Source organism: Sideroxydans sp. (assembly GCF_054604835.1).
Genome location: NZ_JBTSFG010000001.1, coordinates 457,039 through 684,619 on the forward strand (window position 1 = coordinate 457,039; position 227,581 = coordinate 684,619).

General features: G+C 58.7%; 213 protein-coding genes, 6 tRNA genes and 1 riboswitch (2 of these 220 running past the window's edge). Of the genes, 140 read left to right on the forward strand and 79 right to left on the reverse strand.

Annotation, left to right across the window (positions count from 1 at the left end; all coding sequences use genetic code 11):
* The 20 genes from leuD to ACYCZ5_RS02295 all read left to right on the forward strand — a co-directional run.
* Positions 1-117, forward strand: partial view of a 3-isopropylmalate dehydratase small subunit gene (leuD, locus tag ACYCZ5_RS02200; protein WP_461543130.1) — the 3' end only. It extends 522 nt beyond the left edge of the window; 117 of the gene's 639 nt are visible here — the last part of the coding sequence; its start codon lies off the left edge, out of view; the stop codon is at positions 115-117.
* A 22-nt stretch (positions 118-139) separates the two neighbouring features.
* Positions 140-1,195, forward strand: a complete 1,056-nt coding sequence (leuB, locus tag ACYCZ5_RS02205) for a 3-isopropylmalate dehydrogenase (protein ID WP_461543131.1) — start codon at positions 140-142, stop codon at positions 1,193-1,195.
* Between the two features lie 18 nt (positions 1,196-1,213).
* Complete coding sequence (gene asd, locus ACYCZ5_RS02210) at positions 1,214-2,317, forward strand: aspartate-semialdehyde dehydrogenase (RefSeq protein ID WP_461543354.1); 1,104 nt, start codon at positions 1,214-1,216, stop codon at positions 2,315-2,317.
* A 204-nt stretch (positions 2,318-2,521) separates the two neighbouring features.
* The gene (locus ACYCZ5_RS02215) at positions 2,522-5,332 is read left to right on the forward strand and encodes a FimV/HubP family polar landmark protein (RefSeq protein WP_461543132.1); all 2,811 of its coding nucleotides are present in this window, start codon (positions 2,522-2,524) and stop codon (positions 5,330-5,332) included.
* Positions 5,333-5,399: 67 nt separating this feature from the next.
* Positions 5,400-6,011 carry an energy-coupling factor transporter transmembrane component T family protein gene (locus tag ACYCZ5_RS02220; protein WP_461543133.1) on the forward strand — a complete coding sequence of 204 codons (612 nt, stop codon included), beginning with the start codon at positions 5,400-5,402 and terminating at the stop codon, positions 6,009-6,011.
* A complete protein-coding gene (truA, locus tag ACYCZ5_RS02225) occupies positions 6,008-6,790 on the forward strand; it encodes a tRNA pseudouridine(38-40) synthase TruA (protein WP_461543134.1) in 783 nt (260 codons plus the stop codon). The genes ACYCZ5_RS02220 and truA overlap by 4 nt, the downstream gene beginning before the upstream one ends.
* 7 nt (positions 6,791-6,797) lie before the next feature.
* Positions 6,798-7,427 (forward strand): phosphoribosylanthranilate isomerase, encoded by a 630-nt coding sequence (locus ACYCZ5_RS02230; RefSeq protein WP_461543135.1) that lies wholly within the window; start codon positions 6,798-6,800, stop codon positions 7,425-7,427.
* Positions 7,428-7,464: 37 nt separating this feature from the next.
* Complete coding sequence (gene trpB / locus ACYCZ5_RS02235) at positions 7,465-8,607, forward strand: tryptophan synthase subunit beta (protein ID WP_461543355.1); 1,143 nt, start codon at positions 7,465-7,467, stop codon at positions 8,605-8,607.
* Positions 8,604-9,401, forward strand: coding sequence for a tryptophan synthase subunit alpha (trpA, locus tag ACYCZ5_RS02240; protein WP_461543136.1), 798 nt, complete (start codon positions 8,604-8,606; stop codon positions 9,399-9,401). Before trpB ends, trpA begins: the two co-directional genes overlap by 4 nt.
* Before the next feature lie 12 nt (positions 9,402-9,413).
* Complete coding sequence (gene accD, locus ACYCZ5_RS02245) at positions 9,414-10,298, forward strand: acetyl-CoA carboxylase, carboxyltransferase subunit beta (RefSeq protein WP_461543137.1); 885 nt, start codon at positions 9,414-9,416, stop codon at positions 10,296-10,298.
* Between the two features lie 54 nt (positions 10,299-10,352).
* Entirely contained in the window at positions 10,353-11,618 is a 1,266-nt protein-coding gene (folC, locus tag ACYCZ5_RS02250) for a bifunctional tetrahydrofolate synthase/dihydrofolate synthase (RefSeq protein ID WP_461543138.1), read from the forward strand.
* A gap of 17 nt (positions 11,619-11,635) precedes the next feature.
* Positions 11,636-12,244, forward strand: a complete 609-nt coding sequence (locus ACYCZ5_RS02255; RefSeq protein WP_461543139.1) for an SPOR domain-containing protein — start codon at positions 11,636-11,638, stop codon at positions 12,242-12,244.
* A 4-nt stretch (positions 12,245-12,248) separates the two neighbouring features.
* Positions 12,249-12,728 carry a CvpA family protein gene (locus ACYCZ5_RS02260; RefSeq protein ID WP_461543140.1) on the forward strand — a complete coding sequence of 160 codons (480 nt, stop codon included), beginning with the start codon at positions 12,249-12,251 and terminating at the stop codon, positions 12,726-12,728.
* Positions 12,729-12,763: 35 nt separating this feature from the next.
* The gene (gene purF, locus ACYCZ5_RS02265) at positions 12,764-14,290 is read left to right on the forward strand and encodes an amidophosphoribosyltransferase (protein WP_461543141.1); all 1,527 of its coding nucleotides are present in this window, start codon (positions 12,764-12,766) and stop codon (positions 14,288-14,290) included.
* A 160-nt stretch (positions 14,291-14,450) separates the two neighbouring features.
* The gene (locus ACYCZ5_RS02270; RefSeq protein ID WP_461543142.1) at positions 14,451-15,620 is read left to right on the forward strand and encodes an O-succinylhomoserine sulfhydrylase; all 1,170 of its coding nucleotides are present in this window, start codon (positions 14,451-14,453) and stop codon (positions 15,618-15,620) included.
* Positions 15,620-16,111 (forward strand): nicotinamide-nucleotide amidase, encoded by a 492-nt coding sequence (gene pncC, locus ACYCZ5_RS02275; protein WP_461543143.1) that lies wholly within the window; start codon positions 15,620-15,622, stop codon positions 16,109-16,111. The genes ACYCZ5_RS02270 and pncC overlap by 1 nt, the downstream gene beginning before the upstream one ends.
* 77 nt (positions 16,112-16,188) lie before the next feature.
* Positions 16,189-17,214: a recombinase RecA gene (gene recA, locus ACYCZ5_RS02280; protein ID WP_461543144.1), complete on the forward strand. Its 1,026-nt coding sequence runs from the start codon at positions 16,189-16,191 to the stop codon at positions 17,212-17,214.
* Positions 17,192-17,665: a recombination regulator RecX gene (gene recX, locus ACYCZ5_RS02285; protein ID WP_461543145.1), complete on the forward strand. Its 474-nt coding sequence runs from the start codon at positions 17,192-17,194 to the stop codon at positions 17,663-17,665. Before recA ends, recX begins: the two co-directional genes overlap by 23 nt.
* A 99-nt stretch (positions 17,666-17,764) precedes the next feature.
* Positions 17,765-20,386 (forward strand): alanine--tRNA ligase, encoded by a 2,622-nt coding sequence (gene alaS, locus ACYCZ5_RS02290; RefSeq protein WP_461543146.1) that lies wholly within the window; start codon positions 17,765-17,767, stop codon positions 20,384-20,386.
* Between the two features lie 66 nt (positions 20,387-20,452).
* Entirely contained in the window at positions 20,453-20,911 is a 459-nt protein-coding gene (locus tag ACYCZ5_RS02295; RefSeq protein ID WP_461543147.1) for a response regulator, read from the forward strand.
* A 12-nt stretch (positions 20,912-20,923) separates the two neighbouring features.
* On the opposite strand, the gene ACYCZ5_RS02300 is transcribed toward ACYCZ5_RS02295, so the two are convergent.
* The 4 genes from ACYCZ5_RS02300 to ACYCZ5_RS02315 are packed head-to-tail and all read right to left on the reverse strand — an operon-like array spanning position 20,924 to position 24,458.
* Positions 20,924-22,300 carry a phosphomannomutase/phosphoglucomutase gene (locus ACYCZ5_RS02300; protein ID WP_461543148.1) on the reverse strand — a complete coding sequence of 459 codons (1,377 nt, stop codon included), beginning with the start codon at positions 22,298-22,300 and terminating at the stop codon, positions 20,924-20,926.
* 3 nt (positions 22,301-22,303) lie between these two features.
* On the reverse strand, positions 22,304-23,308 hold the full coding sequence (gene waaF, locus ACYCZ5_RS02305) for a lipopolysaccharide heptosyltransferase II (RefSeq protein WP_461543149.1): 1,005 nt from the start codon (positions 23,306-23,308) through the stop codon (positions 22,304-22,306).
* A gap of 10 nt (positions 23,309-23,318) precedes the next feature.
* Positions 23,319-23,519 (reverse strand): zinc-finger domain-containing protein, encoded by a 201-nt coding sequence (locus tag ACYCZ5_RS02310; protein WP_461543150.1) that lies wholly within the window; start codon positions 23,517-23,519, stop codon positions 23,319-23,321.
* An 18-nt stretch (positions 23,520-23,537) separates the two neighbouring features.
* Positions 23,538-24,458, reverse strand: coding sequence for a branched-chain amino acid transaminase (locus ACYCZ5_RS02315; RefSeq protein WP_461543151.1), 921 nt, complete (start codon positions 24,456-24,458; stop codon positions 23,538-23,540).
* Between the two features lie 167 nt (positions 24,459-24,625).
* Between ACYCZ5_RS02315 and ACYCZ5_RS02320 the strand changes: the two genes are divergently transcribed.
* Positions 24,626-25,942, forward strand: coding sequence for an adenylate/guanylate cyclase domain-containing protein (locus ACYCZ5_RS02320; RefSeq protein ID WP_461543152.1), 1,317 nt, complete (start codon positions 24,626-24,628; stop codon positions 25,940-25,942).
* 3 nt (positions 25,943-25,945) lie between these two features.
* Here the strand turns inward: ACYCZ5_RS02320 and glnE are convergent, their stop codons facing one another.
* The gene (gene glnE, locus ACYCZ5_RS02325) at positions 25,946-28,633 is read right to left on the reverse strand and encodes a bifunctional [glutamate--ammonia ligase]-adenylyl-L-tyrosine phosphorylase/[glutamate--ammonia-ligase] adenylyltransferase (RefSeq protein ID WP_461543153.1); all 2,688 of its coding nucleotides are present in this window, start codon (positions 28,631-28,633) and stop codon (positions 25,946-25,948) included.
* A gap of 104 nt (positions 28,634-28,737) precedes the next feature.
* On the opposite strand from glnE, the gene ACYCZ5_RS02330 reads away from it, so the two are divergent.
* The 5 genes from ACYCZ5_RS02330 to ACYCZ5_RS02350 are packed head-to-tail and all read left to right on the forward strand — an operon-like array spanning position 28,738 to position 35,637.
* Positions 28,738-32,574 carry a YhdP family protein gene (locus ACYCZ5_RS02330; RefSeq protein ID WP_461543154.1) on the forward strand — a complete coding sequence of 1,279 codons (3,837 nt, stop codon included), beginning with the start codon at positions 28,738-28,740 and terminating at the stop codon, positions 32,572-32,574.
* 33 nt (positions 32,575-32,607) lie between these two features.
* The gene (locus ACYCZ5_RS02335; protein WP_461543155.1) at positions 32,608-33,474 is read left to right on the forward strand and encodes a carbon-nitrogen hydrolase family protein; all 867 of its coding nucleotides are present in this window, start codon (positions 32,608-32,610) and stop codon (positions 33,472-33,474) included.
* Positions 33,471-34,910 (forward strand): metalloprotease TldD, encoded by a 1,440-nt coding sequence (gene tldD, locus ACYCZ5_RS02340; protein ID WP_461543156.1) that lies wholly within the window; start codon positions 33,471-33,473, stop codon positions 34,908-34,910. The genes ACYCZ5_RS02335 and tldD overlap by 4 nt, the downstream gene beginning before the upstream one ends.
* 6 nt (positions 34,911-34,916) lie before the next feature.
* A complete protein-coding gene (gene crcB, locus ACYCZ5_RS02345) occupies positions 34,917-35,309 on the forward strand; it encodes a fluoride efflux transporter CrcB (protein WP_461543157.1) in 393 nt (130 codons plus the stop codon).
* A 1-nt stretch (position 35,310) separates the two neighbouring features.
* Positions 35,311-35,637, forward strand: coding sequence for a DUF190 domain-containing protein (locus tag ACYCZ5_RS02350; protein ID WP_461543158.1), 327 nt, complete (start codon positions 35,311-35,313; stop codon positions 35,635-35,637).
* 4 nt (positions 35,638-35,641) lie between these two features.
* Here ACYCZ5_RS02350 and ACYCZ5_RS02355 read toward each other — a convergent pair whose 3' ends face one another.
* The 4 genes from ACYCZ5_RS02355 to ACYCZ5_RS02370 form a co-directional block, all read right to left on the reverse strand.
* Positions 35,642-36,034 carry a DUF2934 domain-containing protein gene (locus ACYCZ5_RS02355; RefSeq protein ID WP_461543159.1) on the reverse strand — a complete coding sequence of 131 codons (393 nt, stop codon included), beginning with the start codon at positions 36,032-36,034 and terminating at the stop codon, positions 35,642-35,644.
* Positions 36,035-36,126: 92 nt separating this feature from the next.
* Entirely contained in the window at positions 36,127-36,882 is a 756-nt protein-coding gene (locus tag ACYCZ5_RS02360) for a fused MFS/spermidine synthase (RefSeq protein ID WP_461543160.1), read from the reverse strand.
* Complete coding sequence (locus tag ACYCZ5_RS02365) at positions 36,882-37,409, reverse strand: DUF2937 family protein (protein ID WP_461543161.1); 528 nt, start codon at positions 37,407-37,409, stop codon at positions 36,882-36,884. The genes ACYCZ5_RS02360 and ACYCZ5_RS02365 overlap by 1 nt, the downstream gene beginning before the upstream one ends.
* Positions 37,410-37,416: 7 nt before the next feature.
* On the reverse strand, positions 37,417-38,271 hold the full coding sequence (locus ACYCZ5_RS02370) for an NAD(P)H-hydrate dehydratase (RefSeq protein ID WP_461543162.1): 855 nt from the start codon (positions 38,269-38,271) through the stop codon (positions 37,417-37,419).
* A gap of 74 nt (positions 38,272-38,345) precedes the next feature.
* On the opposite strand from ACYCZ5_RS02370, the gene purL reads away from it, so the two are divergent.
* Positions 38,346-42,227 carry a phosphoribosylformylglycinamidine synthase gene (gene purL, locus ACYCZ5_RS02375; protein ID WP_461543163.1) on the forward strand — a complete coding sequence of 1,294 codons (3,882 nt, stop codon included), beginning with the start codon at positions 38,346-38,348 and terminating at the stop codon, positions 42,225-42,227.
* 74 nt (positions 42,228-42,301) lie between these two features.
* Here the strand turns inward: purL and ACYCZ5_RS02380 are convergent, their stop codons facing one another.
* From ACYCZ5_RS02380 to ACYCZ5_RS02390, 3 genes are all read right to left on the reverse strand, one after another.
* Positions 42,302-43,555, reverse strand: coding sequence for a DUF6161 domain-containing protein (locus ACYCZ5_RS02380; RefSeq protein WP_461543164.1), 1,254 nt, complete (start codon positions 43,553-43,555; stop codon positions 42,302-42,304).
* Positions 43,556-43,607: 52 nt separating this feature from the next.
* On the reverse strand, positions 43,608-44,411 hold the full coding sequence (locus tag ACYCZ5_RS02385) for a type I restriction enzyme HsdR N-terminal domain-containing protein (protein WP_461543165.1): 804 nt from the start codon (positions 44,409-44,411) through the stop codon (positions 43,608-43,610).
* A gap of 227 nt (positions 44,412-44,638) precedes the next feature.
* Entirely contained in the window at positions 44,639-45,247 is a 609-nt protein-coding gene (locus ACYCZ5_RS02390) for a PAS domain-containing protein (protein WP_461543166.1), read from the reverse strand.
* Positions 45,248-45,557: 310 nt separating this feature from the next.
* Here ACYCZ5_RS02390 and ACYCZ5_RS02395 point away from each other — a divergent pair, with 310 nt between their 5' ends.
* Positions 45,558-46,214, forward strand: coding sequence for a thiopurine S-methyltransferase (locus tag ACYCZ5_RS02395; protein ID WP_461543167.1), 657 nt, complete (start codon positions 45,558-45,560; stop codon positions 46,212-46,214).
* A 16-nt stretch (positions 46,215-46,230) separates the two neighbouring features.
* Positions 46,231-46,764 (forward strand): histidine phosphatase family protein, encoded by a 534-nt coding sequence (locus ACYCZ5_RS02400; protein ID WP_461543168.1) that lies wholly within the window; start codon positions 46,231-46,233, stop codon positions 46,762-46,764.
* 7 nt (positions 46,765-46,771) lie between these two features.
* Here the strand turns inward: ACYCZ5_RS02400 and ACYCZ5_RS02405 are convergent, their stop codons facing one another.
* Positions 46,772-47,347, reverse strand: coding sequence for a rhodanese-like domain-containing protein (locus ACYCZ5_RS02405; RefSeq protein ID WP_461543169.1), 576 nt, complete (start codon positions 47,345-47,347; stop codon positions 46,772-46,774).
* Positions 47,348-47,566: 219 nt separating this feature from the next.
* Positions 47,567-47,669: riboswitch (cyclic di-GMP riboswitch) on the forward strand.
* Between the two features lie 72 nt (positions 47,670-47,741).
* On the opposite strand from ACYCZ5_RS02405, the gene motB reads away from it, so the two are divergent.
* Positions 47,742-48,653, forward strand: coding sequence for a flagellar motor protein MotB (motB, locus tag ACYCZ5_RS02410; RefSeq protein ID WP_461543170.1), 912 nt, complete (start codon positions 47,742-47,744; stop codon positions 48,651-48,653).
* Positions 48,654-48,686: 33 nt separating this feature from the next.
* On the opposite strand, the gene ACYCZ5_RS02415 is transcribed toward motB, so the two are convergent.
* From ACYCZ5_RS02415 to ACYCZ5_RS02435, 5 genes are all read right to left on the reverse strand, one after another.
* Positions 48,687-48,845, reverse strand: coding sequence for a hypothetical protein (locus ACYCZ5_RS02415; RefSeq protein WP_461543171.1), 159 nt, complete (start codon positions 48,843-48,845; stop codon positions 48,687-48,689).
* Between the two features lie 48 nt (positions 48,846-48,893).
* Positions 48,894-49,160, reverse strand: a complete 267-nt coding sequence (locus tag ACYCZ5_RS02420; RefSeq protein ID WP_461543172.1) for a KTSC domain-containing protein — start codon at positions 49,158-49,160, stop codon at positions 48,894-48,896.
* A gap of 21 nt (positions 49,161-49,181) precedes the next feature.
* The gene (locus tag ACYCZ5_RS02425) at positions 49,182-50,072 is read right to left on the reverse strand and encodes a hypothetical protein (protein WP_461543173.1); all 891 of its coding nucleotides are present in this window, start codon (positions 50,070-50,072) and stop codon (positions 49,182-49,184) included.
* Positions 50,073-50,281: 209 nt separating this feature from the next.
* Positions 50,282-53,083 (reverse strand): PAS domain-containing protein, encoded by a 2,802-nt coding sequence (locus ACYCZ5_RS02430; RefSeq protein ID WP_461543174.1) that lies wholly within the window; start codon positions 53,081-53,083, stop codon positions 50,282-50,284.
* Positions 53,084-53,311: 228 nt separating this feature from the next.
* A complete protein-coding gene (locus ACYCZ5_RS02435) occupies positions 53,312-55,693 on the reverse strand; it encodes a sensor domain-containing diguanylate cyclase (protein WP_461543175.1) in 2,382 nt (793 codons plus the stop codon).
* Positions 55,694-55,975: 282 nt separating this feature from the next.
* Here ACYCZ5_RS02435 and djlA point away from each other — a divergent pair, with 282 nt between their 5' ends.
* A complete protein-coding gene (gene djlA, locus ACYCZ5_RS02440; RefSeq protein ID WP_461543176.1) occupies positions 55,976-56,752 on the forward strand; it encodes a co-chaperone DjlA in 777 nt (258 codons plus the stop codon).
* Positions 56,753-56,810: 58 nt separating this feature from the next.
* On the opposite strand, the gene ACYCZ5_RS02445 is transcribed toward djlA, so the two are convergent.
* From ACYCZ5_RS02445 to ACYCZ5_RS02485, 9 genes are all read right to left on the reverse strand, one after another.
* The gene (locus ACYCZ5_RS02445) at positions 56,811-57,203 is read right to left on the reverse strand and encodes a hypothetical protein (protein ID WP_461543177.1); all 393 of its coding nucleotides are present in this window, start codon (positions 57,201-57,203) and stop codon (positions 56,811-56,813) included.
* Between the two features lie 95 nt (positions 57,204-57,298).
* Positions 57,299-58,096: a tetratricopeptide repeat protein gene (locus ACYCZ5_RS02450; protein WP_461543178.1), complete on the reverse strand. Its 798-nt coding sequence runs from the start codon at positions 58,094-58,096 to the stop codon at positions 57,299-57,301.
* 154 nt (positions 58,097-58,250) lie between these two features.
* Positions 58,251-59,036 (reverse strand): peptidylprolyl isomerase, encoded by a 786-nt coding sequence (locus ACYCZ5_RS02455; RefSeq protein WP_461543179.1) that lies wholly within the window; start codon positions 59,034-59,036, stop codon positions 58,251-58,253.
* 79 nt (positions 59,037-59,115) lie between these two features.
* Entirely contained in the window at positions 59,116-59,418 is a 303-nt protein-coding gene (locus ACYCZ5_RS02460) for a YciI family protein (RefSeq protein WP_461543180.1), read from the reverse strand.
* Position 59,419: 1 nt separating this feature from the next.
* Entirely contained in the window at positions 59,420-59,962 is a 543-nt protein-coding gene (locus ACYCZ5_RS02465; RefSeq protein WP_461543181.1) for a septation protein A, read from the reverse strand.
* Complete coding sequence (gene msrB / locus ACYCZ5_RS02470; protein WP_461543182.1) at positions 59,959-60,351, reverse strand: peptide-methionine (R)-S-oxide reductase MsrB; 393 nt, start codon at positions 60,349-60,351, stop codon at positions 59,959-59,961. The genes ACYCZ5_RS02465 and msrB (ACYCZ5_RS02470) overlap by 4 nt, the downstream gene beginning before the upstream one ends.
* Entirely contained in the window at positions 60,348-60,962 is a 615-nt protein-coding gene (locus tag ACYCZ5_RS02475; RefSeq protein WP_461543183.1) for a glutathione S-transferase N-terminal domain-containing protein, read from the reverse strand. Before ACYCZ5_RS02475 ends, msrB (ACYCZ5_RS02470) begins: the two co-directional genes overlap by 4 nt.
* Positions 60,959-62,371: a PhoH family protein gene (locus tag ACYCZ5_RS02480; protein ID WP_461543184.1), complete on the reverse strand. Its 1,413-nt coding sequence runs from the start codon at positions 62,369-62,371 to the stop codon at positions 60,959-60,961. Before ACYCZ5_RS02480 ends, ACYCZ5_RS02475 begins: the two co-directional genes overlap by 4 nt.
* Before the next feature lie 8 nt (positions 62,372-62,379).
* A complete protein-coding gene (locus ACYCZ5_RS02485; protein WP_461543185.1) occupies positions 62,380-62,835 on the reverse strand; it encodes a peroxiredoxin in 456 nt (151 codons plus the stop codon).
* 114 nt (positions 62,836-62,949) lie between these two features.
* Here ACYCZ5_RS02485 and tadA point away from each other — a divergent pair, with 114 nt between their 5' ends.
* The 3 genes from tadA to ACYCZ5_RS02500 are packed head-to-tail and all read left to right on the forward strand — an operon-like array spanning position 62,950 to position 64,345.
* Positions 62,950-63,414, forward strand: a complete 465-nt coding sequence (gene tadA / locus ACYCZ5_RS02490; RefSeq protein ID WP_461543356.1) for a tRNA adenosine(34) deaminase TadA — start codon at positions 62,950-62,952, stop codon at positions 63,412-63,414.
* On the forward strand, positions 63,411-63,890 hold the full coding sequence (locus ACYCZ5_RS02495) for a L,D-transpeptidase family protein (protein WP_461543186.1): 480 nt from the start codon (positions 63,411-63,413) through the stop codon (positions 63,888-63,890). Before tadA ends, ACYCZ5_RS02495 begins: the two co-directional genes overlap by 4 nt.
* A gap of 17 nt (positions 63,891-63,907) precedes the next feature.
* Positions 63,908-64,345 carry a GNAT family N-acetyltransferase gene (locus ACYCZ5_RS02500; protein WP_461543187.1) on the forward strand — a complete coding sequence of 146 codons (438 nt, stop codon included), beginning with the start codon at positions 63,908-63,910 and terminating at the stop codon, positions 64,343-64,345.
* A gap of 5 nt (positions 64,346-64,350) precedes the next feature.
* Here ACYCZ5_RS02500 and ACYCZ5_RS02505 read toward each other — a convergent pair whose 3' ends face one another.
* Together ACYCZ5_RS02505 and ygfZ are read right to left on the reverse strand one after the other, a co-directional pair.
* Entirely contained in the window at positions 64,351-65,019 is a 669-nt protein-coding gene (locus ACYCZ5_RS02505; protein WP_461543188.1) for an energy-coupling factor ABC transporter permease, read from the reverse strand.
* Complete coding sequence (gene ygfZ, locus ACYCZ5_RS02510) at positions 65,016-66,050, reverse strand: CAF17-like 4Fe-4S cluster assembly/insertion protein YgfZ (protein ID WP_461543189.1); 1,035 nt, start codon at positions 66,048-66,050, stop codon at positions 65,016-65,018. The genes ACYCZ5_RS02505 and ygfZ overlap by 4 nt, the downstream gene beginning before the upstream one ends.
* 67 nt (positions 66,051-66,117) lie before the next feature.
* Here ygfZ and ACYCZ5_RS02515 point away from each other — a divergent pair, with 67 nt between their 5' ends.
* Positions 66,118-68,238, forward strand: a complete 2,121-nt coding sequence (locus tag ACYCZ5_RS02515; RefSeq protein ID WP_461543190.1) for an ABC transporter substrate-binding protein — start codon at positions 66,118-66,120, stop codon at positions 68,236-68,238.
* Between the two features lie 18 nt (positions 68,239-68,256).
* Here ACYCZ5_RS02515 and ACYCZ5_RS02520 read toward each other — a convergent pair whose 3' ends face one another.
* Complete coding sequence (locus tag ACYCZ5_RS02520; protein ID WP_461543191.1) at positions 68,257-68,892, reverse strand: DUF1109 domain-containing protein; 636 nt, start codon at positions 68,890-68,892, stop codon at positions 68,257-68,259.
* Positions 68,889-69,431 carry a sigma-70 family RNA polymerase sigma factor gene (locus ACYCZ5_RS02525; RefSeq protein ID WP_461543192.1) on the reverse strand — a complete coding sequence of 181 codons (543 nt, stop codon included), beginning with the start codon at positions 69,429-69,431 and terminating at the stop codon, positions 68,889-68,891. Before ACYCZ5_RS02525 ends, ACYCZ5_RS02520 begins: the two co-directional genes overlap by 4 nt.
* A 108-nt stretch (positions 69,432-69,539) precedes the next feature.
* Here ACYCZ5_RS02525 and ACYCZ5_RS02530 point away from each other — a divergent pair, with 108 nt between their 5' ends.
* The 4 genes from ACYCZ5_RS02530 (at position 69,540) to msrA (ACYCZ5_RS02545) (ending at position 72,736) form a co-directional block, all read left to right on the forward strand.
* Positions 69,540-69,851, forward strand: a complete 312-nt coding sequence (locus tag ACYCZ5_RS02530; RefSeq protein WP_461543193.1) for a hypothetical protein — start codon at positions 69,540-69,542, stop codon at positions 69,849-69,851.
* Between the two features lie 69 nt (positions 69,852-69,920).
* Positions 69,921-70,409, forward strand: coding sequence for a peptide-methionine (R)-S-oxide reductase MsrB (gene msrB / locus ACYCZ5_RS02535; protein WP_461543194.1), 489 nt, complete (start codon positions 69,921-69,923; stop codon positions 70,407-70,409).
* A 2-nt stretch (positions 70,410-70,411) separates the two neighbouring features.
* On the forward strand, positions 70,412-72,061 hold the full coding sequence (locus tag ACYCZ5_RS02540; protein ID WP_461543195.1) for a cytochrome c biogenesis protein DipZ: 1,650 nt from the start codon (positions 70,412-70,414) through the stop codon (positions 72,059-72,061).
* A gap of 24 nt (positions 72,062-72,085) precedes the next feature.
* Entirely contained in the window at positions 72,086-72,736 is a 651-nt protein-coding gene (msrA, locus tag ACYCZ5_RS02545) for a peptide-methionine (S)-S-oxide reductase MsrA (RefSeq protein WP_461543196.1), read from the forward strand.
* A 45-nt stretch (positions 72,737-72,781) separates the two neighbouring features.
* Here msrA (ACYCZ5_RS02545) and ACYCZ5_RS02550 read toward each other — a convergent pair whose 3' ends face one another.
* The gene (locus ACYCZ5_RS02550) at positions 72,782-73,459 is read right to left on the reverse strand and encodes a DsbA family oxidoreductase (protein ID WP_461543197.1); all 678 of its coding nucleotides are present in this window, start codon (positions 73,457-73,459) and stop codon (positions 72,782-72,784) included.
* A 57-nt stretch (positions 73,460-73,516) separates the two neighbouring features.
* Between ACYCZ5_RS02550 and ACYCZ5_RS02555 the strand changes: the two genes are divergently transcribed.
* The 6 genes from ACYCZ5_RS02555 (at position 73,517) to ACYCZ5_RS02580 (ending at position 78,982) form a co-directional block, all read left to right on the forward strand.
* Complete coding sequence (locus tag ACYCZ5_RS02555; RefSeq protein WP_461543198.1) at positions 73,517-74,494, forward strand: ABC transporter permease; 978 nt, start codon at positions 73,517-73,519, stop codon at positions 74,492-74,494.
* The gene (locus ACYCZ5_RS02560; RefSeq protein ID WP_461543199.1) at positions 74,491-75,843 is read left to right on the forward strand and encodes an ABC transporter permease; all 1,353 of its coding nucleotides are present in this window, start codon (positions 74,491-74,493) and stop codon (positions 75,841-75,843) included. Before ACYCZ5_RS02555 ends, ACYCZ5_RS02560 begins: the two co-directional genes overlap by 4 nt.
* Positions 75,840-77,849, forward strand: coding sequence for an ABC transporter ATP-binding protein (locus ACYCZ5_RS02565; RefSeq protein ID WP_461543200.1), 2,010 nt, complete (start codon positions 75,840-75,842; stop codon positions 77,847-77,849). The genes ACYCZ5_RS02560 and ACYCZ5_RS02565 overlap by 4 nt, the downstream gene beginning before the upstream one ends.
* A 109-nt stretch (positions 77,850-77,958) precedes the next feature.
* Positions 77,959-78,288 (forward strand): ElaB/YgaM/YqjD family protein, encoded by a 330-nt coding sequence (locus ACYCZ5_RS02570; RefSeq protein WP_461543201.1) that lies wholly within the window; start codon positions 77,959-77,961, stop codon positions 78,286-78,288.
* Positions 78,289-78,291: 3 nt separating this feature from the next.
* Positions 78,292-78,672, forward strand: a complete 381-nt coding sequence (locus tag ACYCZ5_RS02575; RefSeq protein ID WP_461543202.1) for a phage holin family protein — start codon at positions 78,292-78,294, stop codon at positions 78,670-78,672.
* On the forward strand, positions 78,662-78,982 hold the full coding sequence (locus ACYCZ5_RS02580; RefSeq protein WP_461543203.1) for a YqjK family protein: 321 nt from the start codon (positions 78,662-78,664) through the stop codon (positions 78,980-78,982). The genes ACYCZ5_RS02575 and ACYCZ5_RS02580 overlap by 11 nt, the downstream gene beginning before the upstream one ends.
* Here ACYCZ5_RS02580 and ACYCZ5_RS02585 read toward each other — a convergent pair.
* The 7 genes from ACYCZ5_RS02585 to ACYCZ5_RS02615 all read right to left on the reverse strand — a co-directional run bounded on the left by ACYCZ5_RS02585 (position 78,970) and on the right by ACYCZ5_RS02615 (position 89,706).
* Complete coding sequence (locus tag ACYCZ5_RS02585; RefSeq protein WP_461543204.1) at positions 78,970-80,361, reverse strand: transglycosylase SLT domain-containing protein; 1,392 nt, start codon at positions 80,359-80,361, stop codon at positions 78,970-78,972. The genes ACYCZ5_RS02580 and ACYCZ5_RS02585 overlap by 13 nt on opposite strands.
* Positions 80,362-80,669: 308 nt before the next feature.
* Positions 80,670-82,637, reverse strand: a complete 1,968-nt coding sequence (gene acs / locus ACYCZ5_RS02590; RefSeq protein WP_461543205.1) for an acetate--CoA ligase — start codon at positions 82,635-82,637, stop codon at positions 80,670-80,672.
* 24 nt (positions 82,638-82,661) lie between these two features.
* Positions 82,662-83,876 (reverse strand): HD-GYP domain-containing protein, encoded by a 1,215-nt coding sequence (locus ACYCZ5_RS02595; RefSeq protein ID WP_461543206.1) that lies wholly within the window; start codon positions 83,874-83,876, stop codon positions 82,662-82,664.
* A gap of 97 nt (positions 83,877-83,973) precedes the next feature.
* Positions 83,974-85,233 (reverse strand): TolC family protein, encoded by a 1,260-nt coding sequence (locus tag ACYCZ5_RS02600; RefSeq protein WP_461543207.1) that lies wholly within the window; start codon positions 85,231-85,233, stop codon positions 83,974-83,976.
* Positions 85,230-85,541 carry a DUF3240 family protein gene (locus tag ACYCZ5_RS02605; RefSeq protein ID WP_461543208.1) on the reverse strand — a complete coding sequence of 104 codons (312 nt, stop codon included), beginning with the start codon at positions 85,539-85,541 and terminating at the stop codon, positions 85,230-85,232. The genes ACYCZ5_RS02600 and ACYCZ5_RS02605 overlap by 4 nt, the downstream gene beginning before the upstream one ends.
* Entirely contained in the window at positions 85,538-88,612 is a 3,075-nt protein-coding gene (locus ACYCZ5_RS02610) for an efflux RND transporter permease subunit (protein WP_461543357.1), read from the reverse strand. Before ACYCZ5_RS02610 ends, ACYCZ5_RS02605 begins: the two co-directional genes overlap by 4 nt.
* Complete coding sequence (locus ACYCZ5_RS02615) at positions 88,612-89,706, reverse strand: efflux RND transporter periplasmic adaptor subunit (protein WP_461543209.1); 1,095 nt, start codon at positions 89,704-89,706, stop codon at positions 88,612-88,614. The genes ACYCZ5_RS02610 and ACYCZ5_RS02615 overlap by 1 nt, the downstream gene beginning before the upstream one ends.
* A gap of 252 nt (positions 89,707-89,958) precedes the next feature.
* Between ACYCZ5_RS02615 and ACYCZ5_RS02620 the strand changes: the two genes are divergently transcribed.
* A tRNA-Lys gene (locus tag ACYCZ5_RS02620) sits at positions 89,959-90,034 on the forward strand.
* Between the two features lie 112 nt (positions 90,035-90,146).
* Here the strand turns inward: ACYCZ5_RS02620 and ACYCZ5_RS02625 are convergent.
* Both ACYCZ5_RS02625 and ACYCZ5_RS02630 read right to left on the reverse strand, forming a co-directional pair.
* Entirely contained in the window at positions 90,147-90,683 is a 537-nt protein-coding gene (locus tag ACYCZ5_RS02625; protein WP_461543210.1) for a hypothetical protein, read from the reverse strand.
* Between the two features lie 117 nt (positions 90,684-90,800).
* Positions 90,801-90,876, reverse strand: a tRNA-Asn gene (locus ACYCZ5_RS02630).
* A gap of 125 nt (positions 90,877-91,001) precedes the next feature.
* On the opposite strand from ACYCZ5_RS02630, the gene ACYCZ5_RS02635 reads away from it, so the two are divergent.
* Positions 91,002-93,956: an AsmA family protein gene (locus ACYCZ5_RS02635; protein ID WP_461543211.1), complete on the forward strand. Its 2,955-nt coding sequence runs from the start codon at positions 91,002-91,004 to the stop codon at positions 93,954-93,956.
* A gap of 6 nt (positions 93,957-93,962) precedes the next feature.
* Here the strand turns inward: ACYCZ5_RS02635 and ACYCZ5_RS02640 are convergent, their stop codons facing one another.
* The 3 genes from ACYCZ5_RS02640 to ACYCZ5_RS02650 form a co-directional block, all read right to left on the reverse strand.
* Positions 93,963-94,919: an HDOD domain-containing protein gene (locus ACYCZ5_RS02640; RefSeq protein WP_461543358.1), complete on the reverse strand. Its 957-nt coding sequence runs from the start codon at positions 94,917-94,919 to the stop codon at positions 93,963-93,965.
* A 2-nt stretch (positions 94,920-94,921) separates the two neighbouring features.
* Entirely contained in the window at positions 94,922-96,115 is a 1,194-nt protein-coding gene (locus ACYCZ5_RS02645) for a pyridoxal phosphate-dependent aminotransferase (protein ID WP_461543212.1), read from the reverse strand.
* 74 nt (positions 96,116-96,189) lie between these two features.
* The gene (locus tag ACYCZ5_RS02650; protein WP_461543213.1) at positions 96,190-98,517 is read right to left on the reverse strand and encodes a DNA internalization-related competence protein ComEC/Rec2; all 2,328 of its coding nucleotides are present in this window, start codon (positions 98,515-98,517) and stop codon (positions 96,190-96,192) included.
* A 33-nt stretch (positions 98,518-98,550) separates the two neighbouring features.
* Here ACYCZ5_RS02650 and ACYCZ5_RS02655 point away from each other — a divergent pair, with 33 nt between their 5' ends.
* Positions 98,551-99,093, forward strand: a complete 543-nt coding sequence (locus ACYCZ5_RS02655; RefSeq protein ID WP_461543214.1) for a DUF2062 domain-containing protein — start codon at positions 98,551-98,553, stop codon at positions 99,091-99,093.
* Between the two features lie 76 nt (positions 99,094-99,169).
* On the opposite strand, the gene lolD is transcribed toward ACYCZ5_RS02655, so the two are convergent.
* Both lolD and ACYCZ5_RS02665 read right to left on the reverse strand, forming a co-directional pair.
* Positions 99,170-99,862 carry a lipoprotein-releasing ABC transporter ATP-binding protein LolD gene (lolD, locus tag ACYCZ5_RS02660; protein ID WP_461543215.1) on the reverse strand — a complete coding sequence of 231 codons (693 nt, stop codon included), beginning with the start codon at positions 99,860-99,862 and terminating at the stop codon, positions 99,170-99,172.
* Positions 99,855-101,096: a lipoprotein-releasing ABC transporter permease subunit gene (locus tag ACYCZ5_RS02665; RefSeq protein WP_461543216.1), complete on the reverse strand. Its 1,242-nt coding sequence runs from the start codon at positions 101,094-101,096 to the stop codon at positions 99,855-99,857. The genes lolD and ACYCZ5_RS02665 overlap by 8 nt, the downstream gene beginning before the upstream one ends.
* A 72-nt stretch (positions 101,097-101,168) precedes the next feature.
* Between ACYCZ5_RS02665 and ACYCZ5_RS02670 the strand changes: the two genes are divergently transcribed.
* The 16 genes from ACYCZ5_RS02670 to der all read left to right on the forward strand — a co-directional run bounded on the left by ACYCZ5_RS02670 (position 101,169) and on the right by der (position 118,252).
* On the forward strand, positions 101,169-102,152 hold the full coding sequence (locus ACYCZ5_RS02670) for a hypothetical protein (protein WP_461543217.1): 984 nt from the start codon (positions 101,169-101,171) through the stop codon (positions 102,150-102,152).
* Between the two features lie 30 nt (positions 102,153-102,182).
* The gene (locus ACYCZ5_RS02675) at positions 102,183-103,724 is read left to right on the forward strand and encodes a cyclic nucleotide-binding domain-containing protein (RefSeq protein ID WP_461543218.1); all 1,542 of its coding nucleotides are present in this window, start codon (positions 102,183-102,185) and stop codon (positions 103,722-103,724) included.
* A gap of 107 nt (positions 103,725-103,831) precedes the next feature.
* Positions 103,832-104,800, forward strand: coding sequence for an acetyl-CoA carboxylase carboxyltransferase subunit alpha (locus ACYCZ5_RS02680; RefSeq protein ID WP_461543219.1), 969 nt, complete (start codon positions 103,832-103,834; stop codon positions 104,798-104,800).
* A 37-nt stretch (positions 104,801-104,837) separates the two neighbouring features.
* The gene (gene tilS / locus ACYCZ5_RS02685; RefSeq protein WP_461543220.1) at positions 104,838-106,160 is read left to right on the forward strand and encodes a tRNA lysidine(34) synthetase TilS; all 1,323 of its coding nucleotides are present in this window, start codon (positions 104,838-104,840) and stop codon (positions 106,158-106,160) included.
* 72 nt (positions 106,161-106,232) lie between these two features.
* Complete coding sequence (locus tag ACYCZ5_RS02690; RefSeq protein ID WP_461543221.1) at positions 106,233-107,216, forward strand: TRAP transporter substrate-binding protein; 984 nt, start codon at positions 106,233-106,235, stop codon at positions 107,214-107,216.
* 57 nt (positions 107,217-107,273) lie between these two features.
* Entirely contained in the window at positions 107,274-107,798 is a 525-nt protein-coding gene (locus ACYCZ5_RS02695) for a TRAP transporter small permease (RefSeq protein WP_461543222.1), read from the forward strand.
* A complete protein-coding gene (locus ACYCZ5_RS02700; RefSeq protein ID WP_461543223.1) occupies positions 107,795-109,075 on the forward strand; it encodes a TRAP transporter large permease in 1,281 nt (426 codons plus the stop codon). The genes ACYCZ5_RS02695 and ACYCZ5_RS02700 overlap by 4 nt, the downstream gene beginning before the upstream one ends.
* 154 nt (positions 109,076-109,229) lie before the next feature.
* Positions 109,230-109,655 carry a nucleoside-diphosphate kinase gene (gene ndk, locus ACYCZ5_RS02705; protein WP_461543224.1) on the forward strand — a complete coding sequence of 142 codons (426 nt, stop codon included), beginning with the start codon at positions 109,230-109,232 and terminating at the stop codon, positions 109,653-109,655.
* Positions 109,656-109,665: 10 nt separating this feature from the next.
* On the forward strand, positions 109,666-110,748 hold the full coding sequence (rlmN, locus tag ACYCZ5_RS02710) for a dual-specificity RNA methyltransferase RlmN (RefSeq protein ID WP_461543225.1): 1,083 nt from the start codon (positions 109,666-109,668) through the stop codon (positions 110,746-110,748).
* Positions 110,745-111,485 (forward strand): type IV pilus biogenesis/stability protein PilW, encoded by a 741-nt coding sequence (gene pilW / locus ACYCZ5_RS02715; RefSeq protein ID WP_461543226.1) that lies wholly within the window; start codon positions 110,745-110,747, stop codon positions 111,483-111,485. The genes rlmN and pilW overlap by 4 nt, the downstream gene beginning before the upstream one ends.
* A complete protein-coding gene (locus ACYCZ5_RS02720) occupies positions 111,485-112,585 on the forward strand; it encodes a RodZ domain-containing protein (RefSeq protein WP_461543359.1) in 1,101 nt (366 codons plus the stop codon). The genes pilW and ACYCZ5_RS02720 overlap by 1 nt, the downstream gene beginning before the upstream one ends.
* Before the next feature lie 8 nt (positions 112,586-112,593).
* Positions 112,594-113,817, forward strand: coding sequence for a flavodoxin-dependent (E)-4-hydroxy-3-methylbut-2-enyl-diphosphate synthase (ispG, locus tag ACYCZ5_RS02725; protein WP_461543360.1), 1,224 nt, complete (start codon positions 112,594-112,596; stop codon positions 113,815-113,817).
* Positions 113,814-115,079, forward strand: a complete 1,266-nt coding sequence (hisS, locus tag ACYCZ5_RS02730) for a histidine--tRNA ligase (RefSeq protein WP_461543227.1) — start codon at positions 113,814-113,816, stop codon at positions 115,077-115,079. Before ispG ends, hisS begins: the two co-directional genes overlap by 4 nt.
* Before the next feature lie 10 nt (positions 115,080-115,089).
* Positions 115,090-115,728 carry a YfgM family protein gene (locus ACYCZ5_RS02735; RefSeq protein WP_461543228.1) on the forward strand — a complete coding sequence of 213 codons (639 nt, stop codon included), beginning with the start codon at positions 115,090-115,092 and terminating at the stop codon, positions 115,726-115,728.
* On the forward strand, positions 115,725-116,852 hold the full coding sequence (gene bamB, locus ACYCZ5_RS02740; protein ID WP_461543229.1) for an outer membrane protein assembly factor BamB: 1,128 nt from the start codon (positions 115,725-115,727) through the stop codon (positions 116,850-116,852). The genes ACYCZ5_RS02735 and bamB overlap by 4 nt, the downstream gene beginning before the upstream one ends.
* The gene (gene der / locus ACYCZ5_RS02745) at positions 116,852-118,252 is read left to right on the forward strand and encodes a ribosome biogenesis GTPase Der (RefSeq protein WP_461543230.1); all 1,401 of its coding nucleotides are present in this window, start codon (positions 116,852-116,854) and stop codon (positions 118,250-118,252) included. The genes bamB and der overlap by 1 nt, the downstream gene beginning before the upstream one ends.
* A 5-nt stretch (positions 118,253-118,257) precedes the next feature.
* On the opposite strand, the gene ACYCZ5_RS02750 is transcribed toward der, so the two are convergent.
* Complete coding sequence (locus tag ACYCZ5_RS02750; protein ID WP_461543231.1) at positions 118,258-118,977, reverse strand: DUF481 domain-containing protein; 720 nt, start codon at positions 118,975-118,977, stop codon at positions 118,258-118,260.
* 166 nt (positions 118,978-119,143) lie between these two features.
* On the opposite strand from ACYCZ5_RS02750, the gene hfq reads away from it, so the two are divergent.
* Genes hfq through ACYCZ5_RS02785 form a run of 7 tightly spaced genes read left to right on the forward strand, consistent with a single transcriptional unit; the run spans position 119,144 to position 125,273 of the window.
* Positions 119,144-119,374, forward strand: a complete 231-nt coding sequence (gene hfq / locus ACYCZ5_RS02755) for an RNA chaperone Hfq (RefSeq protein ID WP_461543232.1) — start codon at positions 119,144-119,146, stop codon at positions 119,372-119,374.
* A complete protein-coding gene (gene hflX / locus ACYCZ5_RS02760) occupies positions 119,374-120,516 on the forward strand; it encodes a GTPase HflX (protein ID WP_461543233.1) in 1,143 nt (380 codons plus the stop codon). The genes hfq and hflX overlap by 1 nt, the downstream gene beginning before the upstream one ends.
* A gap of 19 nt (positions 120,517-120,535) precedes the next feature.
* Positions 120,536-121,708: an FtsH protease activity modulator HflK gene (gene hflK, locus ACYCZ5_RS02765; RefSeq protein ID WP_461543234.1), complete on the forward strand. Its 1,173-nt coding sequence runs from the start codon at positions 120,536-120,538 to the stop codon at positions 121,706-121,708.
* Entirely contained in the window at positions 121,709-122,587 is an 879-nt protein-coding gene (gene hflC, locus ACYCZ5_RS02770; protein WP_461543235.1) for a protease modulator HflC, read from the forward strand.
* A 6-nt stretch (positions 122,588-122,593) separates the two neighbouring features.
* Complete coding sequence (locus ACYCZ5_RS02775; RefSeq protein ID WP_461543236.1) at positions 122,594-122,779, forward strand: DUF2065 domain-containing protein; 186 nt, start codon at positions 122,594-122,596, stop codon at positions 122,777-122,779.
* Between the two features lie 2 nt (positions 122,780-122,781).
* Positions 122,782-123,939: an ATP phosphoribosyltransferase regulatory subunit gene (locus tag ACYCZ5_RS02780; protein WP_461543237.1), complete on the forward strand. Its 1,158-nt coding sequence runs from the start codon at positions 122,782-122,784 to the stop codon at positions 123,937-123,939.
* Between the two features lie 20 nt (positions 123,940-123,959).
* Positions 123,960-125,273, forward strand: coding sequence for an adenylosuccinate synthase (locus ACYCZ5_RS02785; RefSeq protein ID WP_461543238.1), 1,314 nt, complete (start codon positions 123,960-123,962; stop codon positions 125,271-125,273).
* A 265-nt stretch (positions 125,274-125,538) separates the two neighbouring features.
* Here the strand turns inward: ACYCZ5_RS02785 and ACYCZ5_RS02790 are convergent.
* A tRNA-Leu gene (locus ACYCZ5_RS02790) sits at positions 125,539-125,623 on the reverse strand.
* 46 nt (positions 125,624-125,669) lie between these two features.
* Between ACYCZ5_RS02790 and rnr the strand changes: the two genes are divergently transcribed.
* Genes rnr through ACYCZ5_RS02805 form a run of 3 tightly spaced genes read left to right on the forward strand, consistent with a single transcriptional unit; the run spans position 125,670 to position 128,945 of the window.
* Positions 125,670-127,979, forward strand: a complete 2,310-nt coding sequence (rnr, locus tag ACYCZ5_RS02795; protein WP_461543239.1) for a ribonuclease R — start codon at positions 125,670-125,672, stop codon at positions 127,977-127,979.
* On the forward strand, positions 127,972-128,715 hold the full coding sequence (gene rlmB / locus ACYCZ5_RS02800; RefSeq protein WP_461543240.1) for a 23S rRNA (guanosine(2251)-2'-O)-methyltransferase RlmB: 744 nt from the start codon (positions 127,972-127,974) through the stop codon (positions 128,713-128,715). Before rnr ends, rlmB begins: the two co-directional genes overlap by 8 nt.
* A gap of 5 nt (positions 128,716-128,720) precedes the next feature.
* Entirely contained in the window at positions 128,721-128,945 is a 225-nt protein-coding gene (locus ACYCZ5_RS02805) for a hypothetical protein (RefSeq protein ID WP_461543241.1), read from the forward strand.
* A gap of 125 nt (positions 128,946-129,070) precedes the next feature.
* On the opposite strand, the gene ACYCZ5_RS02810 is transcribed toward ACYCZ5_RS02805, so the two are convergent.
* A complete protein-coding gene (locus ACYCZ5_RS02810) occupies positions 129,071-129,838 on the reverse strand; it encodes a ParA family protein (protein ID WP_461543242.1) in 768 nt (255 codons plus the stop codon).
* A 6-nt stretch (positions 129,839-129,844) separates the two neighbouring features.
* Complete coding sequence (locus ACYCZ5_RS02815; RefSeq protein WP_461543243.1) at positions 129,845-130,342, reverse strand: Crp/Fnr family transcriptional regulator; 498 nt, start codon at positions 130,340-130,342, stop codon at positions 129,845-129,847.
* A gap of 91 nt (positions 130,343-130,433) precedes the next feature.
* Here ACYCZ5_RS02815 and ACYCZ5_RS02820 point away from each other — a divergent pair, with 91 nt between their 5' ends.
* Complete coding sequence (locus ACYCZ5_RS02820) at positions 130,434-131,327, forward strand: DUF3025 domain-containing protein (RefSeq protein WP_461543244.1); 894 nt, start codon at positions 130,434-130,436, stop codon at positions 131,325-131,327.
* Here ACYCZ5_RS02820 and hpnE read toward each other — a convergent pair.
* The 9 genes from hpnE to dapC are packed head-to-tail and all read right to left on the reverse strand — an operon-like array spanning position 131,237 to position 139,794.
* The gene (hpnE, locus tag ACYCZ5_RS02825) at positions 131,237-132,538 is read right to left on the reverse strand and encodes a hydroxysqualene dehydroxylase HpnE (protein WP_461543361.1); all 1,302 of its coding nucleotides are present in this window, start codon (positions 132,536-132,538) and stop codon (positions 131,237-131,239) included. The genes ACYCZ5_RS02820 and hpnE overlap by 91 nt on opposite strands.
* On the reverse strand, positions 132,523-133,356 hold the full coding sequence (gene hpnD, locus ACYCZ5_RS02830) for a presqualene diphosphate synthase HpnD (RefSeq protein ID WP_461543245.1): 834 nt from the start codon (positions 133,354-133,356) through the stop codon (positions 132,523-132,525). The genes hpnE and hpnD overlap by 16 nt, the downstream gene beginning before the upstream one ends.
* A gap of 6 nt (positions 133,357-133,362) precedes the next feature.
* Complete coding sequence (hpnC, locus tag ACYCZ5_RS02835) at positions 133,363-134,172, reverse strand: squalene synthase HpnC (protein WP_461543246.1); 810 nt, start codon at positions 134,170-134,172, stop codon at positions 133,363-133,365.
* A complete protein-coding gene (gene prmB, locus ACYCZ5_RS02840) occupies positions 134,172-135,077 on the reverse strand; it encodes a 50S ribosomal protein L3 N(5)-glutamine methyltransferase (RefSeq protein WP_461543247.1) in 906 nt (301 codons plus the stop codon). The genes hpnC and prmB overlap by 1 nt, the downstream gene beginning before the upstream one ends.
* A 12-nt stretch (positions 135,078-135,089) precedes the next feature.
* Entirely contained in the window at positions 135,090-136,226 is a 1,137-nt protein-coding gene (gene dapE / locus ACYCZ5_RS02845; RefSeq protein WP_461543362.1) for a succinyl-diaminopimelate desuccinylase, read from the reverse strand.
* Positions 136,220-136,567: a Spx/MgsR family RNA polymerase-binding regulatory protein gene (locus tag ACYCZ5_RS02850; protein ID WP_461543248.1), complete on the reverse strand. Its 348-nt coding sequence runs from the start codon at positions 136,565-136,567 to the stop codon at positions 136,220-136,222. The genes dapE and ACYCZ5_RS02850 overlap by 7 nt, the downstream gene beginning before the upstream one ends.
* Entirely contained in the window at positions 136,567-137,745 is a 1,179-nt protein-coding gene (locus ACYCZ5_RS02855) for a PilT/PilU family type 4a pilus ATPase (protein WP_461543249.1), read from the reverse strand. The genes ACYCZ5_RS02850 and ACYCZ5_RS02855 overlap by 1 nt, the downstream gene beginning before the upstream one ends.
* Before the next feature lie 25 nt (positions 137,746-137,770).
* Complete coding sequence (dapD, locus tag ACYCZ5_RS02860) at positions 137,771-138,592, reverse strand: 2,3,4,5-tetrahydropyridine-2,6-dicarboxylate N-succinyltransferase (protein ID WP_461543250.1); 822 nt, start codon at positions 138,590-138,592, stop codon at positions 137,771-137,773.
* 8 nt (positions 138,593-138,600) lie between these two features.
* Positions 138,601-139,794 (reverse strand): succinyldiaminopimelate transaminase, encoded by a 1,194-nt coding sequence (dapC, locus tag ACYCZ5_RS02865; RefSeq protein ID WP_461543251.1) that lies wholly within the window; start codon positions 139,792-139,794, stop codon positions 138,601-138,603.
* Between the two features lie 324 nt (positions 139,795-140,118).
* Here dapC and ACYCZ5_RS02870 point away from each other — a divergent pair, with 324 nt between their 5' ends.
* From ACYCZ5_RS02870 to ACYCZ5_RS02885, 4 genes are all read left to right on the forward strand, one after another.
* Positions 140,119-140,667, forward strand: a complete 549-nt coding sequence (locus ACYCZ5_RS02870) for a DUF302 domain-containing protein (protein WP_461543252.1) — start codon at positions 140,119-140,121, stop codon at positions 140,665-140,667.
* 51 nt (positions 140,668-140,718) lie between these two features.
* Positions 140,719-142,290 carry a tetrathionate reductase family octaheme c-type cytochrome gene (locus ACYCZ5_RS02875; protein ID WP_461543253.1) on the forward strand — a complete coding sequence of 524 codons (1,572 nt, stop codon included), beginning with the start codon at positions 140,719-140,721 and terminating at the stop codon, positions 142,288-142,290.
* Between the two features lie 4 nt (positions 142,291-142,294).
* Positions 142,295-142,897: a cytochrome b/b6 domain-containing protein gene (locus ACYCZ5_RS02880; protein ID WP_461543254.1), complete on the forward strand. Its 603-nt coding sequence runs from the start codon at positions 142,295-142,297 to the stop codon at positions 142,895-142,897.
* A 159-nt stretch (positions 142,898-143,056) separates the two neighbouring features.
* Positions 143,057-143,938, forward strand: coding sequence for a DMT family transporter (locus ACYCZ5_RS02885; protein WP_461543255.1), 882 nt, complete (start codon positions 143,057-143,059; stop codon positions 143,936-143,938).
* A 23-nt stretch (positions 143,939-143,961) separates the two neighbouring features.
* Here ACYCZ5_RS02885 and ACYCZ5_RS02890 read toward each other — a convergent pair whose 3' ends face one another.
* The gene (locus ACYCZ5_RS02890) at positions 143,962-145,011 is read right to left on the reverse strand and encodes a class I fructose-bisphosphate aldolase (RefSeq protein WP_461543256.1); all 1,050 of its coding nucleotides are present in this window, start codon (positions 145,009-145,011) and stop codon (positions 143,962-143,964) included.
* 107 nt (positions 145,012-145,118) lie between these two features.
* Between ACYCZ5_RS02890 and purT the strand changes: the two genes are divergently transcribed.
* From purT to zapE, 3 genes are read left to right on the forward strand one after another with little or no spacing between them, the layout of a single operon-like run.
* A complete protein-coding gene (gene purT / locus ACYCZ5_RS02895; RefSeq protein WP_461543257.1) occupies positions 145,119-146,327 on the forward strand; it encodes a formate-dependent phosphoribosylglycinamide formyltransferase in 1,209 nt (402 codons plus the stop codon).
* Entirely contained in the window at positions 146,324-146,698 is a 375-nt protein-coding gene (locus ACYCZ5_RS02900; RefSeq protein ID WP_461543258.1) for a VOC family protein, read from the forward strand. Before purT ends, ACYCZ5_RS02900 begins: the two co-directional genes overlap by 4 nt.
* Positions 146,695-147,807 (forward strand): cell division protein ZapE, encoded by a 1,113-nt coding sequence (zapE, locus tag ACYCZ5_RS02905; RefSeq protein WP_461543259.1) that lies wholly within the window; start codon positions 146,695-146,697, stop codon positions 147,805-147,807. Before ACYCZ5_RS02900 ends, zapE begins: the two co-directional genes overlap by 4 nt.
* 11 nt (positions 147,808-147,818) lie before the next feature.
* On the opposite strand, the gene ACYCZ5_RS02910 is transcribed toward zapE, so the two are convergent.
* The 3 genes from ACYCZ5_RS02910 to queF are packed head-to-tail and all read right to left on the reverse strand — an operon-like array spanning position 147,819 to position 149,717.
* Positions 147,819-148,199, reverse strand: a complete 381-nt coding sequence (locus ACYCZ5_RS02910; protein WP_461543260.1) for a hypothetical protein — start codon at positions 148,197-148,199, stop codon at positions 147,819-147,821.
* A gap of 59 nt (positions 148,200-148,258) precedes the next feature.
* Positions 148,259-149,293 carry an NADP(H)-dependent aldo-keto reductase gene (locus ACYCZ5_RS02915; RefSeq protein ID WP_461543261.1) on the reverse strand — a complete coding sequence of 345 codons (1,035 nt, stop codon included), beginning with the start codon at positions 149,291-149,293 and terminating at the stop codon, positions 148,259-148,261.
* A gap of 4 nt (positions 149,294-149,297) precedes the next feature.
* Positions 149,298-149,717, reverse strand: a complete 420-nt coding sequence (gene queF, locus ACYCZ5_RS02920) for a preQ(1) synthase (RefSeq protein WP_461543262.1) — start codon at positions 149,715-149,717, stop codon at positions 149,298-149,300.
* A gap of 63 nt (positions 149,718-149,780) precedes the next feature.
* Here queF and smc point away from each other — a divergent pair, with 63 nt between their 5' ends.
* On the forward strand, positions 149,781-153,302 hold the full coding sequence (smc, locus tag ACYCZ5_RS02925) for a chromosome segregation protein SMC (protein ID WP_461543263.1): 3,522 nt from the start codon (positions 149,781-149,783) through the stop codon (positions 153,300-153,302).
* Here smc and ACYCZ5_RS02930 read toward each other — a convergent pair.
* On the reverse strand, positions 153,299-153,751 hold the full coding sequence (locus ACYCZ5_RS02930) for a DUF4124 domain-containing protein (protein ID WP_461543264.1): 453 nt from the start codon (positions 153,749-153,751) through the stop codon (positions 153,299-153,301). The genes smc and ACYCZ5_RS02930 overlap by 4 nt on opposite strands.
* Before the next feature lie 128 nt (positions 153,752-153,879).
* Here ACYCZ5_RS02930 and ACYCZ5_RS02935 point away from each other — a divergent pair, with 128 nt between their 5' ends.
* From ACYCZ5_RS02935 to ACYCZ5_RS02950, 4 genes are all read left to right on the forward strand, one after another.
* Positions 153,880-154,548, forward strand: coding sequence for a hypothetical protein (locus tag ACYCZ5_RS02935; protein WP_461543265.1), 669 nt, complete (start codon positions 153,880-153,882; stop codon positions 154,546-154,548).
* 73 nt (positions 154,549-154,621) lie between these two features.
* Complete coding sequence (guaB, locus tag ACYCZ5_RS02940; RefSeq protein WP_461543266.1) at positions 154,622-156,082, forward strand: IMP dehydrogenase; 1,461 nt, start codon at positions 154,622-154,624, stop codon at positions 156,080-156,082.
* A gap of 104 nt (positions 156,083-156,186) precedes the next feature.
* The gene (guaA, locus tag ACYCZ5_RS02945; protein ID WP_461543267.1) at positions 156,187-157,767 is read left to right on the forward strand and encodes a glutamine-hydrolyzing GMP synthase; all 1,581 of its coding nucleotides are present in this window, start codon (positions 156,187-156,189) and stop codon (positions 157,765-157,767) included.
* Between the two features lie 227 nt (positions 157,768-157,994).
* The gene (locus tag ACYCZ5_RS02950; RefSeq protein ID WP_461543268.1) at positions 157,995-160,418 is read left to right on the forward strand and encodes a hypothetical protein; all 2,424 of its coding nucleotides are present in this window, start codon (positions 157,995-157,997) and stop codon (positions 160,416-160,418) included.
* A 64-nt stretch (positions 160,419-160,482) separates the two neighbouring features.
* On the opposite strand, the gene ACYCZ5_RS02955 is transcribed toward ACYCZ5_RS02950, so the two are convergent.
* The 5 genes from ACYCZ5_RS02955 to ACYCZ5_RS02975 all read right to left on the reverse strand — a co-directional run bounded on the left by ACYCZ5_RS02955 (position 160,483) and on the right by ACYCZ5_RS02975 (position 164,601).
* Positions 160,483-160,944, reverse strand: coding sequence for an outer membrane lipoprotein (locus tag ACYCZ5_RS02955; protein WP_461543269.1), 462 nt, complete (start codon positions 160,942-160,944; stop codon positions 160,483-160,485).
* A gap of 65 nt (positions 160,945-161,009) precedes the next feature.
* The gene (locus ACYCZ5_RS02960) at positions 161,010-163,184 is read right to left on the reverse strand and encodes a heavy metal translocating P-type ATPase (RefSeq protein WP_461543270.1); all 2,175 of its coding nucleotides are present in this window, start codon (positions 163,182-163,184) and stop codon (positions 161,010-161,012) included.
* A gap of 22 nt (positions 163,185-163,206) precedes the next feature.
* Complete coding sequence (locus tag ACYCZ5_RS02965; RefSeq protein WP_461543271.1) at positions 163,207-163,776, reverse strand: Tll0287-like domain-containing protein; 570 nt, start codon at positions 163,774-163,776, stop codon at positions 163,207-163,209.
* A 61-nt stretch (positions 163,777-163,837) separates the two neighbouring features.
* On the reverse strand, positions 163,838-164,032 hold the full coding sequence (locus ACYCZ5_RS02970) for a YgaP family membrane protein (RefSeq protein ID WP_461543272.1): 195 nt from the start codon (positions 164,030-164,032) through the stop codon (positions 163,838-163,840).
* A gap of 38 nt (positions 164,033-164,070) precedes the next feature.
* A complete protein-coding gene (locus ACYCZ5_RS02975) occupies positions 164,071-164,601 on the reverse strand; it encodes a hypothetical protein (protein WP_461543273.1) in 531 nt (176 codons plus the stop codon).
* Between the two features lie 59 nt (positions 164,602-164,660).
* Between ACYCZ5_RS02975 and ACYCZ5_RS02980 the strand changes: the two genes are divergently transcribed.
* From ACYCZ5_RS02980 to ACYCZ5_RS03120, 29 genes are all read left to right on the forward strand, one after another.
* Positions 164,661-165,533, forward strand: coding sequence for an S-methyl-5'-thioadenosine phosphorylase (locus ACYCZ5_RS02980; RefSeq protein WP_461543274.1), 873 nt, complete (start codon positions 164,661-164,663; stop codon positions 165,531-165,533).
* Positions 165,530-166,168: a class II aldolase/adducin family protein gene (locus ACYCZ5_RS02985; RefSeq protein WP_461543275.1), complete on the forward strand. Its 639-nt coding sequence runs from the start codon at positions 165,530-165,532 to the stop codon at positions 166,166-166,168. Before ACYCZ5_RS02980 ends, ACYCZ5_RS02985 begins: the two co-directional genes overlap by 4 nt.
* Positions 166,169-166,177: 9 nt before the next feature.
* Positions 166,178-166,705 carry an adenine phosphoribosyltransferase gene (locus ACYCZ5_RS02990; RefSeq protein ID WP_461543276.1) on the forward strand — a complete coding sequence of 176 codons (528 nt, stop codon included), beginning with the start codon at positions 166,178-166,180 and terminating at the stop codon, positions 166,703-166,705.
* Positions 166,705-167,748 (forward strand): S-methyl-5-thioribose-1-phosphate isomerase, encoded by a 1,044-nt coding sequence (mtnA, locus tag ACYCZ5_RS02995; RefSeq protein WP_461543277.1) that lies wholly within the window; start codon positions 166,705-166,707, stop codon positions 167,746-167,748. Before ACYCZ5_RS02990 ends, mtnA begins: the two co-directional genes overlap by 1 nt.
* A gap of 183 nt (positions 167,749-167,931) precedes the next feature.
* Positions 167,932-168,357, forward strand: a complete 426-nt coding sequence (gene rimP, locus ACYCZ5_RS03000) for a ribosome maturation factor RimP (RefSeq protein WP_461543278.1) — start codon at positions 167,932-167,934, stop codon at positions 168,355-168,357.
* A 23-nt stretch (positions 168,358-168,380) separates the two neighbouring features.
* Positions 168,381-169,856 carry a transcription termination factor NusA gene (gene nusA / locus ACYCZ5_RS03005; protein ID WP_461543279.1) on the forward strand — a complete coding sequence of 492 codons (1,476 nt, stop codon included), beginning with the start codon at positions 168,381-168,383 and terminating at the stop codon, positions 169,854-169,856.
* 27 nt (positions 169,857-169,883) lie between these two features.
* The gene (gene infB, locus ACYCZ5_RS03010; protein WP_461543280.1) at positions 169,884-172,469 is read left to right on the forward strand and encodes a translation initiation factor IF-2; all 2,586 of its coding nucleotides are present in this window, start codon (positions 169,884-169,886) and stop codon (positions 172,467-172,469) included.
* Positions 172,470-172,826: a 30S ribosome-binding factor RbfA gene (gene rbfA, locus ACYCZ5_RS03015; RefSeq protein ID WP_461543281.1), complete on the forward strand. Its 357-nt coding sequence runs from the start codon at positions 172,470-172,472 to the stop codon at positions 172,824-172,826.
* Complete coding sequence (gene truB / locus ACYCZ5_RS03020; protein WP_461543282.1) at positions 172,810-173,751, forward strand: tRNA pseudouridine(55) synthase TruB; 942 nt, start codon at positions 172,810-172,812, stop codon at positions 173,749-173,751. Before rbfA ends, truB begins: the two co-directional genes overlap by 17 nt.
* Before the next feature lie 73 nt (positions 173,752-173,824).
* Positions 173,825-174,094 carry a 30S ribosomal protein S15 gene (rpsO, locus tag ACYCZ5_RS03025; protein ID WP_461543283.1) on the forward strand — a complete coding sequence of 90 codons (270 nt, stop codon included), beginning with the start codon at positions 173,825-173,827 and terminating at the stop codon, positions 174,092-174,094.
* Between the two features lie 89 nt (positions 174,095-174,183).
* Positions 174,184-176,295 carry a polyribonucleotide nucleotidyltransferase gene (gene pnp, locus ACYCZ5_RS03030; protein WP_461543284.1) on the forward strand — a complete coding sequence of 704 codons (2,112 nt, stop codon included), beginning with the start codon at positions 174,184-174,186 and terminating at the stop codon, positions 176,293-176,295.
* Positions 176,296-176,372: 77 nt separating this feature from the next.
* Positions 176,373-177,011, forward strand: a complete 639-nt coding sequence (locus ACYCZ5_RS03035; RefSeq protein ID WP_461543285.1) for a uracil-DNA glycosylase — start codon at positions 176,373-176,375, stop codon at positions 177,009-177,011.
* Between the two features lie 3 nt (positions 177,012-177,014).
* Positions 177,015-178,823: an excinuclease ABC subunit UvrC gene (gene uvrC, locus ACYCZ5_RS03040; protein ID WP_461543286.1), complete on the forward strand. Its 1,809-nt coding sequence runs from the start codon at positions 177,015-177,017 to the stop codon at positions 178,821-178,823.
* 1 nt (position 178,824) lies between these two features.
* A complete protein-coding gene (gene pgsA, locus ACYCZ5_RS03045; protein WP_461543287.1) occupies positions 178,825-179,406 on the forward strand; it encodes a CDP-diacylglycerol--glycerol-3-phosphate 3-phosphatidyltransferase in 582 nt (193 codons plus the stop codon).
* 34 nt (positions 179,407-179,440) lie between these two features.
* Positions 179,441-179,517: transfer RNA gene (locus tag ACYCZ5_RS03050), tRNA-Pro, on the forward strand.
* 41 nt (positions 179,518-179,558) lie between these two features.
* A tRNA-Arg gene (locus tag ACYCZ5_RS03055) sits at positions 179,559-179,635 on the forward strand.
* 21 nt (positions 179,636-179,656) lie between these two features.
* A tRNA-His gene (locus tag ACYCZ5_RS03060) sits at positions 179,657-179,732 on the forward strand.
* 86 nt (positions 179,733-179,818) lie between these two features.
* Positions 179,819-180,934 carry a sugar phosphate nucleotidyltransferase gene (locus ACYCZ5_RS03065; RefSeq protein ID WP_461543288.1) on the forward strand — a complete coding sequence of 372 codons (1,116 nt, stop codon included), beginning with the start codon at positions 179,819-179,821 and terminating at the stop codon, positions 180,932-180,934.
* A 5-nt stretch (positions 180,935-180,939) separates the two neighbouring features.
* On the forward strand, positions 180,940-182,277 hold the full coding sequence (gene xseA / locus ACYCZ5_RS03070) for an exodeoxyribonuclease VII large subunit (RefSeq protein WP_461543289.1): 1,338 nt from the start codon (positions 180,940-180,942) through the stop codon (positions 182,275-182,277).
* Positions 182,278-182,352: 75 nt separating this feature from the next.
* On the forward strand, positions 182,353-183,966 hold the full coding sequence (locus tag ACYCZ5_RS03075; RefSeq protein WP_461543290.1) for a glycosyltransferase family 39 protein: 1,614 nt from the start codon (positions 182,353-182,355) through the stop codon (positions 183,964-183,966).
* On the forward strand, positions 183,963-184,334 hold the full coding sequence (locus ACYCZ5_RS03080; protein WP_461543291.1) for an EamA family transporter: 372 nt from the start codon (positions 183,963-183,965) through the stop codon (positions 184,332-184,334). The genes ACYCZ5_RS03075 and ACYCZ5_RS03080 overlap by 4 nt, the downstream gene beginning before the upstream one ends.
* 2 nt (positions 184,335-184,336) lie before the next feature.
* Positions 184,337-185,461, forward strand: a complete 1,125-nt coding sequence (locus tag ACYCZ5_RS03085; protein WP_461543292.1) for a DegT/DnrJ/EryC1/StrS family aminotransferase — start codon at positions 184,337-184,339, stop codon at positions 185,459-185,461.
* Between the two features lie 35 nt (positions 185,462-185,496).
* Positions 185,497-186,507, forward strand: coding sequence for a glycosyltransferase (locus ACYCZ5_RS03090; RefSeq protein ID WP_461543293.1), 1,011 nt, complete (start codon positions 185,497-185,499; stop codon positions 186,505-186,507).
* Positions 186,504-187,421, forward strand: a complete 918-nt coding sequence (locus tag ACYCZ5_RS03095) for a formyltransferase (RefSeq protein WP_461543294.1) — start codon at positions 186,504-186,506, stop codon at positions 187,419-187,421. The genes ACYCZ5_RS03090 and ACYCZ5_RS03095 overlap by 4 nt, the downstream gene beginning before the upstream one ends.
* A gap of 10 nt (positions 187,422-187,431) precedes the next feature.
* Positions 187,432-188,472, forward strand: coding sequence for a bifunctional UDP-4-keto-pentose/UDP-xylose synthase (locus ACYCZ5_RS03100; protein WP_461543295.1), 1,041 nt, complete (start codon positions 187,432-187,434; stop codon positions 188,470-188,472).
* Positions 188,473-188,561: 89 nt separating this feature from the next.
* Positions 188,562-189,458, forward strand: coding sequence for a polysaccharide deacetylase family protein (locus ACYCZ5_RS03105; RefSeq protein ID WP_461543296.1), 897 nt, complete (start codon positions 188,562-188,564; stop codon positions 189,456-189,458).
* A 55-nt stretch (positions 189,459-189,513) separates the two neighbouring features.
* On the forward strand, positions 189,514-190,362 hold the full coding sequence (locus tag ACYCZ5_RS03110) for an HDOD domain-containing protein (protein WP_461543297.1): 849 nt from the start codon (positions 189,514-189,516) through the stop codon (positions 190,360-190,362).
* 184 nt (positions 190,363-190,546) lie between these two features.
* On the forward strand, positions 190,547-192,547 hold the full coding sequence (locus ACYCZ5_RS03115) for an HD domain-containing phosphohydrolase (RefSeq protein WP_461543298.1): 2,001 nt from the start codon (positions 190,547-190,549) through the stop codon (positions 192,545-192,547).
* Complete coding sequence (locus tag ACYCZ5_RS03120) at positions 192,531-192,986, forward strand: bacteriohemerythrin (RefSeq protein ID WP_461543299.1); 456 nt, start codon at positions 192,531-192,533, stop codon at positions 192,984-192,986. Before ACYCZ5_RS03115 ends, ACYCZ5_RS03120 begins: the two co-directional genes overlap by 17 nt.
* On the opposite strand, the gene miaA is transcribed toward ACYCZ5_RS03120, so the two are convergent.
* The 3 genes from miaA to mutL all read right to left on the reverse strand — a co-directional run bounded on the left by miaA (position 192,973) and on the right by mutL (position 196,899).
* On the reverse strand, positions 192,973-193,920 hold the full coding sequence (gene miaA, locus ACYCZ5_RS03125) for a tRNA (adenosine(37)-N6)-dimethylallyltransferase MiaA (RefSeq protein WP_461543300.1): 948 nt from the start codon (positions 193,918-193,920) through the stop codon (positions 192,973-192,975). The two genes, ACYCZ5_RS03120 and miaA, sit on opposite strands and share 14 nt — an antisense overlap.
* Before the next feature lie 22 nt (positions 193,921-193,942).
* On the reverse strand, positions 193,943-195,010 hold the full coding sequence (aroG, locus tag ACYCZ5_RS03130; protein WP_461543301.1) for a 3-deoxy-7-phosphoheptulonate synthase AroG: 1,068 nt from the start codon (positions 195,008-195,010) through the stop codon (positions 193,943-193,945).
* An 89-nt stretch (positions 195,011-195,099) separates the two neighbouring features.
* The gene (mutL, locus tag ACYCZ5_RS03135; protein WP_461543302.1) at positions 195,100-196,899 is read right to left on the reverse strand and encodes a DNA mismatch repair endonuclease MutL; all 1,800 of its coding nucleotides are present in this window, start codon (positions 196,897-196,899) and stop codon (positions 195,100-195,102) included.
* Between the two features lie 124 nt (positions 196,900-197,023).
* On the opposite strand from mutL, the gene ACYCZ5_RS03140 reads away from it, so the two are divergent.
* From ACYCZ5_RS03140 to pntB, 9 genes are all read left to right on the forward strand, one after another.
* Positions 197,024-199,306, forward strand: coding sequence for a TonB-dependent receptor (locus tag ACYCZ5_RS03140; protein ID WP_461543303.1), 2,283 nt, complete (start codon positions 197,024-197,026; stop codon positions 199,304-199,306).
* 9 nt (positions 199,307-199,315) lie between these two features.
* On the forward strand, positions 199,316-200,203 hold the full coding sequence (locus tag ACYCZ5_RS03145) for a hypothetical protein (RefSeq protein WP_461543304.1): 888 nt from the start codon (positions 199,316-199,318) through the stop codon (positions 200,201-200,203).
* On the forward strand, positions 200,196-201,245 hold the full coding sequence (locus ACYCZ5_RS03150) for a 4Fe-4S binding protein (protein ID WP_461543305.1): 1,050 nt from the start codon (positions 200,196-200,198) through the stop codon (positions 201,243-201,245). The genes ACYCZ5_RS03145 and ACYCZ5_RS03150 overlap by 8 nt, the downstream gene beginning before the upstream one ends.
* On the forward strand, positions 201,238-201,885 hold the full coding sequence (locus tag ACYCZ5_RS03155) for an urease accessory protein UreH domain-containing protein (RefSeq protein ID WP_461543306.1): 648 nt from the start codon (positions 201,238-201,240) through the stop codon (positions 201,883-201,885). Before ACYCZ5_RS03150 ends, ACYCZ5_RS03155 begins: the two co-directional genes overlap by 8 nt.
* A gap of 29 nt (positions 201,886-201,914) precedes the next feature.
* Positions 201,915-202,559: an energy transducer TonB gene (locus ACYCZ5_RS03160; RefSeq protein ID WP_461543307.1), complete on the forward strand. Its 645-nt coding sequence runs from the start codon at positions 201,915-201,917 to the stop codon at positions 202,557-202,559.
* Between the two features lie 5 nt (positions 202,560-202,564).
* Positions 202,565-203,224, forward strand: a complete 660-nt coding sequence (locus tag ACYCZ5_RS03165; RefSeq protein ID WP_461543308.1) for a MotA/TolQ/ExbB proton channel family protein — start codon at positions 202,565-202,567, stop codon at positions 203,222-203,224.
* 9 nt (positions 203,225-203,233) lie between these two features.
* Entirely contained in the window at positions 203,234-203,647 is a 414-nt protein-coding gene (locus ACYCZ5_RS03170) for an ExbD/TolR family protein (protein ID WP_461543309.1), read from the forward strand.
* Positions 203,648-203,810: 163 nt separating this feature from the next.
* Complete coding sequence (locus tag ACYCZ5_RS03175) at positions 203,811-205,388, forward strand: Re/Si-specific NAD(P)(+) transhydrogenase subunit alpha (RefSeq protein WP_461543310.1); 1,578 nt, start codon at positions 203,811-203,813, stop codon at positions 205,386-205,388.
* 14 nt (positions 205,389-205,402) lie between these two features.
* A complete protein-coding gene (gene pntB, locus ACYCZ5_RS03180; protein WP_461543363.1) occupies positions 205,403-206,818 on the forward strand; it encodes a Re/Si-specific NAD(P)(+) transhydrogenase subunit beta in 1,416 nt (471 codons plus the stop codon).
* 77 nt (positions 206,819-206,895) lie between these two features.
* Here pntB and ACYCZ5_RS03185 read toward each other — a convergent pair whose 3' ends face one another.
* The 4 genes from ACYCZ5_RS03185 to smpB form a co-directional block, all read right to left on the reverse strand.
* Positions 206,896-208,407: a B12-binding domain-containing radical SAM protein gene (locus ACYCZ5_RS03185; protein WP_461543311.1), complete on the reverse strand. Its 1,512-nt coding sequence runs from the start codon at positions 208,405-208,407 to the stop codon at positions 206,896-206,898.
* A 96-nt stretch (positions 208,408-208,503) separates the two neighbouring features.
* The gene (locus ACYCZ5_RS03190) at positions 208,504-208,965 is read right to left on the reverse strand and encodes a DUF4149 domain-containing protein (protein ID WP_461543312.1); all 462 of its coding nucleotides are present in this window, start codon (positions 208,963-208,965) and stop codon (positions 208,504-208,506) included.
* Positions 208,966-208,967: 2 nt separating this feature from the next.
* Positions 208,968-209,477 carry a peptide-methionine (S)-S-oxide reductase MsrA gene (gene msrA, locus ACYCZ5_RS03195; RefSeq protein ID WP_461543313.1) on the reverse strand — a complete coding sequence of 170 codons (510 nt, stop codon included), beginning with the start codon at positions 209,475-209,477 and terminating at the stop codon, positions 208,968-208,970.
* Between the two features lie 76 nt (positions 209,478-209,553).
* Positions 209,554-210,003, reverse strand: coding sequence for an SsrA-binding protein SmpB (gene smpB / locus ACYCZ5_RS03200; protein ID WP_461543314.1), 450 nt, complete (start codon positions 210,001-210,003; stop codon positions 209,554-209,556).
* Positions 210,004-210,068: 65 nt separating this feature from the next.
* Between smpB and ACYCZ5_RS03205 the strand changes: the two genes are divergently transcribed.
* The 9 genes from ACYCZ5_RS03205 (at position 210,069) to ACYCZ5_RS03245 (ending at position 216,409) form a co-directional block, all read left to right on the forward strand.
* On the forward strand, positions 210,069-210,506 hold the full coding sequence (locus tag ACYCZ5_RS03205) for a type II toxin-antitoxin system RatA family toxin (protein WP_461543315.1): 438 nt from the start codon (positions 210,069-210,071) through the stop codon (positions 210,504-210,506).
* Positions 210,503-210,817 carry an RnfH family protein gene (locus ACYCZ5_RS03210; RefSeq protein ID WP_461543316.1) on the forward strand — a complete coding sequence of 105 codons (315 nt, stop codon included), beginning with the start codon at positions 210,503-210,505 and terminating at the stop codon, positions 210,815-210,817. The genes ACYCZ5_RS03205 and ACYCZ5_RS03210 overlap by 4 nt, the downstream gene beginning before the upstream one ends.
* Entirely contained in the window at positions 210,810-211,682 is an 873-nt protein-coding gene (locus ACYCZ5_RS03215) for a 3',5'-nucleoside bisphosphate phosphatase (protein WP_461543317.1), read from the forward strand. The genes ACYCZ5_RS03210 and ACYCZ5_RS03215 overlap by 8 nt, the downstream gene beginning before the upstream one ends.
* Positions 211,682-212,311 (forward strand): L-threonylcarbamoyladenylate synthase, encoded by a 630-nt coding sequence (locus tag ACYCZ5_RS03220; protein ID WP_461543318.1) that lies wholly within the window; start codon positions 211,682-211,684, stop codon positions 212,309-212,311. Before ACYCZ5_RS03215 ends, ACYCZ5_RS03220 begins: the two co-directional genes overlap by 1 nt.
* Positions 212,312-212,947 carry a site-2 protease family protein gene (locus ACYCZ5_RS03225; protein ID WP_461543319.1) on the forward strand — a complete coding sequence of 212 codons (636 nt, stop codon included), beginning with the start codon at positions 212,312-212,314 and terminating at the stop codon, positions 212,945-212,947.
* Between the two features lie 16 nt (positions 212,948-212,963).
* Entirely contained in the window at positions 212,964-214,166 is a 1,203-nt protein-coding gene (locus tag ACYCZ5_RS03230; RefSeq protein WP_461543320.1) for a tryptophan--tRNA ligase, read from the forward strand.
* Positions 214,167-214,195: 29 nt separating this feature from the next.
* Positions 214,196-214,987 (forward strand): segregation and condensation protein A, encoded by a 792-nt coding sequence (locus tag ACYCZ5_RS03235; RefSeq protein ID WP_461543364.1) that lies wholly within the window; start codon positions 214,196-214,198, stop codon positions 214,985-214,987.
* A gap of 91 nt (positions 214,988-215,078) precedes the next feature.
* Positions 215,079-215,627: an SMC-Scp complex subunit ScpB gene (gene scpB / locus ACYCZ5_RS03240; RefSeq protein WP_461543365.1), complete on the forward strand. Its 549-nt coding sequence runs from the start codon at positions 215,079-215,081 to the stop codon at positions 215,625-215,627.
* Positions 215,627-216,409 carry a TrmH family RNA methyltransferase gene (locus ACYCZ5_RS03245; RefSeq protein WP_461543321.1) on the forward strand — a complete coding sequence of 261 codons (783 nt, stop codon included), beginning with the start codon at positions 215,627-215,629 and terminating at the stop codon, positions 216,407-216,409. The genes scpB and ACYCZ5_RS03245 overlap by 1 nt, the downstream gene beginning before the upstream one ends.
* Here the strand turns inward: ACYCZ5_RS03245 and ppsR are convergent.
* Positions 216,406-217,215, reverse strand: coding sequence for a posphoenolpyruvate synthetase regulatory kinase/phosphorylase PpsR (ppsR, locus tag ACYCZ5_RS03250; RefSeq protein ID WP_461543322.1), 810 nt, complete (start codon positions 217,213-217,215; stop codon positions 216,406-216,408). The two genes, ACYCZ5_RS03245 and ppsR, sit on opposite strands and share 4 nt — an antisense overlap.
* 23 nt (positions 217,216-217,238) lie before the next feature.
* Entirely contained in the window at positions 217,239-221,105 is a 3,867-nt protein-coding gene (locus ACYCZ5_RS03255; protein WP_461543323.1) for an EAL domain-containing protein, read from the reverse strand.
* 362 nt (positions 221,106-221,467) lie between these two features.
* On the opposite strand from ACYCZ5_RS03255, the gene ACYCZ5_RS03260 reads away from it, so the two are divergent.
* The 4 genes from ACYCZ5_RS03260 to ACYCZ5_RS03275 all read left to right on the forward strand — a co-directional run bounded on the left by ACYCZ5_RS03260 (position 221,468) and on the right by ACYCZ5_RS03275 (position 224,034).
* Positions 221,468-222,490 (forward strand): tyrosine-type recombinase/integrase, encoded by a 1,023-nt coding sequence (locus ACYCZ5_RS03260; RefSeq protein WP_461543324.1) that lies wholly within the window; start codon positions 221,468-221,470, stop codon positions 222,488-222,490.
* A gap of 454 nt (positions 222,491-222,944) precedes the next feature.
* Entirely contained in the window at positions 222,945-223,289 is a 345-nt protein-coding gene (locus tag ACYCZ5_RS03265) for a hypothetical protein (RefSeq protein WP_461543325.1), read from the forward strand.
* On the forward strand, positions 223,286-223,645 hold the full coding sequence (locus ACYCZ5_RS03270; protein WP_461543326.1) for a hypothetical protein: 360 nt from the start codon (positions 223,286-223,288) through the stop codon (positions 223,643-223,645). Before ACYCZ5_RS03265 ends, ACYCZ5_RS03270 begins: the two co-directional genes overlap by 4 nt.
* A complete protein-coding gene (locus ACYCZ5_RS03275) occupies positions 223,639-224,034 on the forward strand; it encodes a hypothetical protein (protein WP_461543327.1) in 396 nt (131 codons plus the stop codon). The genes ACYCZ5_RS03270 and ACYCZ5_RS03275 overlap by 7 nt, the downstream gene beginning before the upstream one ends.
* A 123-nt stretch (positions 224,035-224,157) precedes the next feature.
* Here ACYCZ5_RS03275 and ACYCZ5_RS03280 read toward each other — a convergent pair whose 3' ends face one another.
* On the reverse strand, positions 224,158-224,508 hold the full coding sequence (locus ACYCZ5_RS03280) for a hypothetical protein (RefSeq protein ID WP_461543328.1): 351 nt from the start codon (positions 224,506-224,508) through the stop codon (positions 224,158-224,160).
* A gap of 150 nt (positions 224,509-224,658) precedes the next feature.
* Between ACYCZ5_RS03280 and ACYCZ5_RS03285 the strand changes: the two genes are divergently transcribed.
* A complete protein-coding gene (locus tag ACYCZ5_RS03285; RefSeq protein WP_461543329.1) occupies positions 224,659-227,499 on the forward strand; it encodes a class I SAM-dependent DNA methyltransferase in 2,841 nt (946 codons plus the stop codon).
* A protein-coding gene (locus ACYCZ5_RS03290; protein ID WP_461543330.1) for a DEAD/DEAH box helicase crosses the window boundary here: on the forward strand, positions 227,499-227,581 show its beginning. The gene runs 2,035 nt beyond the window's last position; the window shows 83 of its 2,118 coding nt (coding positions 1-83); it begins with the start codon at positions 227,499-227,501; its stop codon lies beyond the right edge, outside the window. Before ACYCZ5_RS03285 ends, ACYCZ5_RS03290 begins: the two co-directional genes overlap by 1 nt.

The window sequence follows — 227,581 nt, forward strand, 5'->3', positions numbered from 1 at the left end:
CGCAAGCATTGCCTGCTAAACGGTCTGGACGACATCGGTCTGACCTTGCAGCACGTGGATGACATCAAGGCGTTCGAGGCGAAGCACCGCACAGCGCAACCCTGGTTGTACGCATAATATTTTTCGATTGGAAGAGAGTATGAAGATCGCAGTTTTGCCGGGTGACGGCATCGGCCCAGAGATCGTGGCGCAAGCCGTGAAGGTTTTGAATGCGCTGAATATCGGCCTGCAAATGGAAGAGGCACCTATCGGCGGAGCAGGCTATGAGGCAGCGGGCGATCCGCTGCCGGATGCGACACTGGCACTGGCCAAAGCGTCCGATGCCGTGTTGCTGGGCGCGGTGGGCGACTGGAAGTATGACAAGTTGGAGCGTCATCTGCGTCCCGAGCGCGGTCTGCTGCGCATTCGCAAGGAACTGAATCTGTTCGCGAATCTTCGTCCTGCCTTGTTGTACCCTGAGCTGGCTTCTGCTTCCACGCTGAAGCCGGAAGTGGTGTCCGGTCTGGACATCATGATCGTGCGTGAACTGACCGGAGACATCTACTTCGGACAGCCGCGCGGCATCTCCACTTTGGAGAACGGTGAGCGCGAAGGCATTAACACCATGCGCTATAACGAGACCGAGATTAAACGCATCGGTCGCGTCGCATTCGACATCGCTATGAAGCGCAACAAAAAAGTGTGTTCCGTGGACAAGGCTAACGTGCTGGAGACCACTGAGCTGTGGCGTCAGGTGATGATCGAGCTGGCCAAGGAATACCCGGAAGTCGAGCTGTCTCATATGTACGTGGACAATGCCGCGATGCAGCTCATACGCGCGCCCAAGCAGTTCGACGTGATGGTCACCGGCAATATCTTCGGCGACATTCTGTCCGATGAGGCCTCCATGCTGACCGGCTCCATCGGCATGTTGCCGTCCGCGTCACTGGATGCGAACAACAAGGGCATGTACGAGCCCAGCCACGGTTCTGCGCCCGACATCGCCGGCAAGGATGTTGCCAATCCCTTGGCGACCATCCTGTCGGCTGCGATGATGCTGCGCTATACCTTCAATGACGAAGTGAACGCGGTGCGTATCGAAGATGCGGTGAAGAAGGCGCTGGCGCAAGGTTACCGTACGGCGGATATCTACACCGAGGGTTGCAACAAGGTGGGCTGCGCTGCGATGGGCGATGCAGTGGTCGCTGCACTCTAATTTCAGAGTTAAGGAATAATCATGAAAGTCGGTTTGATCGGTTGGCGCGGCATGGTCGGTTCGGTACTCATGCAGCGTATGCGTGAGGAGAAGGACTTCGATTTGATCGATGCCGTGTTCTTCACCACTTCCAATGCGGGCGGGGAGTCGCCCGCTGAAGGTCGAGGCGTGCCCTTGAAGGATGCGATGGACATCAATGAGTTGAAGGCGATGGATGCCATCATCTCCTGTCAGGGCGGCGATTACACCACCGAGATATTCCCAAAGTTGCGTGCGGCGGGCTGGAACGGCTACTGGATCGATGCAGCCTCGACTCTGCGCATGGAAAAGGACGCGGTCATCATCCTTGATCCGGTCAACCTCGACCTCATCAAGAAGTCGCTGGCGAACGGCGGCAAGAACTTCATCGGCGGCAACTGCACCAACAGCATCTTGTTGATGGGATTGGGCGGTTTGTTCCATGCAGGGCTCGTTGAATGGGTGTCTTCGATGACCTATCAGGCTGCATCCGGTGCCGGCGCTCAGAATATGCGAGAACTGCTGAGTCAGATGGGTGTTGCGCATGCATCAGTCGCCAGTCTGCTGGCCGACCCCAAGTCGCCCATCCTTGAGATTGATCGTTTGCTGACTGAGGCGATGCGTTCAGGAGCTATGCCTGTCGAGAATTTCGGTGCACCACTCGCGGGTAGTCTGATCCCATGGATCGACAAGCAACTTGAGAATGGCCAATCCAAAGAAGAATGGAAAGGCAAAGCCGAGGTAAACAAGATATTGGGGACGGCTTCCGTCATTCCGGTCGATGGTCTGTGCGTGCGCATCGGTGCGATGCGTAGCCATAGCTTGGCGTTGACGATCAAATTGAACAAGGATGTGCCGTTGAGCGAGATCGAGGCATTGATCAAGGGGGGCAACCCTTGGGTCAAGTTCGTCCCGAATCAGCGAGAATTGTCTATGCACGAACTGACGCCGACTGCTGTAACCGGAAAACTGGATATCGCAGTGGGCCGCGTGCGCAAGATGGAATTGGGCCCTGAGTATGTCAGTGCCTTTGTTTGCGGCGATCAGTTGCTTTGGGGGGCGGCCGAGCCGTTGCGTCGTATGTTGCGAATCTTGTTGGGCTAGTGGCAAAAATCCGGTTGATAACCGCCGGTTAGTGCCTGAACCTAGAGGGTAGGTGAGCTTGCATCACTAACCCTCTGATGTTAGTCTGAATATCGTCAGGGAAAGAATGAGGGTGGCAGTGTGCTGAAAACGATTATAAAAACGTCGGGTTATCTTGCCTGCTTGCTTGTATCCGGTATCGCGAGTGCGACGGGTCTGGGCGGTATGGCAGTCAGTTCCAATCTGGGGCAACCGCTGAAGGCAGAGATCGAGCTGGTTGCAGTGGAAAAAGCTGACAGAAACAGTATCGTCGCCAAGCTTGCATCAGTAGAAGCCTTCAAGGCCGCCGGCATCGACTATCCCTATGCATTACCCAAACTGAAGTTCGCGATCGCCAATCGCGACAGTGCACAGCCCCGTGTGATCATCACTTCTGCGCAGCCTGTTAACGAGCCATTTGTCACGCTGCTGGTAGAGGTTGCCTGGCCTTCCGGCAAGCTCATGCGCGAATACACGTTCCTGCTTGATCCGGTCGGCTTTGCTGTCGAACCACAAGCCGAAACGGTCAAACCTATCGCCCCAGTCGTTTCGACACCTCCGGCGCTGAGCGAGCCGCTGCCGGTTGTAGAGGCGATGCCCGAACCTCTGATCGCACCGACTGTTCCGGAAGCGCCTGCGGAAGCCGCCCCTGCAGAAGTTAGTGCTGAAGCAACCGATGTGGAACCGACTGCGGCAGAACAGACTCCTGTCACGGAAGCCCCGCCAGCTGAAGAAGTCGCTGCGATGCCAGCGGAGCCGGTACAGGAAGAAGCTCCTGTGGTTGTGGAAGATGCCTTGAGCAAGGAAGAAGCCATTCCGGTGGCTGAGAGTGTCGACATCAAAGTGGTGCGTGGCGATTCCTTGAGCAAGATCGCGCTGAAGGTCAAGCCTGCAGACGTCAGTCTGGAGCGCATGCTGGTGGCGATGTATCGTGCCAACAGCGACGCTTTCATGGGCAAGAACATGAACCGCCTGAAAGCGGGCAAGATCATTCGCGTGCCGGATGCCGCTGAGATCGAGGCGGTTCAGCAAGGCGAAGCGGTGAAGGTCTACCGCGCGCAAGTGGAAGATTGGAACGCTTATCGTCAGCAACTGGCGGCGGTCCGTGCCGAAGCACGCGAGCAAACAGCACAACAGGGCGCTTCGGGCAAGGTGACTGCCGCAGTGACCGAGAAGGCGGCGAGCAAAGAAGCGCCAACAGAAGTGCTGAAACTCTCCAAGGGAGAGGCGCCTGGAGACGGTGTTGCCGGTGGTTCGGCCAGCAGCAAGGAAGAAGAGTCCGTTGCCAAGGCCAAGGCACTGAAAGAAGCGCAAGATCGTACGGCACTACTGGAAAAGAACGTCAAAGATCTGGAGCGACTTGCTGAACTGAAGAAGCAACAGGCTGAAGCTGCAAAAAAAGCTACGCAAGCTCCGGATGCGGGCGTGCCAACCGCTTCGATCGGTGCCAGTGCACCTGTGCCGGCTAAACCTGTCGCCAAGCCTGCTGTGCCTGCGCCCGTAGAGGTGCCGCAAGCAGAAGTTTCACTGATCGATAGTCTGCTGGAAGATCCAGTGTTGTTGGGAGGTGGTGCTGCAGGATTGATCGCATTGCTGGGCGCAGGTTTCTGGCTGTCGCGTCGAAGCGGCAAGACGGTTCCCAAGAAAGCGGCGGCCGCAGTTGCTACTGAAGCCGATGACATCGGCAGCTCGACTGGACGTATCGCAGAACCGGTGATGCCGTCACCTGACACGGGTGACTTCACACAGCAAGCTGAAGATACTGCCGAAGAGAGCCACTCCGATGAGGTCGATCCGATCGCCGAGGCAGATCTATTCCTCACCTTCGGGCGCGACGTCCAGGCTGAAGAAGTGTTGAAAGAAGCACTGAATTCCAAACCGGGCGATGTGCCGATCATCCTCAAGCTGCTGTCGATCTATTCGACTCGCAAGGATACGAACACGTTCATGACCTATGCCCGCCAGATCAAGGACGGTGGTGACGAGGCAGCATGGCAGCAAGTGGCTGCGATGGGGCGTGAGCTTGAGCCGAGCAATCCATATTATGGCGGAGAAGGCGAAGCAAACGATGCAGGCGCTCCCCAAGTTGAAGAGACGGCAGAGCCGGCAGTCGATTTCGACCTTGGTTTCGGTTCGTCTGGCTCCGAGAATCAAGAGTCGAACGCGCTTGATACCATGATGATGGATACCTTCGCTACGGAAAAGAGCGAGGCGAGTGCACAAGCCGATGATTTCCTGGGTACTGTGGTGATGCAGCCGCAGTCGTCATCCAGTGAGTCGACGACCATCCTTTCTGCCAAAGAGATGCAGGCGGCGAGCGAATCGCCGATGGATTTTGATATCACGGGTGCGCATCAGGACAGTGAATCTGAAAATAAAGCAGCGGAGTCGACAGAAGGAAGCAATACAGAAACTGCTGCATCCGACGATCTGATCTTCGACGTGACCTCTACGCATCCCGGTGTTCCCAGCCAGATGACTGAGGCAGCAGGGGCGTCTGATCAAACGGAAGCATCGGACGATCTGATGTTCGACGTGACATCTACTCATTCGGGTTTCCAGGCTCCGGTAGCCGCTGCGACGGCTGCTGAGCCAGCTGCAGGGCTGGATGATCTGATGTTCGATATAACCTCTGCCCAGCCGGAAGAAACTGCGGCTACCAAAACTGAAACGCCTGCAAGCGATGATAGTTTGGCATTCACGCTGGATATCCCGGAATACGGCCAGTCTGCGGAAGAAAAACCTTCCGCCCCGATGGATATCGGTTTGGGAGATATCAGCCTGAATCTGGATGGACTGGGTGGCAGCGATGCAGCCAGCCCGGCTGCAGAGGTCAAGGATGAGCGGTGGCAGGAAGTCGCTACCAAGCTTGATCTGGCCAAAGCCTACCAAGAGATGGGTGACGGAGCCGGTGCGAAAGAGATACTCGAAGAAGTGATGCGTGACGGCGATGACCAGCAGCGTGCCAGTGCGCAAAGCATCCTTGATCAGCTTTAAGTATTACGCATGAAAGCGACGGCAGCCATTTCGGCTGCCGTTTTTATTTGAACGAATGGATAGGCTGATGCCCCATCCCGCTATACAGATATTGATCTGGATAACACTCTCCATCACGGCACAAGCACTGTCTGAGCTTGGCTTGTTCCTGATGACGGTTGTGCTGTTCATCGCGGCGGCGAAACTCGATTCGCGCCAACTCTTTAGTTTGATCCGGCGCACACGCTGGATATTGCTCTCCCTGCTGCTGGTCTATGCATATTCGACGCCGGGCGTCGCACTGGTGACTGAACTGGGGCGATTCTCGCCGACGCTGGAAGGTCTGTCGGACGGTTTGATGCAACTGGGGCGATTGCTATCCATGTTGTCTGGATTGGCGATCCTGCTGTCGTTGTTGACTCAGGCTCAATTCATCAGCGGTATTTATGCGCTGGCCTACCCGCTGAACTGGTTCGGAGGATCGCGAGAACGGGTCGCCGTGCGGCTGGCGCTGACACTGCAATATGCCGAACCGGCCATGCGCGATACTGCGGCAGACTGGAAGCGGGCGATCGGCGATGCGCTGCAGCCACCAGGCGAGGCCGGTCCGCAGGTGATGCTGGACAGGATTGCGCTCAAGGCAGCGGACGGCTTGAGTCTGCTGTTGTGTGCAGCGCTACTTTACGGGGTCTGGAGATGAGGATCGCACTCGGTGTGGAATATGACGGAAGTCGTTACCACGGCTGGCAAAGCCAGCCGGATATGGCGAACGTGCAAGATGCTTTGCAGGATGCGTTGTCGGCTATCGCCTGCGAACGAATAAGCATCATCGCCGCCGGACGCACGGATACCGGCGTGCATGCACTGGAGCAGGTCGTGCATTTCGACACGTCTACGGTTCGCCAGCTCACCGCATGGGTGCGCGGCTGCAATGCGCTGCTGCCTGCAGGTATCGCTGTATTGTGGGCACACGAGGTGAGCGATGAATTCCACGCGAGATTTTCGGCATGGTCGCGCAGTTATCAGTACGTGCTGTTCAATCGCCCCCAAAGGCTGGCTGTGCATGCGGGCAAGGCGGGCTGGTTCCATGCGCCACTTGATGCCGCCGCGATGCAGGAAGCGGCAGCTCATCTGTTGGGCGAACATGATTTCAGTGCTTTCCGTGCTTCGCAGTGTCAGGCCAAGTCGCCAATCAAGACGCTGGCAAAACTGGACATTTACCAACAGGGCGAAACGATCATCTTTGACTTGACCGCCAATGCGTTCCTGCATCACATGGTGCGCAATATCGTCGGCTGTCTGGTGTATGTCGGCAAAGGCAAATATCCCCCAGAGTGGATGAAGCAGATCCTGGAATCGCGCGAGCGCAAGCTGGCGGCGCCGACATTCATGCCCGATGGCCTCTATCTGCGACACATCGGCTACGACCCAAAGTGGGGACTGCCGCAAGGTACAATGCCGCCCTCGGAAAACGATTGAATCCGCTATGACCCGAATCAAGATATGCGGCATCACCCGTGAACAGGACCTGCAGGCTGCGGTGGCGGCAGGCGCGGATGCGCTCGGTTTCGTGTTCTATGACAAGAGCCCGCGCAATATCCCACCGCAGCGGGCGTCAGAACTGTTGCGTGCATTGCCCCCCTTCGTGACCAGCGTTGGCCTGTTCGTCGACCCATTGGAAGGAATGGTGCGAGAGGTCCTCGCGCAAGTGCCGCTCGATGTGCTGCAGTTCCATGGCGATGAATCCCCCGAATTCTGTGCCCAGTTCGGCCGCCCTTATTTGAAGGCGATACGCGTCAGGCCGGGGGTGGATTTGGTAGAATGCGCGGCCCGTTATGCGGACGCCCAAGGCTTGCTGCTCGATGCCTATGTGGAAGGTGTGCAGGGCGGTACCGGAGAGTCTTTCGACTGGGCGCTGATCCCGCGCGAGTTGTCGTTGCCGGTGATCCTGTCCGGCGGGCTGCAACCAGCCAATGTGGCGCTGGCGGTGCGCGCGGTGCGGCCATACGCGGTCGATGTCTCCAGCGGCGTCGAGGCGTCAAAAGGAATCAAAGATGCGGCGATGATCGCTGCATTCATCAAAGAGGTTAAGAACGTTGACATACAGTTATCCTGACCAGCAAGGTCACTTCGGCCAGTTCGGCGGCGTCTACATGGCCGAAACGCTGATCCCGGCAGTCGAGGAATTGCGCCAGCAGTATCTGCGTTTCCGTGACGATCCGGAATTCAAGGCCGAGTTCGCCTATGAACTCAAGCACTACGTCGGTCGTCCCAGCCCCATCTATCACGCCAAGCGCCTTTCCGATGACTTGGGCGGCGCGCAGATCTATCTGAAGCGCGAAGACCTGAACCACACCGGCGCGCACAAGATCAACAACGCCATCGGTCAGGCCTTGCTGGCCAAACGCATGGGCAAGAAGCGCGTCATCGCCGAGACCGGTGCGGGCATGCACGGCGTGGCGACTGCCACCGTGGCAGCGCGCTTCGGCATGGAATGCATCGTCTACATGGGGGCGGAGGACATCCAGCGTCAGGCACCGAACGTGTTCCGCATGAAGTTGCTGGGCGCGACCGTGGTGCCGGTAGAGAGCGGTTCGCGCACGCTGAAAGATGCATGCAATGAAGCGATCCGCGACTGGGTCACCAACGTCGAATCCACCTTCTATATCTTCGGCACGGCTGCGGGCCCGCATCCGTACCCCATGATGGTGCGCGATTTCCAGTGCGTGATCGGCAACGAGGCCAAAGTGCAGATGCCGGAGATGATCGGCCGCCAGCCGGATGCGGTGATCGCCTGTGTCGGCGGTGGTTCCAACGCTATCGGCTTGTTCCATCCCTATATCGATGTGCCCGAGGTGCAAATCATCGGCGTGGAAGCGGGCGGTCACGGCATCGCCAGCGGGCAACATGCCGCGCCGCTCACAGCCAACAGCAAGGTCGGCGTGTTGCACGGCAACAAGGTCTATTTGATCCAGGACGAGAACGGCCAGATCATCGAGACCCATTCCATCTCCGCCGGACTGGATTATCCCGGCGTCGGCCCCGAGCATTGCTTGTTGAAGGACATTGGACGTGCGCAGTATTTTGCGATCAATGACGACGAGGCGCTGGCCGCTTTCGATGCTTTGTGCCGTTTTGAGGGCATCATCCCCGCGCTGGAATCCAGCCATGCGCTGGCGCATGCGATGAAGATCGCGCCAACGATGAGCAAAGACAAAGTGCTGCTGGTTAATCTGTCGGGTCGCGGCGACAAAGACATGAACACCGTGGCGAAGCTGAAAGGCATCACACTATGAGCCGCATCGATAGCACTTTTGGCAAGCTCAAACAGCAACAGCGCAAAGCACTCATTCCATTTATCACCGCAGGCGATCCTTCGCAGCAACTCACCGTGCCGCTGATGCACGGGCTGGTGGCGGCAGGGGCGGATGTGCTCGAACTGGGCGTGCCGTTCTCCGATCCGATGGCCGATGGCCCGACCATCCAGCGCGCTTCCGAGCGTGCACTCAAGAATGGTACGACGCTGCGCGGTGTGCTGAACATGGTGGCTGAGTTCCGCAAGCAGGATACGACCACGCCGGTGGTGTTGATGGGTTACGGTAATCCCATCGAGGCGATGGGCTGGGAAGTGTTCGCCAAGCGTTGCGCCGAAGTCGGTGTGGACGGTGCATTGACCGTGGATTTCCCGCCGGAAGAAAGTCACGAAGCATTCGAGCATCTGCAGGCACATGGCATCGCGCCTATCTTCCTGTTGGCACCGACCACCAACGAGGCGCGTATCGAACAGGTCGCAAAACTGGCACGCGGCTATGTGTACTATGTTTCGCTGAAAGGCGTGACTGGTGCGGGCAACCTCGATCTGTCCGCCATCGAACAGAAACTGCCGCAATTGCGCAAGCACATCAAGCTGCCTATCGGTGTCGGTTTCGGCATCCGTGATGCGGCGACAGCCAAGGCGGTAGCAAAGTTGTGTGATGGTGTGGTGGTGGGTAGCCGCATCGTGCAGGAGATCGAAGATTCCACCGAACAGAATGTGGTCGCCAATGTAGGGCGATTGGTGCAAGAATTGCGCGTAGCGATAGATAACTAGAAGGAGTAAGTCATGGGATGGTTCCAAAAGCTGTTGCCGCCGAAGATCAAGCGCCGCGAAGGCGAAGACGGCAAAAAGAACGTGCCGGAAGGCTTGTGGTTCAAGTGTCCTGAATGTCAGGCCGTGCTGTATCACGCAGACCTGGAGAAGAACCATAGCGTCTGCCCGAAATGCAACCACCATCACCGCATCACTGCGCGCACGCGTCTGAACTGGCTGCTGGATAGCGAAGGCCGTTTCGAGATCGGCTCCGAGGTGTTGTCGGTCGATACCCTGAAATTCAAGGATCAGAAGAAATACAGCGACCGCCTGGTCGAAGCCAAGAAGAAGACCGACGAGGACGATGCGTTGATCGTGCTGCAAGGCAGCATCCATGCCTTGCCCGTGGTGGCTGCCTCGTTCGAGTTCAACTTCATGGGCGGGTCGATGGGTTCCGTCGTCGGCGAGCGTTTCGTGCGCGGTGTGCAAGTCGCGCTGGAGCAGCAATGCCCCTTCATCTGCTTCTCCGCCAGCGGCGGTGCGCGTATGCAGGAAGGTCTGCTGTCGCTGATGCAGATGGCCAAGACCAGCGCCGCGCTCACGCAGTTGAGCGAAGCCAAGCTGCCGTTCATCTCGGTGCTGACCGATCCGACCATGGGCGGTGTCTCGGCCAGTTTCGCTTTTCTGGGTGACGTGGTCATCGCCGAACCTGGCGCGTTGATCGGTTTCGCCGGTGCGCGCGTGATCCAGCAAACCGTGCGCGAGACTCTGCCAGACGGTTTTCAGCGTGCCGAGTTCCTGCTCGAGCATGGCGCCATCGACATGATCGTCGACCGCCGCCAGATGCGCGACCAACTGGCAACGCTAATCACCCTGTTGACCAAACAGGATGCCGTGGCGAAGCTGGAAGCGGCGTAATCTTCAGTATCAACGGCCGACATCCCTGTCGGCCGTTCTTTTGCCAGTAAAGAAATGCCTAAATCCCTAGCCGACTGGCTGACCCACCTCGAATCCCTGCATCCAAAAACCATCGCGCTCGGGCTGGAGCGCGTGGCGCAAGTCAAACAACGACTCGATCTGGACCCTGACTTTCCCGTTATCGTCGTCGGCGGCACCAACGGCAAAGGCTCGGTGTGCGCGATGCTGGAGTCTATCCTGCATGCGGCGGGCTACAAGGCAGGGTGTTACACCTCGCCGCATCTGTTGCGATACAACGAGCGTGTGCGTATCGCCAAGCAACAGGCGAGCGATGCTGAGCTGTGCGCCTCGTTCGAAGCGATAGAGCAAGCACGGGGCGATACCGAACTGACCTATTTCGAATTCGGCACGCTCGCCGCGATGCAATGCTTCATCGCGCACAAAGTGGATGTCGCCATCCTAGAAGTGGGGCTGGGCGGCAGGCTGGATGCGGTGAACGTGTTCGATGCGGATGTGGCGATCGTGACCAGTGTCGACATCGATCACACCGATTATCTGGGCGATACACGTGAACAGATCGCTTTCGAGAAAGCCGGGATCTTCCGTCAAGGCAAGGCGGCGATCTGTGGCGACATGGATGTGCCGACAGTGATGCGTGCGCATGCGCAGCAGATCGGGGCAGAGCTATGGTGTATCGGCGCAGATTTCGGGCCGCGTGCGCATCAGGGGCAGTGGGATCATTTCGGCAAGGTCGGCGGCCGTAGTGCCTTGCCGTATCCGGCCTTGCGCGGCGCCTTCCAGTTACAGAATGCCAGTGCGGTACTGGCGGCACTGGATGTGCTGAAAGAGCGCATGCCGGTGAGCATGGAAGCGGTCAGACGCGGTCTGGTAGAAGTCGAGTTGGCGGGCCGCTTTCAGTTCATACCCGGCAAACCGCAATGGATACTGGATGTGGCGCACAACCCCCATGCGGCACGTTCGCTGGCAAAGAATCTGGCAGATCTGCCGCCCGCGAGGACGTTCGCCATACTTGCCATGCTCAAGGATAAGGATATGGCCGGTGTGGTGCGAGCACTGGATGCGCAGGTCGATGTGTGGCTGGTCGCCGGCATCGATGCGCCCCGCGGTGCCACTTCCGTTGAATTGCTGCAAGTGATGCTTGGATTGTCGGTGCGCGGAGAGGTGGTCGACTGTGGATCCATCGAAAATGCGCTGAATGAGGCCAGCAATCGGGCGGGTGAAAATGATAGAATCGCGGCCCTCGGTTCCTTCTACACAGTGGCGGAAGTGATGCAACTGCGCAAAGTGCGCGTTAACTGAGTTTTCCGGTATTCACCATGGCCAAACAGATCAATACGGACGAAGAATTCAAGTTAAAGAGGCAGGCACGGCATCGCCTGATCGGTGCCGTGGCACTGATGCTGGGCATCGTCATCTTCCTGCCCATGGTGTTCGACAGCGAGCCGGATGTGAACGTGGGCAACATCGAGTTGCGCATCCCGGACAAGGCTGAAGTGCCCGAATTTCGCCCCGAGGTGAAAGTCGACCAGCCAGCGGATCCTGTAGCCAGCACTGTGTCCACTACTATCCCTGCACCAGCCGAAGTGCCTGTCGCTGTCAAAACTGCTCCCGTCGCGCCCAAGGTGGAAACGCCGGTCACACCCAAGGTTGTGCAGCCGGTGCAAACCGCAAGCAAGACCGTTGCCACCAAGAAGACTGCGCCGCCGTCAGGTTGGGTGTTGCAGGTCGGTGCCTATTCGCGTGAAGACGCCGGACGCCAGATGCTCGACAATCTGAAAAAACGCGGCTTCCCGGCTTATACCGAGAAGGTCGCCGGCATGATGCGCGTGCGTGTGGGAGACTATCCTTCCCGTGAAGCGGCAGAGAAAGCAAAGTTAAAACTGGAGGCTATCGGCCTGCAACCCAACGTGATCAATCCGGAATAAGTGCATGTCGTTCTTTGATATTGCCGTACTGGTGGTCATTGTGTTGTCGGCGTTGCTGGGTTGGTGGCGCGGTTTCATGTATGAATTGTTCTCGTTGCTGGGCTGGATCGCGGCCTATATCGCGGCGAGCACCATGTCGGACCAGGCCTTGCCGTATATCCCCGAGGCGATCACGGTGGAAGCGATCCGATCTGCAGTGGCTTTTGCGCTGGTATTCGTGGTGACGCTGATCGTGGCTGCAGTATTCGCATGGTTGCTGTCCAAACTGACCAAGTTCGCCGGACTCGGCGGGCTGGACGGGAAATTCGGCGTCATGTTTGGTGTGCTGCGCGGACTGCTGGTGGTGCTCGCGCTGGTATGGATAGGCGGTCTGACCAGTCTGCCGGAAAAACGCTGGTGGAAGGATGCGTGGACCAGCAAGCCGTTGCATCAGGCCGCGCTGTACGCACGTGACTATCTGCCGACGCAGACAGCGCAACGCTGAACGAACGATTAAATTCACAGGAAACGGAAAACGATATGTGCGGGATTCTGGGAGTGGTGGCCAATACGCCGGTGAACCAGGTGCTGTATGACGGTTTGCAGGTGTTGCAGCATAGAGGGCAGGACGCGGCGGGCATCGCCACGCTGGAGGACAGGACGTTCCACCTGCATAAAGGTAACGGTCTGGTACGCGACGTGTTCCGCACGCGCAACATGCGCGCCCTCAAGGGCAACTCCGGTATCGCCCATGTGCGTTATCCGACTGCGGGCTCGTCGGTGGATCACAACGAGGCGCAGCCGTTCTACGTCAATTCCCCGTTCGGTATCGTGTTGGCCCATAACGGCAACCTGACCAACACCGACGAGTTGCGCAGCGCCATGTACAAACAGGATCTGCGCCACATCAACACCGGCTCCGATTCTGAAGTGCTGCTCAATGTATTGGCGCATGAACTGCAGGCCAATGCCACCGGTTTCAAGCTCGACCCGCAAAAGATATTCGCCGCCGTGTCTGGCGTGCACCGCCGTTGCAAAGGTGCCTATGCCGTGGTGGCGATGATCGCCGGCTACGGCCTGATCGCCTTCCGTGACCCCAACGGCATCCGCCCGCTGGTGGTGGGCAGCAACCAGCATGCTGACGGCATCGAGTATCTGATCGCCTCCGAGAGCGTGGCGCTGGACACGCTGGGTTTCAGTTTCCTGCGCGACATTGCGCCGGGCGAAGCGGTGTTCATCGACCTTGAAGCCAACTTCTACAGCCAGCAGTGCGCGGAGAAACCGCAGCTCACGCCCTGCATTTTCGAATACGTATATTTCGCCCGTCCCGACTCGGTGATGGACGGTATCTCGGTGTATGCCACCCGCCTGTTCATGGGCGAATTCCTGGCCGACAAGATCCGCCGCGAGTGGCCGGAGCATGACATCGACGTGGTGATCCCCATCCCGGATTCCAGCCGTCCCAGTGCGCTGCAACTGGCGAACCATCTGGGCATCCCGTTCCGCGAAGGCTTCGTCAAGAACCGTTATATCGGCCGCACCTTCATCATGCCGGGCCAAGCCATGCGCAAGAAATCCGTGCGCCAGAAATTGAACGCCATCAGCATCGAGTTCAAGGACAAGAACGTGTTGCTGGTGGACGACTCCATCGTGCGCGGCACCACCAGCCGCGAGATCGTGCAGATGGCGCGCGACGCCGGAGCGCGCAAAGTGTATTTCGCTTCCGCTGCGCCGCCGGTCAAGTTCCCCAACGTGTACGGCATCGACATGCCCAGCCGCACCGAACTGATCGCCACCGGCCGCAGCGACGAAGAGATCTGCCGCGAGATCAGCGCCGACCGTCTGTTCTATCAGGACATCGAAGATCTGAAAGCGGCGGTGTTCAAGGCGAATCCGGCACTGAGCGGTTTCGACTGTTCCTGTTTCGATGGCAACTACATCACCGGTGACATCACACCCGAATATCTGGATGAGATCGAGGCGGCGCGCGGTGCAGGCAAGGCGAACAAGACGCCGGACGACGACCAGCTGGAGCTGGATCTGGCGATGTCTGCTTCTTCCATGTGAGTTGACGAAGCAAGGCGGGGAGTGCTACTTTCCACCTGCGCCGATTTGAGGAACAGCTTGCGGGCGCTATACAAATTCAGCTAAAGCGGGCGAACCCGGTTTAGCGTCAAGCTTTCCGGGTTTTTTGTTGCGCGTGCGAACAGCCGCGCGGGAGGTGATGATGTCTGACAACGAATACCAACTCGAGACGCTGTCCGTACGTGCGGGCGGGGTGCAAACCCAGTTCCATGAGCATAGCGAGGCGATGTTCCTGACCTCGAGTTTCACTTTTGACAACGCCGCACAGGCAGCTCGACGCTTCATCGGCGAAGAGCCGGGCAATATCTACGCACGCTTCACCAATCCCACGACCAGTATGTTCGAAGAGAGATTGGCCGCGCTGGAAGGCGCGGAACAGTGTGTGGCGACCTCGTCCGGCATGGCTGCCATCCTGTCCTGCTGCATGGGTTTGCTGAAAGCGGGTGACCATATCGTCGCCTCGCGCAGCATGTTCGGTTCGACCATCAACCTGTTCAACAACTACTTCAAGAAGTTCGGCGTGGAGACGACCTATGTCTCGGCGACCGATGTTACGGAGTGGGAAGCGGCGGTGTGCCCGAACACGAAACTGTTCTTTCTGGAGACGCCCTCCAACCCGCTGACCGAGATCTCCGATATCGCGGCCATCGCGGCGGTGGCCAAGGGATGCGGTGCGCTGCTGGCGGTGGACAATTGCTTCTGCACGCCCATCCTGCAACGCCCGCTGGAGCTGGGCGCGGACATCGTCATCCATTCCGCCACGAAATACATCGACGGGCAGGGTCGTGTGCTAGGCGGTGCGGTGCTGGGCAGCAAAAAAATGATGGAGCCGGTGTATGGTTTCCTGCGCACGGCGGGGCCGACCATGAGTGCGTTCAACGCATGGGTGTTCCTCAAGGGGCTGGAGACGCTCAAACTACGCATGGACGCGCACAGCGCGAATGCATTGCAACTGGCGCAGTGGCTGGAACAACAGCCTAACGTGGCGCGCGTGTACTACCCCGGTCTGCCGTCGCATCCGCAGCATGCGCTGGCGATGCAGCAGCAGAAGAGCGGCGGCGGTATCGTGGCGTTCGAGGTGAAGGGCGGCAAGGAGGCTGCTTGGAAGGTGATCGACAACACTAAGCTGCTGTCCATCACTGCCAACCTGGGTGACACCAAGACCACCATCACCCATCCGGCCACCACCACCCATGCTCGCATCACACCCGAAGCGCGCGCAGCGGCCGGCATCACCGATGGCTTGATCCGCATCGCGGTCGGGCTGGAGGCTGTGGTCGACATCCAGAACGACCTCGCACGAGGACTGTGATGGATGTGCTGGCGGCAAAGGTCGGCGCTGCGCTCAAATCGCACGGCATGATGCTGGCGACGGCGGAGTCCTGTACCGGCGGCGGCATCGCGCAGGCAGTCACCAGCGTCGCAGGCAGTTCGGCGTGGTTCGAGCGCGGTTTCGTCACCTATTCCAACCTGTCCAAGCAGCAGATGCTGGGCGTGCAGGAAGCCACGCTGATCGCCTGTGGCGCGGTGTCGGAGGCCGTCGTGCGCGAGATGGCGGAGGGCGCACTGCATAACAGTACGGCGCAGGTGTCGCTGGCAGTGAGCGGCATCGCCGGTCCTGACGGCGGTACGCCCGACAAGCCGGTCGGCACGGTCTGGTTCGCCTGGGCGCTCGCCGACGGCGTCACCACGGCGGCGCGCCACCGGTTCTCGGGCGATCGGGACGAGGTGAGAGCGCAGGCGATGCGTGTGGCGTTGCAGGGCGTACTCGAGCGGCTGCCCCAAATTACCCTTCTCGCATAAAAAAAGAACGAACGTTCTGTACAAGTCCAAAACCTTGTGCAACAATCCGCTCCGAAATTTTCCCAAGGAGATCGAACATGGATGACAACAAAAGCAAGGCTCTCGCTGCGGCACTGAGCCAGATCGAAAAACAATTCGGCAAGGGCTCCATCATGCGCCTGGGCGAGGGCGAGGTGATCAAGGATATCGAAGTGGTGTCCACCGGCTCCTTGGGACTGGACATCGCGCTGGGCGTCGGCGGTCTGCCGCGCGGCCGTGTGGTCGAGATCTACGGTCCGGAATCTTCCGGCAAGACCACACTGACCCTGCAAGTCATCGCCGAGATGCAGAAACTGGGCGGTACGGCAGCTTTCATCGACGCCGAACACGCGCTCGATCCGCAGTACGCACAGAAGCTGGGTGTGCGCGTGGAAGACCTGCTCATCTCGCAACCTGACAACGGCGAACAGGCATTGGAGATCGCCGATATGCTGGTGCGTTCCAGCTCGGTCGATGTGGTCGTGATCGACTCCGTCGCCGCCCTCACGCCGCGCGCCGAGATCGAAGGCGAGATGGGCGATGCGCAGATGGGTCTGCATGCGCGCCTGATGTCGCAAGCGCTGCGCAAACTCACCGCCAACATCAAACGCTCCAATACACTGGTCATCTTCATCAACCAGATCCGTATGAAGATCGGCGTGATGTTCGGTAACCCCGAGACCACCACCGGCGGTAACGCGCTCAAGTTCTACGCCTCGGTGCGCCTCGACATCCGCCGTACCGGTGCGATCAAGAAGGGCGACGAGGTCATCGGCAACGAGACTCGCGTCAAAGTGGTGAAGAACAAGGTCGCCCCGCCGTTCAAGGAAGCACATTTCGACATCCTGTACGGGGAAGGCATCTCGCGCGAGGGCGAAGTGGTCGAACTGGGTGTGCAGCACAAGATCGTCGAGAAATCCGGCGCGTGGTATGCCTACAACGGCGAGAAGATCGGCCAAGGCAAGGACAATGCGCGCGAGTACCTGCGCAACAATCCGGACATCGCCCGCGAGATCGAGAACAAGGTGCGTTCCGCGCTGGGCGTAAACGCCATGGGCACCCGTGAAGTCGCAGAAGAAGCCTGAGTTAAGTCTGCGTGTCCGCGCCATGAAGTATCTGGCGCGGCGCGAGCATAGCCGGGGCGAACTGTGGCAAAAGCTGCAGCCGCATGTGCAGGAAGGTGAAGACCTCGATGCAGTGCTGGATGAACTGGAAAAGCGCAATTGGCTTTCCGATGCGCGCGCAGCCACGCAACTGGTGGATGCCAAACGCTGTCGATTCGGCAGCCAGCGTATCGCACACGAGTTAAGGCAGCGCGGGGTAGGCGAGGAATTGATCGCCGCAGCGATGCCCGAGCTCAAAGGCTCTGAACTGCAAACCGCGCGTGAAGTGTGGCAGCGCAAGTTCGGAAAACATCCCCTGGATTCCAAGGAAAAAGCTCGCCAGATGCGTTTCCTGCAGTCTCGTGGATTCTCCACCGAGGTGATCCTCAAAGTGCTGAGATCCGCCGGTGCAAGTCCGGGTGACGAGGACTGATAGCCATGCCCTAACTGTTTGCCAAATGGTATGATTCGCGCCGTGATGCCGCCCGTGGGGCGGCGTGTTTGTTGAACGATTGCGGCCAGCGGTGACCAGATGAAAAGCAGCGAGATTCGCCAGAAATTCCTAGACTATTTTGCCTCCAAGGGCCACACGGTGGTCGCCTCCAGTTCGCTGGTGCCGCATGAAGACCCGACGCTGTTGTTCACAAATGCGGGTATGAATCAGTTCAAGGATGTGTTCCTCGGCTTCGACAAGCGCCCCTACACACGGGCCACTTCTTCGCAGAAGTGCGTGCGCGCCGGCGGCAAGCACAACGATCTGGAGAACGTCGGCTACACCGCGCGTCACCACACCTTCTTCGAGATGCTGGGAAACTTCAGCTTCGGCGACTACTTCAAGCAGGATGCGATCAAGTACGCCTGGGAATTGCTGACCGAGGTATTCAAGCTGCCCAAAGACAAGCTATACGTCACCGTGTATGCCGAGGACGACGAGGCTTTCGACATCTGGACCAAGGAAGTCGGCGTACCCGCTGAACGCGTGATCCGCATCGGCGACAACAAGGGCGCGCGTTACGCCTCCGACAACTTCTGGATGATGGGTGACACCGGCCCCTGCGGCCCCTGCACCGAGATATTCTACGACCACGGCGAACACATCCCCGGCGGACTGCCAGGCACTCCCGAAGAAGACGGCGACCGCTACATCGAGATCTGGAACAACGTTTTCATGCAGTTCAACCGCGACGAAGCGGGCGTGATGCATCCGTTGCCCAAGCCCTCCGTCGATACCGGCATGGGGCTGGAGCGAATCTCCGCCGTGCTGCAGCATGTGCATGCCAACTACGAGATCGACCTGTTCCAGGCGCTGATCAAAGCTGCCGCGCGCGAGACCCACTGCGCCGACCTGGATTCGCCATCGCTGAAAGTGCTGGCTGATCATATCCGTGCCTGTTCCTTCCTCATCGCCGACGGTGTGATCCCGGGCAATGAAGGTCGCGGCTACGTGCTGCGCCGCATCATCCGCCGCGCCATCCGCCACGGCTACAAGTTGGGCGCGCGCGATGCGTTCTTCTACAAGATGGTGCCCGATCTGGTGGAGCAGATGGGTAGCGCTTATCCCGAACTGGTTGCGGAGCAGGTGCGCGTGAAGGGTGTGCTCAAGCTGGAAGAAGAGCGCTTCTTCGCGACCATCGAGCACGGCATGGCGATCCTCGAAGCCGAACTGGCCGAGATGGAAAAGGCCAGCGTTAAACTATTCAACGGCGAGACGGCATTCAAACTGCATGACACCTACGGCTTCCCGCTGGATCTGACTGCCGACATCTGCCGTGAGCGCGATGTCTATGTGGACGATGAGGCATTCAACGCCGCCATGGCACGCCAAAAGGAACAGGCGCGCGCCGCCGGCAAGTTCAAGATGGCGGCCAATCTGGAATACAGCGGTCCCGCCACCACCTTCCACGGTTACGACACGCTGGAGCATAAAGGCAACGTGCTCGCGCTGTACAAGGACGGCGTGGAAGTGAACGAGCTGGTTGAAGGCGAGTTGGGCGTGGTGGTGTTGGACGACACCCCGTTCTATGCAGAATCCGGCGGTCAGGTGGGCGACAGTGGCGAGTTGCGCAGCGTGCATGGCATCTTTGCGGTGGAAGATACGCAGAAGATCCAGGCGACTGTGTTCGGCCATCACGGTGTGGTGAAGACCGGCAAGCTCTCCGTGGGCAACGGTGTCAATGCGCGCGTGGATATGCCGGCGCGCGCGCGCACCGAGCGCAACCATTCGGTGACGCACCTGATGCACAAGGCATTGCGCGAAGTGCTGGGTGCACACGTGCAGCAGAAAGGCTCGCAAGTCGACCCCGACAAGACACGTTTCGACTTCGTGCAGAACCAGCCGATGACGGATGCGGAGATCCGCAAGGTGGAGGCGCTCGTCAATGCGGAGATACTGTCCAACAGTGCCACCGATGCCAGCGTGATGGGCATCGAGGATGCACAGAAGACCGGCGCGATGATGTTGTTCGGCGAGAAGTACGGCGACGAAGTGCGCGTACTGTCCATCGGCAGCTCCAAGGAATTGTGCGGCGGCACGCACGTGAAGCGTACCGGCGACATCGGCCTGTTCAAGATCGTGGCCGAGAGCGGCGTGGCGGCAGGTGTGCGCCGTGTCGAGGCGGTGACCGGCGAGGGCGCGCTGGCGCTGGTGCAGCAGCAGGAATGGCAGTTGCAACAAGTGGCCGATGCCGTGAAGGCGCAGCCGCAGGAGGCTGCCGCCCGCATCACGCAGATCCTCGATAACATGAAGTTGCTGGAGAAGGAACTCGCCGCGCTGAAATCGAAACTGGCTTCCGCGCAGGGCGACGAACTGCTGGCGCAAGCTCAGGATTTCAACGGTGTGAAGGTGTTGGCCGCCAAGCTGGACGGTGCGGACGCCGCCACCCTGCGCGAGACCATGGACAAGCTTAAAGACAAACTGAAATCTGCCGTAATAGTTCTGGCAACTGAAGCGGATGGCAAAGTTAGTCTGATCGCGGGTGTGACGGCTGATGCCACATCCAAAGTGAAGGCCGGCGAGCTGGTCAACTTCGTCGCGCAACAGGTCGGCGGCAAGGGCGGTGGCCGTCCGGATATGGCGCAGGCAGGCGGCACGCAGCCCGAGCATCTGGCCAAGGCATTGGCTTCCGTGGCGGATTGGGCAAAAGCAAAATTGTGATTCCACTGCCCGAAGTTTGGGCGGTCATTGCTGCAACACTGGGCATCATTTGAGACGGGGAAGGTGATGTTGAAGCAGTCTGGCGACACGATCCTGCTGGTGGAGAACGAGGAAGCGGCGATCCTGCTGGTGCAGCAGGCGGTAGCCAGCTGCACCGGCGAACTGTATCTGGCGGTGGTGCCGGATAGTGTCGCCGCGCTGGATTGGATGTCTGCCGAGACTGCGCATGGTCATCCCGTCCCGCGCCTGATCCTGATCGACCTCAAGTTACCCAAGCTGCTCGGACTGGCTGTACTGCGCACGCTGCGTATGGACAGTCGTCTGACACACGTGCCTATCGTGGTCTATTCGGAAAGCCACGAACCCTCGGACGTGGTGCTTTCCTACCAGATCGGTGCCAACAGTTTCGTGCGCAAGCCGGAGAATCTGGCCGAGTTCAGCCAGTTGATGCGCGATCTGATCGAGTTGGGTTGGCTGGACGAGAACGGCATGGGCAAGGCGCTGCAGCAGACCATCCATTCCTGAGTTGCACACGCTTCAGAACGGCAGCGTCAATTCCGGTGCGGCATCCAGCAACACCTTCCTGAAATCTTCCTGTATGCGCTGCAGCGCTGCCTCGTCATCTGCTTCGAACCTCAGCACGATGGCCGGTGTCGTGTTGGAAGCGCGCATCAGGCCGAAGCCGTCGGCGTATTCCAAGCGCAGGCCGTCGATAGCGATGATCTCCATTGCATCCGCGAAGCGGGCCGAGTTCTGCAGTCGACCGATCAGTGCATGGTTGTCGCCCTCTGCGGTGCGGATATGCAATTCGGGTGTGTTCAACGAGTCGGGGAGGGCATTCAACAGCGCACTCGCATCATCGCACTTGCTCAATATCTCCAGCAGTCTGGCACCGGCATATAAGCCATCGTCGAAGCTGTACCAGCGTTCCTTGAAGAACACATGGCCGGTCATCTCTGCGGCCAGCATCGCGCCGGTCTCTTTCATTCTGGCTTTTATCAGCGAATGTCCGGTCTTCCACATCGAAGGTACGCCGCCATGCTCGCGTATCCAGGGGAACAATCTTCCCGAGCACTTGACGTCGAAGATCACCTCCGCGCCGGGTTGGCGCGCGAGAAGATCCGCCGCGAACAGCATCAACTGACGATCGGGGAAGATGATGCGGCCATCTTTGGTGACGACACCGAGCCGGTCGCCATCACCGTCGAAGGCCAGTCCCAACTCGCTGTCGTCATTGCGCAGACTTGAGATCAGGTCTGTAAGGTTGTCGGGGTCGGAAGGGTCGGGGTGGTGGTTGGGGAAATGACCGTCCACTTCACAGAACAGCTCGTTCACCTTGCAACCCAGACCGCGATAGAGCTTGGCGGCGAAATCGCCTGCGATGCCGTTACCGCAATCCACCGTGATGTTCATTGGCCGGGCCAGGCGGATGTCGCCGATGATGCGCGCCATGTATTCCGGCGCGATGTCGTATCGCGCATAACTGCCGTCGCCGTGGGTCAACTCGTTGCTTTCGATGCGTGCGCGCAAGCTTTGGATAGCGTCGCCCGAAAGCGTCTCTCCGTCCAGCACGATCTTCAGGCCGTTGTACTCGGGCGGATTGTGACTGCCGGTGATCACCACTGCGCAGCCGGTCTTGAGCTGAAACGCGGCGAAGTAGCCCATGGGGGTGGTGATGCGACCGAGATCGATCACATCGACCCCGCTTTTCCGGATGCCGTGAGCCAGTGCTTGAGCGAAAGCCGGGCCGGACAAGCGGCCGTCAAAACCGATGGCGATGGTGTGCTGCTGGCGGGCTTTGGCTTCCGAGCCGATGGCGTGGCCGATGAGGGAGATGATGTCATCGGTCAGTGAGCGACCGACGATGCCGCGTATGTCGTAAGCCTTGAATATCTCGGCGGGTACTGCGGCCATGTGTTATCGGTCGGGAAGGTGTCGAGCTACTTCCTGCGGCGTCAGTTGCAGCATGCAGTTGAAATGCCCCAGCGGACATTCACGTTTGAAGCAGGGACTGCAGGGCAGGTCGAGCTTGAGCACGCGGGCTTGATCGGACAATGGCGGTGTGAATTGCGGGCTGCTGGAGCCGAAGATCGCCAGCATGGGGCGATCCAGCGCGGCAGCGATATGCATCAAACCGGAATCGTTGCTCACCACCAGTTTCGCGCAGGAAAGCAACGCGATGGCTTCGGTGAGGTCGGTCGTGCCGCACAGATTGCGACAAGGCTCGTTGCCGAGCGCCACGATCTTGTCGGCAACTTCCTTATCCTTGGGCGAGCCGATCAGCCATACCGCATAACCTTTGTTGCGCAACCGCTGTGCCAGTTCGGCGTAGTAATGTGCGGGCCAGCGCTTGGCCGGTCCATATTCTGCGCCGGGGCAGAATATGGCGACCGGTTTGTCCAGCGTCAGACCAGCCTTGGCCAGCGCAGCCTGTCGCTGTTCATCGCTGGCATGCAGCTTGGGGGCAGGGATGGGGCGAACGATGTCGGTGTCGCGTTCTTCGGCCAGTGCGGCGAAGCGTTCGACCATCAGCGGCAGTTTGCGCTTGTCCTGTTTGCGCGCATCGTTGAGCAGTCCGTAGCGCATCTCGCCGGTGAAGCCGGTGCGCAATGGGATGTCGGCGAACCAGGGTACCAGGGCCGACTTGAGCGAGTTGGGCAGCACGATGGCCTGATCGTAGCCGTTCTCGCGCAGTCGTTTGCCCAGTGCGCGGCGCGCGCCGAGTTGCAATGCGCCATGCGGGAAGGGATTGATGATGACCTCGCCGACTTCGGGTATCTGGCGCAGCAACTTCTCGGTCCATGGCGGCGCTAGCACGTCTATCTGCACGCCGGGGTGGCGCTGTGTCAGTCGCTGCAGCATGGGCTGCATCAGAACACAGTCGCCTACCCAACTGGGTGCGACGACGAGGATCTTGTTCATCTGGCAGTTCTCAGTGATGACCGCTGGGCAACTCGCCCTTGAACTTGTAGTGGGTGCCGCAGTACGGGCAGACCGCTTCGCCCAGTTTCTCAACCGGGATGGCGACGCGCGGGTGGGCACTCCACAAGCTCACCGAAGGTGTCGGGCAGAACAGCGGCAACGCTTCTGCCGTGACTTCGACATAGCGTTGCGAGATTTGATCGTTGGACATGCTTTCCCCCGGGGATTGTTATACGTGAGCCAGCCAATCGGCGTATTTGTCGTTCTTGCCCGCAACGATGTCGAAGAACGCCGCTTGCAGCTTGGTGGTCACCGGGCCGCGGCTGCCGCTACCGATGGTGCGCGTATCCAGTTCGCGGATCGGTGTCACTTCGGCGGCGGTGCCGGTGAAGAAGGCCTCCTCGGCGCAATACACCTCGTCGCGCGTGATGCGCTTCTCGATCAGTTCCAGCCCCATGTCCTTGGCCAGCGTGATGATGGAATCGCGGGTGATACCTTCCAGGCAAGAGGTCAGGTCGGGCGTGTACAGTTTGCCCTTCTTCACGATGAAGATGTTCTCGCCCGCACCTTCGGCCACGTAACCGTCCACGTCGAGCAGCAGCGCTTCGTCGTAGCCGTCATTCGCCACTTCCTGATGTGCCAGGATGGAGTTGGTATAAGTGCCGACCGATTTGGAGCGGCACATGTTCACATTCACATGATGACGGGTGAAGCTTGAGGTCTTGACGCGGATGCCCTTGGCCATACCTTCTTCGCCGAGGTAGGCGCCCCACGGCCAGGCCGCGATGGCGACATGGGTGCTGACCTTGGTTGCCGCGATGCCCATGGCTTCGGAGCCGTAGAACACGATGGGTCGGATGTAGCACGATTCCAGCTTGTTGGCGCGCACCACTTCTTTTTGCGCTTCAATCAGGGTCTCCTTGTCGAACGGCATCTTCATCTTGAAGATGTAGGCCGAGTTGAACAGACGGTCGGTATGCTCCTGCAGACGGAAGATCGCCGTGCCCTGTGTCGTCTTGTATGCGCGCACGCCCTCGAAAACGCCCATGCCGTAGTGCAGGGTGTGGGTCAGGACATGGGTGGTGGCATCGCGCCAGGGGACGAGCTTGCCGTCGTGCCAGATGAAGCCGTCGCGGTCGGACATGGACATGGTGATTTCCTTGAAAGCGTTGGGTTTGAATTCGGGGGTGAGATTCTAGCTGTTTCCATGGCGATTATGAAGCTGCGAGAACGCCTTATCCCGCATTTGGGGCATATCTCTTTAGTGGGGCATAAGGTAATATCGCGAGTATTCAGTCTGGTATGGCCGGGGGGCGCATGGTGCAGCACATCGATACGCAACAGATAGACCCAGAGATTCTCGATACGCAGGAAGACAAGCTTCGTAAGAGCCTGCTTATCTTTGCCGCGGCATTCATGACCTTCGCTGTCATGTTCTGGCTGGCTATCTACTGGATGATGGGCCTGAATTTCTCCAGCAACGTGCCTTTGGTCTATCAGATCATTTCGGTCGGTTCGCTGGTCTATTACATGAAGACGCGCAACTTTGAAGTGCTGCGTTTCGTGCAGTTGAACCTGTTCCTGTTCGCACCTTTCGTCATGCAGTGGAGCATCGGCAGCTCCATCACTTCCAGCGGCGTGGCATTGTGGGCCTTGCTGGCACCCATTGGCGCGCTGGTGGTTTCCAGCTGGAAGGAATCGGTGCCGTGGTTCGTTGCCTACATGGTGCTGACCGGTGTTTCCGGCTTCTTCGATTTCTATCTGGGTACCGGCAGCACCACAGGCATCCCGCTCAACACCATCGGATTCTTCTTCGCGCTCAACTTCGCCGCGATGTCCGCCATCCTGTATTTTCTGGTGCGCTATTTCGTGATCGAGACGGAGAAGATCAAGCATCAGCTGGATGAACAACATGCTTTGCTGGCCGAGGAGCAGAAAAAATCCGAGCGCGTGCTGTTCAACGTGCTGCCTTCCAATATCGCCGAGCGCCTGAAGAGCAACGAGGGGCTGATCGCGGATGGCTATGCGGATGTGACGGTGATGTTCGCCGATCTGGTCAACTTCACCCAGCTCACCGAGCAGATGTCACCGGAGCAGATGGTCGGCTTGCTCAATACCGTGTTCTCGGGTTTTGACGAACTGTCGGAGAAGTACGGGCTGGAAAAGATCAAGACCATCGGCGATGCTTACATGGTGGTGGGCGGGCTGACACGCGAGCGTCCGGATTACGCGGCCGATGTGGTGAACATGGGGCTGGAGATGATCGAATTCGTCAACAAGCATCCCCTGGCTGCCAAACGCAATCTTGGTGTGCACATCGGTATCGCGACCGGTCCGGTGGTGGCGGGTGTGATTGGCACCAAGCGTTTCATCTACGACCTGTGGGGCGATACTGTGAACATCGCCAGCCGCCTGACTGACGATGCCAAATCAGGCCATATCCTGACCGACCGTCTGACCTTCAACCGTCTTCGTCACGAATATCTGTTCGAGCCGCCGAACGTGCTGAATGTCAAAGGCAAAGGCGAGATGACGTCCTATCGACTGACCGGTCGGGTGGATGGCAAAAATGACACCGGCACGAACAACATCTATCAATTGCCAGCGCAGGGCGGAGCGCCCGCCGTCGCCTGACCACTAGCCAAGCAGCGTCTTCCACAAGGTCTTGACCGCAGCGGTATCCAGTTCGCCCGGTTCTATGCGGGCAGGGGTCTTGTTCAAACGCATCTGATGCTGCAGCCTGCGTAATTCCCGGTAGTGCGCTTGCAAGGCGCTACTGATGCCCTGATCGATCAGTTTCAGTTCGGCCGCCGTCTGCAGCAAGGCCAGATTGCCGATGTTCATTGTCAATTGCGGATAGCGGGATGCATAAGCCAGCACGATGAACTGCACCATGAACTCGATATCCACCATGCCGCCACTGTCGTGCTTGATGTCGAACAACTCTGTCGGATTGGGATGCCCGTCGTGCATCTTCTGTCGCATCTCTTTGACATCCAGCTTCAATTTCTCGACATCGCGCGGCATGCACAGTATCGACTGGCGTATCTGGTCGAATCTTGCGCCCACAGCTGCGTCGCCGGCACAGAAACGCGCCCTTGTCAGTGCCTGGTGTTCCCACACCCAGGCATGCTCCCGTTGGTACGACTCGAAGGCTTCGGTCGAACTGACCAGCAGGCCGCTGTCGCCGTTCGGGCGCAGGCGCAGATCCACCTCGTACAAGCGCCCGGCGGCGGTGTAACTGGAGATCAGTGTGTTGATACGCTGTCCCAGTCGCGCATAGATCTGCCCGGCATCGGGATCGTTGTCTTCGTACAGGAACACCAGGTCGAGGTCCGAGGAATATCCCAGTTCCTTGCCGCCCAGTTTGCCGTAGGCAATCACCGCGAAACTGGGTTGCTCAACGTGCTTTTTGCGCGCATCGCGCCAGCACAGGCGCAACACGTGGCGCAGGATCAGGTCGGCCAGGTCGCTCAAGTGGTCGCTCAGATTCTCCAGCGGCAATACTCCTTGCAGATCCATCGCCAGCAGGTGGAAGGTCTGCACTTGCCTGAACTGACGCAATACATCCATCTCGCGTTCGGTATCACCGTGGTGGGCTTCGAGTTGTTGCAGCAAATGGGCGTCCAGCGCAGGCCAGTCCGGGGCCTCATACAGCTCCCGCGTGTCCAGCAGTTCATCCAGCAGGATGGGGTGTTGCGCCAGATATTCGCCGGCCCATGCGCTGGCACCCAGGATGCGCATCAGTCGCGGCAACGCCTGCGGATATTCGGCAAGAAAGGCCAGATATGCCGCGCGGCGGGCGATGGCTTCGAGCAGATTGAGCGCGCGATGCAATGCGTCATCCGCATTCTTTTCGGCTGCACACAACTTGATGAATCGCGGCACCAGACTGTCCATGCGTTGCCGGCTGATCTCCGGCAATTGCCGGTAGCGGCTGCTGCTGCGCATCTGTATCAGCATGTCGGCGAGTTCGGTCGTTCCGGTATATCCGGCGGTGCCAAGTTGCGTCGCCAACACATCGCGATCACTGTTCTCATGCCAGATGCCGTCGTCGCTTTGTCCCTGCTTGCTGCCGAACACAGCCTCGAACTGCTTGCTGACGAATTCGCGTAGCGGTGCCAGCTCGGCCAGTAGTGCGGCATAGTCGGCATACCCCATGGCGCGCGCGATGATGGCTCTTTGCTCGTCGCCTTCCGGCAGCATCTGTGTCTGTTGGTCGTCCAGATATTGCAAACGGTGTTCCAGATTGCGCAGAAACACGTAACTATCATCCAGGCGCTGCGCCACATCTGCCTGTAGTTCGCCTTCTTGTGCGAGCAGCTGTAATACCTTGCGGGTCGGTTTGATGCGCAGCCGCGCGTCCCGCCCGCCGCGTATCAACTGGAACACCTGCGCGATGAATTCGATCTCGCGTATGCCGCCGGAACCGAGTTTGATATTGTCCTGCCGGTCGCGGCGCACGACTTCGGCGCGTATCTGCGCATGCAGTTTGCGCATGGAATCGAAAGCGCCGAAATCCAGATATTTGCGGAACACGAAAGGCTGCGCCAATTGTTCCAGTTCGGCGATGCGTGTGTCGCCGGAGGGGGAGATGACGCGTGCCTTGATCCAGGCATAACGTTCCCACTCGCGCCCCTGTGCCACCAGATATTCCTCCAGTGCAGCGAAACTCATCGCCAGCGGGCCGCTGTCGCCGTAGGGGCGCAGCCGCATATCGACGCGGAACACGTAGCCGTCGGCGGTGAGGTCGTTCACCAGCGCGATCACCTTGCGTCCCAGCCGGCTGAAGAACTCGTGATTGGAAAGGGTGCGGGCACCGTTCGTCTCACCTTCTTCCGGGTAGACGAAGATGAGGTCGATGTCGGATGAGACATTGAGTTCGCCGCCGCCCAGTTTGCCCATGCCGATCACCAGCATCTGTTGCGGCGCACCGCTTTCCGCGCCGACCGGTTGGCCGAATTGGGCGCTCAGGCTTTCCATCATCAGTGTTTGGGCGCGTTGCACGGCCAGTTCGGCCAGCGCGGTCATGGCGCCCATCACCTCTTCCAGGCCGCACAAGCCGCCCAGGTCGCGCAATATCAGATGCAGCATTACGCGTTTGCGCAGCATGCGCAGGGCGCGCGAAAGCTGCGCTTCGTCGCCGGCGGGAAGTTCATCCAGCCAGCGCCGGATCAGATCCGCATCGGCAGGCGAGCGATGGCCGCCGCGCAAGGTTTCCAGCCAGCCCGGCTCCGCTTCCAGTAATCTGGAAAAATAGTGGCTGCACTGGCTGGCATGGCGGACGAGTTGTTCGAAATCGTTGCTAGGTTCGGGATTGTTCATGGCTGGTTTCGGTTAAAATAAACGCCGTACATTCTGCATCGCATTATAGTCTTCATGTCCCACAGCTTCTCATCTCGTCGCGAAATCCTGCGCGTCGCCGCGCGATGCTAAAACACGTACTCCGTTTTACCGCGATCGGTACATGGAGGCTTTCACGTCTGCTTTTCCTGTTTTTCGTACTGCTGGGCGCGGGCGGCCTGCTTACGCTGCGCTATTGGGTGTTGCCGGGCATCGAACGCTACCACTCTGTCATCGAACTCGCCGCCAGCTCGGCGGTGGGGCGGCAGGTCTCCATCGCGCATATCGAAGCGGATTGGCACGGATTCCGTCCGCGTCTGCTGATGTCCGATGTACGCATCCTGGACGAACAGGGCGCAACGGCATTGCAGTTCCCGCTATTGAGGAACGCGGTAGCGTGGACCACGTTGATTTTCGGTGAGCTGCGTTTTCATAGCCTTGAACTCGAAAGTCCTCAACTGCTTGTGAGGCGCGATGTGCAGGGTAACCGTTTTGTCGCAGGCATTTCGTCCAACGGGCAGGGCGGGCTGAGTTCGGATGCCAATAGCTTGGACTGGCTGTTGCATCAATCTCTGATCGTGGTGCGCAACGGCCGCATCATCTGGCAGGATGAGATGCGCAACGCGCCGCCCATCGCTTTCGAGAATGTCGATCTCGTCATCCAGAATATTCGTGGGCGGCATCGTCTCGCCTTGCATGCCACACCGCCGTCAGCTTTGGCCACGCCTGTCGATCTGCGCGCCAATCTGCGTGGTGACAGTTTTGCCGATTCGACGAGCTGGGAAGGCGAGGTCTACACCAGGATGGATCACACCGACGTGGGCGCCTGGCGTACCTGGTTCGACTTGCCTGCAGCCATGAAACAAGGCAGCGGCGGTGTGCGTCTCTGGTTGGGCATATCCGGGGGCAAGCCGGTGAAGCTGGATGCCGACATCGACCTGCGCGCTGTCAATGCGCGCCTGTCCGAGGACTTGCCCGAGCTGATGCTGCAGCGCATGCAGGGACGTCTGGGCTGGTTGCAGTCGAATGCGGGATTCCAGATGTCGAGCGAAAAACTATCGTTGCGCATGCATGATGGTTTTACCTTGCAGCCGACCGATCTGTTGCTGAATCTGACTGCCAAGAGCGGCTACCGCTCTGCCTCCGGCGAGATAAAGGTGAACGCACTGGAGTTGGCCGACATCAATCGATTGCTGGCTTATCTGCCGGTGGCGCAGGACATCAAACGCAAACTCACCGATTTTGCACCGCAGGGCCAGATACGGGATCTGCATCTGAGCTGGCAGGGTGACCTTGAAAAGTTGCAGCGTTATCAGGTGCACGCCCGCTTCGACAAAGTCGGACTGAAGCAAGTCGGTGAGTTTCCGGCTATCTCGGGCTTGAGCGGCACGGTGGACGGTAGCGACAGTGACGGGATACTGAAGATCGACAGCCGAAAACTGCGCATGCAGGCCCCGGGTTTCCTGTCCGAGCCGCTCGCATTCGACCGCATCTACGGCCAGCTCGACTGGCAGCGCAACAGTCAGCACGGCTGGGATCTCAAGCTGAACAAAGTGCTGGTCTCCAACGCGGATGCGGAAGGGACGGTGTATGGCAGCTATCAGATCAACGACGGCCCCGGCATCGCCGACCTGACGGTCAGCCTGACACGCGTCGAAGTGAAGAACGCCGCGCGCTACATCCCGATGCATGCCTTCAACGACCAGACCTACCGCTGGCTGCAGACCGGCTTGCAGGGCGGTATCGCCGACGCGTTCCAGATGCACGTGCGCGGTGACCTGAATGACTTTCCGTTCCCGGATAGCAAACAGGGGCTGTTCCGCCTGACTGCCAAGGCGAAAGATGTCGCCATTGAATTCGATCCCGGCTGGCCGCGCATAGAAAAAGCCAGTGCGGAGCTGCTGATACAAGGACGTCTGCTGGAGGTGAGGGCAGCCAAGGCCGAAACGGTGGGCGCGGCCTTGCAGAACGTGCGCGTCGCCTTGCCCGACACCTTGTCCAAATCCTTGGTGATGGAAGTCGACGGTGAGGCAGCCGGCCCCACCGAGCATGCGCTCGACTATGTCCGCAATAGTCCGGTGCGCGGCTACCTGAACGGATACACCGACGATTTCCACGCCAAAGGTCGCGGTCTGCTGAAACTGCGGCTGGATATCCCGCTTGCCGGGGATGGCGATACGCGCGTAAAGGGCAGCTATCGCGTGGACGGCAATGAGATCGATCTGGGCGGGAGTGTCCCGTTGTTGCGTCAGGCGAAAGGCAAGTTGACCTTCACCGAGCAAAACATCGCGGCGGAAGGTTTGACCGCGCAGATACTCGGCGGTCCGGCACGGGTCTCGCTGCGCAACGAAGGCAGTGTGCTGTTTGTGCGGGCGAACGGGACATTGGATGCGGATAGCCTGTACGACACCTATGGCTACCCCTTGTTGTGGCGTCTGCATGGCAAGACCGGCTGGCAGGCCGAGATCAGTGTGAAGGACAAGCTGGCGGATGTGAGCGTCAGTTCCGATCTGCAAGGTTTGAGTTCTAACCTGCCGCAACCTTTCGACAAGACGGTGGCACAGCGCCGCCCTCTGAAGTTCGCGTTGAAAGACATCGATGCGCGCAACAGCCGACTGGATTTTCGCTACGGCGATATCTTCAGGATCGGGTTAGCCAGAACCAGAAACACGGCAGGGCACTGGGACATCAAGCGCGGCAATATCCTGCTGGGTAAGGTGGCGGATGCACCTGAAAAGGATGGCATCTGGATCACTGGACAGTTGCCGTATTTCGCCTTGCAGGGATGGAGCGGCTGGTCATCCTTGCCGGATCGCGAAGGCGTGTTGCCCAACATCGCCGGTATCGATGTGAGCATCGATACCGTGCAAGGGTACGGCAGTGCGCTTCATGCGCTGCGCATACGCGGCAGCGGACGCAACGGGCTGATCAGCACGCGTTTGAACGCGCGCGAAGTGAGCGGCGATCTGATCTGGCAACCGCAGGATGAGGGCAAGCTATACGTGCGCTTGAAGCATCTCATGCTGGGTGAGACTTCCGATGTGGAAGTGGCCAAGCTTGCGCAGGATGCACCGCCTGCAGTGGCGGAAGAGATATCCATGCCGGAGATCGACCTGGTCGTCGATCAATTGACATGGAAAGGAAGGGAATTGGGCAAGCTGGAGATGTTGATGGATGACGTCGCAGGCGATGCCGTGCTGAAAACGATGCGCCTGACCAATCCGGATGGCGTGGTGAACGTCGGCGGGCGCTGGCGGCCCGCGCTGGGCGAGACGGAACTGAGCGCGCGTATCGAGATCGCCGATGCCGGCCGCATCCTGGCGCGCTCCGGCTATCCGGAAAGCCTGAGCGGCGGTGGCGGCCTGCTGGTGAGCGAACTGCGCTGGCGCGGTTCGCCGGACGCGCTGGATATCCCCAGCCTGAATGGCACTCTGCAATTGACCACCGGCAAGGGGCGCTTCCTGCAAGTCGATCCGGGCGCGGCAAAATTGCTGGGGGTGCTCAGCCTGCAATCGCTCCCCAAGCGTATCTCGCTAGACTTCACCGATGTGTTCACGCCCGGCTTCGAGTTCAGCAGCATCAAGGGCGGGGCGGTCATCGAGAACGGGTTGCTCAAGACCGACGACTTCGTGATGGCCGGATCCGCCGCCAAGGTCACCCTGCAGGGCGAGGTCGATCTGGCGCGCGAGACGCAGGCGCTTAAAGTGCGTGTCCTGCCGGCCATCGGTGATAACGTTTCGCTGCTGTCCTTTGCTGCTGGGCCAGCCATCGGGGTGGGGGTGTTGCTTACAAACAAACTCCTGCGTGATCCGCTCGATAAGCTGGTTTCGTTTGACTACAATGTCAGCGGCAGTTGGGCTGATCCAAAGGTGGAGCGGATCGGTTCGCCCCGTACGGAACTCGCACCGGATACACAACAATGAATTCCTTCAACGTATACAGAAAGCACTGACAACATGAGCTCTCTTGATTCCACTCAAGCCCGTATCGCCGCGCAGCAGAGCGCTTTCAAGGTCGCCGCCATCCAGATGGCTTCCGGTCCCAATGTCGAAGGCAACCTGAGCGAAGCGCGGCGTCTGGTGGCAGACGCTGCCGGGCAGGGCGCAAAACTGGTGGTGCTGCCGGAGTTCTTCGCCATCATGGGCATGAACGAACAGGACAAGGTCAAAGTGTGCGAGCAGCCTGGCCAGGGTCCGATCCAGCAGTTCATGAGCGAGACCGCACGCAAGCACAAGATATGGCTGCTGGGTTCCTTGCCGCTGGTGTCGAACACACCGAACAAGGTGCGCAACAGTCTGCTGGTGTATGACGAGACCGGCGCGCCGGTGTCGCGCTACGACAAGATCCACCTGTTCAACCTGACTCTGGGCAACGAAAGCTACAACGAAGCACAGACCATCGAAGCCGGTGACAAGGTCGTCGTGGTCGACAGCCCGTTCGGCCGTATCGGTCTGGCTATCTGCTACGACCTGCGCTTCCCCGAGCTGTTCCGCGCCATGAAGGATGTGGACATCATCGTGTTGCCGTCCGCCTTTACCGCCACCACCGGCAAGGTGCACTGGGAACCACTGATCCGTGCCCGCGCCATCGAGAACCTGTCCTACGTCATCGCCGCCGCCCAGGGGGGGTACCACGTGAGCGGACGCGAGACGCACGGCCACAGCATGATCGTCGACCCGTGGGGCCGCATCATGGATGAACTGCAGCGCGGTTCCGGCGTGGTCATCGCCGACGTGAACACCTCATACCAGAAGAGTTTGCGTAGCAGTCTGCCCGCCTTGACTCATCGCACCATCAGCTGCACCTGCTGCGACAAGACATGAGCGCCAGCACCCTCAAGATCGCCGAACACACCCTGCTGGACGCCCACGGCCTGAAAGCAGCCCAGTTGCAACAAGTGTTCGGCAACATGCTGACGCACAAGGTCGACTATGCCGACCTGTATTTCCAGTACAGCCGCGCCGAGAGCTGGTCGCTGGAAGAGGGCATCGTCAAATCCGGCAGCTTTAACATCGATCAGGGTGTGGGCGTGCGCGCAGTCAGTGGCGACAAGACCGCCTTCGCCTATTCCGACGACATCACCCTCGAAGCATTGCAACAGGCCGCCGTTGCGACACGCGCCATCGCGCGCCAGGGCGGCAACCAGACCGCGCCTATCCTGCGCCGCAGCAAGGCGCACGAACTCTATCTGCCGCAAGACCCCATCGCTTCGCTGCGCGCCGACGACAAGGTGGCGTTGCTGGAAAGACTGGAACGTATCGCGCGTGCACTCGATCCGCGTGTGACGCAGGTGATGGCCAATCTGTCCGGAGAATACGAAGTGGTGCTGGTGGCGCGCAACGACGGTTTGATGAGCGCCGACATCCGTCCGCTGGTGCGCCTCTCGCTGCAAGTCATCGTCGAAGGTAACGGCAAACGCGAACAGGGTTCGGCGGGCGGCGGCGGGCGTTTCGGTTACGACTACTTCAGCGAAGAGATCCTGCAACGCTACGCCAAAGAAGCCGTGCATCAGGCCGTGGTCAACCTCGACGCGCGTCCGGCCCCTGCAGGCAACATGACCGTGGTGCTCGGCAACGGCTGGCCCGGCATCCTGCTGCATGAAGCGGTGGGTCACGGACTGGAAGGCGACTTCAACCGCAAGGGCAGTTCCGCCTTCTCCGGACGTGTCGGCAAACGTGTGGCTGCCAAAGGCGTCACAGTGGTGGACGACGGCACCATCAAGGACAGGCGCGGTTCGCTCAATATCGACGACGAAGGAAACCTCACCCAGCGCACCGTGCTGATCGAGGACGGCATCCTGCGCGGCTATCTGCAGGACAGCATGAACGCGCGCCTGATGAAGGTGCCGGTCACCGGCAACGCGCGCCGCGAATCGTTCGCCCATCTGCCCATCCCGCGCATGACCAACACCATGATGATGAACGGCGACAAGACGCCGGAAGAGATCATCGCCTCGGTCAAGCACGGCCTGTATGCCGCCAACTTCGGCGGAGGACAGGTCGATATCACCAGCGGCAAGTTCGTGTTCTCCACCACCGAGGCCTACATGATCGAGGACGGCAAAGTCACCTATCCGGTGAAAGGCGCCACCCTGATCGGCAACGGCCCGGATGCACTGACACGCATCAGCATGATCGGCAACGACATGGCACTCGACAGCGGCGTCGGCACCTGCGGCAAGGAAGGGCAGAGTGTGCCGGTGGGTGTGGGTCAACCGACTGTGCGTATCGACGGACTGACCGTGGGCGGTACGGCCTGACACAGAATGCTGACGCTCAATGCCTTCCTCGCTGTCGGATTGGGCGCTGCATGCGGTGCCTGGCTGCGCTGGGGGCTGGGCATCTGGCTCAATCCCACGATGGCTGAATTGCCGCCGGGCACACTCGCCGCCAATCTGGTCGGCGGTTACCTGATTGGTGTCGCCATCGCGTTCTTCATGCAGCATCCCGGTCTGTCACCGGAATGGCGCTTGCTCATCATCACTGGTTTCCTGGGTGGCCTGACGACCTTCTCGACATTCTCGGCCGAGACTGTCACCCTGTTGATGCGCGGGCAGTATGCTTGGGCGTCCGGCATCGTCGCGGCACACCTCGGCGGTTCGTTGCTGATGACTGTGCTGGGGATACAGACTTTCAAATGGTTCAATGCGGGAGCGTGATATGCAAAGCAATGTCTATCTCAAGTTCTACCTGACCGAGAAACAACTGCATCAAAGCAAATCGATGTCCGAGTGGTTGCTGGAAACGGCACGTGCACTGGGTGCGCCGGGTGGCTCCGTGTTCCGCGCAGTCGCGGGTTTCGGGCGACACGGTCGCTTGCACGAAGAGACTTTTTTTGAATTGGGTGCGGATCTGCCGATACAGGTGGAGTTCGTGCTCGAACCCACGCGTGCCAACCAGTTGCTGGGCGTCATTGCGGCAGAGAATATCTCCCTGCCGTATGTGCGTTATGTCGTTGAGTGCGGCAACACTTTGCCGCAAGACTGAAGGATCACTTACCGGACAGCAGTGTCTCGATCTGGACTTCGGCGGCGATCCAGTAGTCCATCGCGCCACCGGCGAAGCTGTTCTTCTCAGCCAGGAAATAAGCTGCATCCTGCACCATGCGATAACGCTGCTCCGGTGAAGGAACATATTTCGCGGCGGGTTTTTTTGCGGCGACTTTCTTGGGAGCGGCAGCTTTGGCGGCGGGTTTTGCTGCCGTCTTCACTGCGGGTTTGGCTGCAGCCACAGGCTTCTTCGCAACGGCTTTCGGGGCGGCAACTTTTTTCGCGGCTGGTTTGGCAGCAGCGACCTTCTTTGCAGCAGGCTTGGCCACAGCAGTCGTTTTCTTGGTCGCAGTCGCGGCCTTCTTGGTGGTGCTTACAGATTTTGCAGTTGCCATGATGTTCCCCTTTTAATGAAATTCGGTATGCCGGACTACGCTTGAAAGCCCGTCGCTGACGGCGATTCTACACATTTCCTGTGACGCGGAGATTAAATCGTGAGCATGCCACCTTTGCAGGTATGGGCTTGTTCGATGCGGGTGATGGTCGGCAGCAGATTCAAGCCGGTTTTGTTCTTCATCTTCTCCGCATCGTCCTTCAGATCGTCCAGCGACATTTTGATCGGTTTGCCGCGTGCCGCGAAGGCGATGACGTTGCCGCTGTCGCACGACGGGAACGCCAGCGCGCGACCATCGAAGGTCTCTGAGATACGATCGAAACTGGCTTTGTAGCCGCGCGTGCGGCCGAGCAGATTTACCGCCATGATGCCGTTCTCGTTCAGACGCGCGTAACAACTTTCATAGAACGGCGAAGTGTCGAGTTCACCCGCGCGAGCATTCTCGTCGAAGCCGTCCACCAGTATCAGATCGAACTGCTTGTCGTATTCCTCCACGAAACGCGCGCCGTCACCGATCACGATGTTCAAGCGCAGCGGGTCTTCCGGCAACTTGAAGAACTGCTTCGCTGCCGCCACCACGCCGGGTTCGATCTCCACCACCGTCAGTTGCGACAGCGGATAGTTGCGGTACAAGAACTTGGTGATGGAAGCCGCGCCCAGACCGATCAGCAGCACGCGGCGCGGAAAGCGCACGCCGTCGCGCAGCAGCAGGCTGGCCATCATCTCCTTGGTGTATTCCAGTTCCAGATTCCACGGGCGGGCGATGCGCATCGCGCCTTGTATCCAGAGTGAGCCGAAATGAAGGAAGCGGACGCCCGCTTCTTCGCTGATGTCTATGGGATAACTCATTACTGTATTTTGGATGGGGTCGGATTAAAGGTTCTACGGGTCAAACGGCGTGCCAGTGCGAGCAATGCTTCCAGCATCAACAGAAAAGAGAAAGCGAAGCCCGCGCCAAAGAACAACGCGTCCTGATTCATCGGCAAGTTGTAACTGAACTGTCCCAGTGTCTCGTCGATCATTTCGCGGTCGCCTTGGAACATCACGCGGAAGGCCTTGACCGGCATACTCGCCTGCAGCGCAGCCAAATCCGCTTCGAAGCGTAACTTGCGTTGCACCATCTGTTCGAGGGCCGAGCCTTCTTCCTGAAACGGTTTCTCGCTGCTGCCGCGATGAAGCGCGATCAGTTTGTCCATATCGCCCGCGAAATATTTGTCGGCGATAACCTGGAACGGCTGCAGATTGACGGTGACTTCGCGCAGATGTGCATCCACGCGCTTCTGGTATTGATCGACGAAGTTCGGCACCTGCAGGCCGATCAAAAGCGCGGCGCAGGCGACGATGATCATCATGTAGCGGTAGAGCGGGTCACCCATGGTTATCTCAGTGGGGTGCCATCTGGTTCAACAACCAGCGCGCCCATTCGGTCACTTCGGTCGCGCTCATGCCCAGCGTGGCGACCTGTTCGGCCAGTGCATCGCCGGCCGCGCCGTGCAGATGCACTGCCAGCAACAGGGCTTCGTCGGCAGTCAGGCCCTGCGCAATGAAGGCGGCGACCATGCCGCTCAACACATCGCCCATGCCGGCAGCGCTCATGCCGGGGTTGCCGGTCTTGTTCACGTATACCTTGCCGTCGGCGGAAGCGATCAGGCTGTCCGCGCCTTTCAGTACCGCGCTGCCGTGATAGCGCTTGGCGATGTCCAGTACCGAGGCGACGCGCGAATCTTGCACTTCCTCTGTCTTGCTATGCAGCAAGCGCGCGGCTTCGCCGGGATGCGGGGTGAGCAGGGTGGGGCGTTTGCGCTCGAACAGCATGCCTCGCAGGTCGGGACGTTCGGACAGAATGTTCAGCGCATCCGCATCCAGCACCAGCGTCACCTCCAGCTTGATCGCATCGAACAGCAATTTCTGAGCGGGCATGCTGCGGCCCAAGCCGTTGCCGATGGCGACTACGTCCAACCCCGGCAGCTTGAGGGCGTCCTGCGCGCGGTACACCATCAGCTCCGGCATGCGCATATCCACGGCCGGCATCTTGTCCGCCAGCAGGCCGACATGTACCGCGCCCGCCCCCATTTTCAGCGCGGCACGCCCCGCCAGAAAGGCCGCGCCTATCATCCCGTCCCCGCCGCCGATGATGGCGACAGTGCCAAAATTGCCCTTATGGCTGTCTTTCTGGCGCGGTTTCAGGAAGGCGGCGACCTGTTTTTGGGTGATCGGGGTAGGGCGGGGGAGCTTCATGCGGTTTTCCTCGGGTCGTAGAGAGTCGGCTGCATTATAATCGCTGCCTGTTTTCAACGCCGTTTATCCAAGCCATGTTCCTCACTTCGACAGGTAAAGCCGCTCTTTCATCCTTCCGTCTCGACAAACTGCGTGCAGCCCTTGCTGCCACCGGCAGCGGCGTCACCCTCGAAGACACCCGACATTGCTACTTCACCGAGCTTTCCGAGGAACTCGGCGCAGACGAACAGGCGCTGCTGCAACGCCTGCTGAGCCTGGATGAACATGCCGCCGCACCCAAGACCGATGCCGCTACGCAGTCCGTGCTGATCGTGCCGCGCCTGGGCACCATCTCTCCCTGGTCATCCAAAGCCACCGACATCGCGCGTCATTGCGCACTGCCGCAGGTGATGCGCATCGAGCGCGGCGTCACTTATTACCTGAAGAGCAAGAGCGGCAAGCCACTGACGGCCGCCGAACAACAGGCCGTGCTGCCGCTGCTGCATGACCGCATGACCGAGTCCGTGGTGTTCGACACCGACGGTATCGAAGCGCAGATATTCCAGCACGGCACCCCGCAGCCGCTGTCCAGCGTGGACATCCTCGCAGGCGGTGCAGCGGCACTTGAAGTCGCCAACCGTAAACTCGGTCTGGCGCTGTCGTCGGACGAGATCGACTATCTGGTGGAGAACTTCAACAAGCTGGGACGTAACCCCACCGACGTCGAACTGATGATGTTCGCGCAGGCCAATTCCGAACACTGCCGCCACAAGATATTCAACGCCGACTGGATCATCGACGACGAACAGCAAGCCATCTCGCTGTTCGGCATGATCCGCAACACACACAAGCTGCACCCGGAAGGCACGGTGATCGCCTATTCGGACAACTGCTCCGTCATCGAAGGCGCGGCGTTCGAGCGCTTCTACCCGCGTGCGGACGGCAGCTACGAATTCAGCAATGAACTCACCCATATTTTGATGAAGGTGGAGACACACAACCACCCGACCGCCATCGCTCCGTTCGCGGGAGCAGCCACCGGCAGCGGCGGCGAGATCCGCGACGAGGGCGCGACCGGTATCGGTTCCAAGCCCAAGGCGGGCCTCACCGGTTTCACCGTGTCCAACCTCAACATCCCCGGTTTCGCCCAGCCTTGGGAAGCGGACGCCATCGGCAAGCCGGGCCGCATCGCTTCACCTTTGCAGATCATGATCGACGGCCCGCTGGGCGGCGCCGCGTTCAACAACGAATTCGGTCGTCCCAACCTCACCGGCTACTTCCGCACCTTCGAAGAGAAGGTGAACGGCGAAGTGCGCGGCTATCACAAGCCCATCATGCTGGCCGGCGGCGTGGGCAACATCAGCAACGACCACACGGCGAAATCCGATCTGCCCAAGGGCGCATTGCTCATCCAACTGGGCGGCCCCGGCATGTTGATCGGCCTAGGCGGCGGTGCGGCTTCTTCGATGGACACCGGTTCCAACGCCGAGAATCTGGACTTCGATTCCGTGCAGCGCGGCAACCCCGAGATGGAACGTCGCGCGCAGGAAGTCATCGACCGTTGCTGGCAGATGGGTAAGAACAACCCCATCCTCTCCATCCACGACGTGGGCGCGGGCGGTATCTCCAACGCCTTACCGGAGCTGGTGCACGGCGGTGGCATGGGCGCGCGTTTCGAACTGCGCGAAGTGCCGAGTGAAGAACATGGCATGTCGCCGATGCAGATCTGGAGTAACGAAGCGCAAGAGCGTTACGTGCTCGCCATCCCGGCAGAACGTCTGGAAGAATTCCAGGCCATGTGCGAACGCGAGCGTTGTCCGTTCGCCGTGCTCGGCACTGCGGTGGATGAAGACCGTCTGGTGGTGCACGACAACGAATTCGACAACAACGCTGTCGATATGCCGCTCTCCGTGCTGCTGGGCAAGCCGCCCAAGATGACGCGCGACGTGAAGCGCGAGCAAGTCGCACTGACCAAGTTCGACACCAGCGGCATCGCCATCAAGGACGCCGCCGAGCGCGTGTTGCGTCTGCCTTCCGTGGCCGACAAGACCTTCCTCATCTCCATCGGCGACCGTACCGTGGGCGGCTTCACCGCACGCGACCAGATGGTCGGCCCGTGGCAAGTGCCGGTGGCCGATGTGGCCGTCACCACCTTCGGTTACAACACCTATGCGGGTGAGACCTTCGCCATGGGCGAACGCACCCCCATTGCCGTCATCGACGCACCGGCTTCCGGTCGCATGGCCATCGGCGAAGCCATCACCAACATCGCCGCCGCGCAGATCGCCAAGATCGGTGACATCAAACTCTCCGCCAACTGGATGGCCCCCGCCGGTCACCACGGTGAAGACGCCGCGCTGTACGACACTGTGAAAGCGGTCGGCATGGAGCTGTGCCCGCAACTCGGCATCAGCATCCCGGTCGGCAAGGATTCCATGTCGATGAAGACCGCATGGGAAGAGGGCGGCGAGAAGAAGACCGTCACGGCACCGCTGTCGCTGATCATCTCCGCCTTCGCCCCCACACCGGACGTGCGCAAGACACTCACCCCGCAACTGGTGGCCGACACCGACACCGTGGTGCTGCTGATTGACCTGGGATGTGGCAAGAATCGCCTCGGCGGTTCCGCACTGGCACAGGTCTACAAACAAGTGGGCGACATCGCGCCGGACGTGGACGATGCCAACACCCTCAAAGCATTCTTCAATCTGATCCAGCGCTTCAATAGCGAAGGCAAACTGCTCGCCTATCACGACCGTTCCGATGGCGGCATGTTCGCCGCACTGGCCGAGATGAGCTTCGCTTCGCATGTTGGTCTGGATGTGATGCTGGACGAACTGAAGGGCGACGACCTCGAAGTGCTGTTCAACGAAGAGCTGGGTGCCTTGGTGCAAGTGCGCCGTGCCGATCTGGCCGATATCTTTGTGCTGTGCGAAGAAGCCGGTCTGGTCAATGTGCACGAAGTAGCACGCCTCAACACCAGCGGCACGCTCAACGTCATGCGCAACAAGCAGACGGTCTACGAAGAGAATGCCATCGTGTTACGTCGCATGTGGTCCGAGACCACCTACCAGATGCAGAAGCTGCGCGATAACCCGACCTGCGCACAACAGGAATACGACCGCATCCTCGACGCGAAAGACCCCGGCCTGCATGTGAAGCTGAGCTACGACGTGAACGAATACGTCGCCCCGGCCTTCATCAATGCACGTCCCAAGATGGCCATCCTGCGTGAGCAGGGCGTGAACGGCCATGTCGAGATGGCAGCTGCCTTCGACCGCGCGGGTTTCCAAGCGGTGGACGTACATATGAGCGACATCATCGCTGGTCGTGTGAAGCTGGAAGAATTCAAAGGGGTGGTCGCCTGCGGCGGCTTCTCCTACGGCGACGTGCTGGGTGCGGGCGAGGGCTGGGCCAAGTCCATCTTGTTCAACCCGCGTGCGCGTGACGAGTTCGAAGCCTTCTTCAACCGCAACGACACTTTCGCATTGGGCGTGTGTAACGGCTGCCAGATGATGAGCAACCTGCACGAGATCATCCCCGGTGCGGACAACTGGGCGCACTTCGGCCGCAACCAGTCCGAGCAATTCGAAGCGCGCTTCGTGATGGTGGAAGTGCAGGAATCACCCTCCATCCTGTTCGACGGCATGGCCGGCAGCCGCATGCCCATCGTCGTGGCGCACGGCGAAGGCTATGCCGACTTCGGCAACACCAAGCGCCTGCATGCCGCGCAGGAAGTGGTCACCCTGCGGTACATCGACCACTACGGCAAACCGACCACGACCTATCCGCTCAACCCCAACGGTTCGCCGCAAGGCATCACCGGCCTCACCACCGCCGACGGTCGCTTCAGCATCATGATGCCGCACCCCGAGCGCGTGTTCCGTGCCGTGCAGAACTCCTGGTATCCAAAAGACTGGCAAGAGAACGGCGCATGGCTGCGCATGTTCCAGAATGCTAGGAAGTGGGTGGGGTAGGTTGGGTGTTGTAGATGGAATGAAAAAAGGCGACCGGGAGGTCGCCTTTTTATTTGAAGCTACTTGTACTGCCACTATCTTAGTTTTGTAAGGAACTCCATCATTGATGGGGGAAGGCCTTCATCTTTAACTATGCCATCTCCAGTAGGGCGGAATAGCGCTGCCAGTACCGTATCGATATTTCCTTCTTTTGAAAGGCTATCATTACGAATTAGCGATAGATATGTTTTTGCCATTGTGACTCGTTCTGCAGCATCGTTCTCAAGATGCATATTACTCAAGAATATTCTCACAAGTAGACGCAGTACCCAAAAACAAAGGACAGCAACCATGATGAAGGCGGCGACATCCCATGAGGTTAGGAGCGAAGCAGAAATCTTGGATATTGTCGATGTGGCCGGAACTGATGATGTTGCTGCATCAACAGTTCCAGAAATATTTGGTTTCAGTGCGAGACTAATGGAGTTCATCGTCGAAGAAATAAATACTCCAGTAGCAATCATTCCTAGGATGACACTAGCGCCTGAAATTTGCGAAAGTGTTAAATGTTTTTTTCGTTTTGATTCCCAATACTCTACTGGTGCAGCTAAGGCCATATGTTGGTCGTAAGTATTCTTAATGTTCTCAAGTTCTTTTTCGGATGAATCGCGCTGTTTGTCCCATTCAGCAGATCGAGTTGACTGATTATTGTTAAATTCTTCTTGCTGAGAATTTTGCTGCTGAATAAACACCTCGTGTAACTCATTAAAGCGGTTGGTTTGAGTACGTTCTTCTTCTTGATAGTGAGTCAGTGCGGTTTGCACTTCACCGGCTAATCTTTTGAGAGATGAGGCTTCAGTTTTATATCGATCTTTTATGCCTCGCTCAAACAGTCCTTCTTGAAGAAGTGCGTTAATAATAAAACGGATGGGGGCGCCGCTTATTTCAATACCCATCCAGCTTGCAACAATGATTCCAGCTTCTAATATATGCCTTGTATCTCGAACTTCTTCAACAAACTTCCTCTTTGCAGAATTCGGTAGTAGCCATGGGAATTGACGAATTAAGTTTTCAAGGGCAGTACGTGCAGCAGTAAATTGATTATCTGCATGCGCTATGTTGTTCTGGTTTCGAAAGTTAATTGATTGCTGTAGGTGGTTAATTATTGCAGATGTACTCGAATGAATTTTTTGCCACGCCTGATTTGTAGAGTTCTGCCCCTGTCCGCTTAACCAACTCCATTGCTGTTGAAGTTGGTTAATCCAATTAATAATTTCTTCATGAGTTTTCCATTCATGAAGCCCACCTTCTTCGCCAAAGTTTGCTGAAAAATATGCCGTTTTGCTCATTACAAAATCCTTGAATAGGGGTTAGTGCAGTTTCAAAATGAAAGAATCAGCATCACAATGGTTTAGCTTGCGCAACTGGTGCAGATTCTTGCGGGTTCTTTTTTACTGCTGTTGCACGCAAAGATTTTGATGCAGCCTTGGTAATTTTCTTTCTCGCTTCTTCGGCTTTCTCACCTTCAATGACATCGCGCTTGATGACGTCATTCACGAGCACACCTTTGATTTGCTCGATGTCGATCTTCACGTCTGGCGACACACGGCGAAGCTCTCGGCGGATTACTTCCAGAACTGAATCTGATTGCAGCATGGCTCCGATAAAGAATTTGGAGAGGGCTTGTTGTTGGGTGTGATATTCGCCCAAGACGGATCGTTGCCATCCTTCCTTACACCACAAGTAGAGCAGATCAAGGTCGTGCAGACTGCGTGAGTTGAGTGTTGTGAAATCAATATCAACGATCAGTTCGCTTGATATTGGCTTGGCGAAGGTCAGGTGATAGACGCGCCAGCAGATGCCGTTGGTGAGCAGTACCCAATCAACGCCTTGGTTAGCTGCGTAATCGACGGCTTGTTTGACGTGCTGGTCTTTTAAATCCAGACCGATGGCTTTCACCTCGATGAGAGTTTGAAGGACGCCGTTGATCTTGGTGGCGAGGTCGCAGTAGGTTCCGCGAATGGCATATTCGGAAGTCAGTTCGGAGTATTTGTCATACCCGAAAATGTCTTGAAGCATGTCTTTGATGATGGTGACGGTATCTGCTTCACCTACATCGCGTGATTTTGCAGAAGCAAGGATCGTCTGGTATTTCTTGATGCCACTTACCAGACGCTCAGAAACTTTCTTTGGAATAGAAGCCATTGTGTTTCCCCTTTTGCGAACAAGTTATGAGCTGACACTGTTCCCGTCAGTGCGGGAATCTCGTCTTGCGTCGGCCTCCTGTTCCGGGGATCTCGCTGCGTGCCTCGCGCCGTGCGTGCGGGGCGATGTGCGTTGAGCGAATCTGCAAGTTGGTGCGAACTTTAGGGGGCAGGGTGGACGGTGTCAATCTATGTTTGCCCCCGGAAGGTTTCCTGTCCCACTAACTGTCAGAAGTTGTAGATGCCTATGTAGTGTGTGGTTTTCTGCTGTTCGTCCTTGATGGCGGTGATGGTGAGCCAGAAGGGGTGGAGGATGCGACCGTCCTTGTTCTTGATGCGTATCTCGCCGCACCATGAACCTCTTTCATGCAGTCGCTTCCACATCTGTTCATAGAAGGGTTTGTCATGCAGGCCGGATTTGAAGATGCGCGGATTCTTTCCAACAATCTCGTCCATGGTGTAGCCTGATTTGGCAAGGAACTTCTCGTTGGCCCGGATGATATTGGCATCGGCATCGGAGATGACGGTGGGGTCTTTGATCTCGAATGCGACTGCGGCGATGCGCAGATCGTCCTCGATCTGTCTGGATTCGGCGATACGCCTGATCAGGGGTCTGAAGATCAGATAGTAGAAGAAGGGGAAGAGCAGCAGAGACAGCAAGGTGGCATCGAGTAGGGTGTTGTTCAATCTGCTCATGGTCGGGAACAGACGCACCACTTCCATCACGAACACTTCGCTGACGAATACCGCTCCGATCAGGATGAGCAGTAACCTTTTTACCGACTGGATGGTGTCTTTCTTTGGTTTTGTTTGTGGTGCAGATGAAAGATCGGACATGATGGCCTCGCTATTGTTTGATTGCCATACTGACTAGACCGGCGCCGTTCTTGATCCATGCTGGGCTGAGAGGGGCCGGTGTGGTTCGCGATCGGGTGTTATCCCCTTTGCTTGATCGACTGTGCGTGTGATGTGCGTTGTGCGCATCGTTGCCTGAACTGTAGGCGTGGCAGTTATGGCTGTCAATGCTGCAAGCGGGGTTTTGTATGTCAGCTTGGTTGCTACACTCGAAGCATGCGATATTTGGCCCTTGGATACGCCTGCTATGCGTGGGATTCGGGGCGAACGGAAAACTGAATAGGGGAAAATTATGAAGAAGGAATTTTGGCTGGAGCGGTGGGAGCGGGCGGAGATCGGTTTTCATCAGAACGATATCAATCCGTATCTGCAGCAATTTTGGCCGACGCTGAAGTCTGCACAGGATGGCGATGTGTTCGTGCCCTTGTGCGGCAAGAGTCTGGATATGTTGTGGCTGCGCGGGCAGGGGCATCGCGTGCTAGGCGTGGAGCTGAGTGCGATCGCGGTGCGCGACTTTTTCTCGGAGCAGGGCAAGTCCCCTGCGCATACGCACAGTGAGAAGTTCGAGTGCTGCGAGGCGGATGGCATCCGCATCCTGTGCGGGGATTTCTTTGATCTGCGCAAAGAAGATATGGAACGTGTGAATGCGGTGTATGACCGTGCATCATTGGTGGCCTTGCCGGCGGATATGCGTGAACGTTATGCGCAACATCTGGCGGAGATATTGCCGTCCGGCACGCAGGTATTACTGGTGACTTTCGATTATCCGCAGGAGGAGATGCCGGGCCCGCCGTTCGCGGTGTCGGTGGAACAGGTGCGGGCGCTCTATGAGCAGTATGCAAAGATCGATCTGCTGAAGCAGGTGGATATTCTGGATCGGGAGCCGCGCTTCAAGGCGCGCGGTGTGACACGCATGCAGGAGAACATCTTCCTGCTTACGCTGAAGTGATAGTTGGGGTAGGTAGATGAAGGTCGTTCTGGTGCGCCACGGCGAGAGTGAAGGTAATGTGATCCACGAGATCAATGATGATCCCAAGCGAGTCGTGAATCTCACTGCGCGCGGCAGACAGCAGGCAGATGTAGCGGCCGAGCGTTTGCGCGGGATGCCGTTCACGCATGCATATGTGTCCGAGTTCCCCCGTGCGCAGCAGACGATGGACATCCTGCTGAAACACCATGCCTTGCATCCGGTGGTGGATGCGCGATTGAACGAGCGCATCTCAGGCATGGACGGGCAGCATGTGGATAGGTTCAACGATCTGGTGCGTCCCGACTATCTGCACATCAAACCGCCCAGGGGCGAGTCGTTCACCGAGCAGATGGAGCGCGTGTGCAGTTTTCTGGATGAGGCGGCAGCTCGGCATCCGCCGGCGATGGCGCTGGTGGTGTCGCACGAGAACCCGATCATCGCGGCGCTGACGCTGTTGAGCGCGACACCGGAAACGGCCTGTCTGCAGAAGTTGGACAACTGCGGCTCGGTCGAGATCGAGTGGGGATAAGTTTGGCTCAGGCGGTGGTGAGCCCGAGCGAGCACCAGTCCTGCATGCCACCGCGATACCATTTGAGCTTGTCGGCGGGGTAGCCTAAGGAGAGCAGCGTGCGGATATAGTTCGGTGTCTGGCCGCACCAAGGGCCGTTGCAGAAGATGGCGAGGGTGCGGGCGTTACTGAAGTCGTAGCTGCCGTTGTTCTCTTTCACGTCGAACAGTTCCACTAAAGTCTTTTTCACGCCGGGCAGGTCAGTCGCCTGACCGGCCATGTTCTGCGCGTAGGGCACGTTCACCGCGCCAGGGATGGTGACTTTCTCGTACCAGTCCGGGGTGCGCGAATCGACCACCATGTATTGCGTGTCACCCGCTGCGATGCGCTTCAGATAATCCAACACTTCCAGTTCGCCGAACGTTTCGATGCCTGCTGCCAGGCGCATTGGCTGGATGCAGTAGGGCGGGCAGGCGCGCGCGGTGGGTGCATATTCTGTGCGGATGGTCGCGGCAGGGTCTTGCACGCGCTGGATGGTGATGGAAGTGCCTTGGTGTTGCACCTGTACGAAGGGCATATCTGCGGTGATGTTGTATTTGTTCATGGTGCAATCAGGCAGGGGGCTGGATGTATGGATTGTACCCAAGTCGATCTTTCCATGACTGATGTCTGTAGGTGATCCTTTGGGGGCAGGCGCTGTTTGAGGTGCTGAACGATTTGTTGTGCAGGGATTTTCTGATGGTTGAATGAGCTTTCTTGTGTGACAATCCGCTCCGCTTGGGTGGGATATCTATCCGAGCGTGTGCGCTGGTATCTGTATCAGTGAACACATAGGCAAACCTGTCGAAAGGCAGGGACGCAAAGCTTCCGGGCTAAGGGACTAGTTCCTATTCGACCAATTGTCGAGTGCCAGCGGGGCCGCAAGGTAAGTCATTCCTCATTATCTTTCGGCATTCTGCTATCCCGGATTCGGTGCGTATCACCAATACGGGGACACCATGGCAGTGGACAGGCCGACTTCAAGAAAGTCAGACAAGAAGAAGCACAAACCGATCATTGTCCGGCGCACCAAGCTGGTTAAGAAGACGCATCAGAGCGGAACATGGAAGATCGCGTATGCCGATTTTGTGACCGCGATGATGGCGTTCTTTTTGCTGTTGTGGCTGTTGGGCAGTAACGATGAGGCACGCCTGCGCGGCATAGCGAAATATTTCCAGACACCGCTGATGGTGGCCTTCGCCGGCGGGCCGGCGATGACCGACCGAAGCAATATCATCAATGTGGGAAATAACAGCATCGAGGAGGGCGCTGCCCAATTGAAGAGGGGGGCGGAGGAGCATACGAACCGCTTCGATCTGAGCGATGGTCGCCGGGATGCGAAACGCGCGGAACGAGCCAGATTGCTTGAGTTGAAGCAACATCTCGAGCAGGTGATTGATGCGAGTGTGAACCTGCGCAAGTTCAAGGATCAGTTGCTGATCGACATTACTACCCATGGTCTGCGTATCCAGATCATGGATAAGAAGAATCGCCCGATGTTCGATCTGGGTAGCGCCAATCTGAAGCCTTACACTGTTGATATATTGCGCGAGATCGGCACGGTGCTGAATAGCGTGCCGAACAAGGTGAGTATGACGGGGCACACCGACGCGCGAGCCTATCAGGGCGGCGCGGGCAATTATTCGAACTGGGAGTTGTCGATGGACAGGGCCAATGCGGCACGCCGTGAATTGGTGGCGGGCGGCTTGTATGAGGAGAAATTCCTGCGTGTGGTCGGTTTGGCTTCTTCTGCTTTATTCGATGCGGGTGATCCGTTCAGTCCCAGCAATCGGCGTATCAGCATCATTGTGATGAACGAGCAGGCCGAAAGGGCCGCCGGTATGGATGGAGGGGCGGTGGCGGAGGATTGATGCCGAAATCTGCCCACGCTTCCGGTTAGCCGGTTAGCTGCCGGCGGCTTCCTTCTCCTTGGCGCATTCCGGGCAGCCTTCGCTGGGCAGGAACACGATGCCGTGCTTGGGACAGCGCTGGAGGATGACGGTTTTGCCGTCGTGTTCACCTTCTTCGCTGAGGATGATGGAATCGTGGTCGGATTGGCTCATGGTTTCCTCCTCTTGATATTGATATAGCCGGTGCGATGCATTCGGTGTTTATTCACTTGGGCCGAACAGTTCATCCAGCGGGTTTGTGCCTGCGGGTGCATAGGCCGACACCTTCTTTACGGTGAACTCTTCCTGGATGTTGTCGCGGAAGAAGCTCCACGCCGCACCCGAACTGGCGAGTCTGCGCCAGAGGTCATCCCCGACGCCAAGGTATTGCAATGCGTCGCCGTTGTCCAGTTGCACTTGCAGGATGCGGGCGCGTGTGTCGTAGCCGATGGCGCGCAGTTTGCCGGAGTTGATCTTCTTCATTTCCATGCGGATATTCCCTTCAGTTGTTCACTGCAGGATAAACGAAGTCTTGAGCGGCAGGTTGGTACGTCCGACGTTGTCCTTGAGGGTGATGCTGACTTGCCATGCGCCGTAGGGGTCTTCCTGTTCACCGATGAATTTTATGACCGGCGCGGAGAGGTAGAGGTAGTTCGGCTGGCCTTTGAGCGTGCCTTTGAAACAGGTGGCGTCGGTCTGCTGGAATGAGGCGCTGCCGTCCGGCTTGCGCAGGTCGATGTCGCAACTGATGTCGGCACTGCCTTGTTCATCGAGCTTGGGATTGCTGAAGAAGGTGAGGGCGTAGATGGGCTTACCTTTGGAAACGGTCTCGGCCATGCTGAAGTGGGGGATGGCGTCCGGCTGCGTCTCCCATTTGGTTCGCCAATCGTCATCCGAGGTGACGAGCAGCCATCCGCCGAATCCATTCTGTGCTTTTCTGGCATCGGAGTCTGGCTGGATGCGGCCTTGCGGATCCCGCCAGCCGACTTCCATTCTTTTGAGCTGGATCTGGATGGGCTGCGCCATCATCAGCGCGACGAGGGTGTATTCCTTTTCGCTGGGGCGGAACAGTGCATCCTGACGACAGAAGGCGAATGCCTTGTTGTGTACGCACGAGGGGCGGGTCTCTTGCAGTTCGTTCTCAGAAAAGAAGCGGGCAAGATCGGCAGGCTGTGACTCTTTAAGCAGGCAGTTGCGGCCGCAGGTGGCGCTGGCCCAGGTGCCGTCAGGCTGGCGTTGTTCGACGCTCCATTGGCCATCGCTATGTGCGACAAAGAAGCTGAAGTCGGTGATGTGGCCGTCGCGATGGACGACGGCATAGTTGCCGGTGTCGGATTGGTCCAGCGCATTCGCTTGCCATGTCAGGACTAGCAATGTGATGACTGCGAACAGGTACTTCATCGTCTTTCTCCCCTTGGTCGAACAAGTCTGTTGCCGGCTGTTCCCGTTGGTGTGGGAATCATGTCTTGCGCCAGCCTCCTGTTCCGGGGATCTCGTCTGCGGCCTCTCACCGTGCATGCGGTGCGATGTGCCTAGAACGAACTGCAAGTCGTGCGTGAATGTATGGGCTTACGGTGATGCTGTCAATGGTGTGCCGGGTTCTACAGGTTTCAGGTTGGCGTCTGCCGGTGCAGGGCAGCGAGCAATCTGGCGAGGTTGGCCGGCTTGTGGAGCATAGGCCAGGAGATATCGCTGGTCAGGTTGATGAAGCCGGAGGAGGTTTCGCCGGTGATGATGACGGCGCGCAAGGGAGCGAGTTGTCGTTGCTGAAGGATGCGCAACAGTTCCAGTCCGGAGAGATTTCCGTTGAGTGAGTAGTCTACGATGAAGAAGTCGGCATTGCCTATGTCTGAATGGCGCAGCGTGTCTTCTGCGGAGTAAAAGTGCAGAACCTCCGCACCTAGCCCTTGCAGCAGATTGATAAGGCCGGTTGCCACCAGTGCGTCGTCCTCAACCACGACCAGACGTTTGCCCAGGATCAGTCGTTCATGGGCAATGTCATCCTGCAGGATTACGGGTGCGATATGTTCGATCTCGTGCGCTTCACCATTGAGCGGGAGTTGGAATGCGAACACAGAGCCGGATCCAGGGCGCGAACGGCAAGTCACTTTTTCGTCCAGCAGGGCCATGGCGCGCTGACAGATGGAGAGACCCAGTCCCAGCCCCGCGTTACGGTTGCGTTGCGGGTTGGATGCTTGAAAGAACTCTTCGAAGATGTGTTGGACATCAGCCTCGCCGATCCCGATGCCGGTATCCCATACTTGGATCAGGATGTGGCTGCCGCGCTGTCGGGCGCTGATCAGAATGCCGCCACGCGGTGTGAATTTGATGGCGTTGGTGACCAGATTCATCAAGACGGATTGCAGCAGGCCGATGTCTGTGCGCACGACTAGTGAACGTCGCGTCGGGAACCGCAGGCGGAAGTCCAATCCTTTGTCTTGTGCGCTCTGGGCGAAGTTTTGTGCGAGCCAGTTGAATAGTTCGGACAGGTCGACAGAGGTGAGTTGGGGTTTGATCAGTCCCGCATCGAATTTGGAGATGTCCAGCAGGCGCTCGAGCAGGCCGGAGAAGACCTTCATGGATTGATCCAGACGCTCGATGATTTCGCTCTGGCGCGGGGTGGGGGAAGTGAGTTTGAGGGTATCGACAAACAGGTTGGCGGCTGCGACAGGTTGCCTCAGGTCATGGCCGGCCGCAGCAAGGAAGCGGGTCTTGGAAAGCTCTTTCTCTTCGAGCATACGGAATGAATGAAGCAATTCCTCTTCCGCCCTGACACGCGCAGTGATGTCTTGCACGGCACCCGTGCCGGTGTGCGGCGCACCGCTGGCGTCAAAGAGTATGTATGCGCGTTCTTCCACCCAGCGGGTTTCGCCGTTGACGAGGACGCGGTGCTGGGTGAGATAGCTGCCGTCTTGCAGTGCTTTGCGCCATGCGGCGTCGACCCTGATCCGATCATCCGGGTGTACATGATCGAGGAAGTGCTTGTAGGTGAGGGGGGTGCCGGGTGGAATGCCGAAGATGCGGTAGGTCTCTTCGGACCAGACCAGTTCGTCCCGCTGCAGGTCGAGTCGCCAGCTGCCGACATGGGCTACGGCCTGCGTTTGCTGTAGCAAGGCTTCGTTGAAGAGGATGCGTTCCTCCGCCAGCTTGTGCTGTGTGATGTCGACGCACAAGCCGGTCATCCGTTCCGTTCCGCTGTCGGAGTCGCGGCGGGTGCTGCCGATGGCAACGATCCATTTGGTTTCACCGTCTGGCAGTATCACCCGGTATTCGTTATAGAGCGGCGTCCTGTCACGCAGGGACGCGGCGACCCGGTCTTGGGCGGCTTTGCGATCTTCAGGATGTAGCAGGCTCTGCCAGGTTTCAAAGGTCTCCTCGGATTTCCTTGGTTCGAGGCCGAACAGCATGAACAGTTCGTCCGACCAAGTGAGCTTGCCGGTTTTCAGGTCCCAGTCCCATACGCCGGCCTTTGAGGTGCGCTGCGCCAGCGACAACATTTCGTTCGCGCGCTGCAGCGATGCGAGCAAGTTCTTTCGTTCGCCCAGCATGGTCGTAACCATGAGGCCGATCAGGGAGGCAGTGAACATATACAGCCAGGCTAGATACATGCCTTCGACATCCGGCAATTCGCCGAAGATGCCTTTTCCCAAAGCGGTGCCTATCACTGTGATCATTGCCAGCACCAGTACGGAGATCGAGGCACCGGTCACGCCCAGCCTGAGTGCGGCCCACAGCACCAGGGGCATGGGCAGGAAGGCCAGTGGCAGATTGTGTCCCTCGAATGTATAGATGAAGGCTGCCCAGCCAGAGAGTGCGAGCAGTAAGGTACAGAGCAAAAGTTGCAAAGGGTGCTGCAGTAGTTCTGCGATGCTCGATCTATTGAGACTCAGTAACAGCGGACTGACCAGCATGATGCTGATGAGGTCACCCAGCCACCAGTTGAACCAGGCAAGCGGTATGCCGGACGGTTGCAGCAGGCCCCCCATCCACAGCGTGCCGGTGCCTATGATCGCGGGTAGCACGGGACTGATCGCCGAAGTGACGATCAGTGCCAGCAGATCCCGCTGGCGGGTGAATGATGGGTCGAACCCCCAGCGTTTCAGCAGCCACACAGCAGTGACCGGTGTCAGCGTGTTACCCGCCGCACTCAGTAGTGATAGCGGAGTGGAGGTGTCGAGCGAAAGATCGAATATGAGCGCGCCGAGAAAGATGCCGGCAATGTTGTGGGGCGAGCCCCAGCGCAACAGGATGGCTGCGGCCATGCCGGTCGGGAGCCAGAACAGGGTGATGTGGTCGTCATGTGTCGGGAAATACAGCCCGAGCCTTGCGCCGGCGAAGTATGCAGCAGCCAGCAGCAGGAGGTTTCTGTACTGTTTCCATGCGTGCGGATGATCTGCTGGCTTGCCCATCATAGGTTATGAGGGAAAGTGTGAGGGGGCGGTCGCGACGCCTTGGGCTGTGTATGACATAACTTACATGCGCTCAAGCGCACCCCCCCATTAGGCGAACGGCTCTGGCCGTTTCGAAAGTATTTGTCGTTGGCCTCTCACCGTGCATGCGGTGCGATGTGCCTTGAACGAACTGCAAGTCGTGCGTGAATGTATGGGGAAGTCGAATCGCTGTCAATCTGGCTCGCCGATTCAAGTTCCGTCCTGGGCGGGGGTATAAATGGCTACCCGGTTCCGTCCCGCCTCTTTTGCGCTGTACATGGCGCTATCGCCATGACTCAGGATGTCGTACTGATTGTCATTCTTGCCATCAAACAATGTGATGCCGATGCTGCTGGTGCATTCATGCGTGATGGGGATCATTTCGTGGCCCTTGGGCTGGGTCAGATGATAGGGGGTCGCCAACGCGGTGATGATCTTTTCAGCGACGACGAAAGCTTGTTTCTGCATCTCCTCGCGGCTGCTGGACAGGTCGCCGAGCACGATCACGAATTCATCGCCGCCGAAGCGCGCGACCGTGTCGATCTCGCGTACCGAGCCGGTGAGTCGTCGTGCGACTTCAATCAGCAATTGGTCGCCGACTTCATGGCCGCATTTGTCGTTGATGGGTTTGAAGTTGTCCAGATCGAGGAACAACAGCGCGCCATAGGCATCGTTGCGTTTGCTGGTGGCGAGCGACTTCGAGAGCCTGTCGCTCAGCATGCGCCGGTTGGGAAGGCGGGTGAGCGGATCGAAGAATGCGAGGGAATAGATCTCCTGTTCGATCTCCTTGCGCTTGCTGATGTCGCGGCAGAAGGCGATGTTGTATTCAAGTTCACCTAATTGGACATGATTGGCCGAAACCTCCACCGGAATGATGCTGCCGTCCTTGCGCCGGTGACGGGTCTCGAACAACTGGGACTTGTCGTTTTTGAGCGATTCCCAGTGCGCCTTCCATTGATCCACAGGGAAATCCGGGTCCAGATCCGGAACGGAGAGTCTCAGCAACTCTTCCTTGCTGTACCCCAATGTCTCACAACTCTGCTTGTTAACGTAGCGGATGCGGCCGTCTTTATCCAGCCAGTAGATGGCGTCGAAGGCCTTGTCCATGGCGAACATGGAGAGCACTAGCTGCGCTTCGGATTCCTTCTTGTCGTTGATGTCCACGCCGCTGCCGATAAAGCCGAGGAACTCGCCTTTGCTATCGTAGCGCGGTACCCCATGGTCGACGATCCAGCGGTATTCGCCGGAGTGATGCCGTAAGCGATATTCCAGGGTGAATTCCCGGCGCGCGTCGAAGGCCATGATGAAGGCGTGCACGCAATCTTCGCGGTCTTCGGGGTGGACGCCTTCCGCCCAGCCTTCTCCCAACTCCTGCGCCATGTTGCGGCCGGTGAAATCCAGCCATACCTGGTTGAAGTATGTGCATTGTTTGTCCGGGCCGGCGAGCCAGATCAACACAGATTCGTTCTTGGCCAGCACGCGCAGGTTCTCTTCGCTCCTGCGCAATTCGGAGACGGCGACCTTGGCTTTGTGCAGGGCCGCACGCGACTGGGTGAGCGCGGTGATCAGGAAGTAAAGCAGGATGCTGGTCAGCGTGCCGCTGAAGAAGATCGTCTTGGCTTTGCTGTAGTCCAGACCTGCCCCATTCAGGACATGGTGCTCGCTTAGCAGTGTCCATTCATTGCCGCCGAATTCGAGTTTTTGGCGGATGGTGACGGGCTGTGCCGCGTGGTCTTTCATGACGCGGTTGGTGTAGAGCAGGGCGGTGTCGCTGACTTCGCTTCCATCATAGATGCTGAGTTGAAGAGGCATGGCGCTCTCCTCGGGCTTTGCTGCACCAAGGGCATTCTCGATCATGTCTTTCATGCGGAAGGGGCTGTATATCCAGCCATACAATGCAGCACGACGTTGGGATTCGGTTTCGTGCGGCATCCCTTTCCGGTATAGCGGGAGGTACATGAGTGTGCCCGCCTGGACATCCTCCGAGGTCTCTTGTACGAGCTTTACCTTGCCGGAAAGGGCGGCAGAATCCGTGTCGCGCGCGCGGTCCATCGCGGCTCGGCGGGTGGGTTCGGAGTACATGTTGTAGCCGAAGGCGCGCAAGTTGCGTCCGGTGAACGGCTCCAGATAGACGATGGCAGTGTAGTTCTCATGATCCTGCTTGGGCCACACTTCGTAGTCGGGGAAGCCTTTACGGCGAACCGATGCGATGTGCGAAGCAAGTTGCTTGCGGGGTATCCATTGGGCATAACCTATGCCCTGCACACTTTTGAAGTGTTCACTCAACTGTATGCGATGGGTATAGCGCTTCCATTCATCGCGCGTCACGCTGGCGGAGGAGTCGAAAAAGGCGGCAGCGCCCAGCAATACCTGTTCGTGCGAGGCTAGCGTAGCTAATAGATGCATGCGCACCTCTTCTGCATCCGAGGCATAGCGTTCAAGCGCGATCTCGTCGGCGTCGACTTTTGCATCGAGGCTGAAATACAGAGTGATAGCCATGCCCGCAAGCATCACCGCAAAGGCGTACTTGCAGAATTGCTTCACGTCAGCCATGAGGTGCATGGCGGATATTTCGATCTGCTTTACAGACACTGGATTCCCCTTGATGCGGACAACGACTGGCTTAATCCCTCTACGGGGATACTTTCTTGCGCCAGCCTCCTGTCCGGGGATCTCGTTGACCTTCCTCCAGCGTGCATGCGGTGGAGTGTGAGTTCAGCGAATCTGCAAGTCGGGCGAAACTCTATGGGCACAATACCTGTGTGTCAATGACCCTTTTGAGGGAGTGGGGCGATGTATTGCCATGAAACAGACCACTCGCCGCCGGTATAATGCGGGCGCAATTTCCCGGTTAAATTAGATTCTGGAGTCATCGTGTTCAAGCTTATCGGTATCGCAGTCGGTTATTTCCTGTTTGGTTGGGTGGGCGCTTTCCTCGGTCTGGTCCTGGGGGTGGTCATCGACCGTATCCGCGCGTTCGGTCAGGGCGCGCTCAATCCCTTGCATGCGGCATTGCGGCAGGCCGTATTCCTGGAGACGGTGTTCATCGCCATGGGCAAGCTGGCCAAGGCGGACGGGCGAGTATCGGAGGTGGAGATCGCGCACGCCGAGGTGTTGATGCAGAAGCTGGGCATGACGCCGGAGCATCGCCAGCAGGCCATCGCGCTGTTCAAGCAGGGCGCTTCAGGCGATGGCGACGTGTATGCGCTCTGCAAGAAATTCATGTCGGCATGCGGCCATACCCATCACCTGAAAGAGATGCTGCTGGTCTATCTGATCGTGATGGCAATGGCGGACGGTGAATACCATCCGGAAGAAGAGAAGCTGTTGACCGAGATCGCCGGGCACTTGGGCTACGGGCCGGAAGCGTTCAAGCGTTTGCTGGATATGGTGGTGAACCAGACGCACTTCGCGGGCGGTGGTCAGGCGAACAGCGAGACCGCGCTTGAAGATGCCTACAAGGCGCTGGGCGTGAGCAAGGAACAAAGCGATGCGGAAGTGAAGCGCGCTTACCGCAAGCTGATGAGCAAATATCACCCCGACAAGCTGATGGGGCAGGGTTTGCCGGAAGACATGATCAAGGTGGCGACCGAGCAGGCGAAAGATATTCAGCTCGCTTACGATATGGTGAGCAAACAGCGCGGGATGTAATTAAGAGACAATACAAAACGCCGCACAGCGCATGAAGCGTTGTGCGGCGTTTTCGTTTTCAGGCGGTCGTGTCGACGACGGTGCCGATGCTGGCGGTGGAGACACTGCTCGTCGCGTTCGGCGCGGAATAGGTGTCGGCCTTGGCTGTGGCGATCTGATCCGGTAGCCGATCATAAGAGGTCTGCAGATTCGTCTGTGCGGTCTCGATGTTCGAGGCAGCCCTGACGTTGACATTGATGCGGTTGGCTTCCGACTGCGCCTGTCCGGCCTGTATTTCCAGCTCGCGGGCATTCTGTTGCGCACGTGCTGCATCGAACCGAGCCGAGCGTGCCTGACTCTGTAGCGATTGGGCATTTTGAGCTGCCTGGTCTGCTGTACGTTGCGCTTGCTGTTGCCGGAACTGCTGTACGTAGCCGCCAGTGCTCAGGGATAGAGAAGATGCGGTAGGCATGGCATTACTCCCTGCGTGAATCTATGCCTGAAAGCATACGCCTCGCGCGGGTGATGTACAAGTGTTTGATCCTGAAGGTGGATCGCACCCTTGCTTCAGTATCCGAACAACGGCTCTTTGGCTTCCTTGGCGCGATACATCTCTTTCAGGCGAGCCTTGGCGCCTTCATGGCCTTGTTCTGCCGCCTTGCGGTACCACTCGACTGCCTGTTTGGGACTTTTCTCCACGCCCATGCCTTTGCGGTACAGGCTGCCCAACTGGAATTGTGCTTCGGCATCGTTCAATTCAGCCGACTTGGAGAACCATGTGTAGGCGATGCGGTAGTCCGGGGCGAAAGCCATGCCGTCGCTGTACATCATGCCCAGCGCCATATAGGCATCCGGATAATCGCGGTTGGCTGCTTGCTGCAACCAGTTCAGCGCCTCGGTATCGTTCTGTCGCACGCCGATCCCTTTGGCATAACTGGTGCCCAGACGGAACATCGCCCATGCATCACCTTTACCCGACAGGTGCCGGTAGAGATCGAGCTTCTGCGGACATACGGTCTTCTCGAAGCGGGCGAGGCGATCGGCGAACACTTCATCGACCCGTTTGGCGATACGGGAATAATTGTCGCGCCAATCTCCGCGACGATATCTGTCGAGTTGCATCAAGGCAGTGTTGAAGTTGCTGCACATGCGCGACATCTCGCCGCGTTGTTCCAACTTGATCCCTTCCTCGAACTTTTCATCAGCCTGATCCATCACCTTGTTGGCGCACTTGGATTCGCGGTAATGCATGATGCTGGTGTCCGCGACATCCGTTTCGCTCGGGTCGCATGACGATGCGATGGTTACGCCGCTGCAAAGCGTCAATGCTGCAGCAAGGGTTAGTGTGGATAGGCTTCGTGACATGTGGGAATTCCTTGCATTAAGTGACTATGGCCGAACTTTAGGGCGAGTGCGCCGAGGCTGTCAACGTGGAATCAAGTGTTGTCCGCTGCCGGACCACTCCGAAAATAAAAAGGACATCGCGAGGATGTCCTTTTTATCGACGTATCGGAAGTCCTTATTCGATACGCGCTTTGCTGCGCAGATCGGCGATGGCTTTTTGCACCGCTTCCTGTTTGCGACGCTGCTCCAGACGCGGCTTCATCTCTTCAAAGGTCGGCACCTTCAGTTCGCGGGTGTCTTCCAGCTTGATGACGTGCCAGCCGTACTGGGTCTGTACCGGGTCGCTGATCTGACCTTTCTTTAGCTGGAGGATAGCCTCGCCGAATGGCTGCACGAAATTGCTCGGTACGGTGAAGCCCAGATCGCCGCCTTTGTCCTTGGAGCCTGGATCGTTCGACTTCTGCTTGGCGACTTTGGCGAAGGATTCCTTCTTCACGCGCTTGGCGATAGCTTTGGCTTCATCTTCGGTGGCGACGAGAATGTGGGACACCTTGTATTCCTTGTCGCCCACGCGCGACTTCATGGTCTCGTAATCCTGCTTCAGCACGGCTTCATCGACTGGATTGTTCTTTACGAAATCCTGTACGAAGGCGCTCGCAAGCACGGATTGGCGGGCCAGCTCCAGTTGCTGCTTGGTGTCGTCCTGCTTCTCCAGACCCTGTTTGTCGGCAGCCTGAGACAGCACTTCCAGATTGATCAGGTCTTCGCGGATGGCTTTGCGCAATTCTTCAGAATCGGATTGACCGCCCTGGGCTGCTGCGACGTTGACGCGCAGGTCGACGCGGGACTGCGGGATCGCCACGCCGTTCACCAGCGCGACAGGTTTGCCGGCATCAGCGGCTTGCGCACCCGTGGCGAGCAGCAGAGCCGAGAGCAGGGCGAATCGGGAGAAATTCAGCATGTTTCATTCCTTTGAGCGTTAGTTGACAGGTTGGGCTTGATTGTCCGGCGCGAAATATAGCACAGGGTGACCGGCGTGTTCAGCGGGGGAAGACCTGTTTGAAAGGGCGCACTTCGACTTGTGCATAGACGCCTGCCGCCACATAGGGGTCGGCGGCCGCCCAAGACTTTGCGGCTTGCAGGGTCTCGAATTCGGCAACGATCAAACTGCCTGTGAAACCGGCCGCGCCCGGATCGTTCGCATCCACGGATGGGAAAGGTCCGGCCAGCAGCAGGCGACCTTCGTTTTGCAGTTTTTCCAGACGCTCAAGATGGGCAGGGCGTGCGCGTTGGCGCAGCGGCAGGCTGTTCTCGACGTCTTGACCAAAGATGGCATACAGCATGTCAGGACTCCTTGTGATCTTCTTCCACGTGTTTGGCCAGCATCGCCGCCTGCACGAGGATGAACACCAGCATGATGCCGGTGGCACCGAACAGCTTGAAGTTCACCCAGACATCGGTGCTGAAATTGAAAGCGACGTACAGGTTGATGATACCCAGCAGGGCGAAAAATCCGCTCCAGGCCAGATTGAGTCTATGCCAGACGAAATCTGGCAGGGTCATCTTCTCGTGCAGCAGCGCGCGCATCAGGTTCTTCTTCAGCGCGAAGGCAGAGAACAGCAAGGTCGCGGTGAAGAACCAGTACAGGATGGTCGGCTTCCATTTGATGAAAGTCTCGTCATGCAGTAACAGCGTCGCACCGCCGAACACGGTGATGATGCCGAGGCTGACCCACAGCATGGTGTCGACCTTGCCGTGATGGTATTTCACCCAGGCGACCTGCACGAAGGTGGCGGCGATGGCAGCCGCTGTGGCGGCGAACACACCCGCCACTTTGAACACGATGAAAAATAGGATGACCGGGAAAAGGTCGAACAGGATCTTCATGAGCGATCCAATGCTAAAGAGGCGGAATTGAGGCAGTAACGCAAGCCAGTCGGTTCGGGGCCGTCCTCGAACACATGGCCCAGATGCGAGCCGCAGTTCGCGCAGCCGACTTCGATGCGGCCCATGCCGAGCGGGTCTTCGTCGCTGTATTCAACGGCCTCTTCCCGCAGGGGTTGCCAGAAGCTGGGCCAGCCGGTGCCGGATTCGTACTTGGTCTCCGCATCGAACAGCGGGGCACCGCAGCATATGCAGCGGTAGACGCCGAGGTCGTGGCAATCCCAGTATTCGCCGGTGAAGGCGACTTCGGTGCCGCCTTTGCGGCAGATCTCGTATTGCTCGGGCGTGAGTTCTTCACGCCATTCTTCTTCAGTCTTGTCGATGTCGCTCATTTATTGTCAGCCAGTGATAGTTGGATGCTGGGTCGTGCGCTCATGCGCAGGAACCATGCGGCAAGGTTGGGATGTGCGCCGCGCCAGTCGCGTTCTGGCTGGCGCAGGTCGAGATAGGCCAGTGCACTCACCAGTGCCAGATCGGCCAGCGTGAGCGCATCGCCTTCGCACCAGTCGCGCGTGCCGAGCTGTGCGGCGATGTGTTGCAAGGTGTGCGTGATGGCGTTGTTGTGCAATGCCAGCGTGGCAGGGAGTTGATTCCCTTGCGGACGCAGCACTTCGTTCCTCACCACGATAGCGGAATCCATGATGCCGTCGGCCAATGCCTCCCAGCGCCGCACCCGCATGCGCGCCAAGGCATCGTTGCGCGGGATGAGGATGGGCGTGTCGTTCAGCGTGTCGGCATATTCCGCGATCACCACGGAATCAAAGATGCATTCGCCATCGTCAAGGATCAGTGCCGGGATGCGTCCCAGCGGATTGACGCGGTATACCTCGCTGTTCGGGTCGCTGGGCGGATCGACCACATAGTCATGCGCCATGTTCTTCTCCAGCAGCACCAGACGTGCTTTGCGCACGTATGGGCTGGTGTTGGAGCCGATCAGCTTCACAGTACCTCGCCTGCGTGATCCGCCAGACGCGAACGCTCGCCGCGCTGCAGCGTGACGTGACCGCTGTGTGCCCAACCCTTGAAACGGTCCACCACATAGGTGAGGCCGGAACTGCCTTCGGTCAGATAAGGCGTGTCGATCTGCGCGATGTTGCCCATGCAAACCACCTTGGTGCCGGGGCCGGCACGCGTGATCAGCGTCTTCATCTGCTTGGGCGTCAGGTTCTGCGCTTCGTCGATGATGAGGAACTTGTTGAGGAAGGTGCGGCCGCGCATGAAGTTTAGCGACTTGATCTTGATGCGCGAGCGGATCAGGTCGCGCGTCGCGGCGCGGCCCCATTCGCCGCCTTCTTCGCTGGACTGGTTGAGCACGTCCAGATTGTCGTCCAGCGCGCCCATCCATGGCGACATCTTCTCTTCCTCGGTGCCCGGCAGGAAGCCGATGTCCTCGCCCACCGAGACGGTGACGCGGGTCATGATGATCTCGGAATAGATCTTCTGTTCCAGCACCTGCATCAGTCCTGCCGCCAGGGTGAGCAGCGTCTTGCCGGTACCGGCCTGACCGAGCAGGGTGACGAAGTCGATCTCGGGGTTCATCAGCAGATTCAACACGAAGTTCTGTTCGCGGTTGCGCGCGGTGATGCCCCAGATGGCATTCTTGCTGTGCGTGTAATCGGTCAGCGTGAGCAGGGTGGCGGTATCGTCCTGCTGCGCGGCGACCACGGCGTAGAACGGCTTTTCGGCATTGTCCTGATAGACGAACTCGTTCACCAGCATGTCGCGGCACAGCGGCCCTTTGATGGTGTAGAAAGTCTGGCTGGCCTGCGTGCCGGACTTCATGTCCTTGCCGTGTGTCTCCCAGAAATCGGCAGGCAGTTCGCGTGTGCCGGCATACAACAGGTCGGTGTCTTCCAGCACCTTGTCGTTGAAGTAATCCTGCGCCGACAGACCCAATGCACGCGCTTTGATGCGCATGTTGATGTCTTTGGAGACCAGTGTGACCTGACGTTGCGCCTGATGCTTGTGCATGTGGGCGACCACCGCCAGGATGGCGTTGTCTGCTTTGCCGTTGGCAAGATTCTCGGGCAATTCATGCGTGATGAACTCGGTCTGCAGATAGAGGCGACCGGTGGCGTTCTTGTTGCCCAGCGCATCCAGCGGCACGCCCTGGTTGATGTTGTCTTCGGATTCGCTGACCAGATTGTCCAGAAAGCGGCTGGCCTGACGCGCGTTGCGCGCCACTTCGGTCATGCCCTTCTTGTTGTTGTCCAACTCTTCCAGCACGAACATCGGCAGGTAGACATCGTGTTCCTCGAAACGGAACAGGCTGGTGGGGTCGTGCATCAGCACGTTGGTGTCCAGCACGAACAGCTTGGTGGTCTTGTCCGACGAGGTTTTACGGGCGTTCATATTTTTCCTTATAGAGATTGAACGAATTCGAGGACTTCCTGTGCGTGGCCGTCGGCTTTCAGGCCGCGCCATTCCTTGCGGATCACGCCCTTGGCATCGAGCATGAAGGTGCTGCGTTCGATGCCGCGAACATCTTTGCCGTACAGCTTCTTCTGCTTGATCACGCCGAAGATATTGCAGGCGATCTCTTCAGCGTCGGACAACAACTCGAACGGCAGGGTGAACTTGGCCTTGAAGTTCTCGTGCGATTTGATGCTGTCACGCGAGACACCGACGATCTCGCAACCCGCCTTTTGATATTCGGCATACAGGTCGCGGAACTGCTGCGCTTCGGTGGTGCATCCCGGCGTGTTGTCCTTGGGATAGAAATAGATGACCAGAGACTTGCTGCGTATGGGATGAAGGTTGAAATCGGCGCCGCCGGTAGCGGGCAGGGTGAAATCGGTGACTGGCTTGTTTGGCATTCAATACTCCGTTAGATGCCTGCATTGTTGTCAAAACGGCGACATATGGCAAGCACACACAAGCAACTTTATCTGTGCTACGTTGCTGCCCCGTACAAAACGCACAGACACAGGATGCAGGACGAAGATTACATGCGCGAGGCATTGCATCTGGCCGCACAGGCTGCAGAAGCGGGCGAGGTGCCGGTGGGCGCGGTGGTGGTGAAGGATGGCGAGATCGTCGGGCGCGGTTTCAATTCCCCCATCTCGCGCCACGATCCGACCGCGCACGCCGAGATCGCGGCGATGCGCGATGCGGCGCGACATCTGGGCAATTACCGGCTGGTCGGCTGCGAGTTGTACGTCACGCTCGAACCATGCCTGATGTGCGTCGGCGCGATGTTCCATGCCCGCATCGCGCGAGTGGTGTATGGCGCCATGGAGCCCAAGACCGGCGCGGCGGGCAGCGTGTTCAACTTGTTCACCGAGCCGCGCCTGAACCATCATGCGCGCATCGAAGGCGGCGTGCTGGCGGAGGAGTGCGGCAAGATGCTCAGCGATTTCTTCGCCATGCGCCGCGCGCAGCAAAAAGCCCAATGAAGATAACCATCCACATCCCCACACAGACGATGCGGCTGTTCGACGACAAAGGTGTATTGTTGCGCAGCTACGGTGTTTCTACCGGTGCAAAGGGAGTGGGAGAGGAAAGTGGCAGTTACTGCACGCCGCGCGGCAAGCATGTCATCCGTGCCAAGATCGGCGCAGGTCAGGCTGTCGATACCGTGTTCGTGCGACGCCGTCCGACCGGTGAGATCTACACGCCGGAACTCGGCGCAACGCATCCCGATCGTGACTGGATACTGACAAGGATATTGTGGCTATCCGGTTTGGAGCGAGGATACAACCGTGGCGGGAGTTGCGATACCATGCGCCGCTATATCTACATCCACGGCACGCCGGACGAGGTCGAGATGGGCAAGCCGGGTTCGCATGGCTGCATCCGCATGCGCAACGCCGACCTGCTGGAATTGTTCGAACGGGTCGATGCCGGTACACAAGTGGACATCGTTGCATAACGATTCGGGAGGCGAGGATGAGCAATCCTTTTACAGTGAGTCTGGTGTGCTGGCATGACGGAGAGCCGCTGCTGCGGGCGATACGCGAAGCAGTCTTTATTCGCGAGCAGGGCGTGCCGGAAGAACTGGAGTGGGATGAGTTCGACGAGACTTGCCGCCATGCTCTGGCGCTGAGTCTGTCAGGTGAGGCGATCGGCTGCGGACGCATCCTGCCGACCGGTCATATCGGCCGTATCGCGGTGATGCAGCCGTGGCGCAAGCAGAAGGTCGGCACTGCCATCATGGAAGCCCTGCTGGACGAGGCGCGATCACGCAAATACCAGTTAGTGGATGTCGATGCGCAGGTGCATGCCGTGCCGTTCTATCAGGGTTTCGGTTTTACTCCGCAAGGGAAAGAGTTTCTGGATGCGGGCTTGCCGCATATCAAGATGACACTCGAACTCAAGCCGCGCTGATCCCATTATTTCCCGTCCAGATACTCCGCATCACTGAAGTTCATCACCGCCTCCGGCTGGAACACCGTGAAGGCGGTGATCAGCATGCCGGTCATGAAAGCCTCGGTCAGCATGATGATGGGGGCGGCGATCAGATAGTGGCGTTGTACCTCGGCCCATGAGTAGTGGCTGAGCAGCAGCAACAGCAAGGTCGTCGCCGCCACGTTCAGCACGATAGCCAGTCCCGCACAGATGAAACCGTTCCACAACACATAGAAGAACAGGTTCTTCGGCAGGTTCTTCCGGCTGAAGCGCAGCAGCCATTCTGTGAACAGTACCGGGATGGTGATCATCAGCAGACCGTTGATGCCGAGTGCGATCCAGTCCGCATCGGCTCTGAAGAATGAGGCCAGCATGACCAGCGTGAGCGTGGCGCTGGCGATCTGCCAGCCGAACATCAGCACGAACAGCGTGGCACCGAGGATGTGGAAATTGAAACCGGGACGGATGCCGGCGTTGAACTGCCAGAACACGAACGCTCCGATGACCAGACCGACCAGCGCGTTGGTCATGGTCTGGTTGTCCAGCAATCTGCGCCAGTCAGTCTTGCGCAGCGAGGGATAGAGGAAAGCTGCGAACAGCAGATCGAACAGCCACAACCACTCGCGCGCGAACAGTGTGGCCGGCAGGTTCATGGCAATGCGTAGGGTAGCGTTTCGAATTCCAAGCGCGGCCCGGTCAATGCACCGAGATGCACCGGGAACGCATCCGCCGCTTCAGTCTGCACCACTACCAGCATCTCGTGGCCACCGTGCGCCGCCTGGGCAGCATTCACCACCTCGCCGCAGGGCTGCGCGGGATCTGCAGCGCTGAACACCTTGTCGCCGGGCAGCGGTGCGGCATCGGTCATCACGCGCGCCAGATACATGCGGCGCTTCGCCTTGCCGAGGTAATGCATGCGCGCCACGACTTCCTGTCCCGGATAGCAGCCTTTCTTGAAATTGATGCCGCCGATCAGTTCGAAATTCACCATCTGCGCGACGAAGGCTTCCTGCGTCTGTGGCAGGATGAAAGGCACACCGGCGCGGATGTCCAGCCAGTCCCAGCAGGGAGAGCCGGCTGGTGCGGCGGCTGCACTCAAGGCTTGCCATATATCCGTCGCGCGTGCGGTGTCGGTGATGATCTGCACGCGGCGTGCATCACGGCGGATCAACGTGGCATCGGCAGCTTGTGCGACGCTCATGCCATCGGCCGGCAAGTCGGCATACAGTCCCTGCACGGCGGACAGCGCCATATCTCCGCTGAACCCGAGGCAAACATTGTTGTCACTGATGTCGGCGATCTTCACCTTGGAACGCAGCACATACATGGTCAGTTTCTTGCGCATCGCTTCGCACAGTCCGCGCGGCATCTGCAGCAGATAGTCATCGCCTTGCTTCCATACCAGCATGCTTGCCAGCATGCGGCCTTTGGCGTTGTTGAAACTGGAGAGTTGCGCGCGTCCGCTGTCGGTATCGCGGATATCGTTGGAGAGCAGGTTCTGCAGGAAGCCCTGTGCGTCTTCGCCGCTCACTTGCAGCAGACCGAACTGCGACAGGTCGCACAGGATGTCGCCGGTCTCGGCGGCGGCGCGCTCTGCCGCGGCATCGCCGAAATCGTGCACCACATCTGCGCTGAGATTCGCGTTCTTGCTTGCCAGGAAACTTTGCCAGTCAGTGTTCATCATCGTCTACCGTGTAATTTGTTGCGTTATGTTACCGTGAACATGAGCCTTTCGGCTAAACTCTCGCGCCATGAAATCCTTGTGGCTAGCCCTGTCTTTGTTGTTGCTCACCGCCTGCGACGGCGCGTTGTGGAACTCTCCTTACGCAACGGACGATGAAGGTGTATCCACCCTCTACACCGCCTTTACCGAGCGTCCCAAGCATCTCGATCCCGCGCAGGCCTACAGCGAGAATGAGTATGAGTTCCTGGCGCAGATCTATGCGCCGCCCCTGCAATACCACTACCTGAAGCGTCCCTACCAACTGGTGCCGCTGGCCGCGCGCGACATGCCGCGCGTGAGTTATTTCGACGCGCACCACAAGCAATTGCCGTTGACTGCGCCGGACGCGCGCATCGCCTACAGCGTGTACGAGATCCGCATCAAACCCTATATGCGCTATCAGCCGCACCCCGCGCTGGTGCCGGCCAATCTGTACCTCAAGGAGCGGGACGTTGCGGGTGTATACAGCCTGACCGACATCCCGGCAGTCGGAACGCGCACCGTCGCCGCCGCCGACTACGCCTACCAGATCAAGCGCCTCGTCCATCCGCAACTGCACACGCCCATCGCCGGGGTGATGATGGAATACATCGTCGGCCTGAAGGAATACGCGGCCGCATTGCAGGCCGCCCACAAGGCACAGCCGGATGCCTTCCTCGATTTGAATGCCTACCCGCTGCCAGGTGTCGAAGTGGTGAACAGCACCACCTATCGCATCACCGTCAAAGGCAAATATCCGCAGTTCGCCTACTGGCTGGCGATGCCGTTCTTCTCTCCCATGCCCCAGGAAGCCGAACGTTTCTATGCCCAGTCTGGCATGAAGGAACGCAATCTCACGCTGGATTGGTGGCCCGTCGGCAGCGGGCCGTACTACCTGTCCGAGAACGACCCCAACCGGCGTATGGTGCTGACCAAGAATCCGTATTACGACAGCGAACGCTATCCGAGCGAAGGCGAGGCGGGCGATGCAGCGGCGGGATTGCTGAAAGATGCGGGCAAGCCATTGCCGCTGATCGAGCAGATCGTGTTCTCGCTGGAGAAAGAGACCATCCCCTACTGGAACAAATTCCTGCAAGGCTATTACGACGCCTCCGGCATCAGCTCCGACAGTTTCGACCAAGCGGTGCAGGTCAGCGTGGGCGGCGAGGCGAACGTCAGCGACGCGATGCAGGCGCAGGGCATCGCGCTGAACACCGCAGTCTCCACCTCTACCATGTACACCGGCTTCAACTGGTTGGACCCCGTGGTGGGTGGCGATAGCGAACGTGCTACCAAACTGCGCCGCGCCATCGCCATCGCGATAGACTTCGAAGAGTTTATCTCCATCTTCGCCAACGGCCGCGGCATCGCCGCACAGTCGCCCATCCCGCCCGGCATCTTCGGCCATCGGGAGGGTTGCGACGGCGTGAATCGCTACGTTTACGACTGTGTGAAGGGTGAAGCGCAACGCAAGTCTGTCGCGGAAGCGCAGAAGTTGCTGGCGCAGGCCGGTTACCCCGGCGGCGTGGATGCGCAGACCGGCAAACCGCTGGTCATCCACCTCGACACCACCGCCAACGGGGTCGGCAACAAGTCGCGGCTGGACTGGATACGCAAACAGTTCGACAAGATCGGTGTGCAGCTCGACGTGCGCAGCACCGACTACAACCGCTTCCAGGACAAGATACGGCGCGGCGATACGCAGATGTTCTATTACGGCTGGAACGCCGATTATCCCGATCCAGAGAACTTCTTCTTCCTGCTGCACGGTCCGCAAGGCAAGGTGAAGTTCAGCGGCGAGAATGCCAGCAACTACGACAGTCCGGAATACGACCGCCTGTTCGAGCGCATGAAGAATATGGAGAACACGCCTGAGCGACAGGCCATCATCGACCGCATGCTGGAAGTGCTGAGAAAAGATTCGCCCTGGCTATGGGGATATCACCCCAAAAGCTACGTGCTGCAACACGGCTGGTTGCACAACATCAAACCCAACATTATGGCCAACAACCGACTCAAGTACTGGCGCGTGGACCCTGTGCAGCGCGAGCAGATGCGCCGTGAATGGAACCGCCCGGCCTATTGGCCGTTGGTGATCGGCATGATCTTGTTGCTGGCCTTCGGGTGGTGGGTGTGGCGGGTGTTGAAGAAGCGGGAACAGGCGAGCTGATCGACTTGCAGCATAGTTTCACCACTTCAGTAATCGCGCTCCCAGCGTCCATCCGGTCAATCCCACCCCGATCATCGGCAGGTAATGCCACTGCACCACGTGCAGGATCGAGTCGTTCACTTCGTACAATCTCAACCAGATCGCGCCGACGCTGAATGCGGCCAGCAGGGCGAAGCTGCCTGCCCAACGCGGATGGGTGCTGGCGTAACCGCGCAGGACGAAGAACGCCAGCGCAGCGGGGATTAGCGAGATGAAGGTGATGTCCAGCGTGCATTCGAAGCTGTGCACGGGGAAGGGGGCGGGTGGGGTGTCGGCGTGCCAGGCGAAGAACAGCAGCAGGATGAACAGGGTGAACAGCGCCAGCGGGGTATAGGCAAGGGCGCGCTTCTGGTGCAGGTCGGGGAAGGCGAGCAGGGCAGCGCTCAACAGCGTGCCGAGCAGGATCAGCAGCAACAGCAGCAACTCGGCGGCGAACCAGGGGTTTTGCAGTGCATGGGCCAGATCGGAACGCAGGCCGGAGGCGGCCAGCGCGAGCAGCAGGTAGATGAATGCGGCACCGGCTAATCTTAGGCTCAGTTGCAGCGGTGCAGGCGCGGGGCGGATCGGCGATGCCTCGCTGCTCAGTTGCGCCACCAGTTGTTCGATGTCTTTCATTTTTGTTCCAGTCTTTGTCTCAATACCTTGTAGGCGCGGTGGGCGGCGACCTTCACCGCCGATTCGTTCATGCCCATCTGCTGCGCCGTCTCTTTCGCGGTGTAGCCCTGCTGGTGCATCAGGCGCAGGATGGTGGCCTGCTTCTCCGGGAGTCTTTCGATCTCCCCGCTGATGGATTCGTAGCTGATGGCGGTTTCGGTTACATCGTCGTGCAGGATATTTTCCAGATCGGCGATATCTTCGGCATGGCGCAGGTGGTCGGCGTAGTGCATACGCAGGTGGTCCTGTAGCCTGAAACGGGCGATGGCATATAACCAGGGCTTGAAGGGGCGCTGGCCGTCGTAGGTGTGGCGTGCCTTGTGCAGAGAGATGAGGATCTCCTGCAGCACGTCGTCCACTTCATGCTCGAAGCGCAAGCGTCTGGACAGGAAAGGTCGCAACAGGCGCGCGGACTCGCGCAGCAGATCGGCATAGGCCTGCTTGTCGCCTTGCAGCGACGCGCGCATCAGTGGTTCAAGTTCGGTCGTGTGTTCCTTCATGGGATGTAACCATTTTTGCGCCTGTTCCGAATCAAGGGGTGCACGGGGCGGCAATGCGCTTTTGTGTATGAGGATACCACCCGCTTATCAAACGAAAAGGAGATTCAAATGAAAACGATCCACTCGATGTTGCTCGCCATGTGCATGTCTGTTGCAGGCGGCTCGGCGCTGGCCATGGAGGAGAAGGGCCATGGCGCAATGGAGATGAAGAAGTCGGACATGGCCATGGAACAGGGGGCCATGCGCATGGAGCGCCATGACGACAAGATGATGAAACAGGACAAGATGGAAAAGAAAAAACTGACTGCGAAGGAAAAGAAGGCGCTGAAGATGAAGAAGGACAAGGAAAAGAAGATGAAGCAGGAAGCGATGATGAAAGAAGACAAGATGGAACACGGTACGATGCAACGCATGCAGTGAACGTGAGTGCCGGTCGTGGCACGGGTCACGACCGGATAGGTACATGAATTAACGGATAGAGGTGGCACCATGGATAGACGCACATTCATCACACTGGCAGCAGGCGGTGCAGGCCTGATGTTGCTACCCGGTCTCGGGCGCAGCGCGTTCGCGGCACAACGCGGTGACAGACTGGTTCTGAGCGACGCGGAATGGAAGCAACGGCTGACACCGCAGCAATACGACATCCTGCGCCAGGCGGGCACCGAGCGCGCCTTTACCAGTCCGCTCGACAAGGAGAAGCGCAGCGGCATGTTCCATTGCATCGGTTGCGATCAGCCGCTGTTCCCGTCGCGCTTCAAGTTCGATAGCGGCACCGGCTGGCCCAGTTTTTATGATGTGCTGCCGGGCGCGGTTGAGACCACTACGGACTACAAGTTGATCTATCCGCGCACCGAATATCACTGTTCGCGCTGTGGCGGCCATCACGGCCACGTGTTCGAGGACGGACCAAAGCCGACCGGCTTGCGCTATTGCAACAACGGCGCGGTGTTGAAGTTCGTGCCGGATAAGGGTTGATTATGGACATGCTCGACATCGGTCTCGCATTTCTGGAAGGGCTGGCGCTCATCATATCGCCGTGCATATTGCCGGTGCTGCCCCTGGTGTTGGCCGCATCGGTGGACGGCGGCAAGCGCCGGCCGTACGGCATCATCATCGGCTTCGTGCTCGCGTTCAGCCTGTTTGCTGTCGCGGCGCGCGAGCTGGTGGCGCTGCTGGGCATCGATCTCGACGTGGTGCGCGACGTTTCACTGGTGCTGCTGGCGCTGTTCGGCTTGGTGCTGTTATCGGAGAAGCTGTCCGACAGTTTCAGCAAGCTGACGCAGGGCGCGGCGAACCTCGGCAACAGTCTGGCCGCGACACGCGGCGACGGCCTGCTCAGCGGCATCGGCATCGGCGCGCTGATCGGGCTGGTGTGGACGCCGTGTGCCGGGCCCATCCTGGCGGCGGTGCTGGTGCAGGTGATCCGCCAGCAGAGCGACCTCGCCGGCAATCTGGTGATTCTGTCGTTCGGTATCGGCGCCGGTATCCCGATGCTCGTCATCGCCCTGACCGGGCGCAGGCTGATGAGCAAGCTGGGCTTCCTCACCCGTCATGCGCAAGCGGTGCGGCGCGGTTTCGGTGTACTGATTCTGGCATCTGTGGCTTATATCGCTTCTGGCGCCAACATCGAGACGCTGTTCATGCCGTCCGAACGTACTGACATTGCACAGGGCGAATTGAAGTTGGAGCATGGGCTGGAAGAACCTTATGCCGCGCCCGAATTCGCCGGTATCGACAACTGGCTCAATTCTGAACCGCTGACTATGGCCGGCCTGAAAGGCAAGGTGGTGCTGGTAGATTTCTGGACCTACTCCTGCATCAACTGCGTGCGCACGCTGCCTTACCTCACCCGTTGGGATCGCAAGTATCGCGATCAGGGGCTGGTCATCGTCGGCGTGCATTCGCCCGAGTTCGAGTTCGAGAAGAAGACCGCCAATGTGCAGGCTGCTATCGCGGAACACGGCATCGGCTATCCCGTGGCGCAGGACAACATGCTCGACACCTGGAGCAATTTCGACAACCGCTACTGGCCTGCGCATTACCTGATCGACCGCGAGGGCAGGGTGGTCTACACCCATTTCGGCGAAGGGCAGTATGGGGTGACGGAGAACAACATCCGCTACCTGCTGGGGCTGGACGAGAAGGCTGCGCAGACTTCAGAAGAAGCGCCAAAATTCTCTGCGATGCAGACACCGGAGACTTATCTGGGCTATGCGCGGGGGCGCAACTTCGCGAGTCCGGAGAGCGTGGCATCGGATGCGACGAAACATTACAGCTTCCCTGCGAAGTTGCGGGATGACCATTGGGCGCTGGGAGGCGATTGGCGGATCGGGCCGGAACGCAGTGAATCCATTGCAGCGGGCGCAAAGCTGCGGCTGGACTTCAATGCGCGCAAGGTTTTCCTGGTGCTGGGCACGGCCAGCGGCAAGCCGATCGACATCACTGTCAGTTTGAATGGGAAGGCGGTGGGCGCGGCGGCAGGCAAGGATGCGCCCGCAGGGAAGTTGAGCGTGCGCCGCAATACCTTGTACGAGCTGGTCGATCAGGACCGCATCGGGCGCGGCGTGCTGGAAGTCGAAGCGGAACAGCCGGGGTTGGAGATATACGCCTTCACCTTCGGTTCATGAGGCAAAGATAGCAAGGAGGTCATCATGCGTTACTTTTCCATTCTCATCCTGTCCATGCTGATGAATGCTGCGGCATGGGCCGAAGGTCAGCTCACCACATTGCCGGCCCCGGATGTCGATGCACCGCTCGCGGTGAAGTCGGCGCAGCAGACGGCGGTGTTCTCGGGCGGATGTTTCTGGGGCGTGGAGCTGGTGTTCCAGCATGTGAAAGGTGTGGTCTCCGCCACTTCAGGATACGCGGGCGGCACGGCGGACTCGGCGCGATACGATGCGGTGAGTCGCGGCAGCACCGGCCATGCTGAATCGGTACAGGTGGTCTACGATCCTTCCCGGGTCAGCTACGGCCAGTTGCTGAAGATATTCTTCTCGGTCGCGCACGACCCGACCCAGCTCGACCGGCAGGGGCCGGATACCGGTCCACAGTACCGCTCCGCGATCTTCACGACGGATGCCGGTCAACAGCGCATCGCACAGGCCTACATCCGCCAACTGGAGGCGGCGCGCGTCTATCCGCAAAGGATCGTGACACGGCTCGAAACACTGCCCGCGTTCTATCCGGCCGAGGACTATCACCAGGATTTCGCTACGCGGCATCCGCGTCATCCTTACATCTATTACCACGACCGTCCCAAGCTGGAACGCCTGAAACAGCAGTTCCCGGAATGGTACGAGTGACTGTTATCGCGAGACGGTGCAGATCCGCTTCTGCGGAGAAAGTGATCAGGTCGATGACTCTTGCCAGGCCTGACGCAGGGTGTCGGCAAATACCTCGACCGGTTGTGCACCCGCGATCACGATGCGCTCATCGATGACGAAGCAGGGCACGCCGGTGATGCCGAAGTCGGCGGCGCGCGCCTGATCGGCACGCACTGCTTCCGCATAGTCATCGCTCTCCAGTACCGCGCGTGCTTCCTGTTCCGTGATGCCGAACTCCGGGGCGAGCTTGGCCAGTGCATCGATGTCGCCGACCGGCAGGGACTCCGAGAAGTAGCCGCGCATCAGCCGTTCAGAGGCGACATCGTCCAGCTGGCGCGAAGCGGCGTAATGCAGCAGGCGGTGGGCGTCGAAGGTGTTGCCGGGGCGGGCGCTTTCCAGATGATATTCAAGGCCGACTTCTTTGGCGGCTTCGGTCACCCGCGCGTTCATGGCTTCTGCTTCCTGCAGGGTGACGCTGTACTTTGCTGCCAGCATCTCGTTCAGCCTGCCGCTCGGATTGCGCGGTGCAGTGGGATCCAGTTCGAAACTACGCCAGACCACCTGCACGTTCTCCCAGTGCGGGAATTTCGAGAGGGCGATCTCCAGCTTGCGTTTGCCGACGTAGCACCAGGGGCAGATCACATCCGACCAGACTTCGATTTGCATGACCTTCTCCAGAATGATGTGTTGGGTTGGCTTCATTTTCTGCCCACTCCACTGGTTTGGCAATCGGCTGTTCCCGTACAATAGCGGCCACTCATGATCGCCTATCTCATCCGCCGCATCCTGTATGCCATTCCCATACTGATCGGGGTGAATCTGCTCACCTTCGCGCTGTTCTTCGTGGTCAACACGCCGGACGATATGGCGCGCATGCAGCTAGGCATCAAACGCGTGACACCGGAAGCCATCGACAGGTGGAAACAGCAGCGCGGCTATGACAAGCCGCTGTTCTTCAATACGGCTGCAGACAGCGCCGGCACTTTCACCGATACCATCTTCTGGCAGAAGTCTGCCAGCATGTTCGTGTTCGACTTTGGTTACTCTGATGATGGCCGCAGCATCAGCCGCGAGATCGCCACGCGCATGGGGCCCAGTCTGGCCATCGCGCTGCCGACCTTTCTTATCGGGCTGGTGGTGTATGTCAGCTTCGCGCTGCTGATGACGCTGTTCCGCGCCACCGCGCTGGACATGGCGGGCGTGGCGCTATGCGTATTGCTGATGTCCATCTCCGGCCTGTTCTACATCATCGGCGGACAGTTCCTGGTGAGCAAGCTATGGCATCTGGTGCCGATCTCCGGCTATGCGGGCGGTGCGGACAGTTTCAAGTTCGTGGTGTTGCCCATCCTCATCGGCGTGGTCGGCGGCGTCGGTTCGAGCAGTCGCTGGTATCGCACCATCTTCCTCGAAGAGATCGGCAAGGACTACGTGCGTACCGCGCGCGCCAAAGGCTTGTCCGAGTTGCGTGTGCTGTTCACGCATGTGCTGAAGAACGCCATGATCCCAATCCTCACCGGTGTGGTGGTGGTGATTCCGCTGCTGTTCATGGGCAGCCTGCTCACCGAATCGTTCTTCGGCATCCCCGGCTTGGGCAGTTACACCATAGACGCCATCAACGCGCAGGATTTTTCCGTGGTGCGCGCCATGGTGTTCCTCGGCTCGGTGCTTTACATCGCGGGGCTGATATTGACCGACATCTCCTATACGGTGGTCGATCCGAGGGTGCGCTTGCAATGACATTTATCCCCGTCATCCTGTGGAGCGATGCGCTGGTGTTCCTGCTGATAAGCGCGATCATCGCGGCGACCGTCTATGTGCGCAAACGTCCGCATCTGCGCTTGCCGTGGCAACGGGTGGCGTGCAGCAGTGTGGCAATGGTGTCGATGCTGGTGCTGTCGTGTTTTCTCGTCATTGGCCTGCTGGATACCTTGCACTACCGTGTTGCTTTGCCGCAGGCTGGCAGCGGCGAGAAGGTGTACTCACCCGAGGTGCTGAGCGTGTTCGACAAACTGGTCGGTCCTTTACGCACGCATACTGAAAAGACCTATTCCGCGCCATTCGCCCTGCATCTGTATGCCAAGGAAAGCATGAACGATGCACAGGGCAATGTGGTGCGCGACTATCCGAGGCTGCAATACGGCGGCGCGCATCTGGCTGATGCCTCGCAGCGTGCGGCGGATGTGGCGCAGCGGGCTGTCTCGGGGCTGCTGGCTGGAGCGCTGGTCGGGCTGTTGTTGGCTTGGTCGTTGCGGCGCCATCTGAAACAACGCGCCGTGCAGCTGACGTTGGTAGCGCTGACCGCGTTCATCGGTGCACTGGTGAGCCTTGCCGTTGTCTACCACGTGCTGGGCACCGACAAGGTGGGGCAGGATGTGCTGTATCTGTCGCTGAAGAGCATACGCACTGGCCTCATCATCGGCACGCTGACCACGCTGGTGACGCTGCCGCTGGCCTTGTTCCTCGGCGTGGCGGCGGGCTATTTCAGGGGCTGGGTGGACGATGTCATCCAGTATGTCTACACCGTGCTGAGTTCCATTCCCAGTGTGCTGTTGATCGCAGCGGCGGTGCTGATCATGCAGGTGACCATTGACACGCATCCCGAGTGGTTCGAGACATCGGCCGCGCGCGCCGACCTGCGGCTGGTCGCGCTCTGCCTGATCCTCGGTCTGACCAGCTGGACCGGTCTGTGCCGCTTGCTGCGTGGCGAGACGCTAAAACTGCGCGAGATGGAATACATCCAGGCGGCGCAGGCGTTCGGTGTGTCATCCATGCGTATCCTGTCGCGCCACATCATGCCCAACGTGATGCACATCATCCTCATCGCGCTGGTGATGGATTTCTCCGCGCTGGTGCTGGCCGAAGCGGTGCTGTCCTATGTCGGCGTTGGTGTCGATCCCTCCATGATCTCGTTCGGCACCATGATCAATGGCGCACGTTTGGAGATGGGGCGCGAACCCGTGGTGTGGTGGGCGCTGGCGTCCGCCTTCGTGTTCATGCTGGTGCTGGTGCTGGCGGCCAATCTGCTTGCCGATGCGGTGCGCGATGCTTTCGATCCGAGATTGAACCGGACGGAGGGCGGGGCATGAGCAAGCTGCTCAACGTCGATGGATTGCTAACGAAGCTGCACGACGGTACAGCCATCGTGGATGGTGTCTCGTTCGACATTGCGGCGGGCGAGACCTTCGCCTTGCTGGGCGAATCGGGTTGCGGCAAGTCCATGACGGCGCTGTCGCTGCTGCGCTTGTTGCCAGACGGCGTGGCGTACTGCGGCGGCCGCATGCAATTGGGCGAGACGGCGCTGCATGCGTTGACCGAGCGCGAGATGCGCGATGTGCGCGGCGGGCGCATGGCGATGATCTTCCAGGAGCCGGGCTTGAGCCTGAATCCGGTGATGACCGTGGGGGAGCAGATCGCCGAAGTATTGGCACTGCACCAAGGTATGTCGGGTGAGACCGCCAATGTTCGCAGTATCGACCTGCTGACACAGGTCGGCATCCCCGATGCTGGGCGCCGTGTGCATGAATATCCGTTTCAGATGTCGGGTGGCATGAAACAGCGTGTGATGATCGCGATGGCGCTGGCCGGCGAGCCTGAGCTACTGGTCGCCGATGAGCCCACCACCGCACTGGATGTGACTATACAGGCGCAGGTGTTGCAGTTGCTGCGCGAGACTCAGCAGAAGAGCGGTATGGCGATGCTGCTGATCACCCATGACCTGGGCGTGGTGGCGGAGAACGCGCATCGCGTCGGCGTGATGTATGCGGGACAGATTGTGGAGCAGGCAACGCGCGAGCGATTGTTCGCCGAGCCCTTGCATCCCTACACGCAAAGATTGTTTGCCGCGCTGCCGGATGCGCGGCACAGCGGCCAGCCATTGAGCGCCATCCCCGGCAGTGTGCCGCCGCTGGGCAGCATCCCACAGGGCTGCCGTTTCGCGCCGCGCTGCGACCGGGCGTGGGAACTGTGCCGTGAACAGACGCCGGAACTACTTGCAGTTGACGACGGGCGCGAGGTGAGGTGCCATCTTTATCGGGATCCTGGATTCGGGATCCAAGATTCAGGTCCAAGTTCCCCTTTTCTGGATGCCGGGGAGGAGAGGGTGGATTCCCAGAATCCAGATTCCAGATTCCTGAACCCTTTGTTGCAGGTCGAAGACCTGAAAGTCCATTTCCCTATCTGCAAAGGCATCTTGCAACGCACGGTGGGGCAGGTGAAGGCGGTTGATGGTGTGTCGCTTGCCATTCCGCAGGGCCGCACGCTGGCGCTGGTGGGCGAATCCGGCTGCGGCAAGACGACGCTGGGCAAGGCCTTGTTGAGATTGCATCCTCCCACGGCTGGAAGCGTACGTTTCGGGGGCGAGTTGCTTGCAGGCGAGGCACTCCGCAACAGGATGCAGATGGTGTTCCAGGATCCCTATGCGTCGCTCAATCCCAAGATGCGCGTGGCGGAGATACTGGAAGAAGGCATGGCGGCGCTGCATATCGGCAACGACGGCAATTCGCGGCAAGCGCATATCGATGTGCTGTTGGACAAGGTCGGGTTGGCGCGCGACAGCAAGTGGCGCTATCCGCACGAGTTCTCCGGCGGGCAGCGTCAGCGCATCGCGATCGCGCGCGCGCTGGCGGTCTCGCCCAAGCTGCTGATCTGTGATGAACCGACCTCCGCGCTGGATGTGTCGGTGCAAGCGCAGATTTTGAATCTGCTGAAGTCTTTGCAGGATGAGATGGGATTGAGCTATCTGTTCATCACGCACAATCTGGCGGTGGTGGAATATCTCGCGCACGAGGTTTGTGTGATGTATCTGGGACGCATCGTCGAGCGCGGCACGACGGCAGAGGTGATGCGTGCGCCCAAGCATCCTTACACGCAGGCCTTGCTCTCCGCAGTGCCGCGCATCGACGGGGCGGGGAAAGAATATGTAAGGCTGGAAGGCGAATTGCCATCCCCAGCCAATCCTCCCGTGGGATGCCATTTCGCACCGCGCTGCCCGCAGGCCATGCCTGTGTGCGCGAGAACGTTTCCGGATATGACGCATGCAGGGGCGTCTACCCACGGTGTGTGCTGCCATCTGTATCCTTTAGTGCCAATTTGAATTGACAATCGCGTGATGCGGGCTTAAAAAGAAGCTGTGATGTCGGAGTGATAAAGCAGTGTCTGACATTGAGTGTTATTCCCTTTCAATCAATCTTGAGGAGCGAATCATGAGCACGAAAGCGGTGAATTCAAGTTACGACATCAGCAAGGACAAACTGGCAAATGACATGCGTGCAGTGGTGGCCGATGCCGAGGAATTGCTGAGAGCGACAGCCGATCAGGCCGGAGAGAAAGCGGCCTCCCTGCGCGAAAGAGCGAAAGCGAATCTGGCTGTGGCCAAGGCCCGACTGGAAGAAGCCGAGCATGCGATGGTGGAACGCACCAAAGTCGCGGCGAAAGCGACAGATGAATACGTGCACCACAATCCATGGCAGGCAGTCGGTGTGGCTGCAGGTGTCGGTTTGCTGCTTGGCATGCTGATCGGTCGTAGCCGCTGATCCATGTCGGAAACGGGCGGATTGTATGCCTCGTTGAAACGCCTGCTGAGCACGTCGCTCGGTATCGTTTCAACCAGGCTGGAGTTACTGGCGAACGAGTGGGAAGAGGAACGCATGCGCTTGGTGCGCGTGCTGATGCTGGCCTTGCTTGCCGTGTTCTTCGTTTGCATGGCGGTGGTGTTGTTCGCCATCTTCATCGTTGCCGCGTTCTGGCACGACCATCCCTTGCTGGCAATCTCCATACTTTCGCTATCGTTCTTTGTGATGTCGGGTTTTTGTGCATACGCGCTGCGACGTCTGTTGCGTCAGCCCCCGGTGTTGTTTTCGGCCAGTCTGGCAGAAATTCGCAGAGATCGGCTTGAACTGGAGCCGCATGATGAATAATCGTCTGCTGGAGATACGTCTGCGTCGCGCTGAATTGCGGAGTCTGATCGCCGATCAGCGTGGTCAGCTCGCGTCGTTCGGCGAGCGCTGGCAGGGCGTTTTCCATCTGGCGGACATGGGGATCTCGGTGTTCCGATTCTTTCGTCACCAAACATTGATATCCGGTGTATTGACCGCAGCGCTCGTCAGACGTCGCCGCGAGTTGTGGCGTATGGCGCGTACTTCCTTCGGACTATGGAGGGGACTGGGTGTGTTCCGTAGTTTGGCAAACAGATGGTTGCCGGCAGGTGAGGCGAATCAGCGCCGATAGCTGATTACTTTTTGTTTTGAATTTCCGAGTTTAGCCGCTTTTCTCGCCTTGCCGGACTTGCGCGCCGAGGCGCTGCGGATACTGCTTGGCAGAATGGTGAATTTTTGACCGACGCGCAGGAAGCTGCGACCGTTGTTCATGGCGATCAGGCTGCGCTGGCTGATGCCGAACTTGCGCGCGATGCCCGAGATGGTATCGCCTTTGCGAACCACATACCTGAACCCGGACATCTCCTGCACGGCAGTGGCGTGCATGTTGAACGGGGTGAACTCACTCTCGTTTACTTCCTCTTTGGCCGTGACCAGCAGGGTCTGGCCGTTGCTCAACGTGGCATATCTGGACAGTCCGTTCGCCTTGCGCAATTGATCGAGTGTCATGTCGAAATTGTCGGCAATGTCGGCGAACGCTTCGCCTTTTTCAGATTCATAGGCGCGCCACGAGACCAGGCGCTGGTCGTTGTTTTCCAGATTGGTGCGAAACACCGTGACCTTATCAACAGGCAGCAGCAAAACCTCGGCCTGATCCTGCAAGATCACCGGGCGATTATGTCCGGGGTTCAGTGCAAGGAATTCGTCGAGCGATACATCGGCCAGTTTTGCAGCGATCTTCACGTCCATCGGTTTGGACGGCGTCACTGCCGCAAAGTAGGGTTTGTTGGGTATGGCATGCAGAGTCAGGCCGTAACGAGCCGGGTCACTGACGATGTTCTTGACCGCGAGCAGCTTGGGCACATAGTTCTGTGTCTCGCGCGGCATCCTCAGGTGTGAATAGCCGGTGGGTTTGCCGCGACGGCGGTTGGCTGCCTGTGCGCGGGCCACTGCGCCTTCGCCCCAGTTGTAGGCGGCCAGCGCCAGTTCCCAGTCGCCGAACTGCTTGTGCAGTTTCTCCAGATAATCGAGGGCACCGTTTGTCGCGCCGATGATGTCGCGGCGACCGTCGTACCACCAGTTCTGTTCCATGCCGAAATGCTTGCCGGTGGAGGGAATGAACTGCCAGATACCGGAAGCGCTGGCGACAGAATTTGCGCCGGGATTGAAGGCGCTTTCGATTATCGGCAGCAGTGCGATCTCGGACGGCATGCCGCGGCGCTCGACCTCTTCCACGATGTAGAACAGATAGCGATTCGCTCGCTCGCTCATGCGCAGTACATACTCAGGGTGGCTGGCATACCACTGCTCGTGTCGCTTGATGAGACGGCTGTTCAAGGGCTTCATGGCAAAACCGCTGCGGATACGCTGCCAGACATCTTCATCGGGCAGGGCTGAGAGCGCCGGATAGGTTGCTTCAAATGTTGCTGCTATCGCCTGATCGAGATCCTCGAGGATGTATTCCGGCGCGACAATGAGCGCTTCGCGTATCGGCGCCGGTGGCTGGGTCAAGTCTGTAGCCGTTGCAGGCAATGCGAGATCGGTTTCGGCAGCAAGAGCCAGTTGGACAGCGGGATTTGTAGAGGGATTTGTGACTTCCGCTGCTTGAGCGAAGGAGAGGGGAGCCAGCAGTAAAAATAAGAACAGCTTGCTAAGTTGCACGCGCGGCTTTCTTTGAATTTCGAGGTGAGTCGATGGTAGCGGAGGGCATGGGGTGCGTCAATCAGGAATAGGGCAACGATACAACATTTGCGGGCTGGCCCCGCTTGCTTCAACTGGCGAGAAAAGATGGCCGGTTGTGTACCGGCCATCTTTCGATATCACTTGATGACTTCTTTGAGTTGCTCAAGGATGGCCGGATTCTCTAACGTCGAGACATCCTGGGTGATCTCTTCGCCTTTGGCGATGGCACGCAGCAGGCGACGCATGATCTTGCCGGAGCGGGTCTTGGGCAGGTTCTCGCCGAAACGGATCTCGTCCGGCTTGGCGATGGGGCCGATCTCTTTGCCGACCCAGTTGCGCAGGTCTTCCACCAGCTTTTTGGCAGTGGCGGCATCAGCCGGACGCGAGCCCTTGAGCACCACGAAGGCCACCACGGATTCGCCCTTCACTTCGTGCGGCTTGCCGACCACGGCTGCTTCCGCCACCAGCGGATTGGAGACCAGCGCGGATTCGATCTCCATGGTGCCGAGGCGGTGGCCCGATACGTTCAGCACATCGTCGATACGACCCATGATCCAGAAATAGCCATCACCATCGCGGTGGGCGGAGTCTCCCGCCAGATAGGCACCCTTCATCTCTTCAGGGAAGTAGCTCTTCTTGTAGCGCTCCGGATCGCCCCAGATAGTGCGGATCTGCGACGGGAACGGTTTCTTGATGACTAGGAAGCCGCCGTGTTCGTCGTGCACTTCGTCGCCGGCCTCGTTGACGATGGTGGCCATGATGCCGGGCAGCGGCAGGGTGCAGGTGCCGGGCTTGATCGGCATCGCGCCGGGCAGCGGGGCGATCATGTGGCAGCCGGTCTCGGTCTGCCACCAGGTGTCCACGATGGGGCAGCGGCTCTGGCCCACGGTCTCGTAGTACCACATCCAGGCTTCGGGGTTGATCGGCTCGCCCACGGTGCCGAGCAGGCGCAGGCTGGACAGGTCGTATTTCTTCGGCAGGTCGCCGCCCAGCTTGATGAGCGAGCGGATGGCGGTCGGTGCGGTGTAGAAGGTGGTGACCTTGTGGTCCTGGATCATTTTCCAGAAACGGCCGGCGTCCGGAAATGTAGGCACGCCTTCGAAGATGACCTGGGTCGCGCCCATGGCCAGCGGGCCGTAGGCGACATAGCTGTGGCCGGTGATCCAGCCCACGTCGGCCGTGCACCAGAACACGTCGGAGTCTTTATAGTCGAACACCCATTTCAGCGAAACCATCGCACCCAGCAGGTAACCGCCGGTAGAGTGCTGCACGCCCTTGGGCTTGCCGGTAGAGCCGGAGGTGTAGAGCAGGAACAGCGGATGCTCTGCACCCACCCATTCCGGTTCGCATACGGAGGACTGGCTGTTGAACAGGTCGTGCCACCAGACTTCGCGATCCTCGTCGAGTTCGATGTCGGCGCCGGTACGGCGATAGACGATGACGGTGTGTACCGCTTCGCAACCGCCCAGCGTGAGTGCCTCGTCCACGGCTGGCTTCAGTGCCATGGCTTTGCCGCCTCGGTATTGCCCGTCGGCGGTGATCACCGCGACCGCCTGTGCATCGGTTATGCGCTCATGCAGGCTCTTGGAAGAGAAGCCGCCGAACACCACGGAGTGGATGGCGCCGATACGCGCGCAGGCTTGCATGGCGACCACGGCTTCCACGCTCATCGGCATGTAGATGATGACGCGGTCGCCCTTCTTGATGCCGCGCGACTTCAGGCCGTTGGCGAACTGGCAGACGCGGCCATGCAACTCCTTGTAGCTGACGTTGGTGACCTTGCCGTCGTCGGCTTCGAAGATGATCGCGGTCTTGTTGGCGTTGGTTGCGAGATTGCGATCGAGGCAGTTATAGGAGACGTTCAGCTCGCCGTCTTCGAACCATTTGTAGAACGGCGCTTTGCTTTCATCCAGCGTCTTGGTGAAAGGTTTATGCCATTCGATGGTGTCGCGCGCCAGCTTGGCCCAAAAACCCGCGTAGTCCTTCTCGGCCTCGGCGCACATCGCCTTGTAAGCCTCCATGCCTGAAACATTCGCCTGTTTGACGAAAGCGTCGGATGGATTGAATACACGGTTCTCATGCAACACGGACTGGATGTTGGACATTTGTTTCTCCCTTGATGTTGTTTGCTATATGCCGGTGATCTGTTTCAGGTCAAAGCCCCACTTTGCCGGGTCTTCTGCGTTGACGATACTTTCCTGCGAACGTCCCAAGTCTAGCATTTCAGGCATGATCGGTTCGTTGGACTTGGTCGAAAAGAAGACCTTGACGATGGGTGTGAGCAGGCTTTTCTCTGTCTGTTCCATGACTATAGCCAGTCTTCCTGACTTGAGCCTTACTAGCGTGCCGGAAGGGTAGATGCCGATGGTCTTGACGAAGGCCTGGAACACGCGCTCGTCGAAATGTCCATTGCGCCATTCCGCCATCTTGCGGATGGTCTCGGCCGGCTCCCAGCCGTTCTTGTAACAGCGGTTGGAGGTAAGGGCGTCGTATACGTCACAGACAGCGCCCATCTTCGCGAACAGGGAGATCTGCTCGCCGGCCAATTTATCCGGATAACCTTTGCCGTCCATGCGCTCATGGTGGTGCAGGCATACGTCCAGCGCGGTCGCGGTGATGTCGCTGGAGCCCTGCAGGAGCTCCCATCCTTTGCGAGGGTGATCCTTGACGATGTTGAACTCCTCGTCGGTCAGCTTGCCCGGCTTGTTCAATACATCCTCGTCTATCATCATCTTGCCGACATCATGTAACAGCCCAGCAAGTCCGGCCTCTTTCAGGTCGTTGCCTTCAAGTCCCAACTGTTTGCCCAATGCGATCATCAGCGCGCACACCGCCACCGAATGCATATAGGTGTAATCGTCCTTGGTCTTGAGCCGCGCAAGATTGAGGAAGGCTTCCGGATTGCGCGTGATGGATTTGCTGATCTCGTCCACCAGCGGCGCAGCCTCGCCGACCTTGATGGCGTTGCCCATGCGGGCTTCCTGGAACATCGAGGTGACAGCAGCTTTGCTCTTGGCTTGCAGTTGGCGAGCGCGTATCAGTTCGTCATGCAGGGAGACGCGGGCTTCGGTCTGGGGTTTGCCCTTGGTGATGCGATCCAGTTCGGCCGCGATCTCGCGCTCGGCTTCTTCATCCGATACGGCCACGACGTCGCCTTCGACATCCAGACCGCGTGCCGGATCGATCCATACTTCCTGGATGCCGCAGGTGCGCAGTGTGTGCAGATCCGCATCGGTATCGAGCAGGAATGACTTGCGCCAGAACGGGTGTTCCATCCAGCTGCCGCACAGCTCGTGGATGAACATGCCGATCCTGACGTTTTGTACTGGGATTCTCTTGCGCATAACTGAATCAAATGAACCGGCGGAATTGTTCTGCGGGCGATTCTACCTTAAGTCAGCACTGCAGGAATCTGTCGAGCGATGTCAGGTGAGATGCGCCTCAATGCGGGCTGTGCTCGTCGCCATCACTGGTCCACAAGCTATGTGCATCCAGCAAAAGGCGATAACGTGATTCATTGGCATCCAACCGCGCCAGTGTCTCGGCCAGTGTCGCTTCCAGCGCCTGACGCCGGGAGATCAGTGTCGTATCCAGGCTGCTTTCACCCAGACTGTAGGCACGGGCGACCAGATCGGCGTTGTGGCGCAAGGCGTTGGCGGCAGCGGCTGCTTGCTGCCAGATCTCGTAGCTGCTGACTGCATGGGTGTAGGCGTGGTAAATGTCTCCCTCCACTTTGCGTTGCAGTGCCAGTGCCTGGTCTGCCGCGATTCGGGCCTGCGCTTGGGCGCTGTCGGCATTGGCCGAGCGGGCGCTATAGCCAAGCGGGATCGACACATACACACCGGCGACGCGTTGCTTGCGGTCGAGAAGCGAGGTGTACTTCAGGCCCAGTGTCGGGTCGGGCAAACGGTCGGCACTGGCGCGCTCGGCCAGTCCGCGCTGGAAGTCGGCTTCTGCCATGGCCAGACCGATCTCGTGATTGTGGTCCAGCATGATGTCATGCCAGTAAGTCAGGGTCTGGGTTATGGCTTGTGGTTCCACCAGAGCCGGAGTCTCGGGCAAGGGCAGGGCGGGGAACTGACGTTTCAATTCGTCGGCAGCGAGCGCCGCACGCAGCTTGGCCTGTCGCAGTGAAACTTCGGACATCGCGGCGGCAGCGTTGACCTGGTTCAACTCCATGCGCGGCGCATCGCCGGCCTTGATGCGTTTTTCTGTGATCACTGCCTGCTGATGCAGGATGTCCAGTTGCCCTTGCCACTGCATGACCTGTGCCTGTTCGCGCTGCCAGGCGAACCATAGGCGAAGCAGCTGACGCGATGCTTCATGGCGCGCATCACCCAGAGCATGTTGTCCGCGTGCGAGGGCGGCCGCACCGATGTCGCTGTCTATCCACATCTTGTTGGGCAGACGCAGCGGGCGCTCGATGGCGATCTCCCAGTCGCGGTAGTCATTCTGGACGTTGCCTTCCAGCAGGCGGTCGCGGTACGTTGCACCGTGCAGGGTGAATTCATATTCGCCCGTGTTGCGCTTGCGCTGCTCGCTCTGTTCGATCTGCATGCCGGCCTGGGCATTGAGTACGAGGATGTGTTCGTCCAGTGCGCGGTCCACTTGCGTATGCGGGGGGAGATCGGTCTCTGCGTAGCTGAACGATGCGGTCAGACAGAGATATGAAACGGCAAGTGCTTTGCTCAGGGATCTCATGCTAGCCTCCCGAAATCCAGCACCGGCACAAGCCAATAGGCGATCTCGTTATTGGGCTCGGCCTGCTTCAGATGGGCGATCAATAATCTTGCATCTTCAAGATTCATCACCGAATCGAACTGTATACGCTGGGAACGGCCGCGCACCTGCTCCAGCATGCTGGGCAGTTTCTCCTTCTGGCTGCCGCCTTCGATGTGTTTGATGGAGAAGCCGCGCACCCAGTCCGGATGGGAGAGCAGTTGATCCACCAATCGCTCTTCCTGCGATTTGTGGCAGACCAGCGTCAAACAACAATTCATTTCTTTCATGCTTGCACCTCGGGTTTTTCCAGGCCGAAACGGCGATACAGGATGGGTAGCATGATCAGCGTCAACAAGGTCGAGCTGATCAAACCGCCGGTGACCACGATGGCCAGCGGTTTCTGGATCTCAGAACCGGGACCGGTGGCGAACAGCACCGGCAACAGGCCGAAGGCCGTGATGCTGGCGGTCATCAGCACCGGACGCAGACGGCGCTTGGCTCCTTCAAACACCACATCGGCCAGCGACAGTCCTTCATCGTGCAACTGGTTGAAGTAGGACACCATCACCACACCATTCAGCACCGCGATACCCAGCAGCGCGATGAAGCCGACCGAGGCGGGGACGGATAGATATTCGCCGCTGATCCACAGCGCGAACACGCCGCCGATCAATGCGAACGGGATGTTGGTCAACACCAGCGCAGCCTGACGTACCGAGCCGAAGGTGGCGAACAGCAGCATGAAGATCATGCCTAGTGCGACCGGGATGACCACGGCGAGTCGTGCTGCTGCGCGCTGCTGGTTCTCGAACTGGCCGCCCCAGGTCAGGCGATAGCCGGAGGGCAGATTCACTTGTGTGGCAACCGCCGCTTTTGCTTCTTCCACGAAGCCGACCAGATCGCGCCCGCGTACATTGCTCTGGATGACCACCATGCGCTGGCCGTCCTGACGATCCACTTTGACCGGACCGTCTGCTCTTTCCAGTTTGGCCACGACGGAAAGAGGGACTGCTTGTCCGTTGGGTAAAGGAAGTTTGATGGCAGCAAGCAGAGCCGGGGATTGGCGGATCTCGGCCATGCCGCGCATGATCAGCGGCGTGCGGCGACCGTCCTCGATGACCGTGCCCAGTTGCTGGCCTTCTATCTGGCTGCGCAAGGCCGTGCCGATGTCGTCCACGTTCAGTCCCATGCGCCCGGCCGCCAGACGGTCGATGATGACGCGGTAATACTGCACACCGCTGTTCTGTACGGTGTACACATCCTCGCTGCCGTGGATGCCTTCCAGCACTTTGACGATCTGCTCCGCGCGGTCGTTCAAGGTGGCAAGGTCGGTGCCGAACAGTTTGATGGCGACGTCGCCGCGTGCGCCGGTCAGCATCTCCGATACGCGCATGGCGATGGGTTGCGTGAAGCCATATTCGATGCCCGGGAAGTTCTCCATCACTTTGCGGATGTCGTCGATGATGGCGTTCTTGTCGCTGTTGCGCCATTCCTTCTGAGGTTTGAGTACGAGGAAGTTATCGGTCTCGTTCAGCCCCATGGGATCCAGCCCCAACTCGTCCGCACCGGCACGCGAAACGATGCCTTGCACTTCCGGTACCTGTGCCAGGATGGCAGTCTGGATGCGTTTGTCCAGCTCCGCCGTCTGCTCGATGTTGATGGAAGGCAGCTTGGAGGTCTGCATGATGATGTCGCCTTCGTCCATCTCCGGCATGAAGGTCTTGCCCAGTAACATATATATGCCTGCGGTCACCAGCAACAGGGAAACCGCGCTGATGATGACGATATGTTCTTTCTCCAGCGCGCGCCGCAATAGCGGCACATAGATAGCCATCGCCTTGCGGACCAGCCAGGGCTCTTCGTGGCTGGCAGTCTTGAGCAGGAAGGAAGCCAGCATGGGCACGAAGGTCAGCGACAGAAGTAGCGAACCGAACAGTGCGAACACAATGGTGACCGCGACTGGGATGAACAGTTTGCCTTCCAGCCCCTGCAATGTCATCAGCGGCAGGAACACGATAATGATGATGGCGACCCCGGCCGCGACCGGGGTGATGACTTCCTTCACTGCGCGGTAGATCACATGCAGGTGCGGGATGTGTGCACGGCGATGCGCGAGGTGATTGATGATGTTCTCCATGACCACCACTGCTGCATCGACCAGCATACCGATGGCGATAGCGAGCCCGCCCAGTGACATCAGGTTGGCCGACATGCCGAACTCACCCATCAGGATGAAGGTGAACAATACCGCCAGCGGCAGGGTGAGCGCGACCACCAGTGCGGCGCGCAGGTTACCCAGGAACAGTACCAACAGGATGACCACCAGGATGATGGCTTCCCCCAAAGCTTTGGAGACGGTGCCGACCGCGCGCTCGACCAGGCTACCCCGGTCATAGAACACTTTCGTCGTCACACCTGCGGGCAGGGTGGGGGCGATCTCGGCCAGCTTGGCGCGCACGCCGTTCACGACCTTTTGCGCATTGGCACCACGCAAGCCGAGCACCAACCCTTCGACGGCTTCGCCTTTGCCATCCTTGGTGACTGTGCCGTAGCGGGTCAAACTGCCGATACGGACCTGTGCCACGTCGCTGACGCGAACCAGATTACCGTTCGTGCCGACAATCACGATGTCGCGCACATCCTGCAGGCTGCGGATGCTGCCCTCAGCACGCACCAGCAACGACTCGTCGCCGTCGTTGATGCGTCCGGCACCGTCGTTGCGATTGTTGGCCTGGATCGCTGCTTGCAGTTCGGCAAAGGAAATTCCGCGCGCCGACAGCGCGTTATGGTCGGGCACGACCTCGAAACTGCGCGCCAGCCCCCCCAGCGAGTTGACATCGGCGACGCCGGGCAGCGTGCGCAGCGCGGGGCGTATGGTCCAGTCCAGCAGGGTGCGGCGTTCTTCAAGCGATACGCCTTCTCCTTCCACGGTGAACATGAACATCTCGCCCAGCGGGGTGGTGATCGGAGCCAGTCCGCCCGACACATCGGAGGGTAGGTCACGCATCGCGTTGTTCAATCGCTCGGCAACCTGCTGACGCGCCCAATAGATGTCGGTGCCATCATTGAAGTCGATGGTGATGTCGGCGATGGCGTATTTGGAGATGGAACGCAGCACGCGCTGATCGGGGATGCCCAGCATCTCCAGTTCGATCGGGGCGACGATACGCGCCTCGACTTCTTCCGGCGTCATGCCGGGGGCCTTCATGATGATCTTGACCTGTGTGGTCGATACATCCGGGAAGGCGTCGATGGGCAGGTCACGGAAGGCGGATACACCGGCACCGACCAACAGCAGTGTTAAGGCAGCCGCCAGCATGCGCTGGGTCAGCGCGAATTCAACCAGTTTGGACAGCATCATTCGGCTCCGCTGTTGTTCAGTGCACCGGATTTCAGCGTCGAGACGCCCTGTACGGCGATCAGTTCATTGCCCTTGAAGTCGCCGTCGATCAGGCTACGCTGCGCCCCTTCCAGCTTCACCGAGACCTTTTCTGCACGGAATCCGCCGGGTGTCTTGACGAATACGACAGCCTGCTCGCCCAATCTCGCCAATGCGCTGTTCGGCACGTTCCACTGCTTCATATTGTTGCCTACAGTGGTGATGCTCGCTTCCACGTACTGTCCGGGGCGGAGGCCTTCTGTTCCTTTGTTGATGAGTGCACGGACCAGGATAGTCTGGCTGCCACCACTCAGGCTGCGCCCGATAGCGGCCACTTTGCCGCTTGCCGAATAGGCGGGAATATCGATGGCCGCACCGACATTGATGTTCCCGGCGCTGGACAAGGGCACCTGTATCTCAAGTCCGAGCGGACTCAGTCTGGCCACCTTGAACAAGGGGGTGGACGCATCCAGACGCTGGCCCGAGCTGGCAGACTTGTCCAGGATGACGCCGTCGATAGGGGAGGTGATAGCAAGCTGGCTGCTCAGTTCGTTGCCGGACAGTAGTTGCTCGATCGCTTTGGAGGACATTCCGAACAGTTTCAATGCCTGGCGGCGTTCGGTCAGGATCGCATGTGCCTCGTTGCGCTGGCTGCGAGTCGCACGCAGACGACTCTCCGCGATGATGCCGTCCTTCCAGAGTTCCTGGTCGCGCTTGAAGTTCTCCGTGGTGAGTTGGTCTTGCATGTGCGCCTGCAACAGGCTGCGCTGGGCTTCAATGAAGGCCGGGCTTTGCAGTCTCGCCAATACCTGTCCCTTCTTTACAGCATCACCCACGCCCACCAGAGTTTGTTCGACCATCGCCGACAACGGAGTGCTGATGGTGTAGAGCTGGTCTCCCGGAATGACCACCAGCGCGGGCAGGCCTGATATGTCGCCGTTTGCTTGCGCTGGCAATGGCGCAGTCACGATGCCCAGTTTGCTGATCTGTTCTTCAGACAATGCGATGTCTTGTGCATGAGCTCCGGTGATGAATTGAGACAGGAACAGGATGGCGATGGATAGCTTCTTCATTGGTTCGACTTCTCCGGTGTGGCGTGGTTGTTTTTTTGATTCTATTGCAAAGGGAAGGAAGGTTGCGTGAAGGCCTTATTCAATTCACGGACTTTAATATGCAGAAAGGGCGTGCTATAGGTTGTCATCCGGCGAATTAGTTCCGTCGCTTGCGAAGAATTTGTCCGGCGTACTCGCCGCGTATAGCGCCGCTTTGCTTTCAGGAAAAATCTTGACAAATTCGGGGGCGTCCCTAAAATGCGCGGCTCTTCCGGGTCGTTAGCTCAGCTGGTAGAGCAGCGGACTCTTAATCCGTTTGTCGCAGGTTCGATCCCCGCACGACCCACCAGAATATGAAGGCCTGCACAAATGCAGGCCTTTTGTATTTCTGCGCAGCAATGTTTCGCCATGAAAAAACCCACCGGGCAAAGGTGGGTTGCTCAGTCAGGCTACGGAGTGGTTCATGCACTCACCGCACGCATCCTGTCGATTTTCTCGATAACGGCTTGATAGAGATCATGGTCTGAATCGGGGTTGTTGCGATCCGGATGGTGCGCACTACGGATCTTTTTCAGTTTGGTCATATCGTCTGGCAGGTCATGTACCCTGGTCACCCGGTCACCGTTTTTTTCCATCACGCGCTGAAGCTCAGCCTCTGCGCCTTCGCGTGTGTCATATAACTTCTTGCTACCAAGACGCCAACCGTCCTGGGTTTTGCGTGGGGATAGCTTTTCCTTACCATCAAGCCAGATCCATTTACCGGTGTCGGGATCCTGTTCAAAGTTAATGGTGGTGATGGCATAGGTGTAAACGGGCGGCTCGATGTTTTTGGCGAATAGCTTGATGATCCTTGCGACAGTCACCACCGTCGCAACGAAATACGCGCCTGCCTCATGCGGGCAGAATGCACTGCTGAGCGTTGGCTCAGGTTTCCTGTCGTTGTTTGATGAATTCGTTTCAGCCATGCGGCTGAGTGCTTTGCGTTGTGCGTTGGTCACTGGTAGTGCTCCATTTGTATCTTTTCGCGACCTAGCTGCTTGAGTCGCGAGTTGCGGACTTTTTGGATTTCGACCCAAAAACGAAAAGGCCACCCCGAAAGATGGCCTTCAATATTCTGGCTCCCCGACCTGGACTCGAACCAGGGACCTGCGGATTAACAGTCCGTCGCTCTACCGACTGAGCTATCAGGGATTTGATGCGGGCGCTATACTAGCGGCAGAAGGGCATTCGGTCAACATCGATGCGGAAATATTTATGTATTATCGATGCTTGACGAGGCTGTGTGCATCTAATCCAATCCAACTACAATGGGCGACATGGATAAGAAAACAATATTAATAAAAACCAGCAAAGGTGAAAGCGAAGTCTCCGGTATGTCCGGAGATATGAAGCGCGTGCTACTGCTGATAGACGGTGATTCGACTTACGCTGAAATCGTCAAGCATGCCCCGCCGAGTCTGCGTGGTGACCTGCCCGATATCATTCAGAGTCTGATCGACTCCGAGTTGATTCGCGACAAATCCAAAGTGCAGGCCGGTCCCAAGATAGTCGCCCCCAAAGTCGTTGCGCCAAAATTCGTCACTCCCAAAGCCGATCAGGGTGGAGAGGAGTTGGACTTCACCAGCATGTTCGTTGCACCTGATGCTGCGGCTTTGGCTGCCGAAGCTACAAATGCCAAAGCAGCGCAGGAAGCGGAAAAACTGAAAGCAAGCCAGGAAGCGGCAAAACAAAAAGCCGAAGCGGAGGCAAGAGCCAGAGCGGAAGCAGAAGTGCGTGCACGTGCCGAGCAGGAGGCTGCCCGTGTCAAAGCAGAGTTGGAAGCGGCAGCCAAGGCCAAGGCCGAAGCAGAAGCTGCAAAGTTGAAAGCTGAGCAAGAGGCGGCACGCATCAAGGCTGAATTGGAAGCAGCCAAAGCGAAAGCAGAAGCGGAAGCCAAGGCGCTGGCTGAAGAGCGCGCCAGACATGAGGCCGAGGCTGCACGCATCAAGGCGGAAGCCGAAGCAGCGAGAGTGAGGGCCGAGCAAGAGGCGGCCCGGATCAAAGCCGAGCAAGAAGCTGCCCGCATCAAGGCTGAGCAAGAAGCAGAGCGGGTCAGGGCAGAGCAGGAAGCCGCACGTATCAAAGCCGAGCAAGAGGCGGCGGCAAGGGCAAAAGCCGAAGCTGAGGCGCGAGCGAGAGAAGAAGCAGAAGCCGCACGGTTGAAGGCGGAATTGGAAGCGGCCAAGGCAAAAGCGGAAGCCAAGGCGCTTGCAGAGGAACGTGCACGTCAGGAAGCCGAAGCTGCGCGTTTGAAAGCTGAACAAGAAGCTGCCCGCCTCAAAGCAGAACAGGAAGCTGCCGAGCGAGCCAAAGCCGAAGCGGCGGAAGCCGCGCGACTGCAAGCAGAAGCTGAGGCCGCTCGTATCAAGCAAGAACAAGAGGCGGCTGAGAGAGCCAAGGCGGAAGCAGAGGCGCGCATCAAGGCTGAGCAGGAAGCGGCGCGGATCAAGGCCGAGCAGGAAGCAGCGGCGCGAGTGAAGGCTGAGGCGGAAGCTGTCCGTATCAAAGCCGAACAAGAGGCCGCGCGCATAGCAGCAGAGCGTGAAGCTGCGGACCGTGCGAAAGCCGAGGCAGCTGCCGCACGCAAAAAATCCGAAGTTGAAGCTGCACAGTCGGCGCAAGTCGAAACGAAAAAAGAGGTTGAATCAACCGGATTCCAGATCGATCTGGCTGCTTTGAGTGCTATGGACTCCAGTACGGATGCTGATGAACTGGCACGACCAACATCGTCAGCGCCTGAAAAGGAAGCGCCTGCGCCTGAAAAGACAGTCAAACAGAAGGAGCCGGAGGCGAAGCAGGATATCGCTGCAGAGATGGTGCGATTGAAGGCCGAGCAGGAAGCGGAAAGATTGCGAGCCGAACAGGAAGCGCGCGCCTTGGAAGAGGAACAGGCGCTGGCCGCCGAGCAGGAAAGTGCCTGGGCCGAAGCAGAGCAACGCGCCGAGCAACAGAGCAAGCTGGATGCGGCGCAGGCTGCCAAGGAAGCAGCGTTGGCGCAAGCCAAGTCCAAGCAGAAGTCGACGACGATCCGTCGTCGCAATCCTCTGCCGCTGGGCAAGATCGCGGCTGGGCTCATGGTGTTGGGGGGCATCGCGATATTCGTGCTGCCCATGTTCTGGCCTATGCAGGAATATATCGGGCCACTGGAGCTGCGACTGACTGAACGTTTCAAGCAGCCGGTGAAGGTCGGCGGTATGAGCGCTTCCTTGTTGCCGATGCCCAAGATCGAACTGGTCGATGTGAAGGTCGGTGCGGCGGGTGAATTCACTGCTGCTGCTGCGACGCTGAACTTCGATTTGCTCTCGCTGCTGTCTGACAGCAAGACGATCAATGATGTCGCATTGCAGGGGGCGACCTTGAGCGGGAAGGATCTGGACAAGGTCGCCGGATGGCTCAAAGGCATGGGGAGCGATACCCAATTCCCGCTGCAGCATGTGACGCTGCATAACTTGAAGATCGTCTCCGACGAGATATCCGTACCTCCGCTTCAGGGGGGGGCTGATTTCGATCAGGGCGAGTTCTCCCGTTTGGTGCTGCATAGCGACGATGAGAAGTTCAACGTGGAGCTAAAGGCCGTGGCGAACCGCACCCAGCTGACCTTCGGTATTCGTGAGGGGGCACTGCCACTGCTGCCTTCCGCGATGTTCAGTTCGTTCAATGCGCGCGGCGAGATCAATGCGGGCGAGATCAATATCTCCGATCTGGATGCGCATGCCTATGGCGGTATCTGGTCCGGCAACGGAAAATTGAACTGGAGCAAAGGCTGGAAATTCGACGCGAATATCAAGGCCAATACGATGGAGTTGGCCGAGTTGTTCCCAAAGTACGGTTTGTCGGGTGAAGTCTTCATCGATGGTGAAGTGTCGGCCAGCGCAGCTACGCTCTCGAATCTGGCGAAAACATTGCGGGTCGATGCTTCGTTCGAGGCCAAACGCGGCGTCATCAGCGGTATCGATATGGTGGAGACCGCGCGTTTGGCGAGCCGCGAGCATCTGGTCGGCGGCCGCACACACTTTGACGAACTGAATGGCTCCTTTGTGGCAGAGAATGGACACGTTCGCTTCCGCAGCGTGCGCATCACTTCGGGCATGTTGAAAGCCTCGGGCACTTTGGATGCCGCAGTGGATGGTCAACTTTCGGGGGCGTTCAATTCGGAGATCAAGATGCGTTCAGGCAACAATCCTCTGACGCTGTCGGGCTCGTTGTCCGAACCCAAGCTGAAGGCACGCTAACGCAGCTTATTTGAAGATCCTGCTCAGGATGCCCATCAACCCGGATGTTTCGGGTTGCTGTGGCTTTGTCGGTACGGAGCTGATCGGCGCAGGTTTCGGGGGCGGCGCTTGTGTGACCGCTCTGGTCGGCAGGCCCAGCATCTCGAACGCGATGTTCAGTTGGTCTGCGTGATCTTCATTGAAGCTGAAGCAGCTTTCGGGAGCGCATCCCAATCTTCCTGCCGCTGATACGTTCTGCCAAGCCACGAACTTGGAAGAGCCTGCAGATTGTAAGTTGGCAACCGTCACTACATCCGTGTAATCAGACAAACCACTCTCGTTCTGGCGCTGCAGGTTCTCGTAACCGGCGACCACTTCCACCATCTCCTGCGGGAAATGCCAGTTATCCAACAGCTTGATCCCTACTCGCGTGCCGAAACGACGCAACAGCACTTCCAATGCATCCGCATCTAGTCGCGGATGATGGCGGTCTGCATAGATGCACAGGGGCAAGGCACCAAGATTGTGGATCATGCCGGCCAGCATGGCTTGTTCCGGCTTCAAATGGCGTTGATGCAAGGCGATGACAAAGCTGCTGGCGGCCACGATGCGGCTGCGTTCCCACAGCTGTTTCAATTTACGGTCAATGATCGGACTACCAGCCTTGAATAACTTGCTCACCGTCACTGTGATCACCAGATTGCGCAGCATGCGGTAGCCGAGACGCGAGATCGCTGCACGAACTGTCTCAACGCGCGCACCGCCACCGGATGCTGCCGCACTGTTGGCAGCTTTGATGATGTGGGCGGCGATGACCGGATCGGCAGTCAATAGATTGACCAGTTGGTCTGCCGATACGTTCGGGTCATCGATCAGGTCGCGGATCCTAACGGCGATATCTGGAAATGTTGGCAGTTCGAACTGGCCGGAGTTGAGTGCAGCATCGACCTCTGTGGCGATCGCTTCCAGTTGCTCGGTCACCATGTTCAAGCCAGAGCCTTTGCCATGCGCTCCAGTGCTTTCTGCAGGTTTTCCATCGAAGTCGCGAATGAGAGACGTACGTACCCTTCGCTACCGAAAGCCGAACCTGGCACGACGGCAACACCGGCTTCCACCAGCAGGTATTCTGAAAAAGCGATGTCCGTCGCTTCCTTAATGGTGCCTTTTTGATGCAGTGATGCAATGGCGACACGCGCATCGGGGAAGGCATAGAAAGCGCCGCCGGCCTTAATGCAGCTCAGTCCCGGGATCTTGTTCAGTTCGCTCACCACGAACTCGTGGCGCTCGCGGAACGCTTTCAGCATGGGGGTGATACAGCCCTGATCACCGTTCAAGGCCGCTTCCGCAGCAACCTGCGAGATCGAGGTCGGGTTGGAAGTGCTTTGCGATTGCACGTTCTCCATCGCGGTGATGATGTTCTCCGGGCCGGCCGCATAGCCGATGCGCCAGCCGGTCATCGCGTAAGCCTTGGACACGCCGTTGAGCACCATGGTGCGCGGATACAGGTCGGGGCAGGCATTGAGGATGTTGCAGAACTTCTCGTCCGTCAGCGCGATGTGTTCATACATGTCGTCGGTGGCGATGAGAATATTCGGATGCTTGCGCAGTACTTCTCCCAACGCTTTCAGATCATCCAGTGAATAGACGCCGCCAGATGGATTACTCGGACTGTTGATGACGACCATTTTGGTCTTGCTGGTGATCGCTGCTTCGAGTTGTGCGGGCGTCAATTTAAAGCCCTGCTCGATACCGGCTTGTACGATCACCGGCTTGCCTTCGGCAATGATCACGATATCCGGATAGGACACCCAATAAGGTGCCGGAATGATGACTTCGTCGCCGGGATCGATGGTCGCCAGCGCGAGGTTGAAGAAGCTTTGTTTGCCGCCGCAGGAAACCAGGATCTGCTTTGCGGTGTAGTCCAGTCCGTTGTCGCGTTTGAACTTGGCGATGATGGCCTGCTTCAATGATGCAGTTCCACCGACCGGCGTGTATTTGGTGAAGCCTTTGTTGATCGCCGCGATGGCGGCGTCCTTGATGTGTTGCGGGGTATCGAAATCCGGTTCGCCTGCGCCCAGTCCGATGATGTCTTTTCCTTCTGCTTTCAGTTTTGCTGCACGGGCGGTTACTGCAAGGGTGGGGGAGGGCTTGATAGCTTGAACGCGCGTTGAAAGAGGCACGATGTTTCCTTGGGAGGTTGGTCAATGGTGATAATTATACGCGCGCCGATTCGGGCGGTGTATGACTTGGGGACTTAATTTTCAGGGACTGGCGACCAGTAACGACGGTGGCTGTGGCGATAGGCGCCCAGCTTGATTCCGGACGTATCCAGATCGATGGTGATCGCGCCATCGCGGTCTGAACGCAGGATATGACTGCCTTGTTTCATATAGCGGCGGACGACCTCGGGGTGGGGATGGTGGAAGCGATTGCGGTAGCCGGCGGTGAAGATAACGTGCTGTGGGTCTACGGCTGCCACAAAGGCCGGGCTGGATGAGCTTCTGCTGCCATGATGCGGGGCGACCAGCAGATCGGCTGGCAGCTTGTCCGGGTGTAGTTGCAACAGTCTCGCCTCAGATGCCGTCTCGATATCTGCAGTGAGCAGGATATGGTGTTCACCCGCGCTGATGCGTAATACACAGCTTTGCTCGTTATCGTGCCGTTTGGCGGCAGTCGTTGCGGGCGGGTGCAGCACCTCGAAATTCACGCCGTCCCAATCCCACTGCATGCCGTCCCGACAAGAACGGATATTCGGCATGCCCACCAGTCGCCTGTCGTTTGTATCGATGGAAGTCAGGATGAGGTCGGTCGGTATGGCTTGCAGTACGGAATCCGTGCCGCCGATATGGTCGATGTCGCCATGGCTCAATATCAGGGTATCCAGACTATCCACACCCGATCCGCGCAAGGCGGGCACCAGGATGCGGTTGCCGCTGTCCGCATCGCCCGCATAGTCGGGGCCGGTGTCGAACAACAGGGCATGATGCTGCGTCTGCACGGCGACAGCCAATCCTTGTCCGACATCGAATACCCGGATGCGTGCCGAATCGTGGGCGGGTGTCGCCGGCCGGATGAGGAACATCGGCAACAGCAGGATGACGCCGAATGCGCGCAGCGGGAATCCGCGCGGCGCCAGTATCCAGAGTGCGCCCAATATCCCCGCTGCAATCGCCCATTCCGGTGGCGCATGCTGTATCCAGACGCTCACGGGCAGACCATCCAGCAGGCCTAACAGTGTCATGCAGAACGCGAGCACATGGTGGGCAAGTTGCAGCGACCATGCAAAACCCGGCAGGGTACCGAGCAGGGTGAGCGGCACCACCAGCAGGCTGACCAGCGGGATGGCAAAGGCGTTCGCCAACGGCGAGACCAGCGAGAGTTGCTGGAACAGGGCGAGCAACGGCGGGATCAGACCGATGCTCATCGCCCATTGCACCTTGCCATATTCCACCAGCCAATGCGGCCTGCCGAGCCGGTTGGCGGAGACGTAGAAGATCAGCGCGACCGCGCCGAACGACAGCCAGAAACCTGGCGCCAATACCGCCCAAGGGTCGAGTGACAGCACGACCAGCAACGCGGCAGCCAACATCTGGCTGGGGGCGACATTGCGTGACATAAGCAGCATGCCGGCAAAGGTGGACAACATATAGAAAGTGCGCTGGGCGGGGATCTCGAAGCCGGAGATCAGACTGTATGCCAGCGCTACCGTGACACCGACCAGTGCCGCCGCCTTGCGCGCGGGCAGTCGCAGCGTCAACCGTGAACTGCGACGCCATAACCAGTAGGTCAACCCGAAGAACATGCCGGCCAGCATGGTGATGTGCAGGCCGGAGATGGACATCAGATGATTGACGCCGGTGCGGGTGAACAAGCGCCATTCGTCCTGCGAGATGCTGGCCTGGTCGCCGATGGAGAGCGCCACCAGTATCCCGGCATACGGTGTATCCGGCAAAGTCTCGTGGAAGCGCTCGCGTAACGTTTCGCGCAACCGCTCTATCAGGTAAGCCGGTCTGAAGACGGTGGCATCCAGTCTCTGCGCTGCGACTTTGTTATAGACATAGCCTGTGGCGCGGATGTTGCGTTCCAGTGCCCATGCCTCGAAATCGGAGGTGTAGGGGTTGCGTGTCGAATGGGGATGCTTCAAGCGAACGGTGAAACGCCAGCGTTCCCCGGCGTGGATGTCCGGTGCGGGCTGGTCACCGGCACGGTAGGTGGAGAGCAGGATACGGCGCGGGACCGTTGCGCTATCTGTCTCTACGGTTTCAACATCGAATGCGAAACGCAGGCCGCGCTCATGTTGGCGCGGCATCTCGGCCACGACGCCGGTCAGCGAGATATTGCGTCCCTGCCACTCGTCCGGCAGGCTGTCGGCCAGATGGGTTTGTGCGATGAATGCGGCATGGCAGAAGCCGAGCAGGGCGGCACACGACAGCAACAGTGTCTGTCGCAACAGAGGCGGCAGTGTGCGCGGCAACAGCAGGCACAGCAGTGCCAGTGGCCAGTAGAACGGCAGCGTCGGCAGCGTCTCCATCTGTTGCAGGAACCAGACACCGAACGCGAAGCTGAGTGCAAAGGAAACCATACGGCTAGCCTAACCGAGCATTAGAATCCCGTCATGCGCAAATTCTTTCGTGAACGACTGCCGGGGCGTGACGGGGTGTTGCAGAACCGCTGGCTGAAGCCGGTCCGGCACTGGCTGCATCACCCGAACCTTTGGCATTTGAATCGCCATTCTGTGGCGGGCGGGGTGGCGCTCGGCCTGTTCTGCGGCCTGATCCCCGGGCCTTTCCAGATGCCGACGGCAGCGTTGCTGGCGATGTGGTTGCGCGTCAATCTGCCGGTGGCGCTGGCGACGACCCTGTACACCAACCCTTTCACCATCGTTCCGCTCTATCTGTTGGCACACCGCATCGGCTTGCTGGTTTCGGGCGCATCGGCACAGAGCCCGGTTGCGGACTTCCCGGAACTGAGTTGGCAAGACGGATTCGAGCTGATGTGGCAGTGGCTGCTGACCTTGGGCGAGCCGCTGCTGATCGGCTTGCCTATCCTTGCAGCAGTTCTGGCGGTCACCGGGTATTTTGCAGTGCGTTTTTCCTGGCGGCTGGCCGTGCAATGGAAATGGCATCAGCGTGCCAAGCGCCGCACTGAAGGATATTGAGACTGGATTCGAAGCGGTGTTTTTGCGGGTATCAAAAACCACTGCGGCGTATGGAATATAAGGCGAATCTATAGCTTCAATCGGACGTCAAGACGCCGTCCACCAAGCGCAAGCTTCGCTGCATCTTGCCGGCCAGATCCAGATCGTGGGTCACGATGATGAAACTGGTCTGCAATTGCGCATTCAGTTCCTGCATCAGTTTGAACAAGGCGTATGCGCTGCTGCGATCCAGATTGCCGGTGGGCTCGTCGGCCAGCACGCAGGCAGGGCGGGTGACCAGTGCACGGGCCACGGCGACGCGCTGACGTTCGCCGCCGGAAAGTTCGGTGGGCAGATGGCGCAGACGGTGTGCCAGTCCCACTTGCTCCAGCATGGCTATCGCCTGCGGATGTGCTTCTGCGGGTTTCATGCCGCGTATCAGCAGCGGCATGGCGACATTCTCCACGGCCGTGAACTCCGGCAGCAGATGGTGGAACTGGTAGATGAAACCCAGCGAACGGTTGCGCAGTTCACCGCGCTGGTTCTCGTTCATCTTCGCGACATCCTGCCCCAGGATGCTGACACTGCCGCCACTGATGCTGTCCAGCCCGCCCAACAGGTGCAGCAATGTACTCTTGCCGGAACCCGAAGCGCCGACGATGGCGAGGCTCTCGCCGCGTGTCAGATCGAGGTTCACACCGTTCAGCACGCTGACGCTGAGGTCGCCTTGCGCGTAGGTCTTTTTCAGGTCACGGCAGGTGATGACCATTTCCGAATCCTGTTTACTCATAGCGCAATGCCTCCGCCGGTTGCACCTTGGAAGCGCGCCAGCTTGGATACAGTGTGGCGAGCACGCTGATCAGGAACGACATGCCGGCGACGATCAGCACATCGGCTTGGCGCAGATCGGAAGGCAGCTCGCTGATGTAATAGAACTCCTTGGCCAGGAACTGCACGCCGAACAGATTCTCGATGAAAGGTACGAGGGTGCTGATGTTGAGCGCCAGCACTACGCCGCCGATCACGCCTATGGTCAGGCCGATGAGTCCGATCAGCACGCCCTGTACCATGAAGATCAGCATGATGCTGCGGGGCGAGGCACCCAGTGTGCGCAGGATGGCGATGTCGGCCTGCTTGTCGGTGACGGCCATCACCAGCGTGGAGACGATGTTGAAAGCGGCGACCAGCACGATCAGCGACAGGATGATGAACATCATCTTCTTCTCCATCGCCACCACGGCGAAATAGCTGGCGTTCTGTCGTGTCCAGTCGGTGGTCCACAGGTCGACCGGAATCTTTGCTTCCAGCGTACGGGCGATCTGCGGGGCCTGGTCGAGGTCGTCGACGCTGCCGCTGATGCCGCTCACTGATTCCCCCATGCGGTACAGCTTCTGCGCGTCGTGCAGATGAACCAGAGCCAGCGCATTGTCGTAAGGTGACATGCCGATCTCGAAGATACCGCTCACTTTGAATTGCTTCAGTCGTGGCAGCATGCCGGCCGGCGTGAACTGACCTTGCGGCGTGATCAACAGCAGCGGGTCGCCGACGCTTGCGCCCAGGGATCTTGCCAGATCGACGCCGAGTACGATGTTGTATTCGCCCGGCTGCAGGCTATCCAGCGTGCCGTGCTTCATTTTGTCGCCGAGCGCGATCAGCGCCTGTTCGGCGGCGGGCAGGATGCCGCGCACCATCACGCCCTGCACGCGCTCCCCCTGCGACAGCATGCCCTGACCGGTGGCATAGGGTGCGGCGGCGCGCACGCCGGGATGGGTAGTGACGGTATCCAGCGTGCGCTGCCAATCCGCTATGCCTTCACTGCCGATCACTTGCAGGTGAGGGGTGATGCCGAGGATGCGCGCGCGTATCTCTTTCTGGAAGCCGTTCATCACCGACAGCACCACGATCAGGGCCATCACGCCCAAGCCGATGCCCAGCATGGAGATCAGCGAGATGAAAGAGATGAAGTGGTTGCGGCGCTTGGCGCGTGTGTAGCGCAGACCGACGAAAAGTTCAAAGGGTTGCAAGGCGATTCCCGTGTTTTTTACGGGCGTTAGTGTGCCACAAGGCGCAAGCTGGCGAGTGCTAAACTCGCGGCCATGGAACATCTTCATCTCATCATCTCCGACCTCATCCTGGCGCGCGAGATCGCGCCCGCTACGCAAGCAGAACTCGCCTTGCTCGAGAAGATGCTGGCGCGTGCCGTGCATGCAAAGCTGCCGGCAAGCGCGACCGAAGCACGCTTGTGCGAGCTGTTCGGTGTTGCCAGTGCCGCGCCTTTGCGTGCTGCGGGAGACGGTCTGGAAGTGGCTGGTTTCGAGTGGATGTGTGCCGATCCGGTCGAACTGCAACGGCAGCCTGCACAAGTGATGGTGCGGCCGGATGTGGTCTGCACGGCCGAAGAGGCGTTCGCATTTTGCGAACTATTGAATGCGCATTTTGCATCGGACGGCATCAGTTTCCACGCGCCGCACCCGCAGCGCTGGTATCTGCGGGTGGCCGAAGTCGGTGACGTGACGATGCCCTCTCTGGGCAGTGCCGCCTGGGGAGACGCGCGCGAGATGATGCCGCAGGGCAGGGATGCCGTGCGCTGGCGCGCGTTGGGCAATGAGATACAGATGCTGTTGCACGGACACGCCCTGAACCAGAAACGTTTGGCAGCGGGGCTGCCGCCGGTCAGCAGCCTGTGGCTATGGGGAGGCGGTCGCCCCGCCAAGATAGGCACGACCTTGGACGCGGCAGGCGGTGACGAGCCCTTGGCGATTTTTGCGCGCGCCGCCGGGATACGCCGCTTCGAAAGTTTGCCAGCCATGCTGGCAAGCGATGCAAAACTGGGTGCCTGGCTGGCGACCGCTCTGCAGGCACCTTTGCGGCAACATGACCTTTACCGTTGGCGCGAGGAACTGATCGTGATGCAGCGCGATCTGTTGCAAGTCGTCTGGCAGGCATTGCTTGACGGGAAGTTGCGTTCGCTTACGCTGGAAGTGCCCGCTGCAGGGGCTGTGCATCGTTTCGAGATGAAGGCCATCGATCGCTGGAAAGTGTGGCGTCGCCGCCAGCCACTGGTGACCTATTCTGTGTAGAATCCTCGCAAAACCACAAAGGGTGCAAGCATGAGTTTCTGGCGAGATGTGACGGCTGTCTTCTGGGGGGCGGAATCTTTTCCACTGCTGGTGATGGTGATCGGGCTGTTCTTCCTGTTGCATTATTTCCTGCGCGAAGAACGCCCCAGTATCTTCAATACCGTCATCTTCTATTTCGTCTGCGTGTTTGGCTTGTTCATCGCGGGTGTTCTGCATGCGCTCGGAATCGCGCGCGGGGCAGACATCCTGCACGAGGTTGCGGTGATCGGTGCCGGTGTGGCGGTGATCCGCTTGTGGGGGTTGGTGGTGTTCCGACTGATCCTCCCGGGTATCAAGCTCAATCCGCCGCGTATCACGGAAGATATCTTCGTCATCATCGCCTATGTCGCGTGGTTCATGGTGCGGTTGCGTTATGCCGGGCTGGATCTGGGCAGCATCGTCGCGACGTCTGCGGTGATCACGGCGGTGATCGCGTTCGCGATGCAGGACACCTTGGGCAACATCCTCGGCGGTCTTGCCCTGCAGCTCGACAATTCCATCGAGGTGGGCGACTGGATCAAGGTGGACGATCTCGCCGGTAGAGTGGTGGACATCCGCTGGCGCTCCACGCTGGTAGAGACGCGCAACTGGGAAACGGTGGTGTTCCCCAATTCACAGTTGATGAAGAACAAGTTCATGGTGCTGGGCCGCCGTACCGACCAGCCGGTGCAATGGCGGCGCTGGGTGTGGTTCAACGTGTCGCTGGAAGCACCCGCCCCCCGGGTGATACGTGTGGTGGAAGATGCTATCCGGCAGACCAGTATTCCGAATGTGGCTACCGATCCGGCTCCCAACTGTGTGTTGATGGATATGGACGATAAAGGCTATGCGCGTTATGCCATGCGTTACTGGTTGACCGACCTGATGCCGGACGATCCGACCGACGCCCTGATTCGTTGGCACATCATGACTTCTTTGCAGCGCGCCGGTCTGAAGCTGGCAGTGGACGAGCGCCACATCCACCTGACCAAGGAGAACGATAAATACGAGGATGCACAGCATCAGCATGAGGTGACGCTACGCCTGAAGACCTTGCACCGTATCGACCTGTTCTCCTCCATGACCGAGGAGGAGTTGAAGTGGCTGGCCGAGCAGTTGCGTTTTGCACCTTTCGCAAGAGGGAATCTGATCACACGGCAAGGAGATCAGCAGTCGCACGGCCTCTACATCCTCATTCGCGGTGAGGCTGAGGTGTACCTCGAAGCGGAGAACGGCGAACGCCGCACGCTCAACATCCTGCACAAAGGCGACTTCTTCGGCGAGATGGCTTTGCTGACCGGCGCGCCGCGCCGTGCGTCGGTGATGGCACTGAGCGATGTCGAATGTTACCGGCTGGACAAGGAGGCGTTCGAGGAGATATTGCGTGCACGCCCCACCATCGCGGAGGAGGTGTCGCACATGCTGGCCGTACGCACGGCGGAACTCAATAGCGCCAAGCAGGATATCGATGCGGTTGCCAGCCACCCGAGCATCACGCAAAGCAGCAGCGAGATACTGGCCACGATCCGGCGCTTCTTCTCGCTCGGAAAGTAAGGTATTGATAAAAAAGATTTCCCGTGTTGAGGCGAGCAAACCCGTTCGGTTTGCCGCACTGCTTGTTGTATCATGCCGCCCGTGAATGAACCCTTGAGATAGCTACCATGAAACTGACCTTCCTGGATTTCGAACAACCGGTCTCCGATCTGGAGAACAAGATCGAACAACTGCGCTACGTGCAGGACGATTCCGCGCTGGATATCTCCGACGAGATCAGCCGCCTGCAAAAGAAGAGCCAGAGCCTGACCAAGGATATCTACGCCAAGCTCACCCCCTGGCAGATCTCGCAGGTCTCGCGCCATCCGCAGCGCCCTTATACGCTGGATTACGTAGAGCATCTGTTCACCGATTTCGAAGAACTGCACGGCGACCGTGTGTACGCTGACGATGCTGCCATCGTCGGCGGTCTGGCGCGTTTCAACGGCCAGAGTGTGATGGTCATCGGCCATCAAAAGGGCCGCGACACCAAGGAACGCCAGTACCGCAATTTCGGCATGCCGCGTCCCGAGGGCTATCGCAAAGCGATGCGCCTGATGCGTCTGGCCGAGAAGTTCGGCATCCCCATCATGACTTTCATCGACACACCGGGCGCTTATCCCGGCGTCGGCGCGGAAGAGCGCGGCCAGTCCGAAGCCATCGGTCGCAACCTGTATGTGATGGCCGAACTGCGTGTGCCCATCATCTGCACCATCATCGGCGAAGGTGGTTCCGGTGGCGCGCTGGCAGTGGCAGTCGGTGATGCCTTGCTGATGCTGCAATATGCGACCTATTCCGTGATCTCTCCGGAAGGCTGCGCCTCCATCCTGTGGAAGAGCGCGAGCAAAGCGGAGGAAGCCGCCGAGACATTGGCGATCACAGCCACCCGTTTGAAGACGCTCGGTCTGGTCGACAAGATCGTGAGCGAGCCTTTGGGCGGTGCGCACCGCGATTACGAAGCGACCATGGCCAGCGTGAAAAAAGCCTTGGCCGATGCGCTCAAGCAGGCCCAGAGCAAATCCACCAACGATCTGTTGCAGACGCGCTTTACGCGTTTGATGGGCTACGGCAAGTTCAAGGAGATCGAGCTCCAGTAGTCACGGAGGCTCATCTGCTCTGACGCGACGTTCGTCGATGTCGCACAAATCTCCCCACTCGAATCAATTAGATGACCGGATCGCGGCGCAGCTGGCGCCGCTGCTGCCTGCGGGCAGCAAGCTGCTGCTCGGCTTGAGCGGCGGTATGGATTCGGTCGTGCTGCTGCACGCTCTCCATCGTCTCGCCCCAAAACTGGGCTACACGCTTTCCGCCATGCATGTCCATCACGGCATCAGCCCCAATGCAGATGCCTGGGCAAGGTTTTGCACTGAACTGTGCGAGCGCTATGCCATTCAGCTTGAGATCAAACATGTCGACATCGCGCCGCTGAAAGATACGCACGGCATCGAGGCATCGGCGCGCAAACTGCGCCATGCCGCGTTCGCCGAAAGCGCTTGCCGCTACGTCGCGCTGGCCCACCATGCGGACGATCAGGCGGAAACGCTGATGCTGCAGTTGTTGCGCGGGGCCGGTCTGCGCGGCGTCTCCGCCATGCCGTTGGTGCGCGAGCAGGGCAGCCAGCTGTTGCTGCGCCCCTTGTTGGCATGCGGACGGACAACATTGCTCGCCTATGCGCAACAGCATGCCCTGCAATGGATGGAGGATGAGAGCAACGCGGACGAACTTTATCCGCGCAACTTCCTGCGTCATCGCCTGTTCCCTGTGCTGGAGGAACGCTTCCCGGCATGGCGCGATACGCTGGGGCGCAGCGCGCAACATTTCGCAGAGGCCGCCGGGATGCTGGAGGAGGTCGCGCTGGCGGACGGGGCGGGTGAACCGTTGCTGGCGGTGGCGAAACTGGATGCCTTGTCTCCCGCGCGCGGCAGGAACCTGCTGCGCCATTTTCTGCACTTGCAGGGCGCCCCGATGCCGCAGGAAGCGCAGCTGGATGACATGCTGCGCCAACTGCGCAGCGCACGCGACAATGCGGATGTATGTGTGAATTTCGGCGAGTGGCAGGTACGCAGATATCGCGGGCATATCCATGCGATGCGGGCGTTGTCGTCATTCGATCCTGCTTTGCGTCTGGACTGGCAGGGAGAGGCGGCGCTGTACTGGCCGCCATTGCAGCGTGAACTGCACTTCACTGCGGCGGTCGGATCGGGCATCAGCCGGGACAGATTGTCACAAGGGCAGGTGAGTCTGAGATTGCGCAACGGCGGTGAGACATTGCGCCCGCAGCCGCTCGCGGCACGGCGCAGCATGAAGAACCTGCTGCAGGAACATGGTGTGCCACCCTGGCAGCGCGAACGTCTGCCCTTGCTGTATTGCGGCGATGAGCTGGCGTGTGTGGTCGGTGTGGCGGTGGCAGCGGAGTTCCGTGCGGCGGAGGGGGAGCAATCTGTAATGGTGGCGTAAGCATGATTGGCATATGATGCGGCTGCAGATGCAAGCCGTCACCGTTCCAGTCAACTCTTCAGGGAGAAGAATATGAAAATATTGAGCGTGTTGTGCAGTGCCTTGTTGTTCAGTCTGTCCCTCTCCGCGCAAGCGGCCCCCATCGTCATTAAGTACAGTCATGTTGTCGCCGATACCACCCCCAAGGGGCAGGCCGCGCTGAAGTTCAAGGAAGTTGCCGAGCGGCTGTTGCCGGGCAAGGTCGAAGTGCAGGTGTTCCCCAACAGTCAATTGTTCGGCGACGGCAAGGAGATGGAAGCGCTGTTGCTGGGCGACGTGCAGATCCTCGCACCTTCGCTGGCCAAGTTCGGCAAGTACACCAAGAAGGTCCAGATATTCGACCTGCCGTTCCTGTTCGATGACATCGACGCCGTGGGTCGTTTCCAGAACAGCGCCAAGGGACGCGAGTTGCTGACCTCCATGTCCGGCAAGGGTATCGTCGGCTTCGGCTACATACATAACGGCATGAAGCATCTTTCCGCCAACAAACCCCTGCGTACGCCGGAGGATGCCAAGGGGCTGAAGTTCCGTATCCAGCCGTCCGAGGTGCTGGAGGCGCAGTTCCAGGCGGTCGGGGCCAACCCTCAGAAGATCGCCTTCGCCGAGGTGTACCAAGCGCTGCAATCCGGCGTGGTGGATGGTGCAGAGAATCCATGGGCCAACATCTACACCAAGAAATTCCACGAGGTGCAAAAGTACATCACCGAGAGCGGCCACGGCGTGCTCGATTACATGGTGATCGCCAACGATGAATGGTGGAGTGGCCTGCCGGACGATGTGAAGAAGGGATTGAGCGTCGCCATGGCTGAATCGATCGCCTACGGCAACAAGGTTGCGCTGGATGAAGATGCCAATTTTCGCCAGAAAGTCATCGATGACAAAAAGGCCAAACTGGTCAAGCTGACCAAGAAGCAGCGCCAACAATGGCGCGAGGCGATGAAGCCGGTGTGGGCGAAGTTCGAGGGTGATATCGGCAAGGATCTGATCGATGCTGCTGTAGCTGCCAACACGAAGTGATGTTGCTGGATTGAGCACGCCCCCCGCCATGCACGGGGGGCGCCACAGGGAGGCTGCATGAAGTTATTGAAACGACTGGACGAATGGCTGATCGCCATTCTGCTGGCGGCGATGACGCTGCTCACCTTTGCACAGGTGGTCATGCGTTATGTGTTCAATTCCGGCTTCACCTGGGCGCAGGAGCTCACCACCATCCTGTTCGCATTCATGATCTTCATCGGCATCTCCTACGGCGTGCGCGTCGGTGCACATATCGGCGTGGATGCATTGATCAAGATATTCACGCCGCGAGTGCGCCGCGTCGTATCCACTATCGCCGTGCTGCTCTGCCTGTTGTACGCAGGCATGGTGATCTACGGTTCGTTCCAGTATGTGATGAAGATGAAAAAGGTCGGCATCGAGCTGGAAGACCTGCCGGTGCAGATGTGGCTGGTGCGCGCCATCCTGCCTGTCGGTTTCACCCTGCTGGCTTTGCGTTTCCTGCCTGTGCTGTATAACCTGATCAGCGGCAAGTCCGACCACCTGCGACTCGCCAACGAAGTGGCGGAAGCCCTTAAATTGAAACAGGAGGAGAAACAATGAACACCTTGTTCCTGTTCTCCTGTCTGTTCTTCTTCATGGCCATCGGCATGCCGGTCGCCATCTGCCTCGGCCTTTCCAGCCTGCTGACCATCGCTTTCTTCGCCAACGACTCGCTGGCTTCGCTTTCAATCAAGCTGTACGAGACCAGCGAGCATTACACCCTGCTGGCCATCCCGTTCTTCATTCTCGCCGGTGCGCTGATGTCCACCGGCGGCGTGGCGCGACGCATGGTGGATTTCGCCATCGCGGCAGTGGGGCATCTGCGCGGCGGTCTGGCCATCGCTTCCATCCTCGCCTGCATGCTGTTCGCCGCCGTGTCCGGTTCCAGCCCGGCTACCGTGGTCGCGGTGGGATCCATCGTCATCGCCGGCATGGTGCGCAGCGGTTACCCGCAGCCGTTCGCGGCGGGGGTGATCTGCAACTCCGGCACGCTCGGCATCCTCATCCCGCCTTCCATCGTGATGGTGGTATATGCCGCCGTGACCGAAGTCTCGGTCGGGCGCATGTTCATGGCGGGTGTTATTCCAGGTCTGATGTTGGGATTGATGCTGGCGATGGCGGTGCATTGGCGTGTGCGCAAGCTGAACATTGCCCCTACGCCGCGTGCACCGCTGCGCGAAGTGCTGGGCAAGTTCCGCGACTCCATGTGGGGCCTGGCGTTGCTGGTCATCATCATGGGCGGTATCTATGGCGGCGTGTTCACGCCCACCGAAGCGGCAGCGGTGTCGGCCGTGTATGCTTTGATCGTGGCGGTGTTCATCTACAAGGACCTCAAGTTCAAAGACCTGCCCGAGGTATTTGTCGACGCCAGCAGAACCACCGTGATGCTGATGTTCATCGTCGCCAACGCCATGCTGTTCGCGCACGTGCTCACCACCGAACGCATCCCGCAGACCATCGCCGAACACATCGTGGCCTTCGGTATGGAGCCGTGGATGTTCCTGTTGGTAGTCAACGTCATCCTGCTGATCGCGGGCAACTTCATGGAACCGACCGGTATCATCCTGATCCTTGCGCCCATCTTCTTCCCCATCGCCACCCAGCTCGGCATCGACCCCATCCATCTGGGTATCATCATGGTGGTCAACATGGAGATCGGCATGGTCACGCCGCCGGTGGGGTTGAACCTGTTCGTCACCAGCGGCATCACCGGCATGAGCATCATGGAAGTCACCCATGCCGCCTTGCCTTGGCTGCTGGTATTGCTGGCCTTCCTCGGGCTGGTCACCTACATCCCCGAGATCAGCCTGTTCCTGCCGGATCTGCTGTTTAATTAATCAGTTGGTAAGTCTGCAACCTGCCTGCCCGGCGGTCTGTCGGCAGGCAGGTTGGGGCTATTCTCCCCTGTCCGCGCTGCGACATTGCAGGTAAACCCTGCTAGAATCGCGCCCTCAGAATTTTCTGATTCACAATAATCATTTGGAGAGAAGCATGGCTGTTGAACGTACCCTTTCTATCATCAAACCCGATGCAGTCGCCAAGAACGTCATCGGTCAGATCTATTCCCGTTTTGAAGGTGCCGGCCTGAAGGTCATCGCCGCGCGCATGGTGCAACTGTCCCGTGCCGAAGCGGAAGGTTTCTATGCCGTGCACGCTGCACGTCCATTCTTCAACGATCTGGTGAGCTTCATGATCTCCGGTCCGGTGATGATCCAGGTTCTGGAAGGCGAGGGCGCGATCCTCAAGAACCGTGACCTGATGGGCGCAACTGATCCGAAGAAGGCCGACAAAGGCACCATCCGTGCCGATTTCGCCGACAGCATCGACGCGAATGCGGTGCACGGTTCCGACGCGGCTGAAACAGCTGCCGTCGAGATCGCTTACTTCTTCCCGGCACTGAACGTCTACTCTCGCTAAGCGACAGCTGATGAAGCAAAACCTCCTCGATCTTGAACCGGCTGCGATGACCGCATGGTTCGCGGAACACGGCGAAAAGCCGTTCCGCGCCAAGCAGGTGCTGCGCTGGATCTACAAGAACGGGGAGTCCGATTTCGACGCGATGAGCGATCTGGCGATCACTCTTCGCGACAAACTGAAGCAACTCGCCTGTATCCAGACGCCCAAGGTGATGCGCGAAGAGACCGCTTCCGACGGTACGCGCAAATGGCTGCTGGATGTGGGCACCGGCAACGCGGTGGAGACCGTGTTCATCCCGGAAGAGGGCAGGGGCACGCTGTGCGTTTCGACGCAGGCGGGTTGCGCGCTGGATTGTGCGTTCTGTTCCACCGGCAAGCAGGGTTTCAACCGTAATCTGTCCACCGCCGAGATCATCGGCCAGGTGTGGTGGGCCAACCACGAATTGGGCAAGAATGAAGACGGCAACTGGCCGGTCACCAATGTGGTGATGATGGGTATGGGTGAGCCGTTGCTGAACTTCGACAGCACCGTGAGCGCTTTGCGCCTGATGCTGGACGACCATTGCTACGGCCTGTCGCGCCGCCGCGTGACGGTCTCCACCTCGGGCGTGGTGCCGGCTATGGATCGACTGCGCGAGGAGTGTGCGGTGGCACTGGCCATCTCGCTGCATGCGCCGAACGATGCGCTGCGCAACGAACTGGTGCCGATCAACCAGAAATATCCTTTGCAGGAATTGATGGCGGCTTGCCTGCGCTATCTGGAAAAAGCCCCGCGCGATTTCGTCACGTTCGAATACGTGATGCTGGCGGGTGTGAACGACAGGCCGCAGGATGCACGCGAGTTGATCGAGCTGGTGCGCGATGTGCCGTGCAAGTTCAATCTGATCCCGTTCAATCCTTTCCCGCAAGCGCCTTACCGCCGTTCCGACATGGAGACGGTGAAGCATTTTCGCGACATCCTGATGCAGGCGAACATCGTCACCACCATCCGCAAGGTGCGTGGCGACGACATCGCGGCCGCCTGCGGACAACTAGCGGGACAAGTGCAGGACAGATCGAAACGAACCCTACGAATCATGGAGGCAAGTCGATGAAACAGTGGATGGTCTATCTCATGGCATTTTTGCTGGTCGGCTGCGCCAGCAATGGTGTGTCCGATGAGCGCGCGCGCAACAGCGCCAAGATCCATACCGAACTGGCGGCCTCTTATTTCGAGCGGGAGCAGTATTCCATCGCCTTGCAGGAATTGGGTGCGGCCATGCAGGCTGATGATGAATATGCACCTGCCTACAATGTGCGCGGTCTGGTGCGCATGAGGCTGCGCGAGGATGCGCTGGCGGACAAGGATTTTCGCCGTGCTTTGCAACTCGATCCTCGCAGTGCATCCGCGCTGAACAACTACGGCTGGTTCCTGTGCCAGCGCGGTCATCCCAAGGAGTCGATCGCCAAGTTCCTGGATGCTTTGAAAGACCCGCTCTACAACACCCCCGATATGGCATATGCCAATGCGGGGGTGTGCGCCATCAAGGCCGGCGACCTGGTCGCGGCGGAAAGCTATCTTGAGCGCGCGTTGATCCTGCATGCGGGTATGCCAGAAGCGCAGATCGGGCTGGCGGAATTGAACTACATCAGGGGTGACTATTCGATGGCCAAAGTCCATTTGATGCGTTTCATGCAAGTGTATGAGGCGTTGACGCCGGAGCACCTGTGGCTGGCGGTGCGCGTAGAGCGCAAGGCCGGGGACCGAAATGCTGCGGCGAGTTATGCGCTGCAATTGCGCAAGCGTTTCCCGGATTCGCGTGAAGCGCAACTTCTGCAGGCGGGCGAGTGATGACAGAGATCCAGAACGAGACGGCCGGGCAGGACGCGCAACAGTCTGCATTGAAAGTCGGGGCGATCCTGCGCGCCGAGCGCGAAGCACGCGGCTTGTCTGTGGAAGAGATCGCGGAGCGCGTCAAGTACAGTGTGCGCCAAGTCGAAGCGCTGGAGCATGATGATGCCGAGCATCTGCCGCAAGGGACTTTCCTGCGCGGATTCGTGCGCAGCTATGCGCGCGTGCTGGGCATGGATGAGGCCAAGTTGCTGGCAGCGACCCACACGCAGACCGAACATCATTTCGATGTGACGGACGTTCAGGCAGGGGGGGCACCCTTGCCGATCACGGGCGACGCGAGCCGACGCAGCCGTTATCTGCTGCTGGGTGCTTTGGCAGTCGCGATCCTGCTGGCTGGTTTCATCCTGATGCAACCAGCAAACATCTCGCTGCCGGTCCCGGTCAAGGTGAGCGAAGAGGTCGTAGTGGAGTCGGCTTCTGCTGTCAGTGCCGCAGCGCTAGTCGAGGCGGAGCCTGAGCAGCCAGTTGTAGAACAAGCGGCCGAGCCCACGAAGGTCGTGGAAGTGCATAAGCCGGAACCAGTTGAAAAGAAACCCGAAGCAGTCAAGCCTTTGCCGGTCGCGAAGCCGGTGCCTGTCGTAAAGCCGGTTGAGCCGGTCAAGGTGGAGGAAGCACCAAAACCGGTGGTAGCACCAAAACCGGTAGAAACGGCAAAGCCAGTGGTAGCGCCAAAACCGGTCGTTGCCAGCCCGCCGCAGCAAGTGAGCAAGTCGGAACCCGCAGCGGTAGTAGCGCTCGAGTCAGCAACGCCAGTCTCGCCCCCAAAATCTGAAGTGCCACTTGCGCTGTTGATGAAGCGCCCGATCCATATCGTGTTCCTCGAAGAAGCCTGGATGGAGATCATCGATGTGAACGGTGAGATATTGTTGTCGCGGGTGACCAAGGCAGGTGAGGAAAAATGGATAGGCGGCGGTCATCGCGCGCCGTACAACGTCACCATCGCCAGACCGGGCGCGATCCGCATGTATTACCACGGCAAGCAAGTCGATCTGTCGAAATTCAACCCGGCGAACGTCGCCAAGCTGGTTCTGGAGTAGAACGCATGATGCATCCTTCCAATCTGCGTCACGCGACGCAGGCGGTGCGCGTTGATGACATCGTCATCGGTGGTGGCGCTCCCATCGTGGTGCAGTCGATGACCAATACCGATACCGCTGACATCACCGGCACTACCAAGCAAGTGCATGAACTGGCGATCGCCGGTTCGGAACTGGTGCGTATCACGGTCAACACTTCTGAGGCGGCCGAAGCGGTGCCGCACATCCGTCGTCGTCTGGACGCGCTGGGCTGCAATGTGCCGTTAATCGGCGATTTCCATTACAACGGCCATCGTCTGCTCACCGAATATCCGGAATGCGCCAAGGCGCTGGCAAAATACCGCATCAATCCCGGCAACGTCGGCAAGAATCGCAAGGGCGAGGACCAGTTCGCGATGATGATCGCGGTGGCGAAGCAGTATGACAAGCCGGTGCGCATCGGTGTCAACTGGGGCAGCCTGGATCAGGATCTGGTGGTGCGCATGATGGATGAGAACGCCAAGTTGCCCGAGCCCAAGGATGTGCGTGTGGTGACGCGTGAGGCGTTGATCGTCTCCGCACTTCAGAGCGCGCAACGCGCCGAGGAACTGGGCTTGTCGCGCGACCGCATCGTGCTGTCGTGCAAGGTGAGCGAGGTGCAGGATCTGATCGCCGTGTATCAGGAGTTGGCGCAGCGCTGCGATTATGCGCTACATCTCGGTTTGACCGAGGCGGGCATGGGTTCCAAGGGCATCGTGGCATCCACCGCCGCCCTGTCTGTACTGCTGCAGCAGGGCATAGGCGACACCATCCGTGTGTCGTTGACCCCGCCACCGGGCGGCGCGCGCACAGAAGAAGTGGTGGTGGCGCAGGAGATCCTGCAGACCATGGGCCTGCGTTCTTTCACGCCTATGGTCACGGCTTGCCCCGGTTGTGGCCGCACCACCAGCACGGTGTTCCAGGAACTGGCACAGCACATCCAGAATTATCTGCGCGCGCAGATGCCGGTATGGCGCGAGCAATACAGTGGCACGGAAGAGATGACGGTGGCGGTGATGGGCTGCATCGTGAACGGTCCGGGCGAGAGCAAGATGGCCAACATCGGCATCAGCCTGCCGGGCACTGGCGAAACCCCCTCAGCACCGGTCTATGTGGACGGCGAGAAGACGGTGACCCTGCGCGGCGACAACATCGCCGAAGAGTTCACCCGGATCGTCAATGAATATGTGGCAAGAAAGTACCAGAAGAAATGAGTGATGCATTACAAGCAGTAAAAGGCATGAACGACATCCTGCCGGACGAGTCAGGGCTGTGGCTGTGGTTCGAGGACACCGTGCGCGAGTGGCTGGAAGCCTATGGCTATCGCAACATCCGCATGCCGCTGGTGGAGCCGACCGCGCTGTTCAAGCGCGCCATCGGCGAAGTCACCGACATCGTCGAAAAGGAGATGTACAGCTTCGAGGATAGCCTGAACGGCGACCAGCTGACCTTGCGCCCGGAAGGGACCGCTTCCTGCGTTCGCGCCGTGTTGCAGCACAATTTGCTGTATAACGCGCCGCAGCGTCTATGGTACGCCGGTCAGATGTTCCGCCACGAGCGCCCGCAGAAGGGGCGTTACCGCCAGTTCCACCAGATCGGGGTGGAGGCGATGGGTTTCGGCGGTCCGGACATCGATGCCGAGCAGATCATCATGTGTGCGCGGCTGTGGAAGAAGCTGGGCATCCGCGATGTCACCCTACAGCTGAACACGCTGGGTGACAGTGCTTCGCGTCAGCGCCACCGAGACAAATTGATCGCCTATTTCGAGGGACATAAGGATGTGCTGGATGCCGATGCACTGCGTCGGCTGTACAGCAATCCGCTGCGTATCCTCGACACCAAGAATCCGGCCATGCAGGAGCTGGTGGGCAATGCGCCCAGGTTGATGGATGAGTTGGAAGACGAGGCGATCCAGCATTTCGAGGCGGTGCAGGCGATCCTGAAACGACACGAAGTCGCGTTCGAGATCAATCCGCGTCTGGTGCGCGGTTTGGACTATTACAACCGTACCGTGTTCGAGTGGGTCACCACGCGTCTGGGCGCGCAGGGCACTATCTGCGCGGGCGGCCGTTTCGACGGATTGATCGAACAGATCGGCGGCAAACCGGCACCGGCCATGGGTTTCGCCATGGGCGTGGAGCGTTTGCTGGCGTTGTTGCAGGAAGACGGTATGACGCCGCCTGCCGCACCATTGGATGTGTATGTGGTGCATCAGGGCGAGCAGGCGCAGCTGCTCGCATGGCAAGCTGCAGAACAGTTGCGGGACAGCGGCGTGCGAGTGCTGTTGCACTGCGGCGGCGGAAGTTTCAAATCGCAGATGAAGAAAGCGGACGGTAGCGGCGCAGTGTGCGCGGTGATCGTCGGCGACGATGAGGCGGCCGCGCATGCGGTCACCGTCAAGCCGCTACGCGGTGGCGAGCAGCAGCGTGTCGCGATGACGGAATTGCAAAGCAAGATTAAAGAATTGATCAAGTGAGGGAATGAAAATGTCAGAGTTGGATCTACACGAACAGGAACAGGTCGACGCGCTCAAGTCTTGGTGGAAGGAGAACAGCAGCTGGGTGTATGGACTCGTCACGGTCTCCCTGCTGGCTTTCGCCGGCAGCCAGTTCTGGAAGCAGCATCAGGCCAGCCAGTCGACCGGTGCCGCCAGCCTGTATGCCGAGGTGATGAAGCAGACCGCGAGCGGCGATGACAAGCTTATCGGTGATGCAGCCGATGCACTGGCCGAGCGCTTCGCGGACAGCCCTTATGCGACACGTGCGCAACTGCTGGCTGCGCAGATCAGCCAGCAGGCCGGCGATGCGACACGCGCCAAGGCCAGATTGTGGTGGGTGATCGAACATGCGGATGAAGATGGCCTGCAACATGTGGCCCGTCTCAAGCTGGCAGCCATGCTGCTGGACGAGAAACAATATGAGGATGCGCTCAAGCATCTGGGCACAGAACATCCGGCTGCCTTCGATAGCGTTTATGCCGATCTGAAGGGGGATGTGCTGAGTGCGATGGGCAAGACTGACGATGCGCGCATCGCATACAAGCAAGCCTTGGAAAAAGCCGATGAGCAGGCTGTTCAACGCAATCTGATCCAGTTGAAGCTGGATGGACTGGGTAACGCAAAATGATATTGCGTCACTTCAGTCTGCTGGCTTGCGCGCTGATGCTGGCTGCTTGCAGCAGTGACAAGGCGAGCATCGAGCCGGCTAAATTGATCGACTTCAAGCCGGCAGCGAAGATACAGGTACGCTGGCAGCAGTCGCTGGGCGACAGCGGTATCAACGTGCTGACACCGGGTGTCACGCGTGTGGCGGTGTTCGGAGCAAGCGAAAAATATCTGTATCGCTTCGACCGCGACAGCGGCAAGCAGATGTGGCGTATCGAACCAGGCTTCACGATCTCCGGTGGCGTGGGAGCGGGCGAGGGGCTGGTACTGGTCGGTGGCGATCAGGGCGAACTGGCCGCATACGATGAGACAGACGGCAAGTTGCGCTGGCAAGTGCAGGTGTCCAGTGAAGTGTTGAGTGCGCCCAAGATCGCCAGCGGCATCGTGGTGGTGCGCACCGGCAACGGCCGCATCGCGGGTCTGAATGCGGAAGATGGCAAGCGCTTGTGGTTGTATGAGCGCGTCACACCCGCACTGAGTGTGCGCAGCAACGCCGGCGTGGTCATCCGCAACGGCATGGTCTACGCGGGTTTCGCGGCGGGCCGACTGGCGGCGATCGGATTGACCAAAGGGATCGTGATCTGGGAAGCGGCCGTATCACAACCGCGCGGCAACACGGAGTTGGAGCGCATCAGCGACATCACCAGTCTGCCTGCCGCCGATGACAGGCAAGTGTGTGCCATCGCCTTTCAGGGCAGGTTGGCATGTTTCGATGCGATCCAGGGCAACACCATGTGGTCGCGCGAGATGTCCAGCGACAAGGGTTTGGCCCTGTTCGGCGGCTATCTATATGTGACCGATGCGGATGGCAGCGTGTTCGCGCTGGACAGAAGTACTGGTGCCACCTTGTGGAAGAACGACCAGCATGCCTATCGTCAAATGACAGCACCTTATCCCGTCGAAGAGCATTTGCTGATCGGTGACTTCGAAGGCTATGTACATTTGCTCGACACCCGCGATGGCAACCTGCTGGCACGTCGCAAGACGGATGGCAGCGCAATTCTTGCCGCCCCCGTGCTGATGGGTGACGGCGCAATGGTTCAAACCAGTGACGGTGAGTTGCTGGCGATCTCGGTACAAAAGTAATGCTACCCACACTGGTTCTGGTTGGACGCCCCAACGTCGGCAAATCAACACTATTCAACCGCCTCACGCGCAGCCGTGATGCGCTGGTGGCCGACAAACCCGGTCTGACGCGTGATCGTCACTACGGTCGCGGGCGGGTCGGAGAGCGGCCATTCCTGGTGGTCGATACCGGCGGCCTTGAACCGGTGGCCAAGGAAGGCATCTTGTATGAGATGGCCAAGCAGACGCGTCAGGCAGTGGATGAAGCCGATCTGGTGCTGTTCCTGGTGGATGGCAGGGATGGACTGACGCCGCAGGACAGGATCATAGCCACTCAGTTGCGCAAGACCGGACGACCGCTGATGTTGCTGGTGAACAAGGCCGAAGGTATGCAACGCGCCCGTGTCACGGCTGATTTTCACGAGCTCGGGCTGGGCGAGCCTATCCCCATCTCGTCAGCGCATGGCGAGAACGTGTCGGAGATGATCGAGATCGCGCTGGACGAGTTGCCTGCAGCCGAGCCGGAAACGGAAGAGAAGTCCCATCATCCGAAGTTGGCCATCGTCGGCAGACCCAACGTCGGCAAATCCACGCTGGTCAACGCCATCCTCGGCGAAGAACGCGTCATCGCCTTCGACCAGCCGGGCACCACGCGCGACTCCATCTATATCGATTTCGAACGCGGCGGCAAGCAGTACACCATCATCGACACCGCCGGTGTGCGCCGTCGCGGCAAGATCGACGAGGCCATCGAGAAGTTCTCGGTGGTGAAGACCTTGCAGGCCATCGAGGATGCCAATGTGGTGGTATTGGTGGTGGATGCCAGCGACCAGATCACCGAACAGGATGCGCACCTTGCGGACTTCGTGCTGCAGGCCGGACGCGCGCTGGTGCTGGCAGTGAATAAGTGGGACGGGCTGGACGAATACGCACGCGACAGTGCCAAGCGTGACATCGACCGCAAGCTGCACTTCCTCGATTTTGCCAAGCAGCACTTCATCTCCGCGCTGAAGGGCACCGGCGTGGATAATCTGTTGAAGTCGGTCAACCAGGCCTATACCGCCGCGATGACCAAGATGCCAACGCCACAGCTCACACGTGTATTGGAAGCTGCTGTGGAAAAACAGGCGCCGCCGCGCAACGGGCCGTTCCGTCCCAAGATGCGTTACGCGCACCAGGGCGGCAGCAACCCGCCGTTGATCGTCGTGCACGGAAGTGCACTGGAGAAAGTGCCGGCAAGTTACATACGCTATCTGGAGCGGGTGTTCTGCGATGCATTCAAGCTGCAGGGCACGCCATTACGCATCGAATTCAAATCCGGCAAGAATCCGTTCGCCGACAAGGCGCCGCGTCCATTGACAGAGAGCGAAGAACGCGCCGCCCATCGAGCACGTATCCGGGGGCGCAAGAAGTACGGTTAAAGAGGTTATAACTTGACGTTAAGCCCCGTCAGCAACACGGTATCGCTGTGTTTGACACCCGCGCCGATATCGCTGTTGTATTTGTTCTGCAGGCTGATCGACAGACCCATCGTGCTGTTCAGATTGATCACCAGGCTGCTATCGAACACGGTGCGAAACTCCCCGCCAGTTTGCGTGTTGGGGTAGTAACTCAGCTTCTGCTTGAAGCGGGTGTTCGGCGTCAATGTGTGCGTGGATTCTTCCGCCATGATCACTTCGACGATGCTGACCGTGTTACCGGTCATCATGACCGATCGGTTGTGGGACAGACCGCCGAACACATCGAATGTGACGCTGTCATCTTTCAGTAAGTGATAACCGAAGCCGGCACCCAAGCCGCTACGCAGCTCCAGGTTCGCCATCCTGTCTTGTTCGAACTCCAGTTGTCCGAAACCGAATAGCAGCGGACTCAGGTTGTGGTCATATCTGCTGCCAAGGCGCGTCTTGTCGGCACTGACCACCCCCTGACTTTTGCCATATAGCGCCGAGGCATAGGTGGATAGCTTGTTGGCGTCAGTCGTCCGCGCCTCATCGATCGAGATCGAGTACGTTGTGCTACTGGTATTGCCGGCAGAGCGGGAGAAAGACAGGGCGGCGTTGCCTTGCCATGAAGCATCGCTGTCTTGGGCGTAGGCTGGGGTTAAAAGGTTGGCATAAAGGAAGAAAGCGATGGCGAGGCGTGGCATGTCGGTTCCTGTGGGAAGTTCGCAAGATGTGGAACTGAACATTTTAACAATCTAAGGATCCATCACGTAAGGGGAAATGTGGGTCGGAAGCGCTGCATTTTCCTTTCGCAAGCCGCCGTTTTCCAGTACAGTGGCGGCGTTTAAACCACACTACGAGCCGACTATCATGAGTACTAAAGGGCAACAATTACAAGACCCGTTCCTGAACGCATTGCGCAAGGAACATGTGCAGGTCGCGATCTATCTGGTCAACGGGATCAAGCTGCAAGGCCAGATCGATTCGTTCGATCAATATGTGGTGCTGTTGAAGAACACCGTCACCCAGATGGTCTACAAGCACGCCATCTCTACTATCGTCCCGGCCCGCGCCATCTCCATCCCTTACGACGAGCAGTGATGTCCGAATCAACGACTGCGCCCAATACGGCGGTATTGGTCAGTCTTGATTTTGGCGCGCCGGACTACGCCGAGAGTCTGGAAGAGCTCCGTTTGCTAGCGGAAAGTGCCGGGGTGGAAGTCCTCGCGCTGATCGAAGGCAAGCGGCAGCGTCCCGATCCCGCCACCTTTGCCGGCAGCGGCAAGGTGGATGAGATCGCCGCCCGGGTCGAGGAACTGGAAGCCCCGCTGGTCATCTTCAATCATGACTTGTCTCCCGCGCAGATGCGCAACCTGTCTGCCAAGCTGCAGGCGCGGGTGATCGACCGCACCATGCTGATCCTGGATATCTTCGCCCTGCGTGCACAGAGCCATGAGGGCAAGGTGCAGGTGGAACTGGCGCAACTCAAATACCTGTCTACCCGTTTGGCAGGTATGAACACGGACATGGGGCAGCAGAAGTTCGCCGTCGGCGCGCGCGGACCTGGCGAGACGCAACTTGAGTTGGATCGGCGCAAGCTGGATAAGCGCGTGTATCTGCTCAACGATCGCCTGAAAAAACTCAAGCGCCAACGTGAATTGCAGCGTCGTGCGCGCAATCGCTCGGACGTGCTGTCAGTGTCCATCGTGGGCTATACCAATGCCGGTAAATCCACGCTGTTCAACCGCTTGACCAACGCCGGTACATACGTCGCCAACCAGTTGTTCGCGACGCTGGATACCACGGCGCGCAAGTTGTACCTGCCGGGTGATAGCCCTTGTCAGGTGGTGTTGTCTGACACTGTGGGTTTCATCCGGCATCTGCCGCACGGGCTGGTGGCCGCCTTCCGCAGTACGCTGGAAGAGACGGCCCAGGCCGATCTGCTGCTGCATGTGGTCGATGTGAACAGCCCCGAGCGCAACGATCAGGTGGCCGAAGTGAACAAGGTATTGAAGGAAGTCGGGGCACAGGACATTCCCCAGATCGTGATCTATAACAAGATCGATCTGCAGGGCTTGGCGCCGGACGTCAAGCGCGACGAGTATGGTAATATCGTCGCCATTCATTTGAGTGCAAAATCCGGTGCCGGCGTAGAGGCTTTGCGCGATGCACTGACAGCAGTACGGGATACACCGATTCAGCAAAAACAGGCCGAAGAATGGCATCCGTTGAACAATCATTGATCGGAAAGTGTGAGGAATCATGGGATTGAATGACCCGCAGTGGGGCAAGAACAATAGTGGCGGTCCGCCCGACCTGGAAGAGGTCGTGCGCAACCTGAATCGCAAGATCGAATCCATCTTCGGTGGTCGCGGTGGCTCAACACCCAAGTCCGGTGGCAGCGGCGGCGTCGGTGGCGGTATGAGCATCGGTCTGATCGTGCTGATCGTGGCATTGATCTGGCTTGCCAGCGGTTTCTACATCGTCGACGAAGGTCAGCGCGGCGTGGTGCTGCGTTTCGGTAAGCAGGTCGAGACTACCGAGGCCGGTCCTCGTTGGCATCTGCCGTATCCGGTCGAGACTGTCGAGATCGTCAATCTGAGCCAGGTGCGTACCATCGAAGTGGGCTATCGCGACAACGTCAAGAACAAAGTGCTGAGAGAGTCACTGATGCTGACTGACGATGAGAACATCATCGACATTCAGTTCGCGGTGCAATACTTCCTGAAGGATCCCGGCGCCTATCTGTTCAACAACCGCAATCCGGATGAGAACGTGCGCCAATCGGCGGAAACGGCGATTCGCGAAGTGGTCGGTCGCAGCAAGATGGACTTCGTGCTGTACGAAGGGCGTGAAGAGGTGGCGGGTGAGACCACGCGCCTGATGCAGGACATCCTGGATCGCTACAATTCCGGCATCGTCATCAGCAAGCTGACGATGCAGAACGCGCAGCCGCCCGAGCAGGTGCAGGCCGCGTTCGACGATGCAGTGAAGGCCGGTCAGGACAGAGAGCGCCAGAAGAACGAAGGTCAGGCCTATGCCAACGACGTGGTGCCCAAGGCCAAGGGTGCGGCGGCGCGACTGATGGAAGAGGCGTCCGGTTACAAACAGAGTGTGATCGCCAATGCCGAAGGTGATGCCAGCCGCTTCAAGCAGATCCTGGCTGAATACGAGAAGGCACCCAAGGTCACCCGCGAGCGTATGTACATCGACATGATGCAGCAGATCATGACCAGCAGCAGCAAGGTGATGATCGACCAGAAGAACGGCAATGGCAGTCTGTTATATCTGCCGCTGGATAAATTGATGCAGCAAACAGGCGCGATAGCGGCTCCACAAGCCGCATCCAAATCTGCTGAGCAGGCGCCTGACTCGGAGTACATGCCGCAACGCGCGCGTGAACTGCTGATTGGCCGCGAACGGGAGGCACGCTAAATGAGTATGAAGATCAGAAATCTGCTGGTGGGGACGATCATTGCCCTGATCCTGCTGAGTATGAGCACCTTCGTGGTGGATCAGCGTCAGGCTGCTATCGTGTTCCAGTTGGGTGAAGTGATGCGTCTGGAGACAACACCCGGACTCAAGTTCAAGGTGCCGCTGCTGCAGAATGTGCGTTTCTTCGATTCGCGCATCCTGACGCTGGATTCGGCGGAGCCGGAGCGTTTCATCACGGCCGAGAAGAAGAACGTGCTGGTCGATTCCTACGTCAAATGGCGCATCTTCGACGTCAAGCAGTATTACATCAGCGTGGGCGGCGACGAGGCGCGTGCGCAGACCCGCTTGATGCAGACGGTCAATTCCGCCCTGCGTGAAGAGTTCGGCAAACTGACCATCCATGACGTGGTGTCCGGCAAGCGCGACGCACTGATGCGTGTGGTGCAGGAGAAGACCGACGGAGACGCGCGCAAGATCGGCGTGGAAGTGCTGGATGTGCGCCTGAAACGCGTCGATTTCCCGGTTGAGATCAGCGGTTCCGTCTATAGCCGCATGGAAGCGGAACGCAAACGCGTCGCCAACGAATTGCGCGCGACCGGTAACGCCGAGAGCGAAAAGATCCGTGCCGATGCCGACAAGCAACGTCAGGTGTTGCTGGCCAATGCTTATCGTGACGCACAGAAGATCAAGGGTGAGGGCGATGCGAAAGCGACAGCCTTGTATGCCGCCGCCTTCGGCCGTAATACGGAATTCTTTTCCTTCTATCGCAGCCTGGAAGCCTATAAGCAGACTTTCAGGGACAAGAACGATGTGATGGTGATCGATCCGAGTTCCGCTTTCTTCAAATATCTGAAGAATTCCGGCAAAAGTACACAGTAGTAGGCGATGCTTGATTTTTGGCTGGCGGCGCTGGGCCTGATGTTGGTGCTGGAAGGTTTGATGCCTTTCATGTTCCCCAAGCCCTGGCGCCAAACGCTGCGCAACCTGTCGCAGTTGCATGATGGACAGGTGAGGTTCCTCGGTTTGACGCTCATGTTGAGCGGTTTACTGCTGATTTACTGGATAAACTGAAAATGAAATGGTTGTTGCCTGAATTCATCCAGGACATGTTGCCTGAAGAAGCATGGCGCATCGAAGTCATGCGCCGTGAAGTACTTGAGCTGATGCGCCGTTCCGGCTATCAGCTGGTCGCTCCGCCTCTGATCGAATACTCTGATTCCCTGTTGATCAATGACAGTGCGGATATGGATCTGCGCACCTTCAAACTGGTCGATCAGTTAAGCGGCCGCACGTTGGCGCTGCGTGCCGATATCACTCCCCAGGTTGCCCGTATCGATGCCCATTTGCTCAACCGGCAGGGTGTCGCGCGTCTGTGCTATGCAGGTAATGTGGTGCATACCCAGCCTTCCGGTCTGATGCGCACGCGTGAGCCTTTGCAGGTTGGCGCGGAGCTCTACGGACATGGCGGTATCGAAAGTGATCTGGAGATACAGGCGCTGATGTTGAATAGTCTGGCCTTGCTCGGCATCAAACAGGTGCACCTCGATCTGGGGCATGTCGGCGTGTTCCATGCCCTGCTCGATGGCGCTGACATCAGTGACGAACTGGAGCAGGCGCTGTTTGTCGCATTGCAGCAAAAGGATGTGCCCACCTTGACCACCCTGGTGCAGTCCTTGCCGGCGGAGACTCAAGCAGCCTTGCTGGCGCTGCCGCATCTGTACGGCAGTATCGATGTGATCGCGCGTGCCCGTAGCCAGCTTCCCAAACTGCCGGCAGTGGTTGCCGCGCTGGATGATCTGCAGCGTGCGGCAAGCGGTCTGAACGGTAAAGTGGATAGCATCGGTATCGATCTGGCCGAGTTGCGCGGTTACCACTATCACAGTGGTATGGTGTTTGCGGCCTACCATGCGGGTAGCCATGACGCCATTGCAGTCGGCGGTCGTTATGACGACCTTGGCAAGGTATTCGGCCGTGCACGGCCAGCCACCGGCTTCAGCATGGACCTGCGTCAATTGCACGGCTTGCTGCCACAGCAGGCGTTGTCCAAAACCATCCACGCCCCGTACCGTGAGGACGCGACCCTGGATGCGGCGATCGCAGCACTGCGCGGGCAAGGGGAGATCGTTGTGGTCGACCTGCTCGGAGATGCCGCCTTGCATACTGAATTGAATTGCGACCGTGAATTGATCCAGCGTGATGGGCAATGGGTCGTTGTCGAGATGAAAAACTGAAATCCGGAACAGGAATAGATATGTCTAAGAACGTAGTAGTGATCGGTACCCAATGGGGCGATGAAGGCAAGGGCAAGGTGGTCGACTGGCTGACCGACCATGCCCAGGGCGTGGTGCGTTTCCAGGGTGGACACAATGCCGGCCATACGCTGGTCATCGGCAAAGAGAAGACCGTGCTGCACCTGATCCCGTCCGGTATCTTGCGCGACAACGTCATGTGCTACATCGGCAACGGTGTGGTGGTGTCTCCGGCTGCCTTGCTCAAGGAAATGGACATGCTGGCGTCTGCTGGAGTGCAGGTCTATGAACGTCTGCGCATCTCCGAGGCTTGTCCGCTGATCCTGCCGTATCACGAGGCATTGGACAAGGCACGCGAGATCGCCAAGGGCGCAGGCAAGATCGGCACGACAGGTCGCGGCATCGGCCCGGCTTACGAGGACAAAGTCGCGCGTCGCGCGATCCGTTTACAGGACCTGTTCCACCGCAAGCGTTTCGCCGCCAAGCTGGGCGAGGTACTGGATTATCACAACTTCGTCCTGAAGAACTACTTCAAGGTGGAGACGGTCGACTTCAACAAGACCATGGACGAAGCATTGGCGCTGGCGGAACGCATCAAGCCGCTGGTGCTGGATGTGCCGCGCGCGCTGTATGAGGCGAACAAGGCCGGACAGAACCTGCTGTTCGAAGGTGCGCAGGGCGCATTGCTGGATATCGACCACGGTACTTATCCGTTCGTCACTTCGAGCAACTGCATCGCCGGTGCAGCATGCGCCGGTAGCGGTGTCGGCCCGCAGAGCCTGAACTATGTGCTGGGCATCACCAAGGCCTACACGACACGCGTTGGTTCCGGTCCGTTCCCGACCGAGTTGTACGACGCGGAACTGAAGCAGGACCCCATCGGCAAGATGCTTGCCGAGAAGGGCCATGAGTTCGGTTCCACCACCGGTCGCGCGCGTCGTTGCGGCTGGTTCGATGCGGCCGCGCTCAAGCGTGCCATCCAGATCAACGGCGTGTCCGGTCTGTGCGTGACCAAGCTGGATGTGATGGACGGTATGGAGAAAGTGCGCATCGGTGTGGGCTACAAGATCGACGGGCAGTTCAGCGACATCCTGCCGGTCGGTTCCGAATCACTGGACGGCTGCGAGGCTGTGTACGAAGACATGCCGGGCTGGAGTGACAGTACGGTAGGGGTGAAGCGTTACGAGGATCTGCCGGTGGAAGCGCGCAACTATCTGCAACGCATCGCCGAGATCTGTGAAGTGCCGGTCGATATGGTTTCCACCGGTCCGGATCGTGATGAAACCATCGTGCTGCGTCATCCGTTTGAGGTCTGAGCGGGTGCAGGCTATGGAAAGAATGGGCACGCATCGCGGGAGCGGTGCGTGTTTTTGTTTGAATAGTGTTCCGCAAAAAGAAAATGGCCCGCAAATGCGAGCCATTTATGATGGTTGCCCAGAAGAGGCTCGGTCACGCTTGCGCGACCTCGGAATCCGATGCACCGGATTCCTTTCGAGTCAGGGTGCGAAGCACGCAGGTGCTTCACTTGTTCCAGGCACAAAACAAAAACGGCTCGCTTTCGCGAACCGTCTTGTTCAAAATTGGTGCCCAGAAGAGGACTCGAACCTCCACACCTTGCGGCACACGGACCTGAACCGTGCGCGTCTACCAATTCCGCCATCTGGGCAATGCAACAACGGCGCGCACTTTAATTGCTATAGGACTATCTGTCAATGACGAAAAAGAAAAAAAGCATCCGCGAACTCGACCCCTTCCTGGAGCGCGAACGCGAACAATACGAACATCCGCTGCCTAGCCGCGAATACATCTTGCAGATTCTGGCCGAAAAGGGCGTGCCGCTGGAACAGGACGACCTGATCGCGCTGCTGCAGATCGAGCACGACGAAGAAGAGCTGTTCATCCGCCGTTTGCGCGCTATGGAGCGCGACGGACAGACCATGCGCAACCGCAAGCGCGCCATCTGCGTGATGGACAAGCTGGACTTGATCAAGGGCAAGGTACAGGGCCATCCGGACGGATTCGGCTTCCTGGTCCCCGAAGACGGCAGTGCCGATCTGGTGCTGAGCGCCAAAGAGATGCACAACGCGTTGCACGGCGACACTGTGATGGCGCGTGTCGCGGGTGAAGACCGACGTGGTCGGCGCGAAGCCAAGATCGTCGAAGTGCTGGAACATGCCAATACGCGTGTCGTCGGCCGACTGTATGAAGAGCACGGCATCCAGTTCGTGGTTGCCGAGAACCGCCGTATCAGCCAGGACTTTCTGGTGGCCGCAGGCAGTGTGGGCGGAGCCAAGGCCGGGCAGGTGGTCATTCTGGAGATCCTGCAACAGCCTTCCAAGCATGCCCAGCCGATCGGCCGCATCGTCGAAGTGCTGGGTAACTATGCAGACCCCGGTATGGAGATCGAGATCGCGCTGCGCAAGCACGACTTGCCCAACGAATTCCCGCACGATGCCAAACATCAGGCCGAGCGTTTTGCACCGGTGGTGCAACCGTCCGACTATGTCGGTCGCGAAAGTGTGAAGCATCTGCCGCTGGTCACCATTGATGGTGAGACGGCGCGTGACTTCGACGATGCGGTGTATTGCGAGCCGAGCGGAAGCGGGTACCGGCTGGTTGTGGCCATCGCCGACGTGAGCTCGTATGTGCAATCGGGCGACGCGCTGGATATGGAAGCAATCAATCGCGGCAATTCCGTGTATTTCCCGCGCCGCGTGATCCCCATGTTGCCGGAGGAATTGTCCAACGGTCTGTGTTCGCTGAACCCGAACGTGGATCGCCTGTGCATGGTGTGCGATATGCAGATCAGCGCAGAGGGCGAGATCGGCAAATATCGCTTCTATCCTTCGGTGATGTTCTCGCACGCCCGCCTGACCTATACCCAAGTGGCCGACATGCTGGCTAACCCTAAAGGTGAGGACGCGCAGAAGTACGCTGAAGTGTTGCCGCACATCAACAACCTGTACAAACTATTCCAAACTTTGCTGCAGGCAAGGGCGAAGCGCGGCGCTATCGATTTCGAGACGGTCGAGACGCAGATGATCTTCAACGAGCAGGGCAAGATCGAAAAGATCGTGCCGGTGATCCGCAACGATGCGCACAAACTGATCGAAGAATGCATGCTGGCGGCCAACGTATGTGCGGCAGACTTCCTCGCAGAGCACAAACATCCGGTGTTGTACCGCGTGCACGAAGGCCCGACGCCGGAGAAACTGGAAACGGTGCGCGAGTTCTTCAAGGAATTCGGTCTGCAACTGGGCGGCGGCGACGATCCACAGGCGTCCGATTATTCGGCCTTGCTGAAGCAGATCAAGGGCCGTCCGGATGCCGGTTTGCTGCAGACCGTGATGCTGCGATCGCTGCGCCAAGCCGTGTACGCACCGGATAACAACGGTCACTTCGGCCTGGGTTATGAGGCCTACGCGCATTTCACCTCACCCATCCGTCGCTATCCGGACTTGCTGGTACACCGTGCCATCAAAGCCGTGCTGGAAAACAAGCAGTACAAACCCAAACTTAAGTGGGCTGAGCTGGGCGTGCATTGTTCGATGACCGAGCGCCGCGCCGACGACGCGACACGCGATGTCGAAGCCTGGCTCAAGTGTTTCTATATGCGCGACCATCTGGGCAGCGTATTCGCCGGAACCATCTCTTCGGTCACCGGCTTCGGCCTGTTCGTGTCGCTGGACGATCTGTATGTCGAAGGTCTGGTGCACGTGTCCGAACTCGGTGCGGACTATTACCATTTCGATGCGACCAAACACCAGATGTTGGGCGAACGCACGGGTAAGCGATACCGCTTGGGTGATCGCGTGCATGTGAAGGTAGTGCGCGTGGATATGGAAAGCACCAAGATCGACTTCGTGCTGGAAGGTGAACCGCAATCAAGCGATTCCAGCGAGTCCGGTGTGGATGTGGGCGCCTGGAGCGGTGCCAAGAAGAAGACAGTAAAGGCCGCCCCGTCCGAAAAGCATGCAAAGCCTGCAGGCAAGAGCGGCAAGGGAGCGAAGCGCCATGGCTGAGTCACGCATCATCCACGGCTTCCATGCCGTCACGGCACGCATACGCCAGAACGCCGACAGCGTGCTGGAAGTCTTTGTCGATCCGCAGCGCAAGGATCCGCGCGCGCGCGATCTGCTCAAGCTGGCGGAGAGCAACGGTGTACGAGTGATCCAGGCGGATTCCAAGCGTCTGGACGGCATGGCGGGCAATGCGCGTCATCAAGGTGTCGCCGCCCGCGTCGATGCGGCACTGAAGGTGCAACATCTGGACGATGTGCTGGAAACGCTCACCGAGCCGGCGTTGCTGCTGGTGCTGGACGGCGTGCAGGATCCGCATAATCTGGGCGCATGTCTGCGCAGTGCCGATGCCTTTGGCGTGCATGCAGTGATCGCGCCAAAAGATCGCGCCGTGGGCATCAATGCCACGGTGGAGAAGGTCGCCTGTGGCGCAGCGCATACCGTGCCCTTTATCACGGTCACCAATCTGGCACGTACCCTGCGTGAATTGCAGGAACGCGACATCTGGGTGGTCGGCATGGACGGAGAAGCCGAAACCACACTGGGCGAAGTCAAACACAAGGGCGGCATCGCGCTGGTACTCGGTGCGGAAGGCGAAGGCATGCGACGCCTGACGCGTGAGACCTGTGACCAACTGGCCCGCATTCCGATGATGGGCAGTGTGGAGAGCCTGAACGTGTCGGTCAGCACAGGCATCTGCCTGTACGAAGCCAGAGCGATGAGGGCGGCAGGGGAATAATCACGATGAACGACGCCATGCAGAAATTCGATTTCTCGATACGCACCCGCGATGGGCAGCATATCGTCAGCGTGGTGATCTCAGGCCGTGATCAACAGGATGCCGAGCGCAAGTTGAACCAGATGTATCGCTATTGCGAAGTGCTGACTTGCGAGATCCGCAAACAAGATGACCACCGGCCACAACAGGCGATCTCGGTGGAAGATATCATCACGCTTATATCGAAATAAGCCGCGTAATTCTCGTTCCTCGGATTCTTTCCGGAATGTCAGTCTGAAATTCGGCTTTATGTGGAGCGCTACATAAGGCCTAAAACCAAGCAACCCTTGCCAACTACAATCTGAACAACTAGCGATTATTCGATGAAGCCGTCTGCCAACAACTCATCGAGCAGGGCATCGTAATCCTGCGCGCCACGACTGGTCGGGGCGTGTTCGAAGATGGTTTTGTTCAGGGCCGGGCTCTCGGCCAGACTCACATTCTCTGCGATATAGGTCTTGCATACGTCTGCGCCGAACAGCGCTTGCGCCTGTTCTAGCACGTCCCATGCCATGCGTCGTCTGCGGTCGAAACGGGTGAGCAGGTAGCGGCGGGCGACGCGCCTTTTCAGAACTGGTTCGAGCGCATTGAGCGTCTTCTCGATCTGACGGGCACCTTGTAGTGAAAGATGGTCGGCCGAGATCGGCACGACCAGTCCGCTGCTGGCGAAGATGGCGTTCAGCGACATGACGCCGATCAGGGGGCTGCAATCCATGATCAAGGGGTTCTCTGCAGAGCCGAACCGTTCTGCCTTGATCGCCGAATTGAGTCGGTTCACCACGTTGAAACCCTTGCCATAGAGGACGTCCACTTTGGCCAGTTCGTTGTGGGATGGGATCAACGTGATACCGCTGTCAGAGGTGCGCAGCAGATCGCGCAGCGGACGGTTGAGCTGGAACAGGGACAACAGTGTTTCGTGCCCGTTGCGAGCGACAGTCCCTGTGATGGAGCTGAATTGGGCTTGCGGGTCGAGGTCGAAGGCGTGCGGCTGGCGACCGCGCTTGTGCAGCGCGGCGGCGAGGTTCAGTGCAGTGGTGGTTTTACCGACGCCGCCCTTCTGGTTGAATACGGCAATGATGCTCATGGATGGTCAGCGCAGCAGCTCCTCGATCTTGCGGTTGGCCTGTTGCAGCTTGCGGAACAGCGCATTGAGCAATGCCTTGTCCATATAAGTGCGGCTCTCGCCCAGCAGTTTTCCGATATCGGCTTTCTTGATCTCAGCGGCGATCACTTCACCTTCTGCAATCACGGTGGCAGAACGCGATGCGGCCTCGCCGGCAAAGAAAGTGCTTTCGCCTATGCATTCGCCGCTATGGATGACGGCTACCTCGTTGTCGCGCACATGCACACTGGCGCGTCCGAACAGGATCACAAAGAACGAGCTGATCTCTTCGCCTTCAGAAGTCAGCTTGTCGCCTTCAACGAAAGTATGGATGGTCGCCAGATCGGCGATGGGGCGCAGTTGTTCGCTGGGGATAGGGTCGAAGAAAGAGCACTTGCGGATCTCATTGAAACTATCCGAAGCGACATCGTCGAGACGTTGTGTGAAGCTGGCCAGGCTGGCCTGTATCGCATCAATTTCATCCATTGGAACCTCCGCTGCTATTTACGTTTGCGCGCAACTTATCACATGACGCCCGCCCTGTCTTGAGTCCTGTGCTTGCGTTAGACTTCACACCATGAAAATCGACCATCCATGGCAACGTGAATGTTTGCTGGCATCGCTCCCATTTCTTCCCTTGCATGCGCATCTCGCAAGGTTGCCAGCTGAGAATTTTCCCACGCTGTCGGACTACAACGCACTGCTGCCGGGCGGGGAAGGAGCGATATGTGTCAGAAATGGGAAGCCGCTGCGCTTCGTGGCGCAGGACCACGGCAAATTGCCATTCGAAGCCCGCTACGAACCGCGTTGCTATTTGCAGGGCGAAGTGCAGACCCGCGAGGAGAATTGGCACGATCTGTTCAATGCCCTGGTCTGGTTCGCCTTCCCGGCTGCCAAGCGTGCTATCAATGCCCGCCATTACGCGGCGTTGACCTCGGGCCGAGATACAGCAGGGCGCAGCGAACGCGGTGCGATACGCGACATGAACACCCTGTTCGATGAATCGGGCGTGGTCGTGCCTTATGCGGATGACAGCATGGCCGAGCTGTTGCGCGGTTTTTCCTGGAATCAATTGTTCTGGCAGAGACGGTCCGAGATAGGCCGCAGCATGGATTTCTATCTGTTCGGTCACGGCCTGTATGAAAAAGTGCTCAACCCCTACATCGGTCTGACTGGACAAGGATTGTTGCTGAAAGTTGAGCGCGACTTCTTCGATCTGCCGCTGCCGCAGCGCCTGCAAAAGCTGGATGACTTGATCGCCCGCTATCTGGACGATCCGGGTCATTGCATGACGACACATGAACTGACGCCCGTGCCGCTGCTCGGCATACCGGGTTGGACGGCAGAGAATACGCAGGAAACTTACTACGACAACACGGATTATTTCCGCCCCGGCAGGCAGCGACGCGCGCAATGCACGCCGCTCAATACCGCGCCTTCGAGTGTCGCCGGATATTCTCCCGCCGTGTAGTCTCCTGCCAGCAACAGGCGGGGCAGGGCGGTCTGTTGTGCAGGACGTTGCAGGTTTGGCGCACAACAGAAGGTGGCGCGCTTCTCGGCGATGACCTTGCTCCAAAGCGGTACTTCAGGGATGCCGAACTCCTCGCGTAACTCCACGGCCACTTTCTCGGCCAGTGCATCCTGATCCAGTTGCTGATGGATGCCTTCCGCGCTGATCACGGCAGCCAGTAGCCCGTGCTGCCCGGCGATGCTGCCCTTGTCGAACAACCACTGGCTGAAGCGCTGGTGCAGGCCGATCATGGGATGAGGTAACCGCACTTGCGCGGGATATTGCAGATACACGGTATAGATAGGCTGTTGTTCCAGCGCGGCGATCTGCCGTACCGTATCCGCCAGTTCTGGCAGGGGGCGCAAAAGTCTTTCGGCCGCAGCAGGCATTGCGGCGCAGATCACATGGCTGAAATGTTGTGTACCTTGTGCGGTCTGCAGTGCGATACCGTCGCTGTCCGGAATGATCGCATCCACCCCACAGGAAAGTTGCACCTGGCCGCCATGCCGCTCTATGAAGGCTGCGGCGCGCTGCGGAAACAGTGCGCTGAAGTCGACGCGAGGCAGCAGCATATCGCTATCGGCACGCGCGCGGTTCAGCGCATCGCGCAATACGTTGAGCAGAACCTGCGCCGAAGCCTTGCTGATCGGGGTGTTCAAAGCGGCAATGGTCAGCGGCTCCCAGAACTTCAGCGTCAGGCCGGCATCTTGGCCGTGCTGCTTGAGCAATTCGGCAACCGTCATATCTTGAGGTAAGCGGAAGCCCATGGCGCGCAAGGCGAGCATGAAGCGGGCAGCCTTGATCCTTTCGCGCCAGCTCAGTCCTTTTGCATTGAGCAGTGCGAACAGCAGATGCAGCGGGGCGGGCAGACGGGGGGCGCGCAATTCAAGATGCTGATGCAGGTCCAGCTGCAAAGGCAGGCGCAGGAAATCGCGTTCGATATCGCCGCCGACCAGCTCGATCAGGCGCAGGGTCTCGCGGTAACAACCGAGTAAAAGATGCTGGCCGTTGTCGAGTTGCGTGTCGTGGTAAGCGACACCCCGCGCCCGCCCGCCCAGTTGTTTGGCGCTCTCGAACACGGTAACAGGAATACCGGCGTCAGCGAGTTCGGCTGCAGCAGCCATACCGGCATAACCGCCGCCGATGATGCCGACCTTCAATTCTGCAGCCATGCCTTGATGGCGAGCCACAGCTTGTAGGCCGGCCCCAGCGAGACGCGTTCTCTCAAGACGTGGCAGCCGCTGCGTTCGACCTCGTCCAGCACGGCGCGGTAGATGGCAGCCATGATCAGTCCGGCGCGCTGTGCCTTGCGGTCGGCAGGTGGCAGGTGGTCGAATGCCTGCTGGTAGTAACGGCGTGCCCGTTCGATCTGGAACGCCATCAGTTTCTGGAAGTTGTCAGTCTCGCGCGCATTGAGGATGTCGGCGGCGGTCACACCGAACTGTTGCATCTCGTCCATCGGCAGATAGATGCGGTTGCGGCGGGCGTCTTCACCCACGTCGCGGATGATGTTGGTGAGCTGGAAGGCGATGCCGAGGTCGTGCGCATATTTCAGTGTCTCGCGGTCCGTGTAACCGAAGATCTCGGCCGACAGCAGACCGACCACGGATGCGACGCGGTAGCAATACAACTGCAGCGATTTGAAATCAGCATAGCGCGGCTGGTCGAGGTCCATCTCCATGCCGTCGATGATCTCCAGCAGGTGTTCTTGCGGCAACTGGTAGCGCGTGACGACCGGCACCAGTGCCTGACATACCGGATGGGTGGGTTTGCCGGCATAGATCGCCGCCACTTCGTTGCGCCACCAGTTGAGCGTGGTGCGCGCGACGTTGGCATCCGAACATTCGTCCACCACGTCGTCCACTTCGCGGCAATAGGCGTACAGCACCGTCATGGCCTCGCGCCGCTCCCGGCTCAGGATGCGGAAGCTGCTGGTGAAACTTGAGCCACTCTGCTTGACCTTGTCCAGACAGTATTCGTAGGGATTCATTGCGCTTCAGAAGGGGGCTGATTTGGCCAGCATGATAACCCAGTCATGCGGCTTCAAAACCGGGCGGTGATTGAATACGTCGTAGTCGGCGGCTTCGATCTTGGCGAGGATGCGCAGCCCGCCCTGGATGATCATGCGCATCTCCAGCCCGATGCGTCCGGTGAGGATGCTCCCAAGCGGTTTGCCGGAAAGCATCAGCGCCCGTGCGCGGTCCACTTCGAACTTCATCAAGGCGCGCCAGTGGTCGTCGCAGCGCCCCTCGGCAATCTGTGCTTCGCTCACGCCGAAGCGGGCGAGGTCATCCTGCGGCAGGTAGACGCGACCGATCGCCCAGTCTTGGGCCACGTCCTGCCAGAAGTTGATGAGTTGCAGCGCGCTGCAGATTGCATCGGAGTAGGCGATGTTCACCGGCGTTGCTTCTTCGTACAGATGCAGCAAAAGATTGCCCACCGGGTTGGCTGAACGGCGGCAATAGTCCAGCAGCTCGTCGTAGTTTGCGTAGCGCTTTTTCACCACATCCTGCGAGAAGGCATCGAGCAGGTCGTGCAGTGGCTGTATGGGCAGCGCATGCTCCTGTATCTCGATAGCGAGATGCCTGAACAGCGGCAGCAGCGGTGTCTCACCGTTGGCGATGTGCGTCAGCTCATCACGGAACTCGTCTAGTTGTCGCAGGCGTTCATCATCACTCAGCTCGCCCTCATCGGCGATGTCATCCGCCGCGCGGGCGAAGTGATAGATCGCCGCCACCGGTTTGCGCAGGCGGCGGGGCATGAGAACAGAAGCGACGGGGAAGTTCTCGTAGTGATCTACAGACATCAAGGAAGATCGTTCTTGTGCAACAGGAATACGAATTCACCGCCCGCCGTGACATCCAGCCAGGTGAAGGGCACATCCGGATAGGCGGCTTCCAGCACATCACGGTTGTGTCCGATCTCGACCACCAGTATGCCGTTCTCGGTCAGGTGCTCGCCAGCCTGCTGCAGAATGATGCGTGTGGCATCCAGTCCGTCCGTGCCGCTACCGAGCGCCAGTTCCGGCTCGTGCTTGTATTCCTGCGGCAGTGCGGCGACGGAAGGTGCGTCGACATAGGGCGGGTTGCTGATGATGAGATCGTATTTCCGGCCTTGCAGCTTCTCGAACAGGTCGGATTCGATCAGTTCGATGCGCTCGTCCAGGCCGTAGTCGGTCACGTTGTACTGGGCGACATCCAGTGCGTCCGCAGACAGATCAACCGCGTCGATGATGGCGTGCGGGAAGGCTTCGGCCGCGAGGATGGCCAGACAGCCGCTGCCGGTACACAGATCCAGCACGCTGTTCACCTGCTCGGTATCCTCGATCCAGGGGAACAGGCCTTCCCGCAGGAGTTCTGCGATGAAAGAACGCGGCACGATGACGCGTTCGTCGACATAGAACGAGCGATCACCCAGCCAGGCTTGCTGGGTCAGATAGGCGGCCGGGAGACGCCGGTCGACGCGCTTCTCGATGATGTTGAGCACTTCGTAGATCTCGGACTGTGTCAGTCGCGCATCCATGAACGGTTCCAGCTCTTCGAGCGGCAAGTGCAGCGTGTGCAGGATGAGGTAGGCGGCTTCGTCCTGGGCATTCTCGCTGCCATGGCCGAAGAACAGCTTGGCCTGGTTGAATCGGCTGATGGCGAAGCGGAAGCAGTCGCGCACCGTTCTGAGCGAGGTGCTGGCCTCGGAAAAATGATTGATGTCCATTGCGCAGGTTCCTTATTTAGCCAGCAGTGTGCACAGCGTCAGATAGTAGATCTCGGATAGCGCATCGAGGTCGGCGACCGCCACACATTCGTTGACCTTGTGGATGGTGGCGTTGAGCGGGCCGAGTTCGATCACCTGCGGGCAGATGTCGGCGATGAAGCGGCCGTCCGAAGTGCCGCCGCTGGTGGAGAGTTCGGTATCCAGTCCGGTGACCTGCTTGATGGCGGCAGCCACGGCATCGACCAGATCGCCATGCGGCGTGAGGTAAGGTTTGCCGGAAGAGTTCTCCCACTCCAGGTCATATTCCAGCTTGTGCTTGTCGAGGACGGCGATGAAGCGCGATTTGAGGCTATCCACCGTACTGGCGGTGGAATGGCGGAAGTTGAATACGATCTCTACGGTGCCGGGCACCACGTTGGTGGCGCCGGTGCCGCCCTTGATGTTGGAGACCTGGAACGATGTGGGCGGGAAATATTCGTTGCCTTCGTCCCAGACGGTGGCGGCCAGTTCGGCGATGGCCGGCGAGGCCAGATGGATGGGGTTCTTCACCAGATGCGGGTAGGCAATGTGGCCTTGCACGCCTTTGACGGTCAAGGTGCCGGACAGCGAACCGCGACGGCCATTCTTGATGGTGTCGCCGGTCTTGCTGACAGAGGTCGGCTCGCCCACGATGCAGTAATCGATGCCTTGCTTGCGATCTTTCAAGGTGTCCACCACACGGGTGGTGCCGTCCACCGCGATGCCTTCCTCGTCGGAGGTGAGCAGCAGGGCGATGCTGCCCTTGTGTTGCGGATGCTCGGCGACGAAGCGCTCGGTGGCGGTGATGAAAGCGGCAATGGAACCTTTCATGTCGGAGGTGCCGCGTCCGTACAAGATGCCATCGCGTACAGTCGGTGTGAACGGGTCGCTGTCCCATCGTTCTACCGGGCCGGTCGGCACCACATCGGTATGTCCTGCGAAACAGACAAGCGGAGAGGAATTGCCACGGCGTGCCCACAGATTGTCCACTTCGCTGTGGCGCATCTTCTCCAGATCGAAATCCAGCGGCGCAAGACGTGCACTGATGATGTCCAGACAACCGTCGTCATTGGGGGTCAGGGATTTGCGGGAGATGAGTTGTTTGGTCAGTTCCAGTGTGCTGCTCATAATTTCAATTCTATATATTCTGATTCGTTGAATCCGGTCGCCAGCACCTTGCCGTTCGATTCCAGTACCGGGCGTTTGATGATATTAGGGTGTTGCAACAACAGTGAGAGGGCAGAAGCATCGTCCTTGATGCCATCCTTCACTTCCTGCGGCAGCTTCCCCCAGGTGGGGCCGGTCTTTTTCAGCAACCGTTGCCAGCCTGTTTGTTTCAGCCAGCCGGATAACATTGCCTCAGTCACGCCGTGTTTCTTGAAGTCGTGGAACTCGTAAGTAACACCGCGCGCCGCCAATGCAGCACGGGCTTTCTTCACCGTGTCACAGTTCGGGATGCCGTACAGTTTCATCAGGAATCGGACCCGGGCATTTCGATGTTCAACTTGATACTGTCGAAGCTCGCGGCGCCCGAGCTTGGTGCAGGTGATTGTGATGGCTCTGCCGCAGGATCGAATGCTTTCATCTTGCTGGTCACGGAATAGTCGATCAGCGAAGACAGGTTGCTGGCCGAGTCGGCGTTCTTCAATGCCTCTTCCTTGGTGATCTGTCCCGACTTGAACAGTTTGTACAAGGCCTGTTCGAAGGTCTGCGAGCCGTGCGATACGCTCTGTTCGATAGCTTCGCGGATCTTTTCGATCTGGTCGTTTTTGATCAGGTCGGCGATCAGCGCGGAGTTGAGCAACACCTCCACGGCGGGGACCTGTTTGCCCTGCGCGTTGCGCACCAGACGTTGCGAGATCACCGCGCGCATGCACATCGCCAGGTCGGACAGGATGCTCTGGCGCGCGTCGTACGGGAAGAAGTTCACGATGCGGTTGAGTGCGTGATAGCTGTTGTTGGCGTGCAGGGTGGACAGGCACAGGTGGCCGGTCTGGGCGAAGATCAGCGCGTGTTTCAAAGTGTCGCGGTCGCGGATCTCGCCGATCATCAGCACGTCAGGCGCTTCGCGCATGGCGGAGATCAGCGCCGCGCCGTAGTCTTCCGTATCGGTACCGATCTCGCGCTGGTTCACGATGGACTTGCCGTGATGGAACATGTATTCCAGCGGGTCCTCGATGGTCAGGATATGGCCGCTCTGCGTGCGGTTGCGATGTTCCAGCATGGCGGCCAGCGTGGTGGACTTGCCGGAACCGGTCGCGCCGACCATCAGCACCAGACCGCGCTTCTCCATGATGAGCTCTTTGAGCACCAGTGGCAGGTGCAGATCCTCGATGTTGAGGATGTTGTTGCGCACATAACGGATGACGATGGCGATGCTGCCGCGTTGGCGGAACACGTTGACGCGGAAGTTGCCGATATCAGGAACGCGGAAGGAGAAGTTCATCTCCATATGCAGCTCGAAATCGGAGATCTGCTCCGGCGTCATCATCTCGTAGGCGATCTGTTTGACCTGCTCGTCGGTCAGCTTCTGCTGATTGACCGGCATCAGGACGCCGTTGATCTTGATGTTGATCGGCGCACCGACAGAGAAGAACAAGTCGGATGCCAGTTTGTCTGCAGCCAGTTGCAACAGCGGTGTGACGATCATTGTTCTTCTCCCGGGTGGAGTGGGTTTAGATGCCGCGCAACAGTTCGTTGATGCCGGTCTTGCCCAGCGTCTTGGCATCGACCTTCTTTACGATCACTGCGCAGTAAAGGCTGTGCGAGCCGTCCTTGGAAGGCATGCTGCCGCTGACCACGACGGAACCCGCAGGCACGCGACCGTAGATGATCTCGCCGGTCTCGCGGTCGAGGATCTTGGTGGACTGGCCGATGAACACGCCCATGGAGATGACTGATCCTTCTTCCACGATCACGCCCTCGACCACTTCCGAGCGCGCGCCGATGAAGCAGTTGTCCTCGATGATGGTGGGGTTGGCCTGCACCGGTTCCAGCACGCCGCCGATACCGACGCCGCCGGACAGGTGCACGTTCTTGCCGATCTGTGCGCAGGAACCGACGGTGGCCCAGGTGTCGACCATGGTGCCTTCATCGACATATGCGCCGATGTTGCAGTAGGAAGGCATCAGCACCACGTTCTTGGCGATATACACACCACGGCGCGCGGCGGCCGGCGGTACCACGCGGAAGCCGCCTTCGCGGAATTCCTTGGAGTTGTAGTCGGCGAACTTGGAAGGCACCTTGTCGAAATAGTTGGTGAAACCGCCCTTGATGAAGGCGTTGTCCTCGATGCGGAACGACAACAGCACCGCCTTCTTCAGCCATTGATGGGTGACCCATGCACCGTCGATCTTCTCGGCCACGCGCAGCTTGCCCTGATCCAGATATTCGATGACGGTGTTGATCGCTTCCTTGAGTTGGGCGTCCACATTGCGCGGGGTGATCTCGGCGCGTCGTTCAAAGGCTTCTTCGATGATGGCTTGCAATTGAGGCATGGTTTTTCCTAGTTAAGTTTATTGGTGAATTCGGCGATGCGGTGTACGGCTTCCTGTGTCTCTTCCAGCCCGGCGACCAGCGCCAGACGGATGAAATTCGCGCCGGGATTGATGCCGTGCGCTTCGCGTGCCAGGAAGCTGCCGGGCAACACGGACACATTATAGTCGCGGTAGAGCTGTTGCGCGTAGGCAGTGTCGGCGATGGGCGTGCGTATCCAGAGGTAGAAGCTTGCGTCAGGTTTACTCACCGGCAATACCGGACTGAGTTCTTTGATAGCCAGTTCGAACTTCTCGGTATACAGACGGCGGTTCTCGATCACATGCGCTTCATCATTCCAAGCGGCGATGGTGGCAGCTTGTACCGCGGGATTCATCGCGCAGCCGTGATAGGTGCGATACAGCGCGAACTTTTCCAGTATGGCAGCGTCACCGGCAACGAAGCCGGAGCGCAACCCCGGTACATTGGAGCGCTTGGACAGGCTGGAGAACACCACCAGATTCCTGTAGCTGCCACGTCCCAATTGCTGCGCAGCCTGCAAGGCGCCCAGCGGTTGCTCATCACCAAAATAGATCTCGGAATAGCATTCGTCGGCAGCGATCACGAAACCGTAACGGTCGCTCATCTCGAACAAGGTCTGCCATTCGCTCAGCGGCATCACGCGTCCGTTCGGATTGCCCGGCGAGCAGACGTAGATCAACTGTGTGCGTTGCCAGACATCGTCAGCCAACTGGTTGAAGTTCAGCGCATAGTCGTCTTCAGGCAGTGTATTGATGAAGCAGGGCGTGGCACCGCCCAGCAGGGCTGCCCCTTCATATATCTGGTAGAACGGGTTGGGACAGACCACGACTGGATCTGGCTTGCTGGAGTCGATCACCGATTGCGCGAAAGCGAACAGGGCTTCGCGGCTGCCGTTCACCGGCATTACCTGTGTCTTCATGTCCGGGGCAGGGATGTCGTAGCGCTTGTGTAGCCAGTCGGCGATAGCTTGGCGCAATGCGTCGCTGCCCACCGTTGTGGGGTAATTCGCCAGTCCATCCAGACCTCCGACCAGTGCTTCTTTAATGAAAAGTGGTGTCGTGTGTTTGGGCTCGCCGATGTGCAGGCTGATGGGTTTGAATGATGCATTGGCCTTGACTTCACCAAATAGTTTGGCCAGTTTCTGAAATGGATACGGTTGGAGTTTGTCTAGGTATGGGTTCATCTGCGAGCCGGCATGGTGAGGATATTACGGACTTCAGGATTATATTCGCCACTCGCATGTGCTGCCAAAAATATCGAGCATCCCGCACCACATTCTTTGCGAGCAAACATGTGGAAAGGTCTTGCTGCAGCGTGTCGCAATGTCTGCGTGATATCTTTCCATCAAGATTAATAGTCGCTCTTGGTCAGCTGGAAATCGTTTCGATAACCCCAAAGAATCATATCTGCGCAGATAGTGTAGGCATAGAATGAGCACATTGAAACTGCGCAATGTTCATGGCCTGCGTTCCGGTTGTTACCGCATCATGTCTATCAGGAGAAAGTCATGTTGAAACTGTTCGGGGGGTTTATCGCTGGGGTACTGGCAGTTGCTGTGCTGGCCTATGTTTACATGGGTAGTCTGATGTTCTGGGAAGTCGAAAGTCCGTTCGGGGTCGAGGAAACAGTCGCCCGCATCCAGCAGAACGTGCAGAAAGTCGGCAATGGCTGGGCGTTGTCCGGTTTGCGCAATCCCGGCAAAGCTGTCGAGTCATCAGGTGGCAACGTGTTGCCGGTGATGATGGTCGAGGCATGCAGCACCCAGTATTCCGGCCCCATCCTGAAAGATGACTCGGTACGTTTCCTGTCCATCCTGATGCCCTGCAAGGTCGCCGTGTACAAGAAGAACGACGGCAAGACTTACATAGGCATGATGAATGCCGGGCTGATGGGCAAGATGTTCGGCCCGCTGGTGGGCGATATCATGTCCAAGGTGGCAGAGGACCAGAAGAAGTTCATCGAGTTCGATCCCAGTCAGCCGGCCCCGCCTATGATCAAACCCGCGCCGCCCGGATCCAGTGGAGGGGCGGGAGCAAGCGCCCCCGGAGGCTGCTGAGCGATGTCTACTATCAGAAGCACACTACTCGCGACATGCTGGGCTGCTGTGATGCTGACAGCACTCTCGGCCTTCGCACTTGGCCAACCCGCCGATGCTGATTCGCAGAAAGAAGCGATGTCGAGCAGGGTTTCGACAGCTGACCATAGCAAGTTCCCGGAACTGAACCGCCCATTCAAGACGGGGCCAGAAGTGACACAAGCCTGTCTGATCTGCCATAACGAGGCCGCGAAACAGGTACAGCACACCAAACACTGGACTTGGCAATCGAAAGATCCCAAGACAGGGCAGGTGCGAGGCAAGAAGAACATCATCAACAACTATTGCACGGCGGTCGTCTCCAACGAGAAGGATTGTATGGCTTGCCATGCTGGTTACGGCTGGAAAGACCAGAGTTTCGATTTCTCGGTGCAGAAGAACGTCGACTGTCTGATTTGTCATGACGGTACGGGGACCTATCGAAAACTGCCGGGATATGCAGGGCATCCGGTCTACAAGCGCGTCGAGTTCCCGCATGGTTCCGGCAAGTTCGTCGAAGCGGTCGATCTGCGCAAGGTTGCGCAGACTATCCAGTTGCCGAGTCGTTCCAACTGCGGTTCCTGCCACTTCTTCGGTGGGGGTGCCAATGGTGCAAAACACGGCGACATGGACAGTTCATTGCAGCACCCGGGGCGCTATCTGGACGTGCATATGGACGAAAAAGGGCTGAACTTCAGCTGCACGACGTGTCATGCCACGAAGCGCCACGAGATCACGGGTAGCCGCTACAACGTCGAAGCGGCGCGCACTGGCGAAGCGGCGATGCGCGGCAAGACGGATGCAAATCCGGCTGCCTGTCAGGCCTGTCACAGCAACAAGCCACATCATCAGGCGCGGCTCGATCAGCATACCGACCGTATCGCCTGTCAGACCTGTCACATCCCTGAATTCGCACGCAACGACATCGGCACCGAGCTGAGCTGGGACTGGTCCCAGGCGACCACCATGGGGCCGGACGGCAAACGTATGGTGCGCAAGGACAGTGCCGGACGTCGCGCTTTCGATTCGCAGAAGGGCGAGTGGAAGTGGGAGTCGCATGTCATTCCAGAATACCGCTGGTTCAACGGCACATCGACTTACAAGGTGATCGGCGACAAGATCGACCCGAGCAAGTCGGTGCAACTCAGTGAAGTCGGCGGCGGACCTGACGACCCGGAATCACGCATCTGGCCGACCAAGGTGCATAGAGGCAAACAGCCCTATGACACTGTCAATCTGACGCTGACCGTGCAACATACCGGTGGCGAGGACGCGACGGCACTTTGGCATAACTACGATTGGCAGAAGGCCATCGGTACCGGCATGAAGGCAGCCGGACTGCCTTATAGCGGCAAGTTCGATTTTGTAGAGACCGAATTGACCTGGCCGATCACGCACATGGTCGCGCCCAAGCAGGATGCGCTGAGTTGTGCGCAATGCCACAGTAAGAACGGGAGACTCAAGGATATCGAAGGTATCTATATGCCGGCACGGGACGGCAGTCGCTGGCTGGACATAGTCGGCTGGGCACTGGCGTTGCTGACCTTGATCGGCGTTGTGGTGCACGGTGCGATCCGTGTGGTGAACAGCAGGAAGGCAGGGTGATGAAATGACAGTCGAGAAGATCTACGTATTCAAGAAGTTCGAACGGTTCTGGCACTGGTCGCAGGCCTTGCTCATCATCTTCATGCTGCTCACCGGGTTCGAGGTGCATGGCAGCTATCATCTGTTTGGTTTCGCCGATGCGGTCGGGATGCATACCGTTACAGCATGGACGCTGGTCGGACTCTGGGTATTCGCTATCTTCTGGCATTTCACGACCGGAGAGTGGAAGCAGTACATCCCGACCACCGAGAAGGTCGTGGCCATGATGGCTTTCTACTCGGTGGGGATATTCAAGGGCGCGCCGCATCCTTATCGTCCGACCGTCTTGAAGAAACATAATCCCTTGCAACGGCTTGCCTATCTGGGCGTGTTGCTGTTCATCGGCCCCTTGCTCTGGGTCTCGGGCTGGTGCTACCTATTCTTCGGGGATTGGAAGGCTTGGGGCGTGGATGGCTTGCTGTCGCTGGAGTGGGTCGCGTTCTTCCATACGGCGGGCGCGTTCATGATGCTGGCATTCCTCATCGCGCACATCTATCTGACCACGACCGGACATACCCCCTTGTCCCACATCAAGGCGATGATCACTGGTTGGGAAGAGGTAGATTAAGGCCTTTTTGAGATGTCGCTTTTTATTAATCGGACGTTGGCTTGCGCAGAAAAATACCTGGCTCCTGTACCAAAGAGCGCTATGTGATAATCGACGCAACTGGTTAAGCTGCTTCATTTGAACCTACAGGGCCGGGAAGTGCCAATCAATAGAAATGTCGTGCCAATAACAGGCTTGTTGAGCGGTGCCTTGGTTTGGGGGTTGATCTGGTATCCCTACCGGGTGTTGCAGGACGCTGGGATATCCGGTGCGCTGGCGACGGCGCTGACCTATGGTTTTGCCATGCTATGCGGTGCCTTCATCCTGCCGCGACTCTGGCGGGAACGCAAAACGCTAGGCGGCTGGGCCTTGCTGCTGGTGTTCAGCGCGGGCTGGGCGAATCTGGGTTACGTGCTGGGCATGCTGCATGGCGAGGTGATGCGCGTGCTGTTGCTGTTCTACCTCGCGCCGGTGTGGACCATCCTGTTTTCCTACTGGTTGCTGGGTGAACGACTGGATCGCTATGGCTACGCCATCGTGTTGCTGTCGCTGGGGGGGGCATTGGTCATGCTGTGGAAGCCGGAGGTCGGGCTGCCGTTCCCGCAGAACGTCTCGGAATGGCTGGGTCTGACAGCCGGCATGGGGTTCGCGCTCTCCAATGTCGTCTCTCGCCGTTCCTCCCACCTGTCGGTGGAGGTCAAATCATTCAGCCTTTGGTTGGGCACCTTGGTGTTGAGCCTGCCTTTCCTGTGGTGGCAGGGGGGCATGTCTCAGCAGCTGACGACTGTCTCGGCCGGCTTCTGGGGTTTGTTGCTGTTGATGGGGCTGGTGCTGTGTGCGACCAGCTTCGCCGTGCAATATGGCGTCACACATATCCCCGCCAATCGTGCCGTGGTGCTTTTCCTGTTCGAGCTGGTGGTGGCGGCCTTGGCATCCTGGGTGCTGGCGGATGAGATGATGACAATGCGTGAATGGATAGGTGCAGCACTCATCGTGTCGGCCACGCTGCTTTCCAGCCGTATGTATCAGGCTGAGGAAGCAAGCGTGGCAGCGAAAGCTTGAATGACCGCGCCAATAGCTGAAGCTCAGGCGATGGTCACTTTCTTGTCCAGATAGACATCCTGGATCGCATTCAGCAGAGTCACACCATCTGCCATCGGCTTCTGGAAAGCCTTGCGTCCCGAGATCAGTCCCATGCCGCCACCGCGTTTGTTGATGACCGCTGTTCTCACCGCCTGCGCCAGGTCGTTGTTTCCCGATGAACCACCCGAGTTGATCATGCCGACACGGCCCATGTAGCAGTTCGCCACCTGATAGCGCACCAGATCGATGGGATGGTCGGTGGTGAGGTCGCTGTAGACCTTGGGATGGGTCTTGCCGAATTTGATGGCGTTGTAGCCGCCGTTGTTCTCCGCCATCTTCTGCTTCACGATGTCGGCGTTGATGGTGGCGGCGAGATGGTTGGCCTGTCCGGTGAGGTCGGCCGCGACATGGTAGTCTTTGTCTCCGACCTTGAACGCCGGATTGCGCAGGTAAGCCCACAGGATGGTCGCCATACCCAAGCTGTGCGCATGTTCGAATGCTTCCGAGACTTCCTGTATCTGTCGGCGCGAGTGTTCAGAGCCGTAGAAGATTGTTGCACCCACCGCTACCGCGCCCATATCAAAGGCCTGATCAACGCTGGCGAACAGCGTCTGGTCGAATTCATTGGGGTAGGTGAGCAGTTCGTTATGGTTGATCTTCACGATGAACGGGATCTTGTGCGCATATTTGCGCGCGACCGAACCCAGCACACCCAGTGTGGAAGCCACGCCGTTGCAACCGCCTTCAATGGCCAGTTTGACGATGTTCTCGGGATCGAAATACATGGGGTTGGGCGCGAACGATGCACCGCCGGAGTGTTCCACCCCCTGGTCGACCGGGAGCAATGACAGATAGCCGGTGTTGGCGAGCCTTCCCGTTCCGTACAATGCCTGCAAACTACGCAATACACCGGTCTGGCGATCCTTCATTGCCACCACGCGATCCACATAATCCGGTCCCGGCACATGCAGAGACTCCTTGGGGATGCCTGCACAGCGATGATTCAACAGGGATTCGGCTTCTTCGGCTAACAGCTGCGTGATGTTCGTCATGATTCTTTCTCCTTTGAAAAAATACGATGTAGCGAGCAACGGAATGTGAGTCCCATCTTACTCCTCCGATATAATTCCGCCATTCGTATCCACCATCGGAACCCGTCATGCAGCCCACCATCCTCGGCACACCGCTTTCCCCCTCGGCCGCCCGGGTCATGTTGCTCGGGAGCGGCGAACTCGGCAAGGAAGTCATCATTGCGCTGCAAAGACTGGGCGCGGAAGTCATCGCGGTGGACCGCTATGCCAACGCGCCCGGTCACCAGGTGGCACACCGCGCGCATGTCATCAACATGGCGGATGGCGCAGCCTTGCGCGCGCTCATAGAAAAAGAGCAGCCGCACATCATTGTGCCGGAGATCGAGGCCATCGCCACCGATATGCTGGTGCAGATCGAGCGTGAAGGGCTGGTGCGGGTCATTCCCACCGCACGGGCCGCACAGCTCACCATGAACCGCGAAGGCATACGCCGTCTGGCGGCTGACGCACTGTGGTTGCCGACCTCGCCCTACAAGTTCGCCGACAGTCTTGAGGAACTGCAAGCGGCGATAGATGGCGGCATCGGTTATCCCTGTATCGTTAAGCCGGTGATGTCGTCTTCCGGCAAAGGGCAGTCGAAACTGGACGGCCCGCAGGATGTGCACGCAGCTTGGGATTATGCGGCCAGCGGATCGCGCGTGAATCAGGGGCGGGTCATCGTGGAAGGCTTCGTCGATTTCGATTACGAGATCACCCAACTGACCGTGCGCGCACTGGGTACCGATGGTGAGGTGGAGACGCATTTCTGCGCACCCATCGGCCATGTGCAGGTACATGGCGATTATGTGGAAAGTTGGCAGCCGATGGCCATGTCCGAAGTCGCCTTGCAGCGCTCGCGCGACATCGCGAAAAAGGTCACCGACGATCTGGGCGGATTGGGCCTGTTTGGCGTCGAGCTGTTCATCAAAGGCGATCGCGTCTGGTTCTCCGAAGTCAGCCCGCGTCCGCACGATACCGGCATGGTGACCATGTGCACGCAGCGCTTCAACGAGTTCGAGCTGCACGCCCGCGCCATACTCGGTCTGCCGGTGGATGCGTCGTTGCGCGAGCCTGGTGCGTCGGCGGTCATCTACGGCCAGATGGACGAAAAGGGCATCGCCTTCAAGGGTGTGGAAGATGCCTTGCGTGTGCCGGGCGCGGACATCCGTCTGTTCGGCAAACCGGAAGCGTTCATGCGCCGCCGTATGGGCGTGGCACTGGCTACCGGCAGCGATACAGACGAGGCCCGGCAGCGTGCCAAGCTTGCGGCAAGCAAAGTCATTCCATTCAAACCATGATCCTCGGCATCCACCATGTGACTTTCATCAGCAGCGATCTGGCGCGTTCGAGAGGTTTCTATGAAGGTTTGCTGGGATTGAAGGCCGATCCCAAACGCCCGCTGATGAGCTTTGATGGCGTGTGGTACGACGTGGCACTGGGTCAGCAGATCCATCTGATGCTGCTCCCCAACCCGGATGCAGGTGTGGAGCGCCCGCTGCATGGCGGGCGCGATCGGCATGTGGCATTCATGGTGGAAGATGTGAAGACCCTGGCTTCCCATCTGCTGTCAGCGGGGGTTGCATTCACGCTCAGCCAGTCAGGACGCAGTGCGCTGTTCTGCCGTGATCCGGACGACAACGCGCTGGAGTTTGTTCAAGCGAAGCCATGAACCCTCCAGTCTGTCCAAAGCGCTGGTATCAGGCCGCATGCGAGCGATCCGGTATCGTTTGCGATGCGCCGCAGCTTGCGGCGATCGAGCAACTTGAGATCTTTTGGGATCAATTGGTCGAATTCAAACAGAAGCGCAACCAGTTCCTGGGACGCAGCTTGCTGAGTCCGGATGTGCCCAAGGGGCTGTATATCTGGGGCGGCGTAGGGCGCGGCAAGACCTTCCTGATGGATGGGTTCTACGAATGCTTGCCCTACAAACGCAAACGCCGTATCCACTTTCACAATTTCATGGTCGAAGTGCACCATGAGATGAAGCGGCTCGCGCATGAGCGCGATGCGCTGATCGCGCTTGCCGACCAAATCGCGCACTCGACACGTTTGCTGTGTCTGGATGAGTTCCATGTGGATGATATCGCCGATGCGATGATCTTGGGCAGGCTGTTAGGGGCATTGTTCGAGCGCGGTGTGGTACTGCTGACCACCTCGAACATCGAACCGGACGCGCTCTATCTGCACGGTCTGCAGCGCCAGAACTTCCTGCCGGCCATCGCGCTGATCAAGCGCGAATTGAAGGTGCTGCATCTGGATAGTGATACCGATTACCGTTTGTTGCAGATGGAGCGCGATCCGCTGTTCATGTTCGGTGATGTCGAAGAGAACGAAAGACAGTTGGCTTCATTGTTCGACCGTTTGACGGCGGGCGCCCCTTCAGAAGAGAAGTCCATACAGGTTCGCAATATCCGGATTCCGGTGCGTCGCGTTGCGCGTGAAGTGGTGTGGTTCGATTTTGCAGAGCTATGCGGCGGCCATCATGACCAGTCGGACTATCTTGATATCGCGCATCGTTTTCCGACGGTGCTCGTCTCCGGTATTCCACAGTTGTCTGCCGAAAACGGCGCCGCGGCACGCAGATTCACATGGCTGATCGACGTGCTGTATGACAACCATGTCAAATTGGCTGCCAGCTTTGCTGTGAGTCTGGATGAGTTGTATGAGGCGGGCAGGCATGACAGCGAAGTGCAACGCATCGCCAGCCGTTTGACCGAGATGCAGACCCGCCATTATCTGGAACTGCCGCACCGCAGTCGCGGTGCGACACTGACTTGAACTGAAGAAGTTTAGTTGCCTTGCGCGTAGCGGGTGTCGTGCGCCTGCTGGCACTCCGCGTAGGCTGCGATCAGGGTATCTTCCGCTTGGGCGACGATCTCTTCCGGAATCGTGAACTCGCCGGGTTTGCGCCTGACCGGTTTGCGGTGCTCGGTCAGGAAGGTTTCCTTGGCCTGGTCGGCAGTCGCCTTGCAGGTATTGAACGCTTCCGTCAGCTCTGCTTCGAACTTGGCGCGTGCCGCAGCGCGGGCGGCCGCTTCAGCGCGTGCCTGAATCATCTCCTGGCGGGCCTGTTCCGCAAGGAGTTGTTCCTGCTTGTTCAGATGGTCCAGATATAGCCATGCACCAGCAGCCAGCACGATCAGAACGACAGCAATCACTTTCTTCAGCATTTCCAGCTCCTCGGGAAGGTTGGTTTGGGTGCGCGCATCATAGCCTGTTTTGCGGAAGGTTATGGGGCGGGGTTGGGGTAACGCTGGTGAACAGCCTCGATGGCGGCCAGAGTCTCTTCAGGCAATGATACTGGCGCACTTTCTAGGTTCTCTTTCAGTTGTTGCATCGTTGTCGCCCCCAGAATGACGCTGCTGGTGAAGCGGCGAGTGCGAGCAAAAGCCAGCGCCAGCGCGGCAGGCGTCAGGCCTGCTTGCTGTGCGATACGCACGTATTCCTGCGTGGCAGCGGGGACATTCGGCTTGTTATAGCGTTGACCGAAGCCGGGGAACAGGGTGATGCGGCCATGCGCAGCAGGATCGGCAAGATACTTACCGGTCAGCCAGCCGAATGCCAGCGGACTGTAGGCAAGCAGACCGACATCGCTGTGATGGCAGACCTCGGCCAGCCCGGCTTCGAAGGTACGATTCATCAGGTGATAAGCGTTCTGGATGCTGACGATCCTGGGCAAACCCAATTGTTCGGCGCAACGCACGAACTCCATCACGCCCCATGGCGTCTCGTTGCTGAGGCCGATATGGCGCACCTTGCCTGCTGTGACCAGTTCGCCCAGCGCCTGCAACTGTTCGGCGATGGAGGTGGCTTCGCGCTCTTGCGTGGCATCGTAGCTGGTGGCACCGAACATCGGCACATAGCGATCCGGCCAGTGGATCTGGTACAGGTCGACATAGTCGGTCTGCAAGCGTTGCAGGCTGGTATCTATAGCAGCGTGTATGTGCTCCATGTTGACACGCGGGCCGCCGCGTATCCAGCCGAAACCGCGCGCGGGACCGGCGATCTTGGTGGCGACGACAAGCTTGTCGCGTTGCTGGTGCTTTAGCCAGTTGCCGATGTATTGCTCGGTGCGATGCACAGTTTCGGCACGCGGGGCGACCGGGTACATCTCGGCGGTGTCGATGAAGTTCACGCCCTGGGAAACGGCGTAATCCAGTTGGGCATGCGCCTCGGCCTCGGTATTCTGTTCGCCGTAGGTCATGGTACCCAGACACAGTGCGGACACTTTCAGGTCGCTACTGCCGATCACGCGATATTCCATGGATTCAGCCGCGGGTGTTGGATTGACCGTGGAAACTGCTCAGTTCGACGCGCGGAGCGGGCTGCCAGCCGTCCTTGCGGTGTTCCGCGACCACGTTGGTGAAGATGCCTCCGCGCACGTAGAACTTGGCGGTCAGGCGCATGAAGCGCGGCTGAGTGGCGGCTACCAGATCGTCCAGAATGCGGTTGGTCACGTCTTCGTGGAAATGACCTTCCTCGCGGAACGACCACATATAGAGTTTGAGGCTCTTCAGCTCCACGCACTGCTCATCGGCGATGTAATCCAGGATCAGGGTGGCGAAGTCCGGCTGTCCTGTTTTTGGACAAAGACAAGTGAATTCAGGGATCTCCATGTGGATGTGATAATCACGTCCGGGCTGAGGATTGGGGAAAGTCTCCAGTGTTTTGCCTGGTTTTGTAGTCATTGTTGGTTGCCCTTGGGAGTTCAGTTAGAATGCGGCGCATTATAACGTCTCCCTGTCAGCAAATTGCGCCTCAGTCAGATTAAACTCGCCGGCTTCAAGTCCTTCGTCGATCCCACCACTATCTCGCTGCCGGGGCAGCTGGTAGGTATCGTTGGTCCGAACGGTTGCGGAAAATCGAACGTGATCGATGCGCTGCGCTGGGTGTTGGGCGAATCCCGTGCTTCGGCTTTGCGCGGCGAATCCATGCAGGACGTGATCTTCAACGGTTCCGGCAACCGCAAGGCGGTGTCGCGCGCCAGCGTGGAGCTGGTGTTCGACAACTCGCTGGGTAAGGTGGGCGGGCAGTGGGCCAGCTACGCCGAGATCTCCATCAAGCGCGCATTGCAGCGTGACGGCGATTCGAATTACTACATCAACAACCAGAACGTCCGCCGCAAGGACATCACCGATATCTTCCTCGGCACCGGTGTCGGCGCGCGTGCCTACGCCATCATCGAACAGGGCATGATCTCGCGCATCATCGAGGCCAAGCCGGAAGAGCTGCGCGTGTTCCTGGAAGAGGCAGCGGGTGTATCCAAATACCGCGACCGCCGTCGCGAGACCGAATTGCGTCTGGCCGACACCCGCGTCAACCTGTCGCGCGTGTCCGACATCCTGCTGGAGCTGGACAAACAATTGACACACTTGGGTGAGCAGGCCGAAGTGGCCCAGGTCTATCGTGAACTGGAAGCGCGCCGCGAGACCACGCAGCGCCTGCTCTGGCTGCTGAACAAGCAGGAAGCAGAGGCACGACGCGAGCGCTATATCCAGCAATTGGAAAAGACCAAGAACGAGCTGGAAGCCGAAATCGCCAAGTTGCGCGAGGTCGAGAGCCAACTCGAAGGACGGCGCAGCGAACATTTCGCGTTATCCGATGCCGTGCATGCCAAGCAGGGCAACCTGTATGCGACCAATGCCGAGGCGGCGCGTCTGGAGCAGCAGATCGCTTTCCTGAATGAGCAACGAAATCGACTGTCACAACAGATCCAGAACGGCGAACGCCAGATCGCTCAGCAGCAGGCCCAACTGAAAGGGTTGCGCTCGTTGCAGAGCCATTGGCTGGAGCAGCAACAGGACAGCGCAGTGCGTGTCAATGTCTGCGAGGAGCGTGCCGGGAACGAAGCGCAATATCTGCCGCAGGCCGAAGATGCATCGCGTCTGGCGCAGGAAAAGCACAATGCCATGCAGCGCGAGCTGTTGCTGATCCAGCAACAGCTACAACTGGCCGAAACGCAGCGCGGGCATATCCAAAGCAATCTGCAGCAGCTTGAGGGGCGCCGCTCCCGTTTGCTGCAGGAGCGTGACAGCCTGCCGCGTCCGGACACCGATGCGCTGACACAAGCGCAGCAACGTTCCGCCGAGATGCAGATGGCGCAAGAGACCCAGCGGGAGAAGCTGTCGGACTTGCAGCAACGTTTGCCTCAGGTCGATACGGCACGCCGCGACGCGCGCATGGCGGCACAGGACCTTGAACGTCAGCTGGGCCACACCGAAGCGCGTTTGAATGCGCTCAAGCAGTTGCAGGCCCAGCTCGATAACGACAAGGATCTGCATGCGTGGCTGGTCGGGCAGGGGCTGGATGCCGCGCCCCGGCTGTGGCAATCCATACGTATCGAACAAGGTTGGGAAGATGCGTTGGAAGCCGTGTTGCGTGAACGCATCAATGCTTTGCCTCTGGAACGTCTGGATGCCGCCGCCGTCTGGGATCAGCCGCCGGGTAAAGTGGCGTTATTCGATGCCGCCCATGCTGGCATGGGCGCGACATCATCACGCGCTGGCATGAAACCGCTGGCCGACTTTGTGAAAGTGCTGGATGACAAGGCGGCGCAGGTGCTGCAAGACTGGTTGCACGATGTCTATGCGGTAGACGATTTGCAGGTCGCCATGAATATGCGTGGCGGGCTTGCTGCAGGCGTATGGCTGGTCACCCCGCAGGGGCATCTGGTCAGTGCGCACAGTGTGCTGTTCCATGCGCCGGATAGTCAGGTGCATGGCATCCTGGCGCGTCAGCGCGAGATCGAATTGCTGCAGGAAGAATCGGAACTGCGCGCCCACGCCCTGACTCAAGGCAAAGAGGCCGCCGCACAGGCAGAGGCTGCCTATCAGGAGATGGAAGGTCAGATCGCCGCTTTGCGCAGCAGTGCGTCTGCCGCGCAACAACAACTGCACGATGCCCAGTTGCAGATACTCAAGCTGACACAGGCGAACGATCGCACGCATGAACGCAGTGCGCAGATCGCGCAGGAGACGGAAGAACTGTCCGGGCGTGCAGCCGAAGCGCAGCAGCAACTCGAAGAGATCGCGCAGACCATGGCCGAGCAGCGCGAACGTCTTGAACTGAAGCAGATCGAGTGCGAGCAGGCCAGAGAGCAGGCCGGTGCACAGGAGTCGGCACTGCGCGAGGTGCGTGAGCGCGCCCAGCATGCGCAGCGTGAATTGCAGGAAGCTAATTTCTTTGCCAAGACTTGTGCCGAGAAGCTGGTCGATCTGGGCTCGAATATCGAACAAAATACTGCGACCCTGCAGGAGCAGGAGTCGGCGCTGCTGGCCAGCCAGCAGGAGTTGGCGAACCTGACCGACGGGGATGCGCAGGTTCAGTTACAGGGGGTGCTGGAGCAACGTCAGGTGCAGGAACAGGCATTGGCTGAGGCTCGCAACACGCTGGAGCATGCCACGCTGAATCTGAACCAGTTGGAGCAATCACGCCTGTCCTGCGAGCAGAAGTTGAATCCGCTGCGCGAAAAGGTCAGTGAACTCACCCTGAAGGAACAGGAAGCACGCTTGCAGTTCGAGCAGTGGTCGGAGCAACTGCAAAACATCGAAGAAGAGCCATTGCTGCCTCTGCTGGAGGGCGCCAAGATCGGCGGGTTACAGACTGAACTTGCCAAACTCGGTGTCGAGATCAGCGCCTTGGGCGCGGTCAATCTGGCTGCGCTGGAAGAATTGCAATCCTCGCAGGAGCGCAAGACCTATCTGGATGCGCAGGCCAAGGATCTGAACGAGGCGATCGGTACGCTGGAGGACGCGATCCGTCGCATCGACAAGGAATCACGCGACCTGTTGATGGCGACCTATGAGGAAGTGAATCGTCATCTGACCGAGTTGTTCCCGGTGCTGTTCGGCGGTGGCGAGGCGCGTCTGGTGCTGACCGGAGAAGAGATCCTGGATAGCGGACTACAGGTGATGGCGCATCCGCCCGGCAAGAAGAACGCTTCCATCCATCTGTTGTCCGGCGGCGAGAAGGCACTGACTGCCATCGCATTGGTGTTCTCGCTGTTCCAACTCAATCCGGCGCCGTTCTGCGTGCTGGACGAGGTGGATGCGCCGCTGGACGACACTAATACCGAACGCCTGTGCAAATTGATCCAGAAGATGTCGGTCAATACCCAGTTCGTCTATATCAGCCATAACAAGATCACCATGGAGATGGCGCAGCAACTGGTCGGCGTGACCATGCAGGAGCGCGGTGTCTCCAAGGTGGTGTCGGTGGATATCGAAGAGGCGATGCGCATGCGCGACGCAAGCGCCGCGCCGGTGGCGGCCTAGTCGCAGTTGGCTTTGACTGCTTCGCGGGCGCTGCTTAACCGCTGGGCGCGTTCGCCGTCGTCAAGATAGCGTTTCTCGCCGTTCTCGTCGTAGGTCACCAAACGTGTCCCGCTTTCCAGTGCGCGCAGATTCTCGCGTGCGGCTGCGCAGTTCTGCTTTCTCTCCTGCTGCTGAGCGGTTTCACGCGCCGATTTTTCGGATGCTTCTTTTTTCTCCTGGCGGGCTTTATTCAGTTCGACTTCGCGTTGGGAGTAACTCTTGGAAGAGTAGTCGGCCGGGGCGGCCTCCTGGCCTTTGCCGGTGATATTGCGTACCGACTCGACCTTGGCATCTGACGGCGGGGAGTCCGAGTAGTGGACCTTTCCGTTCTCATCCACCCATTTGTTGAGCCCGGCTTGGGCTGACATGGATAGGCAAGCGAGCAAGACTAGTGCGGTAGCAGATCTCATGGGACCCCCCGAAGAAAATTGATGTAAAACTACCTATTAATTTTGGGTGCGTCAATTTATCATTGCCCCCCAGTTTGAATAAGGCTATCCAGCTTGATAGCCAGAATGCAGTTTTAGCCGGAGGGCAGATGCCGCATAGCAAGGCACCATCCAATCAGAGACAGGAGTTCATGCGGGTCGAGAGCAACCAGGATCTGGTGTTGCGTCTGTTCCGCACCTATTATCGCTCGCATCAGACTTCCGGCAAGCTGTTCGATGATTTCCCCGACTTCTTTCTGGTCAAACCCATCGTGCTGAAGGATCCGGATCTGATAGAGCGCGCCTCCGACCGTCTCATTCTTGAAGACTGTGTGCGTCGGGCGCAGGAGCGCCAGGGCTTTGTCGGTGTCAGCAAATGGCGCAATCCCAAGCTGAACTATTACTGGCTGGAGCTTTCTGTCTTTCCCTTCATGCTGGGGGATGAAGTGACCCAGAACAACGAGGGCGAGTTCTATTACGTACTGAACCAGTTCATCGAATACACGCGCGAGCATCCCAAGCAGTACGGCGATATGGCCGGCGGGGTGGAAGCAGATAACGATCTGGCCTTGATGCTGGACGGCATCGGCAAGCATGCGGTCAAGATGCAGGCATTGTTGCCGCACTATCCGATCGAAAAACTGGTCACGCTCAATCAGAACTGGCCGCTGGCCGAGGTCAACAAGTTATTGCAGACCCTGAAGGGTAGCGATCTGGATTGGTGCGAGCTGTTCTTCGAGCACATCATCTATGTGATGGGGAACAAGCGGGAAACGTAAGCGCGGGACAGCAAGCTAGCCCGGTTGCGGCGGCAAGTTTTGATATAATGCGCGCTTTGCGGAGGAAGGTTCCATGCGTATCACTCAAAAAGCTCTCACTTTCGACGATGTTCTGCTGCTTCCCGCGCAATCCGACGTCTTGCCGCGCGATGTCAGTCTACGCGCCCATCTTACCCGTAACATCCAGTTGAACATCCCGCTGCTGTCGGCAGCGATGGATACCGTCACCGAAGCGAGTCTTGCCATAGCGCTGGCACAGGAGGGCGGCATCGGCATCATCCACAAGAACATGACTGCCAAGGAGCAGGCTGCTCACGTGTCGAAGGTCAAGCGTTTCGAGAGCGGTGTGGTCAAGGACCCGATCAGCATCAGCCCGGACATGACAGTGCGTGACGTGCTCAATCTGACGCGTCAGCACAAGATATCCGGCTTGCCGGTCCTGCAGGGCAAGAACGTGGTGGGTATCGTGACCAACCGCGACCTGCGCTTCGAAAACAATCTCGATCAGCCGATCAGCAACATCATGACGCCGCGCGAGCGTCTGATCACTGTCAACGAAAGTGCCAGCCACGACGAAGCCCGCAACCTGATGCACAAGCATCGCATCGAGCGCGTGCTGGTGGTGAACGACGCATTCGAACTGTGCGGACTGATGACGGTGAAGGACATCCTGAAGTCCACCGAACACCCGAATGCATGCAAGGACAGCCAGGGTCGTCTGCGTGCCGGTGCCGCGGTCGGTGTGGGCGAGGGCACGGAAGAGCGTGTCAGATTGCTGGTCGAAGCGGGTGTGGATGTCCTCGTGGTGGATACTGCCCACGGCCATTCGCAAGGCGTGTTGAGCCGCGTGCAGTGGGTCAAAAAGAATTTCCCGCAGGTCGATGTCATCGGCGGCAACATCGCCACTGCTGCCGCAGCCAAAGCGCTGGTGGATCATGGCGCGGACGGCGTCAAGGTCGGTATCGGTCCGGGCTCCATCTGCACCACACGTATGGTGGCGGGGGTGGGCGTGCCGCAGATCACTGCGATCCACAACGTTGCAGAAGCACTGGCAGGCACCGGGGTGCCGCTGATCGCCGACGGTGGCGTGCGTTTCTCCGGTGATATTTCCAAAGCGATCGCGGCAGGCGCGAACTGCGTGATGCTAGGCGGTCTGTTCGCGGGCACTGAAGAAGCGCCGGGCGAGATCGAGTTGTTCCAGGGCCGTTCCTACAAGTCATATCGTGGTATGGGCAGTCTGGGCGCGATGCAGCAAGGTTCCAAGGATCGCTACTTTCAGGATACGGAAGGTAACAACGACAAGTTGGTGCCGGAAGGTGTCGAAGGTCGCGTGCCATATAAAGGAAGCGTACTGGCAGTGATCCACCAACTGCTGGGCGGGCTGCGTGCCAGCATGGGTTACCTCGGTTGTAAGGATATTCCCACGGTGCATGCCAATGCTGAATTCGTGGAGATCACGTCCGCCGGCATCCGCGAATCGCACGTGCATGACGTGCAGATCACCAAGGAAGCACCGAACTACCATATCGACTAAACGGGAAGAGCGAAGGTGCAGAGGGCTGGTAAAACAGCCGCCTCTTCACCTTTGATTGCCGCAGGCGCTGCTCCTTCTCCTTTCACCCTCTCAGGTTCCAGACCATGCATAAAAAGATCCTCATCCTCGATTTCGGTTCGCAGTACACCCAGTTGATCGCTCGTCGCGTGCGCGAGACGCATGTCTATTGCGAACTGCATCCCTGGGATATGACCGAAGCAGACATCCGCGCGTTCGATCCGGCAGGCATCATCCTTTCTGGCGGGCCGAACTCGGTCTATGAGGACGAAACGCCCAAGGCGCCGCAGGTCGTGTTCGATCTGGGCGTGCCGGTATTCGGTATCTGTTACGGCATGCAGACCATGTCGGCACAACTGGGGGGCAAAGTCGAGAGTGGTGCGGTGCGCGAGTTCGGTTATGCCGAGATCCGTGCACACGGGCACTCCAAACTGTTCGACGGCATACAGGACAAGACCAATGCCCAAGGGCACGGTCTGCTCGATGTGTGGATGAGTCACGGCGACAAAGTCACCGCCTTGCCGCCCGGATTCAGCGTGATCGCTTCCAATGAAGCCACGCCGTTCGCGGCGATGGCAGACGAATCGCGCGGTTACTATGCCGTGCAGTTCCATCCCGAAGTGACGCATACCCATCAGGGCAAGGCCATCATCGGTCGTTTCGTGCATGACATCTGCGGCTGCGGTCAGGACTGGAATATGCCTGACTACATCGCCGAAGCCGTGGCCAAGATCAAAGAGCAGGTCGGCGATGAAGAAGTCATCCTTGGGCTGTCGGGCGGTGTGGATTCCTCCGTTGCCGCTGCATTGATACATCGCGCCATCGGCGACCAGTTGACTTGCGTGTTTGTTGATAACGGTCTGTTGCGTCTGAATGAAGGTGCGCAGGTGATGGAGACATTCGGTAAGAACATGCACATGAAGATCGTGCATGTGGATGCCAGTGCCGAATTCATGAAGCATCTGCAAGGCGTGACCGATCCCGAGCAGAAACGCAAAGTCATCGGGCGCGAGTTCGTCGAAGTGTTCCAGCGCGAGTCGGCCAAGCTCAAGAGTGCCAAATGGCTGGCCCAAGGCACCATCTATCCCGACGTGATCGAATCTGCCAGCTCCAAGACCAAGAAGGCACACACCATCAAGAGCCACCACAACGTCGGCGGTTTGCCCGAGTCCATGCATCTGAAGCTGCTGGAGCCCTTGCGCGAACTGTTCAAGGACGAAGTGCGTGAACTTGGTGTCGCCTTAGGCCTGCCTGCAGATATGGTCTATCGCCATCCCTTCCCGGGGCCGGGCTTGGGCGTGCGCATCCTGGGCGAAGTGAAGCCGGAATTTGCCGAGTTGCTGCGCCGCGCCGATGCCATCTTCATCGAAGAACTGCGTGCCACGCGCGACGAGGAGGGCAAGAGCTGGTACGACAAGACCTCGCAGGCATTCACCGTATTCCTGCCGGTCAAATCGGTCGGTGTGATGGGAGACGGCCGTACCTATGAATGGGTGGTATCGCTGCGCGCCGTGGTGACCAGCGATTTCATGACTGCGCACTGGGCGCACCTGCCGTATGAGTTGCTGGGCAAGGTCTCCAATCGCATCATCAACGAAGTGCGCGGCATCAACCGCGTGGTGTACGACATCTCGGGCAAGCCACCCGCCACCATCGAGTGGGAGTGAAGGAAGCGCAGGTGGAAGAGGGGCCCCGCGCGCAGCTTGGGGATCTGACCCGAGCGACCGCCGGCGTTTCCCGTTCTACGATCACTGACCGTGATTCCGGCGGCTTTCAGTCTGCTGACAACTGAAATAAGCCACTTTCCCCGCTTTATTCCGCAGATACAAAATATCCCCGACTGTTAATTTAGCCTCGTGCCAAAACGGCAAACAAGTTTTAAGCGAGGTTAAACATGTCAGCACTCAACAAGATCCGTCTGGTTTCTTCCCGCGAAGATGAAGCGGCTGAATCTGAAGCTATTTTCGAATCGCGCGGTCGCATAGAGGCCGAGATCGATGCGCAACTCGCCGCCCAGGCGCGTTCCCGTGCCGAAGCTCACGCTCGTGCCATCGCGCAGGGCAAAGCCCAGCGCGAGAGCGAGATCGCCGAGCAGATCGAGATGCGCAACCGTGCCGAGTCACAGTTGGTGGAAGAAGTCCGACTCAGACTTGAGCAGGAACGTGCACTGACCCTCGCTTCTCAGGAGAAAGTGGCCGCCGAAGCGCGTTTGGCAGAATCCGTGCGTATCCGCCAGCAAGCCGAACTGGAAGCGCAAAAGGAATTGGAAAAGCGCCTGCTTGCCGAGCAGCGCATGCATGATGAGCAGCGACGCCGTGCCGAGGCTGAACATGAAGCTGCACTGAAGGCGCAGGAACGCGAGGCCAGCGAAGCAGAATTGAGCAAGGTTGCGGCAGATAAGCTCAAGCAGGAGCGTGAAGTGGTTGCGCTGGTGAATGCAAAACTGGCAGCCGAGCGCTCTGCTCAGGAATCTCTGATCGCGCGCGAACGCAGCGAATCGCTGGCTTTGGCCGAAATCCAGGCGCGTATCGCGGCTGAGCTGGAAGCCGAGCGTGCCGCTGCTGCGCGTGCCGATGAGGAACGCGCCCTCACAGAGAGCATCGAGCTGCGCAGTCGTATCGAGCAACAAGCGCAGGAAGAGGCTGTTGCTCGCAATGCCGCGGAATGCCGTGCCGCTGAGATTGCACGTCAGGCACTGGAGAAAGAACAACTTGCCCGTGCCGCTGCCGAACAGAAACTGGCAGCCGAGCACGAAGCGCTGCGTTCGTTGACCGAACGCGCCGAGACCGAGCGTCAGGCCGCAGCCGAGCGCGAAGCCGCCAATCTGTTGCTGCGCAAGGCGGAAGCCGATGCACGCGACCTGCTGGTGGCCGAACAACAAGCCAAACGCGCCGCCGAATCGCGCGCGCAGACAGCGCATCAACTGGTGCAGGAAGCACAGCAACGTGCCGAAGCGGAGATGTATACCTCGCGCGCGCTGGAGCTGCAGTTGGCAGCGGAACAGCAGGCCATCGCCAATGCTCACAAACATCGCGAGATGGCCGAGCGTGCCCAGGAACTTGCCATACAGAAAGCCGCATCCGAGCAGCAACTCTATCTGGCAGAGCAAGAACAGGCCGCCAACGACAAGCAGGAAGTGCTGATGTTCCAGCAGCGTCTGGACGCTATCAATCAGCAACTGGCAGCGGCAGAGACTCGGGTTCAACTATCAATAGCCGAATGCGAGGCTGAAGAGCAGCGCCTGGCCGCAGAAATGGCTGAACTGGTCGCCATCCAGCAGCGCATCGACGCAGAGCAGCAGGCTGAAGCCGCCGCGCGTCAGCGTTCGGAAGCAGAGGCAGAAGCAGAGCGTCAGGCCAAGCAGCGAGCCGAACTGGAAGAACAAGCGGAGCAGGTCGCGTTGCGTCGTGTGATCGCCGAACAGCAAGCCATCGATGCCATCACGGCACGTATGGATGCAGAGATGCGCGCCATTGAAGTGGACAACGAACGTCTTGCACAAGAGGTACGCGCAGAAGAAGTCGCGGCTGCCCAATTGGAGCAGGATAGATTGCTGTTGGAAGCTGCGCGCAACCAAGAGGCTGTGGCTTTGCGTGCCATGAACATGAACAAGATGAAGATCGACGCACTCAATCAAGCCGCACAAGCCGAACAGGCCGCGTTGGAGGCGGATGCCAGAGCCGTTGTGGTCGCTCGTCAGCGCATCAAGGCATCACAGGAAGCCGAACATCTGGTGGAGCTGATCGCGCAGGAAGAAGCAGCCTTGCAGGTGATCGAACTGAAGAATGAAGAGAACCGTGCTCTGGTCGAAAGCATGCGCGCTGCGTGCGAGGAGGCCGAGCGTTTGGCTAATATCGAAGCGGTGGCGCGTATCGAACATGAGCGGCAGCTTGCCGAATCAAGTGCGCAACGTGCCGAAGCCGAACATCTGGCACGCGTCGTGGCGGAGGAGAATGCACGTCTGCAGGCAGAGTTGAAGACGATAGCGGAGGCCTATGCCGAACACGATGCACGCAAGAATGCAGGCTTGCGCGACGAAATGCAGCAACTGACTGCTGCACTTGAGACGGAGCATCTGTTGGCACGGGTACGCCGCACCAACTGGATCGCCCGCTTGTCGCAGGGCGCATTGGTGGCGACATTGGTGCTGAGTGCCGGATTGTGGATGAGTGCGCCGAACCCGGTCGCTTATGCATCAGGCCAGATTGCGACTAGGGCGGCAGCGCCTATGGTGGCGGAACCCCGGATGGATCTGGCCAGCTTCCAACTCGCGACGGAGTTGAGTATGCCTGCATTGCAGGCGGCTGCGGCAGAATAACAAGTTGCTTGGGGAGGAAACAGAACGGCGGCCCAGGCCGCCGTTCTGTTTTGGCTATGCAAGATCAGTGCGAGATGCGCACCACGCCGCCGCTTTCGATCACACGCACTTTGTCGCCGACATTGAAAGTCTCGTCGTTGACCGATCTTTCCTGGACCACGGAGATGTGGCTGCCGTCTTCGAGCAGGATGGAAAACTCGATGCCGTCTTCGCGGGTGTAACCCTCTTCAGCCGCCGCACCGACCACGCCGCCAACCACAGCGCCCAGCACGCGCATCACATCGCTGCCTTTGCCGTCACCTGCCGTACTCCCGGCGATGCCGCCGACCACGGTGCCGGCTGCCGTGCCGATCTGTGTGGCAGTGCCTTCGATGCGCACCTCGTTAAGTTGTTCGATGGTGCCCACGCGGAAGGTCTGGGCTTGGCGGACCTGGTCGCGCGTATAGACATCGCCCGATTTGCTGCTGGCGCACGCGCCAAGCAACAAGGTGCCGGCGACCAGCAGAATGGTTGAGGGAATATTCATGAGGATGCTCCTTGATCGGATCGAAGTGGGTGGTAAGCGCTTTGAGCTCGCAGTCCGTCCACAGTTCAATTGTTTTTTTCGCTATCCGGCTTCCAGCGTTTCAGCAGCAGCGCATTGCTGACCACCGACACCGAGCTCATCGCCATTGCCGCGCCTGCCACCACTGGGTTCAGCATACCCAGCATTGCCAGCGGGATGCCAAGAACGTTGTAGGCAAAGGCGAAGAACAGGTTCTGCCGGATCTTGCGCAGGGTGGCGCGCGACAGCGAGATGGCATCGGCCACCGACATCAGGTCGTTGCGCATGAGGGTGATATCGGCGGCTTCCAGCGCGATGTCGCTGCCGCTCTTCATGGCAAAGCTCACATCGGCCGCCGCCAGTGCCGGCGCGTCGTTGATACCGTCGCCCACCATGCCGACCACTTTGCCGCCGGTCTTGAACGAAGTCACGTGACGCGCTTTGTCCTGCGGCAACACTTCTGCCAGATATTCATCGACACCGGCCTGCTGCGCGATGGCGCGCGCGGTGGCGTCGTTGTCGCCGCTCAGCATCACCACGCGTATACCCATGCCGCGCAGTTTGACGACCGCCTCGCGGCTGCTTGCACGCAGACGGTCGGCCAGCGCGATGTAGCCGAGCACGGCGTTGTCGCGTGCCAGCACGATCACCGAGCGGCCATCGGTTTGCATGGCAGTCAGGGCGGCATCATCCAGCACGATATTCTGAGCCTTCGCAAAGGCGGGCGAGCCCAGCAGGCAGGTCGCGCCATCGACAGTGGCCGTCAGCCCCTGGCCGGTATGTTCGTGCAAGTCGCCGACTTCGATGATGGCTTGCTCGCCTGCATGCAGGAGCAGGGCGCGCGCGAGCGGATGAGTGGAGTGCTGGGCCAGTGCGGTGGCAGTGTGCAGCAGTGTTTCTTTTGAGATGCCGGCGACGGGGGCGACATCGGTCACCGCCGGTTTGCCTTCGGTCAGTGTGCCGGTCTTGTCCAATACTAATATGTTGAGCTGGTGCGCGCGTTCCAGTGCGGCGGCATCCTTGGCCAGTATGCCTGCATGCGCCGCGCGACCAGTGGCGACTACCACCGCCGTCGGCGTCGCCAGACCCAGTGCACAAGGGCAGGCGATCACCAGCACTGACACGGCATTGATCAAGGCCAGGCTGAATTCGCCGCCGTACAACCACCAGCCAGTGAAGGTCAGTGCGGCGATGCCCAGCACGGTGGGGACGAACACGGCGGATATCTTGTCGGCCAGACGCTGGATCGCGGCTTTGGAACCTTGTGCCTGTTCCACCAAGCGGATGATGGCGGCGAGCTGGGTCTGCGAGCCGACCGCCAACGCGCGGCAGCGCAGTACACCTTGCTGGTTGAGCGTGGCGGCATAGACCTTGGTGCCTGCCTGCTTTAATTGCGGCAGGCTTTCACCGGTGAGCATGGCTTCGTCGATACTTGATTCGCCTTCCAGCACGATGCCGTCCACCGGCACGCTCTCGCCGGGACGCACGATATAGATGTCCTCGGGGCGCAATGAACCAGCCGAGACATCCAGCAACTGCCCGTTGCGTTCGGTGTGCGCAATCTTTGGTTGCAGGTTGATCAGGGCTTCCAGCGCGGCGGAAGCCTTGCCTTTGGCACCCGCTTCCAGCAGCTTACCCATCAGCACCAGTGTGATCAGCGTGGCACTGGCTTCGAAATACACCGGCTGATCCAGTCCGAGCAGCCATACCGCAACGCTCATGAAATAGGCTGCGCTGGTGCCCAGCGCGACCAATACATCCATGTTGCTGCCGCCGCTGCGCAATGCCGCCCAGGCGCCGGTGTAAAAGCGCGCCCCGGCCCAGAACTGCACCGGTGTGGCGAGCAGCCATTGCGCCCACAGCGGCATCATCAGATGAACACCGGCGAACATGAGCACCATCTCGCCGACCAGTGGCAAGGTCAGTAACAGCGATACGAAGAACACCCTGCGCTCATGCTGCAACATCGCCATGCGATCCGCTTTCTCGGCGGCGAAATCGCGCGCGGGATGCGCATCGAAGCCGGTGTGGCGTACGGTCTCCAGGATTGCTTCCAGATCGGTCTTGGTGGGATCGAAGGTGAGGCTGGCTTTTTCGGTGGCGATGTTCACCACAGCGGTGACATCGGGGAGTTCATTCAGGGATTTTTCCAGACGGGCAGAGCAGGATGCGCAACGCATCCCGGCGATCTGCAATTCGGCGTGTTCTGTCTTTTCAGTCATGGCACGCCGAATCTACCACGATTTACAACGGGCGTTTGATGCTCACACCGCCGCGCAACTGGCCGGGCTTGTAGCCGGTGGCCTGGTCATGCGGATAATCTTCGGCGAGACGCGCCTGTACTGCGGGAGAGATGTCGCCGCTGCCGCCGTGACAGGCGACACAGCCGGGTTGCAGCACGATACCTTTCATGTAACGCAGGTATTTGCCGTTCGGCTCCTTCACGATCTCGGCCACTTCCAGCGTCTCGGGCTTCGCGCCTTTGGCCAGTTGCTTCGCCATCTTTTTCAGTGCCTTCTGTTCCCATGCATCGGGTGTGCCCAGCATGGGGTTGCGCACTTTGTCAGACACGCGCGTCAGCTTGATACCTTGTTTGCGCGAGATATCGCCAGCCATCGCGGGAGCGATGTCCTTGCACACGGTGATGGCAGACTCCGGACCACCTTCCGTCACGGCCTTCTTGTTCGCGGCCATCAGTTCTTGCATGAACGGGCCGATCACGGCGCGGCTCTCTTCACGGTATTTATCCAAATTGTCTGCCATCGCGGGGGCGGACAGGACGAGCAGGGTGGTCAAAAGCATGGATTTCTTCATGGGTATTCCTTCCGTATAAAAAATGCCCGGCCTGAGCCGGGCAAGTCTGGGGAAAAATCGATTACTTCTTTTCAGTCGAGCAGGTGCTCATACCGAAGATCGCATAGGCCGGGCAGAAACCGAAGATGCCGGTCAGCAAAGGCACCACGCCGATCCAGCCCCATACACCGATCATCTCGGTCAAAGTCAGACCGATCAAAGCCAGTCCGGCCACTATACGCAGTCCGCGATCAATACCACCTGAATTGCATTTCATCTTCGACTCCTTTAATTAAGGGTTACGGTTGTTGAATACTACTCCGACTTCAATTGCCATGCTGCATGGCAGGCCACACAGCTGGTAAGGGTGTTGCTCAACTTGTTCAGGATGTCGGCGGATGGCTTTCCGGCCTCCGCATCCTGGGCAATCTCGTCCATGGCGTGATGCACGCTCATGCCCAGATCCTTGAACGACATGGGCAGTTTCGACATCAGCGCGGGGTTCACATCGGCTGCAGAAGCCATACCGGATGCACGCGCCGCCTGGGCGACCTGTGCCATATCTTTCTTATCCAGTCCGGCCAGGATGCCCTGAGTTGAGATCAGCAGGCCGCGCATCTCCAGCAGTACCAGTTCGCGTTCCGCAGGCTGCAGCACGATGGCATCGCGCTGGCCTTCTATTGCGGTGGTGTTGCCTTCTACGAAGAACCAGCCGAACACGAGTGCACTGACGACCCAGAGGACAACGGCGAATATTGCGAACTTGTTTGTTTTCATCTTGAGGCCCTGTGTGGAATGCGGCGCATCATAGGCAGCGACTGCAGCAGTGTCTGTGAGAAACGTCACACTTGAGTGCATGTCTGTTTCCTGTTTCAATCCATGCCCATTACGGACTTGGGGGAATCATGGGGCAGGCAAGCATAGGCATCATCGGCGGCAGCGGCGTTTACGACATCGAAGGGCTGGAGAACAAACGCTGGGAAAAGGTCGAGTCGCCTTTCGGTGAACCCTCGGACGAGTTGCTGTTCGGCGAATTGCACGGTGTGCAACTAGCCTTTTTGCCTCGCCACGGACGTGGTCATAAGATACCGCCCTCCAACATCAACTTCCGCGCCAACATCGATGCACTGAAACGCGTTGGTGTGACCGATGTCATCTCGGTCAGTGCGGTCGGCTCACTGCGCGAACATCTGTCACCCGGCACCTTCGTCATCGTCGATCAATTCATCGACCGCACCTTCGCCCGCGAAAAATCCTTCTTCGGCAACGGTCTGGTGGCACACGTCTCCATGGCGCATCCGGTGTGCGGGCGGCTGGGTGAACACATCGAGAATGCCGCAATAGAGGCAGGCATCTCCGTCATGCGCGGTGGCACCTATCTGGTGATGGAAGGCCCGCAGTTCTCCACCTTGGCAGAGTCCGAGATGTACCGCACCTGGGGCTGCGACGTGATCGGCATGACCAACATGCCGGAAGCCAAGCTCGCGCGCGAAGCCGAGCTTTGTTACGCCACGGTGGCTATGGTCACCGACTACGACTGCTGGCATCCCAATCATGATGATGTGACCGTGGACCAGATCATCCAGGTGCTGCTCGCTAACGCCGACAAGGCACGCACACTGGTGAAACACGCCGTGCCGCATATCGCGACCGATGCACAGGCCTGCGCGTGCGGCTGTCGTTCCGCCTTGCGGCATGCTCTCATCACCGCGCCGGAAGCGCGCGATGAAGCGATGAAGAAGAAGCTACAGGCCATCGCCGGGCGCGTGCTGAAATGAACGAACAGCAACTGCGCAGCGCCTTGCTGCAAACCTCCCGCCGCATGGTAGAGTTCGGCCTGAACCGTGGCACGGCGGGCAACGCCTCGGTGCGCTGCGGTGAGGACATCCTCATCACGCCGTCCGCCTTACCAGTGGCCGAGATGTCTGAATCCGATCTGGTGCTGCTGGATAAAACAGGCAAGGTGCTGCAAGGTCGCAAACCCTCCAGCGAATGGCGCTTCCACTGCGACATCCTTAATGCGAGAGCAGAGATCGGCGCGGTGCTGCACATGCATTCCACCTACGCCACCACCATGGCCTGCCTGGGCAAGGAAGTGCCCGCCGTGCATTACCACATCGCCATCGCCGGCGGCGACAGCATCCGCTGCACGCCCTACACCATCTTTGGCGAACAGAACCTGTCCGACCTTGCGCTGGAAGCCCTGCGCGACCGCAAAGCCTGCCTGCTCGGCAATCACGGCATGATCGCCTTGGGTAAGGATCTGAACGATGCACTGTCCGTCGCGCACGAGGTCGAATACCTGTGCGAGATCTACTGGCGCACGTTGTCGGTGGGCGAGCCGAACATACTCAGCGCGCAGCAGATGCACGAAGTCAAAGCCAAATTCGTCGAATACAAGAAACGCAGTTAGGAGAAACGCATGCCCATCAAGTCCCGAGTTCGCACCGTCCCGCATTACCCAAAGCAAGGCATCATGTTCCGCGACATCACCACGGTGCTCAAAGACCCCGTTGGACTGCGCGCCACAATCGACGAACTGGTGCGCAGGTATAAAGACGTGAAGATCGACAAGATCGCCGGCATCGAATCGCGCGGCTTCATCCTTGGTGCACCGCTGGCCTACGCACTAGGTGTCGGCTTTGTGCCCATCCGCAAAAAAGGCAAACTCCCCGCCGAAACCATCGGTCACGACTACGAACTCGAATACGGCACCGACCGCATCGAGATCCACACCGACGCCATCGCCAAAGGCGAGAAAGTATTGCTGGTGGACGATCTCATCGCCACTGGCGGTACGGCCGAAGCTGCCGTCATCCTGATCGAGAAGATGGGTGGGCATGTCATCGAATGCAGCTTCATGATCGACCTGCCGGACATCGGTGGTCGTGCACGGCTGGAGAATCGCGGCCACAAGGTGTTTGCGTTGTGCGAGTTCGAGGGGGATTGATGAAGATCGAAACCCTGCGCTGGTTCAACAACCGGCTGGAGATGATAGACCAGCGCATCCTGCCGGCTGCGTTTGAGTATCTGAGTTACTACACGGCGCATTCCGTAGCGGAGGGCATCCGCAGCATGGTGGTGCGCGGCGCGCCGGCCATCGGGGTGGCAGCGGCGTACGGTGTGGCACTGGAGGCGTTGCGCTTGCGCGACAATTCCACATCAGAATTCACATCAGGCATGGAAACCGGCTTCTATGTGCTGGCCGCCAGCCGCCCGACGGCGGTGAATCTGTTCTGGGCCTTGCAGCGTATGCGCAAGGTTTGGGAAAGCGTGGCGGAACAAGACCCTAAACAGATCGCAGAGCGCTTGCTGGCCGAGGCGCATGAGGTGCTGGCCGAGGATATCCGCATCAACAAGGCGATGGGCGCGCACGGCGCGGCCTTGCTCAAGGACGGGGCGAGGGTGTTGACACATTGTAATGCGGGCGCGCTGGCGACGGCGGGGTGGGGTACGGCGCTGGGGGTATTCCGTTCTGCGGTGGAGGCGGGCAAGAAGATCTCGGTCATCGCCGACGAGACGCGGCCATTCCTGCAGGGCGCGCGACTGACAGCCTGGGAGATGGTGCAGGAGAACATCCCGGTGACGCTGATCACCGACAATATGGCGGGCCATCTGATGGCGCATGGCGAGATCGACGCGGTGGTGGTGGGCACGGACCGCGTGGCGGCCAACGGCGATGTGGCGAACAAGATCGGTACTTATATGGTGGCGGTGCTGGCACAGCGGCACAACATCCCGTTCTATGTGGCGTGCCCATTGTCGACCATCGACCTGAACATCGCCTCTGGCAAGGACATCCCCATAGAGGAGCGTTCGGTGGAGGAAGTGAAGGGCTTCCGCGATTATCACTGGGCGGCGGAGGGGGTGAAGATACGCAATCCGGCCTTTGATGTGACGCCGGCGGAGCTGGTTACGGGGTTGATCACTGAGAAGGGCGTGGTACTGAACCCGGATGAGCAAGGCATACGCAAGCTATTCGGATCGGCCTGATCCGGCACGCCGTAACCCCGTTCAGCCCATGGTGGCAGGTGCTTTGCGCGGCACGCGGGGGGAGCGGCGGGTTGTATTGTTGGATATTCCATAAATACCTGTTTCCCATAAGCAAACCTTTTGGTACAATCCGCGCCGTTTTCAGATGGGCTTCAGGCCCGTTTTTTATTTGTGGGATCGAATATGGACGTTGCGAATCTGGTTGAAACGACGCTGGCCGGTATGGGCTACGAGTTGGTCGATCTGGAATTGTCCGGGCGCGGCATGATGCGCGTGTTCATGGACAAGCCGGAAGGTATCTCGGTCGAAGACTGCGAGCGGGTGAGCAACCAGCTGGTGCGCCTGTTCACGGTGGAAGGTGTGGAATATGAGCGCCTTGAGATCTCTTCACCGGGGCTGGACAGAGTAGTCAAGAAAGAAGCGGATTTCGTTCGCTTCAAAGGGCAGAAGGCAAAATTCAAATTGCGCCTGCCTGTGAACGGTAGCAAGCAGTTGGTGGGCATCATCGGCGAATGCAAGGATGGTGTGCTGCAGCTGGATATGGCTGGCAGTTCGGTCGAGATCGAGCTGTCTAATGTGGACAAGGCACGTTTGGTGCCCGTATTTTGATTTGATGCAGTCGGAGAATAACGATGAGTCGTGAAGTTCTATTGTTGGTGGATGCCTTGGCACGTGAAAAGAACGTGGACAAGGAGATCGTGTTCGGTGCGCTGGAGTCCGCTTTGGCCTCCGCGACCAAGAAGCGTTTCGTGGAAGAAGAAGCCGATGTGCGTGTGAGCATCGACCGCCAGACCGGCGAGTACGAGTCTTTCCGTCGCTGGCAGGTGATGGACGACGAGACCTTCGAGACGCCCGAACTGCACATCAAGCTTGAAGAAGCGCAAAAGCGCGATCCCGAGATCGAGATGGACGAGTTCATCGAAGAGCCGCTGGAGAGCATCGACTTTGGTCGTATCGGCGCGCAGGCTGCCAAGCAGGTCATCTTCCAGAAGATCCGCGACGCGGAGCGCGAGCAGATCCTGGCCGACTTCATGGAGCGCAACGAGCATCTGGTGTCCGGCACGATCAAGCGTATCGAGCGCGGCAACGCCATCATCGAATTCGGCAAGATCGAGGCTTTGCTGCCGCGCGACCAGATGATCCCGAAAGAGAATCTGCGTGTCGGCGACCGTGTGCGTGCCTATCTGCTGCGTGTCGACCGTACCGTGCGCGGCCCGCAGATCATCCTGTCGCGTATCACCACCGAGTTCCTGAAAAAGCTGTTCGAACTGGAAGTGCCCGAGATCGAAGAAGGCATCCTCGAGATCGTCAGCGCTTCTCGTGACCCTGGTTCCCGCGCCAAGATCGCGGTACGCACCAACGACCAGCGTCTGGACCCCATCGGCACTTGCGTCGGCATGCGCGGTTCGCGCGTGCAGGCGGTGACCACCGAACTGGCGGGCGAGCGCGTGGACATCATCCTGTGGTCGGACGATCCTGCCACTTTCGTCATCAATGCGCTGGCCCCGGCTGAAGTCACCAGCATCATGGTGGATGAAGAAAAGCACAGCATGGATGTGGTGGTGGAAGAAGAGAATCTGGCGCAGGCCATCGGTCGCGGCGGTCAGAACGTGCGCTTGGCGACGGAGCTGGCTGGCTGGGAGATCAACCTGATGACGGTCGAGCAGTCCGCCGAGAAGAACGAGCAGGAATTCGCAGTGATCCGCGATCTGTTCGTGTCCAAGCTGGACGTGGATGAGGAAGTCGCCGACATCCTGGTGCAGGAAGGTTTCAATACGCTGGAAGAAGTGGCCTATGTGCCACTGGAAGAGATGCTGGAGATCGAGGCATTCGACGAAGCAACCGTTGAAGAGCTGCGCAGCCGCGCACGCAATACATTGTTGACCGCCGCGATCGCCAACGAAGAACAGGTCGAGCACAACATCGAAGACCTGCTGAAGATCGAAGGTATGGATGCCGACACGGCACGTACGCTGGCCGGCAAAGGGGTGGGCACGCAGGATGCGTTGGCCGACCTCGATACCGACGAGCTGGTCGAAATGACCGGTATGGACGGTGAGCGCGCCAACCAGTTGATCATGACGGCGCGTGCGCCATGGTTCGAATAAGTAGAGCCTCTGGGCTGAAGGAAAGTAATGGGAAAAATCAATGTCGCTCAATTCGCCGGGGAACTGGGTCTCCCGGTCGAACTGCTACTGGAACAGTTGCAGTCGGCCGGTGTAGCCAAGCAAAAGGACTCCGATCCGATATCCGAGCAAGATAAAGCGAAGTTGCTTGAGCACCTGCGCAGCGCGCACGGCGGCGGTAGCAAGAGCAAGATCACGGTGACACGCCGCGAGACGACTGCGATCAAGAAAGCGGACAGCTCCGGCAAGTCGCGCACCATTCAGGTCGAAGTGCGCAAGAAGCGCACCATCGCACCGCTGACGGAACAGGCGGAAGTGAAGCCGACTGTTGCGCCCGAAGAGGCTCCAGCTGAAGTGGCGGCCAAACCCAAGCAAGTACTGGACGAAGCCGAGAAATTGGCACGCGAGGAAGAAGCCCGTCAATTGGCCGAACTGGCAGCGCGTCAGGCAGCCGATGTGGAAGCCAAGCAGGCGCGCAGCAAGCGCAAATCCGTCGTCGCAGAGGCAAAGCCGGAGCCGGTGGCTGAAGAAAAGCCTGTTGTTGCCGAGACACCGGTCGTGCCTGCCGCAGCCGCTCCGGCCGCCGCACCTGAAGGTACTTTGCACAAGCCTGCCCTGCGTCCGGGTGACAAGGTAGCCAGGCCATCCAGAAAAGCCGAGAAGGCGCCCCCCAAAGACAGTCCATGGGATGAAGCCGGTCACAAGAAGCGCCCGGCATCACGCACGACGGATACCCGCAGCGGCGTGACCGCACGTCCGGGTTCGTTGCGCGCCGGTCGTCACGACAAACACAGCAAGGCTGAAGCCGCGCATGCATTCTCGCTGCCGACCGAACCTATCGTGCAGGAAGTCACCATCCCGGAAACCATCTCTGTCGCTGAACTGGCACAGAAGATGTCCATCAAGGCTGCCGAGATCATTAAAGCCCTGATGAAGATGGGCTCCATGGTGACCATCAATCAGGTACTGGATCAGGAGACCGCGATGATCGTGGTCGAAGAGATGGGCCACAAGGCCGTGCCGGCCAAGCCGGATGATCCCGATGCCTTCCTGATGGAAGACGTAGCGCACGAAGATGCGATCCTTGAGCCGCGTGCGCCGGTCGTGACGGTCATGGGTCACGTCGACCACGGTAAGACTTCGCTGCTCGATTACATCCGCCGTACCCGCGTCGCCAGTGGCGAAGCTGGCGGTATCACACAGCACATCGGTGCTTATCACGTCGATACACCGCGCGGCATGATCACCTTCCTCGACACCCCGGGTCACGAAGCCTTTACGGCGATGCGTGCCCGCGGTGCGCAGGCGACCGATATCGTGATCCTGGTCTGTTCAGCCGACGATGGCGTGATGCCGCAGACCAAGGAAGCGATCCACCATGCCAAGGCGGCAGGCGTGCCTATCGTGGTCGCTGTGACCAAGATCGACAAGCCGGATGCGAATGCAGAGCGTGTGCGTCAGGAACTGGTGGCCGAAGGTGTGGTGCCGGAAGATTGGGGTGGCGACTGCATGTTCGTTGAAGTCTCGGCCAAGACTGGTCAGGGCATCGATCAATTGCTGGAAGGTATCCTGTTGCAGGCTGAAGTCCTTGAATTGAAAGCAGCCAAGAACACCAGCGCCAAGGGCGTGGTGGTCGAGGCGCGTCTGGACAAGGGTAAGGGCGCTGTGGCGACCATGCTGGTGCAATCCGGTACGCTGAGGCGCGGTGATGCCGTGCTGGTCGGTTCGGTCTCCGGCCGTGTGCGTGCCATGCTGGACGAGAACGGCAAGGCCGTGACCGAAGCGGGTCCGTCCATCCCGGTCGAGATCCAGGGCTTGTCCGAAGTGCCGGTCGCCGGTGCGGACTTCCTGGTGCTGGCCGACGAAAAGAAAGCGCGCGAGATCGCACTGTTCCGTCAAGGCAAGTACCGCGATGTGAAGCTGGCCAAGCAGCAAGCAGCCAAGCTGGAGAACATGTTCGAACAGATGGGCGAGGGCGAAGTGCGTACCCTGGCTTTGATCGTCAAGGCGGACGTGCAAGGTTCCATCGAGGCGATCTCGGGTTCCCTGCAGAAGCTCTCCACCGACGAGGTGAAGGTCAGCATCATTCACAGCGGCGTGGGTGGCATCACCGAATCCGACATCAACCTGGCACTGGCTTCCAAGGCTGTCGTCATCGGCTTTAACTCGCGTGCCGATGCATCGGCACGCAAGCTGGCAGAGTCGGCGGGTGTGGACATCCGCTACTACAACATCATCTATGCGATGGTGGACGAGATCAAAGCGGCGTTGTCCGGCATGCTGGCACCGGAGAAGAAGGAAAGCATCATCGGTATGGTCGAGATCCGTCAGGTCTATCACATCTCCAAGGTGGGTACGGTGGCCGGCTGCTATGTCACAGAAGGTATGATCAAGCGCACTTCCAGCGTGCGCGTGCTGCGCAACAACGTGGTGATCCATACTGGCGAGCTGGATTCGCTCAAGCGCTTCAAGGACGATGCGAAGGAAGTTCGATCCAACTTCGAGTGCGGTCTGTCGCTGAAGGGCTTCAACGACCTGGAAGTGGGCGATTTCCTTGAGGCATTCGAGATCGTCGAAGTGGCGCGAGCCCTTTAAATGGCGAAGGACTTCTCTCGCACCGACCGTATCTCCGAGCAGATCCTGCGCGAACTGGCGGAGTTCATCCGCCTGGAAGTGAAGGATCCGCGCGTGAGCAAAGTGACGCTGACCGGTGTCAGCGTCACCAACGATCATGCGCACGCCAAGGTGTTCTATACCTCGCTGGAAGGCGGGACTGAGCAACTGCAGACGGGTTTGGAGCGAGCCGCCGGTTTCCTGCGCAGCCAACTCGCCAAGTCCATGAAGTTGCGCATCACACCCCAGCTGCATTTCGTCTACGATGCTTCCATCGAGCGCGGCGCACACCTTTCCCAACTGATCGAACAAGCGGTAGCCAGTGACAAGAAAGACTGAGCAGGTCCGCCGCATCAAACGCCAACTCGACGGCGTGCTGTTGTTCGACAAACCTCTGGAACTCAGCTCCAACACCGCGATGCAGAAGGTGCGCGGGCTGTTCGGCGCGGAGAAGGCGGGCCATACCGGCACACTGGATCCGCTGGCCACAGGCCTGTTGCCGATCTGTTTCGGCGAAGCGACCAAATTCACCCATGCCTTGCTGGATGCAGACAAGCGTTATCGCGCCACGATCCGACTCGGTCAGCGCACGACGACGGGGGATGCCGAAGGCGAGATCATCGAAGAACTTCCGGTTACGGTGGATGAAGCGCAGATCAGGCAAGTGCTGCTTCGTTTCACCGGTGAGATATCGCAACTTCCTCCCATGCACAGCGCGCTGAAGCATCAGGGAAGGCCGCTGTACGAATATATCCGCAAAGGCGAGGTGATCGAGCGCGAGACGCGTCAGGTGTTCATTCGCGAGCTGAATCTGGAACGTTGGGCGGCCACCGAGCTGGATATCGACGTGTTGTGCAGCAAGGGCACCTATATCCGCACCTTGGGTGAAGATATCGGCGCAGCGCTGGGCTGTGGCGGCCATCTGATCGCCTTGCGACGTACCGGCATCGGCGAGTTCGGGCTGGATGCGGCACATACCTTGCCGGAACTCGAGGCCTTGGACGGGCCGGCACGCGATGCCTTGTTGTTGCCTGTAGACAGCCTGACCCAGGGATTTCCGGCCTTGATGCTGGATGCAGTGCAGGCCGGTCGCTTGGCGCAAGGGCAGCGCCTGGCGATGCGGGATGATCATCCGGACGGCAAGCGCCGCTTGTATGCCGAGGGGGACTTCATCGGATTGGGGGAGTTGGTCACCGGGCGACTGTCCCCGAGCCGCCTTCTATCCGGCATCGCCCGTATGGCAGCAGTACCGAAATCAGCTTGAGTGCCTAGGCCTTTCAAGTGTAGAATGCCGCACTTTTTTTATTACCGCACCTTTTTAACTGGAGAAGAAGTCAATGTCTATTACCGCCGCTCAAAAATCGCAGATCGTGACTGACTATCAGCGCGCCAAAGGCGATACCGGCTCCCCTGAAGTACAAGTAGCCCTGATGACGGCACGTATCAACTACCTGACCGACCACTTCAAGGAGCACAACAAGGACCATCACTCCCGTCGCGGTCTGCTGCGTCTGGTGAGTCGTCGTCGCAAGCTGCTCGACTACCTGAAGAGCAAGAACGAAGAAGGTTACAAGGCACTGATTCAGCGCCTCGAACTGCGCAAGTAATTCTGCAATAAAGCGGGTCGCAAATGCGGCCCGCTTCGTTTTGGCGTGTCGATCCGCCCGCATCCGTACAACTTCATGAGAGGTCTACTTTGAGCCACTATAAAAAAACACTTAGCTACGGTAATCATCAACTGACATTGGAGACCGGCGAGATCGCACGTCAAGCCGGCGGAGCAGTCATGGTGAGTCTGGATGACACCATGGTGCTGGTATCCGTGGTGGGCAAGAAGGAGGTCAAGCAGGGTCAGGACTTCTTCCCGCTGACCGTGGACTACATGGAAAAGACTTATGCGGCAGGCAAGATCCCCGGCGGTTTCCTGAAGCGCGAAGGCCCGATGCGCGAGAAAGAGATTCTGACTAGCCGTCTGATCGACCGTCCGCTGCGTCCGCTGTTCCCGGACAGTTTCTACAACGAAGTACAGATCGTGGCGACCGTGATGTCCTCCGATCCGCAGATCAATGCCGATATCCCGGCCATGATCGGCGCTTCCGCCGCGCTGGCCATCTCCGGCATTCCGTTCGATGGCCCTATCGGTGCGGCACGCGTCGGATATGCCAACGGTCAGTATCTGCTGAATCCAACCAAGGACGAACTGCTCGAGTCACAACTGGAACTCGTCGTTGCCGGTACTTCCAAGGCGGTGCTGATGGTGGAATCCGAAGCGCAGCAACTTTCCGAGGAAGTGATGCTGGGCGCAGTGGTCTATGGTCACGAGCAGATGCAAGTCGTGATCAATGCGATCAACGAGATGGCTGCAGAAGTCGGCCAGGATGATTGGGACTGGACACCCGCCCCCAAGAACGAGGCATTGATCGCCCGTATCAACGAACTGGCCGAGAACGACCTCAAGGCTGCTTATTCCGTTCGCGAGAAACAGGCGCGCACCCACCAAGTGGAGGCGATCCACGCCAAAGTGGCTGCCGCGCTGGCAACCGAATTCGAGAACGTTTCCGGAAACGAGATCAACGATCTGTTCAGCGCACTGGAAGCCAAGATCGTGCGCGGCCAGATCCTCAGCGGTGAACCGCGTATCGACGGTCGCGACACCCGCACCGTGCGCCCGATCACCATCCGTACCGGCGTATTGCCACGAGCCCACGGTTCGGTGCTGTTCACGCGCGGCGAGACACAGGCATTGGTGGTCGCGACACTCGGTTCGATGCGCGATTCGCAGAAGATCGATGCACTGGAAGGCGAATACACCGACCGCTTCATGCTGCACTACAACTTCCCGCCTTACTCCACCGGTGAGACCGGCCGTGTCGGTTCACCGAAGCGTCGCGAGATCGGCCACGGCCGTCTGGCCAAGCGCGCACTGGTTGCCGTGCTGCCGAGCGAAGAGGAGTGCGGCTACGCGATACGCGTGGTATCCGAGATCACCGAATCCAACGGCTCCAGCTCCATGGCTTCCGTGTGCGGCGGCTGCCTGTCGCTGATGGATGCGGGCGTGCCGGTCAAGGATCACGTGGCGGGTATCGCCATGGGTCTGATCAAGGACGGCGGCCGTTTCGCGGTGCTGACCGACATTCTGGGTGATGAAGATCACCTGGGTGACATGGACTTCAAAGTGGCAGGTACCGAAAACGGTATCACTGCGCTGCAGATGGACATCAAGATCAACGGGATCACCAAGGAAATCATGCAGGTCGCTCTGAGCCAGGCTCAGGAAGGCCGCAAACACATCCTCGGCATCATGAAACAGGCGATGCCGTCTGTGCGTCCGGAAGTCTCCGACTTCGCACCGCGCATGATCAAGATGAAGATCAATCCGGACAAGATCCGCGACGTGATCGGCAAGGGCGGTGCGGTGATCCGTACGCTGACCGAAGAGACCGGCACCACCATCGACATCGACGACGAAGGCAACATCACCATCGCCTGCGTGAGCGGCGATGCCGGTGAACTGGCCAAGAAGCGCATCGAAGACATCGTGGCTGAAGTCGAAGTCGGCAAGGTGTATGAAGGTCCCGTGGTCAAGCTGCTGGACTTCGGCGCACTGATCAACATCCTGCCGGGCAAGGACGGTCTGCTGCATATCTCGCAGATCTCGCACGAGCGTATCGCAGCCGTGGCCGATCACCTGAAGGAAGGCCAGATCGTGAAGGTCAAGGTTCTGGAAGTGGACGACAAGGGCCGCATGCGTTTGAGCATGAAGGCATTGCAGGAGCAATCTGCGACGGCCGCACCGGCTGCTGAATAAGCCATCCGGTTGTCTGAACGAGCCCCGCCGCGAGCGGGGCTTTTCATTGCTGCTGTATGATCCGACGAAGGAAGAACATGCCGACATCCAGACTTTCATTGGCTCGCAGTTTAGTTGCCACTTTGCCCTCCGGCAAACCGGGTTTGTTCAATCCGTGGGCGGATCATTGTCCGCACGATGCTGAAGGGAACGGCCCGGCTGCCAAACTGGAACGCTTGGCTCTGCATCTGGATTGCGAACCGGAGTTCATCCTTGCGGGCGAGGCACCTGGCTATCAAGGCTGCCGATACAGTGGCATCGCTTTCACCAGCGAACGCTTGTTGGGCGAGGGGGCCATTCCCCGCATCGCGGCACTACCCAACCGTTTGTCGACCCGGCGCCTGCCTTTCTCCGAGCCATCAGCCACCATTGTTTGGAAAACCTTGTATCGTCTGGGTATCGCCGAGCGCACCATCCTGTGGAATGCGCTGCAGCTTCATCCGCACCGCGATGATGATCTATGGACGAACAGGACCCCCAGGCCGGAAGAGATCGCACTGGGCGAACCGGCGATACGCATGTTGATCGAAGCATTCCCGCAGGCCAAGATCGTCGCGGTAGGCAAGAAATCAGAAGGACTACTGAGCGAAATGGGTGTGAAGGTCTCCGGTGCAGTCAGGCATCCCGCGAACGGGGGCGCAACCGAGTTTTCCAGAGGTCTTCAGGCGCTGATCTAAAAGATGACAGACGAAGTATTCGATTCAAAGTCCTTTCTCGCCAGTCTGCCGCTGCAGCCTGGCGTGTACCGCATGCTGGATAGTCAGGGGCAAGTGCTGTACGTCGGCAAGGCCAACCAGCTCAAGAAGCGTGTCAGTTCGTATTTCCAGAAGAGCAACCTGTCGCCGCGCATCCAGTTGATGGTGTCGCACATCGCGCGCATAGAAACCACGGTCACGCGTTCGGAGGCAGAGGCATTGCTGCTTGAGAACAACCTGATCAAGTCATTAAAACCGCGCTACAACATATTGTTTCGCGATGATAAGTCCTATCCATACATCGTATTCACCGGCAGCCCGTCACCGCGACTGACCTACTATCGCGGCGTGACCGACAAGCGCCATCAGTACTTCGGCCCCTATCCCAATGCGCAGGCGGCGAAGGAGAGCATCAACCTGCTGCAGAAGGTATTCAAGCTGCGCACCTGCGAAGAGGGCGTGTTCAACAACCGCACGCGTCCCTGTCTTTTGCATCAGATCCATCGCTGCAGCGCTCCCTGTGTCGGACTGATCAGCGCCGAGGATTACGCCACGGATGTGCGTAATGCCGCTTTGTTGCTGCACGGCAAGTTCGACGAGGTCGAGAAGCGTTTGCGCACGGCGATGGAGCGGGCTGCCGAGGCGCTGGAATACGAACACGCCGCAGCCCTGCGCGACCAATTGCAGGCCTTGCACACCGTGCAGCAGAAACAGTTCGTGGAAAGCGGACGCGATACGGATGCCGATATCGTGGCCGTGGTGGAAGCAGAAGGCGCGTTATGCCTGAATCTGGCGGTGGTGCGCGGCGGCCGACATCTGGGCGACAAGCCCTTCTACCCGGCAAATGTGCAGGGCCAAGACGCCGGCGAGGTGCTAGAAGCCTTCCTCGCCCAGCATTATCTGGAACGCAGTGTGCCGCCGCTCATCATCACCAGCCTGGAGGTGCAGGATGAAGCACTGGAAGCCTTGCTGAGCGAACAGGCAGGTCACAAGGTGCAGATACGCCACTCGGTGACGGGAGAGCGGCGTCAGTGGCTGGAGATGGCGCAGGCCAATGCATTGCTGGGATTGAAACAGCAAGCCGGTTTGCAAGCAGGGCAGACGCTGCGACTGGAGGCATTGCGCAATGAACTGTCGCTGCCGGACCTGAAACGCATCGAGTGCTTCGATATAAGCCATACCATGGGCGAGGCGACAGTCGCCTCCTGCGTGGTGTATGACGAACTGGCGATCCGCCCGCAGGAATATCGTCGCTACAACATCACCGGCATCACGCCCGGTGACGATTACGCTGCGATGAAGCAGGCTTTGCAGAAGCGCTATCAGAAACTGCAGTCGGGCGAAGGGAAACGGCCAGACCTGATCTTGATCGACGGCGGTGCGGGTCAACTGGCGATGGCGATAGAAGTAATGACCGAATTCGGCCTGTCCGACATTGCACTTGTCGGTGTGGCAAAAGGCGTGGAACGCAAGGCCGGACTGGAGCAATTGCTGCGACCGGGGGTGGAAAAGCCGCTACAATTGCCACCAGCCCATCCAGCCCTGCATCTGATCCAGCAAGTCCGTGATGAAGCGCACCGTTTCGCCATCACCGGACACCGTGCCAAACGCGGCAAGGCGCGCACCACGTCGTCGCTGGAAGAGATCGAAGGGGTGGGTGAGAAACGCCGCCGCAACCTGCTGACCCACTTCGGCGGATTGAAAGGCGTACAGCAAGCCAGTGTCGAAGAGCTGGCGCGAGTGGAAGGCGTGAGTCCTACACTTGCCGAGAAGATCTATAACCATTTGCACTGACATGCCACTCAACATACCGAACATTCTGACCTGGTTCCGCATCATCCTGATCCCGGTGTTCATCGCCGTGTTCTATGTTCCGGACGAGATGCTGTCGCTGCATCACAAACATGTGCTGGGCACTTTCATCTTCTGGCTGGCGGCCATCACCGACTGGCTGGACGGCTATCTGGCGCGCATGCTGAATCAGGGCTCCGCCTTCGGTGCATTCCTTGATCCGGTCGCCGACAAGCTGATGGTGGTCGCAGCGCTGGTGATCCTGCTCAAGCTGGGCTATGTGGATGCCATCATCGCCTTCATCATCATCGGTCGCGAACTGACCATCTCTGCTTTGCGCGAATGGATGGCACAACTCGGCAGCAGCAAGAGCGTCGCAGTCTCCATGCTGGGTAAACTCAAGACCACCTTTCAGATGCTGGCCATCATGTTCCTGCTGTATCAGGAATCATTGTTTGGAATCCCGTGCGATACCGTCGGTACGGTGCTCATCTATCTGGCCGCTATCCTCACTTTGTGGTCGATGGTGTATTACCTGATGCTGGCTATTCCGCAGATTTCAGAAAAAACCCGCAATCAAAATTGATTTTTCGGATTCGCTCTGTATAATGCCGCGCTCTCGGGGTGTAGCGTAGCCTGGTAGCGCGCCTGGTTTGGGACCAGGATGTCGGGAGTTCGAATCTCTCCACCCCGACCAGGTTCAAGTAGTAGAAGTTTGTTGTGGATACCGAAAGAAGGGTGCCCGTAGCTCAACCGGATAGAGCACCAGCCTTCTAAGCTGGGGGTTAGGGGTTCGATTCCCTTCGGGCACGCCAAACAAACATAAAAGTTCAACGGTGGCTGTAGCTCAGTTGGTAGAGCCCTGGATTGTGATTCCAGTTGTCGTGGGTTCGAGCCCCATCAGCCACCCCAAATATCATTAGACCCGTCCTCTGTGGCGGGTCTTTTGTTTTGTCACGGTGTAGAATCGTGCCCATTCAAACAGGGAGGGACGTCGATTGGACAAGATCAAAGGCATGATCCTAGCCGCAGGGCAGGGGACTCGCGTGAGGCCGCTGACGCAAGACCTGCCCAAACCGATGATCCCCATCCTCGGCAAACCCGTCATGGAATACCTGATCGACCATCTGGCGCGCTACGGCGTGAAAGAGATCATGGTCAACGTCGCCTACAAACACTGGAAGATCGAGAATTACTTCGGTAACGGCAGCACCTGGGGCGTCGATATCGGTTATTCCTTCGAAGGCGTGTACGAATACGGCGAGATCACGCCCAAATCGCTGGGTTCGGCCGGCGGTATGCGTCGTATCCAGGACTTCGGTGGTTTCTTCGATACCACCACGATAGTTTTGTGCGGCGATGCGCTGATCGATCTCGATATCGGTGCTGCCGTGTGGGAGCACAAGACCAAGAAGGCGATGGCGAGCGTGGTCACGCTCGAAGTGCCAAATTCGGAGGTCAGTAACTACGGTGTGGTCGAAACCGATGACGAAGGCCGCATCCTCTCTTTCCAGGAAAAACCTAAGCCGGAAGAAGCGCGTTCCAATTTCGCCAGCACCGGTATCTACATCTTCGAACCGGAAGTGATAGACCTGATCCCTTCGGGGCAGGTGTTCGACATCGGCAGTCAGTTGTTCCCCATGCTGGCCGAGAAGGGCATGCCGTTCTATGCACAGAAAAGACACTTCAACTGGATCGACATCGGACATATCGCTGATTATTGGAGTGTGCTGCAGCGCGTGCTGCGGGGCGAGGTCGCGCATATGCAGATGCCAGGCAAGGAGATCAAGCCGGGCGTATGGGTGGGTATCAACACCTGCATCAACTGGGACAAGGTCAAGATAGAAGGACCGGTCTATATCGACTCCGGCGTATGTATCGAAGACGGGGCGGAGATCATCGGGCCGACGTGGATTACGCGCGGTTCCCATATCTGTGCGAATGCCAAGGTCATCCGCAGCATCCTGCTGGAATACACGCGCATCACGCATGACATGGTGTTCGAAGAGACCATCGTCTCGCCCAAATACTGCGTTGAACACAAAACCGGCTCGACCTGGTACATCGGCGACGACCGTACGCCGCTGCGCTGGGGTGATGCGCGCGGCCGCTAGATCAGATGTTTCCGAACGATAGCGTACTCAGCGTACGAGAACTTAACCTTGCCACTAAACGCCTGATCGAAAGCGGCCTGCCGCTGGTGTGGGTGCGTGGCGAGATATCCAATTTCGTCGCGGCTTCTTCCGGGCATTGGTATTTCTCGCTCAAGGACGAACAGGCGCAGGTGCGCTGTGTGATGTTCCGACACAAACAACAATATCTTGATCTCCGCCCGAGTAACGGCATGCTGGTCGAGGTGCATGCTCTGGCGACACTGTACGAGGCGCGCGGCGAATTCCAGCTCACGCTTGAGCGTATGCGTCCGGCCGGACAAGGTGCGCTGTACGAGGCGTTCGAGCGCCTGAAGGAGAAGTTGTCGGAAGAAGGGTTGTTCGATGCGGTGCGCAAGCGTGAACTGCCGGCATTCCCGCGCCAGATCGGCATCGTCACCTCTCTGCAGGCGGCGGCTTTGCGCGATGCGTTGCGTACTTTGTCCAACCGCATGCCGAGTGTACCGGTCGTGTTGTATCCGACTCCGGTGCAGGGCGAGGGCGCGGGACGCAAGATCGCGCAGGCGATTCGCACCGCCAACGAACGCGCCGAATGCGACGTGCTCATCGTCTGCCGGGGCGGCGGCAGTATCGAAGACTTGTGGTCGTTCAATGAAGAGGTAGTGGCGCGCGCCATCGCGGCCAGCGAGATCCCGGTCATCAGCGGTGTCGGCCACGAGACCGACTTCACCATTGCCGACTTCGTGGCCGACCTGCGTGCCGCGACACCGACTGCGGCCGCACAAGCCGCAGTCCCCGACCGGCAAGCCTTGCTTCACTCTCTGGGGAAACAGGGACAGCAGCTCACGCAAGCATTGATGCGGCAGATCGAACGTCGCATGCAGCAAGTGGATCATCTGCAGCGCAGACTGGTGCATCCGGCACAACGCATACAACTGCAGACTGATCGATTGGATGCATTGCGTCGACGCCTTCATTTGGCTCAAAACACCGGCATAGCGCAAAGACAGTGGCGCTGGCGCTCATTGATGCAACGCTTGGGTAGTCTCGCGCCGGATGTTGAGACGTCGCAGAATCTGCTGACCGCATACTCGCAACGCACACAGGCCGCTCTGGCGCGTCAACTTGAACGCCACGAGGATAGATTGCTGGCGCTACAGCAGCACCTCCATCTGCTCGACCCGAACCGGGTACTGGCGCGCGGCTACAGTCTGGTGCGCAACACGCAGGGTGGCATCGTGTCAGACGGTCGGCAGGTCAGGGCCGGTGAAGCGCTGGACATCACCTTCGCACAAGGTGGCGCACGCGTTCAGGTACAGGAAACCGTAGAGCCGAAAGCGGTTTAGGATAAAATTCGCGCTCGATTCCTTTCACCCTTGGCCAAGATGAACCTTCCTTTCTCACGACGCACATTGTGGCTGATGCTACTGGCACTGGTCGTCATCTGGTTCGGCAATCTGGAATACCGCAAGTTGATCAAGCCGGACGAAGGGCGCTATGCCGAGATCCCGCGCGAGATGGTGGCGAGCGGGGATTGGGTCACGCCGCATCTGAACGACTTCAAATATTTCGAGAAGCCGCCGCTGCAATACTGGGCCACGGCGGTCGCCTACGAGGTGTTCGGCGAACATCAATGGAGCTCGCGCCTGTGGACCGCGCTGACCGGTTTCCTCGGCATCCTGCTTACCGGTTTCGTCGGCATGCGCCTGTTCGGGCGCACAGCGGGACTATATGCCGCACTGATCCTTGGCAGCAGCACACTCTATGTATTGATGGCGCATGTGAACACCCTGGATATGGGGGTGACCTTCTTCATCACGCTCGGCATCTTCTCGTTGTTGCTGGCACAGCATGAACCGGCCATCCCTATCAGGCGAAACTGGATGATGCTGGCCTGGGCCGCCATGGCACTGGCGGTATTGAGCAAGGGACTGATGGGCTTGATCCTGCCAGGCGCGGCGCTGTTCCTGTATTCGGTGTTCAATCGGGATGTGTCCATCTGGCTGCGCATGCACTGGATCAGCGGCCTGCTGGCTTTCTTCGCGGTCGCAGCGCCCTGGTTCGTGCTGGTGATGCAGGCGAATCCCGAGTTCTTTCAGTTCTTCTTCATCCATGAGCACTTCGAGCGCTTTCTGACCAAGGTGCATGCCCGTTACCAGCCCTGGCATTACTTCGTGCCGATATTGCTGTTCGGCATGCTGCCATGGACGGTGCTGATGTTTGATGCCGTGCTGCGTACCTGGCGCGAAACGGCGTCACAGGCGAGGCACTTCAGCGCCGAGCGCTTCCTGCTGGTGTGGGTGGTGTTCGTGTATGTGTTCTTCTCGATCTCCAGCTCCAAGTTGCCGTCCTATCTGCTGCCGATGTTCCCAGCACTGGCCTTGCTGATGGGTAAACAGATCGCGGAGATGTCCTCACGTCGCTTGTTCTGGATGATCGCGCCGGTATTGCCGATATTGCTGGTCTTGCTGTTCGGATTGGGGCCGCTGGTCGACCAGCAGTCGGAGAATCAGGTACAGCATGAGATGTATTCCGCCTACGCAGACTGGCTGATAGGCGCCGCCTCGATCTGGCTGGTGGGGACGGTTGCCGCGCTGTACGGTATCCGGCGCAACAAAACAGGAGCCTCGCTTGCGGTTCTGTCACTGGCTTCGCTGCTCGCTGCACAGATCGGCATCACCGGCTACAACACCATCGCGCGCGAACGCTCCGGCTACCCGATTGCAGAAGCGATTGCAGCGCAGATCAAACCGGATGTGCCGTTCTATTCGATACAGAATTACGAACAGACGCTGCCGTTCTACCTGAAACGCACCTTCATACTGGTCGACTTCAAGGACGAGATGGCGTTCGGCATCGGGCAGGAGCCGCACAAGTGGATACCCGACATCGCCACGTTCGCGCAGCGTTGGCTGGATGACAAGGAAGCCTATGCGATCATGCCGCTGAGTGTGTTGCCCGAACTGAAGAAGAAAGGCCTGCCCATGAAAGAGATATTCCGTGACCATCAGCTCGTGGTAGTGATCAAACCATGAGCCTGCTCAACTTCAGTCTCATCTTCATCGGCGTGATGCTCAACGCCGCCGCGCAGATCCTGATGAAAGCCGGCACCAATGCCATCGGTCATTTCGAATTCAGCATGGCCAACATCTTGCCGGTAGGATGGAAGCTGGCGACCGAGTGGCACATCGTCACCGCGCTGTTCTGCTATGGCATCAGCGTGGTGGTGTGGATCCTTGCGCTGTCGCGTGTGCCGGTCAGCATCGCCTTTCCCATGTTATCCATGGCTTATGTGGTGAATGCCGTCGCGGCCAAGTACCTGCTGGGTGAGGACTTCAACGTCACCAAACTGGTCGGCATGGGTGTGATCATCATCGGCGTCATCATCATTTCGAGAGCGTAAGCATGTCCGAATTCCTACCCTTTACCAAACCCTACATCGACGAAGCGACCATCGCCGCCGTCGGCGATGTGCTGCGCTCCGGCTGGATCACTTCCGGCCCCAAGGTGCAGGCATTCGAGAAAGCGCTCTCTGAATATTTCGGCGGACGTCCTGTGCGCACCTTCAACTCCGGCACCTGCACCATGGAGATCGCCCTGCGCATCGCGGGTATCGGCCCCGGCGACGAAGTCATCACCACCCCCATCTCCTGGGTGGCGACAGCCAACGTCATCCTCGAAGTCGGCGCGACGCCGGTGTTCGCGGACATCGACCCGGTCACGCGCAACATCGATCTGGACAAGATCGAGGCCGCCATCACGCCGCGTACGAAAGCCATCATCCCGGTCGATCTGTCCGGCCTGCCTGTGGACAGGGACCGTCTGTACGCGCTGGCGGCCAAGCACAAACTGCGCGTGGTGGAAGATGCCGCGCAGGCCATAGCTTCGAAGTGGGGGGGCAAGCGCATCGGCAGCTTCGGAGATTTCGTTTCCTTCAGCTTCCAGGCCAACAAGAACCTCACCACCACCGAGGGCGGTTGTCTGGTACTGAACAATGAGGAAGAGGCTCGTTTGGCAGAGAAGTACCGCCTGCAGGGTGTGACGCGTACCGGCTTCGACGGCATGGACGTGGACGTGCTGGGCGGTAAGTTCAACATGACAGACGTTGCCGCCGTGATCGGGCTGAACCAGCTGGCACAGCTGGATGGCATCACTGCACGCCGCCATGTTTTGGCCAGACATTACTTCGAGACCTTCGGTACGGACTTCGAACAGCAGACGGGCGCGCAATTGCCGTTGGCGAATTTCGGGAATAGCAACTGGCATATGTTCCAGCTGGTATTGCCGCAAGGAACGAACCGTGCAGACTTCATGAAGGTGATGAAGGAACAGCACAACCTCGGTTGCGGCGTACATTACCCGCCCATCCACCTGTTCCAGATGTACCGTGAACGCGGCTTCAAGGAGGGCATGTTCCCGGTCGCCGAGAGTGTTGGAAGCCGTATCGTCACATTGCCCCTGTTCCCGCGGATGAGCGAGACGGATGTGGAGCGGGTGGTTGAGGCGGTGCGGAAAACACTGCCGATTTAGTGCAATTCACCTCATTGCGGTAGAATGCCGCCCCTATGAGCGCTATCCAACTTTCGGTCGTCATTCCCGTCTACAACGAGGAGCAGGGGCTGCAAGCCTTGTTCGACCGGCTCTATCCGGCGTTGGACAAGCTGGCGATCCCGTATGAAGTCATCTTCGTCAACGACGGCAGCCGCGATCGTTCTGCCGCCATCCTTCGCGAGCAGTTCCAGAAACGCCCCGATGTGACCCGTGTGGTGCTGTTCAACGGCAACTTCGGCCAACACATGGCCATCATGGCCGGCTTCGAGCAGAGCAGGGGCGCGCGCGTGGTGACGCTGGATGCCGACCTGCAGAACCCGCCCGAGGACACCCACCTGCTGCTGGCCAAAATGGACGAGGGGCACGATTACGTCGGTTCCATCCGTCGCCAGCGCAACGACAGTTGGTGGCGTCATGTTGCCTCGCGCGCCATGAACGGTCTGCGCGAGAAGATCACCCGCATCAAGATGACCGACCAGGGCTGCATGTTCCGCGCCTACGACCGAAACATCATCGACGCCATCAACAGCTGCAAGGAAGTCAGCACCTTCATCCCTGCGCTGGCCTACAGTTTCGCGCGCAATCCGGCCGAGGTGGTGGTGGGACACGAAGAGCGCACCGCTGGCGAATCCAAGTATTCGATGTACAGTCTGATCCGCCTCAACTTCGACCTGATGACCAGCTTCTCGCTGGTACCGTTGCAGATATTCTCCATGCTGGGCATGCTGATCTCGCTGGGTTCAGGTCTGTTCTTCGTCTTCCTGGTAATCCGTCGCCTGATCATCGGGCCCGAGGCGGAAGGCTTGTTCACCCTGTTCGCGCTGATGTTCTTCCTGATCGGTATCGCGCTGTTCGGTATCGGCTTGCTGGGTGAATACATCGGCCGTATCTACCAGCAGGTGCGCCATAGGCCGCGCTATCTGGTTGAAGCCGTGCTGGAAAAGTCAGACGAGAAACCCAAACGCGCACGCAAACCCAAGGCAGGGGCCGCACCGAGCGACCTGTTCGCGGACGGCGAAGAATGAGTCGTGCGGTCGTCTTTGCGTACCACAACGTCGGCTTCCGTTGCCTGAACGTATTGCTCGCGCACGGCGTGGACGTGGCGCTGGTGGTGACACACCGCGACAATCCCAATGAGAACATCTGGTTCGACAGCGTGCAGAAGCTGGCCGAGTTGCACGGCATCCCGACCATCACGCCGGACAATCCCAATACGCCTGAAGTGATTGCGCAGATCGCTGCCTTGCAGCCTGACTTCTATTTCTCTTTCTACTACCGCGAGATGCTGAAGCCGGAACTGTTGGCGATACCCGAGCAGGGCGCTTTGAACATGCACGGTTCCCTGTTGCCGAAATACCGGGGCCGGGTGCCGGTGAACTGGGCCATCATCCATGGCGAGACCGAGACCGGCGCCACGCTGCACTACATGACCGAGAAACCGGACAACGGCGACATCGTGGCGCAGCAGGCTGTGCCCATCCTGCCCGACGATACGGCGCATGAGGTGTTCCAGAAGGTGACGGTCGCGGCCGAGATGGCACTGAACGGCGTTTTGCCGGCGTTGCTGGCCGGGACTGCGCCGCGCGTGAAGCAGGATCTGAGCAAAGGTGCCTATTTCGGCGGACGCAAACCGCAGGATGGCGAAATCGACTGGGCACAGAGCGCCCAAAACATTCATAATCTCGTCCGCGCCGTGGCACCGCCGTATCCGGGGGCGACCACGACACTGATGGGCAAGCCCATGCGCATCCTGCAGAGCCTGATGGTGCAGGGCACTACCAGTGGAAAAGCAGCGTTCTACGTGTGCGATGGCAAGGCTTATGCGCGATGCGGCGCAGGCACGCTACAAGTAGTGCGTTTCGAGCTGGACGGCAGCGAGATGACTGCACAAGATTTCGCCGAGAGATTCGGCACCGAAAAATTTGAATTCAATCGTTGAGGCTATAAAAATGAAGAAAGTCCTGATCCTGGGTGTGAACGGTTTCATCGGTCACCATCTGTCCAACCGCATTCTCGAGACCACCGACTGGGAAGTCTACGGTATGGATATGAGCACCGACCGCATCTCCGACCTGATCGGCAAGCCGCGCTTCCACTTCTTCGAAGGCGACATCACCATCAACAAGGAATGGGTCGAGTACCACGTCAAGAAGTGCGACGTGATCCTGCCACTGGTCGCCATCGCTACACCGGCCACCTATGTGAAGCAGCCCTTGCGCGTGTTCGAGCTGGACTTCGAAGCCAACCTGCCCATCGTGCGCGCCGCCGTGAAGTACAACAAACATCTGGTGTTCCCGTCCACTTCCGAAGTCTACGGCATGTGCCACGACGAGGAATTCGACCCGGAGAATTCTGAGCTGGTGTGCGGCCCGATCAACAAGCCGCGCTGGATCTATTCCAACTCCAAGCAGCTCATGGATCGCGTGATCTGGGGCTACGGCATGGAAGGCCTGAACTTCACGCTGTTCCGTCCGTTCAACTGGATCGGCGCCGGTCTGGATTCGATCAATACCCCGAAGGAAGGCAGCTCGCGCGTGGTGACCCAGTTCCTCGGTCACATCATCCGTGGCAATAACATCAGCCTGGTCGACGGCGGCCATCAGAAACGTGCCTTCACCTACATCGACGATGGTATTGATGCGCTGATGAAGATCATCGAGAACAAGAACGGCATCGCCACCGGCAAGATCTACAACATCGGCAACCCGACCAACAACTACGCCATCCGCGACTTGGCCGACATGATGCTGAAGCTGGCGAACGAGTACCCCGAGTACAGCGAATCCGCCAAGAAGGTGAAGATCGTCGAAACCACCTCCGACGCCTACTACGGCAAGGGCTATCAGGACGTTCAGAACCGCGTACCCAAGATCACTAATACCTGCGAAGAGCTGGGCTGGAAACCGACCACCACCATGGCCGACACCCTGCGCAAGATCTTCGACGCTTATCGCACGCAGATCGCAGAAGCGAAGGGCTTGGTGGATTAATCGCAGTTTCAGGATGCAAGGGAAGCGGAGCAAGGGGAGACCCGTGGCTCCGCTTTTTATTTAACCATGCTTAGATTTCTCTGATCCAAATGAAACAACTCGCCCTCAAGATCGACGTCGACACCTACCGCGGTACGCGTGAAGGCGTGCCGCGTCTGGTCGAAGTCCTGCAACGCCACCACGCGCAAGCCAGCTTCTATTTCTCATTGGGCCCGGACCATACCGGTCGCGCCATCAAACGCGTGTTCCGTCCAGGCTTCATGAAGAAAGTCTCACGCACTTCGGTCCTTGAACACTACGGCTTCAAGACCCTGATGTACGGTACCTTGCTGCCCGGTCCGGACATCGGCAAGAAGTGTGCGGACATCATGCGTGCGGTGCGCGCTGCAGGTTTTGAGGTCGGTATCCATTGCTACGATCACATACGCTGGCAGGATCATGTGGCCGGCAAGGATGCCGCGTGGACGGAACGCGAGGTCCAACGTGCTGTGGAACGTTACACCGAGATATTTGGCGAGCCACCGAAAGCCCATGCCGCTGCAGGCTGGCAGACCAACCGCTACGCATTGCGCCAGACCCAGCGGCTGGGCTTAGCCTACAGTTCCGATACGCGAGGCACCCATCCCTTCATACCGACCTGGGATGCGGAGATCATCGCCTGCCCGCAGTTGCCGACCACCCTGCCAACACTGGATGAATTGATCGGCCGCGACGGCATCACACTCGAGAACGTCGCAGATCACTTGTTGAAACTGACCCAGACGCCGACCGCCACCAGCCATGTCTACACGCTGCATGCCGAACTTGAAGGTCAGAAGTGGATGCCGATATTCGAGCAACTGCTGCAGGGCTGGCAGCAGCAGGGCTATGAACTGGTGTCCATGCAGCAATATCTGCAGGGACTGGATATCTCCGATCTGCCGCGCCACGAGGTGACGATGGGTAGCATCGAAGGACGCAGCGGCACGCTGGCGATACAAAGCTAAAGAATCTTCTCGAATTGTCGTAAACTTCACTGCAAGCGTACCCAGGGGAGGGCATATGCCAGAGCAGAAAACCGACAAACTTAGTGCCAGAATCGCATTCCTGACTCAGGCCGATATTCCCGTCCTCAAACAGACCGCGCGCGAACTTGATACCTTGCGCGAAGACGCGAACAAGCTCAGCGCGCGCAACGTAGCCAACGCCATCTCCGGTGATCCGATGTTGACCGTCAAACTGTTGCGTTACCTGCAGCAGCACAAACGCATCAGCCAAACCAGTGAAGTCATGCAGATCGAGCAAGCGCTGTTGATGCTGGGTGTCGAGGCGTTCTACAACAAAGTGCCTCCCAACCCTCTGGTACAAGATGCTTTGAAAGGGCAGACGGAAGCGCTGGTACATTTGCTGCATGTCGTGCATCGCTCGCATCGTGCTGCCGAATATGCGTTCGACTGGGCGGTTCGATTGAACGACCTGCATTACGAAGAGGTGCGCATCGCTGCCCTGCTGCATGATCTGTCGGAGATGCTGATGTGGATCTATGCGCCGGTAGACATGCTCAAGATATACGCCATGCAGAAACAGGACAAATCCCTGCGCAGCAAGGCGGTACAGGAACAAGTGCTGGGCTTCAATCTGCACGACCTGCAGAAGACACTGGTCAAGGAGTGGAATCTGCCCCAGTTGCTGCTGATCCTGATGGACGATGAGAACGCGAACAAGATACGCGTGCGCAACGTGGTGCTGGCGGTCAATCTCGCGCGCCATTCCGCCAACGGATGGGACGATGCCGCCTTGCCGGACGACTACAAGGCACTGGGGGAACTGTTGCGCATCCCCGCCACCGATGCGATGGCGTTGGTCAGTCCGGACGAAGGCAATTCCTGCGACCTGAGTAAACCACACTGACATCAATGATCAAGCCGGTCCTCCGCCTCCGGCAAAAGATGTTTCGGCGGCAATATTGCAGGGGATTTGATGCTATGGGTATCGATCTCGGTAAGCTGCATCTGTTTCCAAATGTCTTACTGCTTTCATCCGCAGTAGCACTATCGTTGCGCCTTCTTCCTGATCATTCGAATGGGTGTACATCGTGAGTGATACTTCCCAAACGCTACGTACCGAACTCGATGCCGCACGGGGCACCATCGCGGCATTGCAGAAGCAGATCACGGAGCTGAGTGCTCAACATAAAAATGATACCGTCCCGCAAGTAGACCTCGATATTGCACTCAAGCAGATCGAGCAAGTACGTCAGGAATGGATGGCTGCACTGGATGCAATCGACGATCCTGTTTTCGTGCATGACAAGGAGTTTCGTATCCTGCGAGCGAACCGGGCCTATCAGCAGCGCACCGGTCTGCCATTCAAAGGATTCATCGGTCGTCCCTATTACGAAGTCTTCCCGAAAGCGCCCGGTCCTTTGCCCGGTTGTCTGCATGCGCTGGAGGCAGGTGCGGATGGCGAGGAAGAGGAGGTCATCGCCGGGGGGCGCACCTATCGCTCGCGCGCCTTCCCCGTGCACGACCTGCAGGGTGAGTACCTGTACAGCGTGCACACCATGGAGGACGTGACCGAACGCAAACACATGGAGAACCGGTTGCGCGAGAACTGGGAATTGCTGCTGGCCTTCATCGCGCACTCCCCGATCTATACCTTCATCAAGGAAGTAGGCCCTGCTGAAAGCAAAGTGCTGGCTGCCAGCGAGAACTATGTAGACATGATCGGTATCACCGGCAGTCAGATGACTGGCAAAACCATGCCTGAACTTTTCCCTGCGGAGTTCGCGGAGAAGATGACCGCGGATGACTGGCGCACAGTCAGCAGCAATGAGGTGCTGCATCTGGACGAGGAGTTGAACGGCCGCAGTTACATGAGCATCAAGTTCCCGATCCCGCTAGGTGGCAGGACCTATCTGGCGGGCTATACCATCGATATCACCGAGCGCAAGCAGCATGAGATCGCCATGCAGCGTGCCAACCGGGCCTTGCGCACCATCAGTGCGGGCAACCAGGCGCTGATTCATGCGACCGATGAAGGAAGCCTGTTGCAGGTGATGTGCGAAGTCTCGGTCCAGTTTGGAGGTTACTGCTTGGCGTGGATAGGCTATGCGCGCGACGATGACGACAAGACGATCGCGCAGATGGCGCAATACGGCAGCGAGAAAGGATGGCCGAACCCGTCGCCCCTGACATGGAACGAAGAGAAGCATGAATCCTGCCCGGCAGGTCTTGCCATCCTCAGTGGAACGCCAAAGATAGTACAAGACATCCTGAACGATGCCGATCTGGGATCCTGGCACGAGAATGCGCGGCAATACGGTTACGCCTCCTGTATCGCACTGCCCTTGATGGATGGAGATAGAGCTTTCGGCACATTGGTGCTATTCGACGAGAAGGTGAATGTCTTCGATGCGAGCGAGATCCAGCTACTGGAGGAGATGGCGGGCGACCTGGCCTTCGGCATCCTCACTCTGCGTATCAAGGCGGACCACCGAGAACATGAGCAGCACCTGCAGCGCAACATGCTGAAGACGGTCGAGGCCATCGCCAGCATCGTCGAGATGCGCGATCCCTATACATCGGGTCATCAGCGCAGGGTCGCCGAACTCGCCGAGGCGATTGCAAAGAAGATGGGCATGTCCAGGGAAGAGGGGCTGGCGATCCGGCTTGCCGGCATCGTGCATGATCTGGGCAAGATCAAGATCCCGGCCGAGATCCTGAGCAAGCCGGGGCGCCTGAACGATATGGAATACAACTTCATCAAGATGCATCCGCAAGCCGGTTACGAGATCCTGAAGGAGATAGATTTTTCCTGGCCGATCGCCCAGATGGTCCATCAGCACCATGAACGCATGGATGGCTCCGGATACCCGCTGGGCATCAAGGGAGACGAATTCCTGCCCGGTTCGCGCATACTGGCCGTGGCCGATGTGATGGAAGCCATGTCTTCGCACCGGCCCTATCGGCCCGGACTGGGCATCGAGGCGGCGCTGGAAGAATTGCAGAACGGACGCGGTACCCATTTCGACACACAAGTGGTGGATGCCTGCACCGCATTGTTCAGGGAGGATGGATATGAATTACCCCAATAACCCCATGCCCTGGCGACTGGAATGGAGTCAGGAACTCAGTGTGCACATCCCCGAGATCGATGCCGAACACAAACACTTCATCGAACTCATCAATGCCCTGAACGAAGCCATCGCGGAGCGCATGTCGCTGAGCGAGGTGCGCAAACGCATGCAGGATGTGCTGGATGATGCCGTCGCCCATTTCGACCACGAGGAGGTCTTGTTCATCGAATGGGGTTACCCGGAAGCCGAACAGCATGCGCGTGAACATGCTGCGGCTGCTGAGATCTTTGTAACGATCATGAAGCGCATAGAAAAAAGCGAGCAGGATTACGAGTGGGTCGAGGCGGGGCTACAGGTCAAACAGCTTCTGGTGGCGCACCTGCTGAACGAAGACATGAAATACCGGGATTACTGGCTCGCGCAAAACAACGGCCAGGCGCCGCTCAAACAGGGCTGAAGCGCACTTTCGAATCGATATTCGCCAGCACGCGTTCGTACAGGTCCACCGCCAAGCAATCCACCTCCATGTTCTCGGGCATGCTGCGTAACCAGGTGAGCTGTCGCTTGGCCAGTTGCCGCGTCGCCGCGATGCCTTTTTCCATCAAACCTGCTTCATCGATCTCGCCTTCCAGATACTCCCAGGCCTGACGGTAACCGACGCAACGCATCGAGGTCATCTCGCGCTGCAGTGGATATTTGCCACGCAAACTGCGCAATTCATCTACCAGTCCTTCGCTCAGCATCTTCTCGAAGCGAGAGGCGATCCGGTCATGCAACACAGAACGATCAGAGGGGATGAGGGCGATGGACAGGAGGTCGTAGGGGAGCGGTTCCTGTTCCTGCTGCTTGATCAGTTCCGACATCGGCTTGCCCGAAGCGCGATAGATCTCCATCGCGCGCTGCACGCGCTGCGTGTCGGTGCTGTGCAAACGCGCGGCAGTCTCGGCATCTACCTCGGCCAGTTTGGCGTGCAGCGCTTCGATGCCGTGCTGTGCGATTTCGGCATCCAGCTCGGCACGCAAAACAGCGTCGGCCTGCGGCAAGGGACTCAATCCCTCGCGCAGCGCCTTGTAGTACAGCATGGTGCCGCCCACCAGCAGCGGCACTTTGCCGCGCGCGGTGATGTCGGCCATCAGGTGTAGCGCATCCTTGCGGAAGGCGGCGGCGGAATAAGCTTCGGTCGGATCTATGATGTCGATGAGGTGATGCGGTGCACGGGCGAGGGTGGCGGCATCCGGCTTGGCTGTGCCGATGTCCATGTCGCGGAACACCAGCGCGGAATCGACGCTGATCAGTTCGATCGGCAGCTGCTGCGCCAGTTCCACCGCCACGCCGGTCTTGCCGCTGGCAGTGGGACCCATCAGGAAGATGGCCGGCGGGCGGATGTTCATTGCACGCGACAGCGGCAGGCGTTCAACGATCTGCCAGTTTCAGGCGACGCTGGCGCACACCTTCAGCCAGCATGTCCAGCACACGCACGGTGTCATCCCAGCCTATGCAGCCATCGGTGATGGAGACGCCTTTGGCAAGCGTCTTGCCGGGCAGCAGATCCTGCCTGCCTGCATTGAGGTTGGATTCGATCATCACGCCGCAGATGCGCTCTTCGCCATTCGCCAGCTGGGCGGTGCAGTCCTGCGCCACTTCGACCTGACGTTGATATTCCTTGCGGCTGTTGGCGTGCGAGAAGTCGACCATCACGCGTGCCGCCAATCCGGCGTTGGCCAGTTCCTTGCCGGCCGCGTCGATGGAAGCGGCATCATAGTTGGGCTGTTTGCCGCCGCGCAGGATCACATGGCAATCCTCGTTACCATTGGTAGAGAAGATGGCCGTATGGCCAGCCTTGGTGACCGACAGGAAATGGTGCGGGCTGGCGGCTGCTTTGATCGCGTCCACCGCGATGCGCAGGTTGCCGTCGGTACCGTTCTTGAAACCGATGGGGCAGGAGATGCCCGAAGCCAGTTCGCGGTGCACCTGCGACTCGGTGGTGCGCGCGCCGATGGCCCCCCAGGAGATCAGGTCGGCCGTGTATTGCGGTGTGACCACATCCAGAAACTCGGTGGCGCAGGGCAAGCCCAGTTCATTGAGCTCCCACAACAACTTGCGTGCCATATGCAGGCCTTCGTTGATCTTGAAGCTGCCGTCCAGATGCGGATCGTTGATCAAGCCTTTCCAGCCCACCGTCGTGCGCGGCTTCTCGAAATACACGCGCATCAGGATCACCAGATCGGCCTCGTGTCGCTTGGCCTCTTCCTTCAGCTTGGCCGCATATTCCATCGCCGACTCGGTATCGTGGATCGAGCACGGCCCAACCACCACCAGCAAACGGTCTTCCGCGCCATGCAGGATGCGATGGATCGCTGCGCGAGCGTTGTAGGTGGTTTCAGCAGCGCTATCGGTGACCGGGAATTCGCGCAGCAGATGACTGGGCGGGGTGAGTTCTTTGATCTCTTTGATGCGAACGTCGTCGACGATATGTTTCATAGCAATAGACTGCAGTTGTGGCCGGAAAGGTGCGCATTATGCCTGTTCTTGCGGCTTCACGGACAGATGCACAGTCTAAGTAATGATGATTATTGGCCCCGCATGAACATCGCATCCAGCTCCGCCAGCGTCACTTGGAACCAAGTCGGGCGACCGTGGTTGCACTGGTCGGCGCGCTCGGTTTGCTCCATCTCGCGCAGGATGGCGTTCATCTCGGGCAGGCTCAGTTGCTGGTTCGCACGTACGGCGGAGTGGCAGGCGAGGGTGGCCAGCAGTTCATTTCGGCGTTCGGTCAGCGCACGGGAGGCGCCGAACTCATGCAGTTCGTGCAGCACTTCGCGCGCGGCAGCCTCGGCATGGGATTGCTTGAGCATGGCGGGCATGGCGCGCACGGCCAGCGTGTGTGTGGAGATCGGTGCGATGTCGAAGCCCAGCTTGTTCAGCGCCTCCTGTTCTTCTTCCACAGTGGCGATGGCCAGCGGATCGGCGCCGAAGGTGACTGGGATCAGCAATGGCTGGGTGGGCATCTGCTGCGCATCGAAGGCGGTCTTCAGGCGTTCGTACACGATGCGCTCATGCGCCGCGTGCATGTCTACCACGATCAGACCTTGCTGGTTCTGCGCGAGGATGTAGATGCCTGACAGTTGGCCTAATGCGTAGCCGAGCGGGTGGTCATGTGAGGAGCTCGTATCTTGGATTGAGGATCGAGCAGAGTTGAGAGGCTCATGGTCGCCTCTTGCGTGCTCATCGTTCCTTGATCCCAAGGTCTGACTCTGTGATTCCCAAACGCGATACGTCGCTTGTTGTTCGGCTGCACCAAAGCGCATGGGTTGTTGCTGGGTCGGTGCGAACGTCGGGGTTTCCAGGCGTGGCGATGCGGCGGGTGTCTCTCCCTTGTCAGCCATCGTCGCACTCAAGGCGTCCTGCAAATCATGGAACACGAACTGATGGATACCCTGACTCTCGCGGAAGCGCACCTCGCTCTTTGCCGGATGCACGTTCACGTCCACCTGTTCCGGCGGCATGTCGAGGAACAGCACAAAGGCCGGATGGCGCTGGTGGTGCAGGATGTCCTGATAGGCCTGACGCACGGCGTGCATCAGCACCTTGTCGCGCACGAAACGGCCATTGACGAAGAAATACTGCTCGTCGCGCGTGGAGCGCGAATAGGCGGGCAGGGCGGCTATGCCGTACAGGTGCAGCGGGCCGATCTCGCGTTCGACCTTGACCGCGTATTGGCCGAACTCACTGCCGAGGATGGCGTTGATGCGTTGCGGCAGATCCTGACTTGCCAGTTGCCATTTCGATTTACCGTTGTGCTGCAAAGAGAACGCCACATCCGGTCGCGACAGCGCTATGCGTTTGAAAGTCTCTTCGCACCAGGCGAACTCGGTGTTCTCGCTCTTGAGGAATTTGCGCCGGGCGGGGGTGTTGAAATACAGCTCGCGCATCTCAAAACTGGTGCCGGGCGCATGGGATGAAGGCGCAGCCTCACTCAGCGCACCATCAATCGCCTCGACCTGCCAGGCATGTGCCGCATCGGCCGTGCGGCTGGTCAAGGTGACTTGCGCCACTGCCGCCATGCTCGCCAGTGCCTCGCCGCGGAAGCCCATGCTGGCGACGCGTTGCAGGTCATCCAGCGAGGCGATCTTGCTGGTGGCATGGCGCATCAGCGCCAGCGGGAGCTGTACTTTGTCGATGCCGCAGCCATTATCGCGCACGCGCAGCAGCTTGATGCCGCCGCTTTCCAGCTGCACTGCGATCTCGGTCGCACCCGCATCCAGGCTGTTCTCCAGCAGCTCTTTGAGCGCCGAAGCAGGACGTTCGATCACCTCGCCGGCGGCGATCTGGTTGATGAGCAGGTCGGGGAGTAACTGGATGGAAGACATCGGCGGATTATAGCGGATAGGGGGTGCGACAATCCGCCGCGCGACATCATGTCACATTCCCGCCGCCTGCTTCGCTTCCTACAATCCGACCCGGTTCTAAACAGGGATATTCAAGGAGGAAGCAGTGAATACAAGCAGCAAACAGATCGCAGTATGTGTGGCATTGGCACTTTCCGCACCGCAGGCAAGCTGGGCCGAGATCGGCGCCCTGCCGGAAGTGACTGTCTCATCCACCACCATCGACGACCGTTTCGATTCCAAGCGCGGAGAACCCTCCAACGTCAACAACATCAGCGGCAAGAAAGTCGATGCCCGTCACGGGCAGAACATCGTCGAAGTGCTGGAATCCATCCCCGGCGTATCGGCCGAAGTACAGAGCGGCGACTCGGTAAAGATCATGCTGCGCGGTGTCGAAGCGCAGCGCTACATGGGCGAGAAGCCGGGCGTGGCCATCGTGATCGACGGCGTGCCGGTAGTGGAGCGCACCGGGCGCGTGAACATCGACTTGGACAACATCGAATCCATCAAGGTCATCAAGGGCGGAGCCTCTTATCTGTTCGGCGAGGATGCACTATCCGGCGCGGTGATCATCACCACCAAGCGCGGTGCCAAGATGGCAGGCTATACCGCCAGCGCCGAAGTAGGCAGCTATGAATATTACAAAGGTATCCTGCGCGCAGGGTTCGCCGATGGCAAATGGGTGGGACACATCCAGAAATCCAAGCTGCAATCCAAGACCTTCCACGATCAGGGCGACTGGGGCCGCGATTATGTCGATGGCAAGTTGCAGTACATGATCGACGAAACCAGCGACATGACTTTCGGTTTCGAGCATGCCATCCGCAACAAGGACAGCCACGGCACCGTGCGCGGCGTGACCGCTGCCTTGCTCGATCCGACCAGCGTGGACAGCGGCAAGGACTTTGCACGCAAATACGATGTGACGCTGGACAAGGTCAACCTGTCTTACGCCAAGGACACCGGCGAGGGCGGCAATCTGATGCTCAACACTTATCTGTTCAAGGACCACACTTTCGGCTGGCAGAACCCGAACGGTTTCCTGCGCAACAGCGCAGGTACGTTCCTGAACAGCACCTCCGCCGCCAGCGACATGAGCACCATGCGAGATGCCTATGCCAGCGGGCGTGACACCAAGCAGACACAGAGTGGGGCAAAAGCGGAATGGCGTCAGGGCGGCGAGCAAGTCGCATGGATGGGCGGTCTGGATCTGCAACAGTTCGAAGACCGTTCGCTGTCCAATAATCTGGTGACCTATACCAGCCGCAGTTCGCCTGTGGGGGCATCCAATCCGCTCAATCTGGCAGGGGCTTTGACGGAGGACAGCCTCTCCACTTCCGACACGCGCGCGGTGTATGGCGAACTGAAATGGCAATTGAGTTCACCGCTCACCGCTACTTTCAATGCGCGCTACGATAACATCGCACAGAAATACGTCAGCAACCTGCCGCTCACCGCAACGCAGATCGCGGAAGGGCGCACCACCACGGGTGAGAAGACATTCAATGTCCTGTCGGAACGCATCGGCTTCAACTATGCCTTCAATGATGAACGCGAGCTGTACACCAACCTGTCCACCGGTTTCCGTGTGCCGACACTATCGCAACTTTATGGCGGCACCATTTCGCCAACAGGTACTGTGGCGGCGAACCCGGATCTGAAACCGGAGCATTCCTACAACACCGAGGTCGGCCTGCGTGCCAAGACTGAATTGCTGGGTATCCCGCTGGATACCGATGTGGCGATCTTCCAGATCGACCGCAAGGACTTCATCCTCAACACAGGCGGCCAGTATCAATCCACCACCGGTGCGACGCTGACCAATGCATTGGAGCAATACCAGAACATCGGCGGTGTGCGTAACCGTGGACTGGAAGCCAGCATCAAGACCGATGCACGCGAAGTTTGGTCTGCCGATATGGCCTATACCTATCTGAATGCCGTCTTCACCCGCAACGATGTCTACTGGATGTCCATGGGCTCACGCAGCGTGCCGCTGGCTTCGGTGCTGTACAACAACACCGGCAATGTCGTGCCGCGTACGCCCAAACACAAACTGAATCTGACCTCGCGCTATCGCCCCATGGACGGCTGGACCTTCACCGGCGAGATGAATACCCAATCCGGCATCTATGCGGACGAGGTGAACATCGTCTGGGTCGGGGGACGCACCACCTATAACCTGATGGCGAACTACGAGTTCAGGAGCGATCGCCAGATGAAATGGTCGGCCTTCGCCCGTATCGACAACCTGTTCGACCGCTATTACTACTCGACCATACGCGGCGGTTCGGACGGCAACGGCGACGGTGTGTACGACGCGGAAGACGTGTCCATCACCGTCAATCCCGGCCGCGTGTGGACGGTCGGCGCGTCGCTCAGCTTCTAAAGGATGACTATGAGGATCCTCTATTCCGCCTGTCTGTTTGCAATCTGCACCGCGACAGCTTCCGCCGCCGAACCGACTGCGATGGCAGGACATGACCACGGTGCCATGATGCGCAGCCAGTCAAAGATCTGGACGCAACTGCCCTTGCTCAAGGCTCGCATGAAAGGGCAGGGCATGGCAGCGCGCAAAGTCATCATGCAGCCGCAGAACATCGCGGCGGATGCGATCGAAGCCTGGTCGAACGATCTGGATGATGCCAACGGCCACCGCAGTCTAACTATAGGCATGGGCGGCGCGCCGTTGGACAAGCCCGCCAGCGGCGGTTTCCAGATGCTGACCGCACGAGAAGAGCAGGACGATGCCGTGCGCGTCGCATCCACAGTGCATTACTTCGGCGAACGCGGCGGCAAGAATCCGACCACCATGTTCGACCAGATCAAGCATGAACTGGAGATCGTGCCGCAGCCTTATCCGCGCGAACACTCACGCTATCGTGCCAAGGAAGACTGGCAGTTCAGCGTGCGCTTCAAGGGCCAGCCGCTGGTCGGGCAGAAGGTCGTGCTGGAGACCTCGAACGGTAGCCGGTCCGAATTCATGACGGATGCGCTGGGCGTGGTGAAAGTTCATGTGCCGGACGATTTCAAACCCGAAGAAGCGCAAAGCAAGGGGGAAAGCCATGGCATGCGACGCGGGGCCGATATGGTGCTGGCGGTGTCGCATGAAGACGGCGGCATACGATATCTGACGGCCTTCAACAGCAATTACGGTGAGGACGCCTTTGCCAAGCGTGATCTGGCACTGGGTATCGGTTTCACCTTGCTCGGCATGCTGGGCGCGGCACCGTTGCTGCGCAATCGCAAGGCTGCCGCCAATAAAGAGGAGAACACGAATGCTTAAAAATCTGTTCCCCACGCTGGCGCGCTTCCGCTTCTCCGTACAGATTGTCATGCTGTTCGTCACCGTGTACGGCGGCGCGCTGCTCGGCAGTTACACCGTGGATCGCATCTCACAGGCACTGCCGTCCCTGTCCTGTGCCTATGACAAGATGACCGGCGACCATTGCATCCTCATCGTGACCCAGCATCAGTTGCACCACCGCGTCGGGGCCGCACTTGCCAAGGCGGGCGATGTCGCGCTCAACGTGTTCATCCCCACGCTGATGTCGGTGGGCGTGTTCTTCATGTTCTTCTTTTTTTTGAACAAGGCATTCTGCGGCTGGGTCTGTCCGCTGGGCACGGTGCAGGAAATGATCTACAAGATCGGTCGCCGCATCGGCCGTCCGCTCAAACGCTTCACGCCCGAGAACGTGGGTCGCGTACGGCCGGCCAAATGGCTGATGCTGCTGGTACTGGTGTTGGGCCTGCCGACACTGGCCGGCATGGGCACCGTCGCCAACGAACTGGGCGACCCGTTCTGTCAGGTATGCCCGTCGCGCATCGCCACCACCTTGCTGACGGCGGATACCGAGCAGCTCGCCGTGCATACCGGCACGGGCATCAACCTATTCCTGGGTGCGCTGGGCAATGCCTTGTTCGGCTTCATCATCATCGCCGCCCTGGCGGTGCGTCAGCCGTTCTGCCGCATCTGCCCGCTGCTGTCGTGGAATGCGCTGTTCCAGAAGCTGTCGCCGATGAGGCTGGTGAAGAAGGAATCACACGAGAAATGCGAGAAGTGCGGCGTGTGCGAGAAAGCCTGCCCGATGGACATCCACGAGATCGGCACGGCATTCGGCAGCAAAGCCTTCCACGAGGATTGCACGCTATGCGGACGCTGTGCCGAATATTGTCCGGACGACGATGTGATCCAGATCAAGTTCTTCGGCTTCAAGCTGTTCGGTTCCTCGCGCGACTACTACAAGGCACGCGTGAAGTTCGAAACACCGGAAGGCCAACCGAAGAAACGCGTGATCCCCATCCTGCGCGCCAAAGAAAATGGATGAGTGGCAACTGTCGCAGCAGACCACGCTGTTCACCGTGTGGCTGCTCGGTGCCTCGCTGGGCCTGACCGCCTGCACCGCCACCTGTCTGCCGTTCATGGGCACCTGGATATTGGGACGCGGCGGCAGTCAGATGCAGGCGCTGCGCGACACAGCGTTGTTCGTCAGCGGCCGCATCCTGGCTTATACGATGCTGGGGGCGCTGGCCGCAGCGGCGGGCACATGGCTGTCGCAGGTGATGCAGGGCGGCAGCGGCAATCTGTTCATCGGGGCGGCGTCCATCGCCGCCGGGCTGTGGCTGCTGCGCAGCAAGCCAACGCGTGCACCGTGCGGAGTGTCGAAGCGGGCGGGCAGTGCGCCGCCCTTGCTGCTCGGCTTCTCGCTCAGCCTAACGCCGTGCGCACCGCTGGCATCCTTGCTCGCCGTATGTGCGGCGGCAGGCAGCATCCAGCTCGGCATGGCCAACGGCGTGATGTTCGGATTGGGCGCGGCGCTGACACCGCTGCTGATACTATTGCCGCTGATCAGCCTGCTCGGTAAACAGTTGCGCGAGAACCGCGACTGGCTGACGCGCTGGATACGCTGGGGCGCGGCGGCAGTGTTGATCGTGCTCGGTCTGCGCCGGGTGTTGCTCTATGTGTAAGTTGGTGTCGGGCGGAGCGCACTGGTAGCATGTCGGCCCTTGTTCTATATCTGCCGCTGATGCATATGGACGCGTTGCGCGACACCATGCTGGAATCCCCTTGGTACGAACGCCTGACCGTGGTCGGTATCGTAGTACTTGCGCATCTGTCGCTGTTCGCCTTCTGGCTGGCGCAGCCGCAGCCGCCCAAGGTGGCGGTCAACGAGATGTCCATCTCTTTCGCCAACATGCAGATGCAGCAGGCGGATGTTGCGCCACAGCCGGAAGTTAAACCGGCACCGAAGCGCGAACCGCGTGTGATCGAACCCGAGGCACCGCAGTCATCGGCCGAGCCGGTGGTGGAGGTGTCCGCGCCACCGACGGAGACGCCACCGTCGCCGGTGCAACTGGATGCCGAGCCGGACTATCGCGCCGACTATCTGAACAATCCGCGTCCGCCGTATCCGCTGGTGGCGCGGCGCATGGGCTATCAGGGCAAGGTGGTACTGAATGTGGAGGTGCTGGCCGAGGGCAGGGCGGGCGAGGTGAAGTTGCAGACCAGCAGCGGCTACGACATCCTCGACAGGGCCGCGCTACAGACCGTCAAGACCTGGAAGTTCTCGCCTGCCACACGCTTCGGCCAGCCGATCACGCAGTGGTTCCTGGTGCCGATCAAATTTTCTTTAGAGGAATGAGCCGCATGATGAATGATTTCTTTTCCGTCAGCTCCCCCGTTGTTTCGGGCACGCTACTGTTGCTGATCGTGCTGTCCATCGTGACCTGGTCCATCGCCTTGTTCAAACTATGGAAGCAATATGAATCGCGCCAGCACGACCAGCGCTTCAATCGCGAGTTTTGGGCGGCGCGTGAGTGGAGCGGGGCGGAAAAGGTCAGCGCATCGAGCAAAGGCGACATCGCCAGACTGGCGCAGGCCGGATTCGCCGAACTGAAGAACCTGAATTCCGCACAACAGGATCTGAAACATTCCGGTGCACCACAGGATGTGCTCGAACGCATGCTGCGACAGCAGTTGCAGAACATCCAGCGCTATCACGAGCGCGGTCTGGCCGAGCTGGCCAGCATCGGTTCCACCGCGCCGTTCATCGGCCTGTTCGGCACCGTGTGGGGCATCATGCATGCACTGCAGAACATCGGGCAGACAGGAACCGCTTCATTGGACGTGGTGGCAGGCCCGATCGGTGAAGCACTGGTCGCCACTGCCATCGGTATCGCCACCGCCTTGCCTGCCGTGCTGGCCTATAACTTCTTCCTGCGCCGCCTCAAGGTGCATGTGACCGACCTGGAGAATTTCGCGCATGACTTCATGCGTCTGGCGCAGAAGCAAGACTTCAAGTTGTAAGGAGGGGACATGGCTTTCGGCAATTCTTCGCAACAGGATGAAGGCAGCATGATGAGCGAGATCAACGTCACGCCGCTGGTGGACGTGATGCTGGTATTGCTGGTGGTGTTCATCATCACCGCGCCCTTGCTGGCGCCGCAGTCGCTCAAGATCAACCTGCCCAAGACCGACGCCGTGCAGCAGAACGACAAACCGCAACAGGTCAGTCTGGTGGTGGATGCACAGGGCAATATCGAGATGGACAAGCAAGCGGTGAACGATAGCGAACTGGCCGAGATGCTGCGTGTCCGCGCTACCGATCCGCAGTTCCAGTTGCAGATCGAAGCTGACAGCGCCGTGCCTTACGGTCGCGTGGCGGCGTTGATGGCGCTGGCGCAGAAGTCCGGTGTAAGCAAACTATCCTTCATCACCCTGTCCAAATAACAGGGAAATCCCTTTCGCCATAAAGGTGAAGAGGCACGCTGAGTCGTGCCTCTTCGTTTTTCAATGGGCTGGGGCGGGGCGCAAAGCTCGTATATAATTGCGGGCGATTTTATTGCGCCCGGAACAACCGGGCGTTTCAGTATGCGGTTTACAGGAGGGTTACATGCGTATTGGGATTCCTGCCGAGACAAGTGCAGGCGAGAAGCGCGTTGCGACAGTACCGGAAGTCGTAGAGAAACTCATCAAGCTGGGTTTCACAGTCGCGGTTCAATCAGGCGCGGGAGACGCGGCAAATTGCAGTGACGATGCTTATCGTGCTGCCGGCGCAGAGATCATTGATGGCGCAGCAAAGCTGTGGGCTGAATCCGACATCGTCTTCAAAGTGGCCGCCCCGACAAGTGCCGAAGTTGCGTTGATGCGCGAAGGCGGCACCCTGATCGGTTTCATCTGGCCCGCGCAAAACCCCGAGTTGATGCAACAACTGGCTGCGAAGAAGGCGACGGTGCTGGCCATCGATGCCTTGCCGCGCCAACTTTCCCGCGCCCAGAAGATGGACGCGCTGACTTCCCAGGCCGGCGTCGCCGGCTACCGCGCTGTCATCGAGGCCGCCAATGTCTTCGGACGCTTCTTCAACGGACAGATCACGGCTGCGGGCAAAGTTCCGCCGGCCAAGGTGTTCATCGCCGGTGCCGGTGTGGCCGGTCTGGCGGCGATCGGTACGGCGGCCGGTTTGGGCGCCATCGTGCGCGCCAACGACACGCGCGCCGAAGTGGCCGATCAGGTCAAATCGCTGGGCGGCGAGTTCGTCAAAGTCGATTATGAAGAAGAGGGCGGTGGCGGTGGCGGTTACGCCAAGGTGATGAGCGAGGGCTTCCAGCAAGCCCAGCGCGACATGTACGCCAAACAGGCCCGCGAGGTGGACATCATCATCACCACCGCGCTGATCCCCGGCAAGCCCGCGCCCAGATTGATCACCGCCGAGATGGTGCAGAGCATGAAGCCCGGCAGCGTCATCGTCGACATGGCGGCAGAGCGCGGCGGCAACTGCGAACTGACCGAACCCGGTCAGGCGGTGGTGAAGCACGGTGTGACCATCGTCGGCTACACCGATCTGAACAGTCGTTTGGCCAAACAATCGTCCACGCTGTACGGCACCAACCTGTTCCGTCTGGCTGAAGAGTTGTGCAAGACCAAGGACGGCGTCATCAACGTCAACATGGAAGACGACGCCATACGCGGCCTGACGGTCATCAAGGATGGCGAGATCACCTGGCCTGCGCCTGCGCCGAAGTTGGCTGCTGTGGCCAAACCCGCCGCAGCCAAACCGGCCACCGCTCCCGCTGCGAAAGGCCACGGCAGTGCCGGTGCGCCGGCCTCGGCAGGGAAGATAGTCGCCATATTCAGTGTCGTGGCGCTGCTGTTCCTGCTCATCGGTGCGTATGCGCCCGCAGCTTTCCTCGGACACTTCACCGTGTTCGTGCTGGCCTGCTTCGTCGGTTATATGGTGGTGTGGAACGTCACGCCAGCCCTGCATACCCCGCTGATGAGCGTCACCAACGCGATCAGCAGCATCATCGCCATCGGAGCGCTGGTGCAGATCGCGCCGCCGACGGTGCTCGGCCTGGATAGACCGGACGGCTGGATACTCTGGCTGGCCGTGGCGGGTATTGCGCTCACTGCGGTGAACATGTTCGGCGGCTTTGCGGTGACCAAACGCATGCTGTCGATGTTCCGCAAATAAGGATCACGATCATGATGTCTTCAAGTTTGACCAGTGTCGCTTATCTCGGTGCGACGATTCTATTCATCCTCAGCCTCGGCGGTCTTTCCAACCCCGAGACCTCACGTCGCGGCAATCTCTACGGCATGATAGGCATGACCATCGCCGTGTTGGCCACGGTGTTCGGTCCGCGCGTCACGATGGAAGGCCTGCCATGGATCATCGGCGCGATGGTGGTGGGCGGCAGCATCGGCCTGTATGCCGCGCGCAAGGTGCAGATGACGCAGATGCCGGAACTGGTCGCGCTGATGCACAGCCTGGTCGGTCTGGCCGCCTGTCTGGTGGGCTACGCCAATTACATCGACCCGATGGCGTCACTGAATCTGTCACATGCCGAAAAGGCGATCCACGAGATCGAAGTCTATGTCGGCATTCTGATCGGCGCAGTGACCTTTGCCGGCTCCCTCATCGCCTTCGGCAAACTGGCGGGCAAGATCGGCGGCAAACCGCTGTTGCTGCCGGGGCGCCATTTCCTGAATCTGATCGGCCTGCTGGTCGTCATCGCGTTCGGCTACCAGTTCCTGCACGCGGAAACGATCGATGCGGGCATGTTCGCTCTGGCGGTGATGACCGTGATCGCGCTGCTGTTCGGCATCCACATGGTGATGGCCATCGGCGGCGCCGACATGCCGGTGGTGGTGTCCATGCTGAACAGCTACTCCGGCTGGGCGGCCGCAGCGACCGGCTTCATGCTGAACAACGACCTGCTGATCGTCACCGGCGCACTGGTCGGTTCCAGCGGCGCGATCCTTTCCTACATCATGTGTCGCGCGATGAACCGCAACTTCATCAGCGTCATCGCGGGCGGTTTCGGCGGCGGCGCGCCTGCCAAGAAGTCCGGCGGCGACGCACAGCCGGTGGGCGAAGTGGTGTCCATCAGCGCAGTCGAAACGGCAGAACTGCTGCGCGAAGCCAAGAACGTCATCATCGTGCCGGGCTACGGCATGGCTGTGGCGCAGGCCCAGCATACAGTCAATGAGATCACTCAGTTCTTGCGCGAAAAAGGCGTCAACGTGCGCTTCGGCATCCACCCCGTGGCAGGCCGCATGCCCGGCCATATGAACGTGTTGCTGGCCGAAGCCAAAGTGCCTTACGACATCGTGATGGAGATGGATGAGGTCAATGCGGACTTCCCCGATACCGACGTCTCCATGGTGATCGGTGCCAACGACATCGTGAACCCGGCCGCGCAGGAAGAACCCGGCAGCCCCATCGCCGGCATGCCGGTGCTGGAAGTGTGGAAGGCCAAGACCTCCATCGTGATGAAGCGCAGCATGGCTTCAGGCTATGCGGGCGTGGACAATCCGCTGTTCTACAAAGAGAACAACCGCATGTTGTTCGGCGATGCCAAGAAGATGCTGGATGAGGTGCTGGTCGCGCTGAAGGCGTAAAGCACCACGGATGGACTGATGAAAGAGCCGCGCATGCGGCTCTTTTCTTTTGTGGCGGCTGCCTGCCGCAGGGAAAGCTATTCCGCCTGCAGCCGTGCCTGCCGCTTCGCAGGATTGCCTGTCCTGGTCTTGCGGGGCATATCCTTCTCGTTTCTCATGAACGGCGGCATCTCCTTGCTGCCCGACTGAAGAAAATCATGCTCCAGGGCGCTGCGGGCCGTTTCCGGCGCTACGGCAAGCGCGGTGGTCAGACCGGTGAAAAGCAGATCGAACAACTGGGGCAGCGGAATCTGGTGTGTCTTGCGCGTGGTGGCATAGAGCCAGTCGGAGAAAGTCAGGAAGCGGGCGAACGGGCTTTCAGCCAGCAAGAGTGGCAGCGTTTTCGCAAAGCGTCCCGAGTTACCTACCAGATCCCAGTAGCGCGCAAAGCGCACCAGCCTTTGCATGGTGGAAAAGTCGATGCGGTCGGTGGCGAGGATGGCGTAGGGCGGATACGGGGTGTAGCGCATGGCGTACGCTTCAGTGTGGCGGGTAATGGGCGTACCGCGCAGACGCTTGAGCACACCGACCTGGATCTCCTGCTGCTTCAGTGCGATCAGGCGGTCGAAGCCATCCGCGATGCTCGCCACATCCTCGCCGGGCAGGCCAATGATGAGATCGACGTGGATATGCGCCTGGCTTTCCTGGCGCAGCCAGCGCAGGTTCGCCTCGGCTTTGGCGGTGTCCTGCTTGCGCGAGATCAGCGCCTGCACCTCCGGGTTCAAGGTCTGGATGCCCACCTCGAATTGCAGCGCGCCGGCCGGGAATCTCACAATCAGCGCTTTCAGTTGCTCCGGCAGGTGATCAGGGATGACTTCGAAGTGCACGAACAATTTGTCGTCCAGCCGCGCAAGGAAGAATTCCAGAATGCGCACACTGTCTTTGATGTTGAGGTTGAAAGTGCGGTCGACGAATTTGAACTGGCGCGCACCGCGACTATAGAGCTTGTCCAACTCGTCGAGGATGCGGTCCAGATCGAAGGCCCAGGCCGTTTTGTCCAGAGACGAGAGACAGAATTCGCATTTGAACGGGCAGCCGCGCGAGGCTTCTACATACAGCGTGCGATGCGCGATGTCGCTGTCCGAGTAATACGCATAGGGCAGTTCGATCTCGGACAGCTTCGGCTGGATGCCGGCAATGATCTTCTGTGCCTGCGGGCGCTGTTGCAGAAGTTCGCGACAAAGTTTGGCAAAGCTGATGTCTCCCCAGCCGGTGATCACATGATCGGCCAGGCGCACGACCTCCTGCTCATCGCATTCGTAACTGACCTCCGGCCCGCCCAGCACCACGGTGATCTGCGGGGCTACGCATTTCAGCAAGGCGACCACGCGGGTGATCTCGCTCACGTTCCAGATGTATACGCCGAAACCGATGATGCGCGGCTGGGCCGCAAGCAAAGCCTCGACGATCTCCTCTGCCCGGTTCTGCAGGGTGAACTCCATGATCTCCGTGTCACACTCCAGCTCGCCCATGTTGGCGGCGAGATAGCGCAAGCCCAGCGAAGCATGGATGTAGCGCGCGTTGAGGGTGGTGAGGACGATGGTGGGCATGCGGGGCAGGTATATCGAAATGCCGATATGTTACGCGAGTTCCGAGACAAGACTGTCAATGGAGAAGCGTCATGTCGCCTGTGAGCGGAAGCAGGCTCAGTGTCCCGGATCGTTGCGCAGGAAAAGATAGATAGAGGAAAGTCCCAGCAGGCTCTCGATCAGATACAGGATGCTGGAGATGCCGTGCCACATGGAAAAGCTGTCTGCCAGCGAGCTTTTCATCACCTCAAGCGGCAGCGCCTGTGATTTCAGCCCGGCCATCAACGGCTGGATGCCGAACTGGAGGGCAAGCGTGATGAGCAGCATCAGCGCGATGGCGAGGAAGGCGGGCTGGCGCAATGCCAGCTTGCCGAACTTCACACCATCCCGCAGCAGCAGATACACCCCGCATGCGATGCCGACGAAACCCTGCACGCGGAACATCTCGCCCGCCAGCATGCCAGCCAGTTGTTTATCGGGTTGCGCCTGGAACAGGATGGGCACGGCCAGATAGCCGACCGTCCACAAGCTGCCGACCCAAAGGGTGAGGGCGATGCCATCCAGAAAACGCAGCTTCATGCTCATTCCCCGAGACGATAACCACGGTTGACGTGGCAGGTGTAGCCGTGCGGATTTTTCACCAGATATTTCTGGTGATACGCCTCGGCTGGCCAGAACTCCTTGAAGGCCACGACTTCTGTCACCACTTTCGCGCCCCAATCACCCGAAGCATCCACGGTACGGATTACCTCTGCTGCCGTGTCGCGTTGCGCATCGCTGACATAGAAGATGGCCGAACGGTATTGCGTGCCCCGGTCATTGCCTTGCTGGTTGCGCGTGGTCGGGTTATGCATGCGGAAGAACTCGAACAGCAGGTGACGATAGGTGAGCTTGGCCGGATCGAACACGATCTTCAACGATTCGGCATGGCCGCTACGTCCCATCTTCACGATCTCATAGTTCGCATTCGGTACGTCGCCGCCGGTATAGCCGACTTCAGTCTCCAGCACGCCGGGGATCTGTCGCACCAGCTCTTCCATACCCCAGAAGCAGCCGCCGGCGAGGTAGGCGGTTTGTGTGGTGTCGTTCATCGCAGTTCCTTTCTGTCCCGCCCAAGCGGGGAGGGCAATGCTCAAGAGCAGCAGGATAAATACCTTGCGAATCAATCTATCGCCGCTCTTTCTTCATCGCGACAGCAGCTTCGCGTTTGGATTCTTTTTCTTTCTCCGTGGCGCGCTTGTCATGCTCTTTCTTGCCTTTCGCCAGCCCGATATCCAGCTTCACACGGCCGCCCTTGTAGTGCATGTTCAAGGGCATCAGGGTGAATCCGGCGCGCTGTACCTTGCCGATGAGTTTGTCGATCTCGTGTTTGTGCAGCAGCAACTTGCGGGTGCGCACGGGGTCGGGATGGATGTGGGTGGAGGCGTTCAGTAGCGGACTGATATGCGAGCCGAACAGCCAGAGTGCGCCGTCCTTGGCCAGCACATAGGCCTCCTTGAGCTGCACGCGTCCGGCGCGGATCGCTTTGACTTCCCAACCTTCAAGCATGATGCCTGCTTCATGTTTGTCTTCGATGAAGTAGTCGTGAAAGGCTTTTTTGTTCTGGATGATACTCATTTGAAGATGTGTTTTGCCTGTGGTTACGCTATTCTACCAGCCTTTGATGACGGGCTAGTTGAAGCATGGCGTTGGTGGAAAAGACGGTACTGGTGGCGCATACGGCGGAGCAGATGTTCAATCTGGTGGATCGGGTAGAGGAATATCCCCAGTTCCTGCCCTGGTGCGGCGGTGCGACCATGGACGACATGCAGGGTACGACCATGCATGCCACGGTGCATATCGATTACCACCACATCAAACAGCACTTTTCCACCGAGAATCTGCGTGAACCGCCATTCCTTATCAAAATGAAACTCAAGGACGGTCCGTTCCAGAAATTGGACGGGAGTTGGCGTTTCATCCCCTTGAACGAGGAAGCCTGTAAAATAGAATTCAGTCTGCATTACGAATTCTCCAGCAAGCTGCTGGAAAAGATGGTGGGGCCGGTGTTCCATTACATCGCCGACAGTTTCGTGGATGCTTTCATCCACCGTGCAGAAAAGATCTACACCACAGCATGAACACCGAAAATATCGATATCGAGCTGGTCTATGCCTTGCCGCAAGAGCAGGCGTTGCTCAAATTCAAAGTGCCAGCTGGCACCACGCTGGGGGATGCCGTGCGCCTTTCTGGCATCCTCGACAAGCATCCCGAGATCGATCCGGAAAAAGCCAAATACGGCATCTTCGGTAAGCTGAGCAAAGCCGATGTGGTGATGCGCGAGCGTGATCGCATCGAGATATATCGTCCCTTGATCGCTGACCCGAAGGAAGTGCGCCGCAAGCGCGCCGAAGAGGGCAAGGTCATGAAGAAGGGCGGCGGCGATGCTTGATATCGACCTGCATTGTCATTCCAGTTGCTCCGACGGCACACTGACACCGGAAGAGTTGGTGGCGCGTGCGGCCGAGCGCGGGGTGACCATGCTGGCGTTGACCGACCACGATGAGATCTCCGGCCTGGACAGGGCTAGGACAGAGGCTGAAAAGCTCGGTATGACTTTCATCAATGGCGTCGAGATATCCGTCTCTTGGCGTAAACACACCTTGCATCTGGTGGGTTTGCACATCGATCCGACTTATCCGCCCCTGGTGGCAGGATTAGCAGAAGTGCGCAGCGGACGCGGCCAGCGCGCGCAGAAGATGGCCGATGAACTGGCCAAGGTCGGCATCGGCGGCGTGCTGGAAGGCGCCTACAAATTCACCACCAACCCCAACATGATCGGTCGCACCCATTTCGCGCGTTATCTGGTCGAATCCGGCCGCTGCAAGGATGTGAAGAGCGTGTTCAACCGTTATCTGGCCAGTGGCAAGCCCGGCTATGTCCCGCACCAATGGGCTGATCTGGGAGAAGCCATCTCCTGGATACGCGGCAGCGGCGGCATCGCCGTGTTGGCTCATCCGGGACGTTATATGGTGGGACGCCACAGCATGGGCAAACAGACCATGCACGAGTTGCTGGAAACCTTCGTCGAACTGGGCGGTGGCGCGCTGGAAGTGGTGACCGGTAGCCACACACCGCCGCAATACGCGGAGTTTTCCCGCTACGCCGAGGAATTCCATTTGTTGTCCTCGTGCGGTTCGGATTTCCATGGCCCGCAGGAAAGTTACCGTGATCTCGGGCGTCTGCCCGATCTGCCGGAAATATGTCGTCCGGTGTGGCAACACTGGCAAGACCCCACTCAATTGAAAGCAGCCTGATGGCACAATTCTTCAATATCCATCCCGACAATCCCAATGCGCGCCTGATCCGTCAGGCGGCCGAGATGCTGCGCGACGGCGCGGTGATCGTCTACCCGACCGATTCCGGCTATGCCTTGGGTTGCCATCTGGGCGACAAGGACGCGGTGACCCGCATCCGTCAGATCCGTGAACTGGATGAGCAGCATCACATGACGCTGGTCTGCCGTGATCTGTCCGAACTGGCCAACTATGCGCGGGTGGACAACGTGCAGTTCCGCCTGCTCAAGAACAATACGCCCGGTGCCTACACCTTCATCCTGCAAGCGACCAAGGAAGTGCCGCGCCGCCTGCAGCATCCCAAGCGCAGTACGGTCGGCGTGCGCATCCCGGACCATCCGGTGGCGCTGGCCTTGCTGGAAGAGCTGGGCGAACCGTTGCTGAGTTCCACCCTGATCCTGCTGGAGGAACCTTTCCCGCTCACCGATATAGACGAGATACGCGAGCAGCTTGAGCATCGCGTGGAACTGGTCATCGAGGGCGGGGCAGTCGGCATCGAGCCGACCACGGTGATCGATCTGACCGGCGCCACGCCACAGTTGCTGCGTGCCGGACGCGGGGATGTGGTGCCTTTCGGGATCGAAGACTAGATGGAACATCTGATCCAGCTCATCACCGTCGCCGCGATCCCTGTTCTGTTCGCGATCACACTGCACGAGGCTGCCCACGGTTATGTGGCTCGCCACTTCGGTGATATGACGGCCTACCAGCAGGGCCGCATCACGCTCAATCCCATCAAACATATCGACCCGGTCGGCACGATCCTGCTGCCGATGCTGACGCTGGTACTGGGCGGCATCCTGTTCGGCTGGGCCAAACCGGTACCGGTCAACTTCTCGGCCTTGCGCCGGCCCAAGCAGGACATGTTGTGGGTCGCCATCGCCGGACCGGCCAGCAATCTGCTCATGGCTATCTTCTGGGCGCTGGTGGCCAAGCTGGCCTGGAGCTTTCCCGGCGGCTACTTCTCCGAACCGATGATGGAAATGGCCCAGATCGGGGTTAAAATCAACGTCATCCTGATGGTGCTGAACATGTTGCCCTTGCCGCCGCTTGACGGCGGACGGGTCGCAGTCAGTCTGTTGCCGCACCGTCAGGCGTACCAGCTTTCTCGTATCGAGCCTTATGGCCTGTTCATCCTCATCGGGCTGGCCATCACGCCGGTGCTGGGCTGGATATTGACGCCGCCGGTGATAGCGGTGATCGATCTGATCAACTTTTTCTTGTGAATGTGAAGTCTAAATAATGTTTGCTGATCGCGTGTTATCCGGGATGCGTCCCACAGGTAATCTACATCTGGGCCACTACCATGGTGTGCTGAAGAACTGGGTGCAGATGCAGCACGAGTTCGACTGTTATTTCTTCGCGGCCGACTGGCACGCGCTGACCACGCATTACGACACGCCTCAGATCATCGAGCAGAGCGTGTGGGACATGGTGATCGACTGGCTGGCCGCCGGGGTCGACCCTGCCCATGCCACGATGTTCATCCAGTCGCGCGTGCCGGAGCATGCCGAACTGCATCTGCTGCTGTCCATGATCACACCACTGGGCTGGCTGGAACGCATGCCGACCTATAAGGACCAGCAGGAGAAACTGTCCGGCAAGGATCTGTCCACCTATGGTTTCCTCGGTTACCCCTTGCTGCAAAGTGCCGACATCCTCATCTACCGCGCCACGCAAGTGCCGGTGGGCGAGGACCAGGTGCCGCACATCGAGTTCACCCGCGAGATCGCGCGCCGCTTCAACCACATCTATGGCCGCGAGGCGGGCTTCGAGGAGAAGGCCGAGGCAGCCGTGAAGAAACTGGGCGGCAAAAAAGGCAAGCTGTATGCCGAACTGCGCACCCGTTATCAGGAGCAGGGCGACGACGAGGCGCTGGAATCGGCCAAAGCCTTGCTGGATGAGCAGCAGAACTTGTCGCACGGTGACCGCGAGCGCCTGTTCGGTTATCTGGAAGGCGGTGGCAAGATGATCCTGTCCGAGCCGCAGGCCATGCTGACCGTGGCCTCCAAGATGCCGGGTCTGGACGGGCAGAAGATGTCCAAGTCCTACAACAACACCATCAGCCTGCGCGAGGACGAGGCCGAGGTGGCGAAGAAGATCAAGACCATGCCGACCGACCCGGCGCGCATCCGCCGCACCGACCCCGGCGATCCGGACAAATGCCCGGTGTGGCAGTTGCACGAGGTGTATTCGACCGACAATGTGAAGCAATGGGTGCAGCAAGGCTGCCGCAGTGCCGGCATCGGCTGTATCGAGTGCAAACAGCCGGTCATCGATGGCGTACTGAGCGAACAGCGCCCGATGCGCGAACGCGCCCAGCGCTATCTGGACGACCCTTCGCTGGTGCGCAACATCATCGCCGACGGCTGCGAGAAAGCGCGCAAATTGGCGATCGACACCATGCGTGATGTGCGCGAAGTAATGGGACTGGAATACAAGTGAGCGAACTGCTTTCCCAGAGCGATCTGCCGATGACCACGCCCGTGGCGTTCGTCCACGGGCAGCCGATGACAGAGATGCCGCACGATCTCTTCATCCCGCCGGACGCGCTGGAAGTGGCGCTGGAGTCGTTCCAGGGGCCGCTCGATCTGTTGCTCTACCTGATCCGCCGCCACAATCTCGACCCGCTCGATATCCCGATGGCGCAGCTCACCCTGCAGTACATCGGCTATATCGAAGCGATGCAGCAACACCGCATGGAGCTGGCAGCCGAATATCTGTTGATGGCGGCTGTGCTGATCGAGATCAAATCACGCATGCTGCTGCCGCGTCCGCCCAAACAGGGCGAAGAGGTGAGTGACGAGGATCCGCGCGCCGAACTGATGCGCCGCCTGCTCGAATATGAACAGATGAAGCTGGCCGCGCACAAACTGAACGAGATGCCGCAGGCCGGTCGCGACTTTGAGCTGGTGCAAGTATTGATCGAACGCACCGTGGTGGAACGCCTGCCCAATGTGACCGTGGATGACCTGCGCACCGCATGGTTGGCCTTGCTCACGCGCGCCAGGGTACATGCCAGCCACAAGGTCAGACGCGAGGAGCTTTCAGTGCGTGAACAGATGACCAAAGTGCTGCGCCGCCTGCGCGATGCCGATTTCGTCCCGTTCGAGGAGTTGTTCGAACCGGAAGAGGGCATCCCGACCATGGTCGTCACCTTCATCGCCATCCTCGAGCTGGCCAAAGAGACACTGATCGAGATCACACAAACCGAGTCATTGGGGAACATCTATGTCCGAACCTGTCGCGCCATCACAGCAGAATGAAGAAGAGATCGTGACCGAGGAAGCGTTGGTGGAATCACCATCCTTCCCGGTGCTGACCGAAGAGGTCGGCGGAGAACTGGCGGCAGTGAATATGGATATGGCGCAGCTCAGACGCATCTTCGAAGCCGCCTTGCTGACCACGCAGGAACCCTTGTCCCCGGCCGAGTTGAAGCGGCTGAGCGGGGTGGCGCTGGAGACCCGTCAGGTCGAGGTGCTGATGCAGGAACTGGGTGAGAAATATGCCGACAGCGGCATCGAACTGACCCGCGTCTCCAGCGGCTGGCGCTTCCGCGCACGTCCCGAGATGCAGGAATTCCTGGATCGCCTGGATCCGCAGCGGCCGCCGCGTTATTCGCGTGCCGTGATGGAGACGCTGGCCATCATCGCCTACCGCCAGCCGGTGACGCGCGGCGACATCGAGGATATCCGCGGCGTGGCCGTCTCTTCGCAGATTTTGAAGACGCTGGAAGGTCGTAGCTGGATCGAGGCCATCGGTACCCGCGATACACCGGGCAAACCGGCGCTGTATGCCACCACCCAGCAACTGCTGGACGACCTCAATCTGCGCAGCTTGAGCGAACTGCCCGCGCTGGAAGAGATGGGCAGCCTGATAGACCAGAGCGGCGATTCGCGCGACTGATGTCTGACCTCAAGCGCATCAGTTCGCGCGACAACGCTTTCTTCAAGTCATTACTCAGACTGACCAGCTCGTCCCGTGAACGCCGCGATGCGGGGCAGACCCTGCTGGACGGCCCGCACCTGCTGCGTGCCTGGCTGGATAGCGGGCGACTTCCCGCGCATATCCTGATCAGCCCACTCGCCCTGGAAGATACCGAGATCAGTCGCCTGCGCGCCGATTGCCCAGATGTCCCTTGTACCCTGCTCGATGAAACCTTGTTCAAGCAGCTCTCCGGACTGAAGACCCCGAACGGCCTGCTGGCGCTGATCGACATCCCGCAACCCGATCCTGCTCGATCGAACAACTTCGCATTGCTACTGGAGGATGTTCAGGATCCAGGCAATCTGGGCTCCATCTTGCGCAGTGCGGCCGCCGCAGGATGTGATGCTGTCTATCTGTCACAAGGCTGTGCCGATGCCTGGTCACCGCGCGTGTTACGGGCGGCGATGGGTGGGCACTTTGTGCTTACAATCAATGAGTCAAGCGATCTTCTTGATATCGCCTCGCGCTTTGATGGCAGTCTTTTTGCCTCCTCGTTGGAGGCGAATATGTCGCTATACGAGTGCGACCTGCGCGGCAAGATCGCCTTTGCCGTCGGTAACGAAGGGGCGGGTTTGTCAGCCGAGCTGCAGGACAAGGCGCAGCAGCGTTTCATCATCCCGATGCCGGGTAAGGTGGAGTCGTTGAACGCTGCGGCCGCCACGGCAGTTTGCCTGTTCGAGGCGGCTCGCCAGAGACGTTAACGCTTCAAGCCGGTCAGGTGTAGCAGGGTGGTGGCGATCTCTTCCACCGAGATGGTAGTCACATCGAGAATGGGAATCCTGGCCTGCTGCATCAGATCTTCAGCCTGCAATATCTCCTTGCGGCAATTCTCCAATGAGGCATATCGACTGTTGGGCATGCGCTCGGCACGGATCTGGCTCAGGCGCTCAGGCTGGATGGTCAATCCGTACAATTTTCCGGTCAATGGTTTGAGCGCTTCCGGCAATGCATGCTTCTCGAAATCTTCCGGCACCAATGGGTAGTTCGCGGCAGAGATGCCGAACTGCAAGGCCAGATAGAGAGAAGTCGGCGATTTTCCGCAACGCGATACTCCGACGAGGATGATGTCCGCCTTCCCCAGGTCGCGCGTGACGCCTCCGTCATCGTGGTTCAGCGCGTAGTTCACCGCATCCATGCGTTCGTTGTAATACATGCCGGTCTGGTGCGAACGCCCGATGGCATGGGAAGAAGGCATACCCAACTCGTTCTCCAGTGGCACGATGAAACTCTCGAACAGATCGAGGATGAGTGCATCGCATTCTTCGATGATGTCGTGGATCTCCGGCACGATCAGGGTGCTGAACACGATGGGGCGTTGCCCGTCGGTCAGTGCGGTCTGATTGATACGTTGCACCGCCTCGCGCGCCTTCTCCGCAGAATCGACGAAGGGCAGGGTGATGCGCGCGAACTCTATCCCTTCGAATTGGGATAACAGGCTGCGCCCCAGTTTTTCCACCGTCAGACCGGTGCGGTCCGATACGAAGAAGGCGGTACGTTTCTGACTCATTCGATCCTCTTCCAATAGTGGCGTCAGGCGGACTGCCGACGCAGATACGCTTCCAGATCATTTGCCGAGAGCGGTTTGCTGAAGTAATACCCCTGAACCTCGTCACACCCTTGCAAGCGCAGATAAGCCAGTTGGCCAGCCGTCTCCACCCCTTCAGCGATGGTGTGCATGCCCAGGCTGCTGGCCAGATTGATGATTGCGGTGACGATGGCCTTGTCTTCCGGATCGTCGGTCAGGTCGCGCACGAACGACTGGTCGATCTTGAGCTTATAAACCTTGAAGCGCTTGAGATAGCTCAGAGAAGAGTATCCCGTGCCGAAATCGTCGATGGACATGCGTATGCCCAGCCCGTGCAGCTTGTCCATCATCACCACGGCGGCTTGCGGATCGTCCATCGCAACGGCTTCGGTCAGTTCCAGCTCCAGATGCTCCGCTGCGAGTCCGGCTTCATCCAGGATACGCGTGACCAGTTCCGGCAGCGCAGGCTGGCGGAATTGGATAGCTGACAGATTGACGGCGACGATCATGGAGGGCAGGCCGGAATCGAGCCAGATTTTCATCTGTCTGGTCGCCGTACGCAACACCCATTCACCGATGGGAATGATCATGCCGCTTTCCTCTGCCAGCGGGATGAACTCGGCTGGGGAGACCGGCCCCAGTTCGGGGTGGTTCCAGCGCAGCAAGGCTTCCACACCGATGACGCGGCCATCGAGCAAAGAGACCTGCGGCTGATAGTGCAGATGCAGTTCATCTCGCGTCAGCGCCTGGCGCAAGGCATTGAGCAGCTGCATGTTGCGCACAGAGTGCACCTGCATCTCCTGTGTGAAGTAACAATAGCCGTTACGGCTGCCCTGTTTGAGGCGGTTCATCGCGGTGTCGGCGTGCTTCAGCAGCTCTTCGGCAGACAGGCCGTCATCCGGATAGAGGGCGATACCGATTGAAGCGGTATCGGTCAACTCGTGCTGCTCAATGAAACAGGGCTGCCTGACCGCTTCCAACAGCTTGCTGGCGACCAGTGCCGCCGCATCCACATCAGCCCCCGGGAACAGCAGGATGAACTCATCGCCGCCAAGACGGGAAACGGTGTCTTCTTCCCGCACGGTATGTTTCAGCCGTCGTGCGATCTCGACCAGATATCGGTCGCCTATGCTGTGCCCCAGCGTATCGTTGATGTTTTTGAACCTGTCCAGATCGAGGAACATCACGGCCAGCTTTTCGCGGTTCCGCTGGGCAAAGCCGAGCGCGTAGCTGAGGTGCTCGTTCAGCTGGCTACGGTTGGGCAAGCCCGTCAAAAGGTCGAAGTTGGACAATTGCAGGATGCGCGCCTCATTGTGCTTCCTGTTGGTGATGTCCTCCTTGACCGCAAGATAGTGGGTGATACGCCCATCCGCCTGGCGCACGGGCGACAGTGTCGCCGCTTCTATATAGATAGAGCCGTCCTTGCGCTTGTTGGTCAGTTCGCCATGCCAAGCCTCGCCTGCGGTGAGGCGCGCCCACATATCGTTGTAGGTCTCCTTCGGTGTCTGACCTGACTGCAGGAAACGCGGGTTCTTGCCTCTGATCTCATCCAGCGTGTAGCCGGTGACGCTGGTGAATGACTGGTTGGCATATTCGATGCAGGCATCCAGATCAGTGATGATGATCATATTCGGGCTCTGCTCGACCGCCAACGACAGTTTGAGCAGGGATGACTCCGTTTGGCGCAGATGCGAGATATCGCGGGTGATAGACAGGATGCAGGGCTCGCCTTTGATCTCGACACCTTTGGCAGACATGAGACCGATGATGGTGCTGCCGTCCTTCATCCTGAACTCAGCCTCAAGATTCTCGCAATAACCATCCTGTTCGAGCCGCTCGATCAGACGTTTTCTGTCTTCCAGTGAATGCCACACACTGATCTCCAGCGAAGTCATGCCGACCACCTCATCCCTGCGCCAGCCGGTGATGCGTTCGAAACCTTCGTTCACATCGATATACATCCCGTCGCGCCGGCGCGTGATGTTGACGGCATCCGGACTGGTGAAGAAGGCGGTTCGGTACAACTCGTCCTTGTCGCGTAGTTCCTGTGTGGTCCGCCTCAGGAACGCGTCATCGGCAAAGCGGTCAAGCGCAAAGCTGACATCCATCGCCATCTCCAGCAACAGATTGCTGGCGGCTTCATCGAATGCATTGATCTCTTTGGCATAGAGCGTCAGAGCCCCGACCACTTGCCCCTTGCGGTAAAGGGGGAGGGATGCCGAACTGCCCCAGCCGAAGAAAGCGCCGCGCTCGTGCCAGTGCGAAGTGGCGGGATCATGCTGGAAATCCTGACACCAGTACGGGCGTCGCTCGCGCACACAGGTCCCGGTCGGCCCGCGCCCGGTCTGTTCGTCCGCGCTGGTCGAGATCTCCAGCCCGTCAAGATATTCAGTGCCCGTTCCGAATGATGCGACCGGCTTGAGCAGCGAACCTGTATCGTCGACCAAACCGATCCAAGCCATCTCCATGCCGCCCAGTTCCACCACATCGCGACAAATGATGTCGAACAGTTCCGCCTCGTCCGTACTGCGCACGATAGCCTGGTTGCATTGACTCAGCGCGTTATAAAGATCGGTCATGCGCAGCAGCTTGCCTTCGGTCGTCTTGCGGCCGGTGATGTCGCGCGACAGGATGATGTAACTGGGCGACTGTCCCGGTGCTGCCGGCTTGCGCGAGACGGACAGCTCGAACCAGTGCTTGCCGTCGGACAGATCTAGCTCGATCTGCAGTCCGTGCGAATAACCTTTCTCCCGCGCTTCGGCGATCGCATGCGCGCAGATCTCCGCAGTCTGCGGCGGAAATACTTCACTCAATCGCTTCCCGATGAAGAATTCCGCGGGCATCGCCAGCAGCTCGGTGCGCGGTGAGTGATAGTCCAGATAACGGCCCTCGTCATCGACCTCGAACAACAGATCGGGCAAGGCATCGAGGGTCGATTGCAACTGGGTCTTCGTATCGCGCAGGAAGCGGGTGCGTTTCTTCAGCCGGCTACGCAGCACAAGGGCCACGCCCGAGGTCGTGAGCAGCAAAGCAAGGATAAAAGCCAGCGCCTGCTTGATATAGGCAGGGATGATATGCGTAGGCTCCGGTGCCCCCCAGTGTCTGAGTGTGCGGTAATAGACCGAGTCCTGATCTGCCTTCCAGCCGCCGAGGTGCCGATCTATGGCCTGCAGCAGGTCAGCATTGCGCCCTTGTGCAGTCACATAGAACAGGCGGGCGGGATTGAAATAGATCCCCGTGTCGCGCAGGCCATAGCGGCCTGCGTGGAATTCTCCGAAATGATGATTGGTGATGACGGCATCCGCCTTGCCGGACTGCGTCAACTGGAACGCTTCCTCATAACTGCGTGCAGGAATGATATTTGCGTTGATACCGAAGTTGCGCATCATCGACGCCAGCAATTCCTGCTGCACGCCACCATCCAGTACGGCGATACGTTTCCCCTCCAGATCAAGGATGGAAGTGATGTGCGTGGTGTCGTTGGCAAAGACCTGGCTCCAGCTATGCAGCACCGGCGTGTCATGGAAATCCAATCCATCGTCGCGCCCCTCGGTAAAGGCGACATCCGGCATCAGATCGAGTTTGCCTTCGTGCAAGGCCTGCAGACAGGCATGCCATTCGCAGGGGACGTAGATCGGCTGCCAATCTTCTTGCTTGGCGATCTCCTCGATCACTTCGACCATGATGCCGGAAGCCTTGCCATCCGCCATGGTGAATATCTTGGGAGGATTCTCATACAGGCCGATCCGTATCTGTCTGGATTCGGCCTGGGCGCTGCCTATCGACAAGACGGCGGCGAACAGAGCCGACACGATTCTGAGAACGTGTGGATGGCGAAAGATATTGCCTGCGATCTCCTGCATGAAAAACATGTGGATGGCGCTGCGCTTTCAGGGTGTGGACCGGGAATCAGTCTATACGGTCTTGTTGCAGGCGAAAACAAAAAAAACCGTCCACATGTGACGGTATGTATTTGGCGGAGAAGGCGGGATTGTTCAGGTTTCGCGTTGCCACGGCGCAACCCTCATCCCGCAAATGAAAAGACACCCTTGCGGATGTCTTGACTTGTCTGGCGGAGAGGGCGGGATTCGAACCCGCGGTGGGATGTTATCCCACACACGCTTTCCAGCCGGGTAATTTCACGCCCTGAAACCCATTGGAAATAGGTTTTTCGAAGCTGTGCTAGGTTGAAAAGAGAGTATTTGGCACATTTTTGGCACAGCGAGGCGCATCTATGGCAACTATCCGAAAAAAAGGTCCTTATCAGTGGCACGTTCAAATTCGTCGCAAGGGATTCCCGACTGCAACGAAAACATTTGAAACGGAAGACGCGGCAATCAAGTGGTCGCGCGACATCGAATCGAAGATGGATAAAGGTATTTACTTCAATCGATCAGAAGCGGAACGAACCACCCTAGGCGATCTCATCGACACATTCCTGAAGGAGCATGCCCCTTTCCAATACAAGCGACGCGAGGACGGCAAAGAGGCTTACAAATTCCAATGCGCACACCTCAAGAAGCGCCTCGGAAAATATTGTCTGGCCGCTATCGATCAACGTGTGGTGGCGCAATATCGAGATGATCGTCTGGCTGATATGTGGCGCGGCAAACCGATTTCAGGCAGCACCGTAAAAAAAGAACTGAACATGCTGAGCAAGCTCATGGGATTTGCGGAAATCGAGGAAGGCATTGATCTACCTCGCGGCAATCCTGTGAGAAAGGTTCGCATGCCGAAAGATTCTGCAGGACGCGACCGGCGCCTGACTGAAAATGAATGGGAACGTCTGGAAATTGAGTGCCGCGCCAGTCGCAATCGCAGCTTGTGGCCATGTGTCCAACTCGCTGTTGCACTAGGGGCCCGCCAAGGTGAACTTCTTAATCTGCAGTGGAAGGATGTCAATAAAAAGCGCCGTGTGGCATTGCTGCGCGAAACGAAGAACGGAGAAGACCGACCGGTTCCTTTGTCCAGCCAGGCACTTTCGATACTAGAAAGCCTGCCCATACATATAAACAGCGGAAAGGTATTCAATCTTGGACGCATGACGCTATACCATGCGTTCATTGCCGCAGTTAAGCGCGCAAAAATCAACGATTACACTTTCCACGACTTAAGGCATGAAGCACTGTCCAGGTTATCGGAACGCGGTGACCTCTCAATGCTTGAGATTGCCAGTATTTCTGGGCACAAGACATTGAAGATGCTTCAACGTTACACGCATCTTCATGCCGAAAAACTGGCGCAGAAATTAGGGTAGGGCGTGGGAAATATAAGACGAAAAAAGTTGTTGAAAGGTGTTGACATGTACGCCGAGAATTAAGAATATAGCTACCGTCGATTTTCGCCTCGACATAGATTTACCCCAAGAATCACCCAAAAGAAATACCCAATTCATCAAAATCCCCGTCTCATCAGATGGGATTTACAAAGGTACTCCGGTCCTTGCGATTGGTTATCTAACATCTCGTGGGTCTGCATAAACCCACGAGAAGCCTAAAGCTGCAGCAGCTTGCTACAACCAAGTTGCGTGCTCCCCAAATCAGTCCGTCTTAAATTCTCGGCGGCGATTCTAATCAAGAATCAATTTCTGACTTCCTCCCGCGGCGCTGGGCGGTTGCATCCATTCTGCAAATCGAATTTGTCGAATTCAAAGTGCGAAAAATATTTTCCGCGCGGCGCCGCGCGCACGTCCAATTTTTTAGGAGTGCGGCATGAACAAACATCCGAACAAGAATCAACCGATGTCATATATATCGGCAGCAAACCTGCGCCCCGATTTTCTTCAGAATCGAGTTCTATTAACACGTGTTGAAGCTGGGTTTGCCTGTGGCTGGGCAAAACAGACGGTCTACAACAAAATCTACAACGATGAATATCCCATCCCGACCGTCGAATTTGGCGGCAGGCCGATGGTGAGGGTCGTTGATCTTCTTGAGTATATTAAGAACTTACGACCGCATCTTGCAGCTGCATCAGTTGATGCGCGCCGAGTTGGCCACCCCACAAAGGCTGAATCAATTAGCCGCAAGGTGGAAAATTCGGAGGCGACAAAATGAGGCCCCTGAGTTTTTCCGACGAAATTGTAGATGGCGATATGAAGGTATCAGCGATCCAACCTCATAGCGACGAGCTCGAAGAGGTGGCGGCCCGTGAAGTGGCCAGACTGAGAATTATCGATGCACTACGCTCAATCTTTTCACTGCGATATGTCCATTCAAAATCGAGACTTGACCGTGCTTTGTCTGCTCTGCAGAAGGAAGAGGTAGCTTCTTCATTTGCGCTTTTCGGACTCGATGCGAAAGCATTCGCAGAGCTAACAGAATCTCATGTTCGCCGACTCGGAACGACACGCCCTAATGACTGGTGGAGAAACAATGGGGTAGGCCGCCCGAAAATGGACGCAAAATGCTGAACAGTCATGATGTTCATTTCGCTCTCGATCAACTATTAATTCGCCCAGTCGCATTCTTCCCGGTCTTTGCAAAACTTGGAGGCAGTGTGAATGCAGGAGTAATGCTGTCGCAACTTTGGTACTGGTCTGCTGGCCGAACGAAAAATGAGGAGGGCTGGATCTGGAAAACGGCGCCCGAATGGTTTACTGAGACAGCGCTGACCGTATCTGAGGTAGAGGGAGCTCGAAAGAAATTAATCGAGCGAGGGCTTATCCACTATAAGCGAGCCGGGATTCCGGCCAAGCCTTACTACAGACTCGACAAGCAAGCTATCTTGGAGGCCATTTATGCGCTGCGGGTCCAGGATTCCAGTTCGCCCAATTGTGGCAAACAAGGTGCAGCAGTTTAGGAAAACAAGTCTGGTCAGAAGCCTGTGCCTTGTCCGCCAAAAAGCGAAAAACATAATACAGACACCACAGCTTAGATTACTTCAGACACCACCACAGGTATCTAGGCGAATCAACGAATCATGTTATTCCCCGGTTCGTTTTGAGTGGATGGTTGAGGAAAGAGAAGGGGTGGCACCGGATGCAAGCCTAAAGCTGTTCCGCCTTCCTTTGGCCAGAATGTCTGATGCGTTTCCGCTCCCCTCGAAGAGAGCAAGTACAGCAGCGGCCTCATAATTCGTTCGGGCTTTATGCCTGATGCACATCAACTGCAAGTCAAACGCTTCTGCCCTCGGCACTTCGAACTGCATACAAAGCTGATCGAATTCATCGCAGGACAAAGTCCACGGCTGATTGAACAGGAGGTGTTTATTGCGCTCCAGCTCAGTTTTGCCGCCATCAATGACTTTGAATGGTGTGGAACATGGCTTGTTCATGAGTTCAGTCTAGCATCATGGTAGCGGCTTACCCCTGTTTGATGCACCTTGCCGGCACAACCATTTACAATGGAGCCCCCGCAGTGCCACGTCGGTTACAGAACATCAGCCAGACACGAGCGATAAATATAAATACAGGCAAGAAGCCTCATGAATGCAGTAGAAATCGAACAGGCAATTTCCGAACTTGCGCTCCAGCCCTTTGATGCGGCGGAATTCCCGTTCGCCTTTTTGGCTGCTTTTGGCAACAAGGAAACCACCCTCAAGCGCCTGCGCATGGGCAATAGCAACAAATCAGATGTGCCTGGTGGCGTGCTTCAGAACAACAACATCCACCTTGCCGTGTGTGAAGCGGGCCAAGTGAGCGACACGCTCAAGGCGTTGCGCACCAGCTCGGCCACCGCCAAAGCAAAAGCCAAATATATCCTCTCCACCGATGGGCAGATGCTGGAAGCCGAAGAGTTGACCGGCGGCGAAACTGTCGCCTGCGCTTACGAAGACTTTCCGAACCATTTTGGATTCTTCCTGCCGCTGGCAGGTATCTCCTATCCCAAGGAGATCAAGGACACCGAGTTAGATAGGCGCGCCACTGCGCGGTTGAACAAACTCTACGTTGAACTGTTGCGCGAGAACCCAGACTGGGCTACTGCCGAGCGTCGCCATGACATGAATCACTTCATGGCGCGTCTGATTTTCTGTTTTTTCGCTGAAGACACAGGTATTTTCAACGTCAATGGCCTGTTCACCAAGATTGTGGAGCAAATGAGCGAGCGCGACGGCAGCAACACTCATGGGGTTTTGTCTGAAATTTTCCGCGCCATGAACATTAAGGCAGATGAACGAGCAGCCGTTCAGCCTCGTCTGCCAAACTGGGTCAATGGTTTTCCATATGTCAACGGCGGCTTATTCTCGGGCAGTACGAACGTGCCGCGTTTCACCCGCATGGCGCGAACCTATCTCAGTCACGCGGGCAATCTCGACTGGCAGCAAATCAATCCGGACATCTTCGGCAGCATGATTCAGGCGGTGGCTGACGATGAAGAGCGTGGTGCTCTGGGGATGCACTACACCAGTGTGCCCAATATTCTCAAGGTGCTTAACCCTCTATTTCTGGATGAGCTGCGCGCGCAACTGGAAGAGGCGGGTGACAACAAGATTAAGCTATTCAATCTGCGCAAGCGTATGGCGCGTATCCGCGTGTTTGATCCGGCCTGTGGGAGCGGAAATTTTCTGGTCATTGCCTACAAGCGGATGCGCGAGATTGAGGCGGAGATTAACCGCCGACGGGGCGAGTCGCATCTGGGTAGCGAGATACCGCTGACCAACTTCCGCGGCATCGAATTGCGTGACTTTCCGGCGGAGATCGCGCGGCTGGCGCTTATCATTGCCGAGTTCCAGTGCGATGTGCTGTATCGCGGGCAGAAAGAAGCACTGGCAGAATTTTTGCCGCTGGATGCGCATAACTGGATTGTTTGCCATAACGCTTTGCAGTTGGATTGGCTTAGCGTTTGCCCCCCCACGGGTACCAGTGTGAAGTTGGTCGGTGATGACCTATTCAGTACGCCGCTCGATCAGGCGGAAATCGACTTTGCGAACGAGGGCGGTGAAACCTATATCTGCGGCAATCCGCCGTATGTCGGGTCAAATGTGAAACCGCCTAAGAACGCAACCAAGGAACAAAAGGAAAAGTTGAAAAGAGAAGCCGAATCCCGCAAGGCGGACATGAAGGCCGTCTTTGAAAATCGTACTGGCACATGGGGCACACTTGATTACGTTGCGGGCTGGTTCATGAAGGCAGTCGATTATGGCAATAGAACCAAATCTGCTGCCGCATTTGTGGCTACGAACTCCATTTGCCAAGGTCAGCAAGTGCCAGTTTTATGGCCTTTGATTATTGAGACCGGGCACCAAATCACATTCGCACATACGTCGTTCAAGTGGAAGAACTTGGCGACAAACAATGCTGGTGTGACTGTCGTGATTGTTGGTCTTTCAAGGCAACCCGGTAAAATTCGCAGGCTGTATGTCTCGGATAAGGAAGGTACGCTTACGGTAAAAGACGTTGAAAATATCAACGCATACCTGGTTCCAGCAAAAAACATCATCGTCGACAAAAGTGCGACGGCTATTAGTGAGATAGCTCCTATGACATTCGGCAATATGCCGAACGATGATGGAGGTTTGATCCTCAAGAATATAGTTGATGTAGAAGAGGCTGTGCAGCATGGTGTTCCTCATAAATTTGTTCGCCCCTTCATCGGGACGGAGGAATTTATTGAAGGGAAATTGCGCCATTGTCTTTGGATTGATGATCAGGACCACGAGGTCGCATCCAACAATCCGTGGTTGGCCAGCAGATTCTCTATTACTAAAGCGCATCGATCAGGCAGTGACCGTCTAGCCACAAATAGACTTGCTGCAGTTCCATATCGTTTTGGCGAGGTTAGGCAGACTGGCAATGAATCTGTTCTCGTAGTAGCTGGGGCATCTTCGGAAAATCGTCCATATCTTCCTGTTGGATTGATGCCGCAGGGAACCATTATTAGCAATCTGGCGTTTGGCTTGTTTAATGCTCCGCTTTGGAACATGGCACTGATTGCTTCACGCCTGCATCTAATCTGGATTGCCACTGTTTGCGGAGCACTGGAAACGCGCTACAGATACTCCAATCAGCTTGGCTGGAATACCTTCCCTGTACCACTGCTCACCGAGCAAAACAAGGCTGACCTAACCGCCTGTGCTGAAGCTATTCTACTGGCCCGCGAGGCGCATTTCCCTGACACTATCGCCGACCTGTACGACCCGGACAACATGCCGGAGAATCTGCGCCGTGCCCACGAACACAACGATGAAGTGCTGGAGCGTATCTACATCGGCCGCCGTTTCAGAAACGATACTGAACGGTTGGAAAAACTGTTTGAACTCTATACAAAAATGACTGCGGATGAGAAGTCCAAGCCTGCAATCAAGGCGACGAAAGGAAGAAAATAGTGCCCCAACCGACCGGGAATCCAACTAACGCTTATACCGTGCCGTCGGTGTCCATCACTACGGCTCGCACGGGTGCATCGAG

Excerpts from the sequence above, each read along its gene's own strand:
- ACYCZ5_RS02555 (WP_461543198.1), top strand. The coding sequence starts at position 73,517 with ATGATCGCCTATCTCATCCGCCGCATCCTGTATGCCATTCCCATACTG.
- ACYCZ5_RS02815 (WP_461543243.1), bottom strand. The coding sequence starts at position 130,342 with ATGGATGAAATTGATGCGATACAGGCCAGCCTGGCCAGCTTCACACAA.
- ACYCZ5_RS02950 (WP_461543268.1), top strand. The coding sequence starts at position 157,995 with ATGTCAGCACTCAACAAGATCCGTCTGGTTTCTTCCCGCGAAGATGAA.
- hpnD (WP_461543245.1), bottom strand. The coding sequence starts at position 133,356 with ATGAATCCCTACGAATACTGTCTGGACAAGGTCAAGCAGAGTGGCTCA.
- motB (WP_461543170.1), top strand. The coding sequence starts at position 47,742 with ATGGCAGTGGACAGGCCGACTTCAAGAAAGTCAGACAAGAAGAAGCAC.
- ACYCZ5_RS02870 (WP_461543252.1), top strand. The coding sequence starts at position 140,119 with ATGTTGAAACTGTTCGGGGGGTTTATCGCTGGGGTACTGGCAGTTGCT.
- smpB (WP_461543314.1), bottom strand. The coding sequence starts at position 210,003 with ATGAGTATCATCCAGAACAAAAAAGCCTTTCACGACTACTTCATCGAA.
- ACYCZ5_RS03110 (WP_461543297.1), top strand. The coding sequence starts at position 189,514 with ATGCCAGAGCAGAAAACCGACAAACTTAGTGCCAGAATCGCATTCCTG.
- ACYCZ5_RS03155 (WP_461543306.1), top strand. The coding sequence starts at position 201,238 with ATGGATGAGTGGCAACTGTCGCAGCAGACCACGCTGTTCACCGTGTGG.
- tldD (WP_461543156.1), top strand. The coding sequence starts at position 33,471 with ATGAGCGCCAGCACCCTCAAGATCGCCGAACACACCCTGCTGGACGCC.
- msrB (WP_461543194.1), top strand. The coding sequence starts at position 69,921 with ATGGATAGACGCACATTCATCACACTGGCAGCAGGCGGTGCAGGCCTG.
- ACYCZ5_RS03270 (WP_461543326.1), top strand. The coding sequence starts at position 223,286 with ATGAGGCCCCTGAGTTTTTCCGACGAAATTGTAGATGGCGATATGAAG.
- zapE (WP_461543259.1), top strand. The coding sequence starts at position 146,695 with ATGAACCCTCCAGTCTGTCCAAAGCGCTGGTATCAGGCCGCATGCGAG.
- ACYCZ5_RS02395 (WP_461543167.1), top strand. The coding sequence starts at position 45,558 with ATGAAGAAGGAATTTTGGCTGGAGCGGTGGGAGCGGGCGGAGATCGGT.
- ACYCZ5_RS02930 (WP_461543264.1), bottom strand. The coding sequence starts at position 153,751 with ATGAGATCTGCTACCGCACTAGTCTTGCTCGCTTGCCTATCCATGTCA.
- ACYCZ5_RS02900 (WP_461543258.1), top strand. The coding sequence starts at position 146,324 with ATGATCCTCGGCATCCACCATGTGACTTTCATCAGCAGCGATCTGGCG.
- ACYCZ5_RS02780 (WP_461543237.1), top strand. The coding sequence starts at position 122,782 with ATGAAATGGTTGTTGCCTGAATTCATCCAGGACATGTTGCCTGAAGAA.
- tadA (WP_461543356.1), top strand. The coding sequence starts at position 62,950 with ATGCAGGACGAAGATTACATGCGCGAGGCATTGCATCTGGCCGCACAG.
- alaS (WP_461543146.1), top strand. The coding sequence starts at position 17,765 with ATGAAAAGCAGCGAGATTCGCCAGAAATTCCTAGACTATTTTGCCTCC.
- msrA (WP_461543196.1), top strand. The coding sequence starts at position 72,086 with ATGCGTTACTTTTCCATTCTCATCCTGTCCATGCTGATGAATGCTGCG.
- ACYCZ5_RS02990 (WP_461543276.1), top strand. The coding sequence starts at position 166,178 with ATGCCCATCAAGTCCCGAGTTCGCACCGTCCCGCATTACCCAAAGCAA.
- hpnE (WP_461543361.1), bottom strand. The coding sequence starts at position 132,538 with ATGGCTGCAGAATTGAAGGTCGGCATCATCGGCGGCGGTTATGCCGGT.
- ACYCZ5_RS02215 (WP_461543132.1), top strand. The coding sequence starts at position 2,522 with ATGGCAGTCAGTTCCAATCTGGGGCAACCGCTGAAGGCAGAGATCGAG.
- ACYCZ5_RS02970 (WP_461543272.1), bottom strand. The coding sequence starts at position 164,032 with ATGAAATGCAATTCAGGTGGTATTGATCGCGGACTGCGTATAGTGGCC.
- ACYCZ5_RS02600 (WP_461543207.1), bottom strand. The coding sequence starts at position 85,233 with ATGAGATCCCTGAGCAAAGCACTTGCCGTTTCATATCTCTGTCTGACC.
- rimP (WP_461543278.1), top strand. The coding sequence starts at position 167,932 with ATGGACGTTGCGAATCTGGTTGAAACGACGCTGGCCGGTATGGGCTAC.
- ACYCZ5_RS02570 (WP_461543201.1), top strand. The coding sequence starts at position 77,959 with ATGAGCACGAAAGCGGTGAATTCAAGTTACGACATCAGCAAGGACAAA.
- ACYCZ5_RS03245 (WP_461543321.1), top strand. The coding sequence starts at position 215,627 with ATGTCTGACCTCAAGCGCATCAGTTCGCGCGACAACGCTTTCTTCAAG.
- guaB (WP_461543266.1), top strand. The coding sequence starts at position 154,622 with ATGCGTATCACTCAAAAAGCTCTCACTTTCGACGATGTTCTGCTGCTT.
- ACYCZ5_RS02910 (WP_461543260.1), bottom strand. The coding sequence starts at position 148,199 with ATGCTGAAGAAAGTGATTGCTGTCGTTCTGATCGTGCTGGCTGCTGGT.
- ACYCZ5_RS03160 (WP_461543307.1), top strand. The coding sequence starts at position 201,915 with ATGTCGGCCCTTGTTCTATATCTGCCGCTGATGCATATGGACGCGTTG.
- ACYCZ5_RS02365 (WP_461543161.1), bottom strand. The coding sequence starts at position 37,409 with ATGGGTGACCCGCTCTACCGCTACATGATGATCATCGTCGCCTGCGCC.
- ACYCZ5_RS02380 (WP_461543164.1), bottom strand. The coding sequence starts at position 43,555 with ATGAGCAAAACGGCATATTTTTCAGCAAACTTTGGCGAAGAAGGTGGG.
- ACYCZ5_RS02650 (WP_461543213.1), bottom strand. The coding sequence starts at position 98,517 with ATGGTTTCCTTTGCACTCAGCTTCGCGTTCGGTGTCTGGTTCCTGCAA.
- hflX (WP_461543233.1), top strand. The coding sequence starts at position 119,374 with ATGTCCGAATCAACGACTGCGCCCAATACGGCGGTATTGGTCAGTCTT.
- ACYCZ5_RS02505 (WP_461543188.1), bottom strand. The coding sequence starts at position 65,019 with ATGAACCTGCCGGCCACACTGTTCGCGCGCGAGTGGTTGTGGCTGTTC.
- hpnC (WP_461543246.1), bottom strand. The coding sequence starts at position 134,172 with ATGTCTGTAGATCACTACGAGAACTTCCCCGTCGCTTCTGTTCTCATG.
- ACYCZ5_RS02330 (WP_461543154.1), top strand. The coding sequence starts at position 28,738 with ATGCTAAAACACGTACTCCGTTTTACCGCGATCGGTACATGGAGGCTT.
- ACYCZ5_RS02980 (WP_461543274.1), top strand. The coding sequence starts at position 164,661 with ATGGGGCAGGCAAGCATAGGCATCATCGGCGGCAGCGGCGTTTACGAC.
- ACYCZ5_RS02350 (WP_461543158.1), top strand. The coding sequence starts at position 35,311 with ATGCAAAGCAATGTCTATCTCAAGTTCTACCTGACCGAGAAACAACTG.
- pilW (WP_461543226.1), top strand. The coding sequence starts at position 110,745 with ATGAAACAGTGGATGGTCTATCTCATGGCATTTTTGCTGGTCGGCTGC.
- miaA (WP_461543300.1), bottom strand. The coding sequence starts at position 193,920 with ATGAACATCCGCCCGCCGGCCATCTTCCTGATGGGTCCCACTGCCAGC.
- prmB (WP_461543247.1), bottom strand. The coding sequence starts at position 135,077 with ATGGACATCAATCATTTTTCCGAGGCCAGCACCTCGCTCAGAACGGTG.
- accD (WP_461543137.1), top strand. The coding sequence starts at position 9,414 with ATGGGATGGTTCCAAAAGCTGTTGCCGCCGAAGATCAAGCGCCGCGAA.
- ACYCZ5_RS02935 (WP_461543265.1), top strand. The coding sequence starts at position 153,880 with ATGCCGCATAGCAAGGCACCATCCAATCAGAGACAGGAGTTCATGCGG.
- ACYCZ5_RS02615 (WP_461543209.1), bottom strand. The coding sequence starts at position 89,706 with ATGAAGAAGCTATCCATCGCCATCCTGTTCCTGTCTCAATTCATCACC.
- dapD (WP_461543250.1), bottom strand. The coding sequence starts at position 138,592 with ATGCCTCAATTGCAAGCCATCATCGAAGAAGCCTTTGAACGACGCGCC.
- ACYCZ5_RS02425 (WP_461543173.1), bottom strand. The coding sequence starts at position 50,072 with ATGAAGTACCTGTTCGCAGTCATCACATTGCTAGTCCTGACATGGCAA.
- nusA (WP_461543279.1), top strand. The coding sequence starts at position 168,381 with ATGAGTCGTGAAGTTCTATTGTTGGTGGATGCCTTGGCACGTGAAAAG.
- ACYCZ5_RS02880 (WP_461543254.1), top strand. The coding sequence starts at position 142,295 with ATGACAGTCGAGAAGATCTACGTATTCAAGAAGTTCGAACGGTTCTGG.
- crcB (WP_461543157.1), top strand. The coding sequence starts at position 34,917 with ATGCTGACGCTCAATGCCTTCCTCGCTGTCGGATTGGGCGCTGCATGC.
- ACYCZ5_RS02540 (WP_461543195.1), top strand. The coding sequence starts at position 70,412 with ATGGACATGCTCGACATCGGTCTCGCATTTCTGGAAGGGCTGGCGCTC.
- xseA (WP_461543289.1), top strand. The coding sequence starts at position 180,940 with ATGTTTCCGAACGATAGCGTACTCAGCGTACGAGAACTTAACCTTGCC.
- ACYCZ5_RS02720 (WP_461543359.1), top strand. The coding sequence starts at position 111,485 with ATGACAGAGATCCAGAACGAGACGGCCGGGCAGGACGCGCAACAGTCT.
- ACYCZ5_RS02360 (WP_461543160.1), bottom strand. The coding sequence starts at position 36,882 with ATGAGTTATCCCATAGACATCAGCGAAGAAGCGGGCGTCCGCTTCCTT.
- ACYCZ5_RS02785 (WP_461543238.1), top strand. The coding sequence starts at position 123,960 with ATGTCTAAGAACGTAGTAGTGATCGGTACCCAATGGGGCGATGAAGGC.
- leuB (WP_461543131.1), top strand. The coding sequence starts at position 140 with ATGAAGATCGCAGTTTTGCCGGGTGACGGCATCGGCCCAGAGATCGTG.
- guaA (WP_461543267.1), top strand. The coding sequence starts at position 156,187 with ATGCATAAAAAGATCCTCATCCTCGATTTCGGTTCGCAGTACACCCAG.
- ACYCZ5_RS02605 (WP_461543208.1), bottom strand. The coding sequence starts at position 85,541 with ATGAAAGAAATGAATTGTTGTTTGACGCTGGTCTGCCACAAATCGCAG.
- ACYCZ5_RS02675 (WP_461543218.1), top strand. The coding sequence starts at position 102,183 with ATGAGTTTCTGGCGAGATGTGACGGCTGTCTTCTGGGGGGCGGAATCT.
- ACYCZ5_RS03075 (WP_461543290.1), top strand. The coding sequence starts at position 182,353 with ATGCTACTGGCACTGGTCGTCATCTGGTTCGGCAATCTGGAATACCGC.
- ACYCZ5_RS03080 (WP_461543291.1), top strand. The coding sequence starts at position 183,963 with ATGAGCCTGCTCAACTTCAGTCTCATCTTCATCGGCGTGATGCTCAAC.
- ACYCZ5_RS02270 (WP_461543142.1), top strand. The coding sequence starts at position 14,451 with ATGTCTGACAACGAATACCAACTCGAGACGCTGTCCGTACGTGCGGGC.
- ACYCZ5_RS03220 (WP_461543318.1), top strand. The coding sequence starts at position 211,682 with ATGGCACAATTCTTCAATATCCATCCCGACAATCCCAATGCGCGCCTG.
- ACYCZ5_RS03165 (WP_461543308.1), top strand. The coding sequence starts at position 202,565 with ATGATGAATGATTTCTTTTCCGTCAGCTCCCCCGTTGTTTCGGGCACG.
- ACYCZ5_RS02635 (WP_461543211.1), top strand. The coding sequence starts at position 91,002 with ATGGATAAGAAAACAATATTAATAAAAACCAGCAAAGGTGAAAGCGAA.
- ACYCZ5_RS02735 (WP_461543228.1), top strand. The coding sequence starts at position 115,090 with ATGTCAGAGTTGGATCTACACGAACAGGAACAGGTCGACGCGCTCAAG.
- ACYCZ5_RS02315 (WP_461543151.1), bottom strand. The coding sequence starts at position 24,458 with ATGTCCATGTCCGACCGCGACGGCTTCATCTGGCACGACGGCAAGCTC.
- ACYCZ5_RS02805 (WP_461543241.1), top strand. The coding sequence starts at position 128,721 with ATGAACGACGCCATGCAGAAATTCGATTTCTCGATACGCACCCGCGAT.
- acs (WP_461543205.1), bottom strand. The coding sequence starts at position 82,637 with ATGTCCAACATCCAGTCCGTGTTGCATGAGAACCGTGTATTCAATCCA.
- rpsO (WP_461543283.1), top strand. The coding sequence starts at position 173,825 with ATGTCTATTACCGCCGCTCAAAAATCGCAGATCGTGACTGACTATCAG.
- ACYCZ5_RS03095 (WP_461543294.1), top strand. The coding sequence starts at position 186,504 with ATGAGTCGTGCGGTCGTCTTTGCGTACCACAACGTCGGCTTCCGTTGC.
- ACYCZ5_RS02310 (WP_461543150.1), bottom strand. The coding sequence starts at position 23,519 with ATGTCCAACGATCAAATCTCGCAACGCTATGTCGAAGTCACGGCAGAA.
- ACYCZ5_RS03285 (WP_461543329.1), top strand. The coding sequence starts at position 224,659 with ATGAATGCAGTAGAAATCGAACAGGCAATTTCCGAACTTGCGCTCCAG.
- purT (WP_461543257.1), top strand. The coding sequence starts at position 145,119 with ATGCAGCCCACCATCCTCGGCACACCGCTTTCCCCCTCGGCCGCCCGG.
- truA (WP_461543134.1), top strand. The coding sequence starts at position 6,008 with ATGAGGATCGCACTCGGTGTGGAATATGACGGAAGTCGTTACCACGGC.
- hisS (WP_461543227.1), top strand. The coding sequence starts at position 113,814 with ATGAGTGATGCATTACAAGCAGTAAAAGGCATGAACGACATCCTGCCG.
- folC (WP_461543138.1), top strand. The coding sequence starts at position 10,353 with ATGCCTAAATCCCTAGCCGACTGGCTGACCCACCTCGAATCCCTGCAT.
- ACYCZ5_RS02955 (WP_461543269.1), bottom strand. The coding sequence starts at position 160,944 with ATGAATATTCCCTCAACCATTCTGCTGGTCGCCGGCACCTTGTTGCTT.
- ACYCZ5_RS02445 (WP_461543177.1), bottom strand. The coding sequence starts at position 57,203 with ATGCCTACCGCATCTTCTCTATCCCTGAGCACTGGCGGCTACGTACAG.
- purL (WP_461543163.1), top strand. The coding sequence starts at position 38,346 with ATGTTCCTCACTTCGACAGGTAAAGCCGCTCTTTCATCCTTCCGTCTC.
- pncC (WP_461543143.1), top strand. The coding sequence starts at position 15,620 with ATGGATGTGCTGGCGGCAAAGGTCGGCGCTGCGCTCAAATCGCACGGC.
- ACYCZ5_RS02455 (WP_461543179.1), bottom strand. The coding sequence starts at position 59,036 with ATGCTGAATTTCTCCCGATTCGCCCTGCTCTCGGCTCTGCTGCTCGCC.
- ACYCZ5_RS02875 (WP_461543253.1), top strand. The coding sequence starts at position 140,719 with ATGCTGACAGCACTCTCGGCCTTCGCACTTGGCCAACCCGCCGATGCT.
- ACYCZ5_RS02415 (WP_461543171.1), bottom strand. The coding sequence starts at position 48,845 with ATGAGCCAATCCGACCACGATTCCATCATCCTCAGCGAAGAAGGTGAA.
- ACYCZ5_RS02230 (WP_461543135.1), top strand. The coding sequence starts at position 6,798 with ATGACCCGAATCAAGATATGCGGCATCACCCGTGAACAGGACCTGCAG.
- der (WP_461543230.1), top strand. The coding sequence starts at position 116,852 with ATGCTACCCACACTGGTTCTGGTTGGACGCCCCAACGTCGGCAAATCA.
- ndk (WP_461543224.1), top strand. The coding sequence starts at position 109,230 with ATGGCTGTTGAACGTACCCTTTCTATCATCAAACCCGATGCAGTCGCC.
- rlmN (WP_461543225.1), top strand. The coding sequence starts at position 109,666 with ATGAAGCAAAACCTCCTCGATCTTGAACCGGCTGCGATGACCGCATGG.
- ACYCZ5_RS02480 (WP_461543184.1), bottom strand. The coding sequence starts at position 62,371 with ATGAACGCCCGTAAAACCTCGTCGGACAAGACCACCAAGCTGTTCGTG.
- ACYCZ5_RS02320 (WP_461543152.1), top strand. The coding sequence starts at position 24,626 with ATGGTGCAGCACATCGATACGCAACAGATAGACCCAGAGATTCTCGAT.
- ACYCZ5_RS02300 (WP_461543148.1), bottom strand. The coding sequence starts at position 22,300 with ATGGCCGCAGTACCCGCCGAGATATTCAAGGCTTACGACATACGCGGC.
- ACYCZ5_RS03185 (WP_461543311.1), bottom strand. The coding sequence starts at position 208,407 with ATGCCCACCATCGTCCTCACCACCCTCAACGCGCGCTACATCCATGCT.
- hflC (WP_461543235.1), top strand. The coding sequence starts at position 121,709 with ATGAGTATGAAGATCAGAAATCTGCTGGTGGGGACGATCATTGCCCTG.
- ACYCZ5_RS03255 (WP_461543323.1), bottom strand. The coding sequence starts at position 221,105 with ATGTTTTTCATGCAGGAGATCGCAGGCAATATCTTTCGCCATCCACAC.
- ACYCZ5_RS02595 (WP_461543206.1), bottom strand. The coding sequence starts at position 83,876 with ATGCGCAAGAGAATCCCAGTACAAAACGTCAGGATCGGCATGTTCATC.
- ACYCZ5_RS02580 (WP_461543203.1), top strand. The coding sequence starts at position 78,662 with ATGATGAATAATCGTCTGCTGGAGATACGTCTGCGTCGCGCTGAATTG.
- ispG (WP_461543360.1), top strand. The coding sequence starts at position 112,594 with ATGCATCCTTCCAATCTGCGTCACGCGACGCAGGCGGTGCGCGTTGAT.
- hflK (WP_461543234.1), top strand. The coding sequence starts at position 120,536 with ATGGGATTGAATGACCCGCAGTGGGGCAAGAACAATAGTGGCGGTCCG.
- ACYCZ5_RS02220 (WP_461543133.1), top strand. The coding sequence starts at position 5,400 with ATGCCCCATCCCGCTATACAGATATTGATCTGGATAACACTCTCCATC.
- ACYCZ5_RS02450 (WP_461543178.1), bottom strand. The coding sequence starts at position 58,096 with ATGTCACGAAGCCTATCCACACTAACCCTTGCTGCAGCATTGACGCTT.
- ACYCZ5_RS02370 (WP_461543162.1), bottom strand. The coding sequence starts at position 38,271 with ATGAAGCTCCCCCGCCCTACCCCGATCACCCAAAAACAGGTCGCCGCC.
- ACYCZ5_RS02495 (WP_461543186.1), top strand. The coding sequence starts at position 63,411 with ATGAAGATAACCATCCACATCCCCACACAGACGATGCGGCTGTTCGAC.
- ACYCZ5_RS03085 (WP_461543292.1), top strand. The coding sequence starts at position 184,337 with ATGTCCGAATTCCTACCCTTTACCAAACCCTACATCGACGAAGCGACC.
- ACYCZ5_RS02655 (WP_461543214.1), top strand. The coding sequence starts at position 98,551 with ATGCGCAAATTCTTTCGTGAACGACTGCCGGGGCGTGACGGGGTGTTG.
- ACYCZ5_RS02500 (WP_461543187.1), top strand. The coding sequence starts at position 63,908 with ATGAGCAATCCTTTTACAGTGAGTCTGGTGTGCTGGCATGACGGAGAG.
- uvrC (WP_461543286.1), top strand. The coding sequence starts at position 177,015 with ATGACAGACGAAGTATTCGATTCAAAGTCCTTTCTCGCCAGTCTGCCG.
- msrB (WP_461543182.1), bottom strand. The coding sequence starts at position 60,351 with ATGAGCGACATCGACAAGACTGAAGAAGAATGGCGTGAAGAACTCACG.
- purF (WP_461543141.1), top strand. The coding sequence starts at position 12,764 with ATGTGCGGGATTCTGGGAGTGGTGGCCAATACGCCGGTGAACCAGGTG.
- rlmB (WP_461543240.1), top strand. The coding sequence starts at position 127,972 with ATGGCTGAGTCACGCATCATCCACGGCTTCCATGCCGTCACGGCACGC.
- dapC (WP_461543251.1), bottom strand. The coding sequence starts at position 139,794 with ATGAACCCATACCTAGACAAACTCCAACCGTATCCATTTCAGAAACTG.
- ACYCZ5_RS03105 (WP_461543296.1), top strand. The coding sequence starts at position 188,562 with ATGAAACAACTCGCCCTCAAGATCGACGTCGACACCTACCGCGGTACG.
- ACYCZ5_RS02405 (WP_461543169.1), bottom strand. The coding sequence starts at position 47,347 with ATGAACAAATACAACATCACCGCAGATATGCCCTTCGTACAGGTGCAA.
- ACYCZ5_RS02700 (WP_461543223.1), top strand. The coding sequence starts at position 107,795 with ATGAACACCTTGTTCCTGTTCTCCTGTCTGTTCTTCTTCATGGCCATC.
- ACYCZ5_RS02385 (WP_461543165.1), bottom strand. The coding sequence starts at position 44,411 with ATGGCTTCTATTCCAAAGAAAGTTTCTGAGCGTCTGGTAAGTGGCATC.
- infB (WP_461543280.1), top strand. The coding sequence starts at position 169,884 with ATGGGAAAAATCAATGTCGCTCAATTCGCCGGGGAACTGGGTCTCCCG.
- ACYCZ5_RS02465 (WP_461543181.1), bottom strand. The coding sequence starts at position 59,962 with ATGAAGATCCTGTTCGACCTTTTCCCGGTCATCCTATTTTTCATCGTG.
- ACYCZ5_RS03280 (WP_461543328.1), bottom strand. The coding sequence starts at position 224,508 with ATGAACAAGCCATGTTCCACACCATTCAAAGTCATTGATGGCGGCAAA.
- ACYCZ5_RS03265 (WP_461543325.1), top strand. The coding sequence starts at position 222,945 with ATGAACAAACATCCGAACAAGAATCAACCGATGTCATATATATCGGCA.
- ACYCZ5_RS03235 (WP_461543364.1), top strand. The coding sequence starts at position 214,196 with ATGACCACGCCCGTGGCGTTCGTCCACGGGCAGCCGATGACAGAGATG.
- ACYCZ5_RS03100 (WP_461543295.1), top strand. The coding sequence starts at position 187,432 with ATGAAGAAAGTCCTGATCCTGGGTGTGAACGGTTTCATCGGTCACCAT.
- rbfA (WP_461543281.1), top strand. The coding sequence starts at position 172,470 with ATGGCGAAGGACTTCTCTCGCACCGACCGTATCTCCGAGCAGATCCTG.
- ACYCZ5_RS02295 (WP_461543147.1), top strand. The coding sequence starts at position 20,453 with ATGTTGAAGCAGTCTGGCGACACGATCCTGCTGGTGGAGAACGAGGAA.
- mtnA (WP_461543277.1), top strand. The coding sequence starts at position 166,705 with ATGAAGATCGAAACCCTGCGCTGGTTCAACAACCGGCTGGAGATGATA.
- ACYCZ5_RS03210 (WP_461543316.1), top strand. The coding sequence starts at position 210,503 with ATGAACACCGAAAATATCGATATCGAGCTGGTCTATGCCTTGCCGCAA.
- lolD (WP_461543215.1), bottom strand. The coding sequence starts at position 99,862 with ATGAGTAAACAGGATTCGGAAATGGTCATCACCTGCCGTGACCTGAAA.
- ACYCZ5_RS02255 (WP_461543139.1), top strand. The coding sequence starts at position 11,636 with ATGGCCAAACAGATCAATACGGACGAAGAATTCAAGTTAAAGAGGCAG.
- ACYCZ5_RS03120 (WP_461543299.1), top strand. The coding sequence starts at position 192,531 with ATGAATTACCCCAATAACCCCATGCCCTGGCGACTGGAATGGAGTCAG.
- ACYCZ5_RS02575 (WP_461543202.1), top strand. The coding sequence starts at position 78,292 with ATGTCGGAAACGGGCGGATTGTATGCCTCGTTGAAACGCCTGCTGAGC.
- ACYCZ5_RS02690 (WP_461543221.1), top strand. The coding sequence starts at position 106,233 with ATGAAAATATTGAGCGTGTTGTGCAGTGCCTTGTTGTTCAGTCTGTCC.
- ACYCZ5_RS03090 (WP_461543293.1), top strand. The coding sequence starts at position 185,497 with ATGAGCGCTATCCAACTTTCGGTCGTCATTCCCGTCTACAACGAGGAG.
- glnE (WP_461543153.1), bottom strand. The coding sequence starts at position 28,633 with ATGAACAATCCCGAACCTAGCAACGATTTCGAACAACTCGTCCGCCAT.
- hfq (WP_461543232.1), top strand. The coding sequence starts at position 119,144 with ATGAGTACTAAAGGGCAACAATTACAAGACCCGTTCCTGAACGCATTG.
- ACYCZ5_RS02855 (WP_461543249.1), bottom strand. The coding sequence starts at position 137,745 with ATGATCGTCACACCGCTGTTGCAACTGGCTGCAGACAAACTGGCATCC.
- ACYCZ5_RS02750 (WP_461543231.1), bottom strand. The coding sequence starts at position 118,977 with ATGCCACGCCTCGCCATCGCTTTCTTCCTTTATGCCAACCTTTTAACC.
- ACYCZ5_RS02260 (WP_461543140.1), top strand. The coding sequence starts at position 12,249 with ATGTCGTTCTTTGATATTGCCGTACTGGTGGTCATTGTGTTGTCGGCG.
- ACYCZ5_RS02335 (WP_461543155.1), top strand. The coding sequence starts at position 32,608 with ATGAGCTCTCTTGATTCCACTCAAGCCCGTATCGCCGCGCAGCAGAGC.
- ACYCZ5_RS02390 (WP_461543166.1), bottom strand. The coding sequence starts at position 45,247 with ATGTCCGATCTTTCATCTGCACCACAAACAAAACCAAAGAAAGACACC.
- tilS (WP_461543220.1), top strand. The coding sequence starts at position 104,838 with ATGTCGCACAAATCTCCCCACTCGAATCAATTAGATGACCGGATCGCG.
- ACYCZ5_RS02520 (WP_461543191.1), bottom strand. The coding sequence starts at position 68,892 with ATGAAAGACATCGAACAACTGGTGGCGCAACTGAGCAGCGAGGCATCG.
- ACYCZ5_RS02485 (WP_461543185.1), bottom strand. The coding sequence starts at position 62,835 with ATGCCAAACAAGCCAGTCACCGATTTCACCCTGCCCGCTACCGGCGGC.
- ACYCZ5_RS03170 (WP_461543309.1), top strand. The coding sequence starts at position 203,234 with ATGGCTTTCGGCAATTCTTCGCAACAGGATGAAGGCAGCATGATGAGC.
- ACYCZ5_RS02560 (WP_461543199.1), top strand. The coding sequence starts at position 74,491 with ATGACATTTATCCCCGTCATCCTGTGGAGCGATGCGCTGGTGTTCCTG.
- queF (WP_461543262.1), bottom strand. The coding sequence starts at position 149,717 with ATGACTACAAAACCAGGCAAAACACTGGAGACTTTCCCCAATCCTCAG.
- ygfZ (WP_461543189.1), bottom strand. The coding sequence starts at position 66,050 with ATGATGAACACTGACTGGCAAAGTTTCCTGGCAAGCAAGAACGCGAAT.
- ACYCZ5_RS03175 (WP_461543310.1), top strand. The coding sequence starts at position 203,811 with ATGCGTATTGGGATTCCTGCCGAGACAAGTGCAGGCGAGAAGCGCGTT.
- ACYCZ5_RS03275 (WP_461543327.1), top strand. The coding sequence starts at position 223,639 with ATGCTGAACAGTCATGATGTTCATTTCGCTCTCGATCAACTATTAATT.
- rnr (WP_461543239.1), top strand. The coding sequence starts at position 125,670 with ATGACGAAAAAGAAAAAAAGCATCCGCGAACTCGACCCCTTCCTGGAG.
- trpA (WP_461543136.1), top strand. The coding sequence starts at position 8,604 with ATGAGCCGCATCGATAGCACTTTTGGCAAGCTCAAACAGCAACAGCGC.
- ACYCZ5_RS03150 (WP_461543305.1), top strand. The coding sequence starts at position 200,196 with ATGCTTAAAAATCTGTTCCCCACGCTGGCGCGCTTCCGCTTCTCCGTA.
- msrA (WP_461543313.1), bottom strand. The coding sequence starts at position 209,477 with ATGAACGACACCACACAAACCGCCTACCTCGCCGGCGGCTGCTTCTGG.
- ACYCZ5_RS03035 (WP_461543285.1), top strand. The coding sequence starts at position 176,373 with ATGCCGACATCCAGACTTTCATTGGCTCGCAGTTTAGTTGCCACTTTG.
- ACYCZ5_RS02890 (WP_461543256.1), bottom strand. The coding sequence starts at position 145,011 with ATGACGAACATCACGCAGCTGTTAGCCGAAGAAGCCGAATCCCTGTTG.
- ACYCZ5_RS02515 (WP_461543190.1), top strand. The coding sequence starts at position 66,118 with ATGAAATCCTTGTGGCTAGCCCTGTCTTTGTTGTTGCTCACCGCCTGC.
- recA (WP_461543144.1), top strand. The coding sequence starts at position 16,189 with ATGGATGACAACAAAAGCAAGGCTCTCGCTGCGGCACTGAGCCAGATC.
- ACYCZ5_RS02550 (WP_461543197.1), bottom strand. The coding sequence starts at position 73,459 with ATGAAGCCAACCCAACACATCATTCTGGAGAAGGTCATGCAAATCGAA.
- ACYCZ5_RS03260 (WP_461543324.1), top strand. The coding sequence starts at position 221,468 with ATGGCAACTATCCGAAAAAAAGGTCCTTATCAGTGGCACGTTCAAATT.
- ACYCZ5_RS02460 (WP_461543180.1), bottom strand. The coding sequence starts at position 59,418 with ATGCTGTATGCCATCTTTGGTCAAGACGTCGAGAACAGCCTGCCGCTG.
- pntB (WP_461543363.1), top strand. The coding sequence starts at position 205,403 with ATGTCTTCAAGTTTGACCAGTGTCGCTTATCTCGGTGCGACGATTCTA.
- ACYCZ5_RS03205 (WP_461543315.1), top strand. The coding sequence starts at position 210,069 with ATGGCGTTGGTGGAAAAGACGGTACTGGTGGCGCATACGGCGGAGCAG.
- ACYCZ5_RS02525 (WP_461543192.1), bottom strand. The coding sequence starts at position 69,431 with ATGAAGGAACACACGACCGAACTTGAACCACTGATGCGCGCGTCGCTG.
- ACYCZ5_RS02960 (WP_461543270.1), bottom strand. The coding sequence starts at position 163,184 with ATGACTGAAAAGACAGAACACGCCGAATTGCAGATCGCCGGGATGCGT.
- ACYCZ5_RS03190 (WP_461543312.1), bottom strand. The coding sequence starts at position 208,965 with ATGAAGCTGCGTTTTCTGGATGGCATCGCCCTCACCCTTTGGGTCGGC.
- bamB (WP_461543229.1), top strand. The coding sequence starts at position 115,725 with ATGATATTGCGTCACTTCAGTCTGCTGGCTTGCGCGCTGATGCTGGCT.
- ACYCZ5_RS02530 (WP_461543193.1), top strand. The coding sequence starts at position 69,540 with ATGAAAACGATCCACTCGATGTTGCTCGCCATGTGCATGTCTGTTGCA.
- ACYCZ5_RS02985 (WP_461543275.1), top strand. The coding sequence starts at position 165,530 with ATGAACGAACAGCAACTGCGCAGCGCCTTGCTGCAAACCTCCCGCCGC.
- ACYCZ5_RS03145 (WP_461543304.1), top strand. The coding sequence starts at position 199,316 with ATGAGGATCCTCTATTCCGCCTGTCTGTTTGCAATCTGCACCGCGACA.
- ACYCZ5_RS03230 (WP_461543320.1), top strand. The coding sequence starts at position 212,964 with ATGTTTGCTGATCGCGTGTTATCCGGGATGCGTCCCACAGGTAATCTA.
- ACYCZ5_RS02610 (WP_461543357.1), bottom strand. The coding sequence starts at position 88,612 with ATGCTGTCCAAACTGGTTGAATTCGCGCTGACCCAGCGCATGCTGGCG.
- ACYCZ5_RS02420 (WP_461543172.1), bottom strand. The coding sequence starts at position 49,160 with ATGGAAATGAAGAAGATCAACTCCGGCAAACTGCGCGCCATCGGCTAC.
- ACYCZ5_RS02680 (WP_461543219.1), top strand. The coding sequence starts at position 103,832 with ATGAAACTGACCTTCCTGGATTTCGAACAACCGGTCTCCGATCTGGAG.
- mutL (WP_461543302.1), bottom strand. The coding sequence starts at position 196,899 with ATGTCTTCCATCCAGTTACTCCCCGACCTGCTCATCAACCAGATCGCC.
- ACYCZ5_RS02670 (WP_461543217.1), top strand. The coding sequence starts at position 101,169 with ATGGAACATCTTCATCTCATCATCTCCGACCTCATCCTGGCGCGCGAG.
- trpB (WP_461543355.1), top strand. The coding sequence starts at position 7,465 with ATGGCCGAAACGCTGATCCCGGCAGTCGAGGAATTGCGCCAGCAGTAT.
- aroG (WP_461543301.1), bottom strand. The coding sequence starts at position 195,010 with ATGAAACATATCGTCGACGACGTTCGCATCAAAGAGATCAAAGAACTC.
- ACYCZ5_RS03225 (WP_461543319.1), top strand. The coding sequence starts at position 212,312 with ATGGAACATCTGATCCAGCTCATCACCGTCGCCGCGATCCCTGTTCTG.
- ACYCZ5_RS02810 (WP_461543242.1), bottom strand. The coding sequence starts at position 129,838 with ATGAGCATCATTGCCGTATTCAACCAGAAGGGCGGCGTCGGTAAAACC.
- ACYCZ5_RS02695 (WP_461543222.1), top strand. The coding sequence starts at position 107,274 with ATGAAGTTATTGAAACGACTGGACGAATGGCTGATCGCCATTCTGCTG.
- ACYCZ5_RS02565 (WP_461543200.1), top strand. The coding sequence starts at position 75,840 with ATGAGCAAGCTGCTCAACGTCGATGGATTGCTAACGAAGCTGCACGAC.
- scpB (WP_461543365.1), top strand. The coding sequence starts at position 215,079 with ATGGATATGGCGCAGCTCAGACGCATCTTCGAAGCCGCCTTGCTGACC.
- ACYCZ5_RS02775 (WP_461543236.1), top strand. The coding sequence starts at position 122,594 with ATGCTTGATTTTTGGCTGGCGGCGCTGGGCCTGATGTTGGTGCTGGAA.
- waaF (WP_461543149.1), bottom strand. The coding sequence starts at position 23,308 with ATGAACAAGATCCTCGTCGTCGCACCCAGTTGGGTAGGCGACTGTGTT.
- ACYCZ5_RS02400 (WP_461543168.1), top strand. The coding sequence starts at position 46,231 with ATGAAGGTCGTTCTGGTGCGCCACGGCGAGAGTGAAGGTAATGTGATC.
- ACYCZ5_RS02430 (WP_461543174.1), bottom strand. The coding sequence starts at position 53,083 with ATGATGGGCAAGCCAGCAGATCATCCGCACGCATGGAAACAGTACAGA.
- ACYCZ5_RS02965 (WP_461543271.1), bottom strand. The coding sequence starts at position 163,776 with ATGAAGAAATCCATGCTTTTGACCACCCTGCTCGTCCTGTCCGCCCCC.
- ACYCZ5_RS02640 (WP_461543358.1), bottom strand. The coding sequence starts at position 94,919 with ATGGTGACCGAGCAACTGGAAGCGATCGCCACAGAGGTCGATGCTGCA.
- ACYCZ5_RS02820 (WP_461543244.1), top strand. The coding sequence starts at position 130,434 with ATGAAAATCGACCATCCATGGCAACGTGAATGTTTGCTGGCATCGCTC.
- ACYCZ5_RS02355 (WP_461543159.1), bottom strand. The coding sequence starts at position 36,034 with ATGGCAACTGCAAAATCTGTAAGCACCACCAAGAAGGCCGCGACTGCG.
- ppsR (WP_461543322.1), bottom strand. The coding sequence starts at position 217,215 with ATGAGTCAGAAACGTACCGCCTTCTTCGTATCGGACCGCACCGGTCTG.
- ACYCZ5_RS03215 (WP_461543317.1), top strand. The coding sequence starts at position 210,810 with ATGCTTGATATCGACCTGCATTGTCATTCCAGTTGCTCCGACGGCACA.
- ACYCZ5_RS02850 (WP_461543248.1), bottom strand. The coding sequence starts at position 136,567 with ATGAAACTGTACGGCATCCCGAACTGTGACACGGTGAAGAAAGCCCGT.
- pgsA (WP_461543287.1), top strand. The coding sequence starts at position 178,825 with ATGCCACTCAACATACCGAACATTCTGACCTGGTTCCGCATCATCCTG.
- ACYCZ5_RS02915 (WP_461543261.1), bottom strand. The coding sequence starts at position 149,293 with ATGGAATATCGCGTGATCGGCAGTAGCGACCTGAAAGTGTCCGCACTG.